209 protein-coding genes, 11 pseudogenes and 1 riboswitch (1 of these 221 running past the window's edge) are annotated in these 230,686 nt (G+C 40.6%); of the genes and pseudogenes, 47 read left to right on the forward strand and 173 right to left on the reverse strand.

The window, feature by feature from the left end:
• The 11 genes from hisA to hprK form a co-directional block, all read right to left on the reverse strand.
• Positions 1–461 carry the 5' portion of a 1-(5-phosphoribosyl)-5-[(5-phosphoribosylamino)methylideneamino]imidazole-4-carboxamide isomerase gene (gene hisA, locus ACOT8F_RS07595; protein ID WP_421651011.1) on the reverse strand. The gene continues 277 nt to the left of window position 1, outside the view, so the window shows 461 of its 738 coding nt (coding positions 1–461); the start codon lies at positions 459–461; the stop codon falls past the left edge of the window.
• 4 nt (positions 462–465) lie between these two features.
• Positions 466–1,080: an imidazole glycerol phosphate synthase subunit HisH gene (hisH, locus tag ACOT8F_RS07600; protein WP_421651012.1), complete on the reverse strand. Its 615-nt coding sequence runs from the start codon at positions 1,078–1,080 to the stop codon at positions 466–468.
• 1 nt (position 1,081) lies between these two features.
• Positions 1,082–1,669: an imidazoleglycerol-phosphate dehydratase HisB gene (gene hisB / locus ACOT8F_RS07605; RefSeq protein ID WP_421651013.1), complete on the reverse strand. Its 588-nt coding sequence runs from the start codon at positions 1,667–1,669 to the stop codon at positions 1,082–1,084.
• A gap of 12 nt (positions 1,670–1,681) precedes the next feature.
• Positions 1,682–2,950: a histidinol dehydrogenase gene (hisD, locus tag ACOT8F_RS07610; protein WP_421651014.1), complete on the reverse strand. Its 1,269-nt coding sequence runs from the start codon at positions 2,948–2,950 to the stop codon at positions 1,682–1,684.
• Positions 2,947–3,561 carry an ATP phosphoribosyltransferase gene (gene hisG, locus ACOT8F_RS07615; RefSeq protein WP_421651480.1) on the reverse strand — a complete coding sequence of 205 codons (615 nt, stop codon included), beginning with the start codon at positions 3,559–3,561 and terminating at the stop codon, positions 2,947–2,949. The genes hisD and hisG overlap by 4 nt, the downstream gene beginning before the upstream one ends.
• 20 nt (positions 3,562–3,581) lie before the next feature.
• Entirely contained in the window at positions 3,582–4,754 is a 1,173-nt protein-coding gene (locus tag ACOT8F_RS07620; protein ID WP_421651015.1) for an ATP phosphoribosyltransferase regulatory subunit, read from the reverse strand.
• A gap of 489 nt (positions 4,755–5,243) precedes the next feature.
• The gene (locus tag ACOT8F_RS07625) at positions 5,244–5,768 is read right to left on the reverse strand and encodes an acyltransferase (RefSeq protein WP_421651016.1); all 525 of its coding nucleotides are present in this window, start codon (positions 5,766–5,768) and stop codon (positions 5,244–5,246) included.
• 1 nt (position 5,769) lies between these two features.
• Positions 5,770–6,411 (reverse strand): pyrophosphatase PpaX, encoded by a 642-nt coding sequence (gene ppaX / locus ACOT8F_RS07630; protein WP_421651017.1) that lies wholly within the window; start codon positions 6,409–6,411, stop codon positions 5,770–5,772.
• A complete protein-coding gene (locus ACOT8F_RS07635) occupies positions 6,386–7,342 on the reverse strand; it encodes a nucleoside recognition domain-containing protein (protein ID WP_421651018.1) in 957 nt (318 codons plus the stop codon). Before ACOT8F_RS07635 ends, ppaX begins: the two co-directional genes overlap by 26 nt.
• A gap of 12 nt (positions 7,343–7,354) precedes the next feature.
• On the reverse strand, positions 7,355–8,170 hold the full coding sequence (gene lgt, locus ACOT8F_RS07640; protein WP_421651019.1) for a prolipoprotein diacylglyceryl transferase: 816 nt from the start codon (positions 8,168–8,170) through the stop codon (positions 7,355–7,357).
• A 208-nt stretch (positions 8,171–8,378) separates the two neighbouring features.
• Positions 8,379–9,299, reverse strand: a complete 921-nt coding sequence (gene hprK, locus ACOT8F_RS07645; protein WP_421651021.1) for an HPr(Ser) kinase/phosphatase — start codon at positions 9,297–9,299, stop codon at positions 8,379–8,381.
• Between the two features lie 260 nt (positions 9,300–9,559).
• On the opposite strand from hprK, the gene ACOT8F_RS07650 reads away from it, so the two are divergent.
• A complete protein-coding gene (locus ACOT8F_RS07650) occupies positions 9,560–10,123 on the forward strand; it encodes an N-acetylmuramoyl-L-alanine amidase family protein (protein ID WP_421651022.1) in 564 nt (187 codons plus the stop codon).
• A gap of 181 nt (positions 10,124–10,304) precedes the next feature.
• On the opposite strand, the gene ACOT8F_RS07655 is transcribed toward ACOT8F_RS07650, so the two are convergent.
• The 10 genes from ACOT8F_RS07655 to ACOT8F_RS07700 form a co-directional block, all read right to left on the reverse strand.
• A complete protein-coding gene (locus ACOT8F_RS07655) occupies positions 10,305–10,670 on the reverse strand; it encodes a phage holin family protein (RefSeq protein ID WP_421651023.1) in 366 nt (121 codons plus the stop codon).
• Positions 10,663–10,866 (reverse strand): PspC domain-containing protein, encoded by a 204-nt coding sequence (locus ACOT8F_RS07660; protein ID WP_421651024.1) that lies wholly within the window; start codon positions 10,864–10,866, stop codon positions 10,663–10,665. Before ACOT8F_RS07660 ends, ACOT8F_RS07655 begins: the two co-directional genes overlap by 8 nt.
• Before the next feature lie 5 nt (positions 10,867–10,871).
• On the reverse strand, positions 10,872–11,960 hold the full coding sequence (locus tag ACOT8F_RS07665; protein WP_421651025.1) for a DUF4097 family beta strand repeat-containing protein: 1,089 nt from the start codon (positions 11,958–11,960) through the stop codon (positions 10,872–10,874).
• A gap of 349 nt (positions 11,961–12,309) precedes the next feature.
• The gene (uvrA, locus tag ACOT8F_RS07670; protein ID WP_421651026.1) at positions 12,310–15,183 is read right to left on the reverse strand and encodes an excinuclease ABC subunit UvrA; all 2,874 of its coding nucleotides are present in this window, start codon (positions 15,181–15,183) and stop codon (positions 12,310–12,312) included.
• A 7-nt stretch (positions 15,184–15,190) separates the two neighbouring features.
• The gene (gene uvrB, locus ACOT8F_RS07675) at positions 15,191–17,173 is read right to left on the reverse strand and encodes an excinuclease ABC subunit UvrB (protein ID WP_421651028.1); all 1,983 of its coding nucleotides are present in this window, start codon (positions 17,171–17,173) and stop codon (positions 15,191–15,193) included.
• A gap of 232 nt (positions 17,174–17,405) precedes the next feature.
• A complete protein-coding gene (locus ACOT8F_RS07680; RefSeq protein ID WP_421651482.1) occupies positions 17,406–17,630 on the reverse strand; it encodes a DUF2198 family protein in 225 nt (74 codons plus the stop codon).
• A gap of 200 nt (positions 17,631–17,830) precedes the next feature.
• Positions 17,831–17,974 carry a hypothetical protein gene (locus ACOT8F_RS07685; RefSeq protein ID WP_421651030.1) on the reverse strand — a complete coding sequence of 48 codons (144 nt, stop codon included), beginning with the start codon at positions 17,972–17,974 and terminating at the stop codon, positions 17,831–17,833.
• A 106-nt stretch (positions 17,975–18,080) separates the two neighbouring features.
• Positions 18,081–18,728, reverse strand: coding sequence for a haloacid dehalogenase type II (locus tag ACOT8F_RS07690; RefSeq protein WP_421651031.1), 648 nt, complete (start codon positions 18,726–18,728; stop codon positions 18,081–18,083).
• Positions 18,729–19,020: 292 nt separating this feature from the next.
• Entirely contained in the window at positions 19,021–20,448 is a 1,428-nt protein-coding gene (locus tag ACOT8F_RS07695) for an esterase/lipase family protein (protein WP_421651033.1), read from the reverse strand.
• Between the two features lie 289 nt (positions 20,449–20,737).
• The gene (locus ACOT8F_RS07700) at positions 20,738–23,980 is read right to left on the reverse strand and encodes an efflux RND transporter permease subunit (RefSeq protein WP_421651034.1); all 3,243 of its coding nucleotides are present in this window, start codon (positions 23,978–23,980) and stop codon (positions 20,738–20,740) included.
• 246 nt (positions 23,981–24,226) lie between these two features.
• Between ACOT8F_RS07700 and ACOT8F_RS07705 the strand changes: the two genes are divergently transcribed.
• A complete protein-coding gene (locus tag ACOT8F_RS07705; protein WP_421651035.1) occupies positions 24,227–25,108 on the forward strand; it encodes a TetR/AcrR family transcriptional regulator in 882 nt (293 codons plus the stop codon).
• 41 nt (positions 25,109–25,149) lie between these two features.
• Here the strand turns inward: ACOT8F_RS07705 and ACOT8F_RS07710 are convergent, their stop codons facing one another.
• Complete coding sequence (locus tag ACOT8F_RS07710) at positions 25,150–26,736, reverse strand: peptide chain release factor 3 (protein ID WP_421651037.1); 1,587 nt, start codon at positions 26,734–26,736, stop codon at positions 25,150–25,152.
• A gap of 400 nt (positions 26,737–27,136) precedes the next feature.
• On the opposite strand from ACOT8F_RS07710, the gene ACOT8F_RS07715 reads away from it, so the two are divergent.
• Positions 27,137–27,580 carry a GNAT family N-acetyltransferase gene (locus tag ACOT8F_RS07715; protein ID WP_421651038.1) on the forward strand — a complete coding sequence of 148 codons (444 nt, stop codon included), beginning with the start codon at positions 27,137–27,139 and terminating at the stop codon, positions 27,578–27,580.
• Between the two features lie 89 nt (positions 27,581–27,669).
• Here the strand turns inward: ACOT8F_RS07715 and ACOT8F_RS07720 are convergent, their stop codons facing one another.
• A complete protein-coding gene (locus ACOT8F_RS07720) occupies positions 27,670–28,887 on the reverse strand; it encodes a threonine synthase (RefSeq protein ID WP_421651040.1) in 1,218 nt (405 codons plus the stop codon).
• 205 nt (positions 28,888–29,092) lie between these two features.
• On the opposite strand from ACOT8F_RS07720, the gene ACOT8F_RS07725 reads away from it, so the two are divergent.
• Complete coding sequence (locus ACOT8F_RS07725) at positions 29,093–29,860, forward strand: alpha/beta hydrolase (protein WP_421651042.1); 768 nt, start codon at positions 29,093–29,095, stop codon at positions 29,858–29,860.
• 242 nt (positions 29,861–30,102) lie between these two features.
• Here ACOT8F_RS07725 and ACOT8F_RS07730 read toward each other — a convergent pair whose 3' ends face one another.
• Positions 30,103–30,873, reverse strand: a complete 771-nt coding sequence (locus tag ACOT8F_RS07730) for a VOC family protein (RefSeq protein WP_421651044.1) — start codon at positions 30,871–30,873, stop codon at positions 30,103–30,105.
• Positions 30,874–30,994: 121 nt separating this feature from the next.
• On the opposite strand from ACOT8F_RS07730, the gene ACOT8F_RS07735 reads away from it, so the two are divergent.
• Together ACOT8F_RS07735 and purU are read left to right on the forward strand one after the other, a co-directional pair.
• Complete coding sequence (locus ACOT8F_RS07735) at positions 30,995–31,885, forward strand: GNAT family N-acetyltransferase (protein WP_421651045.1); 891 nt, start codon at positions 30,995–30,997, stop codon at positions 31,883–31,885.
• Positions 31,886–31,973: 88 nt separating this feature from the next.
• Positions 31,974–32,876 (forward strand): formyltetrahydrofolate deformylase, encoded by a 903-nt coding sequence (purU, locus tag ACOT8F_RS07740; protein WP_421651046.1) that lies wholly within the window; start codon positions 31,974–31,976, stop codon positions 32,874–32,876.
• A 53-nt stretch (positions 32,877–32,929) separates the two neighbouring features.
• Here the strand turns inward: purU and ACOT8F_RS07745 are convergent, their stop codons facing one another.
• The 4 genes from ACOT8F_RS07745 to ACOT8F_RS07760 all read right to left on the reverse strand — a co-directional run bounded on the left by ACOT8F_RS07745 (position 32,930) and on the right by ACOT8F_RS07760 (position 36,115).
• Positions 32,930–33,550 (reverse strand): flavin reductase family protein, encoded by a 621-nt coding sequence (locus ACOT8F_RS07745; RefSeq protein ID WP_421651047.1) that lies wholly within the window; start codon positions 33,548–33,550, stop codon positions 32,930–32,932.
• A gap of 6 nt (positions 33,551–33,556) precedes the next feature.
• Complete coding sequence (locus tag ACOT8F_RS07750; protein WP_421651048.1) at positions 33,557–34,171, reverse strand: alpha/beta hydrolase; 615 nt, start codon at positions 34,169–34,171, stop codon at positions 33,557–33,559.
• Entirely contained in the window at positions 34,171–35,115 is a 945-nt protein-coding gene (locus ACOT8F_RS07755; protein WP_421651049.1) for a ring-cleaving dioxygenase, read from the reverse strand. Before ACOT8F_RS07755 ends, ACOT8F_RS07750 begins: the two co-directional genes overlap by 1 nt.
• A 148-nt stretch (positions 35,116–35,263) precedes the next feature.
• Positions 35,264–36,115 (reverse strand): VOC family protein, encoded by an 852-nt coding sequence (locus ACOT8F_RS07760; protein WP_421651051.1) that lies wholly within the window; start codon positions 36,113–36,115, stop codon positions 35,264–35,266.
• A gap of 622 nt (positions 36,116–36,737) precedes the next feature.
• Between ACOT8F_RS07760 and ACOT8F_RS07765 the strand changes: the two genes are divergently transcribed.
• From ACOT8F_RS07765 to desA, 4 genes are read left to right on the forward strand one after another with little or no spacing between them, the layout of a single operon-like run.
• Positions 36,738–37,268, forward strand: coding sequence for an RNA polymerase sigma factor (locus ACOT8F_RS07765; protein WP_421651052.1), 531 nt, complete (start codon positions 36,738–36,740; stop codon positions 37,266–37,268).
• Positions 37,246–37,647 carry an anti-sigma factor gene (locus tag ACOT8F_RS07770; protein ID WP_421651053.1) on the forward strand — a complete coding sequence of 134 codons (402 nt, stop codon included), beginning with the start codon at positions 37,246–37,248 and terminating at the stop codon, positions 37,645–37,647. Before ACOT8F_RS07765 ends, ACOT8F_RS07770 begins: the two co-directional genes overlap by 23 nt.
• A gap of 30 nt (positions 37,648–37,677) precedes the next feature.
• Complete coding sequence (locus tag ACOT8F_RS07775) at positions 37,678–38,226, forward strand: hypothetical protein (RefSeq protein WP_421651054.1); 549 nt, start codon at positions 37,678–37,680, stop codon at positions 38,224–38,226.
• Positions 38,227–38,263: 37 nt separating this feature from the next.
• Positions 38,264–39,295: a Delta(5) desaturase DesA gene (gene desA, locus ACOT8F_RS07780; protein ID WP_421651056.1), complete on the forward strand. Its 1,032-nt coding sequence runs from the start codon at positions 38,264–38,266 to the stop codon at positions 39,293–39,295.
• Between the two features lie 94 nt (positions 39,296–39,389).
• Here desA and ACOT8F_RS07785 read toward each other — a convergent pair whose 3' ends face one another.
• The 8 genes from ACOT8F_RS07785 to ACOT8F_RS07820 all read right to left on the reverse strand — a co-directional run bounded on the left by ACOT8F_RS07785 (position 39,390) and on the right by ACOT8F_RS07820 (position 49,647).
• Positions 39,390–40,574, reverse strand: a complete 1,185-nt coding sequence (locus ACOT8F_RS07785; protein WP_421651058.1) for a styrene monooxygenase/indole monooxygenase family protein — start codon at positions 40,572–40,574, stop codon at positions 39,390–39,392.
• A gap of 466 nt (positions 40,575–41,040) precedes the next feature.
• Positions 41,041–43,365 carry an RNA polymerase recycling motor HelD gene (gene helD, locus ACOT8F_RS07790; protein WP_421651060.1) on the reverse strand — a complete coding sequence of 775 codons (2,325 nt, stop codon included), beginning with the start codon at positions 43,363–43,365 and terminating at the stop codon, positions 41,041–41,043.
• Positions 43,366–43,536: 171 nt separating this feature from the next.
• On the reverse strand, positions 43,537–43,686 hold the full coding sequence (locus ACOT8F_RS07795; protein WP_421651061.1) for a hypothetical protein: 150 nt from the start codon (positions 43,684–43,686) through the stop codon (positions 43,537–43,539).
• Positions 43,687–43,778: 92 nt separating this feature from the next.
• Positions 43,779–44,777: an inorganic phosphate transporter gene (locus ACOT8F_RS07800; RefSeq protein ID WP_421651062.1), complete on the reverse strand. Its 999-nt coding sequence runs from the start codon at positions 44,775–44,777 to the stop codon at positions 43,779–43,781.
• Positions 44,778–44,790: 13 nt separating this feature from the next.
• Entirely contained in the window at positions 44,791–45,414 is a 624-nt protein-coding gene (locus ACOT8F_RS07805; protein ID WP_421651064.1) for a DUF47 domain-containing protein, read from the reverse strand.
• A 631-nt stretch (positions 45,415–46,045) separates the two neighbouring features.
• Complete coding sequence (locus ACOT8F_RS07810) at positions 46,046–48,508, reverse strand: YhgE/Pip family protein (RefSeq protein WP_421651066.1); 2,463 nt, start codon at positions 48,506–48,508, stop codon at positions 46,046–46,048.
• A gap of 73 nt (positions 48,509–48,581) precedes the next feature.
• Positions 48,582–49,154: a TetR/AcrR family transcriptional regulator gene (locus tag ACOT8F_RS07815; protein WP_421651067.1), complete on the reverse strand. Its 573-nt coding sequence runs from the start codon at positions 49,152–49,154 to the stop codon at positions 48,582–48,584.
• A 253-nt stretch (positions 49,155–49,407) separates the two neighbouring features.
• The gene (locus ACOT8F_RS07820) at positions 49,408–49,647 is read right to left on the reverse strand and encodes a hypothetical protein (RefSeq protein WP_421651506.1); all 240 of its coding nucleotides are present in this window, start codon (positions 49,645–49,647) and stop codon (positions 49,408–49,410) included.
• Between ACOT8F_RS07820 and ACOT8F_RS07825 the strand changes: the two genes are divergently transcribed.
• Positions 49,567–49,743, forward strand: coding sequence for a type 2 periplasmic-binding domain-containing protein (locus ACOT8F_RS07825; RefSeq protein ID WP_421651068.1), 177 nt, complete (start codon positions 49,567–49,569; stop codon positions 49,741–49,743). The two genes, ACOT8F_RS07820 and ACOT8F_RS07825, sit on opposite strands and share 81 nt — an antisense overlap.
• Before the next feature lie 121 nt (positions 49,744–49,864).
• A complete protein-coding gene (locus ACOT8F_RS07830; protein ID WP_421651069.1) occupies positions 49,865–50,602 on the forward strand; it encodes a CAP domain-containing protein in 738 nt (245 codons plus the stop codon).
• A 269-nt stretch (positions 50,603–50,871) separates the two neighbouring features.
• On the opposite strand, the gene ACOT8F_RS07835 is transcribed toward ACOT8F_RS07830, so the two are convergent.
• From ACOT8F_RS07835 to ACOT8F_RS07870, 8 genes are all read right to left on the reverse strand, one after another.
• Positions 50,872–52,404 (reverse strand): alpha/beta hydrolase, encoded by a 1,533-nt coding sequence (locus tag ACOT8F_RS07835; protein WP_421651070.1) that lies wholly within the window; start codon positions 52,402–52,404, stop codon positions 50,872–50,874.
• Between the two features lie 432 nt (positions 52,405–52,836).
• On the reverse strand, positions 52,837–54,012 hold the full coding sequence (locus ACOT8F_RS07840) for an iron-containing alcohol dehydrogenase (RefSeq protein ID WP_421651072.1): 1,176 nt from the start codon (positions 54,010–54,012) through the stop codon (positions 52,837–52,839).
• A gap of 284 nt (positions 54,013–54,296) precedes the next feature.
• A complete protein-coding gene (locus ACOT8F_RS07845; protein ID WP_421651074.1) occupies positions 54,297–55,196 on the reverse strand; it encodes a cation diffusion facilitator family transporter in 900 nt (299 codons plus the stop codon).
• A gap of 794 nt (positions 55,197–55,990) precedes the next feature.
• On the reverse strand, positions 55,991–56,215 hold the full coding sequence (locus ACOT8F_RS07850; RefSeq protein ID WP_421651075.1) for a hypothetical protein: 225 nt from the start codon (positions 56,213–56,215) through the stop codon (positions 55,991–55,993).
• A 10-nt stretch (positions 56,216–56,225) separates the two neighbouring features.
• Entirely contained in the window at positions 56,226–56,609 is a 384-nt protein-coding gene (locus tag ACOT8F_RS07855; RefSeq protein WP_421651076.1) for a DUF4405 domain-containing protein, read from the reverse strand.
• An 11-nt stretch (positions 56,610–56,620) separates the two neighbouring features.
• Positions 56,621–56,788 carry a hypothetical protein gene (locus tag ACOT8F_RS07860; protein ID WP_421651078.1) on the reverse strand — a complete coding sequence of 56 codons (168 nt, stop codon included), beginning with the start codon at positions 56,786–56,788 and terminating at the stop codon, positions 56,621–56,623.
• 290 nt (positions 56,789–57,078) lie between these two features.
• On the reverse strand, positions 57,079–57,312 hold the full coding sequence (locus ACOT8F_RS07865) for a hypothetical protein (protein WP_421651079.1): 234 nt from the start codon (positions 57,310–57,312) through the stop codon (positions 57,079–57,081).
• 5 nt (positions 57,313–57,317) lie between these two features.
• The gene (locus ACOT8F_RS07870; RefSeq protein WP_421651080.1) at positions 57,318–57,638 is read right to left on the reverse strand and encodes a YbjQ family protein; all 321 of its coding nucleotides are present in this window, start codon (positions 57,636–57,638) and stop codon (positions 57,318–57,320) included.
• 227 nt (positions 57,639–57,865) lie between these two features.
• Between ACOT8F_RS07870 and ACOT8F_RS07875 the strand changes: the two genes are divergently transcribed.
• A complete protein-coding gene (locus ACOT8F_RS07875) occupies positions 57,866–58,192 on the forward strand; it encodes a cyclic-phosphate processing receiver domain-containing protein (protein ID WP_421651081.1) in 327 nt (108 codons plus the stop codon).
• Between the two features lie 125 nt (positions 58,193–58,317).
• Here ACOT8F_RS07875 and cotJC read toward each other — a convergent pair whose 3' ends face one another.
• The 8 genes and pseudogenes from cotJC to ACOT8F_RS07915 all read right to left on the reverse strand — a co-directional run.
• Positions 58,318–58,887, reverse strand: coding sequence for a spore coat protein CotJC (gene cotJC / locus ACOT8F_RS07880; protein ID WP_421651083.1), 570 nt, complete (start codon positions 58,885–58,887; stop codon positions 58,318–58,320).
• 28 nt (positions 58,888–58,915) lie between these two features.
• A complete protein-coding gene (locus ACOT8F_RS07885; protein WP_421651084.1) occupies positions 58,916–59,179 on the reverse strand; it encodes a spore coat protein CotJB in 264 nt (87 codons plus the stop codon).
• Between the two features lie 5 nt (positions 59,180–59,184).
• Entirely contained in the window at positions 59,185–59,421 is a 237-nt protein-coding gene (locus ACOT8F_RS07890) for a spore coat associated protein CotJA (RefSeq protein WP_421651085.1), read from the reverse strand.
• A 469-nt stretch (positions 59,422–59,890) separates the two neighbouring features.
• Positions 59,891–60,646 (reverse strand): M15 family metallopeptidase, encoded by a 756-nt coding sequence (locus ACOT8F_RS07895; protein ID WP_421651086.1) that lies wholly within the window; start codon positions 60,644–60,646, stop codon positions 59,891–59,893.
• Between the two features lie 50 nt (positions 60,647–60,696).
• Positions 60,697–61,686 (reverse strand): TIGR03943 family putative permease subunit, encoded by a 990-nt coding sequence (locus tag ACOT8F_RS07900; RefSeq protein WP_421651087.1) that lies wholly within the window; start codon positions 61,684–61,686, stop codon positions 60,697–60,699.
• A gap of 12 nt (positions 61,687–61,698) precedes the next feature.
• The gene (locus ACOT8F_RS07905) at positions 61,699–61,827 is read right to left on the reverse strand and encodes a hypothetical protein (protein ID WP_421651089.1); all 129 of its coding nucleotides are present in this window, start codon (positions 61,825–61,827) and stop codon (positions 61,699–61,701) included.
• Between the two features lie 20 nt (positions 61,828–61,847).
• Positions 61,848–62,567: a permease gene (locus tag ACOT8F_RS07910; protein WP_421651090.1), complete on the reverse strand. Its 720-nt coding sequence runs from the start codon at positions 62,565–62,567 to the stop codon at positions 61,848–61,850.
• Positions 62,568–62,836: 269 nt separating this feature from the next.
• A pseudogene (locus ACOT8F_RS07915) lies at positions 62,837–62,951 on the reverse strand (30S ribosomal protein S14); the annotation flags it as partial.
• A gap of 178 nt (positions 62,952–63,129) precedes the next feature.
• On the opposite strand from ACOT8F_RS07915, the gene ACOT8F_RS07920 reads away from it, so the two are divergent.
• From ACOT8F_RS07920 to ACOT8F_RS07940, 5 genes are all read left to right on the forward strand, one after another.
• Positions 63,130–64,074 carry a metal ABC transporter substrate-binding protein gene (locus ACOT8F_RS07920; RefSeq protein ID WP_421651092.1) on the forward strand — a complete coding sequence of 315 codons (945 nt, stop codon included), beginning with the start codon at positions 63,130–63,132 and terminating at the stop codon, positions 64,072–64,074.
• Between the two features lie 209 nt (positions 64,075–64,283).
• Complete coding sequence (locus ACOT8F_RS07925; RefSeq protein WP_421651094.1) at positions 64,284–64,991, forward strand: metal ABC transporter ATP-binding protein; 708 nt, start codon at positions 64,284–64,286, stop codon at positions 64,989–64,991.
• Positions 64,937–65,767 carry a metal ABC transporter permease gene (locus ACOT8F_RS07930; protein WP_421651096.1) on the forward strand — a complete coding sequence of 277 codons (831 nt, stop codon included), beginning with the start codon at positions 64,937–64,939 and terminating at the stop codon, positions 65,765–65,767. Before ACOT8F_RS07925 ends, ACOT8F_RS07930 begins: the two co-directional genes overlap by 55 nt.
• 815 nt (positions 65,768–66,582) lie before the next feature.
• Positions 66,583–67,569: a permease gene (locus tag ACOT8F_RS07935; RefSeq protein ID WP_421651098.1), complete on the forward strand. Its 987-nt coding sequence runs from the start codon at positions 66,583–66,585 to the stop codon at positions 67,567–67,569.
• 14 nt (positions 67,570–67,583) lie between these two features.
• Positions 67,584–68,426, forward strand: a complete 843-nt coding sequence (locus tag ACOT8F_RS07940) for a TIGR03943 family putative permease subunit (RefSeq protein WP_421651099.1) — start codon at positions 67,584–67,586, stop codon at positions 68,424–68,426.
• A 128-nt stretch (positions 68,427–68,554) separates the two neighbouring features.
• On the opposite strand, the gene ACOT8F_RS07945 is transcribed toward ACOT8F_RS07940, so the two are convergent.
• The 8 genes from ACOT8F_RS07945 to ACOT8F_RS07980 all read right to left on the reverse strand — a co-directional run bounded on the left by ACOT8F_RS07945 (position 68,555) and on the right by ACOT8F_RS07980 (position 76,932).
• Positions 68,555–69,736 carry a PDZ domain-containing protein gene (locus ACOT8F_RS07945; RefSeq protein WP_421651101.1) on the reverse strand — a complete coding sequence of 394 codons (1,182 nt, stop codon included), beginning with the start codon at positions 69,734–69,736 and terminating at the stop codon, positions 68,555–68,557.
• A 100-nt stretch (positions 69,737–69,836) separates the two neighbouring features.
• On the reverse strand, positions 69,837–70,187 hold the full coding sequence (locus ACOT8F_RS07950; protein WP_421651103.1) for a swarming motility protein SwrAA: 351 nt from the start codon (positions 70,185–70,187) through the stop codon (positions 69,837–69,839).
• 332 nt (positions 70,188–70,519) lie between these two features.
• The gene (locus ACOT8F_RS07955; RefSeq protein WP_421651483.1) at positions 70,520–71,959 is read right to left on the reverse strand and encodes a S41 family peptidase; all 1,440 of its coding nucleotides are present in this window, start codon (positions 71,957–71,959) and stop codon (positions 70,520–70,522) included.
• Positions 71,960–72,176: 217 nt separating this feature from the next.
• Entirely contained in the window at positions 72,177–73,535 is a 1,359-nt protein-coding gene (locus ACOT8F_RS07960) for a murein hydrolase activator EnvC family protein (RefSeq protein ID WP_421651105.1), read from the reverse strand.
• 84 nt (positions 73,536–73,619) lie between these two features.
• Positions 73,620–74,510, reverse strand: coding sequence for a permease-like cell division protein FtsX (gene ftsX / locus ACOT8F_RS07965; RefSeq protein WP_421651107.1), 891 nt, complete (start codon positions 74,508–74,510; stop codon positions 73,620–73,622).
• Positions 74,503–75,189 carry a cell division ATP-binding protein FtsE gene (gene ftsE, locus ACOT8F_RS07970; protein WP_421651108.1) on the reverse strand — a complete coding sequence of 229 codons (687 nt, stop codon included), beginning with the start codon at positions 75,187–75,189 and terminating at the stop codon, positions 74,503–74,505. The genes ftsX and ftsE overlap by 8 nt, the downstream gene beginning before the upstream one ends.
• Before the next feature lie 497 nt (positions 75,190–75,686).
• Positions 75,687–76,007 (reverse strand): cytochrome c551, encoded by a 321-nt coding sequence (gene cccB, locus ACOT8F_RS07975; RefSeq protein ID WP_421651110.1) that lies wholly within the window; start codon positions 76,005–76,007, stop codon positions 75,687–75,689.
• Between the two features lie 58 nt (positions 76,008–76,065).
• Positions 76,066–76,932, reverse strand: coding sequence for a YitT family protein (locus ACOT8F_RS07980; RefSeq protein ID WP_421651111.1), 867 nt, complete (start codon positions 76,930–76,932; stop codon positions 76,066–76,068).
• Between the two features lie 192 nt (positions 76,933–77,124).
• Between ACOT8F_RS07980 and ACOT8F_RS07985 the strand changes: the two genes are divergently transcribed.
• On the forward strand, positions 77,125–77,505 hold the full coding sequence (locus ACOT8F_RS07985) for a hypothetical protein (RefSeq protein WP_421651112.1): 381 nt from the start codon (positions 77,125–77,127) through the stop codon (positions 77,503–77,505).
• A gap of 41 nt (positions 77,506–77,546) precedes the next feature.
• Positions 77,547–77,954: a hypothetical protein gene (locus ACOT8F_RS07990; RefSeq protein WP_421651113.1), complete on the forward strand. Its 408-nt coding sequence runs from the start codon at positions 77,547–77,549 to the stop codon at positions 77,952–77,954.
• On the opposite strand, the gene ACOT8F_RS07995 is transcribed toward ACOT8F_RS07990, so the two are convergent.
• From ACOT8F_RS07995 to ACOT8F_RS08060, 14 genes and pseudogenes are all read right to left on the reverse strand, one after another.
• Complete coding sequence (locus ACOT8F_RS07995) at positions 77,949–78,341, reverse strand: hypothetical protein (RefSeq protein WP_421651114.1); 393 nt, start codon at positions 78,339–78,341, stop codon at positions 77,949–77,951. The genes ACOT8F_RS07990 and ACOT8F_RS07995 overlap by 6 nt on opposite strands.
• A gap of 109 nt (positions 78,342–78,450) precedes the next feature.
• A protein-coding gene (gene prfB / locus ACOT8F_RS08000; protein WP_421651115.1) for a peptide chain release factor 2 occupies positions 78,451–79,549 on the reverse strand; the annotation gives its coding sequence in 2 pieces (ribosomal slippage) (positions 78,451–79,485 and positions 79,487–79,549; 1,098 coding nt in all).
• A 379-nt stretch (positions 79,550–79,928) separates the two neighbouring features.
• Positions 79,929–82,439 (reverse strand): preprotein translocase subunit SecA, encoded by a 2,511-nt coding sequence (gene secA, locus ACOT8F_RS08005; protein ID WP_421651116.1) that lies wholly within the window; start codon positions 82,437–82,439, stop codon positions 79,929–79,931.
• Positions 82,440–83,018: 579 nt separating this feature from the next.
• Positions 83,019–84,251 carry an arginine deiminase gene (gene arcA / locus ACOT8F_RS08010; RefSeq protein WP_421651117.1) on the reverse strand — a complete coding sequence of 411 codons (1,233 nt, stop codon included), beginning with the start codon at positions 84,249–84,251 and terminating at the stop codon, positions 83,019–83,021.
• 231 nt (positions 84,252–84,482) lie between these two features.
• On the reverse strand, positions 84,483–85,076 hold the full coding sequence (gene hpf, locus ACOT8F_RS08015; RefSeq protein ID WP_421651118.1) for a ribosome hibernation-promoting factor, HPF/YfiA family: 594 nt from the start codon (positions 85,074–85,076) through the stop codon (positions 84,483–84,485).
• Between the two features lie 261 nt (positions 85,077–85,337).
• The gene (locus ACOT8F_RS08020) at positions 85,338–85,730 is read right to left on the reverse strand and encodes a DUF8042 domain-containing protein (protein WP_421651119.1); all 393 of its coding nucleotides are present in this window, start codon (positions 85,728–85,730) and stop codon (positions 85,338–85,340) included.
• 107 nt (positions 85,731–85,837) lie between these two features.
• Positions 85,838–85,930, reverse strand: a complete 93-nt coding sequence (locus ACOT8F_RS08025; protein WP_421651485.1) for a mannonate dehydratase — start codon at positions 85,928–85,930, stop codon at positions 85,838–85,840.
• A gap of 21 nt (positions 85,931–85,951) precedes the next feature.
• A pseudogene (locus tag ACOT8F_RS08030) lies at positions 85,952–86,197 on the reverse strand (mannonate dehydratase); the annotation flags it as partial.
• 46 nt (positions 86,198–86,243) lie between these two features.
• Positions 86,244–86,891, reverse strand: coding sequence for a bifunctional 2-keto-4-hydroxyglutarate aldolase/2-keto-3-deoxy-6-phosphogluconate aldolase (locus ACOT8F_RS08035; protein ID WP_421651487.1), 648 nt, complete (start codon positions 86,889–86,891; stop codon positions 86,244–86,246).
• A 130-nt stretch (positions 86,892–87,021) separates the two neighbouring features.
• Entirely contained in the window at positions 87,022–88,356 is a 1,335-nt protein-coding gene (locus tag ACOT8F_RS08040; RefSeq protein WP_421651120.1) for a glycoside hydrolase family 30 protein, read from the reverse strand.
• Between the two features lie 69 nt (positions 88,357–88,425).
• Entirely contained in the window at positions 88,426–92,181 is a 3,756-nt protein-coding gene (locus ACOT8F_RS08045; RefSeq protein WP_421651122.1) for a glycoside hydrolase family 3 N-terminal domain-containing protein, read from the reverse strand.
• Positions 92,182–92,357: 176 nt separating this feature from the next.
• Positions 92,358–93,677: an ABC transporter substrate-binding protein gene (locus ACOT8F_RS08050; protein WP_421651489.1), complete on the reverse strand. Its 1,320-nt coding sequence runs from the start codon at positions 93,675–93,677 to the stop codon at positions 92,358–92,360.
• Between the two features lie 55 nt (positions 93,678–93,732).
• Positions 93,733–94,617, reverse strand: a complete 885-nt coding sequence (locus tag ACOT8F_RS08055) for a carbohydrate ABC transporter permease (protein WP_421651123.1) — start codon at positions 94,615–94,617, stop codon at positions 93,733–93,735.
• A gap of 25 nt (positions 94,618–94,642) precedes the next feature.
• Positions 94,643–95,515, reverse strand: a complete 873-nt coding sequence (locus ACOT8F_RS08060) for a carbohydrate ABC transporter permease (RefSeq protein WP_421651124.1) — start codon at positions 95,513–95,515, stop codon at positions 94,643–94,645.
• A 168-nt stretch (positions 95,516–95,683) separates the two neighbouring features.
• Between ACOT8F_RS08060 and ACOT8F_RS08065 the strand changes: the two genes are divergently transcribed.
• The 5 genes from ACOT8F_RS08065 (at position 95,684) to ACOT8F_RS08085 (ending at position 101,909) form a co-directional block, all read left to right on the forward strand.
• The gene (locus ACOT8F_RS08065) at positions 95,684–97,516 is read left to right on the forward strand and encodes a cache domain-containing sensor histidine kinase (RefSeq protein WP_421651125.1); all 1,833 of its coding nucleotides are present in this window, start codon (positions 95,684–95,686) and stop codon (positions 97,514–97,516) included.
• A complete protein-coding gene (locus tag ACOT8F_RS08070) occupies positions 97,494–99,053 on the forward strand; it encodes a response regulator transcription factor (protein WP_421651127.1) in 1,560 nt (519 codons plus the stop codon). Before ACOT8F_RS08065 ends, ACOT8F_RS08070 begins: the two co-directional genes overlap by 23 nt.
• A 374-nt stretch (positions 99,054–99,427) precedes the next feature.
• Entirely contained in the window at positions 99,428–100,075 is a 648-nt protein-coding gene (locus tag ACOT8F_RS08075; protein ID WP_421651129.1) for a phytanoyl-CoA dioxygenase family protein, read from the forward strand.
• Positions 100,076–100,477: 402 nt separating this feature from the next.
• Positions 100,478–101,149 (forward strand): polysaccharide deacetylase family protein, encoded by a 672-nt coding sequence (locus tag ACOT8F_RS08080; RefSeq protein WP_421651130.1) that lies wholly within the window; start codon positions 100,478–100,480, stop codon positions 101,147–101,149.
• A gap of 31 nt (positions 101,150–101,180) precedes the next feature.
• A complete protein-coding gene (locus ACOT8F_RS08085) occupies positions 101,181–101,909 on the forward strand; it encodes a glycosyltransferase (protein ID WP_421651131.1) in 729 nt (242 codons plus the stop codon).
• Positions 101,910–102,016: 107 nt separating this feature from the next.
• Here the strand turns inward: ACOT8F_RS08085 and ACOT8F_RS08090 are convergent, their stop codons facing one another.
• From ACOT8F_RS08090 to ACOT8F_RS08120, 7 genes and pseudogenes are all read right to left on the reverse strand, one after another.
• Positions 102,017–102,544, reverse strand: coding sequence for an Imm6 family immunity protein (locus tag ACOT8F_RS08090; protein WP_421651133.1), 528 nt, complete (start codon positions 102,542–102,544; stop codon positions 102,017–102,019).
• Between the two features lie 556 nt (positions 102,545–103,100).
• Complete coding sequence (locus tag ACOT8F_RS08095) at positions 103,101–103,754, reverse strand: pre-toxin TG domain-containing protein (RefSeq protein WP_421651134.1); 654 nt, start codon at positions 103,752–103,754, stop codon at positions 103,101–103,103.
• The gene (locus ACOT8F_RS08100) at positions 103,724–104,092 is read right to left on the reverse strand and encodes a hypothetical protein (protein WP_421651136.1); all 369 of its coding nucleotides are present in this window, start codon (positions 104,090–104,092) and stop codon (positions 103,724–103,726) included. The genes ACOT8F_RS08095 and ACOT8F_RS08100 overlap by 31 nt, the downstream gene beginning before the upstream one ends.
• 169 nt (positions 104,093–104,261) lie before the next feature.
• Positions 104,262–104,810, reverse strand: coding sequence for a T6SS immunity protein Tdi1 domain-containing protein (locus ACOT8F_RS08105; RefSeq protein ID WP_421651137.1), 549 nt, complete (start codon positions 104,808–104,810; stop codon positions 104,262–104,264).
• Positions 104,811–104,961: 151 nt separating this feature from the next.
• A pseudogene (locus tag ACOT8F_RS08110) lies at positions 104,962–105,063 on the reverse strand (polymorphic toxin type 15 domain-containing protein); the annotation flags it as partial.
• 40 nt (positions 105,064–105,103) lie between these two features.
• A complete protein-coding gene (locus ACOT8F_RS08115; protein ID WP_421651138.1) occupies positions 105,104–105,229 on the reverse strand; it encodes a hypothetical protein in 126 nt (41 codons plus the stop codon).
• 303 nt (positions 105,230–105,532) lie between these two features.
• A complete protein-coding gene (locus ACOT8F_RS08120; RefSeq protein WP_421651140.1) occupies positions 105,533–106,105 on the reverse strand; it encodes an SUKH-4 family immunity protein in 573 nt (190 codons plus the stop codon).
• 57 nt (positions 106,106–106,162) lie between these two features.
• On the opposite strand from ACOT8F_RS08120, the pseudogene ACOT8F_RS08125 reads away from it, so the two are divergent.
• Positions 106,163–106,399 (forward strand): annotated as a pseudogene (locus ACOT8F_RS08125) (DNA/RNA non-specific endonuclease); the annotation flags it as partial.
• Between the two features lie 226 nt (positions 106,400–106,625).
• Here ACOT8F_RS08125 and ACOT8F_RS20955 read toward each other — a convergent pair.
• The 12 genes from ACOT8F_RS20955 to flaG form a co-directional block, all read right to left on the reverse strand.
• A complete protein-coding gene (locus tag ACOT8F_RS20955; RefSeq protein ID WP_489672224.1) occupies positions 106,626–106,739 on the reverse strand; it encodes an Imm6 family immunity protein in 114 nt (37 codons plus the stop codon).
• A 303-nt stretch (positions 106,740–107,042) separates the two neighbouring features.
• Positions 107,043–107,420: a DUF4274 domain-containing protein gene (locus ACOT8F_RS08130; RefSeq protein ID WP_421651141.1), complete on the reverse strand. Its 378-nt coding sequence runs from the start codon at positions 107,418–107,420 to the stop codon at positions 107,043–107,045.
• A gap of 126 nt (positions 107,421–107,546) precedes the next feature.
• Positions 107,547–107,678: a pre-toxin TG domain-containing protein gene (locus ACOT8F_RS08135; protein WP_421651491.1), complete on the reverse strand. Its 132-nt coding sequence runs from the start codon at positions 107,676–107,678 to the stop codon at positions 107,547–107,549.
• Entirely contained in the window at positions 107,674–107,862 is a 189-nt protein-coding gene (locus tag ACOT8F_RS08140; protein ID WP_421651142.1) for a hypothetical protein, read from the reverse strand. The genes ACOT8F_RS08135 and ACOT8F_RS08140 overlap by 5 nt, the downstream gene beginning before the upstream one ends.
• A gap of 16 nt (positions 107,863–107,878) precedes the next feature.
• Positions 107,879–108,106, reverse strand: a complete 228-nt coding sequence (locus tag ACOT8F_RS08145) for a hypothetical protein (RefSeq protein ID WP_421651143.1) — start codon at positions 108,104–108,106, stop codon at positions 107,879–107,881.
• A 310-nt stretch (positions 108,107–108,416) separates the two neighbouring features.
• Positions 108,417–109,115: an SMI1/KNR4 family protein gene (locus ACOT8F_RS08150; protein ID WP_421651144.1), complete on the reverse strand. Its 699-nt coding sequence runs from the start codon at positions 109,113–109,115 to the stop codon at positions 108,417–108,419.
• 6 nt (positions 109,116–109,121) lie between these two features.
• The gene (locus tag ACOT8F_RS08155) at positions 109,122–111,062 is read right to left on the reverse strand and encodes a ribonuclease YeeF family protein (protein WP_421651145.1); all 1,941 of its coding nucleotides are present in this window, start codon (positions 111,060–111,062) and stop codon (positions 109,122–109,124) included.
• A gap of 217 nt (positions 111,063–111,279) precedes the next feature.
• Positions 111,280–111,579, reverse strand: coding sequence for a hypothetical protein (locus ACOT8F_RS08160; protein WP_421651146.1), 300 nt, complete (start codon positions 111,577–111,579; stop codon positions 111,280–111,282).
• A gap of 53 nt (positions 111,580–111,632) precedes the next feature.
• A complete protein-coding gene (gene fliT, locus ACOT8F_RS08165; protein ID WP_421651147.1) occupies positions 111,633–111,983 on the reverse strand; it encodes a flagellar protein FliT in 351 nt (116 codons plus the stop codon).
• Entirely contained in the window at positions 111,983–112,384 is a 402-nt protein-coding gene (fliS, locus tag ACOT8F_RS08170) for a flagellar export chaperone FliS (protein WP_421651148.1), read from the reverse strand. The genes fliT and fliS overlap by 1 nt, the downstream gene beginning before the upstream one ends.
• Before the next feature lie 19 nt (positions 112,385–112,403).
• Positions 112,404–113,930 carry a flagellar hook-associated protein 2 gene (locus tag ACOT8F_RS08175; RefSeq protein WP_421651149.1) on the reverse strand — a complete coding sequence of 509 codons (1,527 nt, stop codon included), beginning with the start codon at positions 113,928–113,930 and terminating at the stop codon, positions 112,404–112,406.
• A 13-nt stretch (positions 113,931–113,943) separates the two neighbouring features.
• The gene (gene flaG, locus ACOT8F_RS08180) at positions 113,944–114,291 is read right to left on the reverse strand and encodes a flagellar protein FlaG (RefSeq protein WP_421651150.1); all 348 of its coding nucleotides are present in this window, start codon (positions 114,289–114,291) and stop codon (positions 113,944–113,946) included.
• Between the two features lie 161 nt (positions 114,292–114,452).
• Here flaG and ACOT8F_RS08185 point away from each other — a divergent pair.
• A pseudogene (locus ACOT8F_RS08185) lies at positions 114,453–115,294 on the forward strand (endonuclease).
• A gap of 441 nt (positions 115,295–115,735) precedes the next feature.
• On the opposite strand, the pseudogene ACOT8F_RS08190 reads toward ACOT8F_RS08185, so the two are convergent.
• From ACOT8F_RS08190 to degS, 17 genes and pseudogenes are all read right to left on the reverse strand, one after another.
• Positions 115,736–115,849 (reverse strand): annotated as a pseudogene (locus tag ACOT8F_RS08190) (flagellin); the annotation flags it as partial.
• Positions 115,850–116,195: 346 nt separating this feature from the next.
• Entirely contained in the window at positions 116,196–117,278 is a 1,083-nt protein-coding gene (locus ACOT8F_RS08195; RefSeq protein WP_421651152.1) for a flagellin N-terminal helical domain-containing protein, read from the reverse strand.
• Between the two features lie 177 nt (positions 117,279–117,455).
• Positions 117,456–117,674, reverse strand: coding sequence for a carbon storage regulator CsrA (gene csrA, locus ACOT8F_RS08200; RefSeq protein ID WP_421651154.1), 219 nt, complete (start codon positions 117,672–117,674; stop codon positions 117,456–117,458).
• An 11-nt stretch (positions 117,675–117,685) separates the two neighbouring features.
• Positions 117,686–118,102, reverse strand: a complete 417-nt coding sequence (fliW, locus tag ACOT8F_RS08205; RefSeq protein ID WP_421651156.1) for a flagellar assembly protein FliW — start codon at positions 118,100–118,102, stop codon at positions 117,686–117,688.
• 23 nt (positions 118,103–118,125) lie between these two features.
• Positions 118,126–118,695 carry a DUF6470 family protein gene (locus ACOT8F_RS08210; RefSeq protein WP_421651158.1) on the reverse strand — a complete coding sequence of 190 codons (570 nt, stop codon included), beginning with the start codon at positions 118,693–118,695 and terminating at the stop codon, positions 118,126–118,128.
• Positions 118,696–118,749: 54 nt separating this feature from the next.
• On the reverse strand, positions 118,750–119,634 hold the full coding sequence (gene flgL, locus ACOT8F_RS08215) for a flagellar hook-associated protein FlgL (protein ID WP_421651159.1): 885 nt from the start codon (positions 119,632–119,634) through the stop codon (positions 118,750–118,752).
• Between the two features lie 10 nt (positions 119,635–119,644).
• Complete coding sequence (gene flgK, locus ACOT8F_RS08220) at positions 119,645–121,165, reverse strand: flagellar hook-associated protein FlgK (RefSeq protein ID WP_421651160.1); 1,521 nt, start codon at positions 121,163–121,165, stop codon at positions 119,645–119,647.
• Positions 121,166–121,183: 18 nt separating this feature from the next.
• Positions 121,184–121,666, reverse strand: coding sequence for a flagellar protein FlgN (locus ACOT8F_RS08225; RefSeq protein WP_421651161.1), 483 nt, complete (start codon positions 121,664–121,666; stop codon positions 121,184–121,186).
• Positions 121,667–121,681: 15 nt separating this feature from the next.
• Positions 121,682–121,942 carry a flagellar biosynthesis anti-sigma factor FlgM gene (flgM, locus tag ACOT8F_RS08230; protein ID WP_421651162.1) on the reverse strand — a complete coding sequence of 87 codons (261 nt, stop codon included), beginning with the start codon at positions 121,940–121,942 and terminating at the stop codon, positions 121,682–121,684.
• Positions 121,943–122,023: 81 nt separating this feature from the next.
• The gene (locus ACOT8F_RS08235; protein WP_421651164.1) at positions 122,024–122,440 is read right to left on the reverse strand and encodes a TIGR03826 family flagellar region protein; all 417 of its coding nucleotides are present in this window, start codon (positions 122,438–122,440) and stop codon (positions 122,024–122,026) included.
• Positions 122,441–122,496: 56 nt separating this feature from the next.
• Positions 122,497–123,183: a ComFC family protein gene (locus tag ACOT8F_RS08240; protein ID WP_421651165.1), complete on the reverse strand. Its 687-nt coding sequence runs from the start codon at positions 123,181–123,183 to the stop codon at positions 122,497–122,499.
• A complete protein-coding gene (locus tag ACOT8F_RS08245; RefSeq protein ID WP_421651493.1) occupies positions 123,180–123,443 on the reverse strand; it encodes a late competence development ComFB family protein in 264 nt (87 codons plus the stop codon). The genes ACOT8F_RS08240 and ACOT8F_RS08245 overlap by 4 nt, the downstream gene beginning before the upstream one ends.
• Before the next feature lie 55 nt (positions 123,444–123,498).
• Positions 123,499–124,872 carry an ATP-dependent helicase ComFA gene (locus ACOT8F_RS08250; protein WP_489672226.1) on the reverse strand — a complete coding sequence of 458 codons (1,374 nt, stop codon included), beginning with the start codon at positions 124,870–124,872 and terminating at the stop codon, positions 123,499–123,501.
• Complete coding sequence (locus ACOT8F_RS08255; RefSeq protein WP_421651168.1) at positions 124,869–125,060, reverse strand: hypothetical protein; 192 nt, start codon at positions 125,058–125,060, stop codon at positions 124,869–124,871. Before ACOT8F_RS08255 ends, ACOT8F_RS08250 begins: the two co-directional genes overlap by 4 nt.
• 111 nt (positions 125,061–125,171) lie before the next feature.
• Complete coding sequence (locus ACOT8F_RS08260) at positions 125,172–126,020, reverse strand: DegV family protein (RefSeq protein WP_421651169.1); 849 nt, start codon at positions 126,018–126,020, stop codon at positions 125,172–125,174.
• Between the two features lie 350 nt (positions 126,021–126,370).
• On the reverse strand, positions 126,371–127,054 hold the full coding sequence (gene degU / locus ACOT8F_RS08265; protein ID WP_421651494.1) for a two-component system response regulator DegU: 684 nt from the start codon (positions 127,052–127,054) through the stop codon (positions 126,371–126,373).
• Positions 127,055–127,196: 142 nt separating this feature from the next.
• Complete coding sequence (gene degS / locus ACOT8F_RS08270) at positions 127,197–128,354, reverse strand: two-component sensor histidine kinase DegS (RefSeq protein WP_421651170.1); 1,158 nt, start codon at positions 128,352–128,354, stop codon at positions 127,197–127,199.
• A gap of 263 nt (positions 128,355–128,617) precedes the next feature.
• Between degS and ACOT8F_RS08275 the strand changes: the two genes are divergently transcribed.
• The 5 genes from ACOT8F_RS08275 (at position 128,618) to ACOT8F_RS08295 (ending at position 135,422) form a co-directional block, all read left to right on the forward strand.
• Complete coding sequence (locus tag ACOT8F_RS08275) at positions 128,618–129,253, forward strand: YigZ family protein (RefSeq protein ID WP_421651172.1); 636 nt, start codon at positions 128,618–128,620, stop codon at positions 129,251–129,253.
• Between the two features lie 12 nt (positions 129,254–129,265).
• The gene (locus ACOT8F_RS08280; protein ID WP_421651173.1) at positions 129,266–130,321 is read left to right on the forward strand and encodes an LCP family protein; all 1,056 of its coding nucleotides are present in this window, start codon (positions 129,266–129,268) and stop codon (positions 130,319–130,321) included.
• A 398-nt stretch (positions 130,322–130,719) separates the two neighbouring features.
• The gene (locus ACOT8F_RS08285; RefSeq protein WP_421651175.1) at positions 130,720–133,227 is read left to right on the forward strand and encodes an N-acetylmuramoyl-L-alanine amidase; all 2,508 of its coding nucleotides are present in this window, start codon (positions 130,720–130,722) and stop codon (positions 133,225–133,227) included.
• A 4-nt stretch (positions 133,228–133,231) separates the two neighbouring features.
• Positions 133,232–133,879, forward strand: a complete 648-nt coding sequence (locus ACOT8F_RS08290; RefSeq protein WP_421651176.1) for a GW dipeptide domain-containing protein — start codon at positions 133,232–133,234, stop codon at positions 133,877–133,879.
• Between the two features lie 4 nt (positions 133,880–133,883).
• The gene (locus tag ACOT8F_RS08295; protein WP_421651178.1) at positions 133,884–135,422 is read left to right on the forward strand and encodes a SpoIID/LytB domain-containing protein; all 1,539 of its coding nucleotides are present in this window, start codon (positions 133,884–133,886) and stop codon (positions 135,420–135,422) included.
• A gap of 413 nt (positions 135,423–135,835) precedes the next feature.
• On the opposite strand, the gene ACOT8F_RS08300 is transcribed toward ACOT8F_RS08295, so the two are convergent.
• The 10 genes from ACOT8F_RS08300 to ACOT8F_RS08345 all read right to left on the reverse strand — a co-directional run bounded on the left by ACOT8F_RS08300 (position 135,836) and on the right by ACOT8F_RS08345 (position 147,159).
• Entirely contained in the window at positions 135,836–136,291 is a 456-nt protein-coding gene (locus ACOT8F_RS08300; RefSeq protein ID WP_421651180.1) for a hypothetical protein, read from the reverse strand.
• Positions 136,292–136,506: 215 nt separating this feature from the next.
• Positions 136,507–137,889 carry an O-antigen polymerase gene (locus ACOT8F_RS08305; RefSeq protein ID WP_421651181.1) on the reverse strand — a complete coding sequence of 461 codons (1,383 nt, stop codon included), beginning with the start codon at positions 137,887–137,889 and terminating at the stop codon, positions 136,507–136,509.
• 58 nt (positions 137,890–137,947) lie between these two features.
• Positions 137,948–139,000 carry a non-hydrolyzing UDP-N-acetylglucosamine 2-epimerase gene (gene wecB / locus ACOT8F_RS08310; RefSeq protein WP_421651183.1) on the reverse strand — a complete coding sequence of 351 codons (1,053 nt, stop codon included), beginning with the start codon at positions 138,998–139,000 and terminating at the stop codon, positions 137,948–137,950.
• A 4-nt stretch (positions 139,001–139,004) separates the two neighbouring features.
• On the reverse strand, positions 139,005–140,597 hold the full coding sequence (locus tag ACOT8F_RS08315; RefSeq protein WP_421651184.1) for an asparagine synthase-related protein: 1,593 nt from the start codon (positions 140,595–140,597) through the stop codon (positions 139,005–139,007).
• A gap of 9 nt (positions 140,598–140,606) precedes the next feature.
• Complete coding sequence (locus ACOT8F_RS08320; RefSeq protein WP_421651185.1) at positions 140,607–142,049, reverse strand: oligosaccharide flippase family protein; 1,443 nt, start codon at positions 142,047–142,049, stop codon at positions 140,607–140,609.
• A 1-nt stretch (position 142,050) separates the two neighbouring features.
• Positions 142,051–142,782 (reverse strand): acyltransferase, encoded by a 732-nt coding sequence (locus tag ACOT8F_RS08325; RefSeq protein WP_421651186.1) that lies wholly within the window; start codon positions 142,780–142,782, stop codon positions 142,051–142,053.
• A gap of 15 nt (positions 142,783–142,797) precedes the next feature.
• A complete protein-coding gene (locus ACOT8F_RS08330) occupies positions 142,798–144,117 on the reverse strand; it encodes a nucleotide sugar dehydrogenase (RefSeq protein ID WP_421651187.1) in 1,320 nt (439 codons plus the stop codon).
• Positions 144,098–145,144: a Gfo/Idh/MocA family protein gene (locus tag ACOT8F_RS08335; RefSeq protein WP_421651189.1), complete on the reverse strand. Its 1,047-nt coding sequence runs from the start codon at positions 145,142–145,144 to the stop codon at positions 144,098–144,100. Before ACOT8F_RS08335 ends, ACOT8F_RS08330 begins: the two co-directional genes overlap by 20 nt.
• Positions 145,137–145,880 (reverse strand): GumC domain-containing protein, encoded by a 744-nt coding sequence (locus tag ACOT8F_RS08340; RefSeq protein WP_421651191.1) that lies wholly within the window; start codon positions 145,878–145,880, stop codon positions 145,137–145,139. Before ACOT8F_RS08340 ends, ACOT8F_RS08335 begins: the two co-directional genes overlap by 8 nt.
• Positions 145,881–146,049: 169 nt before the next feature.
• On the reverse strand, positions 146,050–147,159 hold the full coding sequence (locus tag ACOT8F_RS08345) for a DegT/DnrJ/EryC1/StrS family aminotransferase (protein WP_421651192.1): 1,110 nt from the start codon (positions 147,157–147,159) through the stop codon (positions 146,050–146,052).
• A 348-nt stretch (positions 147,160–147,507) separates the two neighbouring features.
• Here ACOT8F_RS08345 and secA2 point away from each other — a divergent pair, with 348 nt between their 5' ends.
• The 3 genes from secA2 (at position 147,508) to ACOT8F_RS08360 (ending at position 151,126) form a co-directional block, all read left to right on the forward strand.
• Positions 147,508–149,877, forward strand: coding sequence for an accessory Sec system translocase SecA2 (secA2, locus tag ACOT8F_RS08350; protein ID WP_421651193.1), 2,370 nt, complete (start codon positions 147,508–147,510; stop codon positions 149,875–149,877).
• Positions 149,874–150,680, forward strand: a complete 807-nt coding sequence (locus ACOT8F_RS08355; RefSeq protein ID WP_421651194.1) for an accessory Sec system S-layer assembly protein — start codon at positions 149,874–149,876, stop codon at positions 150,678–150,680. Before secA2 ends, ACOT8F_RS08355 begins: the two co-directional genes overlap by 4 nt.
• Positions 150,681–150,760: 80 nt before the next feature.
• Complete coding sequence (locus ACOT8F_RS08360; protein ID WP_421651196.1) at positions 150,761–151,126, forward strand: VOC family protein; 366 nt, start codon at positions 150,761–150,763, stop codon at positions 151,124–151,126.
• Positions 151,127–151,191: 65 nt separating this feature from the next.
• Here the strand turns inward: ACOT8F_RS08360 and pstA are convergent, their stop codons facing one another.
• The 5 genes from pstA to ACOT8F_RS08385 all read right to left on the reverse strand — a co-directional run bounded on the left by pstA (position 151,192) and on the right by ACOT8F_RS08385 (position 156,963).
• Entirely contained in the window at positions 151,192–152,091 is a 900-nt protein-coding gene (gene pstA / locus ACOT8F_RS08365; RefSeq protein WP_421651198.1) for a phosphate ABC transporter permease PstA, read from the reverse strand.
• The gene (gene pstC / locus ACOT8F_RS08370; protein WP_421651199.1) at positions 152,091–153,020 is read right to left on the reverse strand and encodes a phosphate ABC transporter permease subunit PstC; all 930 of its coding nucleotides are present in this window, start codon (positions 153,018–153,020) and stop codon (positions 152,091–152,093) included. The genes pstA and pstC overlap by 1 nt, the downstream gene beginning before the upstream one ends.
• A 75-nt stretch (positions 153,021–153,095) precedes the next feature.
• Positions 153,096–153,956, reverse strand: a complete 861-nt coding sequence (locus ACOT8F_RS08375) for a phosphate ABC transporter substrate-binding protein (protein WP_421651200.1) — start codon at positions 153,954–153,956, stop codon at positions 153,096–153,098.
• A gap of 29 nt (positions 153,957–153,985) precedes the next feature.
• On the reverse strand, positions 153,986–155,752 hold the full coding sequence (locus ACOT8F_RS08380) for a stalk domain-containing protein (protein ID WP_421651202.1): 1,767 nt from the start codon (positions 155,750–155,752) through the stop codon (positions 153,986–153,988).
• 290 nt (positions 155,753–156,042) lie between these two features.
• Positions 156,043–156,963: a CAP domain-containing protein gene (locus ACOT8F_RS08385; protein WP_421651204.1), complete on the reverse strand. Its 921-nt coding sequence runs from the start codon at positions 156,961–156,963 to the stop codon at positions 156,043–156,045.
• Between the two features lie 161 nt (positions 156,964–157,124).
• Between ACOT8F_RS08385 and ACOT8F_RS08390 the strand changes: the two genes are divergently transcribed.
• Positions 157,125–158,168 carry an acyltransferase gene (locus ACOT8F_RS08390; protein WP_421651205.1) on the forward strand — a complete coding sequence of 348 codons (1,044 nt, stop codon included), beginning with the start codon at positions 157,125–157,127 and terminating at the stop codon, positions 158,166–158,168.
• Positions 158,169–158,360: 192 nt separating this feature from the next.
• Here ACOT8F_RS08390 and ACOT8F_RS08395 read toward each other — a convergent pair whose 3' ends face one another.
• The 8 genes from ACOT8F_RS08395 to ACOT8F_RS08430 form a co-directional block, all read right to left on the reverse strand.
• The gene (locus ACOT8F_RS08395) at positions 158,361–159,833 is read right to left on the reverse strand and encodes a transglycosylase SLT domain-containing protein (protein WP_421651207.1); all 1,473 of its coding nucleotides are present in this window, start codon (positions 159,831–159,833) and stop codon (positions 158,361–158,363) included.
• A 98-nt stretch (positions 159,834–159,931) separates the two neighbouring features.
• Positions 159,932–161,029 (reverse strand): NlpC/P60 family protein, encoded by a 1,098-nt coding sequence (locus ACOT8F_RS08400; protein ID WP_421651208.1) that lies wholly within the window; start codon positions 161,027–161,029, stop codon positions 159,932–159,934.
• A 229-nt stretch (positions 161,030–161,258) separates the two neighbouring features.
• Positions 161,259–162,992 carry a M14 family zinc carboxypeptidase gene (locus ACOT8F_RS08405; RefSeq protein ID WP_421651210.1) on the reverse strand — a complete coding sequence of 578 codons (1,734 nt, stop codon included), beginning with the start codon at positions 162,990–162,992 and terminating at the stop codon, positions 161,259–161,261.
• A 141-nt stretch (positions 162,993–163,133) separates the two neighbouring features.
• Positions 163,134–163,760 carry an arylformamidase gene (gene kynB / locus ACOT8F_RS08410; protein ID WP_421651212.1) on the reverse strand — a complete coding sequence of 209 codons (627 nt, stop codon included), beginning with the start codon at positions 163,758–163,760 and terminating at the stop codon, positions 163,134–163,136.
• A gap of 16 nt (positions 163,761–163,776) precedes the next feature.
• On the reverse strand, positions 163,777–164,622 hold the full coding sequence (kynA, locus tag ACOT8F_RS08415; protein ID WP_421651214.1) for a tryptophan 2,3-dioxygenase: 846 nt from the start codon (positions 164,620–164,622) through the stop codon (positions 163,777–163,779).
• A 3-nt stretch (positions 164,623–164,625) separates the two neighbouring features.
• A complete protein-coding gene (locus tag ACOT8F_RS08420; protein WP_421651496.1) occupies positions 164,626–165,945 on the reverse strand; it encodes an amino acid permease in 1,320 nt (439 codons plus the stop codon).
• Between the two features lie 56 nt (positions 165,946–166,001).
• Positions 166,002–167,273, reverse strand: a complete 1,272-nt coding sequence (gene kynU, locus ACOT8F_RS08425; protein ID WP_421651215.1) for a kynureninase — start codon at positions 167,271–167,273, stop codon at positions 166,002–166,004.
• A 138-nt stretch (positions 167,274–167,411) separates the two neighbouring features.
• On the reverse strand, positions 167,412–169,979 hold the full coding sequence (locus tag ACOT8F_RS08430; protein ID WP_421651216.1) for a ligand-binding sensor domain-containing protein: 2,568 nt from the start codon (positions 169,977–169,979) through the stop codon (positions 167,412–167,414).
• A gap of 611 nt (positions 169,980–170,590) precedes the next feature.
• Here ACOT8F_RS08430 and ACOT8F_RS08435 point away from each other — a divergent pair.
• Both ACOT8F_RS08435 and ACOT8F_RS08440 read left to right on the forward strand, forming a co-directional pair.
• Positions 170,591–170,821, forward strand: a complete 231-nt coding sequence (locus tag ACOT8F_RS08435) for a hypothetical protein (protein ID WP_421651217.1) — start codon at positions 170,591–170,593, stop codon at positions 170,819–170,821.
• 12 nt (positions 170,822–170,833) lie between these two features.
• Positions 170,834–171,550 carry a nuclease-related domain-containing protein gene (locus ACOT8F_RS08440; RefSeq protein WP_421651497.1) on the forward strand — a complete coding sequence of 239 codons (717 nt, stop codon included), beginning with the start codon at positions 170,834–170,836 and terminating at the stop codon, positions 171,548–171,550.
• 39 nt (positions 171,551–171,589) lie between these two features.
• Here ACOT8F_RS08440 and ACOT8F_RS08445 read toward each other — a convergent pair whose 3' ends face one another.
• Complete coding sequence (locus ACOT8F_RS08445; protein ID WP_421651218.1) at positions 171,590–172,000, reverse strand: hypothetical protein; 411 nt, start codon at positions 171,998–172,000, stop codon at positions 171,590–171,592.
• 257 nt (positions 172,001–172,257) lie between these two features.
• Positions 172,258–172,340, reverse strand: a riboswitch (cyclic di-GMP riboswitch).
• Positions 172,341–172,508: 168 nt separating this feature from the next.
• On the opposite strand from ACOT8F_RS08445, the gene ACOT8F_RS08450 reads away from it, so the two are divergent.
• The 3 genes from ACOT8F_RS08450 (at position 172,509) to ACOT8F_RS08460 (ending at position 174,212) form a co-directional block, all read left to right on the forward strand.
• On the forward strand, positions 172,509–172,823 hold the full coding sequence (locus tag ACOT8F_RS08450) for a protease inhibitor I9 family protein (protein ID WP_421651219.1): 315 nt from the start codon (positions 172,509–172,511) through the stop codon (positions 172,821–172,823).
• Positions 172,807–173,853: a S8 family peptidase gene (locus ACOT8F_RS08455; RefSeq protein ID WP_421651221.1), complete on the forward strand. Its 1,047-nt coding sequence runs from the start codon at positions 172,807–172,809 to the stop codon at positions 173,851–173,853. The genes ACOT8F_RS08450 and ACOT8F_RS08455 overlap by 17 nt, the downstream gene beginning before the upstream one ends.
• A 146-nt stretch (positions 173,854–173,999) precedes the next feature.
• Positions 174,000–174,212, forward strand: a complete 213-nt coding sequence (locus ACOT8F_RS08460; RefSeq protein WP_421651222.1) for a TM2 domain-containing protein — start codon at positions 174,000–174,002, stop codon at positions 174,210–174,212.
• Between the two features lie 137 nt (positions 174,213–174,349).
• Here ACOT8F_RS08460 and ACOT8F_RS20960 read toward each other — a convergent pair.
• From ACOT8F_RS20960 to ACOT8F_RS08515, 12 genes and pseudogenes are all read right to left on the reverse strand, one after another.
• Positions 174,350–174,547: pseudogene (locus ACOT8F_RS20960) on the reverse strand (IS110 family transposase); the annotation flags it as partial.
• Positions 174,548–174,690: 143 nt separating this feature from the next.
• Positions 174,691–175,980, reverse strand: coding sequence for an MFS transporter (locus ACOT8F_RS08465; protein ID WP_421651224.1), 1,290 nt, complete (start codon positions 175,978–175,980; stop codon positions 174,691–174,693).
• 173 nt (positions 175,981–176,153) lie between these two features.
• A complete protein-coding gene (locus ACOT8F_RS08470; RefSeq protein WP_421651226.1) occupies positions 176,154–177,344 on the reverse strand; it encodes a thiolase family protein in 1,191 nt (396 codons plus the stop codon).
• Between the two features lie 46 nt (positions 177,345–177,390).
• The gene (locus ACOT8F_RS08475; protein WP_421651227.1) at positions 177,391–178,995 is read right to left on the reverse strand and encodes an acyl CoA:acetate/3-ketoacid CoA transferase; all 1,605 of its coding nucleotides are present in this window, start codon (positions 178,993–178,995) and stop codon (positions 177,391–177,393) included.
• Positions 178,996–179,064: 69 nt separating this feature from the next.
• Positions 179,065–180,219 (reverse strand): glycerate kinase, encoded by a 1,155-nt coding sequence (locus ACOT8F_RS08480; protein ID WP_421651229.1) that lies wholly within the window; start codon positions 180,217–180,219, stop codon positions 179,065–179,067.
• 92 nt (positions 180,220–180,311) lie between these two features.
• Entirely contained in the window at positions 180,312–181,700 is a 1,389-nt protein-coding gene (locus ACOT8F_RS08485; RefSeq protein WP_421651230.1) for an MFS transporter, read from the reverse strand.
• A gap of 31 nt (positions 181,701–181,731) precedes the next feature.
• The gene (locus tag ACOT8F_RS08490; RefSeq protein WP_421651231.1) at positions 181,732–182,496 is read right to left on the reverse strand and encodes an N-acyl homoserine lactonase family protein; all 765 of its coding nucleotides are present in this window, start codon (positions 182,494–182,496) and stop codon (positions 181,732–181,734) included.
• A 35-nt stretch (positions 182,497–182,531) separates the two neighbouring features.
• Entirely contained in the window at positions 182,532–184,100 is a 1,569-nt protein-coding gene (locus ACOT8F_RS08495) for an acyl CoA:acetate/3-ketoacid CoA transferase (RefSeq protein ID WP_421651232.1), read from the reverse strand.
• 132 nt (positions 184,101–184,232) lie between these two features.
• The gene (fabG, locus tag ACOT8F_RS08500) at positions 184,233–184,973 is read right to left on the reverse strand and encodes a 3-oxoacyl-ACP reductase FabG (protein ID WP_421651233.1); all 741 of its coding nucleotides are present in this window, start codon (positions 184,971–184,973) and stop codon (positions 184,233–184,235) included.
• Positions 184,974–185,066: 93 nt separating this feature from the next.
• Positions 185,067–186,080: a LacI family DNA-binding transcriptional regulator gene (locus ACOT8F_RS08505; RefSeq protein WP_421651234.1), complete on the reverse strand. Its 1,014-nt coding sequence runs from the start codon at positions 186,078–186,080 to the stop codon at positions 185,067–185,069.
• Between the two features lie 360 nt (positions 186,081–186,440).
• Positions 186,441–187,093, reverse strand: a pseudogene (istB, locus tag ACOT8F_RS08510) (IS21-like element helper ATPase IstB); the annotation flags it as partial.
• Between the two features lie 13 nt (positions 187,094–187,106).
• Positions 187,107–187,313 carry a hypothetical protein gene (locus tag ACOT8F_RS08515; RefSeq protein WP_421651236.1) on the reverse strand — a complete coding sequence of 69 codons (207 nt, stop codon included), beginning with the start codon at positions 187,311–187,313 and terminating at the stop codon, positions 187,107–187,109.
• Between the two features lie 2 nt (positions 187,314–187,315).
• Between ACOT8F_RS08515 and ACOT8F_RS08520 the strand changes: the two genes are divergently transcribed.
• A complete protein-coding gene (locus ACOT8F_RS08520) occupies positions 187,316–187,933 on the forward strand; it encodes a hypothetical protein (protein ID WP_421651508.1) in 618 nt (205 codons plus the stop codon).
• Here ACOT8F_RS08520 and ACOT8F_RS08525 read toward each other — a convergent pair.
• The 15 genes and pseudogenes from ACOT8F_RS08525 to ACOT8F_RS08595 all read right to left on the reverse strand — a co-directional run.
• Positions 187,823–188,444, reverse strand: a pseudogene (locus ACOT8F_RS08525) (transposase); the annotation flags it as partial. The gene ACOT8F_RS08520 and the pseudogene ACOT8F_RS08525 overlap by 111 nt on opposite strands.
• Before the next feature lie 830 nt (positions 188,445–189,274).
• Complete coding sequence (locus ACOT8F_RS08530) at positions 189,275–190,276, reverse strand: hypothetical protein (protein ID WP_421651238.1); 1,002 nt, start codon at positions 190,274–190,276, stop codon at positions 189,275–189,277.
• Positions 190,230–191,789, reverse strand: coding sequence for a hypothetical protein (locus ACOT8F_RS08535; protein ID WP_421651498.1), 1,560 nt, complete (start codon positions 191,787–191,789; stop codon positions 190,230–190,232). Before ACOT8F_RS08535 ends, ACOT8F_RS08530 begins: the two co-directional genes overlap by 47 nt.
• A 12-nt stretch (positions 191,790–191,801) precedes the next feature.
• Positions 191,802–191,948 (reverse strand): hypothetical protein, encoded by a 147-nt coding sequence (locus ACOT8F_RS08540; RefSeq protein WP_421651240.1) that lies wholly within the window; start codon positions 191,946–191,948, stop codon positions 191,802–191,804.
• A 341-nt stretch (positions 191,949–192,289) separates the two neighbouring features.
• On the reverse strand, positions 192,290–193,441 hold the full coding sequence (locus ACOT8F_RS08545; protein ID WP_421651241.1) for a S8 family peptidase: 1,152 nt from the start codon (positions 193,439–193,441) through the stop codon (positions 192,290–192,292).
• 73 nt (positions 193,442–193,514) lie between these two features.
• Positions 193,515–194,831 (reverse strand): UDP-glucose dehydrogenase family protein, encoded by a 1,317-nt coding sequence (locus ACOT8F_RS08550; protein ID WP_421651243.1) that lies wholly within the window; start codon positions 194,829–194,831, stop codon positions 193,515–193,517.
• 81 nt (positions 194,832–194,912) lie between these two features.
• Positions 194,913–195,788 (reverse strand): UTP--glucose-1-phosphate uridylyltransferase GalU, encoded by an 876-nt coding sequence (gene galU, locus ACOT8F_RS08555; protein WP_421651245.1) that lies wholly within the window; start codon positions 195,786–195,788, stop codon positions 194,913–194,915.
• 13 nt (positions 195,789–195,801) lie between these two features.
• Positions 195,802–196,563: a glycosyltransferase family 2 protein gene (locus ACOT8F_RS08560; protein WP_421651246.1), complete on the reverse strand. Its 762-nt coding sequence runs from the start codon at positions 196,561–196,563 to the stop codon at positions 195,802–195,804.
• Positions 196,563–197,666, reverse strand: coding sequence for a glycosyltransferase (locus ACOT8F_RS08565; RefSeq protein ID WP_421651247.1), 1,104 nt, complete (start codon positions 197,664–197,666; stop codon positions 196,563–196,565). The genes ACOT8F_RS08560 and ACOT8F_RS08565 overlap by 1 nt, the downstream gene beginning before the upstream one ends.
• Positions 197,663–198,799: a glycosyltransferase gene (locus tag ACOT8F_RS08570; RefSeq protein WP_421651249.1), complete on the reverse strand. Its 1,137-nt coding sequence runs from the start codon at positions 198,797–198,799 to the stop codon at positions 197,663–197,665. Before ACOT8F_RS08570 ends, ACOT8F_RS08565 begins: the two co-directional genes overlap by 4 nt.
• 162 nt (positions 198,800–198,961) lie before the next feature.
• Positions 198,962–199,885, reverse strand: coding sequence for an NAD-dependent epimerase/dehydratase family protein (locus ACOT8F_RS08575; protein WP_421651499.1), 924 nt, complete (start codon positions 199,883–199,885; stop codon positions 198,962–198,964).
• A gap of 24 nt (positions 199,886–199,909) precedes the next feature.
• Positions 199,910–200,578, reverse strand: a complete 669-nt coding sequence (locus tag ACOT8F_RS08580; protein WP_421651250.1) for a sugar transferase — start codon at positions 200,576–200,578, stop codon at positions 199,910–199,912.
• A 449-nt stretch (positions 200,579–201,027) separates the two neighbouring features.
• Complete coding sequence (locus tag ACOT8F_RS08585) at positions 201,028–201,822, reverse strand: SGNH/GDSL hydrolase family protein (RefSeq protein ID WP_421651251.1); 795 nt, start codon at positions 201,820–201,822, stop codon at positions 201,028–201,030.
• A 565-nt stretch (positions 201,823–202,387) separates the two neighbouring features.
• Positions 202,388–203,347, reverse strand: a complete 960-nt coding sequence (locus ACOT8F_RS08590; protein ID WP_421651253.1) for a hypothetical protein — start codon at positions 203,345–203,347, stop codon at positions 202,388–202,390.
• Positions 203,348–203,554: 207 nt separating this feature from the next.
• Positions 203,555–207,061, reverse strand: coding sequence for a S8 family serine peptidase (locus ACOT8F_RS08595; RefSeq protein ID WP_421651254.1), 3,507 nt, complete (start codon positions 207,059–207,061; stop codon positions 203,555–203,557).
• Positions 207,062–207,300: 239 nt separating this feature from the next.
• On the opposite strand from ACOT8F_RS08595, the gene tagU reads away from it, so the two are divergent.
• Complete coding sequence (gene tagU, locus ACOT8F_RS08600; protein WP_489672225.1) at positions 207,301–208,266, forward strand: polyisoprenyl-teichoic acid--peptidoglycan teichoic acid transferase TagU; 966 nt, start codon at positions 207,301–207,303, stop codon at positions 208,264–208,266.
• Here the strand turns inward: tagU and ACOT8F_RS08605 are convergent.
• Entirely contained in the window at positions 208,263–208,772 is a 510-nt protein-coding gene (locus tag ACOT8F_RS08605; RefSeq protein ID WP_421651500.1) for an SDR family NAD(P)-dependent oxidoreductase, read from the reverse strand. The two genes, tagU and ACOT8F_RS08605, sit on opposite strands and share 4 nt — an antisense overlap.
• Before the next feature lie 623 nt (positions 208,773–209,395).
• On the opposite strand from ACOT8F_RS08605, the pseudogene ACOT8F_RS08610 reads away from it, so the two are divergent.
• Positions 209,396–211,054 (forward strand): annotated as a pseudogene (locus ACOT8F_RS08610) (cache domain-containing protein); the annotation flags it as partial.
• Complete coding sequence (locus ACOT8F_RS08615; protein WP_421651501.1) at positions 211,028–211,882, forward strand: putative bifunctional diguanylate cyclase/phosphodiesterase; 855 nt, start codon at positions 211,028–211,030, stop codon at positions 211,880–211,882. The pseudogene ACOT8F_RS08610 and the gene ACOT8F_RS08615, both read left to right, overlap by 27 nt.
• Positions 211,883–211,897: 15 nt before the next feature.
• On the opposite strand, the gene ACOT8F_RS08620 is transcribed toward ACOT8F_RS08615, so the two are convergent.
• Positions 211,898–212,455: a competence protein ComK gene (locus tag ACOT8F_RS08620; protein ID WP_421651256.1), complete on the reverse strand. Its 558-nt coding sequence runs from the start codon at positions 212,453–212,455 to the stop codon at positions 211,898–211,900.
• A gap of 577 nt (positions 212,456–213,032) precedes the next feature.
• Positions 213,033–213,983 carry a mannose-6-phosphate isomerase, class I gene (gene manA, locus ACOT8F_RS08625; RefSeq protein ID WP_421651258.1) on the reverse strand — a complete coding sequence of 317 codons (951 nt, stop codon included), beginning with the start codon at positions 213,981–213,983 and terminating at the stop codon, positions 213,033–213,035.
• A gap of 684 nt (positions 213,984–214,667) precedes the next feature.
• On the opposite strand from manA, the gene ACOT8F_RS08630 reads away from it, so the two are divergent.
• Entirely contained in the window at positions 214,668–219,527 is a 4,860-nt protein-coding gene (locus ACOT8F_RS08630) for a phosphodiester glycosidase family protein (protein ID WP_421651259.1), read from the forward strand.
• Positions 219,528–219,937: 410 nt separating this feature from the next.
• Here ACOT8F_RS08630 and ACOT8F_RS08635 read toward each other — a convergent pair whose 3' ends face one another.
• The 9 genes and pseudogenes from ACOT8F_RS08635 to ACOT8F_RS08675 form a co-directional block, all read right to left on the reverse strand.
• A complete protein-coding gene (locus tag ACOT8F_RS08635) occupies positions 219,938–221,620 on the reverse strand; it encodes a ribulokinase (protein ID WP_421651261.1) in 1,683 nt (560 codons plus the stop codon).
• 76 nt (positions 221,621–221,696) lie between these two features.
• Positions 221,697–222,464, reverse strand: a complete 768-nt coding sequence (locus ACOT8F_RS08640; protein ID WP_421651262.1) for a Cof-type HAD-IIB family hydrolase — start codon at positions 222,462–222,464, stop codon at positions 221,697–221,699.
• A gap of 126 nt (positions 222,465–222,590) precedes the next feature.
• Positions 222,591–222,770, reverse strand: a pseudogene (locus ACOT8F_RS08645) (class II fructose-bisphosphate aldolase); the annotation flags it as partial.
• Positions 222,771–222,802: 32 nt separating this feature from the next.
• The gene (glpX, locus tag ACOT8F_RS08650) at positions 222,803–223,774 is read right to left on the reverse strand and encodes a class II fructose-bisphosphatase (RefSeq protein WP_421651263.1); all 972 of its coding nucleotides are present in this window, start codon (positions 223,772–223,774) and stop codon (positions 222,803–222,805) included.
• Positions 223,775–224,275: 501 nt separating this feature from the next.
• A complete protein-coding gene (gene dhaL, locus ACOT8F_RS08655) occupies positions 224,276–224,926 on the reverse strand; it encodes a dihydroxyacetone kinase subunit DhaL (RefSeq protein WP_421651265.1) in 651 nt (216 codons plus the stop codon).
• A 14-nt stretch (positions 224,927–224,940) separates the two neighbouring features.
• On the reverse strand, positions 224,941–225,945 hold the full coding sequence (locus tag ACOT8F_RS08660; protein ID WP_421651266.1) for a dihydroxyacetone kinase subunit DhaK: 1,005 nt from the start codon (positions 225,943–225,945) through the stop codon (positions 224,941–224,943).
• Positions 225,942–226,412 carry a ribose 5-phosphate isomerase B gene (gene rpiB, locus ACOT8F_RS08665; protein ID WP_421651268.1) on the reverse strand — a complete coding sequence of 157 codons (471 nt, stop codon included), beginning with the start codon at positions 226,410–226,412 and terminating at the stop codon, positions 225,942–225,944. Before rpiB ends, ACOT8F_RS08660 begins: the two co-directional genes overlap by 4 nt.
• Before the next feature lie 247 nt (positions 226,413–226,659).
• Positions 226,660–227,910 carry an MFS transporter gene (locus ACOT8F_RS08670; protein WP_421651502.1) on the reverse strand — a complete coding sequence of 417 codons (1,251 nt, stop codon included), beginning with the start codon at positions 227,908–227,910 and terminating at the stop codon, positions 226,660–226,662.
• Between the two features lie 126 nt (positions 227,911–228,036).
• Positions 228,037–229,152: an MDR/zinc-dependent alcohol dehydrogenase-like family protein gene (locus tag ACOT8F_RS08675; RefSeq protein ID WP_421651270.1), complete on the reverse strand. Its 1,116-nt coding sequence runs from the start codon at positions 229,150–229,152 to the stop codon at positions 228,037–228,039.
• A gap of 505 nt (positions 229,153–229,657) precedes the next feature.
• On the opposite strand from ACOT8F_RS08675, the gene ACOT8F_RS08680 reads away from it, so the two are divergent.
• Positions 229,658–230,515 carry a DeoR/GlpR family DNA-binding transcription regulator gene (locus ACOT8F_RS08680; RefSeq protein WP_421651271.1) on the forward strand — a complete coding sequence of 286 codons (858 nt, stop codon included), beginning with the start codon at positions 229,658–229,660 and terminating at the stop codon, positions 230,513–230,515.
• Positions 230,516–230,686 lie beyond the last annotated feature (171 nt).

Here is a 230,686-nt window from a genome sequence, read left to right on the forward strand (position 1 = left end):
AGGTCAGAAGCCTTAATTTCAGAGGTCTTCAGCCATCCTTCTGTAGAAACAAAGCCATCCTTAGCGTCCAGTCCAACTGCAATTTTACTCCCATATTCCCGGAGCATTTTTTTCACAAAATCAGGGTTTGAAATTGCCGAACTGCCAAGAATCACTCTTGCGATTCCCTTGTCCAGATAATACGCAACATCCTCTTCCGTCCTGACTCCCCCGCCGATCTGCACTTTGGCCTTAAGCCTTTCTGCTGCTTCTTCCACAAACCTGTGATTCACTCTTTTGCCCTCTTTTGCGCCGTCAAGGTCGACCATATGTATCCACTCAGCGCCCTCCTCTGAGAACAAGGCGGCCATCTCATAAGGAGAATCGCCATACACCGTTTCTTTTTCGTAATCGCCCTGCAACAGCCTCACACACTTGCCGTTTCTTATATCAATAGCCGGATATAAATGAAATGAGTTCATGCTTTCACCTTCCTTCTGCGATGGCAGCAAAATTCCGTAAAATCTGCAAGCCTGCGCTGCTGCTTTTTTCAGGATGAAATTGTGTTCCGTATACCAGTTCCTTGCCAACGATCGCAGGCACCTCTACTCCATAAGAGACACTTGCCAAAATAGCATCCTTTTTTGCCTCGTTTACATAATAGGAGTGAACGAAATAGGCATGATCCTCATCAGTAATGCCTTCTAAAAGGGGGCTTCTCTTCTGGATAGTGAGTCTGTTCCATCCCATATGAGGAACCTTCAGCTCATGATTCGGGATGTGCCTGACCGTTCCTTTTAGTAATGAAAGGCCTTCCGCAAACCCGTTTTCTTCACTCGCTTCAAACAAAAGCTGCATGCCGAGGCATATGCCAAGAAGAGGCTTTTCCTCTTTGACCATTTCATGAATAAATGAATCAAGACCTGTCAATTTCAAGTGATCCATTGCATCCTTGAAAGATCCGACTCCAGGGAGAATATAGCTGTCTGCTTTTTTCAGCTCATCCTGATCAGGGGAAACAAAATAAGGAACATCCATTCTTTCCATCGCTTTTGTGACGCTGAAAATATTGCCCATTCCATAATCAATGATTCCAATCATATCACAGCATCCCCTTCGTTGATGGTACACCTTTCACTCTGGGATCCAGCTGCACTGCTTCATCAAGCGCTCTTGCCATTGCTTTAAACACAGCTTCAATCATATGGTGGGTGTTATGGCCGTAATGCACAATAACATGCAGGTTAATCCGCGCTTCAAGAGCAAATTTCCATAAAAATTCGTATACGAGCTCCGTATCAAATTTCCCTACTTTGGCACTTGGAAAAGAGCCCTTCAATTCGAAGTGAGGACGGTTGCTGAGATCAACGACAACCTGCGCCAAGGCGTCATCCATCGGGACAAAGCAGGAACCGTAGCGTTTAATCCCCTTTTTGTCGCCAAGCGCTTCCCGGAATATATGCCCAAGACAGATGCCAATGTCTTCAGTCGTATGGTGATCATCAACCTCTACATCCCCTTTTGCATCAATTTTCAAGTCGAAATGGCCATGACGGGCAAAAAGGTCAAGCATATGTGTTAAAAAAGGGACACCTGTCTCTAGTTCAGCTTTTCCCTCTCCATCAATATTCAATTCAGCTGAAATTTTTGTTTCATTGGTATTCCTAGTAATTTGAGCAGTCCGTGTCACCTTGATCCCTCCTTATTTAAGTCGTTCTTCTATCGCTCTGGCGTGGGCCTCAAGCCCTTCGTATCTCGCAAAACCAGCAATCTTTTTGGCATTCTCCGAAAAGGATTCCCTGCTGTAGTAAATAACACTCGATTTTTTCATAAAATCGTCCACATTCAGAGGGCTTGAAAAACGGGCTGTCCCGTTTGTCGGGAGAACATGATTCGGTCCGGCAAAATAATCTCCTACCGGTTCTGAGCTGTATCTTCCAAGGAAAATAGCTCCTGCATGCCGAATCTGCCCTAAAAGTTCCAGCGGCTGTTCAGTCAAGATTTCCAAATGCTCCGGTGCGAGTTCATTTACAATTTTAATAGCCTGGCTCATGTCTTCTGCAACATAAATGTGCCCGTAATCTTCTATTGAAGCCTGAGCAATCTCTTTTCTGGGCAGAAATTCAAGCTGTTTTTCAGTTTCAAGGCTGACTTCCCGCGCAAGCTCCATCGAATCTGTTACCAGCACACTGGAAGCCATCCGGTCATGTTCTGCTTGTGATAATAAGTCTGCAGTGATTTCATTGGCTTTTGCGCTTGCATCCGCTAGTACGACAATCTCACTTGGCCCTGCGATCATATCAATATCAACCGTCCCAAAAACCTCCCGCTTTGCGAGTGCGACATAGATATTTCCCGGCCCCGTAATTTTGTCAACCGGCTCAAGAGATTCTGTACCATAAGCGAGTGCCGCAATTGCCTGGGCCCCGCCAGCCATGTAGATTTCTTTGACCCCCAGAACATAAGCTGCCGCAAGAACTCCTGCAGGAAGCGACCCGTTTTTAGCAGGAGGCGAGGCCAGTACAATCCGTTCTACCCCCGCAACTTGTGCTGGGATAACATTCATCAGAACGGAAGAAGGATAAGCTGCCGTTCCCCCTGGAACATAAACGCCGACAGAATCAAGAGGTGTCATTTTCTGGCCAAGCATCGTCCCCTTTTCATCTGTTGTAAACCATGACTTCTGCTTTTGCTGGCTATGGAAAAAACGGATGTTCTCTGCTGCTTCGGTTATTATATCCTTTAACTCTTCTCCAATTTGATCGTAGCCCCTTTTTATTTCATCCTCTGTTATTTTAAGAGATTCCAATTTCACCTTGTCGAACGCCTCAGTATAAGAAAGCACCGCCTCGTCTCCGGTATTTTTTACTTTCTCAATGATGTTTCTGACAGCGTTCCGCTGTTTATCTGTCCCATTGTCAAGAGATCTTTTAATAGAAGGCGAAAGACTCGAGATTCTCGTTATTTTCATAACTCTTCCCCTTCCACAACGCTTGACATCCTTCCGACCAGGTGATCAATTTGCTTATCCTTCATCCTGTAGCTTACTGGATTTACGATAAGTCTTGATGTGACCTCACAAATTTTTTCATATTGGACAAGGCCGTTCTCTTTCAGTGTTCTGCCAGTAGAAACAATATCCACGATCCGGTCAGCGAGACCGACAAGCGGTGCAAGCTCAATCGAACCATTCAGTTTAATAATCTCGACCTGCTCGCCTTTCCCCCTGTAAAATCCTGAAGCAATACCTGGATATTTGGTTGCGATTTTAGGAGCCACATCATTCAGCTTAGTATCAGGAATTCCTGCTACAGCAAGATGGCAGCGGCTGATTTTCAGATCCAGAACCTCATAAACATCCCGTTCTTCCTCAAGCAATACATCCTTTCCTGCAATTCCAATGTCTGCAACGCCATGCTCTACATAGGTTGAAACATCCATTGGCTTCGCTAAAAAGAAGCGCAAATTTTCTTCTGGAATATCCAAAATCAGCTTTCTTGAGTCATCAAATTCGGGTGGCAGCCGATAACCAGCCTTTCTGAGAAGATCAGCTGCCTCTTCAAAAATCCGTCCCTTTGGCATGGCGATTGTTAAAACGCTTGTCACAGCTGCTCATCCTTTCTGGAACCAATAAAATACATCACTTCTGTAAATTCCTTCGTAAATTCATCAAGGTTTTGAATGCCTTTAATGTGCTGCATGACTGCCTGGAGCCCGTCTCTTCTGATCGTCACTGCGTACTCAATGGCTTCCCGTGTTCTATCACTGCTGTAAATGATGCACGTTTTGTTTTGGACATGATCTTTTCCGCCAAGAGCTTCTAGCAGTCTGTCCAGGTGAATTCCGAACCCTGTAGCAGGTGCAGGTCGCTCAAACTTTTCAAGAAGCTGATCGTACCGGCCGCCATTTCCGAGAGGAAAACCGATATGATTTGCATACACCTCAAAAAGAATACCAGTGTAATAACTCATATGGCTGACAATGTTTAAATCAATTTTGACATAATCTGTTACTCCATAATCTCCGAGAATTGCCCATAATTCCTTCAGCTCTTCAATGGCATCCTTGCCTTCCGCCAGTTCACAAAGGCTTTTAGCCTCATCAGCTTTTTCAATTCCGCCTCGGAGCGTTAAGAAAGATAGCAATCTTTGCTTATCAATCGAGGAAAGAGGCAATTCCTTTACATGCTCCCTGTAGCCAACATAGTTTTTTTCATAAAGAAAACGGCGCAGACGGTCAGCCCGTTCCTGATTGCCAAGGATCTCCTTAAAAAGAGAATCAGCAAAACCGATATGGCCGATTGCGATTTTAAAATCCTCCAACCCCGAGTCCTTTAAAACAGCTACCAAGAGAGCAATCATTTCCGCGTCAGCGTATGTAGATCCGTCCCCGATCAGCTCGGTTCCAATTTGTTCGAATTCAGCAGGTCGGCCGCCTTCCCTCTGCTGAGCACGAAACACATTTGCCAAGTAAGCCAGACGCAGCGGATATCCTTGCTTATATAATTTAGAAGCGGCAATTCTGGCAATAGGAGCTGTCATATCCGGGCGAAGCACCAGCGTATGTCCCTGCTGATCCAAAAGCTTAAACAGCTGCTGATCCAAAATGGCCGATTGAACGCCAACTGTCTCGTAAAATTCCAGCGTAGGGGTTTCAATAAAATCAAAACCCCATCGTTCTATCTCATTTTGAAGGCTTTCTCTCACCTTTTTTTTTGATTTATATACTGAGGGCATGGTGTCCCTCATGCCAAGAGGTTTTTCAAACATATACATTTTTGCACACCTCCGAATAGTCTGAATGCTTTATCTCGCTAACATGTTACCATACTAACAAATTGAAGAAATCATTTCAAGTATGGAAAAGGCATCCTTTGTCATTAGAATGCCTTATGCTTAAAAGGACTAGTTCGGCATATTTTGCTAAGTTCCTTTTATTTAAGGGTGCTTCTAGTGTGAAACTCCGTTCTTATATACCCTTTTTGCGATGATCATGTAAAAAATAGCCGAAATAAACTCACGAAATTTTGAATTCTGCCAAATAAAAATAAAAGCTCCGTTAAAACTAAAGGTTGATTTTGGCACCATGTTGATTGGAGCGGAAGGCGCGAGACTCCCTCGGAAAAGCGGATCAAGGGAGACCCCGCAGGTGCATAGCACCGAGGAGGCTCTAAGGTAAGCCCGCGGAAAGGGCGTGCCTGCTTACTGCAATCAACAGCCAAAGTTAACAGAGCCAATATAAAAAAAGCCCGGACAAACAGCTGTTTACTGTTCATCCAGGCTCATCAATGCTCTTTTTTTCATTTCCTCGCTTGTGTAGATGATTTTCATCGGATTTCCGCCTACAAAAGCACCAGCTGGCACATCCTTATGAATGAGCGTGCCTGCTGAAACAATTGCCCCGTCTCCGATGACAACACCCGGCAAAATAGTGGAATTTGCGCCGATCATTACTTCATCACCAATCAAAACATCTCCAAGGCGGTACTCTTTAATCAAATATTCATGTGCCAGAATCGTTGTATTATAACCAATAACCGTGTTTTTCCCTACAGTGATCTTTTCAGGAAACATAATATCAAGCATGACCATAAGGGCAAAGGACGTTTCGCTGCCTACCTGCATGCCTAAAAATCTGCGGTACATCCAGTTTTTAAAGGCAAGGAATGGCGTATACCTCGCAGCCTGAATCACTGCAAAGTTCCTCACGACCTTCCAAAATGGAACTGTCTTATAAATATGCCAAAGAGAGTTGGCACCGCTCACAGGATAGCGTGTTGTTTTTCTCAACCTATTCCACTCCAACTATTTCAAGCAAGTCACTCATTTGGTGCAGCATATAGTCAGGCTTATATCCCATTAAATGCTCAGCGCCTTTTGCGCTCCATGCTACTCCGGCCGTTAACGTGCCTGCATTTTTACCCGCATCAATATCATGATGATTATCACCGATCATAATGGATTCCTCAGGCAAAGAACCCAGCTTTTCAAGAGCAAGCAGAACAGGCTCCGGATCAGGTTTTGCATGTTTAACATCATCCATTGTGACGACCACTTCAAAGAATTGGCCTAAATTGGTTAAATCAAGACCCATGCGGACTGTATCAAGAATTTTTGTTGTCACAATGCCCAGTTTAAATCCGTTCTCCTTCAAGGTACGGACTGTTTCGAAAACTGTATCAAATTCCTTCACGAGAAGATCATGCTGTTCATGATTAAATTTTCGATAAACAGCTGTCATTTCCTCTGCTTTTTCCGGATCCATGCTTGAAAATGTTTCAGTTAGTGTCGGCCCCATAAACGGAAGCACATCTTCTCTTTCATACTTTCCAGGATAATAGTGATTTAACGTATGAAGGAAAGATTCAATAATTAAGTCATTAGTGTTAATGAGAGTTCCATCTAAATCAAAAAGAATCGTAGTTAGTTTCATATTCTTTGTCCTTTCTTGCAGTAAGTTCCCGTTTAGACCATATTTTTGCAATGATGACCGTAAGCAATACAGCGACAGATAACCTGATGGCAAGTAATGGCCACACCGGGATTCCAAGCGGTATAAAAATAAGTGTATCCTCTACAACAGCATGGCACGAAACGAGAAAAATGAAGGCAAGAGTAATGTCCTTGCGGCTGACGCCATCCTCTTTGACTGCCTGAATCATCACCCCTGCACCGTATGCCAAGCCAATAGTAAGTCCCGCCACCATTGTCATCGAAGTGTTTTCCTTCATTCCAAGGAATCTTGTAAACGGAGCAAGTAAGCCTGACAGTCTATTCAGCCAGCCGTAATCCTTCATAAACTGGATAATAATCATTAAGGGAATAACGATTACAGCGAGCTGCAAGATACCAAGCGAAGCTTTTATAAGGGCCTGCAGCAATATATCACCCCAGCCGTTTGCAGCATGGTCCTGGCTGATCAATCCATAGTGAGCCGTTTCACTGCCGCCATTCCATAAAAATCGGATCGCTGCTGCGGAAAGAAGGGCAAGCCCGATTCTGACCAGTACAATGATCCACATTTTAATGCCAACTTTAGAGGCGACAGTGGATTCAATCAAAAGGTTATGTGAAAAGGAAAGCATCACTGCAAGGATAAAGACTTCTTTCACCGATAGATCCATGGTCAGAATTCCGGCAATCCCTGCATACAAATTAAGCAAATTGCCAAGGACAAGCGGTATAGCTGCTTCCCCTGGCAACCCAATCAGTGACATGATTGGTGAGATGAGCTTAACTGCCCAGTCGATCACTGGAGTGTGCCTCAAAATGCCAACCAAGAGCGTAATGGGAAAAATGACTTTACCAAGTGTCCATGTCGTCGATAAGCCTGCAAATACCCCTTTATTAAAACTGGCTTTCAAATAAATCTCCCCTTAGTTGGCTGAATCCAAATAATGCCTATTCGCATAGCCTTTTGTTCTCCGGACGATAATGAGAACTACGGCTGTAAGAATCAGGACAATCGAAATAACCTGTGCAATTCTTAAGGACGAGGTTAGCATAAGGCTGTCTGTTCTCATTCCCTCGATGAAAAACCTGCCGATGGAATACCAGATAATATAGCTCAAGAAAAGCTCTCCGCGCAGAAGATTCGCTCTTCTCAAAGAAATGAGTATAATGATTCCGACTAGGCTCCATAAGGATTCATAAAGGAAAGTCGGATGGTAGTACTGGCCGTCTATGTACATTTGATTAATTATGAAGGCTGGAAGGTGAAGGCTCTCGAGAAATGCTCTTGAAACAGGACCTCCATGAGCTTCCTGGTTCATGAAATTCCCCCAGCGGCCGATAGCCTGGCCGATTAAAATACTTGGAGCCGCAATATCTGCAAGCTTCCAAAAAGAAACCTTCCGGATCCGGGAGAAAATAATTCCTGTTATAACTGCGCCAATCAATCCCCCATGAATGGCTAATCCACCGTTCCAAATTTTCGGAATATCAGCCGGATGCTGTGAGTAATAACCCCATTCAAAAAGCACATAATAAATTCTTGCACACACAATGGCAATCGGTATGGCAAAAAGGATAAGATCAACAAAGAGATCTTTCTTCAAACCCCTTCTTTCACTTTCTCTCATGGCAACCCAAAGCCCAAGCAATGCTCCAAACCCAATAATAACCCCATACCAGTGAATTCGGAGCGATCCGAGTTCAAGGGCTATGGGATTTAAAGGCTGTATTCCTTCCATTCGTTCTTCCCCCAAACATTTTTATTTTGGCTGTTTTTGCAAAGAGTGTGGCTATTACACACTTAAAAATATTCGTACATGCTTTTATCACGCATTTAGACTAGCATCGGGGCATCTTTTAAAGTTTTTGCCATACCAATGGTTTCGAAGACTAAATATAGGGCCATAAGCAACAAAGTTAAAGAAAAGAACCTTAAGAAAAGAACCTTTATTTTTCATTAATAACTCCAGCCAGCTTATCTGTAAACTGTTCGGCAGCATTGACTCCCATTCTCTTCAGTCTGAAATTCATGGCAGCCACTTCAATAATGACAGCCAGATTTCGTCCAGGCCTAACAGGAATGGTCAGCTTTTGAATTTCGGTATCAATGACCTTCATTTTCTCTTCATCAAGTCCTACGCGGTCATATTGTTTTTTCGGATCCCAAATTTCAAGATTGATCACTAGCGTAATTCGTTTGTTGCTTCGGACGGCACCTGCACCGAATAAAGTCATCACGTTGATGATGCCAAGACCTCTGATTTCAAGCAAGTGTTCAATCAAATCAGGAGCATTCCCAATAAGTGTATCCTGGTCTTCCTGGCGAATTTCGACGCAATCATCAGCAACAAGGCGGTGCCCTCTTTTAACCAGTTCCAAAGCGGTTTCACTTTTACCAACTCCGCTTTTCCCGGTAATCAGAACACCCACTCCGTAAACATCCACCAGCACGCCGTGAATAGCAGTTGTAGGAGCAAGCTTTCCTTCCAGAAAGTTCGTTAAGTGACTTGCTAGCCTCGTTGTTTTTAGCGGAGATCTAAGAACCGGCACTTCTCCTTCTTCAGAAGCTGTTATCAGTTCAGGAGGAATCTCAAGGCCCCTTGAAACAATAATAGCAGGAGTTGCCGACGTACATAAAGATTTCATTCGATGGATTCTTTCTTCCGGAGTGAGCCTTTCAAAAAAGGATAACTCCGTTTTCCCGAGGATCTGAACCCGTTCTTCTGGGTAATAGTTAAAATAACCGGCTATTTCAATACCAGGCCTTGACAGGTCACTCGTTGTAATAGGCCTGTTGATGCCTTCTTCCCCGCAAATCAGCTCCAAATTAAATTTTTCTTTTAGGTCTTTCGTACAGACTTTTGGCAAATTTCACTGCCTCCTTTTATTAAATGCTTTTTAGGCATTAATTGCTGTTGAACAATTCAAGCCTCTCAGCTGGTCTTCCGGCTGTTTAGCAAGAATGAAAAAATTTTTTGATGCATTTATCATTTCTTAGATAAGCACCTTATTATTTTAGCACCTTTGGCCTTTAATATAGAAGAGGCAGAGAAAAAAAGGAAGTTACTGATCCATTTTGAACCCTTTTCCTTTATGTGACTAGTGAAGGTAAAAAAGGAGGAATTTCAATGTTAATTGTATTAGATGCCGGACACGGGTACGCTACACCTGGAAAACGTTCGGTTGATGGGATGAAGGAATTTGAATTTAACAGGGATGTTGCCATTAAACTGAAAACGAAACTTGAGGAACACTGGGAAATACATATCTTATTTTCCCATTCAGATAAAAGAGATGTCCCATTAAAAGAACGAATTGATTTTGCGAATGAAAAGCAAGCAGATCTGTTTGTCTCCATACATGCCAATGCTTCTGGCAACGGAACAGAGTGGAATGAAGCATGCGGAATCGAAACCTATGTTCATACTTCTTTTCCTTTAAAGGCTTTTCAGCTTGCCCAGGTTATTCAGCGTACTCTAGTTAAAGCGACCGGGAGAAAAAACAGAGGAGTAAAAGGGGCTGAGTTTTATGTATTAAAACATACGAAAATGCCCTCTGTGTTAATAGAATGCGGATTTATGACCAATAAAGAAGAAGCTGCGTTCCTGAAGAGTGAATCTTATCGCGAAAAGTGTTCAAAGGCTATTGCGGATAGTATTACGGAATATTTCCATTTGCTTAGGAAGGTTTAATAACGCCGATGATATAGTCAGCAACATTTTAACGGCCTAGTTCACTGGGATTTCAGTCGGCTACCTGCTTTTATCAGTCTGGATCCCGATTATTTTAGGCGGCACCTGTTTATCCATCAAGTTATCAAGGAAATTCATCAGCAATAAAAAGCTTGAGGGCCGTGTCCCTCAAGCTTCTTGCTTATTTTTTCTTTTGCATCGGTTCCAGAATGCCTTTTTGTATAAGCAGGTGAAGCAGCGATATGACGACTGAAGCGAGTATAGCTGTACTGAAGCTGCTAATATTAAAGGAATCCCCCATAACAGCTTGGGTAATCCATAATGAAATCCCATTGATGACAAAAAGGAACAATCCTAAAGTTAAAATCGTTACCGGCAGTGTTAAAAGGATAAGAATAGGCTTTACGAGCAAGTTTACGATGGAAAGAATAAAACTTGCCAGTATGGCGGCAGGGATCCCGCTTAAATAGAAAGAATCCTTAAAAAATCCTGCTACCACAATCAGTATAAGGGCATTCACCAAAATACTGATGATCCACCTAACCACGGCGCAAATCCTCTTCATTTGGCACGACAAAAAGCCAAATAATATAGATTAGCCCCAACGGAAAAAAGCCGGTAAAGACGAACAGGATAATAAATAAAATCCTCAGTATGGTCGCATCGATGCTTATGAGATCTGATAAGCCTCCCAGTACACCTCCAAGTTTCCTGTCTTTTCTTGATCGATATAATCTCTTCATATTTTTCACCTCAACATATGTTTCACAGTCACTGAACCTGTTTTTGTTTCACCAAATACGGTCAGCTGCCCCTCTTCGGCCGCATTAGCCCTAAAACGCAGCTCCTTTTGGATGGTTTCATTCTTTTCACTGACAATTTCCATCTGATTTAAATGAGGATGAAGGGCCCCCAAATTTGTTTTAATTTCCCCGCTTACAGCAACTTGAGGCGGGAGCTGGAGCTCAATACTGCCAGTTGCCGTTTTTGCAAAAATGGCTGTACTGGCAGGGCTTAGCTCATGAACAAGAATGTTCCCGCTAAAGCTCTGCAAATCAAGTCTTTCACTCTCACCGCTCACATCAATCATTCCATTGATGGTTTCAGCCTCAACACGTTTCATATGATGGTGAGCCAGCTTGATTTGTCCATTGGCTGTCTCGAAATCTGCTTTTTCTCCGAACAGTCCCGTAAAGGAAATGACCCCATTTGCTGTTTTCGCTTTGAGATCCTTTAAAGATAAATTTTCCCCTCGAATTGTTCCGCTAAACAGTTTAAATTTTGCCTTTTCATAGACTTTCTGCGGCACATGAAAGGTTAAATTAATCTTCATTCCTTTCTTTTCGGTTCGCATAACAAGCCTATTTCCTTCCGGATAGCATTCCGCATTTGATAAGAAAACTTTCCGGGCTTCCTCCATGCTGTTTACCCGATACACCTTTGCATCGCATTCTACCCGTACATCCGATTCATTCCACGGTTTAACGTTCACACTACCATAAGGAATGTCAATATCCAGCTCATTCAGCTGAAGAGCTGAAAACTGGTAAACATGATGAACATCCAGATAGCTGCCAAATGCTACATCAATATCTAGTTCTTTCACTTTTTTGACAGCTGTGTCTATCCACTCTGTCAGCTTTGCTCCTACAGATGACTGCTTTGGTTTTGCCTCTTCATAAAAATGCTCCTGGAAATGATCTTCTTTCGAGAGATTGACTTTCTTCATTTTCTCTCCTTTTTCATCTTCTAGCGTTTCAATCAGTGAGAGGGCTTCCTCTACCGTCAGCTTGCCCTCTTTAACCAGCTTTAATATCCGTTTTCTTTCTTCCTTCATTGTCCAAACCTCCCGGCGATGCCTCTTACCTACTTATACTGGAAAGAGACCCACATTACCTGCATGTTGAAGTGAAATTTATTCTCAACATTAACGATAATCGATCCATTAACTTAACTGCAAAGGGATTAACCAATAATACGTATGAGAAAAACAAGAGTTTCATTCTGAATAAATTTCCATTCATTTAAGAGAATGTAAAGCGGAAATAAAACGGCGAATTTTAAGAAAAGATGCCACGAAGCTTATCTTCATGTTTGTTCTAGACCAATAGGATAGCAACATTCTCTGAACAGCCATATAAAAAGACCCTGAAATGACTCACCATTTCAGGGCTTCAAGGAGCATACTACTTCGCTACTGCTTCTTTATTTTGTATCAACTTTTCCATTCGATCGCGGTCACGCTCAAGAATCGGTTTAAGATAGCGGCCAGTGTAGGATTCTTTTACTTTAGCGATGTCTTCCGGTGTGCCTGTTGCCAGAATTTCTCCACCGCCATTTCCTCCTTCAGGTCCTAAATCAATTAGATAATCGGCAGCTTTTATGACATCCAGATTATGCTCGATGACAAGAACGGTGTCGCCATTTTCCACGAGTCTTTGAAGGACTTTCAACAGTCTTGAAATGTCGTCCACATGAAGACCTGTTGTCGGCTCGTCCAGAATGTACATTGATCTGCCTGTAGATCTGCGATGAAGTTCAGAGGCAAGCTTAACCCGCTGTGCTTCTCCTCCAGAAAGAGTAGTTGCAGGCTGCCCAAGTGTGATATAGCCAAGACCTACATCAAAAATAGTTTGAAGCTTGCGTTTAATTTTAGGAATATTTTCGAAAAATGAGAGCGAATCTTCTACCGTCATTTCAAGAATTTCTGCAATGTTTTTCCCTTTGTATTTCACTTCAAGTGTTTCGCGATTATATCGTTTTCCGTGACAAACTTCACATGGCACATATACATCTGGGAGGAAATGCATTTCAATTTTAATGATTCCGTCACCCCGGCAGGCCTCGCAGCGTCCGCCTTTTACATTAAAGCTGAAACGTCCTTTTTTATAGCCTCTTACCTTTGCCTCGTTTGAGGATGCAAAAACATCTCTGATATCATCAAAGACACTTGTATAGGTAGCCGGATTGGAACGAGGTGTTCTTCCGATCGGAGACTGATCGATATCAATTACCTTATCCAAATGATCAATCCCTTTAATTTCTCTATGTTCTACCGGCTTGCTTTTCGCATTGTGAAGTCTTTGGGCAAGCGATTTATGGAGAATTTCATTTACCAGTGTACTTTTCCCTGATCCGGATACGCCTGTAACGGCCGTAAACGTGCCAAGCGGAAACTTGACTGAAACATTTTTAAGGTTGTTGGCCTTTGCACCTTTTACTTCAATGTAGCGGCCATCCGGTTTCCTTCTTTCGTAAGGAAGCGGAATAAACTTCTTGCCTGACAAATACTGGCCTGTGAGAGAGGACTTATCCTTCATTACTTGTTCAGGCGTTCCTGCTGAAATGACATTTCCGCCATGAATCCCGGCCCCTGGGCCGATATCAATTAAATAGTCAGCAGCCATCATCGTATCTTCATCATGCTCAACAACGATGAGGGTATTCCCTATGCTTCTCATGCTTTTCAGTGTATCAATGAGACGGTCATTGTCACGCTGATGAAGTCCGATGGAAGGCTCATCCAGAATGTAGAGAACCCCTGTCAGTCTTGAACCAATCTGGGTGGCAAGACGAATACGCTGTGCTTCGCCTCCGGATAACGTACCTGCTGCCCTGCTCAAAGTAAGATAATCCAAACCCACATTATTTAAAAAACCGAGCCGCTCTCTAATTTCTCTTAAAATAAGGCGTGCAATCTGGACTTCTTTTTCGGTCAAGTCCAGCTGATCAAAAAAGTCGAGTGCTTCATGAACAGCAAGAACGGTTGTTTCACCAATATGGCGCCCATTAATCAGAACTGCCATGGACTCTCGTTTCAGGCGGTGGCCTTTACAGGTAGGACATGGCTGCTGAGCCATGTATTTTTCCATTTGCTCGCGGATGTAATCGGAGCTCGTCTCCTTAAAGCGCCTTTCAACATTAGCGACTACACCTTCAAATTCAACATAGCCCTCTCTAACCTGTCCAAAGTCATTTTTATAGCGGAAATAGATATCTTCACCCTTGCTGCCATAAAGAATTTTATCGAGCTGGCCTTTAGGCAGATCTTTCACGGGAACATCCATGTCAATACCGAAATGATTGCAGGCTGCCTCGAGAAGAGATGGATAATACTGCGAGCTTGTTGGCTCCCATGGAGCTATAGCATGTTTCCTTAACGTTAACTCCTTATTCGGTACAATCAGGTCGAGATCTACTTCAAGCTTCGAACCAAGTCCATCGCATTCAGGGCAAGCCCCAAAAGGACTGTTAAAGGAAAACATTCTCGGTTCCAGTTCTCCGATTGAAAATCCGCAAATCGGACAGGCATGATCCTCACTGAAAAGAAGCTCCTCTTCCCCGATCACATCAATCACTACTTTACCGGATCCAAGCTTTAGCGCTGTTTCCAAGGAATCGCTCAGGCGTGCTTCCACTCCCTCTTTAATAACGATCCGGTCAATAACAACCTCAATAGAATGCTTCTTGTTTTTTTCCAATTCAATCTCATCAGCAAGCTCCATTAGTTCATTGTCTACACGTACACGTACATAGCCTTGCTTTTTGATGTCTTCCAAAACCTTTGCATGTGTCCCTTTTCGGCCAGATACAATTGGCGCAAGAACCTGGAGCTTTGTTCTTTCAGGATACTCTACAATGCGGTCAACCATTTGCTCGATTGTCTGGGATGTGATTTCAATCCCGTGATTCGGACAGGTCGGTCGCCCGACACGTGCAAAAAGCAGACGGAGATAATCATATACTTCTGTAACCGTTCCAACAGTTGAGCGAGGGTTTTTGCTTGTTGTTTTCTGATCGATTGATATAGCAGGGGAAAGCCCTTCAATAGAATCGACATCCGGCTTATCCATCTGGCCAAGAAACTGTCTTGCATAGGCTGAAAGAGATTCTACGTATCTTCTTTGGCCTTCCGCATAGATGGTGTCAAACGCCAAGGAAGATTTTCCCGAGCCGGACAAACCAGTCATAACAACCAGCTTGTCTCTTGGGATGGTTACATCAATATTCTTCAGATTATTCGCCCTTGCTCCCTTCACGATAATGTTTTCAATAGACATAGTTTGTTCATCCTTCCGCTTTCAGCTCTAATAGTAAATCTCTTAATTCTGCAGCACGTTCGAAATTCAGCGCTTTTGCTGCTTCCTTCATTTCCTGCTCCATTCCTTCGATCACTTTTTCGCGTTCCTTCTTCGTCATCTTTTGAAGCTTTTTCGGCGTAGTTTCGTATTCCTCTGTCTCCTCAGCAGCAATCGTTGCCCGGATCACATCGCGGATTTCTTTTTGTATTGTAGTCGGCGTGATTCCGTGTTCTTTATTGTAAGCCTCCTGGATTTCCCGGCGGCGCTTTGTTTCATTTATAGCAATCTCCATGGACTTGGTCATCTTATCGGCATACATGATAACCTGCCCGTTCGCATTCCGGGCTGCCCTTCCGATCGTTTGAATAAGCGATCTTTCAGAGCGGAGAAAACCTTCCTTGTCTGCATCGAGTATTGCAACAAGCGAAACCTCAGGCAGATCTAGCCCTTCCCTTAAAAGGTTGATTCCTACAAGAACATCATGTTTTCCAAGTCTCAAATCACGGATAATTTCAATCCGTTCCAGTGTTTTGATTTCGGAATGGAGGTAATTCACTTTAATACCGATTTCCTTCAAATAAACAGTAAGATCTTCAGACATTTTTTTCGTAAGGGTTGTAATAAGCACCCTCTCATTCCGTTCCACTCTTGCCTGTATTTCATTGATCAAATCGTCAATCTGGCCTTCAATCGGACGGACATCAATAGGCGGATCAAGCAGTCCAGTCGGACGGATGATCTGCTCAATCATTTCAGGAGTATGCTCCATTTCATAAGGTCCTGGGGTTGCAGATACATAGATCATGTTTTTCATATGCTGTTCAAATTCCTCAAAACGCAGCGGACGGTTATCCATTGCAGAAGGAAGCCTGAAGCCATGGTCTACAAGCACCCTTTTCCTCGCCTGGTCACCGTTGAACATTCCTCTTACCTGTGGAAGTGAAACATGAGACTCATCCACAACAATCATGAAATCATCCGGAAAATAATCAATCAGCGTATATGGCGTAGAGCCTGGAGGGCGGAGAGTCAAATGTCTGGAATAGTTTTCAATGCCTGAACAAAATCCCATCTCGCGCATCATTTCCAAATCATATCTTGTTCTTTGCTCAAGCCGCTGAGCTTCAAGGAGCTTGCCTTCCTCGCGCATTTTAATAAGCTGTTCTTCCAGCTCTTTTTCAATGTTATCTATGGCAATTTTCATTTTTTCTTCCCGGGTTACGAAGTGGGAGGCAGGGAAAATGGCAACATGATCCCGTTCTCCCAGAATTTCGCCTGTTAATGCATCCACTTCACGTATCCGGTCTATTTCATCGCCGAAAAATTCAATTCGAAGACAATGCTCATCTCTTGATGCTGGGAAAATTTCCACTACATCTCCTCTAACCCGGAAGGTCCCTCGCTTAAAGTCCATATCATTTCTCGCATACTGGACATCAACAAGACGGTGGAGCAGCTTATTGCGCTCCATTTCCATTCCTGTTCTTAGGGAAACCACTAGATCCCTGTATTCTTCAGGTGAACCTAAACCGTAGATGCAGGAAACGCTGGCAATGACAATAACATCCTTCCGCTCGAACAGCGAAGAAGTCGCTGAATGGCGCAGCTTGTCAATTTCATCATTGATGCTTGCATCCTTTTCAATAAATGTATCTGTAGAAGGCACATACGCCTCCGGCTGGTAATAATCATAATAGCTGACAAAGTACTCTACAGCATTGTTTGGAAAAAAATCTTTAAACTCACTGTAAAGCTGTCCTGCAAGTGTTTTATTATGGGCAATAACGAGCGTAGGCTTGTTCACTTCCTGAATAACATTGGAAACTGTAAATGTCTTCCCCGTTCCTGTTGCACCAAGAAGTGTTTGATGCTTCTTGCCCTGCTTTATTCCTTCTACAAGGGCCTTTACCGCTTTCGGCTGGTCCCCTTCAGGTTTGTATTTTGAGACTAGTTCAAATCGTTCTTCCACGCCCAAGCCTCCATTTCGGGTCAAATATCTTGTTTCCATTTTATCACACTATTAAGCTGAAATACCAAAAATACGAACTATAGTTCGTATTAAATTTTCCCAATTTATTTAATCAATAATCGTTGGTTTTTTCAATTAAAAACCTCATAATCTTATTTTGCCCGTTCTTGCCATTGCGGAAACTAAAGACTTAGAGAATAAAAAACAGCCAAGCCTTTATGCCGGCTTGACTCTATGCTTTTAGCCTTGTTTTCATTCTTCTCGCGTACAAAAACCCTGCGATCAGGGATGCAAGATCAAAAAAGGCAACTCCCCATGTATGTGTATACCCTTTATAGTAGGATGCAAGCAGCAGGGCAACTGTCAGCAATGTTCCAATGTAATGGCTGTACGTAACGCGGGTAAAAAGAACAACCAGAATAAAGGGCATTGTCAGTGACACAATCATTTTCCAAATCAATCATTTTCACCTCTTTTGGTGATTGTTTATGTTCCTTCTTCTATTATAATCTCTTTCTGGTCTGTGTCCTACTATCTTTGCGTTTTCTTAATTTTGCTGTTATTTCATTCATTTAGAACGTAAGGCAAAATTTAACCGGGAATTTTTAGAAAAGATGCAGCGAATCTAATCGTCATGCATGTTCTAAACCCACACCCCTACTTCTTCGCTGCTTTTCTCTTCATGAAGCCGGAAACAAATTTGGTGATATAAGTTCTGGTAGTGAACCTTGGGAGCATAGCTGCCAGATGATTTTGTTTTCCATCAATGACATAGCTTTTCCCTTCGCTTAATGCGTCCATTGCTGTATCCACAACCTGTTCAGGTGTTCAGATTTTCCCGAAAGATACATCCCCTGCCCAAGCAAAAAACTTCCGCCGTATTTTTCATGGCAGGAGTTTTCTGTTATTAGAGCAATCCATTAAGATCGCTGCATATTTTGTCAGGTTCGAAACCAAGCTGTGAAACCGGTTCTTCTTTGCGGTTAATCCATGCCGTTTGAAAACCAAAGCTTGAAGCACCCGCAATATCCCATTGGTTGGAGGAAACGAACAGCACTTCTTTCTTGTTCAGCCCAAGCTTTTCGAGAGCGTATTGATAAGCTGCAGGAGCCGGCTTGTACTGTTTCGCCTCATCTGCACTGATTATTCCGATCAGACTTTCCATGCCATTATTTTTTAACAGCGGTTCAAGCATTCCAGACGTTCCGTTAGAATAAATGAAAACCTGATCCACATCGAGGTCTGAAAGCACTTGTTTTGTTTCTTCATATGGCGTGAGTTCCTCATAAGCAGCAGTCAATTTTTTCACATCTTCTTCTTGATAGTCCGGTTGATGAAGATCAAGGGCTGCCCGCAATGCTCTTTCGGTAATTTGATCAAATGGTTCGTATTTCTGAAGAATTTGCCTTAAGAAAGCATACTCAAGCTGCTTTTCTCTCCAGTCCAAACTGATCTGCTCCCCTTTTTCCGGGTACATGTCTTCACATTTTTGTTTAACGGAATAAACATCGAACAGCGTTCCGTATGCATCAAATAAACAAGCTTTTATCGTCACTATGCATTACCTCCCGAAAAATTTCTCTATTACTTTATTTCACCTAAATCCCATTCAAAAAACATTAAGGAGGGATTTTTGTTCATTTAGAAAATTTAACAAGAAAAGCAGCTAAGGCTTTGAGCCTTTATTTAAAATGTCACCACGAGAGCGAGGGTGTCCCAAAAAACGGTTGCATTTGGGACACCCTCCTTTTTTATCTCTTATAGTCTCTTACTCGGCAATTTTACAGTTTGTGGAATCTCCATCCTCTCCTCACCTAAAATTGGTTTATTGCTGGGTTTACATTTTATTACCTCTTTTTTATTGCCTTCTGATCCACATAGGCCGTATGCAGAATGGAGCGCTGAAAAGCTTCTCCCTGTTCGGTTGTACCAAATAGATCTATAGAAATGATGTAATACCCTTTCTTTTTAAGGGGGTACTCTTGACTGACATCCAATTTCCCATATTCTAGCTGAATCGTTTTTTTCAGCTTTCCTTTATGGTAATGGCTAATGTGTGCCTTCATTTTTATATTTTCCCCCGCTCTTTCTGAAGCAAGCACAAAAAGACGCTCGCTATAAAAGCGCTCCGGGTTAATTTTCCGATTCAGATCACTGTCAAAATGAACATTCAGCAAAAAAGCAGATTCTTTTTCACTTTTCGCTTCAACTCTCCACTCTCCCTGTTCAGGGAGGTCTATGACAAAAAAATGATGGAAGGCATCTTTAAAAAATTGGTGATCACGTGCAACAGATGAAGGATCATAGGATATTCCAGACGGGCTGATTAGTTTGATTTCAATTTGTTTGCTGCTGCTCAGCCAGTCAGTATGCAATTTTCTAACGCCGTTCTCGACATGAAGGATGTGTTCTGTTACTCCTTCAAACTTTCCTCCTTTAAAATAATGAGCTGCTTCTGACTGATTTTCATACGTTTCAATTGAGGTTTTTCTGCCGATTTTTTTATTCTCTGATAAATATGGCTCAAACAAATGAAAGGTTGAACTGCCTTGCTTAATGGTGAAATGGTCCCAGGGACCAGTTTTAATTTCATTACTATATGGCAAGCGGGTGCTTTTCACCGTTACGGCTCCGTCATTATCACCGAATTGTGATAAGAAAATGCCTCCCCAGAATGTTGATGTTCCAAAAGTGCCCCACTCATTGCCTGCGAGAGTTAAGATTTGATTCTTCAAGGTGTTGGTTGATTGATCTGTCTGTTTTCTGAAATTTGCCATATTCCCTGTTTGGAGTGAATAAATGGCTCCATTTCTTGTATCAATAAATTCGGACAGCCAGTCTGTCCAGCCGCTGTATGCCAAATCCGCCAACTGCGATCCGTAAAATGGGGGGGACAAGGTTATCAAATTTGCAATATATTTATACGCTCCGTAATAAACGGCTGCGGTTTGTGTATCTACTCCGCCTTTGCTGTGAGCAACAACCATCACCTTTTGGCCAAAATATTTTGATATGGCTCTGAGCTGCTTTGAAAGCAGTTTTCCATTTACCCAATTGCTTTCAGCAGGAAATAATTCTGCAAAAGCAGTTTGATAGCCATTTTCAAATGCCAGGTCATACATGTCGTTTTCTTTCCACCATTCAAATGAAGAATTATGAAATCCATGAACAAAAACGATCGGAGGTTTTTCAGGATCCAAATCCGTCGGCTTTTCGCCTAAATACCAGCCTCCTGGCCTATAAGATAGCGTTTTTCCCTGTTCGATGGAACGCATTTTACGTCACTCCTCTTTTCCTTCTCTTCAGACTCTTTACTTTATCTTAGTTGCTTTTTATCTAAATTAGGAGAACTTTCAAAAAGTTTTATACAAATGACATATGCCATTTATAAGGATTTAAAAACAAACATAATAATCATTAGGTTCGGGGCATTTTTTCTTAAAATAAGCAGTTGTACTATGTTCTAAAATGACTTATTTAGAATAAAAAACAATGTTTAAGAAATGAGCCATATAAAAAACAAAAAGACCGGTCTCCTCCAAAGGGAGCCGGTCTTCTATAACATTATTTTTCTTCTGCTATTTTTCTCTTTTTGTCTTTTCGTCCAAGCTTTGAAAGAAACTCATATACAACCGGGACAATGACTAGCGTAAGCAAAGTGGAGCTTGTTAATCCGCCGATAACGGTAATTCCGAGTCCTCTTGAAATGAGGCCTCCTCCTTCTTTTCCGATTGCAAGCGGGATAAGGGCTCCTACTGTTGCAATGGCTGTCATCAGAATTGGACGGAGTCTTGTTGTGCCTGCCTCAAGCAGTGCATGACGAACATCAAGACCTTCTCTTTGCTTATGAATAACTCTGTCTATCAGCACGATCGCGTTGGTAACAACAATACCGATCAGCATCAATGCTCCGATTAAAGCGGAAATACTGATGGTTTCCTTGGCAATCAGCAGTCCTATTAATCCGCCGATAATACTGAACGGCAGCGAGAATAGGATGGCAAACGGTGCAAGACCCCCGCCAAACGTAATGACAAGAATCAAATAAACGATCGCAATGGCAGCGAGCATAGCCAGGCCAAGCTGTGAAAAGGAATCGTTAATTTGCTGTGTTACTCCGCCAGTATCAACCGTTACGCCGCTTGGAAGCTTTAATTCCTTCACTTTTTTCTGAAGGTCTGAAGATACTTTTCCGACATCATCGGTTTTAATATCGGCTGATACTTCAGCATGGATTTTTCCATCCTTTGTATTGATGGTATCCGGTGATTTTCCTGTTTTAATATCCATGACATCTTTTAATGCCACTTCACGGCCAAGGGGTGTTTCGATTTTACGGTTTTTCAAATCATCGAGCGTTGAGAATTCATTCTTTTTCATTTCGACGGATACCTCAACATCCTGGCCGTCCTTTTTAATTGTTGTCAGCGCAGACTGCTGGCCTGTATTGGACAATTCCATGCCTATTTGCCCTGCTGTCAGACCCAGTTTGCTTAATTTTGCCTGATTCGGTACAAGTGTGTACTGATCATAGGCTTCAGAAATGTTGCTGGCGACATTGGTCAGATTCTTTTGATCCTTCATAATGCCTTCAATTTTATCAACTACCGGCTTAATGTCAGTCAGGCTTTCTCCATAAACATTTAATGTTGTCTGATTGCTGGAACCGCTGGAGCTGACATCCTGATAGCTCCACTCCCCGCCGCTTGACTGATTGTTTAATTCTTTTAATACCTTATCTTTTTCTGCTTCGAAGTTCTTCGTATTATCTTGATAATTCACAAAGAACAAAGCTTCATTGCTGGCACCCGGTTTCATCGGGTTTTCACCGCCAACAGAAAACTGGACTGTTTTAACCGCTTTTTTATCCATAAAGTACTTTTCAGTTTTGCCTGCCAGCTTTTCTACATCATCTTCTTTTTCACCAGGGGCCGGGCTGTATGTGGCAATAATCATTTTTTGCTTTTCTGATGGGATAAAGCTGACGCCGATCTGAGGAACCAGGAACAAGCTTCCTGCAAGAAGAGCCACTGCAATCAAAAAAGTAATCAGCTTATGGTTCAGTGACCAGTTAAGGATATTTTTGTATCCTTGTGCTAATTTTCCAGGCTTGTCTTCATCATGGCTTACTTTTAATCCTTTTTTAAAGAGAGAACCTGCCATTGCGGGTACGACTGTAATTGCCACAAGAAGAGATGCGAGCAATGCAAATACGATTGTTAACGCAAATGGAAGGAACAATTCCCCAACAGGACCTTTTACAAGCCCAAGCGGTAAAAATACCGCAATCGTAACGATTGTTGAGGACATAATCGGCATAAACATTTCCCTTGTTGCTGCTTGGATGAGCTCTCTGCCTTTCAATCTCTCATTTGTTAAAGACATCCTTCTATAGATGTTTTCAATTACAACAATAGAATCATCTACTACACGTCCAATTGCAACTGTCATTGCCCCAAGTGTCATTATGTTCAGCGAGATATCCATCTGATTCAGCAATAGAACAGCAATCAGAAGTGACAGCGGAATGGATACAACGGAAATGATCGTTGACTTAAAGCTTCTAAGGAACAGAAGGATAATCAGCACGGCGAAAATAGCTCCCACAATCGCTTTGTTCAGCATTGTGTGAACCGCATCTTCAATCGGCTGCCCTTGATCAAAAATCGTATTAAACGTTAGACCGTCATATTGCTTTTCGTAATTTTTCATTTCTTTCTTTACAGCATTTACTACATCAACTGTATTGGCATCCGTTGATTTTGTTACTTGAATGCCGATGGATTCCTTGCCATTTGTTCTGGAAATGGAATCCGCTTTTCCTTCCACTTTAATAGTGGCAATGTCAGAAAGCTTAACAGTAGGAATTTCAGCTGGCTGAGCGGCCTGTGCCTGCTGAACCTGTCCGCTTTGGGCTGGTGCTGTTTGTCCAGGTGCTTTCTGACCGTTCGCTGCACCCCGGGTTCCGCTTGCCATTCCGGCACTGCCCTGCTGTCCCTGTCCTTGACCTTGAGAAGAAGACTGCCCACCCTGCATGCCTTGGCCAGAACTTTGGCCTGCAGAAGGTGTAACAGGAATTCTTAGATTTTCAAAATCTTTTACGTTTGCTGTTTTCCCGTCAATCACAAGGGCTTTTTGCTTATCGGAAAAGTTATATAAACCGAGCGGTACATTTACATTTGAGCCTTTTATAATATTTTCGACTGTTTCCTGCTGCAGGCCAAGCTTCTTCATTTTTTTATCATTGAAAGTTAAGGTCGCTTTTTCGACCTGCTGGCCGGATAATCCTACTGTTGAAACACCTTCAATTCCCTCTAATTTAGGCAGTATTTCATCGTTTGTCAGCTTGGTAAGCTGCTCAAGATTTTTCCCGTTATAAGAAAGGCTCATGGACATAACCGGAAAAGCATCAAAGCTTAAGCGTGAAACCTTGCTATCCTGCACGCCATCAGGAAAAGTTAAAGTGCCTAGTGCATCTTTAACTTCCTGTTCGGCTTTGTCCATATTCTTGTCAAAACTGTATTCAATCTGAATACTTGAGGCATTGGCAAAAGAGGTGGAGCTGACTGTGTCAACACCAGGAAGATTGCTTACCTTTTGTTCTATTGGCTTTGATACTTTATCAAGTACATCCTGAGGGGCAGCACCCGGATAAACAGTTGTAATTGATACCACAGGTGAATTGATGCTCGGCAAAGTTTCCATCTTCATATGTAATCCTGAATAAAGCCCTGCTGCCGTAATGATGATTGTGATTAACCATACAGCGAGCTTATTTGTTAGGGAAAAACCAATAATTTTATTCATACTGACCTCCTGTTCAAATATAAAATGACCATTTGGTCATTATTCAAACTATAATGAAAAATTTCCATTTATTCAACTAGAAGGATGTTAACATTTTGTGAAATCGTAAAAAGCACTAGGGCTGCATCTTAATTCTTTTCACTTGTTCTTTTTTTGGATATACTTATGAATATTGACTGATTAGTCATCCAATTATGACCAGAAAATTATTTTGAAGTGAATGACATATTGCCAGAGGTGTCCAGCATGAATCAAAAAAAGAAACTGATTATTGATGAAGCAGTAAAACTGTTTGCTCAAAAAGGCTATCATGCTGCCTCGATTCAGGAAATAGCCGAGCAATGCGGAATTTCTAAAGGATCCTTTTACACCTATTTCAAATCAAAAGAGGATCTTATTGTTTCTGCCTTTAGGAGCTATTATTCTTTACTGTTTGATAAAATCAGCAGGCTTGAACATATAGAGAGTCTTTCTCCCCGCGAAAAGTTTATCGAACAGCTTTCTTTGCAATTGCATGATTTAATCAGCCACAAGGAGTTCATTCATATTCTGTTAAGTGAATACAAAATGAATATAAGTGAGCAGCTTGATGAATTTCTTTTAAAAACCCGCTCGGAATCACTTCTGTGGTATGCGAAAAAAATAAAAAAGGTTTATCCTGAATTGCCTAAAAAGTATGTGTATGATTGTGTATCAATGCTGACAGGAATAATGAAAGAATATATGTTTCTCCTGCTGATTGAGGAAAGGGAAATTGATGTAGAAGCCATTATCCCATACATTATGAAAAGAATGGACGCAATTGTTGCAAGCTTTGATCCGGAAGATGCACCTTTATTGAAAAAAGAGCTTGTTAAGGAATTGCTTGAGTATCGCAGCAAGAAGGAAATTCAAGTGAAAGAAGAAATTTTGAAAGAACTGGACAGCCTTGGCAAAGAAGTATCAGCCTTAGACCATGTTCGTTTTATCCAAACTCTTGAAAGCATAGAGCAGGAAATATTAAAAAAAGAACCTCAAAAGGTCCTTTTAGAGGCCCTCCTCTTGCTTCTCCGGAAGCAGGAAGAAGAGATTCCAGAGTTTACAGAACGAATCAGAGCATTAAGAGAGCAAATCAGCGTTATGATTTAATATAGCAAGAAGCCCTTTGCATCACTGCAAAGAGCTTCCTTTTATTGAACGGAATAATCATTCGTTTCGAGCAAATCAATAAGATCCACTTCTTTATGATTTTCCTTGAAATAGCGGTAAGTAAAGTCATTTTCAAAGAGGACTGCATACTGGCCATAACGATCTTTTACAAGCATGCTTCTTGAGTCAAAGAATCGTTTTTCCACTTTGTCTCCATTAATCCATCGGGCAATTCTGTCGCCGAGAGTAATGAATTCAACATCTACATTGTACTCTGCATTCATTCTGTGCTCAAACACTTCAAACTGAAGCTGTCCTACTGCACCAAGAATAATGTCATCGGTCGAATCCTGGCGGAACAGCTGGATCGCGCCTTCCTGCACAAGCTGGTCGATCCCTTTTCTGAACTGTTTCGACTTCATGACGTTTTTCGCGCGTACCTTTTTAAACATTTCCGGCGGGAACTGCGGCAGCTCATCATATTGAAAGCGATCCTTTCCGGATACAAGCGTATCTCCAATTTGGTAAATATTCGGATCGTAAATTCCGATGATGTCACCCGGGTAAGCCTTCTCCACCGTTTCCCGCTCTCCGGCCATAAAGGACTGGGATTGGGTCAGTTTAATGACTTTGTTGGAACGTGTCAGTGTAACGCTCATCCCGCGCTCAAATTCTCCAGAACAAACACGAAGAAAAGCAATTCTGTCCCGGTGGGCAGGATTCATATTAGCCTGTATTTTAAAGATATATCCGGAAAACTCCGGCGTTTCCGGTGCAATAACGCCTTCATTTGTTCTTCTCGGCTGAGGAGAAGCAGCAAATTGAAGAAACGTATCAAAAAAGGTTTTTACACCAAAATTGGATAAGGCACTTCCAAAGAATACAGGTGTCAATTCTCCGGATCTTACCCTTTCTGCATCAAATTCGTTTCCAGCTTCTTCAACAAGGGCAAGCTCATCAAGCGTATCAATGTAAGTCGGATGCTCTCTGATGTCCTTGTACTCATCCTTTGAGGCGAGGTCAATAAGCGGAATAAATTCCTCCTGTTCATCCCCTCTGAAACGGACAAACTTCTTGCCATGACGGTCCTGAATTCCGAGGAACCGTTTCCCCATGCCTACAGGCCAATTCATCGGATAAGATTCAATACCAAGAACCTCTTCAATTTCTGACAGCAGTTCTAAAGGATCGCGTCCTTCGCGGTCCATCTTATTCATGAAAGTGAAAATCGGAATACCTCTCATACGGCAAACCTTAAACAGTTTAATCGTTTGAGGCTCTACACCTTTTGTAGAATCGATGATCATGACAACACTATCTACAGCGGTTAGCGTTCTGTAGGTGTCTTCACTGAAATCTTCATGTCCCGGTGTGTCCAAAATATTAACCTGAAAATCAAGGTAAGGAAAACTCATTACACTGGAAGTGACGGAGATTCCCCTCTTTTTCTCGATTTCCATCCAGTCAGAAGCAGCAAATTTTCCTGATTTTTTTCCTTTAACAGTACCTGCAGAGCGAATCACATTACCAAAAAGAAGCAGCTTTTCTGTCAATGTGGTTTTCCCTGCATCCGGATGCGAGATAATCGCAAACGTTTTTCGCTTATCTATTTCATGTTTTATATTCATAAATTAAACCTCTTCGTACTTTGTTAGAATCCTAAGAACTATACCACAATTTACTGTGAAATGCTATTCTCTGAAAGTTCGATGCGTACTCTTTAAATAAGACAATATACTCAGGTATAAAGGATTCTTATTGAGAAATTATGCAGGAATAACCATTATCATGTTTACAAACGTCTCGAAAAGGCTATCGAATGGTAACAAAGAAATTTTTACTGTTCGATCATTACGAAGACAGATTCTCGGGGGGAAAAGAGAGAGCGCCCGCAAAGCCCCTTATAAATAATCCATCCATTACTAAGACAACTTAACAAAGGATGAATATTCTATATGGCAATCTGCCTTCAGCATAAGTAAAAAGAACTACCCATCTAGACAGGACGATTTGGAGAGGAGAATTCAAATGCTGGAAATCAAGCAGATTGATCCCGAAAAAACCTTTGAGATACGGCAAAGAATTTTAAGGCCGAATCAAACGATCGAAGAATGCAAATACGAGTTCAATGACCATCCAGACAGCTTTCATGCAGGAGCCTATGTGGAACAAAAGCTGATCAGCATTGCTTCCTTTTCGAAGGAACAGCATCCTGATGTTCCGGGAGAAAACCATTACCGCTTAAGAGGAATGGCTACAATGCCTGGTTACAGAAACAGAAAAGCAGGAAGTTCTGTATTATTCTATGCAGAAAGCATATTAAAAAGCAGAAATGTAAGTACATGGTGGTGCAATGCCAGAGAATCAGTATCTGGATACTATGAGAAACTGGGCTGCTTTGCGATTGGGGAATTATTTGAGATTAAACCTATTGGTATGCATCGGCTGATGTATAAAATTCTTGAAGATTAATCAATCATTAATGAGGGGCTGAAACCAAAAGGATGTCCTTTTGGATCAGCCCCTTTTATGTGGATTAATATATTTATACCTTTCAGCAGTTAAATCGTAAGTTTGGATCCCGGCTCAAGCACCGGAACATCCACCTCAATGCTGTCCGCATATTTAATGCCTTGGCCTGTGTTCAGGCAAACCACTTTTTCTCCATCCTTAATCCAGCCTTTTTCCTTTAGATCCTTAGCAGCTGACACTACAGCTGCACCTTCTGGGCAAATAAACAGACCTTCATGCTCTGCAGTCAGCTTCTGGGCTTTTTGGATTTCTTCCTCCGATACAGTTACACCGCAGCCATCTGTCTTATACATCGCCTCCAAAACAAGGAAATCTCCAATTGCTTTTGGAACATTAATACCAAACGCTATCGTAGTGGAATTCTCCCAAAACTCTGATTCACTCTTGCCCTCTTCCCACGCTTTTACAATCGGAGCACAGTTCTCAGCTTGAACGGCTACCAGTCTCGGAAGCTTTTCCTCTTTTATCCAGCCAAGCTCCTGCAGCTCTTTCAAAGCTTTGTAGATTCCGATAATGCCAACTCCACCGCCAGTCGGGTAAAGAATGACATCAGGAACCTCCCAGTTGAATTGTTCTGCAATTTCATATCCCATCGTTTTCTTGCCTTCAATACGGTAAGGCTCCTTCAAGGTAGATGCATCGTAAAAGCCATGCTCCTGTACAAGTGAAGCAACAATTTTGCCTGCATCACTGATTAAACCATTAACAAGGTACAGATGTGCACCTGAAATTGCTGTTTCTTTTCTTGTTACGACCGGTGCATCAACAGGCATAAGAATATACGATTCCATTCCTGCACGGGCAGCATATAAAGACCAGGCTGCACCTGCATTGCCGTTCGTCGGCATGGCAAGCTGCTTAATGCCGAGTTCTTTAGCCTTTGAAACTCCGACAGCTGCTCCCCTTGCTTTAAAGGAACCTGTCGGCACAAGACCCTCATCCTTTATATATAGCTCGTCCACGCCAATTTTCCGGCCTAAGGATGGTGTTTTCAGCAAAGGACTATATCCTTCTCCCATTGAGACAACATTTGACTTCTCTTTAACAGGCAAAAGCTCATGATAACGCCAAAGATTTTCCGGGCGATTTTTCAGCTCATCCCGTTCCAGCTCTGACTTCAACAGTTCCAAATCATATTTTGCAAGAAGCGGTGATCCGCATTTGCATAAATGCTGTTCGGTTTCTGCTGAATAGGTTTTCTGGCATTTTGGACATTGCAAATGTAAAAGATAACTGTATTTTCCCATTTTAATCCCTCCGTTGATCTTTTTCAGCCTTCTATGAAGGATTCCATAAAAAAACAAATGTTATTGACGATTATTTTCCGTGAATGTTATGATATTAAAACCAAGTAAACACATTGGATTTATTAAATAATTGTAACATACATCCCTCAAACTTTCGATAAACGAATAGAATCATAGATTGAGTCAGACATAAGGAGGCGGAACGATGAATCAAAAACCTGCTGTTATACCAGGTGCAGAGGCTATTTTTATCCGCGGCGGAGAAAAAGGAATCTTGCTATGCCACGGATTTAACGGCACCCCGCAAAGTGTAGAAGATCTGTGCCGCAAATTCGCACATGTAGGCTACACCGTTTATGCCCCGAGATTGAACGGCCACGGGACATCTCCTTTTGATATGGAGGAATGCACTTATACCGATTGGATTCAGAACCTGGAAGAAGGCTGCCGCAGGCTGAAAAAGGTGTGCAGCAAGGTTTATGCTGCCGGACAGTCAATGGGCGGCGCCCTTACTCTTCAGCTTGCAAGCAAAAATCATGTTGACGGAATCATTCTCATCAATACAGCTCTTTGTGTCCCTTGTTATGAGCCCTATCAAAATGAGGTCAGCCCGCGCTTCCTTTATGAAGGAAAACCGGATATTAAGCGTGAAAACGTCGAGGAAATCGCTTATAAAGAAGTCCCATTGAAGGGAATCCACCAGCTTCAGCAACTAATGAAAAAAACGAAATCTATTTTAAAATCGGTCACCTGTCCCGTTTTGCTGTTTCATTCTGTCGAGGATCATGTCGTTCCGCCGGTCTGCTCTGAAGAAATATTCCATTCCGTCTCATCCAGCATGAAGAAATATATATGCCTTCACCATTCCTATCACGTCGCAACAATGGATTTAGATCAGGATCTCATTTTTCAGGAAACAATTCATTTTATTGATGATGAACTTTCAAACGGCATCTCTCTTCAGCAGCTGTGAAGAGATTGCCTTTTTTGTACCGTTTATGAAAAGTGAATAGCTATTCTATCTCAATCCGGCAGGAATCTATCCTTTTTTTAGATAAAATCTATCGTAATTCAGCGAAAATCTTTCCACACAATGGAAATCTATCCAAATGAAGCAATAATCTATCCAAAACCAGCAGAAATCTATCCAACCAAACCATTAATCTATCTGAATCCACCGGAAATCTATCCAAAGCGATGACGCTGCACAGCCCGCTAAAAGAAATACACCCCCTCCAAAAACTCTTTCGGAAGCTTCCTGTCTTTTTCTGAAAAGGACACATAAAATGGTCCTGCTCCATTTTCCTGAAATGCTTTTTCCGCTTCTTCCATTTCAGATGGTTTGATAAATGCAATCATTTGATCACCTGCATACAGTTTATTCTCATGTTTAACTTTTTCAAGCCCATACCATCGCTGCCACTTTTTAAGCAATCCAGCAGGATCTTCCGTCACATAGCCTGCCTCTATCATTCTTGACACACCATTGCTATGCTCAAGTATAGCCCCTGTCTCGATTAAATCGATTCTTCTTTCCTCATCCGTCTGCTCCCATTGAATGAAAAAAGGAAGCTGTCCCTCTGCCTCGGGATTTTCCGCAAAAAGCATTTTCCATTCTACTCGTTTCCCATCCGCTCTCTTCCGGCTCCCTGGAAACAGTCCTTGTATATGAAATCCCTGTTCTTGCAAGTATTCTGCCAGCTTTTCTATGTTCTCTGTCCGAAAAGCCATTTGGCAGATTCCTCCCTTTTTAGAAGCTCTGTTCAAACAGAGCCTAACAAGGGGATTTTCAGATTGTGCTGCTTTTTCAGCATCTTCAATAGCAAGAAATTCTAAATAAGTTAAATCGAAATAAGAGAGGCTGTTGGCCGTTCCCCACTGTTCATGCTGGCCGCCCTTAACAGAATGAAATCCGAGGAGCTGAAATAAGTTAGCTGCCCTGGAAGGATTTTCATGAATAAAATGAACAATGTGATCAAGTTTCATTTTCGCTCCATCCTTTCAAATTGACTGAATGTTCTTGTTTCATAGGAATAGTTTTATTATAAGCTGTATTCTAGTTTAGAAAAAGTACAAAGGGAAATTACAAGGATGGGGGCAAATAAGTATGAGTAAGGTTAAAATACAGAAGAATGGTCCTGCCATTGTGGAAGGTGCATTGCTGAAAAATGATCAAGGCGCTGTTTTGTCCTCTAAATCACCTATTGCCTTATGCCGATGCGGAAACTCGAACAAAAAACCTTATTGTGACGGTTCACATGTTAAAACCCATTTTCAAGACATGCGGGAAGAAGAACAAAAGCATGGAACGAAGGATTATAAAGGAAAACAAATAACCGTTCATGATAACCGGTATATTTGTTCAAGCTTCGGAGCGTGTCATTTGAAAAATGTATTCGAGCCGGGAACTCTTCCATGGATTAAGCCTGATGGGACGAATAAACCCGAGGAAGTGATCAGCATAATAAAAAAATGCCCTTCAGGAGCACTGACTTATACAAGGCATGAAGAATGGACTCATGAGTGGTTCACAGAACCTGAAGTGATTGTGGAGCATTTAGGCCCTCTTCAGTTCAGAGGCAATATAGTCCTTGAGGATGACCAGAATACGTCGGATCAGCTCGTTACCGATAACCACTATACCCTCTGCCGCTGCGGTAAGTCAAAGCACAAGCCCCTTTGTGATGGTACCCACAAAAAAATATGGAAGGAAGATCGAATAATGAATTATGAAATAAAAGAAGACACAGATCGCTTTTATATAGAAGATCAGGGAGAAGCTGCAGCAGAAATTGTTTTTTCTAAGAGCGGCCAAAACCAGCTTATTATTGAGCATACGTATGTTTCCGAAAAATTAAGAGGAAAAGGCATTGGAGAAAAGCTTGTAAAACGTGTTGTTGAGTATGCCCGAAAAGAAAAGAAAAAGATTATTCCAGAATGCTCCTATGCGAGGGCTCTCTTTGAAAGGCATCAGGAATGGCAGGATGTACTCGCATAATGAGAAAAATCCGTGTCATTTGACCATTGCATAATACATGGGACTAAGCCATAATGATAAACAAAATTCTCTGGGAGAGATACCATTTATGCCACCATTACATTCAGCAATGCTTCAGAAATTTCAGGAAACCTACATAAACAGAGGGAGATTGCTGATAAAATGTCCCGACCAGCCGGGAATTGTAGCAGCTGTTTCCCGCTTTTTATTTGAACATGGAGCCAACATTATGGAGTCTGGCCAGTATTCAACGGACCCAGCAGGCGGTACCTTTACGCTGCGCATTGAATTTGATTGCCCGCGGCTCAAGGAAAAACTTCCGAATCTTCACAAAGATTTTACAGCCATCGCTGAAAGGCTTTCGATGGAATGGCAATTAAACAGCGTGACCGAACTGAAGAAGACAGCTATCTTTGTGTCTAAAGAACCCCACTGCCTGCATGAAATTTTGTGGGCTTGGCAAAGCGGCGAGATCATGACGGATATCGCCCTTGTGATCAGCAATCATAATGATTGCAGAGAAATAGCAGAATCACTTGGAATTCCTTTTCACCATATTCCAGCCTCAAAAGAAGTAAGAAAAGAAGCGGAGGAAAGACAGCTTTCCCTTTTGAAGCAGCATGGAATCGATCTCATTATTTTAGCCCGTTATATGCAAATTTTAACGCCGAATTTCGTTTCCTCCCATCCAGATCAAATCATTAACATCCACCACTCGTTCCTGCCTGCATTCGTTGGGGCGAGACCATACGAAAGAGCGTTCGAACGGGGTGTGAAGCTGATCGGCGCTACCTCGCACTATGTTACGAATGATCTGGACGAAGGTCCGATTATTGAACAGGGCATTGAACGCGTTACCCATCACGCCAATGTGGATGAGCTGAAGCGAATTGGCCGCTCGATTGAACGCAGCGTGCTTGCCCGGGCTGTGAAATGGCATTTGGAAGACCGTGTCATTGTGCATGAGAATAAAACTGTTGTTTTCAGTTAACTGGATCGAAAAAACCGATTTGGCATTTCATCCAAATCGGTTTTTATATCCTATTATTTAGGTCTTTCCAAAGAAAACAGCTCACCAAGCTTCGCATAATCATTACCTGCCAAACGGCTGACAGGCTTTAATTTTCGGTAATCGGAATGACCATTATCCCGATAAACCTTTTCATCCAGATGATAATGAACAATCCTTCCAATCAATAGATCACAGCTTGGGTTTTCTTCTGTTCCGCCGAGTGGAACAATCTTTTCGACCTTGCATTCAAACCGCACCTTTGCATTTTGCAGAGCAGGAATAGAAACCTTTGTGCTGCTCACTGTTTTAAGTCCAGTCATTTCAACTTCACTGACATCAGCTGCAACACTGGCAGATGTTTCATTCGCCTTTTCAACGTTATCTTCATCTGTAATATGAACAACGAATTCTCCCTTTGCGGCTGCATTTCGTGAAGTATCCTTCATTTTGCCAGTCGAAGGATTGCGCTGAACGGCAATGGAGATCATTGGCGGGTCAGCAGAAACAATATTGAAATAACTGAACGGAGCCCCATTTAACGTTGCGTCCTCAGCCACTGATGTGACGAATGCAATCGGCCTCGGCACAATGGTTCCTGTCAGGATTTTATAATTCTCTTTCATAGCCAGATCAGCTGGATCGATTGATTTCATTAGGTCTCACCCTCCAATTATCTTTTTATACCAATTGGCAGCTCCCTCTACTTCCTGAACGGTCAGCTGATGGCCGAATGATTCCCATTGAACTGTAACTTCTGCCCCTTGGCTCTCAAGCATCCGATGCAGCTCTTCTGTTTCTTCAGGCGCACAAAGCGGATCGTTAGTACCAGCTCCAATAAAAACCTGCAGTCCCTTCATTAAAGGAAGCTCGAGATCTCTTCTCGGAACCATCGGATGGAATAAAATGGCACCTTTTAGCTCTCTTTCGAATTGGAAGAGAAGGCTTGCAGCTATGTTGGCTCCATTGGAATACCCTGCTGCCACGATATTATTGCGGTCAAAGCTGTAGGTTTCTGCAGCTTCTTCAAGAAATTGCTTCAATTCAGCAGTTCTTTCATATAAGTCTTCCAGGTCAAATACACCCTCCGCAATCCTTTTAAAGAAACGGGGCATTCCATTCTCCAGTACATTACCCCTTACGCTTAAAACCGAAGCCTCCGGGTCAATCATTTCTGCAATGGATAGCATGGAATGTTCATTCCCGCCTGTTCCATGCAATAGCAAGATAACTGGTTTTGTTAAATCTGTCCCTTTTTGAAAATGATGTTTCATCATTATTGCCCCCTGTCATTAGGATGAATTGTAATTGGTTTCAGCACGTTTTCAATCTCAGTTCGTTTTTCCTCGAGCCATTCAGGAAGCATCAGTTTTTCACCAAGTGCATCGATTGGCTCATCTGCTGTAAATCCTGGAGGATCTGTTGCAATTTCAAATAAAATTCCGCCTTCCTCACGGAAGTAAATGGATTTAAAATAATTCCGGTCAAGCACTGCTGTTGATTGAAAGCCAGTTGAATCAATGTGTCCCTTCCAGCTATCCATATCAGCATCATCAAGAGCTCTCCATGCAATATGATGAACCGTGCCGGTACCCATCATGCTTCTTCCGACAGGTGTGAGCTTAATATCAATTATGTTTCCAATATCAGACGCTGCTTTGAAGCGAAGATAATCTCCATCCTGGCCCAGGTTTTCAAGACCCATGACGTTTTCCAGCAAGTGAGCTGTACGGTGAGGGACAGCCGACAATAACACAGCACCTGCAAATCCTTTAATGGCTGTTTTTGTTGTAATTCCATCCATTTCTAATGCTGAATTTTCTCCGTGAGCTCTTTCGATTTTTTCCAAATGAAGGCCATGCGGATCGTCAAAAAGGATCGATTCTTCACCAAATCGAACTTCTATTGTAAAAGGAATTTCTTTGGCTGTCAGTCGCTCCTTCCAAAATGAAAAAGCCCCTTCTGGCACAGCAAAGGGAATAGAACCAACCTGCCCAGCGCCTATTCTCCCCTGATAAGCATGCTCCCAAGGGAAAAATGTCATGATCGTTCCAGGACCCCCTGATTCATTTCCGAAGTACAAATGATACGTTCCCGGATCATCAAAATTAACCGTTTGTTTGACAAGACGAAGACCGAGTACTCCCGCATAGAAATTAATATTCTCCTGCGGATCCCCAACAATTGCTGTGATATGGTGAATCCCTAAACTTTTTTTCATCCCGATTGCCTCCTCAATTAATATAAGCCCGAAAATATCTTTAAATAAAATATTCTTAATTCGAGATAATTATATCCTGTTTCCTTATAAGGGTCAACCCTTAAAAATGCATATAAAAAAACAGGCCATTTTTCAGCCTGTTGTGTTATTAAACATCTAACTCTATTGTAATGCCTGAAGGATCCTTTACCATAGGCACTCCGTCTTGTTCAAAAACCTTCGCTCCCGCTTCTGCTAGCTTTCTTAGGACCTTCTCCCTCGCTTCATGATCCGGGAACTGCAAAGTATACGATTTAAGACCAGCACTATTTTCCTCAGGTGCTTCAGCCCCTGCGCTATTCCAAGTATTCAAGCCGATGTGATGGTGATAGCGTTCTGTTGAAATAAACAGCGCTTGTGCACCATACTTCGTAACAACATCAAATCCAAGACCTTTTGTATAAAACGTTTCTGTATTATGAAGGTTTGATACTTGAAGATGGATGTGGCCCATAACTGTTTCAGAAGGTAAGCCCTGCCATCCTTCCGGAGTCCGTTCAGCTAAAAGATTTTCAGCCTGAAGCGGCTCGGTTGTCATATGAACCTGCTCCCCATTCCATTCCCATTCATCAGAAGGACGGTCACGGTAAATTTCAATACCGTTTCCATCGGGATCAGCAAGATAGAGCGCTTCTGACACCAAGTGATCAGAGGCACCCTGCAGCGGATACCCGGTTTCAAGAAAATGCATCAGAACATTGGCTAAATCTGCTCTTTTCGGAAGCAAAAGGGCAAAATGATAAAGTCCGGTCGTCCTTAATCTTCCAGTCTTCAAATTGTCAGGCTGCTCAATTGAAAGAAGAGGCGTCTTGCCATCTGCTGTTAATACAGCCTTTGTTGCTGTTTGTTCCAGCACCTGAAATCCTATTTTTTCTTTATAAAAAGATAATGATCTTTCCAAATCTTCTACTAGCAAGGAAACCTTGCTGACAAATGTAGCTGGTGCTTTATGAAAACTCATACTGTTTCACCTTTTTTCATTAGTTTGCCTTACTTTCTCAAAACATTCTCAATTACTTTATGTAAGTAACTTTATATTAATAACAAATTTCCGTCAAGTAAGTATTTTTACTTAGGCTCTTTTCTTAAACATTGTTGTTTTTTCATCCATTTAAGTCATTATAGAGCAAGGATACACTTGCGAATTTTAGGAAAAGATCCCACGAAGCCAATCTTTATGTGTGTTCTAAGACTATTCGAATAGCAGCAATCTTTGCGAAAACAGCCTTAAGAAAAGATGCCACGAAGTTAGTCTTTATACGTGTTCTAAGATATTACGAATAGCAACAAACTATACGAAAAAAGTCTTTTCTTATTTTTGGAAAGTTTGCTGAATCAAACCTAAGCAGGACGGAGAAGATACAATAAGTGAGAGAAAACACTCTTTCTAAGCAGTTTCCTGTCTTCAAAAATCTTTTTTCGTTTTTTTTGCAGTGCAGGTTTCTTTCTCAGCGTCTAACCTTTATGAGAGCAATTATTCAAATAAACGCAGAAATGAAAATAAAATAGGCAGTTGAAATTGGTCCTATATCACCCTAGAAGGGAGGGGGAGTTCCCTGAACGACTTAGAATGCATCAATGCCGTGATTAGCGGCCAAATTAATGCTTTTTCCCTTTTAGTAGACCGTTACCAGGATATGGTCTATCGGGTTTGCCTGAAAATGGTCAAGGATCAGAAATATGCTGAGGATGTCACACAGGAAGTTTTTATTAAGGCGTATGAAACTCTCCCTTCCTTCCGAGGTGATGCTGAATTCTCAACATGGCTTTATAAAATGACTGTTCATAAATGCCTCGATTGGCAAAGAGCCCATAAAAGAGGGAAAGAGGATTCTACTCAGCATGAAATCAGCAGCGAAAACATTGAACATCGAACTCCTGAACAGTGGGTTATTTCTAACGAAGAAAAGGATGCACTTCTAGAGATTGTAAACCATTTAAAGGAGCCTTATAAAACCATTGTAAAACTTTACTATTTGGATGAACTTTCCTACCACGAAATTATGGAACAAACCGGTGTCCCTGTAAAAACGATCGAATCCCAGTTATACCGGGCAAGAAAAATAATGAAGAGAAAGGGGGATGAGCACAATGGATTGCGAGGAAATCGCTGAAAAGCTGCTGAATGGAGAAAGGCTAGAAGAGACAGAAAAAAGGCATCTCCACTCCTGCCCAGATTGTAAGGAGCTTTATGAAACTCTTATCGAAACCAAATCAATCTGGGAGGAAAAAGAAGATGTCCCGTCTTCCTATATTGCTGTGGATCCTGTGATGAGAATAATCGTCGAAAAAGAACGGAGCCTGGAATCATTCCTTTCGTTTCGTCCAAAGTCCGGCGTTTCTGCAATGTATATGGCTGTTTCTTTCATCCTATCCTTTCTCCTTTTCGAGTCAAACTTCTTTCGGGAACTGGGCGAGTTTCTGACACCCTTTAATCTCGGCCTATCAGCTAAAATGGAGCACTTCTTTTCGTATCTTGGAAGTTTGTTTTAAGGCTTAGCCTTTTAAAAGGAGATGTACAATATGAAAATGAAAAATTTTGCAGCAACCGTCATTATGTCAGTCCTCCCAGGTCTTGGTCACTTATACCTTGGTTTATCAAGACGGGGAATTCAGTTAATGATCGGAGCGTTTGTCTGTATCGCATTTATACCGGTATTGCCTATGGTCTTTCCTTTTGCCTTAACGGTTCTCTGGTTTTTTTCCTTCTTTGATGCTTTAAAAAGGCTGACGATCATCAATAACTATGTCCGTTATTTCGAGGAACGAGCCATTGAAGACAGTATTCCATCTTTAAGCACCGTTTCTCCTTTCTCGTCATTAGATGAAGAAGTCATTTATTTTCGTGCACTGAACAGCAAAAGAGTTCAAGGAGAAATTGGAATTGGCATTGTGCTTGTCATTGCTGGAGGCATCTTATTTACCAAATTCATTTCCCCGCCTTTATGGAGCTGGATGTCCAGCAGAGAAGGGGCTACTCTCCTTCTTGCTTCCGTGCTGGTTCTTTATGGATTGGTGATCATCATAAAACGGATCATCCCTTCGAAGAAAAACAAAATGGAGCATGTATAAGAAAACCTTACTCAAAAAACGATTATTGGAGGCAGATATGTCTAAACAAAAACTAGCAGAACTAAGAAAAAGTGTCGCACCTTATGAAAAAGCAGATGTCAAATCAAGTGTTTTCCAAATACTGAACACCTTTCCGCCATTTTTCCTGCTCTGGTTTCTGGCCTATCAAAGTTTATCCATATCCATTTGGCTGACACTGGCACTATGTGTTGCCGCATCAGGATTTGTTGTCCGCATCTTTATTATTTTCCATGATTGTACACACGGTTCTTTTTTGAAAAGCAAAAGAACCAATAACATCATAGGAAATATCTCTGGAATCATCACCATGTTCCCCTATGAAAAGTGGAAAAATGAACATGCTATTCATCACGCAACTAGCAGTAATTTAGACAAACGCGGCATAGGGGATATTTGGGTCATGACCTCAGATGAATATGTGGCAGCTTCATTCTGGCGCAGGCTTTCGTACCGTATCTATCGTACACCGCTTGTAATGTTTGGCATCGGTCCCATTTACCTTTTCTTAGTAGTCAATCGTAAAAATCGTAAGAGCGCAAGGAAAAAAGAAAAATGGAATCTCTACTTTACAAACATCTCACTAATCGTCCTGTATGCTTTATTAATCTGGGCTATCGGCTGGCAGGCGTTTCTGATTGTTCAAGGACCAATCCTGTTTATCTCAGGCGCAATCGGTATTTGGCTGTTTTATGTTCAGCATCAGTTTGAAGATTCCTATTTTGTTGATGGCGACAAATGGGACTATGTCCGTGCAGCAGTTGATGGCAGCTCGTATTACAAGCTTCCGAAGGTGCTTCAATGGATAACTGGCAATATTGGTTTCCACCATGTTCATCATTTAAGCCCTAGAGTGCCGAATTATAAACTGGAGGAAGTGCATGAATCAACGCTGCCCCTGCAGCAAGCATCAACGATAACACTCGGCACCAGCCTTCAATCCATTCACTTTCGTCTATATGATGAAAAGAAGAAAACATTTGTCGGCTTTAAAAAAGTAAAACCGCTTCTGCTTAAGAAAAAGAATATGAAGCTTTCACGCAGTTTATAAACTTCCAGAACAGAAAAGGTGCTTTTTCCGAAAATGATCGGATAAAGCGCCTTTTGTTTTGTATAGTCAACAATAAGAAAAGAGTCTAATTTTTTTACTTTCCTTTAGGTGCAGCAGCAAAGAAATCCTGATGGGCTTTTCTAGGATCAGCAAACCATTCAGCAATTTTGTCCGCTCTTGATTGGTCCTCAGCACCACTAAGCAGAAGTTTAATGACATGTTCAGGAAGTGGTAAAAGCATCGCATTTGTCCATTCCGTTACTTCTTTTACAAATTGTTTGGTTCTCTTCCAATAGGACTCACCGACTTGTTCATTCCACAGGGAATCCTTGTTTTCAATTAGCGTTTCATACAATTGCTCAGCACAATAGGAAGAGAGATTGGACCCTTGTCCTGTAATGGGATCATTTAAAGAAAAGCTATCCCCGCATCCAATTACAAGCTTATGATTATATGTGAGATATGGAGTTCGAACAACAGGTGTTATCGCCATTTGCAGAAAGCCATTTTCGTCACATAGACGAAACGTTCTTTCATCTATCCGGTTATAAATTTCCGGGAAAAATGTTAGGACGGTGTCTCTCATTCTAAGAGTAAACTCTTCTGATGTCTTGATCCCTTTAAATACATCTAACTCATTATTTAAATTAGCCATAACAAATAAGATGGTAACTGGTCCATTTTCTGTTAAGGCTGGTATTTCAAACATTTCGCCTAATTCAGGAAGAACAATAACATTAATCCCTATTGGGGTAACTGGCTTTATACCTGTAAAGTAACCTACGATACATTTTCTTTGGGGTGTTTGAAAAGGAGATAATTCTTCTTCAGCAGGAAACGGAAAAAGAGGCCCTGATTTTCCAGTACAATCAATGACTAGATCGAACTCATCAGTCAAAGCTTCTCTTTCCCCCTTTTCTACCTTTACTTCACGGAAGGAAACGCCCTTCCCAGCCAGATCCTCCATAGCACATGGGAAATAAAGCCGCTGATCTACAGATAATGCCCGTTCTTTTAACTCCCCTGCAAATAGCTTTTGGTCCCCAATACTGACATGGATAGTTTCAATAGCTGTTTGATCGTCCCACTCAAGCATATTAAATCGATTTTCACGCCTTCTCGTTGATCCAAAGTGAACCTGAGTAGACATGACTCTTCCCGTTCTGATTTGTTCTGCAGTGCGATGGTGAAAAACGGTTACATCAAATTCCTCATGCAGTTCATAAGCAAGGTGGAGCCCAGCTGTACCGCTGCCCACAATTCCAATGCGCCTTTTCAAGCAAATCACTCCTTTAATATTAAATCAATAAGTCTCAATATTCTAAATATACCATTTCAACCTGGAGAATAAGGAGAGACATAAGAATCAAAAAGGAAGTGCTTCGTCCTTCTTAAGCTGATAGTTTAAAAATAGTAATGAGTTCCCTGCATGATCTATCAAAACTATAAGACAAAGAATGAATAGATAAATAAATTCAGAATAAAATAAAGCACCCCTGTAAAATTAGCAGAAAGGAAACAATCTTTACATACCGTCAAACTTCCAGCTGCAGATACTGGTTTTTCCAGGAGTTAGAACATATAGCCATTTGTCCGGAAATATCGGCGGACGTGCCCTGTTCAGCGGTTTGCCCGGAAATATCAGCGGATGAACCCAGTTTATTAGCGGTTAAAACCAGAATTATCGGCAATGAGCCCAAGATATCACTTAAAAAAGGAATCTGCAGCTGCAGATTCCTTTTTGGTCAATTCTTTATGAGGTGATATTTTTCCTTTGAGATTGATGCAATAAAGGGAGAGAGTTCATCCGTATAAAAAACATGCAGCTCATGCATGGCTCTTGTACACACTGTGTAAAGCAGCTTTCGGTCCTCATCCTTTCCATAGCGCTGCTTACTTGCCTCATAAACAATCACAGCATCAAATTCCACTCCCTTTGATAAATAAGATGGAATGACAGCGACCCCTTCTTCAAACGGAGCTGTTTCTTTCACAACCCTGTGCTTCACATCTTCTCCTAAAGCCTCATGAACAGTAAGGCATTCCTTCGCTGTTTTGCAGATAACGGCAATGGTCTGATGCCCTCCTGCCTTCAGTTTGGCCAGGTATTTTTTCATGGCCTTCAAAAGCTGAGCGCTGTCTTTGCAGGAATGAACAGATGGCAGCTTCCCATCTCTATTGAAAGGAATAATTCTTTCCCCCTGGTCTGACATTTCTTTTGTGAAATTCAAAATCGTCTTCGTCGACCTGTAGCTTCTGAAAAGCTCGATCACTTCTGTTTCGTCGGGCTTAAAAAGTGTTTTTGCAATCATAAGCCCTTGCTTCGGGGAATGAGCGAAAATGCACTGGCTTATATCACCCAAAACCGTCAATTTGCTGTTAGGAAAAGTATTTTTTATAAAAGAAAGCTGAAAGAGAGAATAGTCCTGCGCTTCATCAATAAATACGTGTCTGACAGATGTCTTGATGCGAAAACCTTTTAGCCTTTGTTCCAGATATGCAAATGGCGTTGCATCTTCATAAGGCATTTTGCCTCCCTGCAATTTTTCTATTGTAAATTTAACAATCTCCTTCCAATATGCAGGAGGATTTACTTTTTTTCTATCAAAAAGTTTTTGATAGACGGATTGAATATTTAAGAAGGCAAGGTTTTTCACCCTTTTTCGGAGCGGCTTAAATTTCTTTTGCACAACAAAGCCTGAGAGCACTTCTTTTTCCTTTTCAAAATCATCAAATGAATCATCTGTATATTGGTTGTTTTTTCGAATCTCCTGATAATGGCGAATGTAGGTCTCCTTATCAAGAAGCTGTATTTCTTCTTCCACCCACGCTTTCTCTCTTTGCCTGATTTCGTGCATCTTTAGCTGGCTCAAAAGCCATTCAGCCGTGAGTTTCATACGATTGGAAACAGGCAATGTATGGCTGTAGTTGTAAAAGTGGCTGCTTATTTCCTCAGCAGAAATAAGCCTTTCTCCTCTGAAAGAAATGTTTTTAAAAACAAGGCCTTTCATCATAAGGCTGTTTGCATAGCTTTCCACATCATCCATAAACCTTTTGCTCGCCTTATACTGTATCCCTTGTATTCGAGCTTTGTAGCCTGGTTCATTTTCTGAAGAAAGAAGAGCTTCTGCTTGGGAAAGGGGGTCTTCTAATTCATATTGGCTTCCAAGGATGGAATCCAAATATTCTTGAAAGGTTGTCTGCTGCATGTTTTCTTCACCAAGCTCAGGAAGCACCGTTGAGACATAGCTGTTAAACATTTGATTGGGTGAAAAAAGAACGATGTCATTGGCATTCAGAGTTTCCCTGTAACGGTATAAAAGGTACGCGACTCTTTGCAAAGCTGCTGATGTTTTCCCGCTTCCTGCCGCTCCTTGAACAATAAGCAGACGGCTTTTTTCATTCCGGATAATCTGATTTTGCTCTTTTTGAATAGTGGCCACAATACTCTTCATTTTAGAATCTGCATTTTTACCGAGAACCTCCTGAAGAAGTTCATCGCCGATCGTGATCCCTGTATCAAACATGCTGTTCATTTTACCGTTTCGAATGATATATTGCCTTTTCAGCGTTACTTCCCCTTCAATTGTCTCATCATGAGCCTCATAGCTTGCAGGACCAACGCCAAAATCGTAGTACACACTTGAGATCGGTGCTCTCCAATCGTAAATAAGGAAGGTATCCGTTTCTGCGTCTTGAAAGGAATTGATGCCAAGATAAATCTGTTCGCTTTCCCTTTCGTCATTTTCCTTAAAATCAATCCTCGCAAAATAGGGAGACTTTTGAAGCCGCTGAAGAGTCCGAATTTGTTTTTCTGAAAGACGATAATTCTGCTCACGTTCCGAAAGAAGCTCTGCCTGCTGACGGATTGCTGCAGCGGTTTCGGCAGCTTCATGATCTGAATCTACATTTACTTTCACATCTTCCCAGAAAGTTTTGCGGATATCGATAATATCTGTTTTCACCTCGCCCGTTTCCTGCTGAAGGTGCTCAAGCCTCTGGCTGATTTTAGCTGCTATTTGATTAACACGACGCTCCTCTTTTTCAAGTTCCATTTCCCAGCTGCTCATCCGCTTTCCCCCTTCAAATATAGAATTTGACTTAGTGACTTTTTTCGTGTTATAGTATATTTGGATATATTTTATAAAAAAGAAAAATATTTACAAACACTCATAAGCATAACACAGTATGCTCCTTAATCTCAATATGTATTCTTTACTCGGCAAAAGCCCGATAAGCAATCAGGCTTTTTTTCGTGTTTTTTCTTCTTTTTCTTCAGAGATCAATAGCTCCCATGAATTCTTTCCTGGCTTTCCCCATACTTTTCTAAGATGATCCGTAACAATAAAGACAATAATAAGTGCTGCAAAAATGAAAATCAGCTGAAACAATAAAATCTCTCCATTCCGTTTTGCACCTATTTATATGACAGCTATCTATCAAACATGCAAAAAACCCCGGAAACCGGGGTTTAAAATATTCCTTAAAAAAAGAAATTCAGAATGTAATATACGATTCCAGCCAGAAGCGCTGAGATTGGCATCGTGATGATCCATGTGATAACCATGTTTTTCGCAGTACCCCATTTTACTCCTTTGACTCTGTGAGATGTACCTACCCCAAGTATCGAAGAAGAAATAACATGGGTTGTACTGACTGGCAGATGGATTGAAGTAGCGCCAAAAATGATAAAGGCTGACGTTAAATCTGCCGCCACCCCATTTACCGGACGGATCTTCATAATCTTTCCGCCTACTGTTTTTATAATTTTCCAGCCGCCAATGGACGTACCCAGGCCCATTGCAATGGCACAGGCAACCTGAACCCAAGTCGGGATATCAGCAGACGTTTGCATGTTATTTGCTATGAGCGCCATGGTGATAATCCCCATTGCCTTCTGCGCATCATTCGTTCCATGCGTATATGCCTGAAGTGCCGCTGTAACAATTTGGATCCTTCTAAATCCGTTATTGGACTGGGCAAGGGGCAAATTTTTAAACATAATTTTAAAAATGGTATATACAAGAAAACCGATAATAAAAGCAATAACTGGTGAAATGAGCAAGCCTTCAAGTATTTTAGTAAAACCCTTATAATTCAAAGCCCCAAAACCTGCCGCAGCTATTACAGCTCCCGCAATAGAACCAATAATAGCATGAGAAGAACTGCTCGGAATTCCGAAATACCACGTCAGAAGGTTCCAAAAAATGGCTGCGATTAAAGCGGCAAGAATGATGATAGAACCATTCTCAAGCTTGAAAGGGTCGACAATATCCTTTGTAATTGTCTGGGCAACTCCCGTAAACGTCATCGCTCCAAGAAAATTCATAACCGCAGCCAAAATAATCGCATGACGCGGCTTCAAAGCTTTAGTAGAAACAGATGTAGCGATCGCATTTGCTGTATCATGAAATCCATTTATAAAGTCAAAAATTAGTGCGCCTGCAACAATCAATAAAGTAACCGTTAATGTAGCATCCATTCAAATAACCCTCTTAAGCATTCTTCATGATGATGGATTCAAGAGTATTCGCTACACCCTGACAGCTGTCAGCGATTTCTTCCAGCGTTTCATATATTTCTTTATATTGAATAATTTTAATAGGGTTCTCTTTTTCTGTTGCAAAAAGATTTTTGACAGCAGTACGCAGCAAATTGTCGCAATTAGATTCATATTCTTTAATCTTGATAGCATGCTGACGCATATCTGTTAGCTTTTTATTTGAAAGCAGATCAATTGCGCTTGCAATTTCTATTGTGCACTCATGCAGCATTCCTACAAATTTTTTCATATGGTCAGTCGGATTTGTTACGGAATACATTTCAAATAATGCAGCAGACTGTTCAAAGCCATCCAGCACATCATCAAGGATCATGGTCAGCTGCAGAATATCTTCACGTTCAATCGGAGTGATAAAAGCCTGGTTCAGCTCCGTAATAACGGTATGTACAATTGTATCGCCCTTCGATTCATATTCTTTTACCGTCTCGAAGAACGTTTTAAGATCATGAGCATTTTTAATCTCAAAATCCTTGAAATATTTTGAAGCCTTATGTGTATTCGCTGCAATATCTGTAAGCAGCTCAAAGAACCGATCTTTCTTTCTAGCGAAAACCATCCTTCTTACCTCCAAGAAATTATCTTTTTTCTATCTCTCTTACAATAAGGAATTATAGTAAACTTTTTTAAAAGCAGGAATGGAAATAGTTTAATCTTTACAAAAATTTAACATTAATAGCCTTGTTGGTTAAATATCAAAGTTATATAATACAAGATTTTCTTAAAATAGCTTTAAAGAGGCGAACTAGTTTGATTTTTGAATGAATAGCTGAATCTCAGCTGTTTTTAAGGCGATTTTTACAACTTGTGCTTCATTGAAACTTCGAATATAGACAAAAATGATTTTTAATCTTTTAAAATGGCTCTTTTCTTAAACTTTGTTGCTCCTCACTCCAAATTTGTATTAAACGACCCTTGATTTGGCAAAAACTTTAAGAAAAGATGCCCCGAAGCAAGTCAAAATGCGTGTTTAGAACTTTTACGAATAGCAACAATCTCTGCGAAAACAGCCTTTAAAATAGACTTTTCAGTTCTCGGTCCCTTGAAGCAAACTCACTCACTTTCGCCTCCTGACAAGCCAAACAGGCCATCTTACTGGCCCACAGGCCAGTTTAATGAGCCAAACAATTTTTTCTACTAGCTAACTAAGAAAAAAATACCCTGAGCCTTCATGGCCCGGGTATTCTGTATTAAGCAGATGCTTCCTGTTCTTCATTGCCGAACTCCCGCTTATGAGCGAAAGTCAGGTACCCGATCGTTCCAAGGATCGGCACAATCAGGAAGATCAAGGTGATGGAAACATTATGCCACATTAAACTGAAATCTCCAGTTGAAATGATGGCTCTGAATGCCGAAATGGTATACGTCATCGGCAGGAAGTTTGTGAAGTGCTGAAGAACCTTTGGCACCAATTCAATTGGATAAGTACCAGCACTGCTTGTTAATTGCAAAATTAAGATGATAATGCCCAAGAAACGGCCTGGATTATCCAGCGCTGTTACAAGGAATTGGACGATAGATAGGAACGTCCAGCTTGCCAGAATGCTCATCATGAAGAAGAATGGCAGGCTTTGAACTTTCAGTCCGAGGAAGTTCAGCAAAATCAAATCGGCTAATACTGCCTGGAATACCCCTACTGCAATAAGGACCCCAAATTTCCCAAAGAACCAGCTGAAACCGTTTTTCGGTCTGATTGCAGGATCTCTCAATGGGAAGATAATTGAGAAGACCAGCGCTCCTACAAATAAGCTTAAGGAAAGGAAATATGGCGTGAAACCAGTACCGTAGTTTGGTACGTGATGCAGCCTATCATCCTTCAGCTGAACCGGTTTCGCAAACATATCATAAATATCATTGTTTGCATTGACATCACTTGCATCTTTAGCGCCATCTCCGAGCTCGTTTTTCAGATCTTTAGAACCGTCTGATAGCTTGTTCATGCCGCTTGTCAAATCGCTTGAACCGTTTGCCAGCTTCCCAAGTCCGCCTGTAAAATCGTTTGATCCGGATGATAATTTTCCAAGACCGTTTACGAGACCATTTGAGCCTTCTGCTAATTTGTTTGTTCCGTCAGCAAGCTTGCTTGAACCGTCAGCGAGCTTATTCATTCCGTACTGGATTTGACCTGATCCTTGTGCAAGCTGGCCTAATCCATTCGATAAGGAACTGCTTCCTGAAGAAAGCTGGTTAAATCCATTTTGCGCTTCCCCGATTTTATCTCCAAACACGGTCAGACCTTGAACAAGCTGATCTTGTCCGCCGGATAATTGTTTCGCTCCATCTGCCAGTCTAGCTTGGCCGGCAGTCAGTTTATCAAATCCTGCACTAAGCTGTGTCTGCCCGTCGTTTACAGCCTGCGCTCCAGCAGAAAGATTCCCAGCACCATCTTTTAGAAGTGCAGCATTGTCAGAAAGCTGGCCGACCCCGCCGTCTACCTGCTTAGAGCCTGCAGCTAATTGATCAACAGAAGCTTTCAGTGCTGCAATTTGCGGATCATTTGACTGTTTAGCCATCGCATCAACTTTTGCCTGAAGCTGTTCAAGCCCCTGTGTAACTTGAGCTGAACCTGTTTTCGTCTGGTCTGCTCCGTTTTTAAATTTATCAAGGTTATCAGATAAAGCCTGTGCTCCATTAGCTACTCCCTTTGTGCCCGCTGTTAATGAAGGGAGCTTTTCATTGATTTGATTCATTCCTGCTAAAGACTGATCAAGGCCTGCTGAAAGCTGCTGTGATCCGCTTCGAGACTTTTCCGCTCCATCAAGCAGTTTGGCATTTCCATCCTTCATCTGACCAAGACCTGTGCCGAACTGTTGGATGCCCTGATCCAGCTTCTTGGCACCGGCATCAACCGATTGAAGTCCTTTTGAAAAGGACACAGCTTTTTCTGCGAGCATTTGAAGGTTTTTCTTAAGCTCCTCAGTCCCTGAATTAACAGTGCCAATTCCGTTGTTCAGCTTGCCTGCTCCGTCCTTTGCAGAAGCAGCACCATTGATCAGCTTATCGGCTCCATCCTTTGCGGAATCGATCCCATTTTGCAAATCTGTTGCACCTTTCTTCGCATCATTTATGCCGTTGCTCAGCTTTCCTGCACCGTCTGTTGCTTTATTTAAGCCTTTCGCAACATCCTTAAGGTTGTCAAACATCGATTCAGCATAGGTTTTTGTTACTTCTGCCGAAACCTCTTCCTTCACCTTTTCCATACCGGAATCTCCGATTTTCGTAGAAAGATAGTTGGATCCTTCGTTCGGAGTATAGATTAACTCAAGCTTTTTCGGATGAACATCCTGAAGAGTTGTAGCATTTTGAGAGAAATTCTCCGGCACTTCAATTTTCATGTAGTATTTTTGGTCCTCAAGACCTTGATTGGCCTTTTTTTCATCAACAAACTGCCAGTTGAACTTTTTATTATCCTTTAATTTGTCGACAAAGTCAGCGCCAATTGTGAGCTCTTTGCCTTCAAAATCGGCCCCTTTGTCTTTATTCACTACAGCGACAGGCAACTGGTCCACCTGTCCGTATGGATCCCAGAATGCCCATAGAAAGGTTCCGCTGTATAGTACCGGAATCAAGAGAACGGCAAGTACAGCAATCAGGAGTTTTTTCGTTTTAAAAATTCCAAGAAACTCCCCTTTTAAAGATGATAAAGCTTTCATGGCTGCCTCCTTCTTTGAATATATGACCAATTTTACCATCTGGTCATTCTAATGTTTAAAAATAAGGACTATCCTATTTTGACAATCCCTTCAAGAGGTAAAACTTCATTAAGTCAGCTATTTTTTCGGAGGATAATGGCTTATGCCTGCGCTCCCAGTCTGACACAAGAGCAATATAGGTTTTCAGTAAAAGAAATGCGGTAATTTCAGAGTCGCATTCCCTAATGAGCCCTTTTTCCTCAGCTGCTTCAATCTTCGATTTTAAGTATACGATGATTTCATTCTCTATATGATTGAGCATATCCAAAACAGCAAGAGTGCCCATCTCTTTTTCTTCCTGCAGCAGCTTCAGCATCAGCTGATGTTCGCTTCTAAATTCAAGGATCCGGTACAATGCAGAATGGACATTTTCCCCAAAACTTTTACCTGGCACGATGGCATCTTCAGCCTCATGAATCATTTCCTTAACCATCGCAGATACAATGTCATGAAATAACTCATCTTTATTTCTGAAAAAAGTATATATGGTTCCTTTCCCTACATTGGCCAGTTTCGCAACCTGATCCATTGTGGTTGCTTTGTATCCGAACATGGAGAAAGATTTCGCGGCAGCATCAATGATCAGCTTTCGTCGGTCAACAGACATGAAATTTCAACACATCCTGACTAATTGAGTTTTTTGGTCAATAAGTACTTTCATAATATATCACATTGGTTTTTCGGATGCAATTAAAAAACCTCTCTTTCCGAGGGAAAGATCTTTGGAGAAGTAACCGTCTGGTAGAACGGAGTTAAGTGGGGGAGTTCACCGCATTGTTTCTGCTGTAAATATGAAAGGAGAGGAAGAGACAGCCTCACCTTTTTTAGGCTTCCAGGTTCTTAAGTTTCTCATACAGCCTTCATGCTGCATCCAATGCATTCAGATCTTTCTTGATGTCTCCAGGTTTATTGCATTGGCCAATGATATAGCCTTCAAAAGGCATGCCAGCGAAATCGTCAGCATTTAAGCAAATAACCAGTGCGTTATTGCCGGGCACGGCATCGCCGCTCTTCCGACAATGGTCATCGAGGAAGACATCAGACAGGGAAAAATGGCCGAATTGAAATGGATTCACACCATCCCGCCGATTTTCACCCATCTTGCCTGGCACAAGGATAAATGGATGACCACGCCCTTGCAGGGGTTTATTGACTTAACGCTGAACATGTCCCGCCAGCACAGTTCACAAATATAAAAACCGCTTAGAGAATGATCACTAAGCGGTTTCTCTTTTGCTTATTTTTTCCAAACATTCTTTTTCTCTCTCCTGACAGACTAAGTAGTGTCAATTATTGCATATTATGGAGGAAGAGATAATGAAAAAACGCCGCATTACCACACTTTCTCTGCTATTGCTTTCAGCAGGCCTTCTCACAGGCTGCAACATGGCTAATGAGGCACGAGATCGTCAAACTGGAAATCAGCAGCTCAAAAAAGTCAACAACGGAATTGTAACAGCGGAAAAAACCGGCTATCACACAGATATGCCAAGCAGCAAAACAGGACAGATCAATTATAAAAAAGTCAATCAGGCTCAAAATATGGATGGACAGGCACCAAACGCAGTACTGCCTGGCGGACAGGATCCCCTCGCTTCAGGGTACAGCGAGGTTCCCAATCAAAATCAGCAGCCGGACACAGGGCAGCAAGCCCCACAAGCACAGCAGGGTGAGCAAATGTCCTCGATTGAAGATCAGGTGATTGAATTAACAAATGCAGAGAGAAAGAAGAATGGACTGCAGCCATTAAAAGCAGATTCTTCTCTAGGCAATGTCGCACAAGCGAAATCTGACGATATGGAGAAAAACAATTATTTTTCTCATACAAGCCCCACTTATGGATCCCCTTTTGAAATGATGAAAAAATTCGGGCAAAACTACCAAACAGCAGGCGAAAACATAGCCCAAGGGCAGCAGACTGCGGAAGAAGTCGTTGATGCTTGGATGAAAAGCAAAGGCCACCGGGAAAATATTATGAAAAGTGAATTTACCAACATCGGCATAGGGTTTAACAAGGATGGAAACTATTGGTCACAAATGTTTATTGGAAAATAGCAGTCTTCCCATGCTGCAAGGCTTTGTACAGCAGAAGGAACAGGGATTTGCTGCGTGCATAAGAAAAACCGGGCAAAAACCGCCCGGTCCTTTTTTGATCAGGGTACATCCGAAATTTTGTACTCCTTGCCATATGAATGAACTAAGATCGGGCTAGTCTGCTTGCGCTGGACAAATCTACTTATACAAGCTGAGATTTTTCAATAATTTATATTTTCTTACCATTTAAAAAAACAGCTGGCCTTTTTCAGGTCAGCTGAAGTGATTTTTCAATGCGGATCGGTTTCTTTTCCTGTTTTCAAATCAATGACCTTTACCGGATTTTTTGGTGATGTAATTTCCCGGCTTGCAGGCGGATGCTTTTCCTTTTCAGCCCAATCAATCAGCAGGTCAAAGGATTGATGAGCATACGGAAGCAATGGCTGAAGCGTCTGATCCGGATCTGTCTGTTTGTTCCATACAAGGCTGTCTACATGATTTCCCCCATCGATCGTATAAAGCCTGTGGTATTTTTCTTTACCTGCTTTTTTAACTAGCTTGTCGTATCCTTTTGCATGTATGTCAGGAAAAATGAGTGAGTCGAGCGAGCCTGTCAAACTGATCAATGGGACATCTATATCTCCGGTGTTAGCGATTTTTTTAATATTCTCTTTTACAGCTTTCGGACGGCTATGATAATCATAGTCTTGAAAAATATAATCATAGCTCCGGTCTCTCGTGCCTGCAGCTGTAAAGTTCAAATAGTTTCTCCAGTCAATTCTGCCAGGGGCATTCGGATCAAAATGGTCTCTGTAAATATTTAACGAAACGAACCAATACACCTGATCATGATAGGCCCACAGCTTTTCAGAGCCTTTTGGCAGTCCAGCACGGTACATTTCTTTCATCGCTTTTTGCTGTTCCTTGCCTTGTCCATAAATTGCGTCTTCCGCATTGTTCACAACAGTGGTTAATGAGCTGATCAGGTTAGGCTCTTTGTCCGTCCATAACACCCCTTCCCAGTCGACTCCGCCGTCAAAAAGTCTGGGCTCCCCTGTTTTTTTCATTCCATCATGCTCCAGGGCATAGCGGACGACATATCCGCCATTTGAGATTCCCATAGCATATGTAGGAACAGGGTGATGCTTATTGATTAAGCTGCTTGCAGGATTTTTCTTATCTGCTGCTTTAATCAACTGATGAGAGTAATTCTTAGAAAGATACGTTTGTGCAGCTTTCGTAATTTGCCTGAAACGGACATTCCATTCGGCAACAGTGTCATCTTTATCAACGAGGGCGTTTTTCACTTTGGCAAAGGGATCATTTGGATCGCTTGTCCCTTGTGTTCCTTTGTCTATTGCTGCAAAGGCATATCCTTTTCCAAGTACATAGTCACTGAATAACAAGTCGGTAGATGTTTCATTTCTAGTTGCAGGGATCCCTGATACAACAAGCTTGCCGTTCCAATGATCCGGAACACGAATAACAAACTGGGCATCTCCGAAAATTCCGGTAACCTGTTTTCCTGTTATTTCTGCAGGCTTGTACATTTGATGCCATCCTGTACCGTCGGCTGCACTGCCCCAATTATATGGAGTAAGACCAAGGTTACCATATAAGGCTGCTTGCTCGTATTGCTTTGGATTCTTTGTTGTCAGCCAATTGCCATTCTTCCCGTCAAAATAGGTTTCGATGACTTGGTTTGCGCATGGAATCAGATGGTGTGCTTCTTGTGTTTGAGCAACAGAATGTTTATTCATAAGCGGGTTGAATGAGAAAACAAGCGTCGACGCTAAAGAAAGCGCTATCATTTTTCTCTTCAAACTTTCTCCTCCTTATTTTATAGCATTTCTTTTTATTTTATATCCATATATTTACTTTCGCACGGGTAAAAGGAACTAAAAAAATCAGCCGGAGTCATCCATCTGACCTGAAATGTTATCTATTTAAATTTCTTTCATGCCTGTTTTTCCTCCCAATCCGATGCAATAAGTCATAGGCAACCGGAACAATCACAAGTGTCAAAAGCGTTGAGGCATTAAGTCCTGAAATAACCTCGATCTTGGCTCTTTTCTTGCGAAAGCTGCCAAAATAAAGAGACAGCAGGAATTTTAACTTTGTTGCTCTTTTTGACTTAAATAAAAGATTAAAGAACAAGTTACCATCTGCTAATTTTAAGAAAAGATGCCACGAAGCCAATCTTTATGCGTGTTCTAAAACACATACAAATAGCAACAATTTTTGTGAAAACAGCCTTAAAAAGAAAGTGTCCCGTTATAAGCAGATTGATAGATTTTTTGAATCTCTTTTTCTCCTAATTTCATTGGGCTTCTTTCCAATAGCCGCTTTTGCTTGATTGCATCCTTCGTCAGAACTTCCAGCGCCTCTTCTTGTATGTGAAATCCTTTTAAAGTGACAGGTATTCCAGTATTTTCTGCCAGCTGCTTCAGTTTCTCAGCGCATAGAATAGAAGCTTCCTCTTCCGATGCAAGCGCCGGACGGGAACCCATTGTATGCAGGATATTGGCCAGCTTTTTACTGCAGCTTTCTCTTATATAAGCCATCACATAAGGCAGCAGAACAGCATTCGATTCCCCGTGCGGAATATGAAACTGTCCCCCAAGCGGATAAGCAAGGGCATGGACACCAGCTACTCCAGCGTTAAAAAAAGCAAGACCTGCTAAAAAACTGCCATAGCTCATATCAATTCTTGCTTCTTTATTATCGCCGTTCCCCACAGCGTCTTGGATGGAGCGGCTGATCAGCCTGATCGCATGAAGAGACAGTCCCTCTGTTACCGGGTTCGCATGAATGGATACATAAGATTCAATCGCATGAGTCAAAGCATCAATTCCCGTTGCAGCTGTTACCCTTGGGGGCAGTGAAACGGTGAGCTCCGGATCAACAATTGCCGCATCAGCCAATAAATAATCATGGGCCACAACATCCTTTGTCGTTTTCAAAGACAAGACGGAAATATTTGTTACTTCAGAGCCTGTGCCGGAAGTCGTCGGGATCAAAATCTTCGGCAGGCCTTTAAATTGAATCTGGTTCGTCTCAGATAAATTCAAATAGCTTTCAACAGACCCTTCATGAACACAAAGAACAGCGGCCAATTTCGCAAGATCCAGCGCACTTCCCCCGCCAAGCCCAATCACAAGATCAAAATCTCCTTCTCTTGTAAAAGCAACAAGCTTTTCCCCGGTTTCAAGAGGCGGCTCAGGTACAATATCAGAGTAAATTTCAATCGAAAAACCCTTTTTCTCAAGTGGATCTGTTACTTTACTTACCAGACCGATCTCCTGTAAGGCAGGATCCGTAATAACCAATACATTTTTAGCCCCATGCTTTTCTAATTCCGGGATTAAATTCGAAAGGGATCCCCACCCTGTATAACTTAGTGGTGTAAAAACAAGCCTTGATCCGTTCATTATTCTATTCCTCCTCAACCCGAAAGTAATCGCTTTCAAAAGTGGTTCTCCTATTACCTTAACGCTTTCTTGTTTCCCTGTCATGGAGTTTGTCCCCTGATTAAAGCAAAGGCTGTTTTCGCAAAGATTGTTGTTTTTCGTACATGCTTTTATCACGCATTTAGACTAGCATCAGGGCAACTTTTCTAAAAGTTTTTACCATCCCAATGGTTTCAAGGACTAAATATAGGGTCATGAGCAACAAAGTTTAAGAAATGAGCCATAGCAAAAAAAGAACGCATGACTTATGCGTTCGAAGGCTCCTTGTCTGAACTATACGTATTAGGCTCAACATGGACATGCACATCATAAATTTGATGTTCTTTTTTAAGCATGTTTTCTACTTTTGTGGCAATTTCGTGCGCATCTTTTATATCCAGGTTCGATTTTACGAGAATCACCACATCAACAATTGAGTTATTGCCGTATTTTCTTCCCTTAATGTTCTTAACGCCTTTCACACTATCCATTTTAACAATGGTTTTCCGGTAGCTTTCTATTTTCTTCTCATCATAAGCATCCGTCAAGCTAAGAAACGTTTCTCTGAAAATATCCCAGCCTGTTTTGCAAATTAAGGCACCTACTATTACGGCTGTTACCGGATCAAGCCATGCCAAGTGAAATTGGGAACCAATAATGCCAATGGCTGTTCCAATACTGACCCATGCATCTGAAAGATTGTCCTTCGCTGCTGCCATAACAGACTGGCTGTCAATTTTATCGGCAAGCTTTTTATTGTAGCGGTATACCCCATACATGACAGCTGCACAAAATAGGCCCGTCCAAGCCGCAATCAAGTCAGGAGATTGACGTTCAAAGTTAAAAACAGAGGTAATAGCTTCGTATAAAACCTGAAGTCCTACACCGATCATGATGAGTGAAGCTACCATGGAAGCAACCGTCTCAGCTTTCCAGTGGCCATAACGATGCTCCTGATCGGCTGGCTTTTGAGAGATTCTTAATCCGATTAAGACAGCGATAGAGGCAATAATATCTGTTGTATTATTCAGTCCATCCGCTTTCATGGCTTCTGAATTTGTTGTGTATCCTATGAATAGTTTAAGTGCTGAAAGAAAAATATAGGCAATAATGCTAATAATTGCTCCTCGTTCGCCTAATTTTAGGTTGCTGTACTTCTGCTCCATAGTCTTCCCTCCAATCCAGCTTAATGGTAACAAGCATAAGCCGTGTGGGTCTATAACAACCTTTTTTAGCAAAGGCAGGTAAATAACAAGACGGAAAAAGTTTTGGATGAGGCAAAAAAGTCTTTCCCTTTTTAATGTTCTATTGTCAGAATAACCAATTTTTATGAACTGCTGAGAAAATTGTCTTTAGAGCAGTTTATCTTAGCTCAATTTCCCGGGGAATTGACAGCATTGTATAAGGCAGTAACTAATTCTTTAACAATTGACAGCAACCTTTATTTTGCTGCAAATTTCCCGGGGAATTTCCAGCATAGATCTTGCTTTCAGCTCTATTTTCCCACCAATTACCAAGAACCAATTTCCAGCAAAGCTGCTAACCACCCACAGCAGCCTATGCTGTCAAAAGAAAGCTCCCCTTTTTTTTGTTAATTTCGCAAAAAGTGCAGCATATTGTTCCTTTTAAATCTCAATTATTCAGACCGTGAAAATCTGTGTAATGCATTTTATAATTTTTGCAGGCACAACCATTTTTCTTCCTGGCTGATTAAAAGTATAATTTCTCTATGTAAATATGAGTAAACGAAGGAACTAAAAAAGCCAGCCTTACAGTGATTTCAATGAAAAAGCTCGGCCTATTAACTGACAGCATCATCAGTGTTCATTTCTGGTTTCGGTTTTGATGACGATGTAGGTATTTATTTTAAAAATGAGTGTCCTTGAAGAAGAAGGCAGCATCTATTTTTATACGAGCTAGCTTTAAGCCTCTTTTGGTTTTCTTCTGGACAGCCATTTCCCTAGATAATAGGTGATAATGACAAAAACACCATCAAACCTAAGTATTTGGAGATCACCCCAATTGGAGAAGAGCCATTACCTAATCCGCCTTCTTCATGCGGACCTCTTTCTATATCCCCATCTCCGTCATCAAATTCTGGCCCAGCCGGACGCCCTTCTGCTGCATCTGCCTTGTTGAAAGAACCATCCCCAAATGCAGGCCGGTCCATATTTCCTGATGACATTTGGAAGACGCTAAATGTGCCGGATACTCTTGATACATAATTTGTTGAAATCCATTTGATAGATCCCAAATATTAAGATAAGTGCTGTCAGGCCTTTCATGATCTGGCCAGACCACCTTACAGGCAGCTTAACCGGCCATAGTCTGCTTGCAGTATTGACAACCCATTTCCAGTGGATGCCGACATGAATTCCAACTAGCAATAAAGACAAAAGAGCGGCGGAAATATGGGTTACCTTAAACCACATTTCATTTCCAACTTCAACATTCGGAAAAACGACCCGCGAAATAAAAATTCCTCTTACCATGATAAAGATCATCACGATTAATAACAGCACATTCAATATGTAGCTGAAGCGGATTGCAGCAGGAAGCCTTTTATCAAAGATTTTCATTGTTACCCGCTTTATCCATTTCCAGTTAAACGCTGCAAGAATGATGAAAATCCCCCGATCACAAGTCCAGCTATATCATGAAACGTTAACCCTGCAATGACCTGCTTATTGAACAGCAAGACAAACGTGAGCGCCATGATCAAATTTACACCAAACTTAACTGTATTGATTTTTATCATTTTTCTCATTCTCCTCTCATTTAAATCTCATAATAATAGGAATTTTTTAAAATTCTTTTAAAAAGGCTTTTTTCACAGTGATTGTTGTTTTTCGTACATGCTCTTATCACGCATTTAGACTAGCATCGGGGCATCTTTTCTTAAAGTTTTTGCCATCCCAATGGTTTCTAGGAATAAATATAGGGTCATGAGCAACAAAGTTTAAGAAAAGAGCCTTTAAAAATAACTGGTTTTTTTAGAAAATAAAAAAGCTCAGATTCTATTTCTGAGCTTTTCCCTCGTAACCCTATTTACCTTTTGATCTCTTTATAAAAACGCTCACCCGTTTGTTCATTGTAATAGACTTGTGTTTTTACCTTTGTTACCGGATCAATATTAATCTCTGCTGTTTCAAAAAATCCCGGCGGCACTTCTTTTCCTTGATTGGCCTTTTTACGCTTGTCATAAATAAAGACGCCAAGAAGAATGAGGACAATTAATACGATCAATTGCAATCCGTAAAAAGCAAGCACAGCCATTCCCATTATGGCTATTCCTTCCTTGCAACAACGGCAGTTCCATAAGCAACAATTTCACTCATATTGGAGCCTACTTCACCGGAATCAAAACGGCTCATAATAATCGCATTGGCTCCCATTTGATTAGCGTTTTGAATCATTCTTTCCAATGCTTCCTTCCTCGTATCCTCAAGCATTGCCGTATATTGTTTAATTTCGCCGCCAACCAGCCCTTTAAAGCTTGCCATAATGTCTGCCCCAATGCCTCTGCTTCTGACAATCAGGCCAAAAACAGGCCCTTTTACTTCTTCTACTATGTATCCCGGTATTTTTTCAGTAGTGACTACGATCATTTTCCCACCTCCACTATTATTATATGATAAATTCATCCATTTTTTTACAAAATATCAATATTATTTTTTTCTTGAATGGAAAATTTCAAGACCCTTTTCCTAGGGCCCTATTTGTTCTCTGTCGAAAAATTAAGCCCAATTCCATGCCATATTTATGGGCAAAATGGATATTAAAACTTGTAATATCTGTTACAATATACTTAAGTCTCAAATTTAGGGTGATAAACATGAGTATCAGCGTATTCCTTGACGATTATCGCACTTGTCCTCATGGTCACGTCCTTGCCGAGAATATTGATGATTGCTTTGATCTTTTAAAAAAATTCCACATTGAACACTTGTCACTTGACCACGACCTGGTCTCAAAAACAAGGAATGGCTTAATGCTTGTCCATTTAATGGTTAAGCACCAGCTCTTCGCTGAACGCATCACAATCCATTCAGCGAACTCTGTAGGAAGTAAAGCAATGTATAAATATTTAAAGCAAGCACAACAAGATCTGAAAATGCCTTCTTGCATTAAAGTGATCTTGCGCCCGCTGCCCCTTGCTTAATTCAAAGTCCATTCCTTTCTTTGCTTATAGATGGTTAACAGTTTTAATTATCACCTCACTTGAAAGAGCAGTATTTTCAAGTGAGGTTTTTTAAATGAAATAGCATTCTATTAATTCAGAAACAATTAAAAAATCTTTTTTCGGTCACGTTCTTCTTTTAAAATTTCGACTGCTTCTCTGAATCGCTGGGAATGCACAATCTCCCGTTCACGCAAAAATCGCAGGGAATCGTTCAAATCCTGGTCATCTGATACATCAATGATCCACTGATAGGTGGCTCTTGCTTTTTCTTCTGCTGCAATATCCTCGTAAAGATCTGCAATAGGGTCGCCTTTGGCTTGAATATATGAAGCAGTAAATGGGACTCCTGAAGCGTTTTGATAATATAATGCGCGATCATGATTTACATAGTGATCACCCAATCCTGCATCTCTCAGCTGCTGGGGTGTGGCGTCCTTGGTGAGCTTATAGATCATCGTTGCAATCATTTCCAGGTGGGCGAATTCCTCTGTCCCGATGTCGGTTAAGAGACCAACCACTTTATCGGGAATCGTGTATCGCTGATTGAGATATCTGAGAGCTGCAGCAAGTTCTCCGTCCGCTCCCCCATATTGTTCAATAAGAAATTTCGCAAGCGTAGGATTGCAGGTACTGACCTTAACAGGATACTGAAGCTTTTTTTCATAAGTCCACAAATGCATTTACCTCCTCAGCTTTTCTTGCTTATACTTGCCATGGCCAAGGACAGCTTTGCCATGCCCAGTCATTTTCATTATAATTCGGGCTTCCTTGCTGCAAGGGACCGAACTTTGCTTCAAATTGCTGCTTCAAGCTTCTGCTGTACTGGGCAAATTGATTGTATTGCCTGATAGCATTTGAATCGTTTGGATGAGTATCAAGATAAAGGATCAGCTCGGCAATGACAAAATCAACTGCCTGAATTTTTTCGAGTTCCTCATAATATTCTTTTGGCAAGGCTTGTGCCATATCCCTCACCCTTCCCTTTTTTTATAGGGACTTTCATAGTAATCATAAAACACCGGCCAAAGCGTTCCTTTTTGCAGAGCTTCCATCGGAGAAAACTGTGGCAGATCGGGAGGCTGAAATCCTAAATAAAGATTAGGCGGAGTACTGTAATACTTCACTCCAATAGGCGGACAGGGATCGAATGGGCTATGGTATGGCTGATATGATTTTGTCTGAGTATAGGTTTCAGGCTTGTTTTGCATATTCAGTCTCCTTCCAAAATACTCCTAAGCTATTTCTTCGTTCCACCCTATTTTATTCGTTCCAATCTGAAACATGACCAAAAAAAAGGACAAAAAAAATTCAATTTTCTCAATCTTTTTGATGTTTTCATAGATTAATTGGGTTTAATATCCTAGAGTTCAAAAAAATTAACCACTATTCTTCTCACTACAAGGAGATTTACATGAAATAATACCGGAAGAATTGCAACGATCCTTTTGACCTGGGAATTCAAACTGTTTTTGCTTGCTACTTTTATTACCGTTACCATATGTTTGATACGGTTTCCTGGCTTGGCTCATTATCCTGTTTCCGATAGCCTGGTGGACTGGCCTTCACTATGACAGAGCCTCTTTCTATTCAGAAAAAGATGTTTAAGAAAAGAGGCAAATAAAAGAGCTTGTTATGAATAGTCTTTTTTTCAAAACAAGCTCTTTTTGGTTGTCCCGCTTATTTCCTTTTAAAATACTGCTCAAGGGTTAAACCGTTTTTGACTATAAATTTAGCTGCCTCTTCACCGACAAACCGGATATGCCATGGTTCATACTGGTATCCTGTAATTGACTCTTTCCCCTTTTGATAACGGATAATGAAACCGAAATCCGCTGCATGTTCTTTGAGCCAAATGCCTTCTTTCGTCTGGCCGAATTCTTCTGTAAGCTCATAGTTCACCTCTGGAGATGTAACATCAAGGGCAAGTCCTGTTTGATGTTCGCTTTCGCCAGGGATAGCACTCACTTGATTGGCTTCTTCTTTATTGGATTGCTTGGTATTAAAAGCAAAGATGCTTTTTTGCCTGCTGTAGGAGCGATACCCAGATTGCCCAATGAGACTTATTCCTTCTTCTTTTGCTTTTTGAAATAACTTTTCTGCAGCTGATGCTGCCGGTTTTCTTAAGTGTTTTTTTTCCAAATTCTCTTTAAAAGCCCACGGTATATTAGGTATAACAAGATCTCTCGGAATATAGTCCGATGGAAGCAGTCTTTTTTTATTTACGAGGACAAGGATATCCTCTGGATTAGTAACAATGGTTTGCCCGTTTGCTCCCTTTTTTGTTGTGTGGCTGAGTAAAGGTCTCTCACTAGATTGTTTATTTACTGCCGTCTTTTCTTTAGAAGCCGGAGAAACCTCATTTGAATGTTGGGGTGAACATGCAGTCATAACAGTAAATGAGAATAGCAGTAAAAGAAACATGATGTGTTTCAATATGATAGACTCCTTTAATCTTTTATGTTTCATAGAAAATGACCAAAATATTAGTTTTGCTTCTGCATATTTTGAATCGTCCCATTGTCATATATATAAACATTTGATGGCACCGATATCTTCTTATAGGAGGCCATTTTAACTATTGGAAAGGTTTGGCCATCTTTTTCTGTCTTCCCGATCTTGCCGCTGGCTATAATCCAGCTGTCTTTATCTACATGGCTCAGGTCTCCTTTTACATAATACCCGTAAACCGTTGCATCAGCTGCACAGCAGGTAATGATAAAACGGGAAAGTGCTATTTCGTCAGAAGCATAGTTCTGATCCCGGTACACGAAACCATTGATAACGATCTCTTTCCCTATAAAGTCTGGGAGGTTTTCCTGAAGGATCAGCATCACCTTCAAATAGTTTTGGTCATTAACTGTGATCTTCCTAGCTGCTAAAAGCTTTTTCTTTTCCTGATTGAGTTCTGAATTGGATAAAGGCTCTGTTTGATTGGCACTCGCTGCTTGTGATTTTTGCTGTACCCTTTGCTCCATTTTTTTCATATAGCCCTTTGGGTCTTTTAAATATTCTTCAGCATCTTTTGTAGAAACAGCATTCGTTTTAGTCTGATTTACTGTTTTTGCCGCAGCTGACTGAGAAGAACTTGCCCCAAACTGAATTTGCCTTTTTGACACAACAGAACTATCAAGTACGTTGGCTGAAAATAGCAAACCGGTAACAATAGGAATGAAAAACAAGGAATACAGAAACAGGCTTTTCCTGTATGTATCCGGATAAGAATGATCTCCATCGCAATGGCAATGCACATGAGCTGGTTTATTGGATGTTCCTCTGAAAATATTAACTATGCAAAGGCCCATTAATACAATGATCGTAAAATAGATAAATGGATTCATCCTAGGTGCAATAAAATTTGAAATTTCTCCTGACAAAGCCAATTTTATTAATAGAAGTGAAAAACCTGTTAATAGAATTCCTCTTAAAAGAGGGTGATTTTGTATTCTTTCTGGCGGTTTATTATTAGTATCCATCCATAAACCCCCTTACAAAATAAAAAACTGATAGATCAGAATGAGGAGATAAATGACTGCTGCAGTTATCGCCATAAGAAGGATGACGAATCTTTTTCTAAAGTAGGCGAAAAGCATAATCGTGTTTTTCACATCAAGCATTGGGCCAAATACGAGAAAAGCTAAAAGCGATCCATGACTGAAATTAAACTGAAGGACGAGGCAACAAATGCATCAGCCTGAGAACAAACAGAAAGAATGTATCCGAGTCCAATCATGACAGCTGGACCGAGAAAATCGTTTGCACCAATATCGGTAAGGATATTTCTGTTTAAGACGGTTTGGAATAAAGCGGCAAGAATCGAGCCAATAATCAGGTACTTCCCCGTATCAAAAAATTCATCACTCACATGATAAACTAATTCCTTCCACTTATTTGTTTCAGAATGGTGATGTTCATGATGAATGGCTGCCTGACCTTCTTTTTTAATGGGGTCTTGTTTATAAAAAAAGCGGAATAACACACCACTGATAACTATCGACGCGATAAAAGCAAGGAGCATTCTCTCATTTGCCAATTGGGGTTTATTTTGAAAAGCAAAATAGGTTGAAGCGTAAACGACTGGATTGATAATAGGGCCGCTAAGCATAAATACAATCCCCGCTGCAGGTGGCATGCCCTTTTTAATTAGTCTGGAAACAACAGGTATGATAGCACATTCGCAAATCGGAAAAATAATCCCCAAGCATGCAGCGGGAATCATAGCCATATAAGCACGTCTTGGCATAAACCGCTGAATCATTCTTTCAGATACATAGATTTGAATAATAGAAGAAAAGATCACCCCTATTAAAATGAACGGTATTGCTTCAAGAACAATGCTTATAAAAATAGTATTCATATTTAACAGTTCTTTCGGAATCTCCTGAATAAAAGAGAGATTCCTCAGCTGATCTGAAAATAAAAACAAACAGATAATTAAACAAAATAGGAATAACCCTATCACATTGCTTTTTATGTATTGCACTTTGCTGATTCCTCTTTCGATCATTTTTGATTAGCAGTCCAGCTCGAACTTCCAAATAGTAACAATTACGATTTGATTTTGGTCGTAGTTACCTTACCACATTGATTTTAATTGAACAAGCTCTTTTTTTAACAGCCTGGGCCTCTTGGAAGCTTTCTTAACGCTTCATAATCTCCTTTTTCTTTCAGTTCTCTTCTCATTTTTTCGTATTTTGTTACAGTTTTGTTTTTCTATAGTGATTTTTGATTTTTTTGCCAAGATCTTCCTCCTATTTAGTTTATCTCCCACTATATCGTTTTCCTCATTAAAATTGGAAAAGAAATGATAAATAAAGAGAAAATGCAAAAATTTCTATTGATCTTTTAATAAAAAGTATGGTATATTTCCAAGGCATAAATCGTAATCATTACTATTGATATTCCTAAGGAGAGATGATATGAAAAAATGGTCCGGAGCATATGCAGGACTCTTTCTAGTATTGGCATTTTTGCTTAGCGGCTGCGTTTCAAATGAGACAGCACAGACTTCTGCTAACAAACAAAATGGCCTTCACATTGTAACCACCTTTTACCCAATGTATGACTTTTCTAAAAATGTCACCGGCAAGCACGGACAGGTTGATGTTCTAGTTCCTGCAGGCACTGAGCCGCACGAATTTGAGCCAACACCAAAAGATGTTGCTAAAATTCAAAATGCTGATGTATTCGTTTATAACAGTGATGCCATGGAAACCTGGGTCCCTAAGCTGCTCAAAAGCATTGATACATCCAAGGTGAAAGTCGTAAACGCAAGTGAAGGCATCAAACTAATGGAAGGTATTAGCGAGGAAGAGCATGCCAGCCACGAAGAACAAACTCTTGACCCTCATGTATGGCTTGATCCCGTTTTGGCGCAAAAAGAAGTCAACACAATTGGGAAAGCAATCAGAGAATCTGATCCAGCACATAAACAAGATTATATAAAGAATGAAGATCAATACATTTCCGAATTAAAACAATTGGATCAGCAATTCAGATCGGTCACAGAGAAGGCACCTAGGAAAGAATTTGTCACGCAGCACGCCGCTTTTGGCTACCTGGCGAAACAATATGGACTGACACAGATCCCGATAGCCGGTCTTTCACCTGATCAAGAACCAAGTCCTGCTAAAATGGGTGAACTGCAGAAATATATTAAAAGTAAAGGCTTCAAAATAATCTATTTTGAAGAAGTAGCATCTCCAAAAGTAGCAGAAACATTGGCATCTGAAACTGGTGCAAAAACCGTTGTATTAAGTCCTATTGAAGGAATTACAAAAGAAGAACAGGACAAAGGCGAAGATTATATCGGTTACATGCAGAAAAACCTAGAAGCACTTAAACAGACAATCTTGGAAAAATAGAGAAGCGAATTTGTAAGGCAGTGTAAATGGTCTTTGGCCCCTGCCTTATTACTTTTTTAAAAAGGCTCTTTCCACAAAGATAGTTACGATTTATAGGTTTTTTACATGCTTGAAGAGTAGCTTCGCGATATCTATTCATAATATGTTTGCTTAGTATTGGGGTTTATGAGCAGCAAGAAAAGAGCGTTTAAGAAAGGAAAGATAGTGATATGGAGCTTTTAGCAGCAAATAACGTTCAGTTTAAATATGAAAAAGAAGTCATATTAGACGATATTTCTTTTTCTATTCATAAGGGAGAGTTTGTTACTCTGACAGGCCCTAACGGAGCGGCAAAGTCGACACTGCTCAGGATCATGCTTGGATTATTAAAGCCTTCAAAAGGATCTGTGAAGATACACCGAAGAATAGACAACGGAAGAAAATTGGTTATTGGCTATGTCCCCCAGCAGATCGCCTCATTTAATTCAGGGTTTCCAAGCACGGTTCTGGAGCTTGTTCAATCCGGCAGATTCCAAAGAGGACACTGGTTTAAAGCTTTATCAAAGCTCGATCATATGATCGTTGAACAATCTCTTCGTGCAGTAGATATGTGGAAGTACCGATATGCTAAAATAGGCGAGCTCTCCGGCGGGCAAAAGCAGAGGATTTGTATCAGCCGTGTTCTGGCCTCAGAACCTGATCTGCTTGTTCTCGATGAACCAACAACTGGAATGGATGCGGAAAGCAGAGAGTCGTTTTACCAATTGATGAGACACCATGCGGATGAGCATGGACGAACCATTCTAATGGTCACCCACGATTCAGAAGGAGCGGGTTCAGCTGCTGACCGAAACATTTTATTAGAAAGAAAGGAGAACACAGAATGGAAATGTTTCACCTTGGCTTCATGCAGCACGCACTTTGGGCTGGCGGATTAATCGCTTTAATCGCACCTGTACTCGGATTATTTCTCATTTTAAGAAGACAGTCTTTAATGGCAGATACGCTTTCTCATATTTCACTTGCCGGTGTTGCCCTTGGAATGACCCTGCATTCGAATATTAATGCTGTCACAATTGCAGTCATTGTTCTCGGAACAGCAGGAATTGAATATATGAGAAGCACCTACAAAACCTATTCAGAGGTATCCGTTGCTATTTTAATGGCAACAGGACTTTCACTTGCCCTTGTCCTCATGAGCTTGAACCAGGGTGGAATCTCAACAAGTGTCGAACAGTATTTATTTGGCTCTCTTGTCACAATTAGCTTGGAACAGCTTCAGCTGCTTGCACTTGTTACATTAATTACAGGTGTCTTTTTTCTTTTTTTCCGCCGCCCGATGTTTGTTTTGACTTTTGATGAGGATACTGCCTATACAAGCGGACTGCCTGCGAAGTGGCTCTCCTTATGCTTTAGTATTTTAACAGGACTTTCGATTGCTGTAATCATGCCCATCATAGGGGCACTTCTGGTATCTGCCCTAATGGTACTTCCCGCTGCCATTGCCATGAGAATCATGAAAGGATTCAAACGCACGATTCTAGCAAGTATTGTTATTGCTATGGTCTGTATGTTTTTCGGTTTAACCTCTTCCTACTCTCTCGGTACCCCTCCGGGAGCAACCATTACCCTTACTCTAGTTGTTTTCCTCCTTGTTAGTTTGCTCATTAAAAAGGCCTTGAGCAAACTAAATTGGTCAGGGTTCTTTTCATAGAAATGAGGTTTGGTTATTCCAAAGCCGGCTTTAGCAGAGTATATGGTTCGGCGCAAAACCAAAAATAATGGACTTATCGGCTTCCTGTTTTTAAACATGGCTGTTTTCGCAAGGATTGTTGTTATTCGTATGAGTTTAGAACACTCGTGAAAATTGGCTTCGCGGGATCTTTTCTTAATATTCCCAGCTTTATTACCCTAAGGGAAAAGCAAAAAGGTTTAAGAGCAGAGCCTAAGACATTATGATTGAAATAGAGTAAATGGTTAAAAAGACTCGTCAAATAACGAGTCTTTTTTCTTGTGTAAAAAACCCGGCCGAATATTTCATTAAGGAAAATCTTAATTAGCTGCAGAACAAAATAAAAAGACAGTAAGGGAATATGCGCTTCTATTACTGCCCGCTCAATCGTTTATTTTCTCCAATTTTCTTTGTATATGAGTCTAATCTATCGATAAGATCCTTTTGTAATTTTTCTTGCCCTTCTTCCAGTCTGTAATAAATTAAAATTTCCATACCTCTTCTAACAAGCGGATTCTACTAATATCCAACATCTTTTACACGTATAATTCTTTTATTAATACTACCTGTTCAATTAAACTGTCATTTTGTTGAAGAAAAATGGTAACCCGGCTGTTCAACGTCGAGTGTTAATTTACAAGACATTTCTTATGTCATTTAATTGATACCCACTTCAAAACAGAACGCTTTATCTAGCAAAGACCAGTCTTACTCATTCATTGAGTACTAACCGTAATAAATACGATTTGCCCATCATATATTGATATTAATAATGATTTTGTAAGGAGCGGAAAACAATGAGTATTTTTTTGCCCTTCTTAAGAGGACTTGCAGGATTCTTTTTTCTTATTCTTGTGCTGTATCTTTTTTTGTTTGGACAAACCTTCAATAAGATTCAGATCCCGGAAATCTATCTCAATCAGTTGACTATCCTTCTAAGTATCGTAATGGAAGCGATCCCTTTCATTTTGCTTGGGGTCTTTGTTTCAGCAGTGCTGCAAAATTTCGTATCTGAAGAAGCTGTGCAAAGGTTTTTCTCAAAAAAAGGGTTCCTCCTGCTCCTTCCTGCTGCATTACTTGGCATCATTTTTCCCATTTGTGAATGCGGGATTATTCCTGTAGTAAGAAGACTTATTAAGAAGGGCATGCCTGCCTATTTAGGCATAACAGTGCTTGCTGCAGTACCTATTATTAATCCCGTCGTGTTTTTTTCCACTATTTATGCTTTTCAAACCAAGCCGGAATTTGCCTTTTACCGTACAGGCCTCGCTCTTGCCGCTTCTCTTATTCTAGGATTGATCAGTTACTTATTGTTTAGTAATCAAAACGTTCTGAGAACCCATACAGGTGATTTAGAAAAAGGGGGGCAGCACGGTGCTAATAAGTGGAAAAATGTTTTCTATCATGCTGTGGATGAATTTTTTGATACAGGAAAGTATTTGATTATAGGCGCATTGCTTGCAAGTTTCTTTCAAACCTTTATGAACAGAGAATGGTTAGCTTCGCTCGGAACGAATGACCATATATCTCCACTCCTCATGATGGGACTTTCCTTCCTTTTATCCGTTTGTTCTGAATCGGATGCTTTTATCGGCAGAACCTTCCTTCAAACGTTTTCTGATGGTTCTATTCTTGCTTTTCTTGTTTTCGGCCCAATGCTGGACTTCAAAAATACCATCATGCTTTTTAAATACTTCAAAACCAGATATGTGCTATTTCTCATGATCCTAATGGTTATTGTAGTTTATTCCATTATCATTATCTTTCAAAAATTCTATTTGTAAGAGGTGAGATTATTTTGGAAACTTTTTTTAATACAAAGCTGAATATTTATTTGAAAGGGATCTTCTTGCTTGGCTTTGCCCTGCTATGGATTAAACTGCTCATCACTGGCAATATTTTAAATTTTATTGCCCCGCGAATGATTCCTTTTATTTCATTTTCAGCGTTGGCTTTCTTCCTATTAGGAACCATTCAGCTTTTTCTAAGGGATTCTTCTGATCATGCAGAACATGATTGCAATTGCGGAAGCAGTCATCATCAAAGGACAAGCTTTACTAAAAGCATTCTTATCTATGCTATTTTTTTAGCTCCGCTGCTTATCGGTTTTCTATTCCCAGATCAGACTCTTGGCAGTTCAGGTGCAGCCAATAAAGGGATACAATATGGTAGAGCAAAGGAGACTCCAAAGGATATTCACCAGAAAGTTAAACCGCCAAAGCAAACTTCTTCCCCCAAAAACGCAACAGAAGACCTTTTAAGCAAATCTTCCGTTGTTCTGACAGATGATACATTTATCCCAATCTTGGATGAGATGGAAAGTCACATTGACCGGTACGTTGGCAAAGAGGTTCAGCTTACTGGGTTTGTTTATAGAGATCCTAAGTTTAACCATAATCAATTGGTTGTTGCCAGGTATGCCATTTCGTGCTGCATAGCAGATGCTTCTGTCTACGGCTTAATGGCCGAAAGTTCAAAAGCCAGCCATTTTAAAGACGATTCCTGGGTAAAAGTAAAAGGAATATTGAAAAAAACAGTCTTTGATCATTCTAAAATCCCGATGCTCCAGATACAGTCCGTTACTGCGCTCCCTAAACCGAAGAATCCTTATTTATATGAACAATTGACACGAATTGATTAATCACTTTGAAAATCAATGTGATTAATCAATTCGAGAAATGAACCTCTTCCATTGAAGCTGGATGACACATAAAGATAAAAAATTCCTCCCTGAAAGCAGCAGGGGGGAATTTTTTATCTTTATTAATGTTATACAGCCTTATGCTTTCCCTTCTTCGCATCCTCAACAAAAAGGATTCCCAATTCATGATGCTCGCCTTCATACAAGGCTCGTTGGGCAAAGCGGATTTCTCCATTCAGGCTGACAAGCTCAAGCTTACAGAACACTCTGTTTTTTTGAAGCGCTCGATAAAATTCATCGACTGTTTTAACAGAGCTTCCATTTGTTTTCATGATTATTTCGCCTACTTCAAGGCCGATTTTATCAGCTGGTGATCCTGGAAGAACCCCTAGTATCATTAACCCATGGTCTATTTTTGAAAAATAGAAAGAGGCGGAATCGTCATTCATCCTCTGGCGAATGGATAGTAATTCCCGGCAAACCATAGCGGCAATAACAGCAAAATAGGACAAAGGCTCCCACCAGATGCTTATTAAAGCCATAGCGAAAATAAAGGTCCCAAGCCAGGTGATTCTCTTGGCCGTTATCTGTATGCTTTCTTTTGGCAGAGATCCTTGTACCCTTTGATGAAAACCTGTAAAAAACGGGATCATGATTAACGTAAATGACTGACCTCCAAAGTCAAAAACCGGCCACCAAGGGACTACAGCTTGCAATGGACCTCCTGGAAGCAGCAAAAATAACGGAAGCATCCATGTCCTATTGGCAATGTGATTCCCTATAGGAAGCCCTCTGCTGCTTGATATTACGTTTGGAGACGTTTGCAGATATCCTGACTTAAAGATGAGATATCCTTCAGCGGCAAGTGTCAGTCCAAGCAAAATAGCAAGCAAGGATAGGTTGGTGCTTTGAAGTCCCTGAAAAGCGTTTTGGACCAGTGTCCCGCCGAAATGGTTTAATAAAACGGCGACAATAAACGTAAGGCCGATTGTGTAAGCGGCGGACATAAAGCGGAGCTGAAATGTTAAACCGATTATAGCCATTACGATTGTCAAAAGAACAATGCTTCCATATGGGAGTGCAATGCCGAGAACTATTGCCGCAGCAGATAGAACAAGACCTGTCAAAAGCCCCCTGCTGAAAGTGAATTTAAGTTCGTCATACAAATCCTGTACGCGGGTATGAAAGGAACGCCGCTCTCTTTTTATCCGAAAAAAACCGTGCATCAATACAATAAGAATATACAAATAGAGTAGCGGATTCATAAAAAGGCGGAGGATTCCCCAAATAAAAGCTATAATCCAATTCATCTAACCAATTCACCACCTTTTAAGCAATTTTATCAAATAATAGATAGCTTGGATATGCACGATGATAGGTTTTATGAATTTTCGCCTTACTGTTTAGGACTTATTTCAAGTTCTTCCATAATGCTGAATTTGAAAGGGAAAAATCTATAAGCGGCGCATAAATTTTAATATTCAATGACTCTTCCAAAAGCTGCATTGAGTGTTTAATGTCTGCAAGGCTTAAAGAGAGCCGTTTATGGTTAGCCGTTAAGTAATCAAAGTATGCTTGTACGTCCTGCTCTTGCACCTCATCTAGCTGCTTGATATCTGTGTAATTGGCCAGATACATGCAAAAAAGCTGAAGCCATTTATTGGTTTTATTATTCGTATAAATGGTTGGTCTTGTTTTTTCACGGAACTCTTCCATTAGGTGCTGATAAATTTGTTCTCTCATCACACTAGCCCTTTTCAATATAAATCCCCCATTTTCTGTGAAGTGTGTGCAGAACAGGAATATATCTATGTTAACATTTGTAATGGTTGTAACAAGTCGCTAAAGTTGGATATTTCGCAATCCGAAAGGGTAGCCATACGATTCTTGTACTATAAATTACGATACTATTACGATGTTTACGGCATGAAGAAGGAAAAACAGGTCTTTTGAAATTATTTTACATATCTTTTTCTTTTTTTTCTTGTCCTTTTATCGCATTTTTTTATGAAGGTTCACTCCATTGTCCTAACGATTGCTAGATGATGGAAGTTGATGAAATAAGAAAAACCCCCTATTGCAGGGGGCCTGATTTAAAACAAATCTTTTATAGCTGCTTTCAGCTGAAGATCATTTTCTTCATTCAGCTTTTTCACTTGAATTTGCTTATTAAGTACCAGGGCAGCTGCAGTATTGATTACACCAGTAGCTTGCAGACTGTTCTTCTTTTGAAAAGCCTTTACAGCTGCAGTTGTTTTAGCGCTAAAGTAGCCATCTGTCCGGTCAGGGCTGTATCCAAGGCCTTTTAAAAGAACCTGGGAGACTCTGACTTCTTCGTTATTCATATCTTGTTTTAAATCCCCTTCAAGCTGCAGAGGTCCAGCTGAGTAATATTCAGGCTGGCTTACAGGAATGGTTGGTTTGATTCCTTTTTTGTGAATCCAATTTCCTTCTGGAGTCAGCCATTTGTAAAGGGTAAGCTTAATATTGCTGCCATCCCCCATAGGGACTGCCTGCTGAACAGTTCCTTTTCCAAATGAGGTTTCCCCAACCAGGTCATAATGCCCCGCTTCATTTAAAGCACCCGCAAGGATCTCAGAGGCTGATGCGCTTCCCTTGTTAATTAATACGTTCACTGGGTAAGCTTTTTTCGTTTTCAGCTTTGAATAGTAAGGGGTTTTCTTCCCGTTTCGCTCCTCAATTTGGATATACGGCTGATCCTTCGTAACAAATTGCTTCAAAATTTCTTCCACGCTCTGCAAATAACCGCCTGGATTTCCCCTTACATCAATGACAAGCCCTTTGATACCCTCTTTTTCCAGTTTCTGCAGCTTTTCTGTAAAATCCTGAGCTGTGTTTTCTGAAAAAGAAGTGATTTGGATAACCCCTGCTTTTTTTCCATTGTAGGTTTCCGTGCGACTGAAAACCGTCTCAAGCGGTATGTTATCACGCTTAAGAGCAATAGTCATCGTTCCGCTTGAACCGGGTCTATGCACTTCAAGGATAACGCTTGTGCCTTTTTTGCCTCTGATTCGGAGGACTGTTTGGTTCAGGTCTTCTCCTTCAATGGATTGCCCATCTATCCGGATAATTTCATCATTTGGATGAAGGCCTGCTTTTTCTGCAGGAGATCCTTTAAAAGGTGAGACGATGATGATTTTTCCTTCTCTCAGCCCTACTTCAGCGCCAATGCCTTCAAAGGAGGAATCAAGTGAATCCGAAAATTGCTTCGCTGTTTCCTTATTCATATAGATGGAATAAGGATCTTTTAGTGTGGAAAGCATCCCTTTAATGGCCCCTTCATAGAGCTTATCCTTGTCCACTTTTTCCACATACTTATTTGAAATTAAATCATATGCCCGCTGGATTTTATCCAATCCTGGAATTTCTTCTTTTACAGCTTCCTGCGATAGATTCGACGAAACCGGTTCAGCTGGAGCCTTATGATCCCAAAGCTGTGTTCCGGCATACATTCCGCCCGCTCCTGCGGCCATCGAGCAGCCCATCAAGAGCGCAATCACTTTTTGCTTCATCATAACCCTCCTTGATTTAAAGGCTCGTCCTTAAACAAACGTTTAATTGGACACGCCTATCCGCTAAGGCTAGTATATGTTTCCATTGTTAAAATCATGTAATCTTTGCAGAAATATGGATATTTTTTTAATGGAATAGCAAAAATTTTCTCCTTAGAACAAATAAAGGCTGCCGGTAAAACCGGCAGCCTTTGCAGCTCACAAGATGAGTCATCATCTATTTATTAATATAATCTAACGGGTTAACCGCGTTTCCGGCACCTTCCCATGGTCCATCATGGATTTCAAAGTGCAAATGCTTGCCTGTTGAATGTCCTGTATTACCCATGATACCGATTTGCTGTCCTTGTTTCACCGTTTGTCCGCTGTGAACAAGCAATCTTTCCTGGTGAGCATAAACCGTCGTGTAAATTTTCCCATGAATGCTATGTGAAATGTAAACAACATTACCATAACTGCTGGAGTATGCTGCATGAACTACCGTACCGTCTGCCGCTGCATAAACTGGTACGTTTGGTGCAGGATTACCGAAGTCTATTCCCGCATGAAGCTTGCGCTGATGCGTAATCGGGTGAATACGGTAACCGAAGCCTGAAGTAAAGTAGCCAACTGTCGGTTTGATAAAGTCTCCGCTGCCAGTTGCAGGAGATTTTGAAGCAGAGCCTGATGAGCTAGAACCACTGTCTGAACTATTGTCAGCAGACGGTGCAGGTGTTCCGTTCGTTCGATTCTCCTGTGCTTTCCGGGCATTTTCTTGAGCTAGGCGGGCAGCTTCTGCTGCAGCGCGTTTCCGCTGTTCATCAGCTGCTTTTGCACGTGCTATTTCCTTTTGAATCGCTTGATCCTGCTGAGAAAGCAAGTCGGATTGATCTTGAAGAGACAAGACATCATCTTCCGTATCGCCTTGTTCTTTCTGTACAGATTGCATAAATACATTTTTGTCATTCATTTGCTTATTAAGCGTTTCTTTCAGACTTTCTAGCTCTGAAAGGGCTGACTGCAATTTTTGCAGGTCACTATTTAGTTCTGCTTCTTTTTGCTCAAGTAGGTTCATATCTTTTTCAGCCGCTTTGATGATTTCTTTATCCGCATCTACAATTGTAGAAACAGCACTCATTCGGGAGATAAAGTCACTAAAATTCTGAGCACCCAGCAGCACATCCAAATAGCTGATCATTCCTCCGCTTTCCTGGAGGGAACGGGCACGGTTTTTCAAGAGTTCATTGCGTTTTTGAATGCGATCCTTCACGATAGCAATTTGCTTTTTAGCTTCTTCAATATTTTGTTTCGTTTGATCCACTTCGGCCTGCTTGTCCTGAATTTTTCCACTTGTAGCAGAAACCTTCATATCAAGGCTTTTGATTTCTTCATTCAGTTTTGCTTCTTTTTGCTTCAGCTCATTGATGTGTTCCTGTTTCGCTTTAATATTGGAATTAACACCTGACTGCTGATTGCGGATATCTTGCTGTTTTTCTTCCAGAGTCTGAGCAATAACAGGATTACTGTTTAAAGGGATAAGAACTCCGCTTGTACCAACAACGGCAGCCAGTCCCCAAGACATGATCTTTCTGTTCACTTTCTGGTTCCTCCCCAAATTATGTATATCGGGAAACTTTCAGACTGGCAAAATCAAAATCTGCCAGCCTGCTGTTTCACTCTTCTATACTTTTAAGAATTTTCTCACAGACATTAAGCTTCCCCAAACGCCGATCAACGCACCAATGAAAAGCAGTATTCCGGATACTTGGAATACAAACGGGCTGAACGGCAGCAATTCAACGAATGATCCTTGGACCTTAGGAAGCGCCCATGCGTAAAGTGCATTATAAATTGAGATAATGAGTGCGATCGGAATAAGTGAACCAAATACGCCGAGCAAAAGACCTTCAAGGAAAAATGGCCAGCGGATAAACGAATTGGTTGCACCTACAAGCTTCATAATCTCAATTTCTCTTCGTCTAGCAAAAATCGTGATTTTAATTGTATTTGAAATAAGGAACATCGCTGTGAATATCAAGCCGATAACCAGGCCAATCCCTATGTTTCTGGCAATGGTTAAACTTTTGAAGAGATTTTTAACATCCTCTTTTTTGTAGGTAACCTTGTAAGCATTGTTGAATTTCTCAATCTTTTGGGCAATCTGAGGAGTGTTATGAGGATCTTTGGCTTTGACGACAAAGGCATCACTCAACGGGTTGTTTTGCTTAAACAGCCTCCACGTTTTCCCTTCTTCCCCTAGACTCGAAATTAAGTTGTTCAGTTCCTGTTTCTTCGAAGAAAATTGAACGCTTTTCACATCATTTACATTTTGAATTTCTTCTTTAAGCTTGGATTGGTCCTGAGGTGATGCGGTAACATCAACTAATACCTTGATCTGAACATCGTCTTCAATGCTGTTTGCGAAATTATTTAAGTTCATCATGATCACTAGGAAGGTCCCGACTAAAATCAGGGTTACCGTTACTGCACTGACGGACGCAACAGTCATCCATGCGTTTCTTCCAAGTGATTTAATACTTTCGCGGAAATGACGGCCAAGAGTCTTAATCATATAAACCATACTCCCCTCTTGCCTCGTCACGAACAATCTTTCCATCTTCAATAGCAATGACGCGCTTCGTTATCGCATTCACGATTTCCCTGTTGTGGGTCGCCATAACAATGGTTGTTCCGCGGTTATTAATTTCTTCAAAAATGTTCATGATTTCCCATGATGTATCAGGATCAAGGTTTCCCGTTGGCTCGTCCGCAATCACGACACCCGGATTGTTTACGATTGATCTGGCTAGAGAAACACGCTGCTGTTCTCCTCCAGACAATTCATCAGGAAAGCTTCTAGCTTTGTGCTTCAGCTGCACAAGATCCAGCACATCAAGGACTCGTTTTTTAATGTTCTTCTGGTTTTCTCCGATTACTTCAAGTGCAAAAGCCACGTTTTCAAAAACGGTCAGCTTCGACAGTAGCTTGAAATCCTGGAAAACCACTCCGATTCCTCTTCTCAAATAAGGAACCTTGCTTTCTTTTAACTTCGCAAGGTTAACTCCATCAATCAATATTTTGCCTTTTGTAGGTCTTTCCTCGCGGTACATCATTTTAATAAATGTGCTCTTGCCTGCCCCGCTTGGCCCGACGACATAAACGAATTCACCCTGGTTAATTTTAATGTTGATTCCGTTTATAGCCAGCACGCCATTTGGGTAGGTCTTATAAACCTCTTCCATTTCAATCATGCAAATCACCCAAAGCTGTTATATTTTTAATTCCTGTCGTTATATGAAGTTGTATGTGGTTTAAAATGTCTTTTCTTTGCACCACAGTTTTTTAGCTAAAAAATATAGAACGCGTTCACTTGTCATATACTTCGGTGCTTTTTAAAATTTTCGTCTTAAATTGTCGACAGAGTGTCGAATTATTGGAAAGTTTTTCTCACAGACCCCATTATAACATCAATATAAAACATGAATAGGTAATTAATATTACATTTGTGTTTCAAATGGGTTAATAAGGTGTATATTATGAGGCAAAAGGGGAAAATAGGGAAGTGAATTTTGTACGAAGCTATTTGGTCTATTTTTTTAAAAAGCTCTGTTAAACCCACCTAGCTGTTGATTTCCACTGAAGGCGTCCGCTTTCCGCGGGCAGTCCCAATCAACATGGTCGCAAAGTTAACATTTAGCTTTAACTTAGCCAAAATAAAAAGGAGGTCTCTCTGGACCGCCTTCCGCGTTTACTTTTTCTCAGATAGCCATTTTGCAACAGACTCTTCTTCTGCTTTATTCCCGTTTAGGATTCCTGCAGGCATTTTGCCTTTTCCGTTTTCAATAATCTTCTGAATTTGAGCCTGACTGAACTCCTTGCCAACCTTCTCAAGGTTCGGACCATATCCGCCCTTTAAATCTCCACCATGGCAGCTGGAGCAGTTTTGTTTAAAAACCTCTGGCCCGCTGGCTGATTCCGTTGCGGTTTTGGAATCGTTTCCTCCTCCGCCCCCACAGGCAGTCAGAACAAGCGTAGTTCCAAGAATAAGTGCAGATATTTTACGCTTCATGTTTTTGTTGATCTCCTCTCAAGGTTAAGAGATAAAATATACCGCTATTATAACCGATCTAAGCCCGTTTGAAACCCTCTCCAAGAACTTCAGAGGCATCCATGACAATGACAAAAGCAGCCGGGTCAATACCTCTGACCAATTGTTTCAGTTTTGTGAATTCTGTCTGATCCACCACACACATTAATATCGGTTTTTCCAGATCTGTATAACCACCAAAAGCAGACAGCTTTGTAACACCGCGGTCAATTTGGCTTAAGATAGCCTGGCGGACTTCTTCCTCGCGCTGCGTTATAACCATTGCCATTTTGGAGCGCCCTAGGCCGATCTGCACCACATCAATGGTTTTGCTCGTTACATACAGGCCGATTAAAGCGTACAAGCCTCTCTCAATATCAAATACAAATGCAGCCGTAATAACAATCAGCCCATCAATGATGGCAACGCATGTCCCTAAAGTAAGACCTGTGTATTTATGGATTATTTGAGCTGCAAGATCCGTTCCTCCTGTTGAAGCTTTCCCCCTGAAAACTAGCCCAAGGCCAAGGCCAACTCCTATGCCTCCGAACAAAGCTCCCAAGAGAGGATTCGTTGTTGCCGGTTCCATGTTTTTTGTGAAAAAAACAACGAGCGGAAGAAAAATCGTTCCGATGGCAGTCTTTACACCAAATTGTTTTCCAAGCGTGATGACTCCCGCCACAAAAAGCGGAATATTAAAAGCCCACTGAACATATGCCGGCTCCCACCCGAAAGCGGAATGCAAAATCGTACTTATCCCGCTGACTCCTCCTGAAGCCACTTTATTCGGCAGCAAAAACAAGTTAAAAGCAAGAGCTACTATCGCTGATCCGATCAAGATATTCACATACTCAATAATTTTCTGAAATAAAGGATGAGAAGTATAAGTTCCTCTTCGCTGCTTCATAAATATACCTCCGAATATTAGTTAGCCAGAGAGAGTATAGCACCGTAGGCAGGCGGTGTAAATACCTTCCATATAACGTGTTAGAGCAGTAAAGCACTGCTTTATTCTATCGCTTCAGCTTATCTTTTAACTCAAAGAAGGAAAAAATTCAATTTTCTGGAATAGTTATAAAGGAACGGGGGGCAAATAGCGATGAATATCCAAAAGCATTATAAAAAAAACGCACAATTTACAGCAGTACTGGGAGTGATAAGCTTTATCCTCGGAATCACTGCATCCCTTGGCGCCTGGGTCTTTCATTGGCCGTTAAATCCTGCAGATATTCCGCTTACCCTATTCTTAACAGCCTTGTTTATGGGAGCAGTATCGGGTATTTTTCAAGTGTATTCCAAAACGAATATCCCTCTGGCTGCGGGTGCGGCTGCCAAAATTCAGGATCATAATGAATTCATCTTAATGAAAGTACCCTCCCCTTTCTTCCGGGCATTAGCCTTTTCTCCAAACGGCGTTATGGCTTTTGAAGCTGTGCCCAAAACCATTCCATATTTTGAAAAGAAAGCCGTTCTTTTTTAGGAAAAACATGGTTTCTAAAAGAGAAAGATGGGAATTTACTCGTGATCATCCGCCAGCAGGCAGGCATTGTCAAACCGGTCAAAGTATACCATGCTGACAATCAGTTTATTGGTTCATTCTCGGAAAAACTGGCTGTCGGTCTTAAAAGAGAAGTCGAAGGAGAGAATCAGCGAATGATTGCTGCTATTCAATCAGATATCTATCTTTATGATGTTCAAGTTACAGGGGAAAATGGAGAGTACTGGAGAAGGTTCCGAGAAGGCTGGCTTCCGGTGGGAATGGTCAAACCGATTCAAAGAAGCCAATCAGTATACGCTCATTCTTTCGGAAAGCATCAATATGCAAGCAAGGTTATTGATGCTTGCCATCAGTTTTTATATTCTGTATCACAAAAAATAACCCGGCCAATGAGCCGGGTTACGCGGTGTTACTTATTGAAGATCCTATAAGTTTGGTCTGTTTACACGGCTTTGGATGCTTGTGATGTTTCTTGGCTGTTTCCCCGAAACACATGCTGCAAAAGTAAAAATCGTTACGATTAAAAGTCCAAGTGTCAGCATACCAAATCCTATGGCCATTAAAATAGCTGAATCCATATAAGAGTGAAATCCGGTCAATCCAAGCAGCAATGTACCGCCTAGAGCTGAAAACATTACACCCCAAAGATATACCTTCTTTTTCCCCCAAATGAACAGGAGCACTCCAGCTGATAAAATAATGATGGCTGAAGCATTATAGATTCCTTCCATACCCGGCCACTTCAAAAGTCCCAGTAATCCAAACATGAGTGAAACAGCAAAAGGACACGTAGCAAGCACCCTAAGCAGGATCTTCAATTTTTACACCTCCCGAACCATCTCATTTAATCATTTAAGAATTATTTACCCGTTTTTTAAAAGGACAAACGCTGCAGTAATATAATGCGACAAAATTCGAGGCTTATAATTAAAGTTTTGAGCGAAGATAAGCATTGATAAACGGATCCAGTTCCCCGTCCATTACAGACTGGGTATTCCCGATTTCCGTATTTGTTCTATGATCTTTCACAAGGGAATAAGGATGGAAAACATAGGACCGGATCTGGCTTCCCCAACCGATATCTTTTTGTTCGCCACGGATTTCGGCCAGTTGAGCTTCCTGCTCTTCAATTCTCTTTTGGTAGAGCTTTGCTTTCAGCATTTTCATTGCATGCTCGCGGTTTTTAATCTGAGAACGTTCTTGTTGGCAGGAAACGACAACACCTGTTGGAATATGTGTAATCCTGACAGCGGAGTCCGTTGTATTAATATGCTGGCCTCCGGCGCCGCTCGCACGGTACGTATCGATTTTCAAATCTTCTGTTCTGATTTCAATTTCAATTTCATCGTTGAATTCAGGCATCAGCTCACAGGAAACGAAAGAAGTGTGGCGGCGTCCTGAAGAGTCGAATGGTGAAATACGGACAAGGCGGTGAACCCCTTTTTCCGCTCTCAAATAGCCGTAGGCATTGTGCCCTTTAATCAAAAGCGTAACAGATTTGATTCCCGCTTCGTCTCCCGGAAGGTAGTCAAGGGTTTCCACTTTAAACCCTTTGCGCTCAGCCCAGCGAGTATACATACGAAGCAGCATGCTTCCCCAGTCCTGAGATTCAGTTCCGCCTGCACCTGGATGGAGCTCCAAAATCGCATTATTTTTATCATATGGCCCGCTTAAAAGAAGCTGCAGCTCGAATTCATTTAATTCATGAACATATTCCTTTAATTCTTTCACAAGCTCTTCATGAAGCTCTTCATCTGCTTCTTCCCGAAGAAGCTCAAGTGTCATCTGCAGATTCTCATCCGTCTCACTTAAATGATGGAAGCTGTTTACAGCATCCTTCAAAGCATTTGCCTCGTTAATAACAGTCTGTGCGGCATTCTGATCGTCCCAGAAGCTTGGCATAGACATTTGCTCATCTAACTCCCGAATCCGTGTTTCCTTTGCTTCGAGGTCAAAGAGACCCCCTAAAGTCCGCTAATTTCTTAGCTGTTTTATCTAGCTCTTGTCTAATTTCGACTAAATCCATAACAGTCACCTCATGTATTTTTTCATATTTATCTTAATCATTCTCTTTATCATAATCAAAAATGATGAAAAAGGAAAATGAAGCTCGATTCTTTTTTGCATTACATCAATAAAAATTATAGACTCATCTACTTTATATGGAAAGGTTTTAACCGATTTTAGCTAAAATCCCTTCCTGTAATTTGTGTTGCGCACGAATATCAAGACACCTTCTCTTTACAGAGGGATCTGCAGAATATTTTGCAAAGCCTAAAACCTTTTTTCAGGTCGTTGAAGAACATTATATGGCGGATAAAAGACATTAATCATCAAATCCTCTTTTGCTAAGAGGATTTTTTATGCCGAAAAAAAGAAGAGGCGAAAAGCGCCTCTCACATTTTTTACTTGCCGTGGCAGTTTTTGTATTTCTTTCCGCTTCCGCAATGGCAAAGCTCATTACGTCCAATTTCAACCACTTTGCGGGAAGGTTTTTTCTTCGGAGCTTCATCGCCTTCTTTTGGATGAATGGCAGCATCTGCTTTAATAACCTCTTCACGCTCAAGATTATTTTCAATTTCTGCTTTCATGACATAGCGGGCAACTTCTTCTTCGATGGATGCAACCATCGCTTCGAACATTGCAAATCCTTCCATTTGATATTCTCTGAGAGGATCTGTTTGTCCGTAAGCGCGAAGATGGATTCCCTGACGAAGGTGATCCATGCTGTCAATATGATCCATCCATTTAGAGTCAACAGAACGAAGCATAATGACTTTTTCAAACTCGCGCATTTGCTCAGTGCCGAAGTCCTCTTCCTTGCGGCTGTATTTTTCTTTTGTTTTCTCTAGGATGACTTCAATCATTTCTTCCGGTTCTTTTCCGTTGATCTCCTCAACTGAGAACGTACCTTCATCAAGAATATTGGCATTGATGTATTCAACAAGGCCTGTCAAATTCCATTCTTCCGGAAGATCTTCTCTAGGAGTAAACGCATTAACCGCTCTTTCTACGGTAGAAGTGATCATCGCTTCTACAATCTCACGAAGGTTTTCTGATTCAATCACTTCAGCACGCTGCTTGTATATAACCTCACGCTGCTGACGTAAAACATCATCATATTGAAGAAGCTGTTTACGGGCATCAAAGTTATTGCCCTCAACCCGTTTTTGCGCTGATTCAACCGCACGGGAAACAATTTTACTTTGAATTGGCTGTGTATCATCCATACCAAGACGGTCCATCATATTCATCATGTTCTCAGAACCGAAGCGGCGCATCAGCTCATCCTCCATGGAAAGATAGAATTGCGTAATACCAGGGTCACCCTGACGGCCTGAACGTCCGCGAAGCTGGTTATCAATACGGCGTGATTCATGGCGTTCTGTACCAATAACAGCTAGTCCGCCAAGCTCTATCACACCTTCGCCAAGCTTAATATCGGTTCCGCGTCCGGCCATGTTGGTCGCAATCGTTACGGCGCCTTTTTGACCCGCAAGTTCAATAATTTCAGCCTCGCTGAAGTGGTTTTTCGCATTCAATACATGATGCGGAACCCCTTTGCGCTTCAAGAGCTGAGAAATAAGCTCAGACGTTTCAACCGCAACTGTACCAACAAGCACTGGCTGGCCGAGCATATGACGCTGCGCCACATCTTCTACTACCGCACGGAATTTACCTTCCATGGAACGGTAAACAAGATCCGCTCTGTCATCACGGACAACCGGTCTATTCGTTGGAATCGCAACAACCTGCATGTTGTAAATATTGCGGAATTCCTCTTCTTCCGTTTTCGCTGTACCTGTCATACCGGAAAGCTTTTTGTACATACGGAAGTAGTTTTGGAATGTAATCGTTGCAAGTGTCATGCTTTCGTTTTGGATTTCAAGACCTTCTCTTGCTTCAATTGCCTGGTGAAGCCCTTCACTGTAGCGGCGGCCTTTCATAAGACGCCCTGTGAATGGGTCAACAATTACAACTTCGCCATCATCCACTACATAATCAATATCAGGCTGCATCACGACATTTGCTTTTAGAGCCTGATTGATATGATGGTTGAGAGTTACATGAGAAATATCAAACAGGTTTTCAATGCCGAATCCGCGCTCAGCCTTTGAAATTCCTTCCTCTGTTAGCTGAACGCTTTTTGTTTTCACATCAAACGTGTAGTCTTTATCCAGTGTCAGCGTGCGGACAAAGGCATTTGCCTGTACATAAAGTCTTGTCGATTTAGCAGCTTGTCCTGAAATAATAAGCGGAGTACGCGCTTCATCGACCAAGATGGAGTCAACCTCATCAATGATCGCGTAGTTTAATGGGCGCTGAACCATTTCTTCTTTGTAAAGCACCATGTTATCGCGCAGATAATCGAAACCAAGCTCATTATTTGTAGAATAGGTTACATCTGCTGCATAAGCTTCCCGCTTCTCATCCTTGTCAAGAGAATTCAGGTTCAGGCCGACTGTCAATCCGAGAAACTGAAAAATTTCTCCCATTTCTGCAGCGTCACGGCTAGCCAGGTATTCATTGACAGTAACAACATGAACACCTTCTCCAGAAAGGGCATTTAAATAAACAGGCATAGTGGAAGTAAGTGTTTTACCTTCCCCTGTTCTCATCTCTGAAATATTCCCTTCATGAAGGGCAATACCACCCATTAGCTGTACTTTATAAGGATACATGCCAGTCACACGTCGTGCAGCTTCCCTCACTACGGCAAAAGCCTCAGGAAGAAGGTCATCCAAGGACTCGCCTTTTGCCACGCGTCCTTTAAATTCTTCCGTTTTGCCTTTGAATGCTTCATCTGGTAAAGCTTCCATTTCAGAGCTGTATTTATCTATTTCAAGCGCCATTTTTTCATAACGATTTAACGTCCGTTTATTAAAATCAAATACTTTATTTAGAATTCCAAGCATCTAAAACGCTCCTCTTTGATCATTTATGATCTTATTCGAAAATAAATTATCCCACCAACCATATTATCACTAAGCAACCGATGCCACAACCGTTATAGATGGGAGAAATCAGCCAATTGCTGGGTTTGTTTGGTGTATGGGGGGTTTTGTTTCTTTTTGCAGGGTTTGAAGTGAGGTGGCTTTGTGGTGATTTTGGGCCTGTCCCCATTTTAATGCAGCCGCCTGGCCCCCAACCAAGTAAAGCGATAAAGCTATGTCCCCTATACTGTTAAAGGTTGAAATGGCATGTGGTTTAAAGCAAACCGCTCTGTCCTTTAGTACTTTAAAGAAAAAGGGGACAGGTACTAGAAATTGGGTGACAGTCCCTTGTTCCGTTAAAGCGCTAATACTATGTCCCCACGTTGCTTAAGTATTTGAAATACATGGATTTGCAAACTTCTCCCTGTGTCCTGTCATACGGTAAAGCAGCTGGGGCCAGGAGCCACCTTTTAAAAGGGACAGACCCCCGCTGCTTTAAACCCCTAAAACCCAAACCAATCAAAAAAGCACTCCCTATTTTAAAAGGAGCACTTCCAGCCCTCAAATATCTTCCCTCACCCATGGCATGCTCATGCATCTTGGGCCGCCGCGGCCTCTTGAAAGTTCTGAGCTCGGGATTTCCAATACTTCAACACCGCTTTCTTTCATGAGCCTGTTCGAAACATAGTTTCGGTCATAGGTAACGACTACTCCTGGCCTGATGGCAAGTGTATTGGAACCGTCATTCCATTGCTCTCTTGCAGATACGATCGGATCGCCCCCGCCGCATGGGATTAAGGCGATTTCATCCAGCTGCAAAACTTCTTTTAACGTTTTCGTTAAATTGTTCCTTCTGGAAATGGTTACTCTTCCTTCATCCTCATGGCGATCCAGAATAAAAATATTCATGCTGTCATCCTGCTTGATGCAGCCTGGGTGCATCGTAAATTTATCATGGTCAATCATTGTAAAGACAGTGTCCAGATGCATGAAAGAGCGGGATTTCGGAATTTCTACGGCTACAACACGCTGAATTTCTTTTTGCTTTTTAAAGAGATTCACTGCCAGTTTTTCAATAGCCTTAGCTGACGTTCTGGCGCTTACCCCAATGGCAATTGTATCCTTGCTTAGGACAAGCTCATCTCCGCCTTCAATCGGAAAATTGTAATCACGGTTCAGCCAGACTGGCGTTTCTTTTCCTTTAAAGCGGTCATGATAGCGGATAATAAAATCCATAAATAGGGACTCTCTTCTTCTGGCACTTTCATTCATCTGGTTTACGCTGATTCCATTGCCGATAGCAGCTGCAGGGTCTCTTGTAAAATAGAGGTTTGGCATCGGGTCCAAATAAAAGGGATATTGATCGGACATAAATTCATATAAATGAATTTTTTTCCCATTATCCACTTCAGATGTCCGCACTCCTTCCATCACTCTTCTGACAAGTTCATTTGGAGGCAGAGACTTCAGGTATTCTTTCAAGTATGGGCCTGCTCCGTTCACATTGGACCAGCTCTCCAAAAGAATCTGATCTATGAATTCTTTCCTTGCTTCATCTGTTAGAAGGGATTCTACTACAAGCTGCTCAAGGTATAGAACATTTACCCCTTGGTTCCGGAGCAAATCAGCAAACACATCGTGTTCCTTTTGGACAGCAGGCAAATAAGGGATATCATCAAATAAAAGGCGCTTCAAATATTCCGGTGTCAGATTCTCAACCTCTCTGCCCGGCCGGTGAAGCATCACCGTATTCAGCTTTCCGATTTCAGAATTGATATGTATGGGGGTATCCATTTTTTCCTGCCTCCTTTATCTGATAATCTCTACCCTAAATTTCATTTTTTATAACTGATTAAAAAAAGCAGGAAGATTTTGCTTTTTCTTATAGTATTTCAATTTTTAACAGAAATAATTTATGAATTCCACTCTCTTCCTTAAGAATAAAAAAGGCTAAAAAACCTTGAAGAGCATTATGAATCAACTATTACCGAAAAAAAAGACGCCGGGAAGGCGCCTTCTTTACACTTATTCATTCGGCTCTATAATGCCGTATTTGCCATCTTTTCGTTTATAAACTACGTTAGTTCGATTGGTTTCAGCATTTGTAAAAACGAAGAACGTATGGCCCAGCATGTTCATCTGCAGGATAGCTTCTTCGCTGTCCATTGGTTTTAAGTTAAAGCGTTTTGTACGAACAACTTCTGTGCTGTCATCGAGCATCTCCTCTACATCATCTTCAAGAACAGTCGTTGAGACTGGTTCTGATGCTAAGGCTTCTCCATTTGTAAAAGCAAATTTTGCGGAGTTTTCCTGCTGCTCGCGGAATTTTCGGTTCACTTTTGTTTTATGCTTGCGAATTTGGCGTTCGAGCTTGTTGGTTACCAAATCAATCGCAGCATACATATCCCCATTGTGCTCTTCACCGCGAAGGACGAGATGATTCATTGGAATGGTCACTTCAATTTTAGAATCCATATCATTGTAGTATTTGAGATTCACATGGCACTCTGCATTGATAGAATCCTGAAAGTACCTTTCCAGTTTATCAATTTTCTTCTCCACATAATCTCGTAAAGCTGGAGTTACCTCAATGTTTTCACCTCTGATGTTATATCTCATCAGAACCCCTCCTCACTTTGTAAAGGATATGTAAACTTACTTCTATATTCCCCTCTAGGTTTCCTGCCGAAACGTAAATTTCTTGTGAAAATTTTGTTAATTTATAAAGAAATTTGTCGACCTCGACATTTCCCGGGAAACTTCTTCTCTATTCTCTTATTCTATCGACAGAATAAGAGAAACCATATTTTGCGTCCAGTATATGCAGGAATCGTGTTATATATGAAAAAAAAAGAGATCTCCAGAATATTCTTTAGATCACTACTGTAAAATATAGCGCTGCATTCTGCTTTGTACTGCTTCTTTCCATGCTTTAAAGGCTGGAACCAGTTCGTTTTTGATATATGTTTCTGAAGCAAACGGGTATTCTTGTGCGGAATCCATTTTTTCTAATTCAAAAATGACACTGTCAAATTTCAATATTTCTGATATCAGTTCATCATCTTTTTCACTGGCTGTCAGGATAGCCGAATTGGATGAATCGATATCATAAAAGGCTTCCATAATCCGAGAAAATATTTTTTCGGATTCCTCATATTCCTGGTTTTTATAACCATCAATCACAAACTGAAAGCTTTCATCCAATGTTTCAAGCATATAAAAATAATAAAAATATAGCTGATAGTTATCTGTAGTTTGCATGGTCTTCACCATTTTCCCCTTATAGGATATTCTACCGATTTTATCGGTTCTATTTGAAAAATTTACATCTAAATTGGAAAAAAAAAAGAAAACCGGATGTGCTCCGGTTTACTTAGAAGTTATTTTCTTCCCTTTACTGCTGCTTCCCAAAGTCCGTTTAAGTAAACAGCTCCAAGCGCCCTGTCCTGAAGACCGTATCCGGGTCTTCCCAGATGGTTGTTTGATAGTTTTCAATAAGCGTCTCTTGAAGGAAGACCAAGTTTACTATCTTCGTGCACTGAAACACTCTCAATGACTTCAAGAGATAAGTGGTGCTTTTCAATTTTTTCCTTTAACTCTCTTATTTTTTCTTCACTCCACACTTCTCCGAAAGGCACGTCATAAATGGCCGAACCAATTCCCTTCATTCCTGGAATCTGCCTGATTTTCTCAAGCGTAACCGGGTCATCCTCTCCATACCATCGGAATGTCATTTTCATTGTGCAACATCCCCGGCTTGATATCGCTTACAATTATGCTCTCCTTTTATACCCTTAAGCCCGCTTGCTTCACTTTCTCAGTATATTGGCGTGCCCGCTCTTCAACCAGGTGATAATCGCCCCTCTGAATGCCTTTTGTAAGCTCGCTGCCCACTCCGACAGCAAAGCTTCCTGCTTCAAACCAGTCAAGAATGTTCTCAAGATTGACTCCCCCAGATGGCATTAAGTTCGCATGAGGAAGCGGCCCTTTGACGCTTTTAATGAAGGAAGGACCAAGGTTCCCTCCAGGAAATGCTTTCACAACATCCACTCCGCTAGCCATCGCCTCTACAATCTCCGTTACAGCTGAACAGCCAGGCAAATATGGAATCGAGTAACGATTGCAGACACGGCTGATTTCTCTGTCAAAATGAGGACTCACCACATATGCTGCTCCGCTTAAAATGGCCAAGCGGGCTGTTTCTGCATCAAGCACTGTACCCGCCCCAATGAGAACTTCATCCTCCTCAAACTGCTTGATCAAATGCTTGATTGCATCAAGCGCATTCGGTGTTGTAAACGTCACTTCAATGCTCTTAATGCCTCCCCTTATGCAAGCCTCTGAAATCTCGATCGCATCCTGATCACTTTTCCCGCGAATGACAGCGATTACTTTTTCCTGTTGCAGACGGTTTAATATCACGTATTTTTGTATCAATACTCCCACCCCTTGCTGCAGAATTAAATTACTTTTAAAATATAAATCTATTATAACTAAATCGGTTTAGTTTGTGAAACTGAAATTTAAAAAGGAGATGCTGCTTCCTGGCATCTCCTTATGCTGCTTATAATATTCCCGTTGTTATGGAGCCCGCCGGCAGCGAAAAAGAAGCCGTTTTTCCTTCTATTCTTAAATTAATAAGCATCTCCTCAGCTGAACGGTTCAATAAAACAAGCACAATTGTTTCATCAGGATTTTTCATCGAAACAGCCTCAAGTTTATCACTGTATTTCGTAGAGGCAATCCGAACTGCCCCAGGCTGAATGTATCGGCTGAAATGGCCAATATATGTATAGGAGAGCTTTTCCTGCACAGCATCATTATCCGTATCGCACATCACTGGTGCATCACAATAATTGCCGACGTGGTTCGGACCGCCCTCTTGATTCAGAATGAGATTCCAATCAATAAAAGCGTTCATTCCTGCATTTATATTTCCGATGATATCATGAGCATACATTTGGGCATTGGCTAACTGTCCTGCTTCGCTAAAACGGCTATATTCCACGCACCCTTCGGTGAAAATCAATTTTTTATCAGGAAATTGTTCGCGAACAAGTCTAATAGCATCAAAATGATCCCCGCTGTACCAATGGAATGCCACACCCTGCACCATCTTATTTGTTTCTTCGTCGATGATGGCTGATGCTCTTTCAAACATTCTTTCTTTATTGTGATCCCATATGCTGACCTCTATATCATCAAGTTCATTTTTCACAAGTGCAGGATACAGATAATCTCTTAAAAACTCTTTTTCCTCCTGATCAGTGTAAAGACATGAATCCCATGTCTGTTTGGCATTCGGCTCATTTTGAATCGTCATCATTGTGATATGAAATCCTTTTTTCCGGTATTCCTTTATATAGCGGCAAATGTATGCTGCCCAGAATTCCCGGTATTCAGGCTTTAGGGAACCGCCTTCTGTCCTGCTGCCATTTGATTTCATAAAAGAAGGGGGAGACCATGGAGAGAGCATAACGGACAGCTTTTTTCCTGCTGTCTGCTCTGCCTTCTTCAGCATTGGAATAATATACTCCTCGTCCCTTTTTAAACTGAATGACTTTAGCTCATGATCTTCAGGGTCGTTCATTGCAGCATATTGGCCAACAGAAAAATCACAGCTGTCAATGTGAGTCCGAACCAGATTATAATTGTTTCCCTCAGGACCGAAATAGGCGCTGATAATCCTTTTTTGGTTCTCCTCCCCCATAAGTGAAAAAGTATATCCTGCAGCCTCTGTAATAGCCGCTCCAAACCCTTCAAATTTTTGATAAACAATCTTAGGGTACACATTAACAGCCTGCAATTCTACTCCAGTATCTTCAAAAAATTCACTCGTATGCCCGATCGTTTTTTTCTGTTCGTTATTATAAGTTGTTGTGATGAGCTTGATTTTCATAGGAAAGTCCCCCTTTTTTGCAATGGAATAGCCAGACCAGTTCGGTCCGGCTATCTTTTCGGCAGTTTCTTAGTTTGCTATATTCCATTGGTACGTTCCAACAGATTTAGCAGGCAATTGAGCTTTGAATTGAGTACCTTTATGAATCAGTTTGAAGGTTTGCGGTTCAACCGTCTGGTTAATCACAACCACTACAATGGTTTTCTTATCAGGGCTGATGAAAGCAACATTGGTTACTCCATCTGAAGAGCCATAATTGCTGTCAATCCGGGTATATCCCGGTTTAACAAACTTAGAAAATTGCCCCATTATATAATATTCAGGTGTCAGCCAATAATTGTTCCGGTCAGCAGAGTCCTGTACAAGCAATGTCGGATCCGGGGTGCCTACCCATTGATGCGTGTTAATATCACTGTCAAGCATCGTAACCCAGGAATTGTAGCTCTTAGCATAGTTCCTGAAGTATTGAGCGATTCTGTCAGCGCCGGATGTTCCCCATACGGCTCGCTCCGTTAAATAAACATTCTTCTCAGGGTACAGGTTATGCAGCTTGGTCATTTCGCCTAAATCTCCGCCATAATCATGGAAAGCTGTCCCATCCACTGCTTCATAAGCTTCTTTGTCAGCAAGAATCTTTGCGGGATAAGCCATTGTGTCTCCTGGGTTATGATCAAAGATCCAAAGCTTCACATCCTTAAATCCATTTGCATCAAGTTCTTTTCGAAGCAGCTTCGCAAGCTCTGCTTCCTGCTGCCATGGAATATACGTGCTTGGGTAGTCAATTTCCAATAACGGCTCATTCTGCAAGGTTAATGCATCAATATTAATGCCCTGTGCTTTATATGCTTGAAGATATTTCAGATAATATTTAGCAAGCACCGGCAAATATTCATCCTTCACTTTTCCTCTAATGATGCTGTCAGAGGTTTTCATCCAGCCTGGAGGACTCCAAGGAGAAGCAAAGAATTTTACATCCGGATTGATTTTTTGGATTTGTTTGACTGTGTCGATGATTTTGTAATCAATATCTTTTTTAATTGAGAAATTTTCAAGATTTACATCTGTTTTACCTTTAGGCATATCATCGTAAGTATAGAATTTTCTCGCTGTAAAATCGGCTGTTCCGATTGTCAGCCTCATTTGGCTTATTCCGATCCCATTTTCTTTATCCGCGAGTTTTTTCAGCAATTCCTCTCTTTTTGAAAGAGACATTTTGGACAAGTTGAAGATGGTTGATTCCTCCATTGAGGATCCGATGCCTTGCACCTCCTGATACGTCTTATCAGAGTCAAGGTTAATGACCGGCACTTTGCTCTCGCCGATCTTTGTCAAATCAAGGTTTGTTTCTTTTTGAAGGAGCTTGTCTCCCTGCTGGTACCTTGGAGCGAAATACCAGGCAATATCCTTTGAATCTCTTTCCGTTGTCACCCAATTTTCTACTGCCTCTTTTTTGATTACATCCGGCTTCTCGCCACCGCCATTATCAGGAGGAGTAACAGGTATATCACCAGTCCGTTTAAATTCAAGCCAGTTCAAATTCAGCGCGCCGTTAATGTACTCGAGCTTTAGTTTGTGCTTTCCTTTTTTCAATGGAACGTCTGTCACGGATTGCGTTTTCCAATTTTGGTATCCTCCAGTTGAAGTCACTCTTAATTTCCCTGCTATTTTCGCATCATCAATAATCATGTTGACGCCGGTTTCACCGCTCAAATTCGCAGCGTAGCGGAAATCGGCTTGATACAGGCCATCCTCCGCAACATCAATGTTATACTCCAGCCAGTCACCGCCATCTGCCCACCCAACATCTTTTGTTCCTTCAGAGGAATCTTCTGTCTGAAGTCCATTTTGATTCGTATAATTCTCTGCCTCGATCTTCCCCGGAACCGGTAACCCAGCTGGTTCTGGACGGACAGGAGCCGGTTTTATTTTCGGTGTTGCCTGGTTTTTCTTTAAACCGTAGCCATAATCGAACATGATATAATCCTTCATCATATTGCCCATTTGGTATGCCTCTAAGTAGAATGGCCATTTCACAGAAAGCTTGCCGGTGAAGTCCTTTTTTCCAAAGAGAACATCTGCTACTCCTTCTCCTTCTGTACCAGGCAGCCAAGCCTCCACAAGCCCTGCCCAATCCTTCATTTGATCTGTTACAATCATTGGACGCCCGGAAACAAGCACAACGATGATCGGGATTTTCGGATCTGCTTTGCGGATGTTTTCAATTGTCAGAAGATCAAGCTTATTCAGATTTAGATTGTTTGTATCACCATTGCTTTCTGCATATGGTTCTTCTCCCACAACAACAATCGCAGCATCCTTCCCTTTTGCTCCGCGGCCATGCTTGTTGTACGTAATCTTTTGATTTCTTCCCGCTGCCTGTTTAATTCCTTCAAGGATTGTCGTACCTTTTGTTATATTTCCCGATTTTCCTTGCCATGAAATTGTCCAGCCGCCGGATTGCTTTCCGATATCATCTGCACTTCTTCCAGCAACTAAAATATTTTTCATCTTGCCAAGCTGGGACATGATTGGCTTGTTGTTCACTTTATCATTTTTCAATAGCACTAAAGATTCCGATACAGCCTGTCTTGCGATTTTTCGATGTTCTGCTGATCCAAAATCCTTCGCAAGCGTTTTATCTGTTTTCGGATGCTCAAAAACGCCTGCTTCAAATTTCACGCGTAAAATTCTTGATACCGCATCATCCAGCCGGCTCATTGAAATTTCTTTTTCCTTCACTAATTCCAATGTCAGAGAATACGTTTCTTTCCAATTTTCCGGCTGCATCATCATGTCTACTCCGGCATTGACTGCCGTTTTAATTTGCTGCTTTAAGCCGGAAACAGGATGCCCGTCCTGATCCTTTGTTATTTGCTGAATGCCGTACCAGTCAGAAACGACAAATCCAGTAAAGTGAAGTTCGTTTTTTAATACATCTGTCATCAGTCGCTTGTTGGCATGCATTTTTAAGCCTTGAATGCTGTTAAATGATGCCATAACCGTTCTTACACCTGAGTCAACTGCAGTTTTATAAATGATTTTATCTTTTGCCAGTATTTCATCTTCTGTATACTGCGTCACATCACCCTGGTTCACACCGTCTTTTGTATAGCCTTCACCAATAAAATGCTTGGCAGTTGCTACAACCTTTGACGTTTTCTTTAAGTCTTTTTCTTTATCGCCTTGCAGTCCTTTAATGTATGCTTTACCCATTTCAGCAACGAGCTTTGGATCTTCCCCGAAGCTCTCATAAGTCCTTCCCCAGCGAATATTCTGGGCATCAACAACAGTCGGTGCAAATGTCCAATTCGGACCGGAGGATTTCACTTCTTCAGCAGCAGCTTTCCCGATTTTTTCAACAAGCTTAGGATCGCGTGCTGCCCCCAGCCCAATGCTGTGAGGGAAAATGGTTGCGCCAAGCAGGTTATTATGACCGTGAACAGCATCTACTCCATAAAGAAGCGGGATGCCAAGTCTTGATGCAAGGGCCCCATCCTGATAAGCATCAACCATCCTGGACCATTTATCACGGGTTGAGTTTTCTGCTTTTCCTTCAGGATAAGAGCCTCCTCCGCTAAGAATGGAGCCGAGCGAGTAATTCTTCACATCTTCAGGTGTCACAGATCCCCGTTCTGCCTGAATCATTTGGCCGACTTTTTCTTCAATCGTCATTCTTGCGAGCAAATCGGAAACTCTTTTTTCAACAGAACTTTTTGCATTTTGATAAATCGGTGCAGTCTCTTGTTTGGCATCGACTTTTGGAACGGTGCCAAGCAGTGAAAAACACATAACCACAGCAGTTGAAACGGACAATGCTTTTTTCATTTCTTACCTCCTTATCATTTTTTGAATCTTCACTCTTTTATAGTAGAGATATAAAAAACAATAAGGAATGCTCCATATTTTAGAAAGCGTTTCCATTTTTACGAATATAAAAGGCTTTTTTTAAAATTTACTCCGTTAAAAAAACAGAGGAAACGCGCCCCTCTGTTTTCTGCTTATTATTTGGCAGCGCTTTGGTTTTTATCAGCGGCTTCATCCAATTTTTTCGCAAATTCCTCCGGAGTGAGCGTTTTAGATAACAGCTGCTGATGGAGCTGCATAATGCTTTCCTTGAATTCTGGAGATCCTTGGTCAAGAACAGGTGTGCCGCTAGATGTTTTCATAGAATTGAACAGGTCTACCAGCTGCTTTTGAAGCGCTGTTTCTTTACCGGTTAAATAACTGCTGAAGGTTTGTGCAGGGATGGCTGCTCCAGTCTGCCACGCGGATTTTACCCAGTTTTCCGGTTTAAAGAAATACGTCAGGAATTTCAGCGCTTCTTCTTTATGAGGACTGTTATTGGAGATCGAATAACCGCCTCCGAACCAAGCTGCTACGTCCTCAGCCTTTCCTTTATCAGATGCAGGATAAGAGAATACACCCACATTTTGTCTGAAGCTTTCAGGGAAGTTTTGATCTGTTGCAAGTCCCATTTCCCACGAACCCATTAAATACATGGCTGCCTGCTCCTGGCCGAATTGGTTTCTGGATGTGCCATAATCAGCTGTTAGAAACCCATCCTGGAAGCCGCCTGCATCGGCGAATTCCTTCATAAACTTGGCTGCATTTACAACCTCGCTTGAATCAAATTTTGCTTTGCGCGCCAACGCATTATCCATTGCGGCAAAGTCTCCTGTTTCACGCTGAAGGACGTATTCAAACCAGATCGGAAGCGTCCAGCCATCCATACCGTTGATGGAAACAGGATTAATGTTTTTGCTTCTTAATTTCTTAACTGTATCAAGGAATTCAGCTTGTGTTTTAGGAATTTCAATGCTGTTGTCTTTGAATATCTTTTTATTGTAATAAACCACCATCATATCGGCATTTTTAGGAAGTCCATAAAGCTTGCCGCCTTTAGAATAGCCTTCTGTTGAGCCTGGAACAAAGTTATCCTTTTCAAACTCTTTCGGATTCAATTCAAGGAGAAGCTTATTGTTAATTAAAGGATCGATAAAGGACGGCTGCCCCCATGTGTGCATAATATCCGGCAATTTATTCGTTGAAGAATATATTTTCACTTTATTTTTGTATTGTTCATCCTGAAGGGCTTCTACTTCAATCTTTACATTTGGATTTTCCTTCATATAGCGGTCGATCAGATCCTGTTCGACTTTTCCGACGCCAACTGTCCGATCCGGATTGGCACTGAAAAACTTTAATGTGACAGCTTCATTTTTAGAGCTTCCTTCTGCTTTGCCTCCTGTAGAGCTTGAGCTGCAGGCAGAAAGAGCGAAGGCAAGGACAAGCATAACGGCGAGTAAAATCGTCTTTTTCATTCTTTTCAACTTTGTATCCCCCTAAAATTTCGTTTTAAAAACGCTTACAAAAATGCTATCCTTTTACAGCACCAGCTGTAATCCCTTTTGTCATTTGCTTGCTGAAAATAATAAAAATCAAGATGGACGGCAGTGCAATTAACGTCATAACAGCAAACTGAGCTCCATAATTGGAAGAATATTGTCCCGTGAATTTCAGAATGGAAAACGGCAATGTTTTTAAGTCCTCCGAGACAAGAAAGGTATTGGCAATGATAAATTCATTCCACCATGTAATAAAGTTCAGCACGCATATTGTGGCGATTGCAGGCTTTGTCATTGGCAAAATAATCTTAAATAAAAGGCCGAAGATACTGCACCCATCCATTATAGCCGACTCCTCTATTTCTTTTGGAATCGTTTCTAAAAATCCTGTCATGATAAACATGCTCACAGGCAGAGAAAATGCAATATACGGCAGAAGCAAAGCAAATTGATTATCCAGCATGTTGAGCTTATTGAACATAATAAAGTTTGGAAGCAATGTTGCATGAATCGGAATGATCAGACCAAGCATGATCAGGTTCATCGTAAGCGTCCTGAACCTCCACCTCATTCTTGTAAACGCAAAGGCAAGCATCAAGGCTAAAATCGCTGAAACCGCAACCGTTATACTTGTAATCATCAGGCTATTTAAGAAATAGCGGGGAACCCCTCCGTAAGCAAAGGCATTAAAATAGTTCGCCCATTCAAATGTTTCAGGCCATTTTAGAAAGGAAGGTCCAAAGAAATCTCCACTTTTCAGCAGTGAGAAATTGATCAGCCAAATGAGCGGAAACAGCTGCACGATAGCTAAAAGCCACATAAAGAAAAAAAGCAGAATTTTTTTCAACGACGTCTTTTTTTTCACCTGTGTGTGAACATGAAGCTCAGGCTGAGATAAATGAAGGTTAGTTTCCACACTCAAACTCCTTTTTTCCAGAGTGTTAATATTCCCCCACATCCTTTTTCAAGGTTTTATTTAAAATGACTGTTAAGATTAAACAGAATACAACGAATAAGACAGAAATTGCATTTCCGTAGCCATACAGCGATGACGAAAAGGCCGTTTTATAGAGATAGTTTCCAAGAAATTCAGTACTGTCTCCTGGTCCCCCTCCTGTCATCAAGAAAATCGTTTCCATTTGTTTTAAGCAAGTAACAACCGCTAGAACAATAGCGACCCTCATAACAGGAAACAATAAAGGAATAATGACCTTAGTATAAAGCTGGAATTGATTGGCACCATCAAGCATCGCTGCTTCTTTCATCGATTCTGGGATGCCCTGCAGTCCTGAATGGTACAGGAGCAATGCGTATCCAAACCCTTGCCACATCACGACAAGAATAATGCACCATATCGCTGTACTCGGATCACCCAGCCAGTTATGCTTAAGGAAAGAAAGATGAAACACATCAAGCGCTTTATTCACTAATCCGTAGGTTGGGTGGAATATACTGACCCAAAGCTTTGACGTGACAACAACGGAAATGACAGCAGGGATAAAAAAGATCGCTGCAAAAAATTTCTCTAGCTTTCCGCAATAGGTTAATAGAATCGAAATCAGAATGGCGATTGGATGCTGCAGGATAACCGTCAGAGCAGCTAAGAGAGCAGCATGCCATAACCCTTTCCAGAACACTGGATCCTTCGTCAGAATATCGATGAAATTCTGCAAGCCGACAAACTCATACTGTCCGATTCCACTCCAATTCGTCGCCCCGTAATAGACGCTCATGATGACCGGAATACCTATCATAAATAAAAAGATGGCAAGCCCCGGCCCTACCAAAAATAAAATAGACAAACGATTACTCATTACTTTATGCAGCTTCTTTCACCTCCTAAGCCTTTATCATCATTCTAAGATGATCCGGATATGAAAAGAATGTCCTAAATTTTAGATAACGTTTTCATTTTTCATATAATTTAGTATGATTTGACATATAAGAGGCGAAAGAAAGATTTTTAAGGGAGAGGCAATAGAATGAAAGTCATCCTGAAGTGGTATATGAACCTGCCGATACGGCAGAAGCTATTAATCTGGTTTGTGCCTTTATTTATGCTGACAATTGCAATAACAGGCTTCACCTCCTATCAAATCGCAACTGATCAGGTTTTCAGCAAGGTGAATCAGAATCAAGAGAACCTGCTGAAAAAGAGCATCGATCAATTAAATTTAATTGATCAGGAGGTCAATGACTTTGCCAATTATTTATTTCTCTCTTCTTCCGTGCAGGAGCTGCTAGATTCAGATGAGCCTTCACCCCTCAAACAGCAAACCTACAGTTCCCTTTCTAAGATGATGGTAACCCGCCCCATTATCCAATCACTGATTATCTACAGTTTATCTCCAAAAGAAGCCGATCAGCAGCCGCTTGCCATCAATCAGACTGGAATCACGAGCGCCAAACGCTTCACTTATTATGAGCATTCTCCCCTGTTTGACAGCTCACTGCTAAAAACCGGAGAATCTGATTGGCATCTGCTCAGGCCGGAGAACAGCCTCTTCATCGGAGACAGTCAAAGCAAAGTCTTAAAGTCCAGAATATTAAAAAACAGTAATAGCCTGAAGAATGAAGGGATTGTTGTGATTGGCATTAATGCCAACTTTTTAAGGGGAAATTATTTAACGAAGGAAGATCCCGAAACCCAGATGTTCATCCTTGATGACAATGGCATGATTCTGACTTCCTCTACTATGAAATGGGTAGGAAAAAATTATCGCAGCATACCTGCTCTGAAACCCATTCAGCATACGGCCATAAAAGACATCCCCTCTAGCATCAGCAGTGATGAGTGGATTATCGGACATTCTCATTCTGACTCAGCTGACTGGAATGTCATCATTGTCCAGTCAAAAAAGAAGGTTTTAAAGGAACTGAATCAAATTCAATGGATCACATTTTTTGTCATGGTTCTTTGTTTTATCGGAAGCATTTTCGTCTCCCTTCTCGCTGCCTCACACCTAACAAAGCCATTGCAGAAACTCATTTTATCGATGAAAGAGGTTGAAAAAGGAGATTTCTCTCAAAGCGTGGCTTTCTCCGGGGAAGATGAAATCGGTCAATTGGGAAAAGGCTATGACCAGATGATCGAACGGGTTCAAACGCTGATTCATGACGTATATCACTCTAAACTCAAGCAGCGCGATGCAGAATTGAAGGCTTTGCAGTCTCAAATCCATCCTCACTTTTTGTATAACACGCTGAACACCATTTGCTGGACGGCAAAACGGAAGGGCGAGCATGAAATTGCTGACATGACGTATGCGTTATCAAAGGTTTTCAGGCTCATTCTGAACGACGGAAGAGATTTTATAGATCTGAAATCAGAAATTGAACTGGTGGAAAACTATTTGTACCTTCAAGGTATGCGCTTTAAACCAAATGTCAATTTTGAAATATCCATTGAACCAGGATTAGAAAATATGAAAATACCAAACCTTTTGATACAGCCTTTTGTAGAAAATGCGATTATTCATGGCATTGAACCTTCAAATGAAAGTGGATTCATATCAGTGAGAGCTTTTACAGAATCAGGCCATACAGTGATCGAAATCGCCGATAATGGCATCGGAATTTCAGCAAGTACACTAACTGAAATAAACAGGCCTCTTAAAGCGTATGAGCTGGAAGAATTCGACCGCAAAAACGGGACGGGCTATGCGATCCATAATGTGAAGGAACGGCTAATGCTTGTGTACGGGAATGGAGCTGCATTGCATTTTTATTCCCATGAAGGAACAGGGTCACGTGCGGAAATACGACTGACAAACTTGGAAGGGGGAATTTCTGATGTGCAAATTGCTAATTGTTGAGGATGAAGCGGCCTTTCGGGAAGGGATTACGGAAATGGTGGCGTGGAACGAATATGGGATTGATCTTTGCGGGATATGCGAGGATGGAACAGAGGGGCTTCAGTCCTTTCAAGCCTTTCAGCCAGATATTTTGCTGACAGACATTCAAATGCCTGGAATGAGTGGAATTGAGCTGTTAAGGAAAGCAAAGGAGTCCGGGCATGATTTTGAAGCCCTGCTCCTTTCAGGGTATAGCGACTTTTCCTACGCAAAAGAAGGCATTAAGCTCGGAGCAATGGATTATCTCGTTAAACCCTGCATGCCTGAGGAAATTCTGGAATCCGTCTTAAAAGCAAAGGAAAGGTTAGAGGAACGCAAAGAGAATACAAAGGTAATAGATCATTTAAAAGAATCATGGACAAAGCATCTCTCAGAAGTAAAGCAGCAGAGGCTGAGTCACTGGCTTGAAGAAGGCTGCGGAAAAGATCAAATGGTGAAAGATATCCAGGAGCTGAAGCTTTCTTTTAAAAATAAGCCGGTTCAAGCTGGAATCATTCATATGCAAGGTTCCTTTATTGGAGAAGAAGGAAGAGAAAGGACTGCGGCTTTGATGAGTGCGGTTTATGAACCTGAAGGGGTCGAACTTTTTCAATTCAGCGATTATTTTGTATGGATTGCCAATGCCGGAAAGCTTCAAGAGAAAAAGCATATGGCAGATCTCGGAAAATTGCAGCGTTATCTTGAGAAAACATTTGGGATTAAAGCGGTACTTGGTGTTGGGAACCTGCAGCCACTTGAGCTACTCTACCAGTCTTATAGTGAAGCATTGAAATGCTTAGATATAGCTTTTTTTTCCGAGGCAAAGAAAGGTGTGTATTCTTTTTCCTCACTTGTTTTAAAGAATACGGCAGATACTTCCGCCAGCAAGGCCATTCAAAATGAGGAGGAGATGATGGATGCATTTGGTCAAAGAGATGCTGTTCTGATGATGTCTGAGCTGGATTCATGGCTAGCTATCATGAAAGACAGTGAGCATATTTCAAAGAGTGAAGCCATCCAAAGAGCGACCTCTCTTTTAAACGAAGCCTTTAAGCTGTTGATGAAAAACTATTCTGCCGATGTTCATCAGGAATTGCTGAACTGGAATGATCAGCTTTCAAAGGCAGAAACCTTTTCCGCCATGTCACACATGCTGAAAGAGGCTTTTAAGCAGCTCATCCAAACAGCAGAAGGACAAAACAGCGTTCATAAAACAGTCCGGGCGGCGCTTGATATTATTCACAGCAGCTATAAATCGAACCTGACCCTCGATTCCCTTGCAAAAGACGTCTTTGTTTCCACCTCCTATTTGAGCTCCTTATTCAAACAGGAAATGGGCATTAACTTTCTGGATTACCTGCACACTTACCGGATTGGCAAAGCGAAACAGCTTTTGAAAAAGGGGTTAAAAATCTATTCTGCTGCAAGGCTATCAGGCTATCAGGATGAACGGCATTTCAGCAGCACGTTTAAGAAATGGACCGGTATGACCCCTTCTGAGTTTCAGAAAAGAGGATGAATAATTTATTTTCATTTCATGCTTGCTATGAAACGCGTTTCATGGATTATCCTGAAACCACACCTTAGAAAGCGATTACAAATAAATTTTCGGGAGGAATGAAACGTGAATCAGAAAAACAATATTTTAGGGAATCAAGACATCACTCAATGAGCGTCCAAATCAGGAACCGCTTAGAGTACTAAGTGAAGCAGACTGGCAGTTCTGGAAAGAAAACGGGTATGTGATTGTGAAAAACGCCGTTCCTAAGGAAAATCTAGAAAGACTGAAAAACCTGATTTTGGGAGTTTGAAGAAAAGGACCCTGAGGATTCCTCAACCTGGTATACCAGCCCAAGCCGTGAAATGAAAATGCAGGAGCTTACGAATACCGGAATGGTCGAGCTTTATAATCATCAATACTTATGGGATAACCGCATGAATGAGCGTGTTTACAATGCCTTCGTTGATATTTGGGGAACCGAACAACTGTGGGCAAGCATTGACCGCTGCAACTTAAATCTGCCAATGAGACCAGGTCATGAATATAAGGGCTTTATTCACTGGGATGTGAACACCGCATCTGATCCGATTCCTGTAAACGTTCAGGGCGTCCTCTCTCTTGTTGATACTGACGCTGAAATGGGAGGTTTCCAGTACATTCCAGAACTGTATCGGAATTTTGACGAGTGGGTAAAAACTCAAGCCGAAGACAGAGACCCTTATATGCCTGATACAACTGGTTTCACCCCAAGAAAAATCGTCACAGAAGCAGGCGACCTGCTAATCTTTAACAGCATGCTCGCACACGGCATTCGCCCGAATCATTCAGACAAACCGCGGATTGCCCAGTACATCTCCATGTTTCCTGCTCAGGAAAATAATGAAGTGCTTAGGCAGACTCGGATTGAGTCTTGGAGCGAGCGTATTTCTCCGGCTGGGGATGCTTTCCCTGGTGACCCTCGGAACTGGGAACAGACGAAATATGGACGGGCGGAATTGACGGATCTTGGGGAGAGGCTGCTGGGGCTGAGAAAATGGTAATAGGAAAACCGCAGACTATTTTTTAGTCTGCGGTTTTATTGTTTTTTTTAACATATATCCCTTTTCAGAATTCATTAAGAGGGACGTTAAAAAAAAGTTTTAAAAAGGCTGTTTTCGGAAAGTTTGCTGCTATTCGTATGGGTTTTAAAAACGTAAGAAGATTAGCTTCGTGGTATCTTTTCTTAAAATTTCCGTCTAACTGGGAGATTTATTTATGTAAAAGAGTTAGGAAAACAACAAAGCCTAAGAAAAGAGCCTTAAGAAAAGAGCTTTTGGGAATCCTTCCAAGACTCAAGGCATCCGTACAAGCGTTTATGTAATATCCTCATATGAATATAACAAGAGTAAGGTTTAGCAAATAAAAATGTAAAAACCAAAAATCTTTAGAAAAGGTTGAATGGTATGAACGAACTTTCCCCCCGTTATATTTGCCTCACTTTTGACGATGGACCTTCGGCATACACTACTGACATCCTGGATATTCTTAAAAAATATGAAATAAGAGCAACATTCTTCATAGTTGGGTCAGCAGCAGAAAAATTCCCGGATATAGTCAGGAGAATCCACGCTGAGGGGCATGTGATCGGCAATCATACATGGAGCCATCCGAATATTACCCATCTGTCAAACGAAGAGCTTCAGCAAGAAATTCATTCTACATCTGACCAGATTAAGGAAATAATTAATATTTCCCCTGATTTATTTCGGCCTCCCTTTGGAGAAATCAATCATCATGCTTCAGCTGAAATTAAAGAAATGGGAATGACGACTGTTTTATATAATGTATCTAGCCGGGATTGGGTGCAGGATATGGATTCTAACTCTTTATATTGGCATGTCATTTTAATGCTGAAAAGACATAATATTATTCTGCTTCACGATGGTGATCAATTTGGAAGCGGTCCCCGGGATAATACGGTGTCTGCATTGCCATCTATTATCGAATATCTTTTAGAAAATGATTATTCCTTTGTAACGGTACCAGAGTTCCATGAAGAAGTTTTTAAAATAGAAAAGTGGGACATACGGTTCCTTCTGCATCAATTGTCTGTTTCTTTTCCATTTTATTATTAAGCTTGATCTCAAAATAAAAGGGTGAAAATTTATGAAGGAAGAAAATATTAAGTTTTCTATTATCATACCTGCCCATAATGAAGAAAAGTACATTGGCAGGTGTCTTGGTTCCATTGTATCTGCAGCAGAATTTTATAAGGACCAAGTTGAAATTATCGTGGTTTTAAACCGTTGTACTGACCGGACAGAAGAAATAGCAAAATCCTATCATTGCATTACCTTGAAAAATGAAGACAAAAATCTGTCAAAAATCAGAAACGCCGGAGCAAAGCTGGCACAAGGGGAAATCCTGGTTACCATCGATGCTGATACACGAATGTCCAAACACCTCCTAACGAGTATTGACAATTATTTGTCCTCTGGATTATATATCGGCGGGGGAGTAACGGGCAGTTTGGAGCGCATGTCGCTCGGTATTATGGCCTCTGTAACTGCATTGACCATTCCTTTGTTTTTAAAATACGGCTTGATATCCGTAGGGATCTTATGGTGCTACCGAAAGGATTTTGAAGCAATCAACGGATTTGATGAGGAAATCCTAATGGCGGAAGATTGTGATTTTGCCAAACGGCTGTCCATATGGGGATTAAAAAACTATAAAGCCTTCGGAACTATTCCATTTTCCATGACCACCTCAACCAGAAAATTTGATAAACACGGGGATTGGCTGCTCATTAAGAGGCCTGAGCTTATTTGGGCTTACCTGAAAGAAAATGATAAGAAGCATGCGGATGAAATATATTATGATTTTGAGAATTAGTATTTAGGCTTGCTTATTCGGCAAGCCTCTTTTTTTACTGCAGATAGTTGGAGCGTTTAATTTATCCGGAATAATTTACATTTAAAGCAAATACATAGTATTCTTAATTAGTTAGCTTCACAAACTTTAAACTTTATTAAAAAGTCTTCTTTCGTAATTGTAACTCCATTAAAATACTGTTGATTTTTCATTAATTGTCGTTTCATATTTTGAATTTGTTCATTAGTTATAAAAGATGTTTCCAGTGCACTTTGATAATATACATCAAGGCTATCTTCTTTTATTCCTTCCAATGCTTGAGGTAAATATTTTGTTTTTTCCTTTTTATAAGCTTGCCAAGCTGTATAGGCAACTGTATCAACTAGTAACGACCACATTCTAGCAATATTTAAGTCTTCTTCATCCTCAGCAAATTCAGAAATCCCTTCAAACTCTGCATTATCTATCAATTCGTATATTTCGTCACCAGATACACTGTAACTCTCAACCCAAGCCCAACAAGTATCTAAAGCTTTTCTTCCATCCAGATACCTTTCATCATCTTTTTCAATAACATCAAATGCTTTTTCAGCAATAGCTAATGCAAAAGCAACTTTAATATTATCCTCTAAGTCATAGATTAAATCGATATTCATTTCACACCTCTAGTTTAAAGATTATTTAAGTATTATCTTTCCATTTTGTAAAATGAATGATGTCATACCATTCAATTTAATAGTTTCATCCAGTTCTGATGTAACTATTATTTTTAAATTAGGGAACTTTTTGCTAGCCTGATAAAATATTCCGCACTTTCTGGAAAGTTTTTAATTAATCCTTTAGTACATTTGTTACAAACGCCTCTAGGATTTGACTGATGGATATACAAATTACCAATAACCTCATGGGGATCTATACCGCTTTTGATTATAGCATCATTAAACTCGTTAAGAACACCTTCTTCAGCATGCCTAGTAAACTGTGCTAACTTAGGGTTTTTAATATGATCATATGGAGCTTTGAACTCTCTGTTAGGATAAGTATCATCTAATGATGGTAATTCTGCTTGATTTCTTACTTCAGGGGAAGCTCCTTTAAATAGTTGGCCATCTAATCCAATAATATCTGTCTTGCCTACCGCAACCGTATTAGTTTCTGGTACTTTAAGTTCCGCTCGATAATCTTCAAGATCTTTTTTTCCAATAATAGATTTTATATTATATTTAACATTATCTCCCGTCTTAATAAAAATGCCCCTGGATACTTATTTTTAAGTGGCGTCATTTCAATTGAAAACACCGGAACTTTTTGACCAGTTGAGGTTACTAACACTTCGCTGTGAATTCGTGTCGGAACCTTAAAATCCCCAACCTTATTCTTCACTTTATTCAATGCAGCATTCGCCTGATCCTGCAACAACTTTATATGTTCCTTACTAAAAGGAAACTTTGCCTTAGGTATCTTATAGCCATACTTATCAATAGCTGCAGCAGCCCCGCCCAGCCCAAGAATCGAAAAACCAGTAAGCAGGCTATTCTTCCTTTGTTCTTCCGTAAGCTGATTCCCGAACATATCCTTACCGGTAATACCCTCAGCTAAACCGTTTCCGCTTATTAGTCCATATATTCCTTTTTCAGCTTTACCAAGGATCTGCATTCCTTTAGCCGTTTTATAAGCATCCAATGCTTTCGAAGCAGTAGTAACCCCTTTTACCGTTGCATAGATCGCCTTCCCGCCTTTTGCTAGACGTCCGGCCCAGCCAACAACTGGTATAAATCCTGCAGCTGCCATGGCTCCTGCTGCGATTCGCTCGGCTGCACTCAGTTTTCTGCCTGTTACCGGATCAACACCTGTGATTGCACGCACAGAGTCAAATAACCGGAGGCTTCACCGACAAAGTCGGAGGCCATATCCCAGCCCTTTTGATACCATGGGCGGTTTTCTTTTTCGATCATGGCTGTTTCAACTTTTCTGGCTTCTGATTGCTCGTCTTTGGCTTTGATGTAATCTGCTGCCTGCTTGGATGCTTCCTCGTTGACCTTGTACATTTCACTGTTTTTGTAAGCTTTACTGTCAAAGAAGAGCGGTGATACTTCCTGGCCCTTGTTTGACGCATTCAATAGAGCCGAATACATTCCTTGTAGTGTTTCGTCCACTTTAGCGATGTATCTTTTTCCGTTTGTTATTTTTGTGAGTTTTTTCATTATTAATACTACCCAGATATGAAAATTTTTTATATCTTCACTTACCTTTAATACATCCATAGAAAAACCTCGAATAACTTTAGCTCTTCGAGGTGTAATAACTATCATTTAATTTTTGTTTAAAAAATGTCTTTTCCTATTCTATTGATAACTGTATTGACAAAACTTATTATTCCAATGGTCCCATAAATTGTGTTATTAAGTATATATGCTCTACTAATTTAACCCTTTTCAAATTTTCTACTTTTTCTGGCCCTCCCAATCCGAAAATCGGTGCATAGCCAAAACATTCATCATAATCAGGTTCACCATACTTTTCAACTGCTTCGGGATAAGGCTGCCAATCTAATTCTTCATCAATAAAACTTTTATCGTTTAAATCTTCAAAGAAAAAATCAAAACCAGCAGAGATTACTTTCACAGTATTTTTCCTAAAATTCAAGAGGTTTAAGTACCTTTCTTTCTCCCAAACTATAATATCTCCCATTGAAGTAATAAATAACGGAACGGCATCTTCGCTTCGCGTATAAACCTCATTTAAAAGTTCTCCGAAGATTTCAGGATTAATTACTTTTAAATATCCTTCTAATATAGATCCCTCACCTAAACTTCTCCACATTCCCAATACTTGGTCTGGTATTTTTCCCTCATATTTATTTATAACTTCTTTCGAGATGCTCTTATTCTTTTTAAATTTTCCAAGAACATTGTTTATCATATTTTTCTCCCCTAAGCATGAATTAATATGTGAGACTTTTAAATATGTTGTGTTGATTTTTTTTCAGTTTCACTCATGCTATGTGCAATGTCCCTTATATGTTGGTCTACTATATCAATTCTGTACTTCCATTGTTAACCTATAGAGGAATTTATTCTTTTGTCACCCTTACCCCCGATGTTAAGTGGATTACTCCAGCAATCTGATCAGGGTTATGTAAGGCAGCTTGAGTAGTTAACCATTTCTCAGCTTTTTCATTAGCTTCCTGCCTTGATAGCCCTTGTTTATGGAGTTCAAGTACTTTTTCTTTTCAGGCCTCTTGTCCAAGATTTTGTCATAATAACCGGAAGCTTCACCGCAAAGTCGGAAGCCATATCCCATCCTTTTTGGTACCAAGGGCGATTTTCCTTTTCGATCATCGCTTTTTCAACTTATCTTGTTTCAGCTTGTTCATCCTTAGTCTTGATGTAGTCAGCTGCCTACTTGGAAGCTTCCTTATTGACCTTGTACATTTCACTGTTTTTGCAGGCTTTACTGTCGAAGAAGAGCGGTGATACTTCCTGGCCCTTAACAAATTGAGAAAGTTGCCTCAATTTTTGATGGCTTTTATAAAGGTTGGGATATCCTATCGCCCATACCGAACTTACACAATCAAGTTAATGAACATGCCTTCTTCAAAAACTTAAATGACTTTGACTTTAGTCATTCGAGGCATACTTCTATTAATCTCTATTGTAGGATTCTACCTCTTCTTTCCAAAAGCTATTTTCCAAAATAGAATTTTCATCGACTCTTTTTAATTCTATTTGAAGGTTACTAATAGATTCTCGTGGTGCATTTTTTTCTAAATATGCCTGCCTTCCGTTAATCTCTTTTATAGTATTTATAAATTTTGTATAGATTATAAGTGATTCTGCGAATTGATTAACAGAGGAATTGATGAATATACTATTAAAATTATTATCATAATCTAAGCAAACTACTTCTCCATTAATTTCTGAAACACAGATAGGGTCATTCGAACCTGTGTAACCAAGGTATATCAAATGATCAAATTTGCTGTCCTCTATTTCGTACTTATTTATTACAATTTCGCCCCCGCCTAGGCTGCTTGGTTCAAAGGTTAAGAAAGGGGGTGCAGACTCGGGCATTCCAGCTATAGATAGAAATTCTTTTGTCTCGGTAGGAAGATTCGTATTTATGATACTCTCTTCTTGGTATCTAACTAATCCATATACTTCTCTGAAGGTGGAATGAGCCTTTTTTGCATCCCTTAAAATCGAAGTGCCTGTCACTACCCGAATTTTGATGAGTCACAATTGTTCATAGAAATACACTGGAGCATAACCTGGAGAGAAGATAGGTTGTTTGATGATGATGGTGGACACTTGCTAGGAAATCAGTTTCTTGGTTCAGGAGATATTGATAATTTGCTTGCTCAGAATAGGCAAATCAATCGCTCTGGTGGGGAGTGGTAAAAGATGGAGACTGAGTGGGCAAGCGTACTGAAAGAGATTCCACCGAAAAAAGTATCTGTAAAAATTAACCCATTTTTCGTTAGGACTTCATTAAGACCAGATTCATTAGAAAACCATTGAAAATAGAGTAAGTTTATCCAGTGTGTTTGTATTGTAAGGTTTTTCTTATGAGGGTAGTTAATTGAGTTACCAAAGAATTAGTCATACCATTAATTTTATTTCTCATACAGCCATTAATAAAGTCTTTATTGAATTAATATTCTGCTAAACTCTTACTCTCATATACTTTCTTTATTAAAATTTGTTATAAAGCTATCGACAGTCTCATATCAACATTTTAAAGAGGCTGTGGGAGATATTTCTCTTTTTCATATTGATAAGCCTCCCATATTAGAGAATTCCATAAACATATCCTTACTTTTTCCCGATCACTATCCTTCTCGAATTGCATTTAAGTCATAAATGTTTTTCCAAATATTAATAAAGGCTGTATGCCTCAATATTATTAAATTTTACCCATTCCCAACCTTTTTTGAATGACTCAACAGTCACTTCATAGCCCTAGATTGTGAAATCTTTTCGATAATTAAGTCAGTGACAATAGATACACTAATTTGGCATCCACACTCAAATTATCAAATTGATTCATTTTAAACCACTCCTAATCAATCACATATTATATTTTAGGAATATCAACCACTTCTCCTGGCGATTTACTAATGAGAATATCAGGAATGTTTGGATTACTCTTTTTCTATTTATATTTTTGAATTTTTGTTAATTCAGGGTCGAAGTAAATATTTTGAGATTTAAATTCGAAGTTTATTAGTTTATTATAAATCTTACCTAAAAAATCTTTCCAGTCCTCTAATGAAGAATTTGAAACTTCATCCGGATTTTCTAACATATGATATCCGTCTGCATAATGAAACATTAGTAAACCCGTGCCGAAATCACAAGCCTCATTTTCAAGAATAACTGTTGGTACATCAAATCCACTATTCCAATTATGATTTGCAGCAAAGTAATGCAGTAATAAAGAGTTATTTGTATTTGTTAACTTACTCATTATATAGTTTTTATCTGTATTATAATGTAACTGTTCAAGGAAATTAATATCTTCCTCATTCATAAGAACTTACCTCCCACCTACAATTATTTTTCTGTTAAGCTTTCTTTCCCAAAGTTCTATCGTTGCACCTTGACTAGGATATAATGGTAACCATTCTCTTGCAATCTCCTTAGATTACTTTACAATTCATAAACTTCCTGTTAGAGGATCTACCCCAGTAGTGGCGCGAATTCCATCATAATAACCGGAGGCTTCACCGACAAAGTCGGAGGCCATATCCCAGCCTTTTTGGTACCAAGGGCGGTTTTTTTTTTCAATTTATGGCTTTTTGGACTTTTTTCGCTTCGGCTTGTTCATTCTTGTCCTTGATGTAGTCAGCGGCCCGTTTGGAAGCATCCTCATTCACCTTGTACATTTTACTATTTTTGTAGGCTTTACTGTCGAAGAAGAGCGGCGATACTTCCTGGCCTTTATTTGTCGCATTCAATAGAGCCGAATACATTCCTTGTATCCGCGTTTCAGTTGAATTTTACAGTAGACAGCTGCAGATCGACCGCATTCAGCTTTTGCAGGGCGTCTTTCCGTTCTTTATCTACTGTATCCATGTGATCCAAAAAGTCTTCATCCGAGAAAACTTGGAATGACATGAGGTATTTTATTTTGTCGAAGTTACTTTGCAGGTCATCTTGCTGTTTATCGCAACAGGCTTTGTCATTCTCGTTATTTTGTAACCCAATCCATATCATTAGCAGCCCCTACCATATAAAATGTTATCTCGCCTAATTATCGTTCTTTTCACCCCCTTCACGAGCTATTAATTTCAGTAAAACATCATTCATGTCGTACAAAGCTTAAATATCTCTTAAAAAACAAAAACACCTGTTACCTAAAAGGCAATCAAGTGCTTTATGGTTAGCTAATAAAGTAATTAATTACTAATTCTATCTATAAACACACAAGCCTGTTTAATTTCGTAAGTTTCTGTCTTGTTCCATGTAACAATATTTCAGAAGGTGGTAAAATCTTCAACAATCCAAATATATTCACATTTATTTTTTAATTGTCTTGAAGCCCTATTACAATCCATTCATCTACAATATCCCAGAAATTCACATTATATTCAGGCTTATCATTGGTAAACCATAATGTCGCTACATCATCTATACAGTTGTTTAAATCTATAGCAACATATCCCCCCATGCCATTTTCAAAAAAACCATATGTTGTAGCCATATTAATTCCTAACGGTTCATCTAATTCTTCAAGTATTCCCCATTCATGTTCCTCAAAATGAGTAGTGCGTTCTACTGGTACAAGTCCCATAGCTCTACTTGGCAGATAATAAAACCCATTGTGTAACTTTTCATAGAACTCCTTAATAGATTCCGGAACATTTGACCAATCTTGTTGTATTTCTGAAATATAAATAGAATTGGTCGGTATACCACCTTCGTAATAAAGAATTTCGTCATTTTCACTTTTTACGCTGTATAGTACTGCATATTGTCCATTATCTACAATTAGTTCAAATTCTAATAAATTCTCTTTCAAGTATGATATAGTATTACTCAATTCTTTTTCACACACACTATTCCATAAAGCTATTAATTTATCTTTCTTTCTAGTTTTATCTGTTTCTTTAAATATCTCTATCCATTTTTCAGGCATATTTTCCTTTTCAATATTGAGGAAGTCTCTGTTAGATACAAACTCTATACTTTTTCTGTATTGTTTTAAAAAAGATAATTTATCCACCCGAAATCACTCCTTTTTATTTATCCTATTAAATTCATCTATCATCTTTTGGATCTCAATTTCTAGTTCTTTTTCTTTTAATATCATTTTTTCCCTAAATACAGGATTTACCGGAATATTTTCTTTTTTGTAGATGTACCAATCCGCAAATGATTTTGAACCTTTTGATGTATTAGCTGCTTCACTGAGACCGATAAAATTTTCTACAAAATTGGCAATTTCCTTCTGTTGTTTGTAAGTTAATGTCTCAAAACCTTCCAAACGAGCTATTTTCTCTAGAGAAACAATATGGTCTGCATGCAGTTTTTTATCAATTATTTTTCCAGGTAAAGCAAAATCCTCAGTTCCAATTATATCATCAATATTTTTGTTAACTTCTCTTTGTATTTTAGAAGATGGCGATGCTCTTCTTAATTTAGTATATGTTTCATCGGAAATTTTCCTTTCGCCATATCTTGCACCCTGCGTAATGTTTTTACCCGTACCCGTAGTCCCAGTATTAACCGAAAACATCCGTGGCGCCACTTCATTAAGCTTCCGGCTCTCAACTGTCCAATGATTGACTGAACCCATTGGTGTGGCCAGCTCATGTTTTACAAATATCGGTGTATTCAAATTTCCGATATGGGTCTTTATTTTATTCAATATATCATTGCCCATGTCCTTCATTTTTGCCGCGTGCTCGGAGCTAAATGGAAACTTCATATGAGGTATCTTATGCCCATACTTATCAAACGCAGCGGCAGCTCCGCCAAGCCCCAAAATCGAAAAACCAGTAAGCAGGCTATTCTTCCTTTGTTCTTCAGTCAGCTGATTACCAAACATGTCCTTACCGGTAATACCCTCGGCTAAACCGTTTCCGCTTATTAGTCCATATATTCCTTTTTCAGCTTTACCAAGGATCTGCATTCCTTTAGCCGTTTTATAGGCATCCAACGCTTTCGAAGCAGTAGTAACTCCTTTTACCGTTGCATAGATCGCCTTCCCGCCTTTTGCAAGACGTCCCGCCCAGCCGACAACTGGTATAAATCCAGCAGCTGCCATAGCTCCTGCTGCGATTCGCTCGGCTGCACTTAGCTTTCTGCCTGTTACAGGGTCGACACCTGTGGTGGCACGCACTGTGTCATAATAACCGGAGGCTTCACCGACAAAGTCGGAGGCCATATCCCAGCCCTTTTGATACCATGGGCGGTTTTCTTTTTCGATCATGGCTTTTTCGACTTTTCTGGCTTCTGCTTGCTCATCTTTGGCTTTGATGTAATCTGCTGCCTGCTTGGATGCTTCCTCGTTGACCTTGTACATTTCACTGTTTTTGTAGGCTTTACTGTCAAAGAAGAGCGGTGATACTTCCTGGCCCTTGTTTGACGCATTCAGTAGAGCCGAATACATTCCTTGTATCCGCGTTTCAATTGAATTCAATCCCGTATATTCATTTGACAGCTGCTGATCGAGCTCATTCAGCTTTTGCAGGGCGTCTTTCCGTTCTTTATCTGCTTTTTCAATCTGATCCAGAAAGGTTTCTTCTGAGAAAACGTGAAGGGAAATGAGGTCTCTTATTTCATCGAAGATGCTTTGCAGGTCTTCCTGCTGCTGGGATACCATGGTTTTGTTATTCCGAATGGATTGTTCCAGATTATGCTCAAGTATATTCGAGTGGACGATCGTGTCTCCAGTGAGGTCTGCACCTTCGAGATCCCCCGGGAGACCTTTAAAAAACTTGATGTTTGCTTCTGTCAGCTGCACCCAAATGTTCAGCACATCAATTTGTGCCTGGTAAAATCCTTTAATGGCTACGGCACCGGCTCCTTGAAAGTCATTGTTATCAACAATAGCCTGAAACTGCTGCTTCAATTTATTCAGCTGGGCTTTTAAATTTTCATACTGTTTGGCCCGCTCCTCCGTCGCCGACGATAATGTCTTCGCTTCGTAGATCTTCATAGCCGCCATTTTTAAAAAGCACAACTCCTTTATATAGGTTCTTTTATGTATATCTGGAGGTGATTTGGTTGAAAAAATGCCCGTTATTACAAAATTTTATCATTTTTTACCATATACCCCAATCTGCGGAAAGTCCTTGCTTTTCTTGTTCAATAACTTAAAGATAAGCAAAAAAGACTAACCACTTGAAAGTAGTTAGCCTTTTTAACCTATCTTCTTATTTTATTTATCCAATCATTTGCTGTCTGCTTAGTGCAATCTCTTTCAATTCATTTTGGTAAGTAATAATTTGATAAAACTGACTATTCACTTCAGAGTTAATCAACTCATCATCTAACAGGCCTTGGTAGGTAGGATAGCTATATTTGGGTCTATTAAAAGAATCAGATAAATCCCGATCCTCAGCTATTAAAATATTCATCTTTACTAAGCTGGCTAAATGAAATTCAAATAGGAAAGCTTCTTGCAAAAAGGTATTATCCTCCAAAATATCTTTAATGAGTATGTTCAGACGGTTTTTCATCAATCATCTAAAAAAACCTTGATAGGCAGCTAGCTTATCAAGGCTTTAATTCACTATTAATTCCGTTTATCATAAAACATCCCATCAACGGAGACAGACTGATATGGATTCACATATTTCACGGTATGAGTCTTCGCTTTTTTCACATCGATTAAGTCTTTTTGTATTTCTTCCTTTACAACGGTCATCTTTTCAACCAATTCGATGTTCCATTCGGCAACCTGCTCCAGCTGTTTTTCTTCAAGCTCAGTAAAAGGTGCAGAAAGCTGAAGAATAAAGGTTTCGCGCTGAACTAAGAGATCATCAAGCTTCTGAATAAGATCTTCACGCTCACTTTTTCCGGCAGGCTGGTGAACAAGCTCCACAAGCTCCTTCGTTTTGTCAAAAAGCTGCTGTACGGCACTCACTATATTTGCCCGCCATTCCCGAACTGCTGCTTGCGGTTCAATTGAACAACCTCTTTCCAAGTATCGCGGAATTCCACTACATAGCCTTCAACCTCAGCAAGGATGTCAAGGTCATTCTTCATGTTAACCTCAATCAAACGGCGATTCATATAATCATAAAGTGCCAATAGATTTTCGGAAACATCCATGTCCATGTTAAGCGTGACCATTAGTTCCTGAATAATCTTTTGGGCTTTAATTAAGTTTGTATTCTTCTCCTGAATATTCTTTTGTTCAATTGCAGCACGGGCTTGCTTTAAAAACTTCAAGCAGCCGTTATATAGCATTAATGTTAACTCTCCAGGAGATGCTGTCGTAACAGAGTTTTGCTGATAGGCTTGATATGGGTTAGTTAGAGCCATTTTTTAATCTCCTAATTTCTTATTGTCCGCCGCCAAAATTGTTTGTGATGTAGGCTGACTGCTGGTTGGCTTTTGAAATGGCCGTTTCCATCGCAGTGAATTGGCGGTAGTAGCGGTCTTCGACTTGAGTCATTCGCGCATTAAAATCATTAATCTGAGTATCGAGGTCAGTCAGATTTTTACCAATCGTGAACGATTGACTTGTCATAAGAGTGTTGCCGGCTTTGTTTTCTACTTTGGTAATGGTATCTTTTATTGAATCACGCAGACGTTTTCCGATTCCTTTGGTATCATCCGTTCCTCCATCAGCGTTAAAGAGCTGATAAATAGCATTCGGATTTTCCTGAATTTTTTGCCGAAGCTTAGTTTCATCTATAATCAATTTCCCTTTGTCCTGATAATTAGGAGAAGTGGTAATCCCGATTTCAGAAAGTTGATTGTAGCCTGAGATATTGGTAGAACTATTTACCGGTGCATACATATTAGTACGCAGACTATTTAACCCGCCAGTTAAAAGTGTGTCGTTTCGAAGCATCCCGCTTTTTGCTTTTTCTTCCCATTGCTGCTGCTGTGTATCTGTCAGTGATGTTCTCTGGTCATCCGTTAGCGGTGGATAATCCCTGTTCCGATCCTCTGATACTTTGCTGTTTATTTTATCAATGGTATCGTTGTACTTTGCTACGAACTGAGTAATTGTATCAAGGATGCTGTCTACATCAGTGGTACTAGATACTGAAACAGGACCCGTAGTTGGCTGTTTAAGCGTGTATTCTACTCCGTTAACTGTAAAAGTATTTGAGGATTTTTCCATTTGGAAGCCATTGAGTTTTACTACTGCGTTTTGCCCATCAGTGACCTTAAGAGCATCACTGCTAGTATCAAAGCCAAGGTTCGATAAAAAAGTTTTTGTAGCAGGATCAGTTGTGGAAATGGAAGCCCCTTTTCCCGTTTGATTATTCGTGAAAACGATTCTTTGATCATATACGGGTATTGTTTTCGTGTTATCCTTTGGATCCGGGGCAGTTCCCACCTGAATACTTTCATTCATTGCAGAAACTCCAAGTGAGGATGAATTAATTTTTGAGATGACATTATCAATTGTGTCTGTAGCACTAATAGAAATACTCACTGTCCTGGCAGCAGTGGTCCCAGGATCCATCACATTAAAAGTTAATTCTGTTGCTGTACCTGCTGTAAAACTTGGAGCCTTATCAGATACCCATGAAGCAGAACTGGCAAGCTGAGTTACTTCAACAGAAGAGGTAAAGTTGCTCGCTGCATTGATAGCCTTAGCGGAAACTTTTGAATCATCCGAACTTGTTACTGACTTTTTCAGGAATGAGCTTTGCATTCCTATTCCGTTGAAAATCTGCTGATCAAGATCATTCAGAAGCTTATTCATATCACGGTAATCATCCCGCTGCCATTCAAGCGTTTGTTTGTTATGCTTCATTTTATCAAGGGGAACACGTTCCACCTTCATCAAATCGCTGACCATTTGGTCAATATCCATGCCGCTAGCAAGTCCGCTAATTCGAGTTGTCAAAATGCCTCACCTCCTAAATTTTTTTATCTACCATGAGTCCAATAAAGTCTGTCATTGCTGCGTATATATCAAGCAGCTTTTTAGAAGGGATTTCTTTTACTACTTCATTTGTTTTATCATCTACTACAGTAACGTAGTATTCATTTAATTTTTCATGAAGCTTGAATTGGAGATGGGTGTTTCCAGATTTGACAAAATCATTCATTCCGCCAATAGCTTTTTCCAGCTGTTCTTTTGTTGATGGTCTCACTGTTTCTTGACCATTTGTCATTGTTTCATTCGTTAGATCTAACTTGGGTTTGATTCTTTCCGTATCTTGGATGTGAGGAACATGTGATGCTGCAATCCGATCTACTGACATGTGGAACACTCCTCTGATAATCTCTACTCGTTATATCGGTTAAATGAAGGAAAACTTATAGTAAAAGTAAGGAGTTTTTATTAACGTTCTTTAAGGGGGGGATCATTTTGAAAGATTTGATTGAATTAGAAAAAATACTTCCAGCTAGAGGAATTGAGTTAATGACCGGAAAATTATTGGGGGATGCCAATATTGCAATACAAAATAATAGAAGGCCAAGGTTCCGCTTTTCACATTGTGCTAACGATCATAATTGGTGCATTCATTGTTTTGAGGAGCTTCATTCTTACCTCCCCATAAATCAGCCAATTTATCGCAAAACAAGTGATTCTCGTGTGAAAGAGGGATATACAGATCAATATTATGTCCAATCAAAAGTTGCTAAAGCTGCAGACTTATTAAAAGAAATTTGGTACCCAAATAATAAAAAATTCTTCCTCTAGAGATGATTAATAAATATCTTACTCCATTATGTTTAGGTTGGTGGTATCAAGATGATGGTCATCTTAAAAAAGATAAAGGCATCCCAAGAAAGATCATTCTATCTACTGACTCTTTTAGCAAACATGAAAACAGATATTTGGCAAAAATCCTTTACGATAAATATCAGTTTTGCTTTAAAGTTGATGCACAAAATCGTTTAATCCTTTATGACCAGCCTCAAATCTATTACTTTCTCTTACTCATCCGTCCCTTTATTCATCCAAGTATGGAAAGAAAGGATCTTTCTTTTACTGAATTTATTCCATTTAAAACGAATAAAAGAACGACCATTTATTTACCTGCCTACGTAAATATCAATTATCCTACTAAAGATATTCATAACCTATTGTTAAAATTGCGAATTATCATCAAGTTGCTCAGATTGGAAGAAAACAATAAATTGTTTTTCCAAACCTCTATACTTTCAATGTTGAATAATGAGCAGGCTGTGAAAAGCTATCAATTTACTTCCAAAGCACCAGGATCAATTAAAGATAGCCCAATCCATGACAGGACTTAGAATTAGCCAACTGGTTTACCTATGCTGGGTAATAGAAAAAGAGGCCCCAAAAATTGAGAGCCTCTTTGTATAAATTAACGAAGCAATTGAAGAACACCTTGTGGTTGTTGGTTGGCTTGCTTTGCCGCTATGCTTTTCAGCGATAGAATAGACTATATCTTCATCCTCGTATACAAGGAGCTGGGCACTTCGAATGGCACTTGCCACCCTACAGATTTCATCACCATAGGATTGCGTTAGGTGGTATATCTTAGTCGTTGAACCTTCTCCACTCTTTCGAGACAGGAGCTTGGCTGCTGATTATCCATTTATCTTCTTTCTTTTCAAACCATCACGTCTGCCGTTTCCAGCTGCGTTGTGGTGAGAGAAGCTTTAGGAAGTTCCAGCAATTCACCCAGTGATTCTCCAGTTCATTACCAAACTGGACGCCCTGCAATCAAATTATCGAAGAAGCTGTAACACTCCCTGAGGCATTTGATTGGATTGAGCCAGCATTGCTTGTGCTGCTTGAGAAAGAATAGAATTCTTTGTTTGGTTCATCATTTCTTTCGCCATCGTGCGAACATTTACTTTCATAAATGACCAGACTATATCTTCACCCTCTGGCATCCAGTAGGGGTCGGGCACTTCGGATTCACAATGCTGATGACCATTGCTTCACCTATGGATTTCATCATCATAGCTTTCGCCTTAGATGGTATACCCTAGTCGTTGAACCTTCTCCACTCTTTCGAGACAGGAGCTTGGCTGCTGATTGCCCAATCCTTCTTCTTCTCAGCCCTTCACGTTTGCCGTTTCCAGCTCCGTTGTGGGGAAGAAAGCTCTAAGGGGTTTCCAGCAATTCACCCGATTATGATCTCTAGCCGTTACCAGCTAGGACGACTGTGCTTGTTGCTGCTAGTTAAGCAGCTAAAGCATAATCTACGTCGCGAATACGAGATTCTGCGGCAGTTAGGTTTTCTGAAGATGTTCCTAAGTTGTTAATTGTGTGTTCTAATCGGTTTTGTGCAGCACCCAGCGAAGAACGTTGAGTAGAAACAGCTTTAATCGCATCATCCAAAACAGTAGTTAATGCATCAGCTTTTGTTTTACTATCTACGGCAGCATTGGTTGTAATCTTGTCAGAAATCATATTTCCTGCACCAGACCCCAATGTAGTTCCATCCATTTTTGTAAAACTTACATTTAAAGTTTCTTGTGCAGTTCCATTACTTCCGATCATGAAGGAAGCTGAAGCGCTACCTGCTGCAGTTTCAACAGTAGAAGCAGTAACTAAACCATCACGAACATTTCCTGCTGTATCTGTACCAGCTGTTTCAATGCTAATACCAAGAGAATCAAAATTAATACTACGCTTACCGCTTGTATCGGCCCCAACTGTTACAGTTTGAGATACAGTTTTTCCTGCTATAGTAGCTGTCATCGTTAAGTCAGCTGCTCCAGTACCTGCAGTTAATGTATAGGTTGTGCCACCAACTGCTTTCGAAACATCGATTTTGGAAATTACGTCTGCTCCTGCAGCCACACCTGCTTTTGCTCCAGAAGTTGGATCTTGAGTAGTAGACAGATCACCATTCAACAGACCCTTACCATTGAATTTAGTTGTATTAGAAATACGGTTAATTTCGTCTTTTAGTTGAACTAATTCATCACCAATAGCTTGACGATCGTCTGTATTGTTAGTATCGTTGGATGCCTGAACTGATAATTCACGCATACGTTGAAGAATGTCATGAGTCTCGTTTAAAGCACCTTCTGCTGTTTGAATCATTGATATCCCATCTTGAGCATTACGAGAAGCTTGATCTAGCCCACGAATCTGTCCACGCATCTTTTCAGAAATCGCAAGACCCGCTGCATCGTCACCAGCACGGTTGATACGAAGACCTGAAGACAATTTCTCCATAGATTTAGATTGTGCATTAGTTGCACTGTCCAATTGACGGTAAGTATTAAGAGCCGCGATATTGTGATTAATTCTCATTATTAAATTTCCTCCTTGAGTTTCGGTTTCACATCCGTGTGAATTTGCAAGCAGCTTCCAAAGTCGGCCGCCTTTTCAGCTACTTGCTACACTTCTTATATCGACAGGAACTTATTTCCGTTTAATAGTTTTTGATAGAAAAAAATAAAAACCTTAAACATTTTGTCTAAGGTTTTGTTATACATTCTTTAATTGGTCCAAGATACTAGCCGAGATGGAAGCAGCTTGGTTGTTTTCTTCTTGAATGGAAAGGTAGATTTCCTTCCTGTGAATCTCCACATGTTTTGGCGCCTCGATTCCCAGCTTGATTTGATCGCCTTGAATGGCGACGATTTTAATTTCAATGTTATCCCCAATTTGAATGGACTCATTTAGTTTTCTTGTGAGTACTAGCATGCTCCCACCTCCTAGTTTAGCTTGTGCTTTGTTTTGTATGCAGGGTCATTCAAAATGACTTGTTTGGCAAGGTTTGTTTTTTCATTAACAACGATTGGAGCCTGAAGGTTGGCTGTGGAATCCTCGAATTTGTCCTGCAGTGTTAATATGACCATAACCTGAACGTCTTCTGGCTTTTCCAATTTTAATTTATCTGCTGTGCTGTCGTCTAAATTGAATTCGTAGTCTTTAAAGAAAATAAATGGACTTGTTACAACGAAAGCCAGTTCACTTGTTGCAACAGATTGAAGAATAAGAAAAGGAGAATCTTCTTTTAAAGGCAGAATCACAAATTGCTTTTCCTCCAAAAATCCTGGAATTCCACTTTCAAAATGGAGAATTTGCTCTTCATTTATTTCAATCTCACCATGATATTTCGTTTTTAACATGCTGTCACGACCTTTCACTCACATTATACCTTGATATCAACTGTAACAAAATCAATCTTTAGGTCTGGTCTTTGATCAAGACTTACTTGAACTTTACCTGGTTCATAATTCAAGATGGGCTTGTTTTGCTTTACATTAATGATTGGCTTCCTAGGAACGACATCGATCTTTACCTGTGCTGGCTGGAAATCAATTTTTACGCTCCCTGCAGAGGGAACAAAACCGATATTGAAATCATACATAGGCGATGCACTGTTCGTCTCAGCCTGTTGTGCAATAGGATTGCCGCCTTCTTCAATCCGCATAAGCTGCTCGCCTTCATTCGATCTCCGTGAAATACCGCTTAGCCAGTCTTGATATCCTTGCTGTGCTGCTTCAGCAATCCTTCTCGAAACACTTTTCAAATCCACGTCGGCTCTGGCTTTTGTAGTATCAATCGTCATTTTCGCAGGAATCGTTTCAATCGAAAGCTCTGCCTGCGGCTGCTCGATCGATAAATCCGCTTTCGGCTGCTCCTGCTCCATTTTGGGCTGGATGGTTGTCAGTCCAATTCTTCCTTGTGTGCTTTCGAGTCTTATTTGAGGGATCTGCATGTTTATCCTCCTAAAAGAAAAGCTATCTTTTATAAAAGATAGCTAGAGTTGTTCTTATCGTAAAAAGTCCATCAAGGATGGCTGGATGATCCGCGCGCTAACACTTAGAGCAGCACGATTCACGCTTTCCTGCATTTTTAAATCCGTTATAACCTGTTCAATATCCGCGTCTTCGTTGTCAGAAAGAATTCGGTTTGCTACAACTTCCTGCTGGTTTACCCTGTCATCAATCAGCTCGAGGCGATTGTAGCGTGCACCTAGTTCTGAACGTTCTGCACTCATATTATCGAAGTGTTTATCTAAATCGGCTAGCTGCTGATCACTGCTTCCCATTGAGTTGCTATTAACGGAATTAATAATATCCCCTATTGTTTTGAAAAGGTCTTGTCCGTTTACTAACCCGCCGAAAGCATTGACACCATCTACGTTTGATTTCAGCTGAACACCTTTTGAAACCTCGATATTAAAACTATCTGTGTTGAATTTCACTGTTCCATCAGCTGCAATAGGTGGTGTATCTGTCTTTGTTCCATTAAAGATATATTTCCCAGCAACCTGCGTATTAGCCACTCCTTGTAAATCCTCACGCAGCTGCTCCATCTCAGTACCGATAGCCTTCAAATCATCAGCACTATTCGAACCATTCTTCGCCTGTACCATCAGCTCACGAAAACGCTGGATAACCTGCGTCCCCTGCTCAATCCCGCTCTCAGAGTTATCCATCCAAGTATAAGACTCAGATAAATTCCGCTTAAACTGCTCAACTTCTGTCAGGTTTGTCCGGTAGAACATCCCTTTCATCGCAACGACGGGGTCATCAGAAGGGCGGCTGATTTTTTTGCCTGTTGAGAGCTGGTTTTGGAGCTTGTCCATACTGCCGTAGCTTTTACTTAAGTTGCTAAGCGAATTTTGGGCTAGCATTCCTTGTGTGATGCGCATTATTTTTTACCTACCTTCCGACGAGGCCCATGCCGTTAATAATTTTATCGAGCATTTCATCCTGAATGGTAATCATCCGGGCAGACGCATTGTATGCGTGTTGAAACTGAACCATATTGGTCATTTCTTCATCCAATGATACGGCGCTGACCGATTGTCTGCGCTGATCGACTGCATCTGTTAACGTTGTACTGTTTTGTGTCATTTTGTCTGCTTCCTGTGCATCAACGGCCATTCCGCCGACAAGACTTTCGTAGAAGTTCTGAAAGGAGGTTGATTTTCCGCCAATCGTAAAGGTGCCGCTTTTCACGTTACCGAGCAGTGTAGCGTTTGTTCCATCTCCAATACTTGTGGTACTTGCAGCAGCAATATTATCTGTGGTATTCAGTATTTCATCAGACAATTTGATGGCCGCCGCAGCTCCCTTTTCAGAAGCCATCGGTGCAAAGAAATCAACTGGAGTGTGTGAATTGTTTTTTATATCCGTAAGATTGTAGCCTGCTTTATGAACCTTGTTAAATTCTTGAGCAAAGTTATAAGCCATCGTATCCAGGTTATCCTGCATTTCAACATACAGCCCATGACTTTTATTAGAAGATTCCACGTAACCAAAAGAATCTACTAAACTTTTCAATTTCCCGCTTTTATCCAATTGATCAAAGTTCACTGTTCCGCTTCCGACCGTTAATCCAGATGCCAAGCCATCACTATTATAAGAAACAGAAACACTAGCAGAAGTTTTCCCAGGCCCATCCACAAGCGTCCCAACAGCCGTATTGTTGCTTCCAACAATCTTAACCGTTGCTACACCCTGAGCTGTCGCCAATGAATTCCCGCCGCTTCCTGTATAGGTTACATCTACCTTTACTAAGGATGAAAGCTGATCAATTAAACGATCTCTTTCATCATACAAATCATTCGGCAAATAGCCATTTGGCTCAACGGAAGAAATCTGATCGTTCAAGTTATTAATTTGGCGCCCGATCGATTCAATCTGCTTGGCTGAAACATCCACTTCGCTTTTCAAATCGCCTCTAACAGAGGTCAAAGAGTTGGACAAATAATTAAACGTCTCTGAAACAGCCTCACCGCGCTGACGGACAACTGCCCTTGCACCTGCATTTGTCGGATTTACTGCAAGATCCTGAAGAGATTGCCAAAATTGATCCATTGTATTCGCTAAGCCTGTATCAGACGGCTCGTTCATGATCTCTTCCATCTTCTGAAGGGCTTCAGAGCGTGAATCCCAGTAGCCGAGCTTTGTATTTTCTCCGCGGTACTGCAAATCCAGAATCCCCTCTCTTACCCGCTCCACAGACCCTGCTTCAACACCTGTTCCTATTTGGCCTGGAATTTTTGATGCATTCAGCCCGGGCGCCGGGTAAGGCTCTGTTTGCTGGAAATTGACGCGCTGGCGGGTATAGCCTGGTGTATTGGCATTCGATATGTTATGGCCTGTTGTATACAAGGCTCCCTGCTGGGTTGTCATTCCCCTGCGGGCTGTTTCCAAGCCAAAAAAAGTTGATGTCATCTTCTTTTCCTCCGTTGGTTATGCTTTGAAATCGAAGAGGGATCTCCGCTTCGGCTCCGATTCGATTGGCTGATCTGGGCGAGAGTAATTCGGTGATTGTTCACTTGGCAGAAGCATATCCAGTGTCATACTGACAAATTGAAGCGCCTGCTGGGACAGCTGCTGATTCAGCTGATTGGCTGTTTTCAGCTTATCCATGACTTCGATAAACTCTTCCAGAAGCTCAGACAGCTTTTCTTTTTCCGTACCTTTTGCTTGATTGATGCATTCGGACAGAGTGAGGTTATGCTCTCTTCCTAAAAATTCAGCTGCCATCCTGATTCTTTCCGCCTCTGCTTTCTGAATGGAACGGACAACGGTCTGTTCCTTCTGTAATAGGCTTCTCAAGGCTTCGGCATTGTCTTTTTTAAGAAGATCTGTTTTTTCTAGCGCCATATGATAGAGCTCCTTATTGAACTGAAGAAGCTCCTTAAGTCTTGCAATTAATTTTTCAGCTGGCATAACCACTCACTCCTGTTACTGCTTTTTGTAAAAATCTACAATGCTGTTCGCTACTGCCTGCGGATCTATTTTGTACGTTCCGTTTTCTACTTGCTTTTTCAAGGCTTCTACCTTTTCCTGGCGAGCCTGAACAATGCTGTTTGTCTGCATTTCCTTCGCAGCGCTTGAGATTTCGATTTTATCTTTTTTCTGAACCGTATTTTCCGGCTTGACAACTTTATCAAGGTTTCGCTGATATGGATTAATTCCGGAAATATTGTTATTGTTAATTTTCATGAAAACCCCTCCATTGTTTTAATTACGGACTTCTTGATTACTCTTAGTATCGTCAAGAATTTTTTTATTTTTAGCCCGTTTTTATTTTTCGGGAGTATTGGCATAGAAGGTTTTTTTAGTTTTCTGGGCCATTTGGCTCCGGTGGTTTTCTTCGCGTTTCATTTGGCTTATTTGTGCTTCCAAATCCTTCTTGCAGCTAAGGCATATTTTCCCTTCCCGAATCATTGTCCTGCATTTTTCACAAGGATATCCGAGATTTTTAAAATTGGAAATTTGAATGCGCCCAAGGCGAATAAATTTGAGGACAAGCTCTTCTTCTACACTTGTTCTTTCAACAACCTCATCGATATTAGCACTTCTGTTTTCCCTTTTTCTCAAAAAAGCATAAACAGCTTCAAACTTTCGCTCTTCTTCTTTATAGCAGTCCATGCATACCGTTCTAAACTGTGTCTGGACAAACAGCTGGTTGCAGTTTGGACAATTCGCTAATTCATTCATACCGATTCTCCTAATATCATACTCTACTCTCTTTATCGGTACATGAACGGAATATTTTAACCTCTTACCAAGGTGAGGGAGGAGACAGTTAAGGCACCGTTTTCCAAAAGAAGTTTGGCAGCCTGCCTAAGGGTCTTGCCTGTTGTGTAAATGTCATCTACTAATAAAATATTTTTTTGGTGAATTTCTACAGTTGGTGTTAATTGAAATGGCTGTTGTGATCGAAGGCGTTCCTTCCGGGTTTTTTTCGATTGTTTTTCTGTGGAAGTTCTTGTAAGAGGATGAATGATGGTGAGAGAAAGCTGTTTAGCCAACAGCTCAGCCTGATTGAAGCCGCGCTCGGATAATCTCTCAAGTGATAGCGGTATGGGGACAATTAAGTCGGTCTCTGTAAAATGTTTTTTAAATGCCTTCTTCAAATCACTTGAAAAAAGCTTAACAAGTTCAGCATCACCGCGATATTTAAATCTGGCAATCGTGTCTTTCATAAACTCATTATAGGAATAGATGGATCTGTTCTTTTTTAGTAGCCCTTTCCATCCTTGTGTTTTCTCCCACTGGCGGCAATCTCCGCATAGTCTTTCTTCAGGCATGCTTCTGCCGCAGCAAATGCAAATCTTGCCAATAATTCTTTCAAAGCCACCTCTGCAATCCTCACAGGCAAATGGCTGTTCCTCAAGGAAAAACAGCCCTTTCCAAGTCCCTGCTTCTTTTATAAGGCTGTCACATAAAAGGCATGTCATTGCTTGATCCTATTTTCGCACCTGGGATTTTCAGAAACCATTTTGGCACACTCTGCAAGAATGATCACCAGTGATGTTATTTCAAGCTGATCAAAATAGGCTGCTTTTACATAAGAAACCCCAGATTCCTTCGTCACATACTTGGGCTTTACCCGATTTAAAGATAAGGCCAATACATCATCCTGGCATTTTCTGCAAATGCACTCCATCTGAAAACGGTCCAGATATCTTTTAAGCAAATCTTCCATGATTTGTTCCATCACATTAATAACCTCCAATTTTTGTATGGCATGTTTTACCATTATAATAGAGAAGTTATCTTTTCCCTGCAAGTCTATTCATTATTTGAATGTGTTCTTTTGCCTTAAGCATCGCTTCTGTTTTTCCATGATGAAAAAAGACAACATCTCCTGAAGGGAAATCGGCGTGACGTCCAACCCTGCCGCTTATTTGCACGAGTGCACTTTCAGTAAAAACAGAGTCTTCTGCACCAAGCACTGCTGCATCCGAATTCTTGATCGTAACACCGCGCTCTAGAATAGTGGTTGTTACAATTAAAGGAGTCTCTCCTGTGCGGAATTTCCGTACCTTTTCTTTCCTTTCGGGATCCTCCGCATAAATTCCTTCAATCGCTTGATTTCTTTTTTTCAAAAGAGTTGTGATTTCTTTCAGAACATTGATATTCGATACAAACAGAAAGGCTTGCTTTTTTTCAGCCAAATGGCTGCTGATCCATTTGTCTACGGAAGCAGGCAGCATTCCTTTTTCAAGCTTCTTTTTCCAGTTCCATGCCCAGTCAAATCTCGGTTCAGGAAGAGGCTGGCCGTGATATCTTCCTGGTATTTTAATAGCTTCCATTTTTTTTCGGGCTACCTTCTGCTGCATTTTATAAGAAGGCGTTGCGGTTAAATAGATGAGGGTGCTTAAGGGTTTTATTGCCATATTTACCGCATTCTGAAGCGTGGCATCCATCGAGTAGGGAAAAGCATCCACTTCATCAATAATCATGACATCAAAAGCGTGATAATACCTCAAGAGCTGATGTGTTGTTGCGAGAGTCAGCATGGCTGGCTTGTACCGGTCCTCGCTGCCTCCGTAAAGTGCTGAAATCGTTACGCTTGGGAAAACTTTGCGGAACCTAGGTTCAAGCTCCAGTACAACGTCTGTTCTCGGGGTTGCAAGACAAACGTTCTTTCCTGCCTGGAGTGCTGCCTGAATTCCCTCAAAAAGAATTTCTGTTTTGCCTGCCCCGCAAACTGCCCAGATTAAAAGCTCTTTCGGATTGTGCACGGCTTCTGCCATTTTTTGTGAAGCAGCAGTCTGCATCGGAGAAAGAGAGCCGTCCCAATGTAAGAGATGAGTCTCTTCCTTTCTTTCTGCTAGCGGGCCAGTCCAGCGGATCAGCGAGGTGCATTCGCTTAAGCGGCCCATCATAATGCAGCTTCTGCAGTAATAGCATTCCTTTCCGCAGCTGGAGCAGTGAAAGGAAGCAAAGAACCGCTGTGGCTCTGGGCCGCACCTGCTGCAGCACCATTTGCCTGAAATTTTCATGACACCTGGTATTGTTTCTATTAAATTCTCATCTATCAGGCTTTGGATTTCATCGCTTGTAAAAGGAGTTTCCTGCTTCAGCAGCTGGCGGCCTTGGAGGAGCTGTTGGGGGGTAAGAGGAAAAGCAGAGGTTTTCAGTAAGCATCATTCCTTTGGTTTTTTAGTTTTCGGTAGCGTTTTTCTACACTGAGTTTTGTTCTTTCTAGCTTACTCGCTATCTCGCGGTATTTAAAGCCTTCTTCGCGAAGACTAATAAGCTTGCAATCCTCAAGTGTTGACCAGTGTTTGTATGTTCTCTGGTTTGATTCTATGTACATATTATCCATTGTTTCTATCACCTTCCTGCCATTCTGTATTTTGATGGATTGTAGGAAAAATGTCCACTAAAAAAGAAATAAACAGTCTAAAAGCCCCACAAATTATGTGAGGCTTTTTCATTATTTTTCTTTTTTGCACCAGCCAAGACCAATTGCACTCTCACCGAGATGAGTGCCGATAACGGGGCCGAAATAGCTTAAATAAAAATCTACATGAGGATATTCGGCTTCAAGTGCTGCTTTCATTTCCTTTGCCTCATCCGGACGGTTTGCATGGATGACGGCTGCCCGAAGCGGAATACCTTTGCTTGCATCCTCTGCAAACAGCTCATGGATCCGTCCGAGAGCTCTTTTGCGCGTCCGGATCTTTTCAAATGGCACGATCTGCTTGTCTACAAAGTGGAGGAGCGGCTTAACCTGCAGGAGACTGCCGATGAAGGCTTGAGCTCCGTTCAAACGGCCTCCGCGCTGCAGATGGGAGAGATCATCAACCATGAAATAAGCTCTTACTGATTTTTTCGTTTCATCGAGCCTTTCGATAATCTCTTTAGCGGTCTTCCCTTCCATTGCAAGCTCTGCTGCCTGAATGGCATAAAACCCCTGCACCATGCAGCTGATTTCGGAATCATAAGCGTACACATCGATTTGAGATGTCATGCCGCCCGCTGTGATCGCGCCATTATAGGTTCCGCTGATCCCGCTTGAAAGGTGAATGCTGATAACCTCGTCATAATCCTTCGCAAGCTTCTCAAACAGTTCCAGAAACAGCCCAACAGGAGGCTGTGAGGTTGTCGGCAGCTCTTTCCGGTTCCGTACCTCTGTGTAAAAATCTTCTGCTGAAAGATTCACTTCCTCCTGATAGGTTTCTCCGCTAATAACAACGCTCAGAGGAATCATATGTATATGGTATTTTTCCCGAAGCTCTTCAGGGATATAGGCTGTACTGTCGGTTAAAATAGCCGTTTTCATAATTGGTTGAAACCTTCCTTAAACAAATTTTAAACAATACTTATAGTTTATTAAACTTTGGATGGAAATTCATTAGTTTCTTTGTTAATTAAACGTTTGTTTAAGAAGATGGAGCGGTAAAACGGGATATGCAGGGGGATTTTTGATGGGGCAGCAACCTAATTACTGGGTAATCTATCAGAATCGGGATAATCTATCGGGAATTTTGATTAATCTATCCAAACTGCGGGAAAATCTATCCAAATACAGGAATAATCTATCTAAAACCCACAATAATTTATCGAAACCACCATACAATAAAAAAGCCCATCTCCAAACAGATGGAGACAGGCTTTCCTTCTTGCATTCGCTTATCGTATTTCAACCCAGCCATTTTTGATGGCTACAACTACGGCTTGGGTACGGTCGTTCACGTTCATTTTTTGCAGGATGTTACTCACGTGGTTTTTAACGGTTTTTTCACTGATGAACAGTGCTTCACCGATACCGCGGTTGCTTTTGCCGTCAGCAAGCATTTGAAGAACTTCGCACTCGCGTCGGGTTAAGATATGTAATGGACGGCGAACCTCCGGCTGGATGTGCTGAACGCTGCCGCTTCCTCCGGTTGTTGCAAGACGGCGGAATTCGTTTACAAGGTTATGTGTAACCTTCGGATGCAGGTAGGAACCGCCATCGGCTACTACTTTTACAGCTTCGATTAGTGTGTCAGCATCCATTTCTTTTAGCAAATAACCGCGTGCGCCTGTTTTCAAAGCGTGGGTTACATAGTTTTCATCGTCGTGGATGGAAAGAATAATAACCTTCGTTTCAGGGTTGGCTTCAACAAGCTGTTTTGTTGCTTCCACTCCGTTTACGTTCGGCATATTGATATCCATAATTACGACGTCAGGCTTGTGCTCGTCAACGATGCGTGTTGCTTCGTCACCGTCGTCACCTTCTGCAACTACTTCAAAGCTTGGTTCAAAATCCAAAATACGTTTAACGCCTTCTCTGAATAATTGATGATCGTCAATAATGGCTATTCTTGTCTTCATGCTCATTCATATACGCCTCCCCACTCTCATTCTAGTCCAATTCTCCTCTACCGCGTCAATATGCCTTTTGTCGTTAGTTTGCCGCAATAAAGCAAAAAAGTATACATAGTAAATATAAGACTTTTCGCTTACATTTTTTTCATTAGACGACAGATGGCACTTGAATCATGATAAAAGTGCCAAGTCCGATTTTGGAATCAATCGTCATTTTGCCATCCAAAAGCTCGACTCTTTCTCTCATTCCAAGGAGACCGAATGATTTATTTTTCTTCGTTTTCAGCTCTTTCATTTCAAAACCTTTGCCGTTGTCTCTGATGACTAGATTCACATTTTCGCTTGTCGCTTCTACTTTTACCGAAATTTCTGTGGCTTCAGCGTGCTTCAAGGCATTCGTGACAGCTTCCTGTGCAAGCCGGAAAAGGGCCACTTCAAACCTCGGAGGCAAACGTCTTTCTTCCCCTTCACCGATGCTTTGAAAATGGATTTTCGTTTTGCCGTTGTATTCTTCTATTGTAGCAAGGTATTTTCGAAGAGTCGGAATCAATCCAAGATCATCCAGAGCCATAGGCCTAAGGTCGTAAATAATTCGCCTCACTTCGTATAAAGCATTGCGAACATTTTGGCGAAGACTGCGAATTTCTTTAAATCCTTCCTCCTGTCCTCTGTCCCTGAACGTTCGTTCAATGAGATCGGACCTCATCATGACATTCGCCAGCATTTGGGCTGGACCATCATGAATTTCCCTTGATACCCGCTTTCGTTCTTCTTCCTGTGCTTCAATAATCCGTAAACCGAAATCCTGTTTCTGCTGAGCATCCTCTAAAAGCATGCCCACTTGTCTTAGATCCTGGTTTAAATAATTCAGCACAACACTGATTTGGGAAACTAGCGATTCGGAGCGTTCAATGATTTCCTGAAGGCCAAGAAGGCGGCGTTCAAGCTCATCTCTCCTGTCGCGCAGCTGCTTTTCCCGATGCTGCATCGTTGTCAGCTCTACCTGAAGGGTATGAGCCTTCTCGTACGCTTCCCTAATTTCGTCTTCGCTAAACCGGTTGAAATTGCGGCTGACTTCTGAAAGTCTTTTTCTCGCAAGGCGTGCATGAACCTCCAGTGAATCACCCTCGGATATAACCTGGTTTACCTGAATCTTTATTTGCTTCAATTCCTCGACTAGCGATTCATACTGGCCGCGGGACTGTTCACCGATTGAAAAGATTTCACCCTTGCTTCCATCAACTGTTTGAATCATCTTTTCTAAGATCTGATCCAATACTTGGCAGTCCATTTTTCTGGAAGTCACAGAAATTACCTCCAATGCCTGATTGTCATTTTGCAGCATATTTTTACCATATTAATGGGTTGGAATATGTAAATTACATATAAACATTGAAGTGCTTATTTGCTCGATTTATAATAGAGTAATGCAGTTAACTTAGTTATAAGCATGTTTTGCCTGACAATCAAATGAGATTGTCGCTTTTCTTTATAAAGGGCGGTTTTTGCCATTTATAAGAAGAAAAGAAAAATGAATGAACCTTGACCATTGTCAGGAGGTGTACAAGCATGCTACCTCACTATTATACAGTAAAAGGCAGCGGAGAGCATGAGATAATCATACAGAAATCCCGATTTATTTGTCATGTCAGCCGTGCTGTTAGCGAGGAAGAGGCACAAGCTTTTATTCAGAATATTAAAAAACAGCATATGAATGCAAATCATAACTGTTCGGCCTACATGATCGGCGAGCATGATTTAATTCAGAAAGCGAATGATGACGGGGAACCAAGCGGCACAGCAGGTGTTCCAATGCTTGAAGTATTGAAAAAACGCCAGCTGAAAGATACTGTCGTAGTCGTCACACGCTATTTCGGGGGCATTAAACTCGGTGCCGGAGGACTAATCCGCGCTTACGGGAAATCCGTTTCAGAAGGATTAAATGCCATCGGCGTTGTTGAAAGAAGATTAATGCGAGTGATGCAAACAGTGATTGATTATACGTGGCTTGGAAAAGCAGAAAACGAACTTCGGTCATCCGTCTATCAGCTGAAAGATTTGCATTATCTCGAGGATGTGCAAATAGAAACCTATGTTGAGGAAGAAAATAAGCAGGAATTCATTGACTGGATGACAGAATTAACAAATGGACAGAGTACGATCAGCGAAGGAAGTGTTACATATTTGGAAAAAGATGTACGTTAGGAGAAGATGGACATGACAGAATATCGACGAGTAGTGCGAAAGAAAAAAAAGAAAAAGAAAAAATCTATCATCAAAAGAGTGCTTCTTCTGTTGCTCATTATTATACTCTGCATAGGAGGCTACCTCGCCTATGTTGCCTATAACGCCTATACTCAGGCTGATAAATCCTATTCTGAGCTGAAACGGGGAAATAAATCACCTCTGCGCGAAAAAGCCGTTCAGCTTACAAAGGATCCCGTCTCCATTTTATTAATGGGGGTTGAAGATTACTCAACCGGCGGCCATGGCGGACGAAGCGATACACTGATTGTCATCACCTTAAATCCAGCAGACAAATCGATGAAAATGCTGAGTATTCCGCGTGATACACTTGTTTCCATTCCCGGAAGAACAAGTAAGACAAAAATTAATGCTGCCTATTCTACTGGAGGAAAAGAACTGACAGTGGATACAGTAGAAAACTTCCTGAAAATCCCGATTGATTACTATGCGGAGGTTAATTTTAACAGCTTTAAAGATATTGTTGATGAGCTTGACGGAGTCGATGTTAACGTTCCGTTTGATTTCTGGGAAAACAGCGATATTAACAGAAAGCGCATTTATTTCAAAAAGGGTAAAGCCCACTTAAACGGTGAAGAAGCTCTTGCCTATGCCCGAATGAGAAAACGCGATCCTAGAGGTGACTTCGGCCGGAATGATCGCCAGAAGCAAATTATCACAGCGATTATTAAAAAAGCAACAGCTCCTCAAAACTTCCTGAAGATCGATGATATTGCAGCAAAAATCGGAAGCAATGTAGAGACCAATATGAGGGTTTCCGATATTCTCGGATTCCAGCAAAGCTATTCAGGCTTCAACACGTCAGATATTCAAAAACTGAAGCTGAAAGGAACAGATTTGAACACCCCGACCTATTATTATAAGCCTGATGAAACAAGCCTTGAAGAAATTCGCAAGGAACTGAGCGATCACCTTGGCCACAAAACAACCAGTATCCGTGATGATCAAAATGGCGGTACGATGAATTCAGACTCGCAGGAATCGATTGGGACAGATTCCACTAATTAATATAGAAAAGGAAGGAAGGCAGCCTCCTCTCGACAAGGAGACTGCCTTTTTTATTGTAATTTCGACAAATTACGCAGGGTGTATTTCATAGGACTTATACAATTCCACCCTATTCAGTGTCATTTTCCCTATTTTTGAAAAAATACCTAATATTATAATTCTATATTTTTTACAAATAAAGGTATATTTTTAAACTTTATGTAAATATTTCTTAAATTATGCAGACAGGTTGTAACACGTTTGTTAAAATATAGACAAAAATACCTCTGATTTCATTTCAGAGGGTATTTTTTTGTAAAGCTTTCTCTTAATAATGGTTGCTTTCTTTCGAGATAAGGGATTTTACATACTAGCAGTTTCAGAAAATGGAAATCCTTAGATGATTCTCTTATTTTCGAATGGCCTCCTTTTTTAAGAAGACAGCAGTTAAAGAAATTGGGGAGGGAATACAAATCAAGCTTCAAAAATGGGTCATCGCAGTATGTCTAGTCGTCTTTAGTTTATTGCCCATTCAACCTCAGGCAGCAAGTGCTGCTGAAAACATGCCGTTTATCGGGGAGACCCAAAAACAGGCTGCCATTCATCGGGGTGCGACAGCGGAGTATCGAGTAGTTAAAACCATTTCCGCATCAGACACAGTCCTCGTTATAGATCAATTTACGAATCAGCAAAATGAAAAATGGTATCGAGTCGTACATCAAGGAGTTACAGGCTGGGTAAACAGTGTGAATGTAAAAATGCAAACAAAGGCTGAGCCTTTCATGTTTGCAGCAGGAACAACAGCTGAAATACTCAAAGGTGCTGAAAAAAACACCTACCCTGTGAAGGAAAAGCTTGAACAGAATGCACTTGTTCAAGTACTTGGAACCTTCATTAACAAAAAATACAACCAGATCTGGTATAACGTACAGACACCAAATTCAAAAGGTTGGATTCCATTAGAAGAGCTTCAGAAAAAGCCAAATACATACTCTGGCTACGTTTCAAAATTGGGCCTTGAAGTTAGAAAAGGCGCAGAAGCATCTTACAAATCCGTTCATAAACTAACCGCAAATGAAAAAGTTACAATCATTGATTACATCACCAATTCAAATTCAGAACCATGGTACCGCCTAGAGCTTGCAAGCGGCACAAAAGGCTGGGTCGAAGCAGACAAGCTTTCTCTTCTGAAATCTGCCAAGCCTAGTGAACCTGCTAAGCCTGAGGAACCAGCTAAACCGCAGGATCTGGAGAAAAAAGTTTATGCAAAATTGTCTCCAACCATCATTCATAGCGGTGCAGAAACACGCTATAGAGTCGTTTATCAAGCTCCCGTTAATTTTGAACTTCCTTCAATCAGTGAGTTCATTAACAAATACAATGAAAAATGGCTAAGAGTCGAATATGTTCCAGGAAAATTCGGCTGGGTAAAGGAACAGGATACAAGTACTGAACGAGCACTATCCAGTATTTATTATGTTCAATCTTCAGGTGCCAATGTACGCAAAGGCGCTGAAACAAGCTACCCGAAAATTGCTGCGCTGAATTATGGCAGTGCCGTCAAAGTTGTTGATCAATTTACAAACAAAGCAGGCGAGCTATGGTACCGAATCAAGCTGAATGCCACCACATTCGGCTGGATATCCGCTTCTCTTTTAAGCGAAAAAGCCATTCCTCTTAATGAAGGCAGATATGTCGGAACCTATCAGGCCGAATTGCGGACTGGAGCAGGATACAATAACACGTTCCTTGAAAAGCTCCGCTTCGGCAGCAAAGTAACAGCAATGGGCGAAACAATCAACGATGCAGGCGAAAAATGGGTGAACATCACTTCTGAAAACGGAAAAATAGGCTGGGTTCCTGAATGGGAAGTCTATCAATCTCTTTCAGACAGACAATATGTTTACGCCAAAAGCAGCTCTACTGTTTATAAATCCGCTTCTGCGAGTTCAAAGGCAGCGGCATCTGTAAAATCAGGTGAAACACTGACAGTTCTCCGTCCGATGAACAACTGGCTGAACGTTGAAACAAGCAAAGGGACTAGAGGATGGATTGAAACGGCCAAAACAGGCACCTTCATTCCGACTGCTCTTACAAATCCTGTTATTGCTGCAACATCCAGAACTGATACAGAATTGCGCTTTACAAAAACAAAATCTTTTAATCTATCGTACAAGCTTCTAAGCGATCGATCGCTTCAGCTGAATACGAGCGGCATTCAAGTCGATCTCCCTTCATCATCTATTAAGGGAATCAAAAGCATTTCGAATTCTGGCAGCAGCCTGATTGTTACACCTGAACCTGGCTACCTGTTTACTGTCAGAGACAAGTCAAATCAGCTGATGATCACTGTTCTTCCAACGGGACTTAAAGGCAAGAAAATTATACTGGATGCAGGTCACGGCGGGAAAGACAGCGGGGCAATCGGTCCTACAAAGCTTTATGAAAAAACGGTGAACCTCGCTGTAATCAAGTATCTCGGTGATTTGCTTGAGAAAAATGGAGCCAGCGTCATTTATACTCGTGATGACGATACCTTCCTTGAATTGTACGAACGCACAGACATTTCTAACGCTTCAGATGCCGACATGTTTATCAGCGTTCATCAAAATTCAAGCACAAGCAAATCCGTAAGAGGCAGTGAAGTGTACTTTAATACAGCCTATAACTTTAATGGGGCAAAAAGCCAAGAGCTTTCAAAAATTATTTCAGCCTCTTTGACGAATCAGATCGGCACTTACAACCGCGGTACAAACACAGCAAACTTTTATGTTCTGAAGCACAATGAATTGCCAAGCGTTCTTGTTGAGCTGGCGTTTATCTCAAACCCGACAGAAGAATCATGGCTTCGCAGTGATTCCGTCAGAAGAAGTGCAGCACAGGGTATTTATAACGGAGTGGAAAAATATTTCACAGGGGGATATTAAACGAATGAAAAAGTCAACGATTGCTCTTGTATTTGGTGCGGGACTTCTTATCGGAGGCGTCGCTTCTCCTTTGACTCAAACATCTGCTGCTTCAAATGTTGTATTAGCGAGTGTGGAATGGGTGAACTCCCAGCTGAATCCTGCCAAGGACCGGATTACTAAGCTTGAATCTGATGTAGCAAGCCTTCGCCAGGCTCTTGAAGATACCAATACAAGTATCCCATCCCTGCCTAGCCAGGTTTATGTGAAATCATTATTAGCTGAAATTCATTCTGGAGCTTTATATCAATATAAAGTGGTGTATACAGGCTCTATCTCTCAATCTCTTAAAGTATTACAGGAAGTAACTGCATCAAATGGAAAGTTCTACAGAGTGGAATATGCCCCAAATCAATTCGGCTGGATTTCAGCAAATGATATCAGCTACAGCTCTGTAACGAAACCAACCTCTGTTACCATTACGAAAACGGCTTCCGTTTACAGCGGAGCAAATACGACAGGCTACAAAACGATTGGTACTGTTGCAACAGGCCAAAAAGTAAAATATCTTGGAGTATTCCAAAATCGCCAAACAAAAGCTATTTGGATCAATGTCCAATTAACGAACGGCAAAGCCGGCTGGCTTCAGCAGCAAAACGGCGAGGTGAACTAACACCATGGTTTCAAAAAAGTGGATCGGCGGTGCCTGCTTAGCGGCAGGCCTGCTTTTTAGCTTTCAATCCAATGCATTTGCTTATGAAAAACCGACTTATACGAATCAAGTAAAAGTAAGCTTAGGATCCGGATCAAATGTCCCTTTCAAGCTAAACTCTCTTTTTGAACTGGAAAACCTGACTTCTGGTGAAAAAACACTTCTTGTTCCAGAGCTGTATGTAAGCATTTCTTCATCAAATTCTGTTACAACGCTAACTGCAGGAAATGACACCTATTCTGCCCGGAATGGATTCAGGCTTTCAGAAATCCAAAATCCTGCAGCAAAGTATGCGAAGTTTACTGCTCCTACAAATGTTTACAAAGGTGCCTCTGCAACTGACTATCCTTCAATCAGAACGATGAAAAAGTCTGATGCAGCAGAATATCTTTCTTCCTTTAAAAACAGTTCAGGTGAAGTCTGGTACAACATTCAGCTTTCAGACGGCAGCAAAGGCTGGGTCTCTTCTTCTACAACTCTATTAGCGGATTCACCGACTTCCCTCTCCCTTTTCTCTTATTTGAAAAGCGGAAAAAAGGCAATCAGCCAATTTAGAGGATCCGCTGAATTAAAAGGCAGCGGCAGTACAGCGACTCTCTATAATATTTTAGGCATGGAGGATTATGTTAAAGGCGTCGTGCCAAATGAGATGGCGACAGGCTGGCCAATGGAAGCATTAAAAGCACAGGCAATTGTGGCAAGAAGCTATGCCGATGCAAGCAAAACTGTTTCCAGTACTCCTGCAAGCCAGGTATACAGCGGCTATAGCAGTGAAGCTAAAGATACAAATGCAGCAGTTGACGCTACGAAAGGGCAGCTTGTAAAATATAACGGCAAAACCGTTCAAGCATATTTCTTCTCTACAAGCGGGGGTAAAACAGCCAATATAGGCGATGTGTGGAATTCTGCACAGGTTCCTTATCTCGTCAGTGTTTCCGATCCATATGAGAATTCACCGCTTTCTAACTGGACAGAAACGTTCCGTTCAAGCACTCTTTTAAAAAGCTTCGGATTTCCTGATGGTACAGTATTATTTGGCATTACTGCCAACCCTACAGGGGCCAATGGTGAAGTAGGAAGTGTCACAATGGTGACTTCTGCCGGAACGGTTACAAAAACCGGCAATGAAAACACTATCCGTCACCTCTTCCCTACTACATCAAACAGCTATGGCTACCTAAAATCAAACTGGTTTACAATGAACAGCGCGCAAAGCTTTACTGTTCAAGGAGCCGCCAGCACCCAAAAGCAATACTCTGTAAAAGGTGCTGCTGTCATGACAGCAAGCGGCGAAACAACTGTGGGTGATTCAACTGTTCAGGTTCAGACTGCTTCAGGAACAGTGAGCCAGGATGCTGATCCAGCTTCCATCACGCTAAATGGCAAAGGCTGGGGTCACCGCATTGGAATGAGCCAATACGGTGCAAAAGGCTTTGCTGAAAAGGGGTATGATGCTGAGGCTATTATTAAGCATTATTATCCAGGAACAGAAATTTCGCAGTAATGATATGAATGAAAGGCCAGCCGCTATTTTGAGGGCTGGCCTTTTTTATGGGGATGGGCTCGCAGACTGTGGTCGGGTTAGTGGGCTGTGGTTGGGCTCGCGGGCTGTGGTTTTGGGCTCGTGGACTGTGGTTGGGCTCGCGGGCTGGGGTTGGGCTCGTGGTGCATTGGGTCGTGCTCGTGGTACTGTGGTCGGTTTGGATAGATTTTTGGCTTATTTGGATAGATTATCTCTGTTTTTGGATAGATTTTCGGCAGTTTTAGATAAATTACTGCTCATTTTGGGTAGATTTTCGGGTTATTTGGATAGATTATCCATATTACTGGAAAAATCATCGCTTTATTAAGCTGGATTTTAGACAGTTCACTGTTCCCTCAAAAAGAAAAGCCGCTGATTCATCATCAGCAGCCCTTCTATTCCTTCACTATATCCTTCTTAGCAGACTCATCACCGTTTACCACATAATATTTGCCGTCTAATTTTTGAATGATCCAAAAATAAGGTGTACTAACCTTCGATTCCTCGTAAACAACCTGCCAGTTGTCTTTATATTGGTCAGTCAGCATTTTTGCTGCATCGTCCTTTAATTTATCTTTTGGGATTTCCGTGAATTTCAGGTTTTTGATTCCGCCTGCTGCATCTGCTTTATCACCGAACATGATCATGCTGAGATTCAGCTCTTCATCTGCAATGTTCGAGTGGCTGAATAGATCCTTAAATGTTTTTTTGTCATGCTTTTCAGCAGCGGCATATACGTTCTTCATTGTTTCTGCAGCTTTTCCTTTTTCATCTGCCTGAGCGCATCCTGAAACAAGCACCATCAAAAGGCTTAATACAAAAAAAAGAGCCGTTAAAGACTTTCTAGTCATCTTCCTTTTCCATCCTTCAAATGAATATAGTTGGGACTCTTTCATTATAATTCATAAGAACTAGATAGAATGTAAATTTTTTGTAGATTTTACATAAGAAAAGCGCAAGCGCCTTGTATAGACTAAGGCAAGCGCTGGAGCTAGACAATAATAGAATTCAGTAGAAATTTATACCTACTTTATTATTATCTGCACAAAAAAACCACGCTGATTCATCAGCGCGGTCTTGGTTCACTTTTTAACTGGTAACGTCGTTTTTGTATAATATTATACAGTTTAATCAGTGTATATGGTGCAAGGAAGATGAACAATATCGCCATCCACAGCGGATTCCATAGGAAGTCTGCGAAGCCTCCAATAACCGTTCTTGGAATGTTTACCGTGAAGTAAACAAACAAGCATAGGAACAAAGGTGTTTTCGGCATGCGGATGAAAATCATGTAAATAGTTTGGATGTACAAACCAATGTACATGGTTCCAATTAAAACACCTGTGTAACCGAAGTTGGCATACGCTTCTCCGGCAAACAGTGTGTTCAGCACTCCCGCTGTTCCTTCTTTCACACGGGATGAGAAGAATACCTCCATTGCCAGTCTGCCTGAGCGAATAGGCTCGATGCCATACATTCCAATGATTGAGGATGGAAGACTTTTACCGTTCAGCAGATCAAGTCTGTTTGTAAACAGATCCAGATGCAGATAAAAAGGTGCAATCTGTGATAGCATCAAACGGCCCAATGGTCCTCTGTTGTAAGAAAGGAACTGGGATGGATCCTTTACTCCCATGATGACAACATACATGGCAACCAGCAAAACAACTCCGAAGCCAGCAAGCACTAGAAGCTTAAAGAGGTTCAGCTTGATAATCCTTAAGTAGATTAACAGCAGGACCACCATGATCAAGTAAAACAGGATCGGTCCTTTTGCAAGGTCATATACCTGCATAAACACGGCTGCCCCTGTAGTAATGACAAAAAGAATGAACCAGCGCAGTTCTTTTCTTTGATAAAAATAAACGAATGTAATCATCGAAAGAATTGGAGCAAGTGCTACTCCGAAAATATTCCGGATAATCGTACTGCTTCCAAAATCACGGCTAGCTGCGATCCTCATTGCTCCAAGCTCGCTTCTGTTGCCTTTAACCAGCTCAAGAAGAGGTACGTGGCCATGCAGCTTCAGGACCGTATACCCTACTGCACCGACTGCCAGCAGCGTTAAGCCGACATAAAGCAAAAACAGCAATTTCGGATTTTCTTCCCGGTAGATCGGTGCTTCAATATAATTCCTGAATTCCTTGTCTGCCTGAAAGCCGAAGAACCTGCTGAAGATGAACATAGTCAGCGGCATAAACACCATAATGAAGCAAATGATGAAAAAGCCCATATAGCGATAAATATCATCAGACAAGAGATGAATCATATAGTGGTCATCAATATTCAATACGATGAGCAGTGCTCCACAGAAAGACGAAAGGAACAGAGAATAATAAAACGTCAGGGATATTAAGTTAGGGGTTAATAAGGACATGGATCCGCCGACTTTTTTAAATAAGTAAAAAGACAGGACAAGGACCATTATCCATATCAGGATATATATCATGTACCTAATAATCTCCTTTATTGATCAAGGTAAAAGGACAGAGTTAAATCTGTCCTTTTTATTTTTCTAAGTATTCAACAATATGGGCAGCACTGTTGCCGTCGCCGAAAACTTTATCATAATCAGAAACAAACTCGCTGTTTGCAGCTGCAACGATTTTTTCGGTGTCAGAGCCAACAAGGACATTTCCTTTGTTTGCTACTGTTTCTACCCATTCTGTCTCTTCACGAAGGGTCACACACGGAATTTTAAGGAAGTAAGCTTCTTTTTGAACACCGCCTGAATCTGTAAGGATTTTCTCTGCTTCACTTTCTAGGCTTAGCATGTCCAAATAACCGACTGGTTCAATGACTTTTAGATTTGGCACATTTTTAAGATTGATTCCGTAATCTTCAAGCTTGTGCTTTGTGCGCGGATGAATCGGCCAGACAAGAGTTTTATCAATCTGTTTGAACGCTTCAATGATGCTGTTCATTTTTTCAGGGAAATCGGTATTTTCCGCTCTGTGAAGAGTGACAAGATGATAACCCTTAGATTCAAGACCATGTTTTTCAAGCACTTTAGAATCTTTAGCAAGCTTTGTGTTGTACATAACCGCATCATACATCACATCGCCAACATTGATGACATTTTTCGTGATGTTTTCGTTTTTCAGGTTCTGCACAGCTGTATCAGTCGGGCAGAAAAGGAATTCAGAAACATTGTCCGTTAAAATGCGGTTCACTTCTTCCGGCATTTTTTTATTGAAGCTTCGAAGTCCTGCTTCAATGTGCACAACCGGGATGTGAAGCTTCGCTGCTGCAAGTGCTCCGGCAAGAGTAGAGTTTGTATCACCGTATACAAGAACGTAATCCGGGTTTTCTTTTTGGATAACTTCTTCGATTTTGATCAGCATGTTCCCTGTTTGAAGGCCATGTGAGCCTGATCCAACAGCTAAAAGATAATCCGGCTTTGGAATGTTCAGTTCTTCGAAAAAGATATCAGACATGTTCTGGTCGTAATGCTGTCCTGTATGAACAATGACTTCAGTATGCTGCTTGCGGATTTCCCTTGAAACCGGGGCTGCTTTAATAAACTGCGGTCGTGCTCCTAAAATTGTAAGGATTTTCATCTTATCACCCTTTAAATTGAGAAATATAATTTTTCACCAATATCGAATTGATGTTGTAAGGATTTTTAAATTTTGCCCTGTCGTATGTAAACGAAAGCGAATTTAAATAGCTCATGTAGCTTCCCGTGATCCCGTACCATTCCATCGGATCTTTATGGTATCTCATCAGCTGTTCTTTTTGCTGATAGGCTCTTTTCAGCAATGGGTAGAGCCTGCCGTATTTATTTTGCACAGATCGGACGGTTCCTTCTGGATCCTTAGGCTCCGGGAAATAATGCGGATACATTTGGTGCAGCGTATAATCGTACAAATACTTTTTAAAGCGGTAGCGGACAGGCACGTTTAAAAAGAAGGCAGTCAGTCGGTCATCCCAAAGCGGAATGTCCCAATCCTGATTATAATAATCATACACTCTTAAAGAGTTGATGATAAATTTCCCCTGCCGTTCCTTCCAGTCCCAAAATTCAAAAGCGGAGCTTGCTTCTTCTCTAGTTGTATATGGCAAATGAGCGATAGAGCCTTTTATTTCCTTCTTTACAAGGTCCCAAAGCTGATTGTTTTGCACGTCCCACAAACGATGATGCTTTTTTGTAATTTCTCTGACAATTTCATCAAGCTTGTATTCTTTCTCAAGCGTAAGTTCATATGGAATGTGGCTTCCTGCGGTAAAATCACCGGAATGCCCAGGAATGAAAACATGCTTCTCATCCGGATATTTCCTAATGATATCCCTAACAGCAGGCCAGTCCTGAATATGGGCCATAGAGGAAATGTTGGTGGCATACTCCTCATATTCCTTCCATTCAGATGAAGCATACCATTTTTGCCAGTCTAATTTTTGATAAGGGACAATCGTCCATTCAATGCCGAGCCTTTTTGCGATATCCTCGCTTTTTTTCGCTTCTGCACTATTAGGTTTTCCATAAGTAAAAGCTTTTATTTTCTTAAAGCCTGCATCTTTTAAAAGCAAGGCAATAATACGGGAATCATAGCCTCCGCTGAGAGGAATGATGATGGAACGGTCTTTCAAACGAATACTCAAATCATGGAAGATTTCCTTAAACACGCTGGCAAGCTCATCAGCTGCTTGCTTCAGATCAATGGATTTCGGAGTGTGATAGTAAGAAAAATAGCGCACTTTTTCTAATTCACTGCCTCCCGCTTTCACCAGCTGGCCTGCTTCAATTTGAAAGTGATCTTTAGAAAGGGTCCGCTCATTAGCGGAATAGCCTGTTGTAATAAACTCGATCACAGAAGCTTCGTGCAGCTGCTCTTTTTTAAGATAGGAATTTGGAAGGTGGTCAGTAATCTGCCATGCCCCGTACTGACTTTTATTGTAGAAAAGCGGAATGGTCCGTTTCCGGTCCACAGCAGCAATCACTTCATCCTCTTTTTGAAGGATGATCGCAAATTCTCCGATGGTTTCTTCTAAAAACTCTTTTGTTAAAGAAGCAGATGCAAATAAACCTTCGATATTTTCAGAAGTATAAATCTTGCCTTTGTGCTTCACGTATCCTCTAAAGGAAAGCGTACCGGCATCAAGTTCTTTTGTATACCATTTTCCATCTTCCCGAAGAATCACATTACTTTTATTCAATGAAATCACCTAATTTGATTGGACTGTATTTTTCCTTAACAAATCTTTATCAACTCTTGTTATACCAAGCAATACTAGAAATACTAGCCAAACGATGGCAATGTGCCACCAAGGCAGCTGATTGAGCTGTGAGTAGACCATATAGATCGAGCCTGCTACTGAACCTAGAAACAGAATGCTCAATTTCATAAACGATACGGGCACATAGTAAATTTTTTGGCTTTTATAAAAAATGTACACAATCGCAGCCATGTAAGAAAGCAAGTATGCTGCAACAGATCCCCAAATAGAGTAGAACGGCACTAGAACCAGGTTCAGCACAACATCAATAATGGCTCCTGCCACAAAGGCATATGTGATGTACTTTGTTTTCTTTAAAATAAAGATTCCGACAGAGATGATGAGATAGTAGAAATTCAGAAATGTAGCAGCTGATAAGAGCGGTACATATTGATAGGCTGTGTGAAATTCTGCATTAAGCATCTTTATAACAAAAGGCATGACTGTTGCAACACCAAGAATACCAAAAGCGCCAAGCACCAGAATAATGATATAAACCTTTGAGAACATTTCTTTTGCATTCGGCTTATCCTTCATTGACATCGAATAAGGCCGCCACGCCATTTGAATTCCGCTTGTGACAAGAGAGATTAGTGCCGCAAACCTTATGGCAGCTTGATAAAGGCCAACTTCGACCGGAGATTGAATGAATTGCAGAATGACACTATTTGAGCTGATTATCACCCAAAAAGAGAGTGAAGCAGGCACAAGCGGTGCGCCGTACCTGAGCATATCCCTCATTACTTCTCTATCAAACTGAAATCTGAAATAGGATGCGGCCTGCCGGAGCAGGAACAAAATAATAAGAGCGCCGCTTATGATCCTTGCAAATAGGGCTCCCTCAATATCCTTCATAAAGAATCGTAAAATCACATAGGACAAAGCCGCAATTAAGGCCATCTTAAGAACAGTAAAAACCACGACTTTAATGGTTTTGTATTCATATCTTAAAACAGTCAATATTAACGTCCCTACTGTATCTAACAGCAGGATGATCAAGTTAATATAAATAAAAAACATGAGCTGAGAACTATTATAAAGATCGGTTTTAAAAAGCAGATTTGGCAGTACAGGACTTAACACAAATACTGCTGCAAAAGACAAAACAATGATGGCAAGCCGAAGGTTCATTACATTCCGGACATATAAAAGCCGCCTATTGGCATCCTTAGTATTGAAATAATAATAGGCAAGGGCGGCGTCTGTCCCAAAAATAACCATAAAGGTTAATAAGGACGTATAGTTGTCCATTACTCCAAGCAGTCCATACCTTTCTGTACCAAGATAAGAGGTATAGATCGGAAGCATAAAAAATGCAATGATCTTCGTTCCCACATTCATAAACGCATAAAGGAGGGAATCCCCTCCTAAACGTTTTAGCTGGTTCAGCAAACTATAACAACTCCCGCTTGTCAACAGGGCGTAAGAACTTGGCTGGAATTCCTTTGACAACAGTTTCTGCCTCAGTATCCCTCGTTACAAGGGCACCAGCGGCAACAAATGTTTCTTCTGCAACTGTAATTCCAGGAAGAATAATAGACGCGCCGCCTACACGGGCTCCTTTTTTAACTGTCGCACCTTTGATTTTGTCAAAGCGCTCTTCCGTCCGTCCCATGAAGTTATCATTTGTTGTTGTCACACAAGGAGCGATAAAGACGAAATCTTCAAGCTCTGTATAAGCCGTTATATAAGAGTTTGATTGAATTTTTACACGTCTGCCGATTTTGACATGATTTTCAACTGTCACGCCGCGGCCCACGATGCATTCAGACCCAATTTCAACATTTTCACGGACGCTGGCAAGGTCAGCTACCAATGTAGAATGACCGATTTTTGCACCAGCGTATAGAACAGCATTGCTGCCGATTGTAACCTGATCGCCAAGCTCTAAAGCAGGCATTGCAGATGTCAGCTTAACCGTACTGGTTTTCCCAGGAGTCGGCTGTTTTCCTATTACTGCGCCGTCCGCAATACGGACGCCATCGCCAATGATTGTGCCGGCATAGATTGTAACATGGCTGCCAATCGTAACATTGCTTCCGATTTGCACACCTTCTTCAATCACATTGAAATGGCCAAGCTTAACGGTTTCAGAAAGTTTTACAGAAGAATCTATAACGTTCATAGGTAAACGCTCCTATTATAGTTTTGTATATCTTGCAGGCTTGTTTTCTACATCCTTCATTGCATTGCGTGTATCGAATAATGATTTGCTGTGCTTCGCAATCATTTCATAGTCATACGTTGAGTGGTCTGTTGTAAGAAGCACGAGATCTGCTTCGTCAAGCAAGCCTTCTGTTAAAGGAAGGGTTTCAATTTTGTCTCCAAGGCATTTGAATGAAGATACGAAAGGATCGACTACTTTCACGTCAGCGCCTTCTGAATAAAGACCTTCCAAAATGTTCAGAACCGGAGATTCACGAACATCGTCGATGTCTTTTTTATAAGCAACGCCAAGAACAACAACGTTTGCGCCGCGAAGTGCTTTTCCATCCTTATTAAGGATGCGCATGCTGCGTTCTACAACGTGTTCAGGCATAGCATTATTGATTTCGCCAGCAAGCTCAATCAATCGAGTGTGGTAGTTATATTCTCTGGCTTTCCAAGTCAGGTAGAATGGATCGATTGGGATACAATGTCCGCCAAGACCAGGACCTGGATAGAACGCCATGAATCCGTATGGCTTTGTTTTCGCTGCGTCGATTACTTCCCAAACGTCGATGCCCATACGTTCACATAGAATAGCCATTTCGTTCGCTAGAGCAATATTGATATGACGGAACGTATTTTCAAAGATTTTTTCCATTTCAGCAACAGCAGGGCTTGAAACTTCGAATACTTCGCCTTCAAGCACGTGACGGTATAAAGAAGAAGCAACCTTTGTGCAGTTTTCAGTTACGCCGCCGACAACCTTTGGCGTATTTTTTGTTTTAAATTGCTTGTTGCCTGGATCGACACGTTCTGGAGAGTATGCTACGAAGATATCTTCTCCGATCACATAGCCTTTTTCCTGGAATGCAGGAACAACGATTTCTTCTGTTGTACCAGGGTATGTTGTAGACTCAAGCACAACAAGCATGCCAGCGTGAGCAAATTTCGCAATTTGCTTGGAAGAGCTTTCTACATAAGAAGTATCAGGCTGCTGATGGTGATCAAGCGGTGTTGGCACACAGATCGCTACAGCATCTACTTCCTGAATTTTAGAATAATCGGTTGTTGCTTCAAGAAGGCCGTTATCAATGATTTCCTTCAGGTCCTCATTTACAACGTCACCGATATAGTTATTTCCTTCGTTTACCATGTCCACGCGTGATTGCTGAACATCAAATCCGATTACTTTATAACCAGCTTTCGCTTTTTCAACCGCAAGCGGCAGACCTACATAACCTAACCCAACGACACCAATCGTTGCGTTTTTTGACTCTATCTTAGAAAGCAACTCATTTAACTGAGTTCCCATGGACGTTCATCTCCTTGTCTAATTGCACCTTTTTGCCTGTTTCTGCAGACTCTAGTAAAGCATTGATTAATCTAACCGGTGCTAGTCCGTCTTCACCTGTTACGATAGGCTCGCGGTTTTCCTTTACCGCTTGGGCCATATCTTCAATGATCCATTGATGGCCCGGTTTACCGAATGGATCAGCTTTAATCATCTGAACGAGGCTTTCTCTTTCCTCATCAGATACTCCTTCAAAATCCCAAGTCTCGATAAAATTAGCGTTTCTGCCGCTGATCTTTACGCTTCCTGTTTCTCCAAAAATAGAGATGGATTCTTCAAGGTTTTTCGGGTAAATCGTTGTTGCAGCTTCGATAATTCCAAGTGCGCCTGATTCGAACTCGACAACACCTGCTGCAAGATCTTCTGTTTCAATGTTGCGAAATCTTGTTGCCGCCATCGCTTGGACACTTTTCACAGGACCCATAAACCAAAGAAGCAAGTCCAGGTTATGAATGGCCTGGTTCATCAAAACGCCGCCGTCAAATTTCTTTGTGCCGCGCCAAGGAGCCTGATCATAATACTCCTGATTACGGTTCCATCTTACTGTTACATTCGCATGGCTGAGCTTGCCGAATTTTCCGGAGTCCATTTCCTTGCGAAGCAGCTGAATAACAGGACGGAAACGGTTTGGATGGACAACAGCCAATTTAATGCCGTTTTCGCGTGCTGCCTGGTTGATTCTCTCACTGTCCTCTGTTGTCAAACTCATTGGCTTTTCCATCACAATATGCTTTTTATAACGGGCAACAAGATCAGCAAGCGGAGCATGAAGCCCAGAAGGAGTACAAATGTTCACAACATCAAGGTCCTCCTGGTTTTTCAGCATATCCTCAAGATCTGTGTACGTATTTACTTTGCCTTCGTACTCAGTCAGCCTGTCTGGGTTTGTATCACAAACCGCAATCAGCTTTGCATCAGGAGCATCCTCAATAGCTTGTATATGTTTTTTGGCGATAAAGCCCATTCCAACTACTGCAAAATTAGTCATGCCTTCTACCCTCTCTTGCATCACGCATGTATTTTGCCAGCATTAGTCCTAAAATGGTCAAAAACAAGGCAAATACGAATCCGATGATAGTGTTTGCTTTTGCATGATTCGATTGCTTGCTGACGTCTTTTTTCATTACGTCTGGCTTTTCAAATTCTTCTAAGTCATACGTGCTGCCTATTATGGAAGAATTTTTATCTGAGATAAGTTTTTCTGTTTTGGTTACAGCTTCTGCCAGCAAAGCATACTGTTCAGGAGGCATATTCGGCCCGTCTGTGAGCAGCTTAGGTTGAATTTCATTGTAAGTTTTGGTAGCTTTTGCAAGCATTTTCTTATTTCCAGCTAACCCTTCTTCAGTTAATTTCTTTCTAAAAGAATAATTGTCCTGAAGGGCTTTAATATACTTAGCAGATGCTTTATTAAGAATGCTGTCTGCTGTTGCTTTATCTTTCGCATCTACAGTGAATTTCACTTTCGATTTTTCCATTGGCTCAACCGTAAGCTTGTTTCCGAATTCCTTGCTGTAATTTGCTTGAAGGAGTTCAGGATCCGCGAGCGATGCAAGAGTGATTTTACCAGTCGAGAAGGTAGCTTCCCCATGATAGCCTTTGCTTGTTACCTGAGAAAGACCAAATGCCAAGAGTGCTACAACAACCGGAATCCCGATCAATAGCCACTTCTTTCTCCAAAAATACAGAACGTACTCGTATAAGTGATCTCGTTTTTCAGTACTCATTCATTAGCTCCTTGGTTGTAAAAATAATAAACAAGCCCCTTTTACTGATAAAAGGCGACTTATTTGTATATCCTTTTTTGGCAGCCCTTAAACCTCTTAAGGGCAGCTAAAACAAGATATATATAAGATGATCAGCAGAGGGGGTGCCCCTGCCGACTAGAAATGCGTCTTACTTATAGAATTTTTCGATCGCGTCTACGACAATATCCTGCATCTCTTCTGTTAATTCAGGGAACATCGGAAGAGAAATAGCTTCCATTGCAGCCTGCTCAGAAATCGGGAAATCTCCCTCTTTAAAGCCAAGGTCAGCAAATACCGGCTGAATATGAAGCGGCTTTGGATAATAGATCATAGTTGCTACGCCGTTTTCCTTCAGGAATTCCTGAAGCTCATTGCGTCTTTCCACACGGATTGTGTATTGGTGGAAAACATGGTAGCGGTCGCTTTCTTCGATAGGTGTGACAACCTTTGTGCCAAGGCGTTCCTTCAGCAATCTAGTATAGCGGTCAGCATGCGCTCTGCGCTTTTCTGTCCACTCGCTTAAGTGAGGGAATTTCACATTTAAGATTGCGGCCTGAAGCTCATCAAGACGGCTGTTATAGCCCAGGATGTCATGGTAATATTTTCTTTTTGCGCCATGTACGCGGATTACTCTCATTTCATCAGCTATTTCTTGGTGTTTTGTAACGATCATTCCTGCATCGCCGTATGCACCAAGGTTTTTTGTAGGGAAGAAGCTGTAAGTTGCTGTATGGCCATACTCACCAGTTTTCTTTCCTTTATAAGTTGCACCAATTGCCTGAGCGGCATCCTCGACAACATAAAGATTATGCTTTTCAGCAATCTCCATGATTTTATCCATTTCAGCCATTTGGCCATATAGATGAACCGGAATGATTGCTTTTGTATTTGGTGTGATTTTTTCTTCAATAAGAGTTGGATCAATATTAAATGTTACAGGATCGATGTCCACGAATACAGGCTTTGCTCCACAGCGTGCAATGGCACCAGCTGTTGCAAAGAATGTAAATGGAGTTGTAATAACTTCATCGCCTGCTTTTACACCGCAAGCCTGCAGTGAAATATGTAATGCGTCGCTTCCGTTGGCTACTCCAACTGCGTAAGGCACATTGCTCGTTTCGGCTACGTCAGATTCTAATTTTTTCACATTATCACCCAGGATGAATCGGGAGGATTTCATTACTTCATCCATCACCTGCAGCATTTCATCCCGCAAGTTCATATATTGTTCGGAAAGATCTAACATAGGCACTTTCATACACTATCTTCTCCTTAATAGTATTAATGGTCAAACACTCATTCATTTTAGCACACTATAGCAGTTTTTTGTCAGCGCATGTCGAACGATTACGTTACAATTTAAAGGCAAAATCCGCATTTCTTCCTTTATATATAAAATCTTCCTAAGTACAGCATGCCCTTTTTTGCGTTGCTATATTAAAAACTACCTAGTACACAATATCACAATTGCTTTAAAAATTAAATACTACTCTTGCTTTGAGGCTGATATTTCCTAAGCAAATAATTGAAATTCTGCCAATGATTTTTGCGAACTATGTTATAATGACGGAGATTATTGATACTTAAAAATGGGAGCGCGTCTAAGATGTCACTACTATATAACAAATACATGGAACTTAAATCCCGTTCCGAAACAAAAAAACTATATCGATCCGTAGAGAAAATCAACGCACTGGAAGCGACTTACTCAACGTTTTCAGACGAAGAACTTCAGTTAAAAACCTCTGAACTTAAGGAATCCCTCCAAGGCGGCGCATCAATGGAAGAGATCCGTCCGCACGCTTTTGCAATTGTCCGTGAAGCAGCCAAACGAACGATTGGCCTGCGCCATTATGATGTTCAGCTAATTGGCGGCCTTGTCCTTTCAGACGGCAGCATTGCCCAAATGCAGACCGGGGAAGGGAAAACCCTCGTATCCACTCTGCCAAGCTTTCTTTTCGCTTTATTTGGAAAGGGAGTACATGTTATTACATCCAATGAATACCTTGCCAAACGCGACTTTGAATTAATGGGCCAAATCCATCGCTTTCTTGGATTAACAGTCGGCTTAAATCAATCCGGTACTGATGTTCCTGTAAAACAGGAAGCTTATCGCTGCGACATTACATACGGAACAGGCAATGAGTTCGGGTTTGATTATCTGCGCGACAATATGGTTTCTCATCTTTCTCAAAAAGTACAGCGCGGACAAGCTTATACAATCATTGATGAGATTGACAGCATCCTGATTGATGAAGCGAGAACCCCGCTTATTATCGCGAACAAATCCGGAGCATCAACTGAGCTTTTCCATATCACAGCGATGCTTGCAAAGTCCTTCAAGATTGGAGAAGAGGTAGAAGTAGATCTTCCTTCCCGCCAGGTTCACATGAAAGAAGAAGGCATGTTAAAGGTAGAAAACATGTTTGGCATTGATAATCTCTATTCAGCTGAGCATCAAATTCTTTACCATTATTTAAATCAATCCCTCCAGGCAGAATTTATTCTAAGACGAGATGTGGACTACATCGTCAAAGAAGGCAAGGTAGAACTGGTTGATGCCTTTACGGGACGTGTGATGGAAGGTAGAAACTTAAGCAACGGCCTTCATCAGGCGATTGAAGCAAAAGAAGGACTGGAAATCAATGAGGAAAATCTGACGCAAGCGACAGTTACCGTTCAGAATTACTTTAGGATGTACCAGGTCCTTTCAGGCATGACAGGAAGTGCCCTTCCTGCACAGAAGGAATTTATGGATATTTATCATCTTGATGTGATTGAAATTCCGACAAACAGACCGAATATCCGCCGCGATGGGCCGGATCTTGTCTATGCTACTCTGAAGGATAAATATCAAAGGGTTGTCGAAGAAGTCAAAACGATTCACGCAACAGGAAGACCAATCCTGATCGGGACCACTTCCATCAAACAATCTGAAAAAGTTTCTGAGATCCTGACGAAAGCAAGCATACCGCACTCCCTGCTGAACGCTAAAACAGAGGAACAGGAAGCAAGAATGATCTCCATTGCAGGACAAAAAGGCCAAATTACCATTTCTACTAATATGGCTGGGCGAGGAACGGACATTTTACTTGGTGAAGGTGTTTCTGAGATTGGCGGGCTTCACATTTTGGGTACCGAGCGACATGAAAGCAAGCGGATTGACATGCAGCTTCGAGGACGCGCAGGACGCCAAGGTGATCCCGGCTCCTCTCAATTTATCGTCTCACTTGAGGATGACCTTTTAAATCAGTATGACGATGAAGAGCTGGAGAAATGGGTCAAAAAACTGCAAACAGACGAAACCGGATTTATTACATCACCGGATCCAAGGAAGTTTATGAATAAAGTGCAGGAAAGCGTAGAAAATAATCATTTTTCCGGACGTGTGCATCTTTTAAAGCTTGAAGATCATCTTGATCAGCAGCGAAAAGCGGTTTATGGAATCCGAAATGATATTTTAAAAGATACCGAGTTTCTACCATATATTATGGAACAATTTGAACAAGCTTATAAAGACATTATGGATGGCTTCTTCTTCGAGGCAGGCATGAAGGAAAATGTGGATTACGAATATTTGCACGGGCGGATTCACTCAATGATGAACACAAGCTATAATGTGGATGATCTGAATGAAAAAGACCGCAGAGAACTGGAACTGTTCATGGATGAAGATTTGGTGAATTACAGAACAAGTCTTTCATTAATTGCTGAAAATGAAGAGATGGTTCATACAGCCAAAGGATTTGCCCTCTCATTGCTAGACGAAGCTTGGATCAGGCACCTTGATGTGATGGATGAACTGAAGGATGGAATCGGGTTAAGAGGATATGGCCAGGAAGATCCTTATCGTTTATTCCAGCTTGAAGCATTCCAGGCATTTGAAGGCATGCTCAGAGATTACCGCTATCAATTGCTGGTGAATCTTCGGACATTAATAATGAAAGCACAGGAAGAGGAGGGTCAAGAGGCATGACAGCAGACACAAAGTTAAAAACAGCACTTTCCATCCACTCCGACTGGGATATTAGCAAACAAGAACAATATGTTTATCAATTTCACCTCTACCAGCTTCCTGAGCTGAAGGAAAACCAAATTTCCATTACAGGCTTTAAGCTTGAAGAATATGATGATTTTTTCACCATTACGGGCTTTATTCGAAGCACTGTTCCCCAGCCGATTAAATTTGAAATGCTGCAGCTCCTATTGCTTGATGAGGAACAGCAGGTAGTTGCAAGAGAAACATTTGACATGGAGCGGTTCGGCGAGCTTCCTTCAATGAGTGCGAGACCTTGGCGATTCATTTTTGACCATGATTCTTTAATAGATGGTAAAACAGTACCTTCTTCCGGATGGACAATAGCGTTTGAATTGAAATCACGCAATGAACATAAGCTGGATTTGGACGAGTCATGGAAAAATAGTATTTCACAGGAGCAAACAGCGAAGCTTCAGCAGCTTGTTCAAAACATTGAACCGGTTAAACCGAACGAAGTCAACATTATGGGACTCGAAGCACTTCTCACGGAACAAAAGGATTTGCATGTGACGCTTCTGATCCGAAACGGAAGCATGAAAAACATACAGCTTGAGCAGCTGCCGTTAGTGGTAGAAGATGCGACAGGCGAAATCATTGCAAGAGGAGCCTTCCAAACTGCCGGATTAGAAGTAAACGCCAATACGAGCAAGCCGTGGACTTTTATCTTCCCTAAGGAATTACTCAATAAAGAGGAAATAGATTTATCTGCCTGGAAGGTTTACCCGCCAAGTAACAATTGATCGAAAGGACATTCGCTGTAATTTGGCGAATGTCTTTTTATTGAAGGGAACTTTTGATTAACAAATGAGGAGGCTTTAAAATGAACAGAGTACTGAGATTTGATTTTCAAGTACCCAATCCCGAGAAAGCAATTGAGTTTTATTCAAACAGCTTTGGCTGGAAATTCGAAAAAATTCCTGGACCGCAAGATTATTGGTTTATTACGTCAGGCGAAAAAGATAGCCCTGGTATTGATGGAGGACTAATGAAATCTCCTGATGGTGCTTCAAGAACGACTAATTCAATAGAGGTCCCATCTGTAGAAGAGTACATGAAAAAGGTTGAGGAAAATGGCGGAAAAATTGTCGTACCAAAAACAGCTATAGCAGGGATGGGCTACATTGCCTATTGCTTAGATACCCAAGGCTTGCTGTTTGGCCTTTCTGAAGTAAATCCGAACGTTTAAAGGGATACATAAATCAAAAGCTTAAGGAGGTCATTTTTCCTTAAGCTTTTGATTTGGATATTCGATTATTTCGATGGTCTGCGTTTCATGCTGTTATCCCGAATCCAGATTGGAACTCTCGTTAATAAACTGATACCAAGAACGATAACTACAAGAATGGCTGCCGATTTATCCGCTATTTGGGAGGCATCTGCTACAAGACCTGTTGATTGAATGTACCATAGGTAAACAGGAAGCGTTCCGCCTGGTGAAGTCAGGTTAAAGTCTCCCATTGCACCAGAAAAGTTCGTTCCGCCTGCAAGAAGGATGATAGCCGATTCACCAAATGCGCGGCATGCCGCAAGACTGATTCCTGTTAGAATACCAGAGAGTGCAGCAGGGATGACAACGCGGTTAATCGTTATTGATTTTGTTGCACCCATTGCATAAGAGGCCTCTCTCAATTCTCTCGGAACAGATTGGATTGCCTCTTCTGTTACACGGGCGATGACCGGGAGATTTAATAGGGCAAGGGTTACTCCAGCACCAAGGATCGTTTGACCGACTTGGAACGTATCAACAAACAGCATATACCCAAATACACCAAAAACAATGGATGGAACAGAAGCCAGGCTCTCAACACACGTTCTGATAAATTCAGTGAAACGGTTTTGAGGAGCATATTCAGCAAGGTAAATTCCAGATCCAACCCCAATAGGAATGGAGATAATCAGAGAAATGATTAACACGTAGAAAGAGTTGAAAAGGTAAGGCCCGATTCCCCCGCCTACTTCAATATCATCCGGCAGCTTCCAGAAGAAATCTGGTGTTAGAAGCATTAACCCTTTTGCCATAATCTTAAAGAGCATAGCAAAAATCACTGCAAAGATGGCAATCATAACAACCCACAATAATCCTGTAAACAATTTATCCAGCGTATATCTTGCTTTTCGTTTTTTTATGTTTTTTCCAGCTGCTGCTTCCATTATGAAACCCCTTTTGTTCGAAGTCTTCGAATGATGACAATCATGATCATCGAGATGATAAGAAGCAAGAATGCCATCATATAAAGAGCATTATAGTAAGTTGATCCTGCTTGAACATCTACGATAAAGCTTACGATATAACTTGTCAGGACGTGTGTTGATGTGAACAAATCAGGAGGAAGCTGAACCGCTCCTCCAATAACCATAACAACAGCCATTGTTTCACCTAAAGAACGGGCCATACCCAAGATGACAGCTGATATGATCCCCTGCTTTGCAGAAGGAAGGATAACGCGGAAGATCGCTTGAAAACGGGTGCTTCCCATCGCATAGCTCGCTTCACGCAGTTCTCTTGGAACAGCTGTGATCGCATCATCACTGATTCGTGTAATAGTAGGCAATACCATAATCGTTAAAACAAGAGACGCAGCCAAAAGACCATTACCTACAGCACTTCCGGAAACCTGCCTGATAAACGGGATTAAGATCGTAAGGCCTAAATATCCATATACAATAGATGGAATACCAACAAGCAAATCAAGCGTTGGTCTCATTATTTTCTTTAGCCAGGCTGGAGCAATTTCAACAGTAAAAACAGCCAATCCAATAGATAGAGGAGTTACGATCAGGAGAGTAAGTCCAGTTAATGCGAATGTACCAATGATAAACACGCCTGCACCGAACTCATTAGCATTATCGGGGTCCCAGTTTAGAGAAAAGAAGAACTCCATAGGGGATACATCTTTAAAAACCAGAAGGCCTGTTTTTCCAATGAAAATAATAATAGCAAGCAAAACTAATCCTAAAATTAACGCACTTGAAAGAGTGAAAATGTTGAATATACGGTTTTTTACATACTTACTGCTGTTTTTTCCCTTTTGGCTGGTGCTTTGGGGTCTTATCTGCAGCTCTTGTTCGATCTTCGCCATAATTTCCTCCGAAACTAATGTAAAGCCAGCCCCCGCGGGAGCTGGCCCTCATGATTTAAAAGGGTACTTACTTATTTATCTTGCGCCTTTTACAGGGATGAATTTCAATTTTTTCAATGAACCGTTTTGGAATTTAGAGCTTGTTACATAAGAGATGAATGCTGCATTAGCACCTTTTGCTTTTCCTTTAGTTAGAAGGTAACCGTAACCCCAAACTGGGTATTTGCCAGCTCGGATTGTAGAAGCTGATGGTGCAACACCGTTATAAGAAACAGCTTTGATTCCGCCTTTTACATATGGAAGGTCAACATAACCGATTGCATTTGCATTAGACGTTACAGCAGAAACCATTTCACCGCTTTTTCCAGCTTCTGTGTAGTTAGCGCCTTTTGTCATCATTCGAGCGCCTTTAAGAGCTTTAAGGTTGTAGTTTACACGAGTACCTGAACCAAATTTACGGTTTACAACTACGATTGGAGCGTTCTTGCCGCCAACTTTGCTCCAGTTAGTAATTTTTCCAGAGAAAATCCCTTGCAATTGAGCTGTAGAAAGGTTTTTAACAGGGTTTTTAGAGTTTACGATTGTTGCGAAAGGAATAACAGCGATTCTGTAAGCAGAAAGACCTTTGAACGCGCTGAATCCAGGTACAGCTGTAGTAGCATTCCAGTCACATGCTCCGATTGTAGAAGAACCTTTAGATACAGATTGAGGTCCTGCAATTGAAGATGAACCAGAAACTGAGATCGATACACGCGGGTTAGAGCGTTTGAATTCTTTTGCAGCTGTTTGAGTCAATGGAAGAAGCGCAGTAGAACCAGCGATTACAACTTTACCAGAAACGCTGGCAGCGTCAGCTTGATTTGTTCCCCCAAAAGTAAATCCGACAGTAGCAGCAAGGGCCATAGTAGCGATGGATAAACGTTTTACTAATTTCATGTTTGTTCGTCTCCTTTAATAGGGTTTATTTATTTTGTTAAAGCAGTGAATCCATTGTTTTTGTAAACCAGTACTTTGTCTCCGTCCATACCAGGAGCTGTCACAGCAAGTCCAGCCATCGTCCAGTTGAATGAAGTAAGTTCTAGATCCGTTTTAACCAATTGAGTTACTTTTTTAGTATCTGGATTGATTTCATATATGGCAGAACCGTTTGCTTCAGCAGTCAGCACAAGAATGGATCCTTGCTCGAAAATTTGAGTAGAAATAATATCTTTTCCAGAAAGAAGTGCTGTTTCAGAATTATCTTTTCCAATCATGTTTAAAACAGGAAGAGCTTTGTCATCGTCAGCTTTTGCACTTACATAAACAATTGTTCCGTCATTTAGGAATCCTGGGAATACTTTGTTATCAGCCGATTTTGTAACTGCAGCAGCCGTTTTTGTTTCAGCAGTCAAATCAATCACATTAACTTGAGGTTCAGTGCCTTCTGTATGGATACCTGTAACATCAGTTCCGCCATTTCCATCATCTACTGTGTCTGTTTTAGCTTCTTTACCAACTACGTAAAGAAGTTTTTGGCCATCAGCAGTGATATGAAGATCTGATTTGTAAGGAACACCATCGCCGAATACTTTAGTCGCTGCACCAGTTGTAAGATCTATTTGTACAATTGTGTCAGCTTTATCATTTTGCAACGCGTAAACTTTTTGTCCATCTTTTGACCAAATGTATTCTGTTTTAATTGAATCTTCATCAGCACTTAGCTGTTTATCTGTTCCCATTACAAGGTCTACTAGATGAGCAAATCCTTTTTCATCTGAGTAAATAGCTTGTTTCTTATCAGGGGAAATAGAGAATTCAGTACCTTCGAATTTCTTGATAACTTTTTTAGTCACTGAGTCTAAAAGATAAGTAGCTTCTGTGTCGCCTTCATCGTTAGAAACAAGTACAGTTCTGTCGTTAAGAACTTCAGGGTCGAAAGTATCTCCGCCCATTAGCTTCATTTTCATCACTACATAACCGCTGTCGCCTTTAACCATATCTCCGCCAAGAGCGTTAACAATTGTATTGAGGTCAGCGTATACAACACCTTTAGCTATTACAGGGTACTCTTTAAGCGTCATTGCTTTGCCGTTCACCATCACAACATTAGAACCAGCTGCCATAGTTACAGTTGCTGTATCTTTTTTCAAAATAACATTCATACCTTTGACTGATGCAGTACCGCCGATTGCTTTAGCAGCATCTTGTACAGAGTAAAGGTATTTACCGTTTACACGAAGAGATTTCATTGTTTGAAGTGTGCCGTCAACATTCACTTGGAAGTTTTTTGCTGTGATGGCACCTTTTTGAGAGATAAGAACGTTTTTGTCAGCCATTAAACCGCCGCCAAATACAGTAACAAACATGCTTGCATCCATGAAGAAGGACTTGCCGGCTAAAGCAGCCATAGTTTTGGATTTTTTGTTGTTAACGAAGATCATTCCGTTGTTTTTGATAGTAATCCATTTTTTGCTTTTGCCGCTGCCTTTAGCAATGATCCAGCTTTTAGACTTTTTGTCATACATTTTCGTTGCAGACATTACTTTTGCCAAATCGTCTACAGAGTGAAGCTTATGGCCTTTCCACATAACCGAATGCACATTCATTGCTTTGCCATTAACAAAAACCATTTCTTGTACTACCGTTTGCTTCTGTTGAACACTAGCAGCACTAGCTTTTATAGCAACAGGGCTAAATGCACTTCCTGCAACAACTGCAGAAGCAATCACTAAGCTGGTAATCTCACGTTTCATCCTTTATGCCTCCTTGAATTCTGTTACTTTTGACAGTTTAATAGTTCCTAAACTTTTAAAAACTACCAATTCTCTAAGTCAAAGTAATTATATTCTCAGAATATTAAGCAGGTTTGGAAGTAAGTTTAATTTTGGATTATATGTAAATTAATGTTAATAAATTGGATTTTTGTGTAATAAATCTGAATAGTTTGTCTCTGTGTTTATCTAGTTAAATATTCCTAAATAAGATTTTCACCATAAAAAAACTGCCCAATATGAATTTATTGGGCAGTTTCTTATATTTATTATTATCCTGTGAACATTTGCGTCCAGTAGTATTGATCATATCCAGTACCAATCTTTGTGAACGTTTTTCGCAATATATTTTCTCTATGATCTTCACTATGCATCCATCCGCTGACTGCATCTTGCGGGGTACAGTATCCCATAGCAATGTTTTCTCCTGCATATTGATAGGAAATGTGGTATCTTTGCATCATTTGAAAAGGACTTCCATAAGTAGGTGATTGATGGTCAAAATACCCATTTCTATACATATCGCGTGATTTCTCTTTTGCAATTGATGCTAGATTTACTTTAAGGGTCAGCTGAGGAAGACTCTGTTTTTGTCTTTCCATATTTGTCAGAAGAAAAACATCATATTCAAAAGAATTCACTTTTCCTCGACCAGGTGTTTTTTCAATAAAGGTACCTTTTTTGAGCATACCAGCCATACCATTTAAATATCGGTTTACTATAGAAGGAAGCGGAGTGTAATGTCCGGCCTCTTTAATTTGCGCTGCTCTTTTACTTAACCTGTCAAGCTTTGCTGTTTTCGCTTTGACCCTGCTCCCTTTATCACTCAGAATATCTCTTCCCGCATCATACATCAGACGGTATTCAGATACTTCATAGATAACTCTCTCTTTTAAAATCTTAGCAGGCTTGATGTATGTTTGATTCATCTTTTCACGAGATGCCTTACCGCTGACTTTGCCGATTGCAGCTTCTGTCCGAAGTATTTGGCTGCTGAGAGAATCATATTCACTATTAATAGAATAAACATTTCCTGCTTTTACTTGTTTGCTGAATTCATATGACAGACTTTGCAGTGTCTGGCCTTCCCTGCTCGCTGATTTCGCCAGGCTCGACGCTTCAGCAGAAGAATGGTGAGTCATTACCAGAATGAATGCTGCCATTGCCATAGAAAGATGTGCGATCTTTTTCAATCGATTCACTCCATTTCAATTGATTACCTGTTATTATACCACGTACTAAGAGAGGGACTTCTTGTGAAATTATGTTAAAATATAGAACCTCCTTGAGGTTTCATTTTATTCATGTTAGGTTATATAATAGTTTGGTATGCAAATTACAAGCAGGTGATTAAATGAGCAGAAGCAGAATCATGTATTTTGATTGGCTGCGAGTGATCGCAACAATCGGTGTTGTCCTTCTTCACGCAGCAGCTCCCATATTATACCAGTATAAATCGTTGCCTGAAGATCATTGGTGGGTTGGACACATGTTTGATACCTTAACCCGCTGGTGCGTACCCATTTTCTTTATGATGAGCGGCGCATTGCTCCTCAATCCTAAGAAACAGGAATCTTTGGTCTCTTTCTTTAAAAAAAGAGCTTTTAAAGTTCTTGTTCCTTTTATTGCCTGGTCCATTTTCTATTTATTGATTCAGATGAAAACAGGCAAGCTCGAACCGCAGCCAGGCGCTGCAGCCAAAGCAGTTTTAGAGGATAAAGTCTACTACCATCTTTGGTTCCTCTATGTGATTATTGGACTTTATTTTATCACACCTATTTTAAAGGTTTATATTAAAAACACATCAAGAAAAAACATCGAGCTTTTTTTAGTGCTATGGTTTGTTTCAACAGCTGTTTTCAGCCTAATTGCCAAGTTTCTTCATATTAAGATCGGCATGGATGCATTTCCTGCAAGCGGCTATATCGGTTACTTCATCATGGGCTACTATTTTTACAATTATTCTTTCAGTAAGCTTACGCAAAAAATTTACTACTTGATCGGCCTTGTTGGTTTTGTGCTTACACTTAGCGGAACAGTTTTCCTAACTGACAAAAATCAGGGCGTATTTGATGGATTTTTCTATCATTATCTGAATGTATCAACCGTGTTTACCTCTGTTGCTGTTTTTATGTTGTTTAAGCATTTGAGCAGCCGATTTAAGGAAGAAGGCACGATGATTCGTGTATTAAATCCAATCAACCGGGCAAGCATGGGAATCTATTTGATTCATCCTTTTATCTTCCTATTGCTCGCTAAATTCTTAAATCTCAATGCCTTTACATTTCACCCAATCATTGGTATTCCATTAATGACCGGCTTGACGATTATCATTAGCCTGATCGCTGTTAGAATTATGCAGGCTATTCCAGTTGTTAAGACATTTGTTCCTAATTAGATAAGAAAAGCGAAAGGCCTTGAACAGCCCCGACAAGCATAAGACGGTCAGCCGGAGAAAGGCGAACTTCCTTTCTTTGGATGAACGGCTTATGACCTTGAGGGGCTAGGCGCTGGAGCTGGACAATTATATTCTTACAACCTTAGATCTTGAAAAACAAAAGCTCGCCTTCCACGGCGAGCTTTTTTCATTTTAGTAGGTTAGGTAGTTTACATCGGATTTTTTGACGTAGTAGCCGTTGCCTAAATCATAGATATTTTTCTCATCATCCACTCTGAAAATTTTAAGTAATTCTTTTTTCTGTGTGAGCTTGAACACTTTAGAAGAATTAGGATAGTACATAGGAACACCATTCTTTTTTGGCTGAGCCCTTCCTATGCTGTAGCTATTTTTCCCCATTTTCGGAACAACAAGAAAACGACCATTTTTTGTCCCCCAGTAATAATAGTTCTGATCAATTCCATTCACATTAAAATTCTTATTTTTCTTTAGAACATGATTTGCATCACTATTTTCTGTGGTTTCCAGCACACGTGTTGGTGTATCAGCATTAATATATAGTCTGCCTGTTACAAATTGTAGTTTCTTAGGATCATGTAAGACATATTCATTACTGCCAATTTTATAGTACCCATTTTCTATTCCAATAACATCTTTATGGGTGCCTTTTAATAAGCTTTTAGAACTAGGATTGAAGCTGCCATTTGCTTTCTGATAAATTGGGACATTCTCATTGATAGCTACACCGCCGTAAGGATATGATTGTTTTTTATCTTGAAAAGGAACTGGAAGTGTTAATGCTTTCAAATTAGATGTAGCCATATATCCTGATTTCCCTAAAATTTTGACAGGATAATAAGAAAACAAATTCTTCAATTCAGGAGATTCTATTGCTTCACCTGTTATTTGAACCAAAGTATTAACCGGTATTTTTGTAATCTTTGCATTAGCCGAAACATTATCTCTTAAATTGCTTTCAACTCTAGTTACAACTTGATATCCCGGTTTTAGCATCATCATAGAAGGAGTGTTGGCATATTCCCAGTTTTCATTGAATTTATACTTTAATGATCCCTTTTCATCTACCTTTAGTGCAGGTTTGGGAAAATCATTAAGATATTGCTTAGCATTGTTTTTAATATAATTATAAATATCGTTTTGATAGGTTGATGAATGTGTGTTTGGATTATTTTTTTCTGAAAAGCCATTGTAAGCCATCACTGCAAAATACCAATGTTCCAGATTACGTGGATCGTGATTATTAACACTAGGGAGGCTTTTTCCAGACAGATCCCACTTCATTTTTAAAATTGCAGCACCCTTACGGATATTGTATTCTGTATCTTCCACAAGCTTTATTGGATTAAGATCAAGTTTCTTTTTTTCATAATCATTAAGACTATCAGGTGTCACCTGCATGATCCCGATACCGCCATCCTTTGTAACATTCGGTTCCCCATTCTTAAATTGCATCATCTTTGACTCATTTAAAGCTATAGCTTTTAAAATCTCAGGGGGAATGTTCTCTTCCAATGCAACTTTAGTCAGAAGTGACTTTTTCTCAAAATAGCTTAGTTCTTTATAAACTCCCCCCGCTTTCGCAGTAAAGGAAGCAGGCACGAATACAATAGAAGCAGCCAGAACAGCAGTTAGTAGTTTCTTCACATCTCATCCTCCATCTTGCAATCTTCTACCATCTTACATGAATTTTTTTCCAACTACAACACAAAAAAAATAGATACCCCGAAAGGCATCTACTATTCTTAAAGTTTATTAATTTTCACTTTCAGTGAAGCTTTACGCACTTTCAAGTCTTTGTTTACTTGTGTCATCGCATTGTAGCTGCCTGCGTAAAGAGCGTTTCCGCTTGCTTTAATCGCTTTGGCTCTGTTTTCCAGGCGGGATAGCTTATCAAACTGTTCAATCGCCATTTGTTTTTTTCCTTGTTTAACAAGAGAGTCAATCTGATTCATCAAACGATGCATGGATACTTCGTATTTAACAGATTCCCGGGCAATCTTAGCGGGCTGGACAAAATGGTCATTGAACACTTTGCGGTTACTGGAACCATAGATTTTACCTATTGTTGCTTCTGTTTTTTTAAGCTGCGAGGAAAGATCGTCGTAAGCAGCAGAGGTTTCATCATTAAGCTTTTGAACTGAGATCATAGAAGACTGAAGGTCTTTTGTCACTGAAGCAAGCTTTCTGCCTGTGTTCATGCCATCAATGGAATGAGCAGAACGCAGCATGTATTCTTTAAAACTAGAATCCTTGCTTTTTTGCTTCAACCTATTGTATTCCCCTAATAAAGAAGAATCTAAACTCGTTTTTTTCTGAATTTTGTCCCATAATACTTTGGCTGACTGAACATAATTTTCAGTTGATGCTCCTAGAACAACACCTTGTCCATTGATGCGCTTTGTTCCAACGTATCTTGGACTCCAATAGCTGTTTCCTAAAGAGCTGATTGTTACTCCTTGAGAAGTGGATGCATGGATAAATTTGTTGTCACCTATGTACATCCCAACGTGAGAAACAGAACTTGATGTTGTCGCGAAAAAGACTAGATCACCAGGCTGTTTTGAATTTACTTTTGACAACATGCTTGAAGAATACATTCCTGCTGCAGTACGAGGCAGGTCTATACCAACTTTATTGTACACATAATCCAGAAAACCAGAACAATCAAATCCGCTTGGGGTAGTTCCGCCCCATTTATAATCTACACCTATGTATTGTTTGCTAATATCTACTACTGAATTAGATGATGCTTCCGCAGCTGCAGCACTTGGCAGATATGAACTAAAAAGTATCGATGAAGCTATTCCTAAAATCATTAACGGTTTCTTCATTTTCCTCATGTTCTTCACTCCTTTTGCACTTCCTCAGTATAACTGAGAGAAGGAAGGAATAGTTTAACAGTTACATTACATCTCACCCTAATATTACATTAATATTACGTTTGTCTTAAATATCGGTTAATTATTGCAATATTCGGCAAATTTATTAGGTAGTTATTCTTGTTGGGTAACTAGCATTCTAGTTTTATGTATACAGATAAAAAAGAGGACCTAAGTCCTCCCTTGAATTTTAAAATGATTTCACCAAAATTTCATCATACATATTTTGCAGGGTTTTCTCAAAGCCCGGAAGCTCTGGATACTTCCCAGGATGAAGTTTGTTGCCCTCAGCTTTAATTTCTGCTGATCGAATTTTGAGGCGATCATACATATCGATTTTCTCTTGAATCAAGGTTTCTGAAGCATTATTTTCCTTCATTTTTTTGATCTCTAACAGCAGCAGGTATCTTGAACTCTCAAAAATTGTACTTTCTCTAGTAATCTTTGCAGGTAAAATATCTTTTTCTCTAAAAAGAGCTCTTATTTTTTCTCCAGATACTTTTGAAACGACCTCTTCTGAAGGTGATAAAAACTGGGACAGAGCCTTATATTGAGAGACAGTCTGGTCATTCAAAAGCCCTGCTTTGATCGATTCATTCAAACGGCCTGCAGCTCCCCGGAGAACATCTCCAGTTCTGACAGCATCAATAAAACGGGCCGCCTTCAGACGATTATCCTTAGCTTGCTGAATTTGATCATTGGCTGTTTTTTGGTAGGCATCCGGAATAGTCCCAGCTAATTTTTCGGCCTTTTTCAAATCTTCTCCTGACTGGCTATATAAATTACCAAACGTTTTTGAGATATATAGATTAGCTGCTGTCTTCACGTTATCTGAATAATAGGGCCGGAGTGCAAGGCTTGATTTTAAAAGATTTTGAATGGCTTCAGAAGTCTTTTCTGCGCTGTTTCCTTCACGGCCTTTATAAAGGCGATATCCTTCTTTTGCAATATAAAGACCTACATCCTTATTATCCTCCCATGCTTGCTTAAAGTAAGACAAGGGTGCACTTGTTTCTCCAGTATAAGGGGTAATTTCAATGGTAAAGGCAGGCTTTTTATAATGCAAAAGAAACCAGTCTGTGAAACCCCCGCCCGAAGGATTAGGACCTGGATTAAACAGCTCGTAGCCAGTCATTCGGCTAAGCTGATTGGCATAGGTTTGATCTCTCGTATAGATGGCGCCGGTCTGGTGGAAATTCCAGAAAATAATTTGGCCTGCTGTGTGATAGCTGACTGCCATCTCAGGGACTAGATTGTTCACAAAATCAACGATTGCTTTTGTTTCTGAGGCTGAAACGGGAGAGTAGCCTTTAAAATTTTCGTAAGAAGGCTTGCCTGGATTTTCCTTGATCGTACTCCAGTAGGCATCATACTGCCTGTTAAGGTCTACTCCCTTTGCATTCGCTTTCCAGCGGTGAAAGTCAGAGCTGCCTTTATTCATGGCAAGCAGTGCCGAACGGTCGCCCGCCGGGAATTTTTTAGGGCCATATTGCTGAAGAGTCACACCATCAGGATTGACCATAGGAACAAACCATATAGTAGATTCATTGAGGATGGTTTTTGCAGGGAGTCCATTAATGGATCCGCCAGATTTGTAGAGCTTCGCATATTGATCAAGCATAAACATGTTTAAGTTCGTGGTAATCCACTCTCTGGCATGATGTGAGCCATTCATAAAGACGGATGCAGGACCTTTACCAAGGGATACGGCATACAGATCACGCCCGTATTCTGATTTGCCGATGACTTTATAGTGAATCATATCAGGATATTGTGCTGCAAGACCTTTAATATCTTTTACCATTTGTTCATACGTATAAATCTGATTTGGATTCACGGAATAAGCAGCTTCCGCTTTCTTAAAACCCGTAAAACAGCCGAAAAAGACAATGGCCAAGAGTATCATATGAATCTGTTTTTTCAAATTCATTCCCCTTTTCTCTGTTATCTGCCTTTTCCAAAGCCTGGTTCGTATGTCATCGTCTTTTTACTCTCTCAACCTGCCAAACTCTAAAAAATGACCTATACAAATACGAATCTGGCTATCACGTTTCCGTCGGTCCATTTAATCTATTTTCCGAAGAACAGCTCTAACAGGACTGCCATCCGCTTCCTCTAGAGCAAGCGGCAATGCGGCAAGCTCATACTCCCCTTCATCTGCATCATCTAAAACAAGACCCTCCAATATGTGAACACCATTCGCAGCAAGTGCGTGATGGGCAGGCAATTCCTTGCTGTCAATCGGATCAACCGACGGCAAATCAAGTCCCAAGAGACGCACACCCTTCCCGGCAAGCCATGCAGCTGCTATTGGCTCAATATGAGGGATTTTTTCTGGAAAATCAGTGCGGTCCTTCCAGTAGCCTGTTTTAATCAGCAGTCTTTCTGTTCCTGCTAGTTCGAGAGCTTGAAGATCCTCAAGAGAAATACACTCCCTAACAGGCAAATGAACCACTTGAGCTTTACCTATATACAACTCAAGATCCAGATCTCTGACCCGCTTCCCTTCATTATCAAAATGAAACGGGGCATCAATATGAGTTCCTGTATGAATGCTCATTGTAAGCTTACCTACATTTACCGACCCGCTCTCTTCTTTGCTCCAGCTGACCTCATAGGTAAAAGGCGTATCACCAGGCCAAGTAGCAGCAGATTCGTTTAAAGGCTGGGAAACATCGATCCATTTATTCATTTGTTAGGCCCCTTTCCTACAATCTTGTTCTTAAGCTCCACAGCTCAGGAAAAAATTGATGATCAAGGGCCTTTTTCAAATACGTTACACCGGAAGAACCGCCTGTACCCTTTTTATGACCGATGATCCGTTCGACTGTGGTCACATGGTTAAAACGCCAAATTTGCTGCTGGCTTCCGATATCAACGAGTTTTTCTGCAAGCTCATAAAGGTCCCAATATTGGTCCACATCCCGGTATACGGTAAGCCACGCTTCCTCGACACTTTGATTGTGCTGATAATTTTCCGACCAGTCTCTTTGAAGAGCTTCCTCATCTATTGGAAGTCCGCGGGCTGCCAAAGCCTGAATGGCCGCATCGTATATGCTCGGTTCCTTTAATGCCGTCTGCATCACCTGGTACAATTCTTCCTCATGCTGATAGACAGACAGCATTCTGGCATTTTTATTTCCTAAAGCAAATTCAATCAGCCGATTCTGATAGGACTGAAATCCAGACGAATGGCCGAGCTTATCTCTGAATTCCATATACTCTGCTGGAGTGAGAGTGGACAAAATGTTCCATGATTGAATCAGCTGCTGCTGAATCCTTGAAACGCGGGACAGCATTTTAAAAGAAGGCTCCAGGTCGTTTTTCTGAATGCACGCTTTAGCCTGGGACAATTCATGAATCGCAAGCTTCATCCACAATTCACTTGCCTGATGGATGACAATGAAGAGCATTTCATCGTGGTGGTCGGATAACCGCGTCTGGCTGGAAAGAATTTTATCAAGCTGCAAATAATCTGCATAGGACATATCCCTTTGAAAATCGGTTTGAATCTCCTTTTCCATTCTTCCATCTCCGGTATCTTTTCCTGTCATCGCCTATACCCCTTTCGTCATCCATTTCCTAATCAAATACGCTGCTGTTAAAAAGATCAGCCACGGAATGCCAAACTGAAGAACAATTTTAAAATCAGTAAACCATGTAGAAAGTGTTAAGCAAAGTAACAGGACAGCTCCTAAGATGGTCAAAAACGGGTATCCCATCATCCTGACCGGAAGTTTCCTTCCCCCGGATCGTTCCCAGCTTTTACGGAAGTAAAGATGCGAAACAAACACCATGAACCAGGTGAAAATTGCGCCAAACATTGAGATGCCCATCATAAAGGCATATGATGAATCAGGCATTAGCGCACTCACGGTTCCAGCCAGAAAAATTCCGATTGTGGAAACCCACAGGGCATTAGCCGGCACACCATTTATGTTTACCTTTCCAAAAACCTTTGGCGCAAAGCCTCCCTGCCCCAGTGAAAAGATCATTCTTGTTGAGGCATAAAGCTGGCTGTTCATTGCCGATAAGGCAGCCGTTAAAATAATGAAATTCATAATAGCCGACGCACCTGGAATATGGAGGATTTCCATAACTTTTACAAATGGGCTCTGATCAGTTCCGGCAGCCTTCCACGGCACAATCATCAGCATAATTCCGATCGTGACCACATAAAAAGTGGACAGCCTGAATACGGTTGCTTTTAATGCTTTCGGGACAGCGACATCCGGATCCTTCGCCTCACCCGCTGTCACAGCAATAAGTTCTGTCCCAAGAAAGCTGAACAAAGAAATAAAGATCGCAACCCACATTCCGTTAAATCCAAAGGGGAAAAAGCCATCATCATTTGTTAGGTGCTCGGGTCCGATTCCTGAAGGGCGAGCACCGATCAGCACATATGCACCAAGCAGGATAAAAAGAACAATGGCACTTATTTTGATCATGGAAAACCAATACTCAAACGCAGCAAATGTATGTACGCTTTTCATATTGACATAAATGAGCAAGGCACCAAAAAGCAAAATCCAAACGATTCCCGGTACGGTCGGAAACCAATATTTCATGTAAACAGCGATTGCGCTGACCTCAACACCTACAGCGAGAACATTGGCAATCCAGTAGGAATACCTGACAAGAAATCCTGCCATCGGACTGATGTATTTTTCAGCAATGGTCCCGAATGAGCCTGACGTCGGATGAGCGACTGACATCTCAGCAAGGCAGCCCATTAACAAAAGGACCACAAAAGCTCCGATTGTATAGCTAATCAAGACACTGGGGCCCGCCGTTTGAATGGCGAGACCGCTTCCGAGGAACAGCCCTGTTCCGATTGCGCAGCCCATGGCAATCATTGTCAGCTGCCTTGTGTTCATTACTCTCTTTAACCCTGTTTCTTTATTAGGTTCCAAAACCTTTCCTCCTTCCTCCATTAAGCAACCACTTCCCGCTCATTTTTAAACTTCTTATACTGCTCTTCCTCCATAATTCTCTTCAGAATCTGGACGGTTTCCCAAACCTCTGTATAGGTTGTATAAAGGGCAATTGGCGCGAGGCGGATGATATTCGGCGCCCTGAAATCCGGAACAACGCCATTCTCTTTTAAGGCCTTGCAAATTCTTGCAGCTTCTTTATGCTCGAGACAAATATGCCCTCCGCGGCACTCGTCTTCCCTTGGATTGCCAATGAAAAAGCCGTTGCCGACAAGTTCAATTTCAATTAAATCCATTAAGTATTGCGTGATATAAAGGGATTTCCTGCGTATCTCTGTAATCCCCGCCTCATTGAACATTTCAAGCGAGCCGATTAATGGAGCCATACTGAGGACATGAGGCGTACCAATCTGATAAGCGCCCGTTCCTTCTCCTTGTGATAAGGTGTGTTCCATATCAAATTGTTTGTCTTTTTTAGAGCTAAACCACCCCGCAAGGCCCGTTTTTTTGCCAAAATGCCTGGAATTGACGAAGAGTCCGCCGACACTGCCTGGCCCTCCGTTCAGATGCTTATAATTGCACCAGTAGGCAAAGTCAGCATCCCATTCATCAAAATAATGCGGAATCGCACCAACAGAATGGCAGCAATCAAACCCGATCAAAATACCCCTCGCATGGGCTTCAGCTGTTAATCGCTTCATATCTAATATCTGACCGCTTCTATATAAAACAGAAGGCAGAACAACAAGTGCTACTTCATCTGTCATGAGATCAATAATGTCGTCTTCATCTAAAGTCCTTCCATTTCGGCTTTTTGCCTGAAGCAGGTGAGTCTTTGGATCATAACCCCTTAACTCCAGCTGGCTCTGCAGTGCATAAATGTCAGATGGAAAATTCAGTTCGTCCGCCAAAATCTTCGCACGTTTCCCTTTAGGCTGATAAAAAGTAGCAGCCAGCTGATGCAGATTAACAGTAGCAGATCCTGTTACAATCACTTCTTCTGATTTAGCTCCTACTAGCGGGGCGAGCATTTCACCAAGCTTTTCTGATAAATAAAACCACGGGTGATCTCCCTGCATCCAGCCGTCAATTCCGTACCGCTTCCAATCCTCTAAAGAATGGAGCAAACTCTTTTCAGCCCGTTTAGAAAGCAGTCCAAGCGAGTTGCCATCCATATAAATGCTTCCTGGCTTGGTGTAAAACTCGTCTCTGTAGCTGGAAAGCTGATCTTTTTCATCCAGATATGCCGCATATTCCTTCGCCTTTTCCATCCATAAGCCCTCCTTAGTCGTCTATTTATGGAAATCGTATCAGGAAAGGGGTATGGCGTCTATTGTAATTTGACAGTTTCTGAATAAATCAGCCTAAACTAAAAAAAGAACTGGAGAAGCTTCTCCAGTTCTGATGTTTTAGTTTTTCACATAATCCACTTTATCTTTATCGTATTCAATATAATAACCGTTCACAATATCCATCTTGCTTCCGGCAGTCTTATAAATAATATGTTCCTCACCGGCATTCAGGCTCAATGGTGGAAGAGCTGAACCATATTCATACAGCATGCTCGCCTTTTTCAAAGTAAGGCTGCCGACATAATAGGTTACATCTGAAGACTTCATAATCTTATAGCCGTTTCCTACGTCATAGCTTTGAGAATCGTAATTATATACCTTGATTTCCTCACCAGGCTTCATTATTCTGTCCACACTGCCATCAGGCTTTAAAATTGGGGCCTGGCTGAGTGTAAATACCCTTCCAATGTAGGTGGAAATCTTATGGCTTTCATTATAAATATATTCATCGTTTCCAAGATCATAGTAATTGTTGTAAGTACCATAAACAAGGAAAGATTTTTTCGCAGCAATCTGTCTAACCGGAATCATGGATTTGCTGTTTTTCTTATAAACAATGAGCGGCTGCTTAGCAATTCCCCTTGCTACCGGCACGGGAGAAGTTCCGGCTGCAATGTTCGGTATCGTAAATTGGCCAGGCTCTAAAACGTATTGGTCTGAAAGCTTAGTTGGATCCACCTTCCAGAGGTTTGATCCGCTGTTGTAATAGAGATTCCCATTTTCATCATCTGCAAGATGGAAAACATCGCTTGTGTTATAGCGTGTAATATCGAAAGTATCCGGATTTACTTTAAACAGTACTCCTTGAAGCGTCCCGTAGAGATTGCCGTCTTTCCCAGCAAGCAGGCTTTCATTTTTAAACATACCTTTGACCTGATCAGGAAGGATCGGGAATACGAGTGTTTTATCTGTTTTAGGGTCATACATCAGGAGTTTATTATCAATAATCCCCCAGAGTCTTCCATCCTTCATTACTTGAAGGGCAGAAACCATCATGAAATAACCGCCGGGCAAATCAATATTTTTCACTCTGTAATCTGGATCATTTGTATCAACCATATAAAGCTGTGAAGTTTTGTCTGATTTCGTGCCGTTTCCATTATAGACACCTGTCCCGATATAGAGCTTGCCAGTGTTGTCCATTGTCATGGATGCAACACTCTGGTTAAAAGGAAGGTATTGTTCCTTAATCAATTGTTTTGTTTTTAGATCATAAACTGCGAGCATTCCCTCAGAGCCGCCGCGTTTCGGCATCGTTCCTATATAAAGAACCTGCTTGGATTCATCAGGAACGATAGCCACCGGCCGGTCCTGGTTTTTCTCACTCAGATTGAGAACTTGTTTTGGGTTCTTTCCTGTCTGCCAATCCTTAGTTGTGTCAAATTCATAAAGAAGACCATTTGGGTAAACTCCAAAATACATGGAGTTATTGAATTTAGCAAAGCCTTCAACCTGTCCAAGTCCGCTGAACATAGCCGAAGAATCGGTCTTCGGATCATAAACGCCAAGCTTTCCTGCGATAAAACCGGAGGAATAAATGCTGCCGTTTACTCCATTGCCGACACGGTAAATCTCAACAGACTGTGACGGCAATTTTAAATCTCTGCCCGTGAAACGGTTCTGCAAAATATTATAATTGTAGAACCTTCCTCCATTGCCCGCCAGCCCTACAACGGAAGGCTGACCGTTAATGCTCACAATATCCATAGACACGGCGCTTGCTCCGTAAAAATTAGACTCAACTTGATTAGAAGTGCCAGTTCGATAGTCAAATTGATAAAGCCTGCTGTTATACCCATAAAAAACGGAGTCCTGGTTCCAGACATTCGAGATGCCCCTTGAATCAGCATTCAGCGTATAATCCAATTTGCCTGATTCTGTATCAATATCAAGAAGAATTGGTTTTCCTTCTATTTTTGCGAAAAGCTTGCCTCCCGTAAGATCGAGATCATATACGGAAGCATATTTTTTATACTCGTCAGGTAAAATATCGGTTTTAACACCTGTATTCAAATCCCATTTAATGAGAGAAGCAGGAGAACCGACTCCTACATAAAGAACATTTTTCTCCTCATCATAGACCACACTTCTTGCATATTGTTTACCAGGCACAACCTGTCCGAGGGATTTAAAGTCATTGGTTTTTTCATCATATGTAAATACGCGTCCTCCATAAGATGTAACACCAAATAAACGATTGTTCTTTGTGTCGTACGTCATATCCCAAATCGTTGAATCGTTGTTTTCTGTAGCTTTACCGATATCCTTTATTTCTTTGCTTTCAGGATTATAGTGGTAGACATGTTCATTAGGTGTGGAGCCGATCCAAACAGTATGATCAGGTGCGATCTCAATAGACCAGGCAGCTTTTGCCCCTTCTAATTCCTTCATATCGAGTATTTGCTGTGATTGAAGATCCATGACGACAAGTTTAGCTGGTTCTCCCTGAAGCAAGGCATAATAAATCGGCTGTCCATAAGCATTAACGCCGGCTTTTCCCTTAATAACATTTACATATTGAACCTGGGGTCCAAGATTCTCAAAGGGTCCCTCTTGAGCAAGGGCAGGATAGGATAGAACAAAGCCGAGGACAATAGCTGCAAGAAGTACACGAAGAAATTTCAAAATAAATAGCCTCCAAAACCTTTATATATTGTATATTCTACCAAAGTATATAATTTATGTCATAAGTATCAGGAAAAAAGTTGAAATAAATTGCCGAAACCTGACATTTTAGATCTACTGTAATATTTACCAAAGAACGTAAAAATGGAACGGCTTTGCCTTTAAAAAGAAAAACCTTCCATAATTGATGGAAGGTTCTCTCTATTTGATTTGAAAGGGGAAAACATTTTTTGAAATATTTTGTGTTAGCTGCTAACTTCATAATAGACCATCTATCACAAAATATCTCGGGTCTTTCGAACTAATATTAACATAAATTATTCCTTTTTTGTTAAAAAACTTTTAACTTTTTAAAAAATATTTGTCAATAGGCGTCAAAATTCGACACAACTTCTTATGGACCCAATTTGTGGTAAAATTGATTCGGATGGCACACTTAGGAGGTGGGATTTTTTGAATTGGCGTTTGGATAGATTATTGCGGTTTTCGGATAGATTTTTGTAATATTTGGATAGATTTTCACAGTTTTTAGATAGATTCTCCCCTTATATGGATAGATTTTCCTCATTTTTAAATAGATTCCTTCAAAATTCTCAATTAGGAGTGATTCTTTGATCATTAAACCTCGAAATATACCCCTGCACATTCAACAACTGGAGGCATTATTAAGACGATTGCCTGAATCCCATCCGAAACGCTCTTTCATTCAAGAAGATTACCTGAAAAATATGGCCGGTTACCGAGGAGAACAGTCTGTTGATTATTATTTCACATATCTGGACAAGGATAAATACTATATTTTGCATGATCTCCGCTTGTCAGATGATACGCATTTCTTTTAAATCGATACACTGATTCTTTCTCCATCCAACTTCTTTATCATTGAAGTAAAAAACATATCGGGGAAATTATATTTTGACGGTGATTTTCATCAGCTGATTCGAAAAACCGGAGAAAAAGAAGAAGCATTTCCGGACCCCCTCCTTCAAATTAAACGGCAGCAATCCCATCTGGTCAATTGGTTCATAAACCGCAAATTCCCTCTCCCTCCAATTCAAACTCTTGTTGTTATCAGCAATCCCTCAACGATTATAGAAAACCATCAAAAAAACTCCTATCTTAAGAAAAAAGTTTGCCAAGCAGCAAACGTGCTAAACAAAATAGATGATCTAGAAAAACAAAACAAATCGGAGTTATTCACTAAAAAAGAATTGCTAAAGATTTCAAAAAGATTGGTAAAAGAATACACACCTCTTTCGAGAAACCTTCTTGAACTATATAAAATAGATCCAACTGAGATAAGGAAGGGTGTCCACTGTCCCTCTTGCTATCAGCTTCCTATGGTGAGGCAACGAGGGCACTGGTTTTGTTCTAACTGTATCTCCCAATCAAAAGATGCCTATATCAACTCAGTTAAGGATTATTTCCTCCTCATCAAACCTTTCATTACAAACGGAGAATTCCGAACATTCCTTACCCTTCCATCAATCTCGCTTGCCACCAAATTATTATCCTCAATGAACCTGCCTGCCTCAGGATCAACGAGAGATCGTGTTTACCACATGCAATAAATAAGAAAGCCATTCCGATTAATTGGAATGGCCTTCTTTCTATTTATTAAGATTTTTTATTTGTTTTACGACAACTTCCTGAAGATACTCTGCTTTTTTAGAAAGCACTTTGAAGTCCAACTGTTTAGCAGCTTTTTTCTCCAATGCTTGTATTTCTTTTTTCACAGCTTGAATTTGCTTGTTTATTTCTTTTAGTTTTGCAATAGTCACCTGAGTATCTGTTGCATTGACTGTTTCTGACTTAGTTGATACTGACAAGGACTCTTGAGGATTAGCTGGAAGAGATGATTGGTCATCAGCACTAGGTGTTTCCTGCTCAGCAGGAGTAACCGGTGTCACTTGGTCATCTGTTCCCTTTGCATCACCAGTATTTGCTTGATCTGCTGGTGGCTGGGCAGGCTGTTCCGGTTTATATTCCTTATGACGAGAGTCCTTCATAATCGTTTTCAATTCTTTCTCTATGCCGCTTAACTTTTTATTGAGATCAGCGGCCTTCTTTTTCAGTTCTTGAATTTCTGATTTAGTGAGCTTTTTTGGGTGTCCTTTTTTCGCAGAGTTTTACATTTTGACCACTTTTACTGTTTTGACGTGTTTAGCCTCTTTAGCTTGAACATTACTCATCGGAGAGAGTACAACGATTGCTGAAAGTGAAGCAGCTAAAACCTTTTTGAACATTACCAATTCCTCCTAGAAAATATTTTATAGGTAATGGCAGCTGGCTGGCATAGTCATTACATTAGCCCCTATAGCTTTGTGTCAGCTGGTTTCCCAGCCTTTACCCTGGTTCAAATTATACATTGATTTCCAAAAGAGTATATATTTTTTTGGTTCTTTTTACACATTTATATATTTTTTTACATTTAATTAATAGTCACAATCTATAATTTTCAACAAAACGTGCCGATATTACTAGTGAATTCAAAAACTATTTTACTATTTATATAAGGAGAGAGGATGCATGAGAAAGAAAAATATGCTCTTGGTAAGCTCGATTCTTTCAATTGGTCTCGTTTTGGGAGGCATCCCCCATCAAAATCAGGCAAGTGCAAAAAGCATTCAGAAAAAGGAAGTACTTGTAGTCTATAAAAATGCGAAGGGAAAGCAGGATGCTATCAAAAGCAGCGAGAAGATCAAGCATCAGTTTAAAGCTCTTCCTGCAGTATCCGTAACAGCTGATACTGCCAATATTCAAAAGCTTGAAAATAATCCAGATATCGCTTCTGTAGAAACGAAATATTGTGTTTCACACAGCGGCTTTGAAAAAGTCATATAATACGAAAGCTGTGTCAAAGGAAGAATCATGGTGGGATACGAAAGCAGTCAATGCTCCCCTCATTTGGAATAAAGGATATACCGGCAAAGGAACGAAGGTAGCAGTAATCGATTCGGGAATCGGACCGCATTCCGATCTTAATGTAGCTGGCGGGATTTCAACTGTCGATTACACGACATCCTATAAAGATGATAACGGGCACGGAACACATGTTGCAGGAATTATTGCTGCCAGGCATAATGGCATCGGAACCGTGGGAGTCGCACCTGACGCCGAGCTTTATGCCGTAAAAGCCATGGATCAGGATGGCAATGGAACACTTGAAAGCATTTTAAAGGGCATTGACTGGGCAATTCAAAATCATATGAACATCATTAATATGAGCTTTGGAACAAAAGACGACTCGAAGCTTCTTCATGAAGCAGTTGACAGTGCCTTCAAAAAAGGAATTTTGGTTGTTGCGGCTGCCGGTAATGAAGGAAATGCCGCTGGAACAGGTAATACAATGGACTACCCTGCATTATATGACAGTGTTATTGCTGTTTCAGCTGTTGACCAGAAATATACGAGAGGTAGCTTTTCCTCGACAGGAAGCAAGGTAGAATTTGCCGCTCCAGGAGTTGATATTCCAAGTACTTACTTAAACAATCAATATGCTTATTTAAGCGGTACTTCTATGGCAACACCGCATATTACCGGTATGCTTGCCGTGTTGAAACAGCATTATCCATTAAAAACGAATGCAGAACTGCGCCAGCTGCTGCAAAGCTACACAACAGATTTAGGCACTGCAGGAAGAGATTCCATATATGGATATGGATTTGCCCGGTTTAGCCAGGAATTATCGGCCCCACCTGTAAGTCAAAAGCCATTAAGTAAACTAGATCTCGCTAAGAAATTAACATCAATAGCGGAAAATACTCTTTCTAAAACAGACATAAACGCAGCCCAGCAGGCAGTGAATCAGTTACCTCGGGGATATGACAAAAATGCTATGCAATATAAATTGAATGTTCTTAAGTACTTTTAGGATTAACGAGAGAATAAGCAGGTACCGTTAAATGAAACCCTCCATGACCCGTACATGGAGGGTTTTGCTTTGTAAATAAACCGATATGTTTAACAGCTATTCATAAAGGAAATCTATCTATATAAAAATCAGATTGAGGTGGAGATATGAAAAGCAAATTAATAGCAGGAGCGCTTGGAATTATAGCCGGAGGGTTAGGACTCCATAAATTCTATCTGGGCAAACCCGGCAAAGGTATTCTTTATCTTTTATTTTGCTGGACCGGAATTCCAGAGATTATCGGATTTATTGAAGGGATTTTTTATCTTATTAGCAGTAAGGAAAAATTCGACAGCAAATATAACCATGCAATAGCTTAAGCTAAAAAGAGCCATGACAATACCTTAATTGTCATGGCTCTTTCTAGTTAACTACTATTTTAAGTTTATTTCGTTTGATGCATTTATACTAATTTATTCTTTCTTTACTAATATCTACTTTTAAGTTAATTTATGGTTTATAAAATGAAAGCCTCTTTACGTTTTAGAATGTAATAAATCCAATGGAGTAGTTTATTCATACAAGCTACCATTACAACCTTATGTGGCTTACCCTCATCCTTTTTCTTTTGATAGTACTCTATTAATTTTATGTTTCGTGATTTCCTTAAACCACATAACACTGCACTATATAGTGCCTGGCGTAGCTTACTGGATGAATTTAAAAATATCTTATCTCCTTATAAATACTGAAGTTTTTGACTAGGTGGGCATATGTCGTATTTTTAAAGATTTAAAGGAGACTTTTTTATTACTCTATCTCACAAGATTTTTCACATACAATTATAATGGGCATCTGTTATTTTGCAACTTGATCTACTACAACCTCATTATTCTTACTCTTATCATTGTTTTTTAAGAAGAATGCATATCCAATTGTTCCGATAGCAGCGATGATTCCTGCGATAACCAATGCTAGTGCAAAGTTGTGGAGGCGGTCAGCCAAATAACCTGTTAAGATTGGTGCAATCCACCCTGAGATATTCCCGACAAAATTTTGCAAACCTGATAACGTACCAATTGAACTTTTAGGTGCAATGTCTGCAAGCACCGCCCATACATTACTATTTGCGAGCATCATTCCACCCATAGCAATTGAGATTAACGTTAAAGCAAGAGGAATACTGTTTGTAAATGCTGCCGGAATAATAACCGTGCAAAGCATAGTCCCTATTGTCAAGACAAACCTTCTTGAATTAATAGAACTCCAGCCTCTCTTTATTAAATAATCAGATAATCTTCCACCTACTATTGCACCTATTGCAGCCACTACCCAAGGTAGAACTGAATTAAATCCAGCCTTAAGTAGCGTCATATGCTTTGCCACGACTAAGTAAGTCGGTAACCAAGTAAGTATTAAAAACAGTAAATAGTCCTGTGCAAACAGTCCAAATAATAATACCCAAACATTACTCTGCTTTAAAAATTGGTACCACTTAACATCAGACTGACCTTGAACCTCTTCCTGATGTTGTCCTGATCTGATATATTCTATTTCTTCTTTTGAAGCTTTGCTTTCTTCCGGTTTATCTTTGAAATAATATAACCAAGCAATAGTCCATAGTAGCCCTAGCGCACCAGTAACAATGAAAGAAATCTTCCAGCCGAAAGTTTCGATTACCCAAGCAACTACAGGGGTCATAAGACCTGCACCTACCGCCATACCCATTGAGGAAAGTCCGTTTGCAAATCCTCTTTCACTAGACGGTAACCAATCAGCCATGATTCTTGTATTAGTTGGGAAGGCAGGTGATTCTCCTATTCCCATAAGAACACGCATTCCAATCAAAGCACCAAAAGAACGGGTAACAGCAATAGCTGCCTGGAAAAGTGACCACCAGATAACCGCAATTGTATAGGTTAAACGGGCACCGAGTTTATCAACAATGGCTCCTGACGGAATTTGCATCAACGTATATGACCAGAAGAAAGCTGAACTCAATACCCCAAATTGGACATTTGATAAGTGTAAATCACCCATCATAGTCGGACCAGCTACCCCCATGTTAGAACGGTCCAAATAGTTAATTGCAGTTGCTAAAAAGACTAAAGTAAATACACCCCATCTTACATTACTTCTTTTCTTCAACCCCTTCACCCCTTTAAAAAATGAACAACTTCCCTTACGTGCCTACCTTAGCCGTTGTAAATTTCACCATAACATGTGAAGCTAAACGTTTCGCTAGATCCTGAAAAATTACCCTTTATTACTTCATACTAAATTTTCTACACCCCATCTGTTATTACACAGGTTAATAACTATTAGTTGCATCTTTCAAATAGTGTAGAAATTCCCTGTCCGCCCCCAATACACATGGTAACAATGCCTTTATCTAAATGGGCTCGTTCCATTTCATACATCATCTTAACCGTTAGAATTGTTCCTGTTGCTCCTACTGGATGACCTAGGCTTATAGCACCTCCATTAACATTAACTTTGTTGGAATCAATTTTTAAATCTCTGACTACTGCATAAGCCTGTGAAGCAAATGCTTCATTAATTTCAAAAATGTCAATTTCATCTAGATCAAAATTTAGTTTTTTTGCTAATTTTTCAGTAGATAACTTGGGAGCATACCCCATAACCTCTGGGCTGTTTCCGGCTACAGCATATCCTATTATTTTTAGGATAGGTTTGATTCCTAACTCTTCAGCTTTTTCTTTTGACATCATAACTACTGCTGCTGCTCCATCATTAATTCCTGAAGAATTTGCAGCTGTGACAGATCCTCCTTCTTTAAAAGCAGGTTTCATTTTTCCTAATTTTTCTATTGTTATTCCTTCTCTTGGATGTTCATCTGTATCAAAAATTGTTATATTCCCTTTTCTATCTTTTAATTCAATTGGAACAATTTCTTCTTTGAACTTCCCATTCCTAATTGCCTTTAGTGCTTTCTCTTGGCTTTCAACAGAGAATTGATCCTGTTCTACCCTTGAAACATCGTATCGTTCTGCAACATTTTCAGCTGTGAGACCATTATGGAATGGTCCGCCTGGCCAAGTCAAAATCGTTAATAGCCCATCTTCTAATACTCCATTCCCCATTTTATAACCAAAACGGGAACCTTTATCATAATAAGGTAATTGGGACATATTTTCTGTTCCGCATGCTACCACAATATCTGCGTTTCCAGTTTGTATCTCGAGCATTCCGTCAACTATTGATTGCATTCCAGATCCGCATTGTCTGTTAACTGAATAAGCTGTTGTTTCCTCTGGTAATTCGGATTTTAATGATATCATTCTACCAATAAAACCATTTTCTGCAATTTGACCCACATTTCCCACAATAAGTTCATCAACATTCTCGGGTTTAATTCCTGCTCTATTTACAGCTTCTTTTACTGCATATGCAGCAAGGTCAATTGCATGCACATCCTTTAAGCTTCCACCGAACTTTCCTATCGCCGTTCTCGCCCCTGAAACAATGACTACTTCCTTTAGTTTGCTCATTTTCAAATCCTCCTGACTTTAATGCAAATATAGTTTTCTATTATCTTTAAAGAGTAATCATTTTATATCGTGAGTTTTTACGCCCGATGGCTTCTTTAAGACCGGAAGCGCCATTTAAGAACAGTGCGGTATCCATTATTTTTAAATCTTCGTTAATGATTGGCTTGAAATCCATCATATCTAAAACATCTCTTTGTAAATTAATTCCCGGAGCAATTTCGATTAACATAACGCCTTCTTTTACTAATTTAAAGACGGCTCTTTCGGTGACAAAAAAAACATCCTGTCCTTTTTCTCTTGCTAATTTTCCATTAAAGGAGATCTGGGAAACTTTCGAAACCATTTTCTTAATCGAGCCTTCTTTATGGATATTCACTCTATTATTCTCAAGTGTTACTTTTGCACCGCCCGTACTGAATGTTGCACAAAATACTACTTTTTTTGCATTTTGGGTAATATCAATAAATCCTCCTGCACCAGTACATAATGGTCCCATTTTGGTAGCATTGACATTACCTTCTCCATCCAGTTCGCCAGCTCCCATAAATGTAACATCGACTCCGGCGCCATTATAATAATCCATCTGTTCATCATGCGATAGCATAGCGTATATATTTTGGCCAATTCCAAAATCAACTCCGCCGGCTTGGATTCCACCATAAATGCCGGATTCAACCGTAATCATAAAGTCATTAGAGACGCCTTCCTCATTAGCAATATTACCTATTACATCATTCGGTATCCCAGTTCCTAAATTAATAACGTCACCTTTATTTATTTCAAACATTGCTCTTCTGCCAATGAATTTTCGGATTGTTAGGTCCAATGGTTTTATCGATGTTTGCGGAACTCTTAAGCTCCCAGAATAGGATGGATCAAAGTACCAGGAAGATGTTTGCCTATGATCTTCTATAGGGTTTTCACAAACAACAATCGCATCAACGAACACACCTGGAACAACAACATTTTTAGGGTTAATTGACCCGGTTTCAGCTAATCGTTTTACTTGCACCACGACCCTACCGCCAAATCTCTTTGTAGCAAGTACGGCTGGTAAAACCTCCAGTTTCATAGCTTCTTCTTCCATTGAAATATTACCCATCTCATCAGCAGTCGTGCCTCGTATTATACAAACATCTAAAGGAATTTTTTTGTAAAACAAATATTCTTCATTGTCATATACCATAACTTCTGAGAGATCTTCTAATTCTTTCGTTCTCTCATTCATTTTTCCACCCTCAACTCGGGGATCAACAAATGTACCTAAACCCACTTTGCTCATCTTTCCTGGAAGGCCACAAGCCATTGAACGATAAAGATGGGCTATTTGACCTTGAGGCAAACAATACGCTTCCACTTTATTACCTGAAATCATATCCATCCAACGTGGCTGGAGACCCCAATGTGACCCAATAATTCTTGTAACCAGACCTTCATGGGCAAAATGCTGTATTCCATTTTTACGATCACTTTGTCCAGCAGAATGCACTAATGTTAAATTTCGCGGATGCCCAGTCGTTAAAAAGCTATTTTCAATCGCTTTTAGAACAGATTCTGATGCTCCAACTAACGTCATTCCAACTGTTAAAATCGTATCTGCATCTTTTATATAATCCATGACTTTTTCAGCCTTTACGAAATTAGCTTTCAAAATTATCTTCTCTCCTTTCCATCTTCCTTCACTAAACAACTTTAGTCTTTTATTTTGAATAGTAATCTTTTACGTCGAAAAATTGTATGCCATATGCCGATTTAAAGTAAAAGCTCTTATTGCCTTTTTCGCAGCGTTCACTGTAAGTTCTTCTACATTTCCTATTGCTTCCTCAATGCTCATAGGTTTATTGATAATATCAATAATCAAATCAATCCCATGATGGTACACTTCATTAACATTAGTTCCTTCGCTTCCTACAATAGCAATGACAGGCACGTTAAATTCTTTAGCAGCTTTAGCAACGCCTAAAGGAGCTTTGCCTTGGATTGATTGAAAATCAATCATTCCTTCTCCCGTAATCACTAAATCTGCATCTTTTACATATTCTTTTAAGTCAATCATATCTAATATTCTATCTGTACCTGAATAAAGTTCTGCGTTGCAAAAAGCCATTAGTCCTGCACCAAGTCCTCCAGCGGCTCCAGCCCCTTTTTTATTAAGAATATTAATTTTAAATTTATTTTCTAATAATTCTCCAAATCGCTTTACTATTTTATCCAATCTTTCTACGTCATTAGGAGATGCGCCTTTTTGAGGCCCATACACATACGAGGCTCCATTTACTCCGCATAATGGATTCGTTACATCAGAAAGGATTGTAATTTTTGTATTTATGATACGTGAATCTATTTTTGATACATCAATTACTTCAATATTTCCTAGAGACTCAGCCCCGAAGCCAATTTCCTTATGTTCATGATCCTGAAAGGATACACCCAAGGCTTGAGCCATTCCTACTCCTGCGTCATTGGTTGCACTGCCACCTATACCAATTAGTATTTCATTCACTCCATAATCTAAGGCCGCCTTAATTAGTTCTCCCGTACCATAGGTTGTTGATTTAAAGGGATTTCTATCTTTACCTGGTATAAGTGTAATCCCAGAAGCTTCTGCCATTTCGATAACGGCTACATCTTTATTAACAATGCCAAATTTAGCTTTTACTTTTTTGCCTAGAGGTCCTGTGACCGTTGTTTCAACAAATTGCCCCTTTAAAGCAGTGATAAGAGCATCAACGGTTCCTTCGCCTCCGTCTGCTAAGGGGAGCTTTGTAACCATTGCGTTCGGTTCTATCTTTTTTATCCCTTTTTCTATAAATTTTGATAGCTCCGTGCTTGATGCACTACCTTTAAAGGAGTCAGTTGCTATAACAATCTTCAATTGATCTCACCCTTTTCTATATCAAGAATTGCTTATTCTTTTCTTTAATATTAGCGATCATCATTTATAGAACATCTAATCCTTTTCTACTGTTACTCTATTCCACAAGATTTTTTGCTTACTAAGCCCCAATCTTTTCCGCGTTTTTTTCCTACCGTTTCTCTTGTAAACAAAATCGTTAAAATGAACGCTACAATCATACAGCTTGAAAGGAAATATAAACCCGTAATATATCCTCCTTGAGCGTTCCACCCTCCTCCCGCATTAATGAAAAATCCTAAAACAAGGGGCGAGGCACCACCGATATACATGCCTGTCTCAGCAATCCCCATAGCTGTTCCGGTATATCCTTCTTTTGCAGAATCCGTTACCAAAGAGAATATGACAGGAAATATTGCATTCGTACAGCAACCTGCAAATAACTGAATCGCAATTAAAACCAAAATACTACTAGCACTAAATTGGAATAGTACTAATGCTATTGTTAACCATGCAAATGCAATCAACATGGTCTTTTTACGTCCGATAACGTCCGATATACTCCCCCAAAAGATTTGCCCAATACCACCAGTTATGGAAAATATAACGGACCAACCAGCTGCTGCTGCATAATCAAATTTACCGACGAAAGCCAGATAAGGTGCCAGCCAAAAACTAAGTCCTGTAAATGCCGCTTCTGCTAATAGTACACATAGGGTTCCTACTAAGATATTTGGATTTTTGAGAGACTCTATAATAGCTCCTTTTTTATGACCATCGACTTCTACGGAATCAATGGAGGGAGTTAGATTCATTTCTTTTGCCGCTTTTTCGTATTTCTTGAAATTCTTAGGAGTAGAAAATTTCCAATAACCGATATATATTGGAATGATCAAAAGAGGTATAAGGAGAAATGGCATACGCCAGTTACCGTGAGTACTGACAAGAATAACGGATATTAGTAAACCGCTAAGCAAAGTACCCCAAGGATAAGCAGAATGGTGAGCACCTAATGCAAATCCCCTACGTTCTTTTGGCCACCATTCTGAAACTGTCGTTACCTCAATGGATTCTCCAATTCCTCCAAAAGCATTCTTGATCACTTGGAATATCACGAAACCTGTTACAACAGAAGTTAAGGCCGATACACCTGTAAGAATTGAAAATACGGTATACCCTAACGCCATCCATACACCACTATATTTTCTTGCCCATCCTTGGCCTTTTTTGTCCGACCAAGCTGCACCCCAAATTGATAATGCTCCAGTGGCTACCATAATTAGTGAAACGATTCCTCCCACCACATCTGCTGAGAGGTTATACTCATTAACAATTGCAGGCATCACCCGATTCATAATTTCTCTACTGGTTGCATTCATCGCAAAAATTAACCATAAAAAAAGCAGGGAAATCCAAGATAAGGATGGTACATGTGGTAATAAGCCCCTTTTAGGCTTGACCGAAGCAACCGGTTCAGATATTTGATTAACTGCAGTTTTCATTTATCCTTCCTCCCCTTTGAAACTTTTTTGTTTAAACATTGGCACTTTTCTTGATTGACGGAAAATTACTGCTTTGATACTTTTTAATCAAATATTCATGACCAGGCAAAATAAATTCGGCCCTTTTTCTTACCTCTTCCATACTTCCATAAATTTCTTTAGTACAGGTTAAAATCCCGGCAGGAACATTTTCGTAAATGTTCTCAAGCAGATTTGAAACATCACCTGCTACACACAAAATTCCTTCCTCGGTATTTACTAGAACAGATTGATGCCCCTCTGAGTGTCCAGGAGTTAAAAACACTTTAATACCAGGAACAATTTCTTCTTCTCCATCTACAAAACTCAAATTGAAATAATTGACCGCTTTAGCATCAAACAATTCTTTGAAATAGATTGAGTCCTGGCAAGGAATCGGATTTTGGGCAGCTTCCCACTCTTTTTTCTGAACAACAAAACGTGCGTTTTTAAAAACCTTATTGTTTCCGCTATGGTCATAATGAAGATGCGTATTAATCACAATATCCACATCTTCCGGAGACCATCCTACTCCTCTTTTCAAAGCTTCCACGATCGTTTCATCGAATTGTTGACGGCATGGGCCTATATTATCTTCAACCCATTTTAGATCATGAATTCCGGTATCAATTAATACATTGTAGCCCCCTTCGGAAAGGGCTGTTGCCCACATTGGAATCCATAAATGTTCCCCAATATCCTTTTGATAGGTTAAAGAGGATTTTTCTACATATAACTCTCCCATTTTTAACGCTGTTGCTTTCCATTTTGTTTTCATTTATTTCACTCCTTCCTTCTGGCATTTTTGTAATATCAATTCCTGATCATTTGTCGACTCATTGTTTGTTCTAAAAAAATTCTTGTATCCATTTCTTTTAAATCAGAAGAAATGATCGGACGAAATTCCATTTGGTTTAATATATCTCTTTCAATGTCAATACCGAGTGCCGTTTCTGTTAACACTAGACCTTCCTGTGTTAAAATAAATACTGCACGTTCTGTAACATAGATTACATCTTTGTAATGATCAGCCGCGTAATTTCCGCTAAATGTAATTTGCTGAACTTGGTTTGTAAATTTTTTTATATTCCCTTCTCGATGTATATTAATTTTGCCGTTTTCAATGGAAACTTCTAAACCAGCACTTGTGAAGGTCGTACAAAAAACCACTTTTTTTGCAGATTGGGTAATATCGATAAACCCGCCACAGCCTACGGTTCTTTTCCCAAATTTAGAGACATTTACATTTCCGAATTTATCGACTTCGGCTGCTCCCATAAAAGTGATATCAATTCCAACACCATGATAGTAATCGAACAAATATTCATGATCTAAGATGGCATCCGCATTCCGTGCAATTCCAAATTCGTTAGCTCCAATTGGGATTCCTCCGATAATGCCGGATTCAAGTGTTAGCGTCATATCTTGATTAAAACCTTCTTCATTTGTAATAGGGCCAATCACGTCACCAGGAATTCCGATTCCCAAATTCACAACTGCAGAGGGTATTAATTCCTGTACGGCTCTTCTGCCAATGACTTTTCGAATATCCATAGGTAGGGTGGCTAGACTCTTAGAGGGAGTTCGTATATCTCCAGAAAAGACAGGAGAGTAAACAGTACTGGGAACTTGGCGATGTTCTGTCTCTGGGTCATCCACAAGTACAAAGGCATCTACAAGATATCCTGGGACGACCACATCCTTTGGATGAAATGATTGTTTGTTGGCCAAATATTTCACTTGTGCAATGACTTTTCCGCCATATGCTTTAGCTGCATGAGCTGCCGAAAGAATTTCCAGCTTTAATGGCTCCTCTTCTGTCGTCATATTTCCATTTTCGTCGATGCTTGTTCCGCGAATAAAAACATAATCAAATGGAATCGAAGGATACAATAGAAAATCCTCATGATTAATGGAGAGGACTTGTATAATGTCCTTTTTTTCTTTCGTTCGTTTATTAATTTTTCCGCCCTCAATCCTTGGGTCCACGAACGTACCAAGACCGATTGGCGAAATTTGCCCTGGTAATTTATTAGCCATCGCGCGTAATAAATGAGTTAATTGTCCTTGAGGCCAGCAGTGGCACTCAATTTTATTTTCTTCAATTAATCTACTTATCTTTGGAGCAAGTCCCCAATGTCCACCAATAATGCGAGTTATAAGACCTTCTTCGGCGATATGCTCAATCCCGTTTGATTTGTCTGATTGTCCAGCTGTATGAAAAACGGTAAGATTATTAGGTTTTCCGGTTTCTTTATAGCACTGTCCAATCGCTTTTAGGATCTTGTCACATTGACCCATCCCGCCAAATCCAACAAGAGCAATAGTGCTACCATTAGGTATCTCTAAAGCTAAGTCGCTAGCATCCAATGAGATAACCATATTGACTCCTCCTGAAAAAGTTATAATTTCTTTTATTTTTTACATTTTGATAACGCTTACATAAATTATGAAACTATAGAACTCTTAACAAATGCGATGTTACTAACTTTCAATGCCTGTATAAGTAAATATTTAGAGAACCATTCCTCCGCCTACATTAATCACCTCCCCGTTAATATAAGAAGCTTGATCTGATGATAAAAATGCAATGCAGTTTGCTACATCTTCTGGATTTCCAGCTCTCCCCATTGGAATTTTTGAAATCATTAAATCCCATACCTTTTCAGGAACACCACGTGTCATGTCAGTATCTATGAATCCAGGACAAATGGCATTAACGGTAATATTTTTCCTCCCTAGCTCTCTTGCTGCAGTTTTGGTTATTCCAACAACACCTGCTTTAGCAGCAGCATAGTTTGCCTGACCTACATTTCCTAGCCAACTAGCAGAAGAAATATTAACAATTCTGCCATTCTCTTGCTGACGCATAACGGCGCTAGCTGGCTGCATTGTGTTAAACACACCTGTTAAATTAACCCCAATAACGGCATCCCATTGGTCGTGGTTCATTTTATGTAGCAGAGAATCACGGTTTATGCCGGCGTTATTAACGAGAATGTCCAGTTTCCCATGTTTTTCAACTGTCTTTTCAATTAGATGATTTGCTTGTTCTCTATCAGCTACATTACAAAGAAAGACCTCTGCACTTCCTCCATGTTCTTCGATTTGAGAAACCGTTGCCTCAGCTCCTTCCTGGTTCATATCACTAATTACAACATGGGCTCCTAAGTTAGCAAGCTTCTCAGCAATTCCCTTTCCAAGACCTCTGGCTGCCCCTGTTACAATCGCTACTTTTCCTGCTAAATTAATCATCTCTTATCCTCCTAATTTATCTTTTTTAAAACTTCATTGTCTTGCCATTTAAACTTTCAACAGGAATCCTAATGTTCGCGTAGATGACATCTTTCACCGATCTTTATTTTCTAATAATCGGCAACTTTGACGAATCACTAATTTCGGTTCGAGAAAGCGCTTCTGTGTACTATCTAGATCTTTATTATTCAGTAAACTAATTAACATTTCACACCCTATTTTTCCAATCTCATAAGCTTGTGCATCTACTGTTGTTAAAGGAACTCTAAAGTCTTCCGAGAAAGTGATATTATCTGAACCAATAACTGATATATCTTCCGGGATCCTGTAACCCTTATCCAATAAAGCTTTTATAGCTCCAAAAGCCATAATGTCACTTGCAGCGAAAATCGCAGTCGGTAGGTCTTTATTTTCAATAAGTGTTTGAACATCCCGGTATGCTCCGTTAATATCATAGGCGCTCGCAATAATACGATTATTTTTTAGTTTAATTCCGTGTTTCTTGACAGTATCTTTATATCCTCTTTCTCGTTCCCTGCTATTTAATCGATTACCACCAATAAAGGCAATATCATGATGTCCGTTTTGTATGAGAAATTCTGTTGCAAATTCCCCAACCCTGTAACTGTTAATGCGCACTAAATTTCCTTCATAATCACGGGGAGCACGATTAATAAGCACATGTGGAACGCTTTCATTTTTAAGAAATTGAATACTTCTTGAATTATCTTTGTCAACGGTAGCTAATACGACTCCATCTACTCCCTGGTCTACCATGGATTGAACCAACTCAAATTCTTTATGCTGATTATCACCAGTGGTACACAGCATAAGATTGTACTTATTGGATAAGGCAATATCTTCGACGCCTTTTAACAGAAGAGGATAAAAAGGATTGGTGATTTCTGTAACAACTACTCCGATAAGATACGACTCTTTCTTTTTTAAACTTCTAGCTAATTTGTTTGGGCGATATCCCAGGTCTTTTATTGCAAGCTCTACTCTGTTCTTTAACTCTTCACTTACAAATTTGTTACTGTTTATAACTGCTGATACTGTAGCAATTGATACTTTAGCTGTCTTTGCAACATCTTTAATTGTTACCATAATTTCAACCTCCAGCGAAACGTTTAGCTATAATTTTATAGTATGTCATTGTTCATGAACATTCAACAAAATTAAAGGTATTTCCAGTAAAACGTTTAGCTAAACGTTTCGCTATCAAAATATTATTACAACTTTTTTGAGTTGTCAATATAATTTAAAATTTTTAAAAAATATTCCGGAAATTGGTTTGATGTAAGCCCAAACTGACTTGATTGTTATAAAATAATCTTCATATCCGCCAGCACTATCTGACACCAGTGTCAGTTTCTTCAATTCGAGATCTTATAATTTAGCTGCCCTGGATTCATACTACTGTTCCTCCGATAAACATTCTGTGCATGTCCAAGATTCCCTTGAAGCTTGATCCACAAGGGCGGAAGTTAATCGATTATCTCCAAATACCCGATTCCATTGTCCAAATTCTAAGTTTGACGTGACAATGACACTTTTCTGTTCATAACAGTCGGCAATGATGTGATGTGAAACAATAATTCTGAACCCTGTTTTTGAAAAGGCACATAGCCCAGTTCATCCAAAATCAACAAATCGCACTTCACAATTTGCCTTTTTAGTCGATGTAAAGTCCCTTCCTTTACCGAATCTTCCAATTCCCCGACCAGATCTGCTACACGATAGAATCGAACATCATATCCTTTTTCACATGCTCTTGCACCGAGGGCGGTCGCTAAGTGAGTCTTTCCGGTTCCGGGCGAACCGAGTAGAAGAAGGTTTTGTTTTCCGTTTAAAAAGTGTAGGTCACTTATCTCCTCTTTTGTTGTGGTGGAGGGCAGATGGAGCTGCTCGATCCACTGGTAGTCTCTCAGCCACTTAAGCTCTCTAAACTTTGCTTTTTTTATCAGTCTGGCAATCTTGGAGTTTTTGCCGAGATGCCACTTCTTTACTCAATTCATTTCTTAAGAATTGCTCTTTATTCTCGTAAATTACTTCCTCGAATGCTTCGGAGACATAGGCAAGGTGAAGGATCTTGAAATTTCTTTTAAGTCCCTCATCATGAAGCGCTCCCGTTTAAGCTGGGACAGAGTTGTTTGTCATAGATGCCCATGTCTGTCTCGTAGCCAACCAGTATAGGTGGTCACCACTTCTTCCATCCTGTCCGGGTAGGCCGCTTCTTTCTTCCTCAAGTAAATAACCAAGTTCATGCGGCGCCCTTTCCATTTGTTGTTCCCCATCCAACACGAGACGAATGGCTTCAAGCGAATGTTTCTCTATCAATTTTGATAATCACCGATTCATTCCTTCGCTTTCAATCGCGTTATGGCTTTGAAACTCAAGCCTGTAACCCCGCCAGTGGTCATGAAAAAGGAAATGTAGAGAAGAAAGTGGGCTATGTTCGAGATAATCTTTTCACTACATTTCCAGAGATGAAAGATTTCTCTCAACTTGCGACCTGGCTGCACGAAAAAATGGTTCAGGATCAAAACCGACCTCACTACGAGAAAGGAATCCTGATTAAATATCTTTGGCTTGCGGATCGAAAGCAATTGCCCATAAAGGATCTTCCGATCTATACCGTCACAGAGGCGATCATTAATAAATATGGAGAAATCAGCTTGGACGGGGAAAAACATTTGATACGAAAAGGAAAAGTGAAACACGCACTAGTATTCAAAAAAGAGTGGGACTCTTTCACGTGCTTTACGAGTGAAGGAGAGAAGTGGTTTATCAAGAAGCCCGCGCCTACATGCATAAAACCCGTGACATCCCGTGGAAAGATGCTTTTCTCCCTTCCCGATTGTCACAACGGCTGCCGACAAATTGTCAATCCGCAAATGGGTTGGCACGCCTCCGGCCTGTTTGAACAATTGTTTCAATCCCTCCAAAAAGCACTCTGAGTTTTCAGCTGGGGGGGGGTGGGCAAAGCCTGCATTACTTTGTAGGAAACTCATAATGAGAACCTTTAGATCGATATATGCTCCGTCTTTCACCACCGTCATATGGCCAAAATCTACTTGAGCTTCACCCGGAGGGTGTTCGAGTCGTTCAAATCAAGTCTTTTTTTCGATCTTTAGGACTGGCTTCACGATGCTGAACATAATCACATACGGTTCGATAAGATCCTGGAAATTGGTGTTCCTCTTTCAACTGTTCATACATTTTTTTATTTCTACGTCGTTCTTCTTTAGCTTCATATCTTCTTCTAACCAGCAGTCAACAATCTCCCCGTATTCTTCTTCATACATCATTCCCCTCTTGAAGAAGGGAGTTCTTCCAGAGGAACTTCTCCATCTGCATACTTCTTTACGGTTCTCCAATTATTCCCCGTTTTTTCACAATCTCATTGATTGTTAAGTCTTCGTTATCTCGTAAATGTTTGATATACTTTACTTCAGGCATTGCTAGCATCCTCAATTCCTCCACCTGTTAAGATCTGTCAATCAAAACAGTAGAGGTTATTTTGGAGGCTGGCAAGCCTATTTTTTATGCAGTAAAGTTCTGCATGAATCCTCTGCAAAACTCTGTACTTTTATTTTGCAATTAACATCCTAATACACCCGTTCTCCAACAACTCCATTTGTTTCTGCTTCTTCAGTTCATATATATTCACTTTCCTGCCTCCCTAAATTGAAAAAGCCCTAACTCGCTTAGGAATTAGGGCTTATTGATCCTTTTCACTTATATAATATTTATTTATCTTTCTCTTTAATCCGGTTTATAGACAAAAAGAAAAGCCCCTCAGAGATTTCTCTCCACGGAGCCTTTAGACATACATCGGGTGATGACAGGCACCAGTTTATCATTAAAATTCATAACAGCCTTCCTTCCTAAGTTTATATTAGATTTCCCTTTGAGCCATTATTTTTATGGGAATGCAAAAAAACGCTCATTACAAAAACACCTCAGTCTTGAGATCCTTTTGTAATCAGCGTTATTATCCGAACCCAATAGGATTCTTTGCAAATAACTTCGTACTGCCTTTCGGTTATCCTCACTAAATAAGAGGTTTTCCGCTGGCTCAGTTGCTGATAGTGGATTTTGTGTCATTATAATATACTATATCGAAACAAGATTCAAGTAGTAGATTTTAATAAATAGAGAAAAACAGAGAGCTATATACTCTCTGTTTTCTTTTACACCCCACAATTATGCATTTGCATGAAGGGAGCAATTCACTAGGTAGCAATTATGGGTATAGTTTTGATTATCTATAACTACATTGTAAAATAGTTATCAAATTACTTACTTACAGTTACTCCAGCTTTTTGTGCATTATCAGCAACATCTTTAATATCAGTGCTTTGTGCATCTTTAGCAGCTACAGTAGTTAATTTACTTACAGTTGAAGCATCAACAGTATCAGCGAAAGTTAGAACCAATTTACCATCTACAACTGCTGCGTTAGCAACATCAATTGCTACACCTTGGTTATTTACAAGTTTTAGTTCATCTGAAACATCATCAAGAGCTGCTAAAACAAGTGCTTCTGAATAAGTTACAGTAAGCTCATGTAGGTCATTAGTAACAAAAGATTTAACTTCAGGTGCAGTATTATCAGTTACAGGTACCTCAGCAATAAATGAGTTATTCACTTTGTTATCTAGAGTTTGAACTCCACTCACACGCAATACCGCGTTTGTATCAGATGTCTGAACAAATCCTGCTGGGAGAGTAATTACTACCTTATTTTGGTCAAGTTTATTATTACTGTCTTTTCCAAAAGTGATAACCGTGTTAGATGGCAGTGATACACCATTTACTTTGTAAGCAGATGGATTAAGAGCCGAACCAGTGCCAGTTGCTTTTACTTTAGCACCAAAGTCAACAGTTACTTCGTTTTTAGCTGTAGCAGTTGCTCCAGCAATTTTAAATGTTGTTTCTACTGGTGCTCCAGTTGTGGTAGCATCAACTGTGAATGCATATTTTGCAGCTTTGTTTGCAGCTAGAGCTTTGTCTGTAACAACTCCTTCTGCGAAATCAAATCCGTACTTGTCTTCTGCAAGACCATTAGCAAGAGTAAATACAACTTTCTTGGCGTCTGTGTCAATTTTTGCAGAAACAACTGCTGCAGAATCTAAAATTTCACCTTTTGAGTTTACAACAGAAACTTTTGTTGGGTCTAAAGAAGTAACTTCTTCACTATAAGTAACAGTGAAACCAGTAACTTTTCCATTTGTTGAAGTTGTTTCAACTTTAGCTACACTTGGAGCAGTTGCATCTTTGGAAACGGATACTAACAATATCAGCCGCATTTGTGTTACCAAGTGCATCAGCAATAGTGTCTTTTGCAACCGTTAATGCAACTGTATCCGAATTACCATTTTTGAACAGGTAACTCTTATCCAAAGTAACCACATATTCTTTTGCATTGTCAGGATTTACTGTAATATCTGATACAACATTAGCAGTATAAGTTCCGACTTTACCTGAAATAGCTGGCTTTGCAGATAATTCTTTATTAAATGTTACTTTTACTTGGTTTTCACCAACAGATGAAACCGAAGTGATAGTAGGTGCAACATTATCAACAGAAACACTTAGAGGAGCAACTTGTTCCTCTTTAACATTTCCAGCAGCATCTTGTGCATTAATAACTGTTACATTGTATGTTTTAGTTGCATCAAGGTCTGGAACTGCGATAGTTACTTGGTTACCCACAACGTCTGGTGTAGTATAGTTAACACCATCAATTTTCACATTATCAATAGAAGTAACATCTTCATCAAAAGTCAAAGTTACAGTTTTGATTTTTTCAGTAGAAGCTTTTACAGTTGCTTTAGCTGAAGAAACTAATGGAGCAGTAGTATCGTTTACAGTTACCTTTTGGTTAACTGGAGCAGCAAACTGTCCATTTACACCTTTTACAATTTCAAAAGGAACTTTTACAGTGTAGTCACCCTTGAAGAAGCCAGTACCAGCTTTAATTGTAAGTGTTTTACCATCAGCACTAAGTTCTTGAGTTACTGTACCTGGGTTTTCAGCTTTGTCACCCGCTACTAATTTAATAACATCTGAAGTATCAGCAGCTTTTAATGTTTTAGCATCAACAGCAGCAGAGAATTTAACAACGATTTGTTTAGCGTTAATCGCACTTACACCAGTAACCATTGGAGTTAACTTAGCTTGGTAAGCGTCCCAAAGTTTTTGTTTGTTAGCTTTCAATTGAGCTTCAATTTTATCAAGTGTTGGGTATTTACCTGGGTATAATTTGTTACCTGCTGCTTTGATATCAGCTGCACGAACTTCTAAACGATCAAGTTTAGCAAAGTTAGCTTCAACGTCAGTCAATTTGTTAGCAGTAAGGTCAGCATCAATTTGTTTTTGAAGGTTGTAGCGAGAAACTTCAAAAATGATTGTTTCTTTCGCAATTTTAGCTGGTGTTACATATTTAGTGTTTACTGCTTCACGTGCAGGAGAACCAGCAACTTTACCAGTAGAACGCTCAACTGTGCCGATTGCTGTAGATACTGCGTTGAAAGCAGTTACAGTGTCGTCGTTAAGAGTTTGAGCAGAAATGTCTTCTTGAAGAGCTGCAACTTTAGTGTTAAGATCAGTTCCCACTTTAACTACGTCGATGATACGAGCAGCTTTAACACGAGTTACATCAGCAGCATCTAAACGGTTAGTTAGAGCTGTTTTTTGGCTACCAGAAAGGTGAGCAACAGCAGCGCGTGCATTTTTGATTGCAGCACTAGCTTCGCTGTATTTGGATGCGAATGCAGCACTTACCATTACTTGCTCTGGAGTAGAGATTACGAAGTAAGGCTAAAGTTGGCCAGTTAGGCTCTCCGCGTTTTTAACCATAGTTTCTGCAGAAGTAGCAGTTGCAGCGTGTGCTGGGTTAGCAGCAACAAGAGCGCTTGCAGCTACAGCAGCAGTAATTCCAAGCTTAGCAGCTTTGTTCTTAGACATGTGTGTTGTTCCCCTTTCAAATTGTGTTTAAAAATTTTGTATTGATAAACTAGCTGTAACTCTATGTAACAACCAGTTACCAAGAACAGGTTATATGTAGCTAATCCTACCAACCTAGTAGATTATTTCATATTTTGGATTAAATTTCAACAAAAATAATCCAATAGAAATAATCTATTTGGTCTACATTTAAGAATATTTTTCAAGTAGGACCACCTATTGACAAGTTTATAACATAGTTATCCAAATTTCTAGTAGTTTTTTGTAAAATATTCTTTTATATTGTAACATTTTCATAACATTGTATTAATCTGACATTATTTTTAGACATTTTCTCATATTTATTTCAAGGAATAATAGCTCTTGTAAATATTCAAAGAAGGTACTGTGAATTTATTTTTACCGCTGCCAATCGTAACTGGGTCACCATAATCTCTTAATCTTTGTTTCATCCATTCTACTTCTTGACCATTTTGCGGTCCGTTATATTTCGGCAGGAGAAATCCTAAAGCGCCTGTAACATGCGGTGCAGCCATGGAGGTACCGCTCATATAATAGTAATCCTTCTTAAAGACAGTCGAAAGAATAGAATCTCCAGGGGCAAAGATGGTCAGTCTCTTGTCTGCATTAGACCAAGGGGTTGCATGATTGCTTTGGTCGACAGCACCAACCGAAATAACATATGGTGAAGAAGCCGGATAAGAAACATTGCCGCCATCATTACCAGAAGCAACAACCATTAAGATCCCTTTGTCGTATGCTTTTTTGAAAATGTTCTCGAGAATTGCGGAGTTCCCTTCAATTCCAAGGCTCATGTTGATGACTTTTGCTTTTTTCTCAATCGCCCATGCAATGCCTTTGCTCACATCTGAAAGATAGCCCTTGTCATCGTCACCCATTGCTTTAATAATTAAGAGGTTCGCTTGCGGGTCCATGCCAGCTACACCTATACCGTTATTATTGGCAGCAATAATCCCTGCTACATGTGTTCCATGCTGCACTTTTGAATTATCCAGCGCTTCCCCTTTGATCTCCTTGCCATACAGATAAGTGACCTTCGCTTTGACTCTTCCTTTTAAATCCACATGATCAGAAATACCAGTATCAATAATAGCGATGCTGCAGGCGCAGCCTTTTCCTCTTAGCTTCACAGCTCCGGTATTTTTAATGCCCCAGGGTATCATTTGGGAATATCCCATTGCTTTGACAGGCTGATCAGCTTCTGCCTTTTTCACATAAGGAACTTTTTTGAGTTCTTTTATTCCTTTGTTATCGCTTGAAACAAGGGCAAACTGCATTTGATCAAGGGAATAGTGATCTACAATTGTAAAACCTTCCCTTATTAGACTATTTTGAATATTGTTATTAAAATTTGTCAACTCAACTAAATACTTATTCTTTGGTGCTGCTGTATGCCCAATCGAACCCGATGTAACGAAAGAACCACACAAAATCAAGCATATGATCACACCTTTAAAAAAATGCTTCAACATTTTCACTCTCCACTTGTCATTTATCTTCTCTATCGTAAGCGCAGAGCATAAAAAAAACTAGATGGTTTCCCATCTAGTTCAAAATATTTTTTACAGATTTTCTTCCAACGGAGTAATACTCCACTGGATGCTTTTCCATTTCTTCCACACTGAAGCAGTTGCGTCCGTCGAAAATAACCGGCTGCTTCATTTTGCTGATGAAAGAATCGATTGATAGATTTCTTACCTGCTCCCATTCTGTTACGATAAAAGCAAAGTCAGCATTGTCAATCGCTTCTTCAGGACTTTCAACATATACGGTTTGTTCCGGAAGAAGACGCTTCGCATTTTCAACTGCAGTCGGATCATAGGCAACAACCTCTGCGCCTTCATTTACCAGCTCTTCAGCCAACACGATGGAAGCTGCTTCCCTCATATCATCTGTGTTCGGTTTAAAGGCAAGTCCAAGTAATGCCACCTTCATGCCCTTCAAATCGCCGAATCTAGCTTTTGCTTTATCAACAAGCATGCGCTGCTGCTCACCATTCACCTGGATAACTGACTTTAAAAGGTTAAAGTCATGCTGCACATAGCTTGCGATTTGAACAAGGGCATTTGTATCCTTTGGGAAACAAGAACCGCCGTAGCCGATACCTGCTTTAAGGAATTTGTCGCCAATACGGTCATCCATTCCCATACCAGCTGATACATCTTCCACGTTTGCTTCCAGCTTTTCGCATAGGTTTGCAATCTCATTGATAAAGCTGATTTTCGTTGCCAAAAAGGCATTTGAAGCGTATTTGATCATTTCCGCACTGCGGATATCGGTTTTGAAAATTGGAATGCCAAACGGTTTGTTTACTTCTTCAAGAACAGCAGCTGCTGCTTCATTTTCAGCGCCGATTACAATCCGGTCGCCTTCAAATGTATCCTTTACTGCTGAGCCTTCTCTTAAGAATTCAGGGTTTGACACAACGTCAACCTTTACATCCTTTTTAAGGTTTTCAAGCACGATGGATTTCACATGCTCATTTGTTCCAACTGGAACAGTACTTTTTGTTACAACGATAACATCATTTTCGATGTTATTGGCAATGTCTTTTGCTACCTGCTCCACGAAACGCAGATCAGCCTGTCCATCTGGACGCTGAGGTGTTCCTACTGCAATATACGCAACCTTTGCATCAGCAAATGCTTCTTTATGATTGGTAGTGAATTGAAGTCTCCCTCTGTCAATGTTTGCTTTCATCAGCTCATCAAGACCAGGCTCAAATATAGGGGAGATCCCCTGCTTCATTCTTTCCACTTTTTTCTCATCGATGTCTACGCACGTTACATGATGGCCAATTTCAGACAAGCAAACGCCTGTCACAAGACCGACATATCCGGTGCCTACTACTGCTATTTGCATGTGATTTCCTCCAGTTTGCTCTTCTCAGTAAACGCAAAGATGCTGCTTTTCGTAAGTGATATGTATTGACTGGGTAATCTTTTAGTCTTTTATAACTTCCTTCAAGTAATCCATCACTTGATTTCTCAAGTCTTCTCTTTCAAGCGCAAAATCAATGGATGCTTTAATAAATCCGAATTTATCTCCAACATCATATCGCTGGCCGTCAAAGTTGTACGCATGAATCGGCTGTGTTTCATTCAGCACCTTAAGGGCATCTGTCAGCTGGATTTCTCCGCCTGCACCTGGAGGCAGGTCATCAAGTATAGAGAAGATCTCAGGTGTTAAAATATAACGTCCCATGATGGCATAACGGGATGGAGCTTCTTCAGCCTTTGGTTTCTCAACAAGTGAGCTCACAGAAATCAGCTTGTCGCCTTCTTTTGTTTCACTGGTTGGAGCAATGATACCGTACTTTGACGTGTCTTCTTGAGGAACCTGCTGCACGCCGACAACACTGCGCTCGCTTTGTTCAAAAGCGTCCATAAGCTGTCTAGTGCAAGGGACTTCAGAACGAACGATATCATCGCCAAGCAGGACAGCAAACGGCTCATTGCCGATAAAACGGCTGGCGCAATTGATCGCATGTCCAAGTCCTTTTGGTTCTTTTTGTCTTATGTAATGAATATTCGCAAGGCTTGAGATCTCCTGCACCATATCCAGCATTTTTTGTTTTCCTTTTTTAGCAAGTGTTTCTTCAAGTTCATAGGATTTGTCAAAGTGGTCTTCGATCGCACGCTTGCCGCGGCCGCTGACAATAATGATGTCTTCGATTCCTGAAGCCACAGCCTCTTCTATGATATATTGAATGGTTGGCTTGTCTACGATTGGAAGCATTTCCTTAGGCTGAGCTTTTGTAGCAGGCAAAAACCGTGTCCCTAAGCCTGCAGCTGGAATAATCGCTTTTCTTACTTTCATCAGTAATGTCCCCCTATTGTTTTAAATACGTTTTCTTGACTGCATTCCATGCATAGCCACAGAAGCAATAAGCAGAATAAAATAAGTTTAGCTTTTCTACTTCACGATAAACTTTCCAATTCTGTTTTGCCATCTTCACCTTGTTGCTGGAAATCGATCCTGGAACAAGACGGTAGCATGCCAATACCTCATTCATGCCATATGCAGTAAAGCCCCTCTTCAAAATGGATAGCCATAAAGCGTAGTCCTGACGTGTGCGAATGTTAGGCATTTCAATGTGACCCGTTTTTTCTATATTTACAATCGCTGTCAGACAGCCAATAATATTGCCTTTTAATAGATCCTTGTATGTCACTTCGTCAGGAACATTAATAAAACGGTCCAATTTCTCTCCGTTTTCCTGCATTAGCTGATACGCTGAATAAGTTAAAGCATACCCTTTTTCTTCCATAAAGGCAATTTGCTTTTCCAATTTTTCTGGGAACCATAAATCATCACTATCAAGAAATGCTGCATACTTCCCCTTGGCATTATTGATGGCTGTATTTCTTGCGACAGCTGCACCGCTGTTCACTTCAAGTTCAATAAGGCGGATTCTCGGATCTGCTTCAGCAAACCCTTTAATATATTCTCTGGAATTGTCTTTGGAACAATCATCAACGATGATCATTTCCCAATGATCATATGTCTGTGCCTGGACAGATGCAATTGTGTCTCCAATATATTTCGTACTATTATAAGAAGGCGTGATGATGGAAACGAGCGGTTTTGCCATCAGACGCTCACCTTCCTCCCTAATGTCTTTTCATAAATTTCGGCCATCAGCTTGGCATTGTCTTCCCAGTCATAAAGAGACAATACATGCTTTCTGCCTTTTTTGCCCATTTCCTTCCCAATTTCAGGATTTTCAATGAACTGCTTCATTTTTTCAGCAAGGACGCGGCTGTTCTTCGTCGGTACGATAAAGCCTGTTTCGCCGTCCTTTACAACCTCCGGAAGGCCGCCGACATTGGCAACGACAACAGGAACCTCGCAGGCCTGCGCTTCAACAGCTGCAACGCCGAAGCTTTCACTGTCTAATGTGGACGGTACAAAAAAGACATCAAAGGAATTGATCAGTGAAGGCACCTGTTCATGCGGAACACGGCCGTGAAAGGTTGTCTGATGATCAATGCCAAGCTCTTTGGCTAGCTTTTTATACTCATCAAGCAGCGGACCAGGTCCGACGATATCAAGGTGTGTCGCTTCAAATTGCTCAGGGCGCACCATGTCGCGAAGCTCAGCATAACCCTTAAGCAGGAAGCGAATTCCGTATTTTTCAGCCATTGTTTTCACTATACCAAAACGCAATTTATCATCAGTTTTATTCGGAGCCGGCTTGAATTTTTCCATATCTACGCCAAATGGAGTCACTTCAATTGGCTTATTTGTATATTTAGCTGTTTCATCCTTCATTACATAGCTTGTTGAACAGATGACATCAGCTTTTTTTAAGGCGTATTTCACCATTGCGGTATTGATTTTCCCCTCTTTCGGAAAATCATAAATGTCCATTCCCCATACAGAAATAATATAAGGATGGAAATTCGCCATAGCACCTACGACACCATAGCTTGAAACGTAATGACTGTGCAAGAGATCAGGCTTGTATTCCTGAAGCACTTTTTTCAAATCGCCCACTGTTAAGAAATAAGCGAGCTTATTTGAGAACTTTAATGGAAGATAATGTGTTTTAACGTTTGGCCACTTTGAACGGTCATCCTGATCGCGATGGCTTTCAAAGCTGATGTTTAATGTTTCATATCCAAGACGGTTGTAATAATCAAGCCACTTCTTTGTATGAACATTGTTTGCTGGAGCTAAAATGGCAATTTTCATCCGTTTTTCACCTCTTGTTCGCGCATAATTGTTAAATCCTTTGCTACCTTTTCGACTCGTGCATCCCAGCTATTCTCGGCAAATGCATGCTCGCGAATAGATGATACCATTGAAGCATGAACTTCAGGCTTAAGTGCTTTTTGCACTGACTCTTTGAAGTCTTGCTTGTCCACTTTCGATACAATACCGAAATTGTTGTCTTCTAAAAGCCTTGCTTGAGCATCACAGTTGGTCGCAACGATTGGCAAATGATACGATAGGTATTCAAACAGCTTAACAGGCATCGCGAAATCATGATACGTATTTTTTTCACGGGGAATAAGCGCAATATCAGCCTTTTTATAGACTTCTTTCAGCCCATCACCGGATAAATGCATAATATTGATCCAGGCTTTTTCCTGGTATTTTTGAATTTCCTGATCTTTCTTAAACTCGCCTTCTCGGCAGATAAAGTCAAGCTGTACATTTGTGCCTGCACCATTGATTTCATCAAAAGCTTCAAGCATAGTCAGAATACCGATTTGATCCGTAATACCGCCAACATAAACGGCAGTTGGAATGCTGTTTGATGACTTCTCTGGCTCATCCGTTTTTTCCATGCCAGGAGGGAGCTCATCGAACTTCTTCGTCCAATTAACGAAACGGTTCATCTCAAGAGATGGCAGGTACATGATATCAACCGCTTTATGGTAGGCTTTTAATTCCTGACGGTAGATCCCCTGCATCACAGGGGTCAGGAATTTCTTTCCAAATGGCGGAACGTACATGTCATTAAACTGCCAATACACATCGCGGTAAAAGCAGCCAATCGGGATGTGGTTATCCTTTAGTTTCTTCCAGAAACCAAAGTCCATACCGATCGCACGGGGAACATGGTCTTTATCAGTCAGCCAATAAGGCATTGTGCTGTTTTCCATGTAACAAAATAGGGCATCGCTTAGATTATACTGATGAAGATATTCGTTTATTTTTTGTTTTCTTTCTTTGGATTGGCCGGAAATGACCACTGTCTCTACCTGCTGCTTTTCTCCATAGCGCTTAAAAGCTTCAACAAGCCTTTTCGGGCGGACACCCGATCCGCTCTTTGGATTTTTTTGAAGTTCATATGGAAAATAAACGAGTATATGCTTCATCTGTGGGGTTCTCCTATTCAAATTGGTTCAAAATTTAATTGTTTTTTCATAATCTATACTCTTTGTAACCGTTATAAAGCCTTAAACAAAAAAATAACTCCCGGATTCGCATGCAGCTTTTAACTGAAATATGCGAAGAACATCGGGAGAAAATGCGGTCAATCATTGTGTTGTCTTTTTATAAAACGCAAGCGTGCTTTCTAAACCGTTAGGCAATGATACAACCGGCTCCCATTTAAGTGCACTGATCGTTTCTTTATTGGAAAGAACACTTTCGCGGATATCTCCGCTGCGCTCTTCTTTATAAGCAGGTGTAAGAGTGTTCCCGGAAATTTCATTCATTAGGAAAAACAGCTCATTAATACTGATTTTATCATTGGAAGCAACGTTCAGCGTCCGGTTGTCGCCACTAGTTAATGCTTTCACATTCGCTTCCGCGACATCTTTTACGTACACAAAGTCACGGGTCTGTTCTCCATCACCAAAAATGGACGGAGCTTCCCCTCTTGATAGAGCATTAGCAAAGATGGCGATAACGCCGCCTTCTCCAAGTGCATCCTGTCTTGGACCATATACATTTGCATATCTTAATATCGTATAGTTCAATCCATACAACTTGTTCGCCATTTCAAGGTACTTCTCTACCGAATACTTTGAAACTCCATAAGGAGATAATGGATGTGCAGGATGACTGATATCAACAGGCAAAAACTCTGGGTTGCCGTAAACAGCTGCGGATGATGCAAAAACAACTTTATTTACGCCATATTTTCTAGCTGCTTCAATCACATATAGCGAACCTTTGATATTGATTTCCTCGTCCCGGAAAGGATTTTCAATTGACCGGGGTACGCTCACCTGTGCTGCTTGATGAATAATGGCCTCTGGACGAAACTGAGATACAGCTTGTTCAAAGCGGTCATCATTGATGCTGCAGTCGATCAGTGTTGCGTTGCTATTTAAATTTTGTCTGCTTCCTGTCGAAAGATCATCAACCACCATAACTTCATGCTGGTCTTCGATCAATTTATCCACGATATGCGAACCGATAAATCCGCAACCGCCAGTTACCAAAACTTTCATAATGCAGGAAATCCTCCTAGATATATCTTATCTAGCGCCTTCACCAGTAAAGATAACACGAATAGTTTTAAAAATAATTTTTATATCTAATAAAAAGTCCATTTTTGAGATATAGTACAAGTCGTATTGCAATTTTTCTTTTGGAGATATGTCATAGCCGCCATTAACCTGTGCCCAGCCTGTTAAGCCCGGTTTTACGGCAAGGCGCTGTGAAAAGCCTGGAATTTCACGTTCGAAGGATTCTGTGAACATTGGACGCTCCGGACGAGGACCGATTAAGCTCATTTCGCCCTTTAGCACGTTGTAAAGCTGCGGAAGTTCGTCAATTCGGGTTTTACGAATAAAAGCACCGATTTTTGTAACCCTCGGATCATCCTTTGAAGCCCATTGAGCCCCGTTCTTTTCAGCATCCGTCCGCATGGACCGGAGTTTAACAACACTGAACTTCTGGCCTTTCAGTCCGACCCGCTCTTGAAAAAACAAGGCTGCGCCGGGTGACTCCATTTTTATCGCAATCATCGTAATAAGAATAATTGGAGCTGCTAGTATGAGTCCTATAAAAGCTAATACGATATCTAAAATACGTTTACCATGTAAATTATATGCTGTTTTTTTCGGATTGATGTATTCAGTCTTTGCAAAGGCCACCGATTGATACTTACGATACAAATTGGACTCTGCCCGATTAATAGCCACCAAAAATCACCTCTATATTTCTTTCCGGCTAACAGTTGTTTTTAATTTCCATACTTAACTTGTTCCTAAAATTTTCACTCATAAGAACAATATCACTACTCTAAAAAAAGGTCAATAAGATTATGAAGGGTAGGAAATACCGAAAAATGGACGTTCAAATTTTTTTCACATTTGTTATATTGTTTGAGTAAAACCTGACTTCATGCGGAACATTTAAAGATAATTTTACATAAATATGGACAAATTTTAGCCAGTTATTAAATAAGACGGGATATATACTCTTTAAGTTGCATCCAATAATTAACAAATTTGCCACAATAAAAACTTTTGATTCTGATTTCCTTAAATGGTTCGATTATTTTCTTATTTTATGTCTAACAAGCGACTTAAAAATGCCGCTAAGACCTTTTACCCCATTTTCCTTTTTTCTTAAACCATCCCAATAGATTTTAATTTTCTCCTGCAAAATAATGGTTAAGATACTGCAGCCAGACTTGATTTCCTTTTTCTGATGGAGCGCTTTTATTGCTATTTAAGAAGCTGAGCATTTCTTTTGATTGATCATTCGGCCATTTTTCCCAATGATTCAGAAAAGGGATCCCCTGATCTTTTGAAAATTGTGCAACCTTGGTCACTTCTTTTGGATAATACTTTGCTTTGTACATAGGATAAGAAGGCTGAATAAATATGGAGATATCTTTGTTCTCTTGCTTAAATGAATTCAGGATTCTTTCTGTGTTGCTTAATGTGTTTGAAATGCCTACCACCCCGTTGTCTTTTAAAATAAAGGGCTCAATCAAAAGAATATCTGGTTTTTTCATTGAAAGCTTCTGATCAATTTTTTCTGTTAGGATATCTTTCGTCGTTTTATCTTTATATAGCTCGAGATCCACTTTAACCACTTGATCGGAATACACTTTCAAGAGTTCCTCTTTGAAAAGTGCCGGCCATGTTTTTTGGGTGCCTTCTGTTGTATCAGATCCAACCATGAATGTAAGGGGTTTTTTCTCCTTTATTGCTTTAGCAAACTTAGCTGCTGTTTCTTTGGGAAGATTATTTGCTGATTTTAATCGGTTTTTTTCATCAAAAACGTTTTTCTCACTTTCTTGAACAGGTGGTGCAGCTGTTGAAGTTTTCGTCGCACTGGACGCTTGGGCACTTATTTTTTTCTCCCAATAAATTTTCCCGGCAGCTACACTCCCCACAGCTAAAATAATAATAAATACTAACAGGACTCGCTTCACTAAACTTCCTCCATTTAAGCTGTAAATTTTACCATGTATTTTTGTATGAATAAGGATTCAAAGAAATTTACTTTTATGCTTCTTAGACAGACCCCGACTTAACACCTAGATATCTTTGACATTATACAACAATTTGTCAGTTTGTAGGGGCTTTTGTCCAGACAAAACACAATTTAACATAAATTTACAAAGTAATTTTCATTCTTTACATACGTTTCTTTCACAATGATTACAGATATTCTAAGGATCTAGAACACGCATGAAAATAAGCTTCACGGGATCTTTTCTTAAAATTCGCAGTTATATCATTGTTCGAAATTCAGCTATTTTATGATAATGAAACAAAGTTTAAGAAAAGGCTTTTTTCGCAGAGATTGTTGTTTTTCGTACAGGCTTTTATCACGTATTTAGACTAGCATCGGGGCATCTTTTCTTAAAGTTTTTGCCCTGCCGATGGTTTCGAGGACTAAATATAGGGTCATGAGCAACAAAGTTTAAGAAAAGAGCCAAAAAAGAACCTCACATAATAAAAAGCCGGCTCAAACGACCGGCTTTTTCCGTAATATCAATTTAATAACTCCAGTGCCAATTTCTCATCTTCCTGAAGGTATTCATAAACCTGAGGGTTCAAATCCTTATAACCTCCTGCCTTTTTAATAGCTGCAGCACGGTCTTTTAACCGTTGAAGCTTCTCAGCTTCTTTTTTGGCTTCATCAATTTTCTTTTGATCAGCAAGATCGGAAATCTTGTAGATCAGACGAAGACGGGAAATTTCATATTTTGTCCGCTCGTAGGCAATTTTTGCCGGATTAATGTATTTTTTGATCAGAGCTGATCTATTGCTTGCGCCTGAAACTTGTCCAATTTTCAAATCGGCTTGTTCTTTATGGAAGTTAAAATAATCATAAATATAATCCATTGTATAGATATCGCCTTCTTCGTCAGCTAAATAGGTATAGCTGTCGACAATTGTTTTCAGAAAACTTCCTTCTGTATCAGCTTCTCTGTAGTGGAGAGAACGGTTTACGGAGTCAGGAAGAGCTTGATATCCCCCTGCTTGTTTAATTTGAACGGCTCTTTTCTTTAAGCGCTGCAATTTGTTCATATCATCATCAATTTGATAATTGTCATCTGAAATATTTGTTTTCATGCTTGATAGAAGCCTGTATTCTGACACCTCATATATCGTGCGCTCTACTTGTATTTTGGCGGGCTTCACATACTTGTTAAGAAGTGCCGCTCTGTTGGAGGAACCCGCAACTTTTCCTGCTGCTTTCTCCGTGTTTTTGACTTGCAAGGTCAATCCGGTGTAAGAGGAAGAAATCTTGCTGATGTCTCCTCCTTTAATGGTATTTATGTACGCTGCTGTTTTGCCTGACAATAGACTTCCCTGTTTTACTGCTTCCTTGTAGGATTGGCTTGAAGATGCACTGTGGGACACTGCAGCTTGCGCAGTGGCAGAAGAAATAATTCCTGAAGATAAAATGACAGCTGTACTGATGCCTGCAAGCAACCTTTTTTTCATATTAAGTTTTCCCCCTAAAAAAAATAGTAAGACCAAAAACAGTATACGCCAGGCTATACCAAAAAGCTTGTACCAAAACAGCAAAGGAATTCAATCTATACTTATTACCTATTTTCAATACCCTTACATTGGAAAGCTGACACCTATTTTTAAAATATAAAAAAAGGACTCAGAGGACAATCACGCCGCTGAGTCCTTTTGTCATAATTATTTAATTGTTAATTCATAAGGAGTCAAGCTCGCGCGTCCATCTGCTTCCTCCACTTTTATATAGTAGGTTCCTTTCTTTAATGATGCATTCAGCATTTCTTTATCATTTAATCCGTACTGATCCGCTCTTACAAGCTGCTTTCCTTTGGCATCATAAATCGTTACAGCACCATCTGTATCGACACCTGTTCCAAGAGAAATGGTGAGCTTGCTGTTTTTGTCTAAAACGAGTTTGTAATAGTCCTGATCATCTTGGTTTTTATAGTCTGGATTAAATAAGCCATTCGCAGACCAGCCAGCTTTTCCTTTTTTCAATAAAACTGGCTTTGTTGGAACATTGCCTTTTGTAACGGATCCAGCATCTTCGTCCTTTTGATTAGCTGGTGTAATACTCAGCTTGTAAGGCATAAGGGTAGGTGTCGGATAGTAGTTAGCCACACCTATGAAGAAGCCTTTGCCATGATTTACTTCGATCGATCCAGATTCCGCTTCATTTTGCAGCGTATTATCTGTAATAACTGCATTTCCTTGCTCCTCATCATCAAGCTTGCCATTTCCGTTCGTGTCTTCTACTGCAATCATCATACCGTCAAATGGCTGCAGGAAGTCTTTTGACAGTCTGCTGTATTTAGCATCCGGTTTTCCGCCAGGAGCAAGTTCTAATCCATAGATGCCCTGCTGCTTCGGTTTGAAATAGAAGAAATCCAGGTCCATGCTTGTAGAGAAGGTTCCGGTAACAGGCGAAGTCCCAATTGGCTTTGCCTGGTCAAAATTATCATTGCTTTCATGTTTATCCGAAATATCAGATGCGATTATTTTTGTTGAGAGGCTGTAAGGATCGGACTGTACTCTTCCGTATAGATCACCTATATTCAAGTAATAGGTTTTTCCAGCCTGAAGACCAGCAGTGAACTCGGAACTAGTGCTCACTGAATACCTGTCCTGCTGAATGTTTATCGCAACAAATCCAAAATCATTTGTTTTGTCATCGTAAACAAGCAGCTGGGCTACTGGTATAGTTACTCCTGACAAGCTGAATTTCAGCAATTCACTCTTTTGAGGAGTAAAAGCATACCAGTCTGAGTCACCCATATATTGAAGATAGCCATCCTTTTGCTCTCCTTCCTTATATGGAAGCGCAATGCTCTTAATTCTTTCCGGTGTCCACTCTTCTTCTGGCTGGGAATCAGAAATAATAACAGCTGATTTTTTTTCGATTGCAGTTTTTCTTGCCTGATAACCTGTAATATCCCCTTGCTTTAATGCATCCTCTGGTGTTGAGGAGGCTTGAGGAAAATTGTCTTCATCAGCAGGCAGCACCTTGCTGTCGACTGTTAATTCATACGGAAGCAATGAAGAGTAGCTGCGGTCTTTATCCACCCCTGTACTGCCTGTCAGCATAAACTGCCATGGGTCAAAGGCTGGTTTGCTGGTAACTTCCACAAAGTATTCTGTATTTGGAAGCGCATTAAACGTGAGCTGTTCACCGTCTCCAACGTTATTATAATCAGCAGAATCAAGCTCACCTTGAATGACGACTCCATCCTGATCCTTAATTGTTTGCCAAAGGACAAGTCTGGAGTTAACCCCTGGCACTCCATTAACGGAAACCTTCATCACTTCTCCGTCTTTCACATCACCCGTTTTTAATTTAAAGAAGTCACTGTCTCCTCTGTTAGACTGATCAGAACCATCACCCGTTGTATCTGTTCCATCCCCATTTGCCGGCACATCACCTGTTCCTTGCTCTGGCTCCGTAAAATAAAATGGTTTTTCCGTTTTATACGGAACTGCAGGAATCGCCTCCGCATCGTCTAACGAAGTATTTTCATCATCCATCTTTTTCTCTGAACGAATCAGATTAAGTGTGTAGTTTGAGGCGCGGTCCTCGCTTGCATTGCCGTACACATCTCTTACAACAGCGACAAGCACGCCGTCTTCCTTCGCTTCAAAAAGACCGCCCTCTTTGCCATCGTCTGTCCGGTCATTTATTGCTCGGGAAATAGACGACTTGCTTTTGCCTGCAGGATAAAACTTCAGCTCAAGCTCATAGTCATAGTTTTTAGAGCCAGTCAGTTTCGTTTGAATATTTTCACCTTTTTTCACATTTATTTTATAGGCGTCATGCTGGTTCATGTTTGTAAAGGATCCAGCTACTGTGAGGGACGGCTCGTCCACAAGCTTCACTGATTTTTGCAAAAGCTGATCCTCCGGAATCGCTATCGTTTGCGGAATTTTCCTCGGATCAAATTTTAATGCCGCAACAGGATCAACAAGACCATGTCCGTACTTTAAGTCGTATCCCTTGTCGCCAAGATCCTTAGCTGTTTTATTTAAAATGTAATTGACCTCATAAGGTGTGAGCTTCGGATTTTTTGAAATCAGCAAGGAAGCAACACCTGCTACCATCGGTGAGGCCATGGATGTCCCGCTTAATTTCGCAAAAGAAGAACCCTTTTGGTAATCATAAATGGAGGAGTACACATCTTCACCAGGCGCAACTAAATCTACAGATGGCCCATATGTGGAGTAATAGGATAATTCATTTTTGCTGTTTGTGGAGCCGACCCCAATCACCCCTTCATAAGAAGCCGGGTAGCCAGATTCCGCTGTGCCGCTGTTACCAGTTGCAGCGACAATCGTAATGTTTGCTTTTAATGCCTTTTTCACTGCATCTTCGATAATTGGAGAAGAAACAGAAGACCCTAAGCTCATATTGATGACTTGCGCTTTTTCGTCAATTGCTTTTAATATTCCTTGAGCAACCGTATAGTCGTTAGCAAAAAAGGAACGATTGAAAACATCTATTGAAAGAATGGAAGCATTCGGGTTAATGCCGTAACCGCCAATGCCATTATCTTTCTTAGCAGCGATGATACCGGCAACATGTGTTCCATGCACGTCTGCCGCTCCCTTTTGTATAGGATTCATCACATTGTAATTGGATACAACTTTGTTTTTCAGCTCAGGATGCTTAGCATCAATGCCTGTATCAACCACTGCCACGCGCACTTTTCCATTGCCCGCAAGCTTTTGTGCTTCATCAGCATGAAGCGTCTTTAATTGGTACTGATCTCTTGCCTTCATGTCAGGCATGCCCTGCTGATAAAACTTCGCACTTCTAGAAACGGATAATACACCAGGGGTCTTCATATAGATCCCTGCTGCATCCTCCAGTTTTTGTTTCCCATTAATTTGGACTACATCATAATTTAAGCCTGTGATTCTCTTTAAAAGCTTGGTGCCTGCCTTTTGATGAACCTGCAACGAGAGTGGTGTTTTATATTTTACAATGAGTGTTTTTTTGTCAAATTTTTCTTGATTATCTTTTTCTAACATATTAACTTTTGCTTTCTGTTTTTCATGAACTCCAAGTCTCTGGAGTAAACTTGCTTTCAAATCAGCCTTTTTTAAACCGGCTGTCTCTGCTTTTGCCATTGGAATAGAAAGCGTCATAGCCACCATTACCGCAACACTGAACGCTTTGTTCACTGCTTTTTTCAACTTGTATTTCCCCGCCTTCAACTTTTTATTAATTTACAAATTTAGGAATTCTATGTGTGGAGTATTTTTCCTTTGTTTTTTCATAAAAAGAATTAGCCAAATATCTACAATATGAATGACACAAAACTGCATTAATGCATGTATTTTCGCACCTTATTTTTACAAATTTGTATGGACTTTTCTCTATGAATATGGCAAAATTTCTTCAGTGCCTAGTAATTTTGTCATATGAAAGAATAATGGAAGAAGGGCGAACAGTGAGAACGACGAAAAATAAAAAAAAGAGTAAAAGGTGGCTTTGGATTACGCTCAGCGTAATTGGCATCCTTGTACTCGCAGTTGCAGGCTATGCTTTTTCTCTATTTAAATCAGCTACTGATACAGTTGCAACGATTCATGAACAAACGAAACCTGGTGTTACTACCCCTATTGCAGATCTTAAGAAAACCAAGCCCCCTATCTCGATCCTTTTAATGGGTGTGGACGAACGCAGCGGTGACGTAGGGCGTTCGGATTCTCTCATCTATATAACTGTGAACCCTAATAAAAAATCTATGGAAATGGTCAGCATTCCGAGGGATACCCGTACAGAAATTATTGGTAAAGGAACAGTTGATAAAATCAACCACGCCTATGCTTTCGGTGGAACCGATATGGCTATTAATACGGTGAAGCATTTCCTAAACGGTCTGCCGGTTAACTATTTTGTTAAAGTGAACATGGAAAGCTTTAAAGACATTGTTGACGCAGTCGGCGGTGTAGAGGTAAATAATGATCTCGATTTCAACTATGAAGGAGCACACTTTGCAAAAGGGAAATTGCAGTTAGATGGAACAAATGCGCTGGGATTCAGCCGTATGAGATATGACGACCCACGCGGAGACTGGGGCAGACAACTTCGCCAGCGTGAAATCATCGAAGCTGTTATCAAAAAAGGCGCAGACATCTCGACCATCACCAAATTCGGCGACCTTTTCAAGGTTATCCAAAAAGATGTGAAAACCAATCTAACATTTGATAACATGTGGGACATTCAGGAGAATTATAAAGATGCCCGCAATCATTTGGAACAGCATCAAATCAATGGGAAAGGCGAAAAAATCAAAGGCATCTATTATCTGTCAGTACCGGATAAAGAGCGCCTTGCGCTAATCGATAACTTGAGAGCGAACTTGGAGCTTCCAGCAAATACGGCAAGAAATTAAAAGGGGAAAGGGCGACTTGGGGTCGCCCTTTTTTTGTGGTTTATGCTGTTCGGATAGATTTTCACGAGTTTTGGGAAGATTTTGGCACTTTTTGGATAGATTATCCTTTCACTTGGATAGATTCCGCGTTCGTTTGGATAGATTATGCCGTGGATCGGATAGATTATCCAATTAAATGAAAAATAAACAGCTGATATCCTTTGTAAAAGAGCCTTACCTAGAGTAAAGTTCACTCCCGGGTCCCAATCAGCCGATACGCCGGCGTTGTTTACCATAACATCTATTCGTCCATAAACATGAACCGCCTTTTCAACTAATGATTCGACATTCTCCATGCTCGTTACATCCGTAAAGAAAAAGTTTGCCTCTCCGCCTTCTGATTTGATTAAATCTACGGTTTCACTTCCTAGTTCTTCATTAAAATCAGCAACTAAGACACGGTCACCTTTTTTGGCAAATTTCAAACATGCTTGTCTACCTATTCCGCGAGCTCCGCCTGTAACGATGACTGTTCTTTTATCTGCCCTCCTTGTTCCTAAGTATTCACTTTAACTCTAAGTAATTAGACCGTCCCCTCCAGCCAATCTTTCTACACTAAGTAAGCGCTTTTTCTTCCAAAAAACTCTCTATATCATCCTCAATTGTAAATTTTATGTGTTTTTCTTATATCCTATCTAGCTGTTAAGTCCCATGAAACCTTATAATAGGGGATGCGAACAAAATTCTACAAGTTTTGACAAATTCTAATTATGGTGATGAAATGACAGAGAAAAAAATGACACCTAGAGATTATAACCTGATCCTTGTGCTGATCTTACTCAGCGTCATTGGCAACGCTTTTCCCTTTCAGCTTTTTTTTGGAGTCGATTTTCTTTTCGGTTCCATTTTTGCCTTCTTAGCTGCAAGGGTATACGGCTTGAAAGCAGGTTTTGCTGCCGTGTTCCTTTCAAGCTGTTATACCATCTTTATCTGGCACCATCCATATGGCTTGATTGTATTTGCCGCTGAACTTTTTGCAGTAACTGTGTTTTATAAAAAAAGAGGCTATAATGTCATTTTAATTGATATCTTTTTTTGGCTTTTCGCCGGTATACCTTTTGTTTTTTTAGCCTACAGCTTTTCACTCGACATGAATTTCCTCAATGCACTGCTGATTGCCTTGAAGGATGCCATTAACGGACTTTTTAATATATTAATTTTTTCTCTCCTGCACCTTTTTTATCAGCATTATATTTTAAAAGAACAGCATCAGCGCCGGTTCCAGGAATTGCTGTTCATCACTTTTTCAGCTGTTTTCTTAATTCCCTCTTTATTTCTGCTAATCTATGAAGGTAATAAGGAATATCAGGAGGAGCTAGTAAATATCGAAAGTAAGCTAGACCGGAAAGTTCAAATTGCCAGCAACTACCTAACCAATTGGGAGTTGACTCATGAGGCAGCTCTTTCCAATATTCGCTTTTATTTAAATCAAGACGACGCAAATATGAAGGAAAACCTTTCAGAGCTTGGCGGCTCCATTCCTCTTTTAGAGGACTTGTATGTTTTTGACAGCAATAAAAAATTGAAATATTCCTATCTGAAGAAGAGCAATCTTCCGTTTTATCCTAAAGTATTGTTAAAATCTCCTTCGTCTAAGCCTTATCTCTCAGATGTTTACCGATATGCCGTCACTACCGATAACTTGACCAGCATTGTGATCCCTGTAGAGAAGGGGAAGTTTAAAGGATTCATTGTTGGCACTTATAAAATGACTGTTCTCCTTCACGAAATGAATCAGCAAAAACCGAGACAGGATCTAGTCATCACAGAATTTGAGCAAAATCTTTTTAAGGATCAGCAGCTTTATTTGGATGAAATGGAAATACATCCTTCTGAAATTAAGAATGGCAGTATTTATCTCATGCAGCCCGGAAGCAGCAATCACCTTTCCAAAATTTCCATTTGGAAAGAGTCTTATCTAGTTGAAAAAATCCATGTGCCGTCCATTCCATGGAGCCTTACAGCAAAGAGTTCAATTGAGCCTTATCAGACCAAGCTATACGAAAACTATACAGCTGTTTTGATCATGATGCTGTTTCTTATCATTTCAGCTCTTCTCATAGCCTATTGGCTCAGTAAATCACTTGTTTCTTCTATTAAAAAATTGTCACTTTTAACGGATCAGCTATCAGCGAAAAAATTAAATATCGCAGGCATTCAGTGGCCGGAGAGTTCTATCAGGGAAGTTTCCAGACTGATTGCCAGTTTTAAAAGACTTGTAACTGATTTTAACAGGGTGATGAGTGAGCTGAAAAACAAGCAAAAGAAACTTGAGTACTATGCCCACTTCGATGTATTGACGAATATGCATAACCGGTATTCCTTTTCCAGAGTTCTTGAAAAAACTCTGCAAAAAGCAAAACGGGATGAGACATTACTCGGCGTCATGTTTTGTGACTTAGATCGCTTCAAGCTGATTAATGACTCGCTTGGCCATGAGATCGGCGACGAGCTGCTGTAAAAAATTGGCGAGAAAATCCGATTTGTCTGCGGAGAGGAGGCTATTTTTTGCCGCCATGGCGGGGATGAATTTCTTATTGCCATTCCGAAGCCAAAGGACGCTCTCGAGCTGGAAAAACTGAGCAAGGAGATCCTCAAATCTATGGGAATGCCCATACAGGTTGAGGACAACGAGGTAACGGTCACCTGCAGTATCGGAATAAGCATTTATCCATACCATGCCGAGACAATTGAATCCCTTATTTCAACGGCAGATTTGGCCATGTATAGTGCCAAAGAAAAGGGAAAAAACACTTTTGAATTTTTCAATCCGGTTTTAAACGAAAACCTGACACGCAAGCTTGTTATTGAAAACGAGCTTGCAAGAGCCTATGAAAACAATGAATTCTCCCTATATTATCAGCCGCAGGTGCTGCTTGATACGAAAAAGATCGTTGGAGCTGAAGCGTTGCTGCGCTGGGACAGCTCGCGTTTGGGGCGTGTCTCGCCTGCTGAGTTTATCCCTGTCGCAGAGGAAACAGGTTTTATTCGGACTCTTGGAGAATGGGTCATCAATCAGGCAGCAATTGATTTAAAAAAGCTGCGGAACTCGGGCTTCGATGAACTTGCTGTTTCTGTAAACATTTCCATTAAGCAGTTTTACCATCAATCGTTACCGGATGTGCTGAATGAAAAGCTTATGGAATATGCGCTGCCCACGCATTTGTTTAAGGTGGAGATAACAGAGAGTGTCGTCATTGATCATCTCGAGCTTGTCCTCAGCCAGCTTCATAAGCTGAAGGAGCTTGGCATTGAAATCGCGTTAGATGATTTTGGAACAGGGTATTCTTCTTTGAATTATTTAAAAAAGCTGCCAATAGACATTTTAAAAATTGACCGCTCCTTTATTCAGGAAATTACTGAGGATAAACAGGATGCAGCGATTGTTCAGGCTGTGATAAATATTGCCAACAGCATGAACTTAACCGTCATTGCAGAAGGCCTTGAGGCGAGGGAGCAAGCAGAGCTTCTCGGAGAAATTGGCTGCCAGCAGGGTCAGGGCTATTTTTTCAGCAAGCCTGTTCCGCTAAGTCAGTTCGTAGACCTTTTGGAAAATGAACGGGCTATTTTAAAATAGTCCGTTCATCCCTTATCAGGTCGTTATATCAGGTCCTGGATTCTGATTCAAAAGATTCGTTCTTTCTTTATGGTCAATATGCCACTGAATCACGTCTTCCTGAATTCTTTTTTGCCGCTCAAGGAATGTGACTAAAAGGTGTGACGCCTTGCCGAATTTGCCTTGCAGGATATCCCTGTGCATAGGGACAAACAGTCTGCTTCCATCTGAAAATAATACGACAGATTTTTCGTTGTATGGAATAACGATCTTCACATTTTTGTAGCCAATCCATACGCATTCGTCACTATCTGGTGAAACAGTTGGAATAAAAAATAATCCCGTTAATTCACTTACACAGACAGGGAGCATCTTTTGCCCAGGCAGAATATCATTTGCGGCCTTGAGGCGCCCCTTATAGCTGCTTCCAAAATGCAAACAATTTTCATGAATGATTTTCGTCGGTGACTTCCTTACATGAACTGTCCGATAGAGCTCATATGCAATGGTGCATAATTCGCCGTATTCATTGTATACCGGTGCAAGATATTTCGTGTGACTGCTAATAAGATAAAAACGATCGTCATTATTCATTATGTAGTCTCCTCTTTTCTTTTTTAGACAAACCCGATATACTGACAGTAAGTTGGAAATTTCCAACACCCAGTCCTTAAGCACGATTCGATTCCGAGTCGTGGTGTTTAGGGATTTTTTTTATTTCTCCTTCCTTATCGTGACTTTTGACCTTGATACCTGATAGTTAAATAGAACTATCAGATATTTCTATTATAATAGCAATATTATATAGATAAAATTAATTTATTGTAAATTTTTGTTAAAATTCTGACTTTAATTGCATTTTGATAGAGTTTTTTTTACTTTAAAATAGAATAATTAGAAGTAATTCGCGAGGGGAAAGATAGAAAAGTATTTTTTGGTACGCTGTCCCCAGTTGCGTTAATAAGTAAAAACTGTGTCCCCACTCTTCTTTATCTCTGCTGCCCCAAGGGTTCTAAAAACAGGGTACCTGTCTTGACGCGTTAATTCACTAAGGGCCAGTCCAGCCAGTTTAAGGGGACAGCGACTCTACCAATCTCACAAAAATGCAACAGCCAAACTAGTCTCCACCCAATCCTCAAAAAAAGAGCCAGCCAAAAGCCAGCCCTTTCCCTCATACATGCGAAACAATCAATTCCATCTCACCATCAAGCCTATATGTTCCTGCATCAGCCGGAAGGATAAAATTCATACCTTTGGATAACGGGAAAACCAGGTCGCCCTGCATGTAGGTGCCTTCCCCTTTAATGACGCTGACAAGAAGGAACGGCTCGTCTTGAGTGAGGCTGACCTCGCCATTTACTTCCCATTTATAGACAGAGAAGTATTTTTCTTTTACAAAATTTGTGATGGCCATGTTCCCCATGTCGTTCCGGGCAGGCGTGCCTTCCCAGTCGGTGTGGGGAACGGTTGTGACGTCAATGGATTGCTTGAGGTGCAGCTCGCGGGTATTCCCGTCTGCGCCGACCCTGTTGTAGTCATAGACTCTGTAGGTTGTGTCAGAGCTTTGCTGGGTTTCAAGTACAAGGGTCCCTTCGCATAGGGCGTGGATGGTGCCGCTTGGGACATAGTAGAATTCGCCGGGCTTGATTTTGACTCTTCTTAAGAGGTCGTTCCATTGATTGGCTTCAATCTTGGCAGCAAGCTCTTCCCTTGTCTGTGCATTATGGCCGTAGACCATTTCGGCGCCTTCCTTACAGTCGATGATGTACCAGCACTCTGTTTTTCCGAATTCGCCGTTTTCGTTGGCGCCGGCATAAAGGTCGTCGGGGTGAACTTGAACGGACAGGTCCTGATTGGCATCCAGAATTTTAGTGAGGAGCGGAAATTTTTCTCCGCCGACATTCCCGAAAAGCTCGCGATGGTTTTCCCAAAGCTCGCTCAGTGTTTTTCCCTGCAGCTCTCCGAGGGCGACGACACTTTGGCCGTTTGGATGAGCGGAGATGGCCCAGCATTCGCCGGTTGTTTCGGTTGGGATGTCATATCCGAATTCATCTCTCAGGGCAGTTCCTCCCCAAATCCGATCCTGGAAGACCGGGCGTAAAAATATTGGTGACTGGCTCATGTGACGACTTCCTTCCTAATTAAAATATGTATTTTCCAAGTACTCCTTTTCTATCATACCATTTTCAAATTGCGTATTAATGATATTCCCTTTTCAAAAAATTAGTAACCTTAATCCATATGAAAATTAGCCTTGATTACTTCTATTAACAAGCCCGCAAGCCTGCACTCCAGGATTCTGGAGAGCATTCAAATCCTTTATAGGCATATTGCGGCAAAATCAAATTCCAATTTGTAATGGATAACTAAAGCTACCAGAGCAGCTCAGGAAAAATAGGACACCGTATAAAAGGTAAGGGCTGGCAATAAGATTCCTAAGGACGCGGCCAACGTTCTTTTGATAATGGACAGCTCTCAAGCTGTACAATCTAAAAATCACACCAATGGATTATCGGCATTTTTCGTACTCTTTCCTTGCACATTTCCTCCATATATAACTAAAGACCCCGAGATAAAAGTCACTATACCAATTTCCCTTTTTGCCTAACAAGCAATCTACCTATCAAGCTTCTTCCTATTAGACCTCTTTTCAGCAATTTTCTAGTTTTCGGCAACAACTCCAAAAAGTCCTATTTATATGTAAAATTTTCAAATGATTTCTTTTACATAAATAGCAAACTGTCTTTATACCAAATTTATAAACTAGAGGTGTTACCCAAAATAATCAACAAAGAGGAGGAGAAACATGCGTAAAAAGCTAGTCCCAGTCCTACTTATTTTCGGGATGCTGCTTCAGCCTGCTGCGAATAGTTTTGCCGTTGATACTCCAGCAGAGAAAAAAACGGTACTTTCCAGCAACAGCCTGGCAAGCGGCATCACTCATGAGGAGCAGCGAATTGAGAATTTTGGCGGCAAAAGCAACTATACACAGCGTCTGAATGTCTTAACAGCCGATTTATCCAATCCAAATGTGTCGATCACTTCCGGAAAAGCCCTTGATAAGGTAGCTGCAATGGAAACGATCGGCGACCATGCGAACCGTGAACGCTTTAAAGGCAAAAACGTGGTTGGCGCCATTAATGGAGATATGTATAACATGCAGACAGGCATGAACGTTGCTGCTCAAATCCAAGACGGCAACCTCCTTGTGAGCCACACTGGCCCTTCTGGAGTTAACGCCCAGCCTGAATTCGGCATTGATGCCGACCGCAAGCCGTTCATCGACAATCTTTCTATAGAAGGAAAGCTTACATATGACGGTGCAGATAAACCGATTGAACTGTTAAACCGCAATGAAGGTGCTGGAGAAAAGCTTGGGATTTACACACCAAACTTGAATCAAAAAGGCGAAATGTCCTTTTACGATTTGAATAATTCATTTGTTAAAAATGGTGCGATGGCAGTTATTACAGGAATCGAAGATCCCGAGCACATCAAGCCGGGTAAAAATTACACAGGGACCATTACTAAAATCTATCCTTCCATCAGCAATATCCAAATTCCAAAAGACGGCGTTGTGCTGGCTGGCTTCGGAAGCAAAGCGGACTGGATCAAAAACACGCTTAAAGAAAATACCCCTTTTACTTTCCAGTACAACGTATATAAAGGTGCCAGCCACACATTAAAAAACGATGTGGTTAACGCGGTCGGCGGCTACGACTGGCTTGTCAAGGACGGAAAAGCCAAAACCCAGTCTGAATTCCGCAATGCAAACGATTCCCATGTCACAGCGCCAAATGCAAGAACCTCCATCGGAATTACAGCTGACAATAAAGTTATTGCATTGAGCGTTGATAAGCCGAGCACCCTGTTCTCTGACAGCGCTGGATTAACGCTACCTGAAGTTGCGAAGGTTTATGAAAGCTATGGAGTTGTCTCAGCCCTCAGTCTTGATGGCGGCGGTTCAACGGAAATGGTGATTCAGCCGGAAGGAACGAGTGACCTTGTAACGGCCAATCACCCTTCTGACAATTCCTCCCGTATTGTGACAAACAGCATTTTGTTCAGTTCGAAAGCAGAAAAAACACCTGAAATCGGCAAAGTTCTGCTTCAGAATGACCTAACCATATTTAAAAATTCTTCCTTCAAGTTTTCAGCAAAAGCAACAGACGCCAACGGCAATTCAACGAACCTCGATAACCGGAAAATAGACTGGAGTTCAACACTCGGAACAGTTTCTGAAGACGGCGAGTTTCAAGCTCCTGGTGAAGCAGGCGAAGGAAATGTTACCGCCTCAATTGCCGGAGTGAAAGGAGAATCTTCCATCCACGTGGTTGACAGCGTAAGCGACTTTCAATTCGCAGACTCAAGCCCGATCATTCTTCAAAAAGGCGAAGAAAAAACGTTAAAAGTGAGTGCACAAAAAGACGGTAAGGATGTTGTTCTGAACGGCAGCTCTGTAAAATGGGACATTCCTGCCGAAGCCGGCACCATTGAAGACGGTAAACTGAAAATATCTGACAGTGCAAAAGACGGTACAAGCTATACCATTAAAGCTACCATCGGAGATATAACAAAAGAACTGACGCTTCTAGTCGGTTTAAAGGAACAAAAGATTGATGATTTTGAAACCTATCCTGCTGAAGGCTATGAGGTAAATGGATTCGTAGGCGGTAATTTTGAACTTTCAAACGAACAAAAAAGATCCGGAAGCCGCAGCATAAAAGTAAATTATGATACATCCAAATGGACACGCCAGTATAACGGCACGATCAATGTTGTACCGCATTTAACTAAGAGCACATCTACTCCTCCAAAATGGTCAGATGCAGTTGCGGACGCGATGTCTAAGACGTATACAACAGATATCAGGCCTAAAAAATTCGGTGTCTGGATTTATGGTGATGGAAAAGCACCTTGGGCCCGCTTAATTTTCAAATCAAATGGTGCCAATAAAACCCTCGATCTCGCAAGCAGCGTCAATTGGGTCGGGTGGAAGTACCTTGAGGTCAATATTCCTGAAGAATGGGCCATGCCGATTTCATTCAATTACCTGTACTTTGTCGAAACGAATAAAACAAAACCGAATTACAGCGGAAGCGTGTATATTGATGACATGCGCTTCATCTATACAAATGAAACAGAAGATTTCAGCGGTCCTGAATTCAGTAATGTATCACCAGAAAGCAATACGATTTACAGTGATAAACTCGACTTCTCTGCGATTGTAAAAGATGCCGATTCAGGAGTAGACCCTTCAACGATTAAGGTACAATTCAACAATAAAGACGTTGACTACACTTATGACGAAGCAACCGGCAAAATCAGCGGTTCTGTGCCTGGGCTAACAGAAGGCACTTACCCATTAACGATTACAGCAAGCGACAAAAAAGGAAACCAGGCGCTTCCTCCAATCAGCAAAAACATTAAAGTAGACTTAAGCGCTGATACAGACAAACCAGAAGTGACAAATGTGACCCCCACTTCCACTGCAGCAGAAAAAACAGCAACACCAAGAATTACATTCAGAGCAAGGGATCCAAAAAGCGGCATTGACCAAAAGGATATTGCTGTTTCAATCGATAACAAATCTGCCGAAACCTACTACGATGCAGAAACCGGCTGGGCTTATGCTATCCCAGCTAAGAAGCTCGCTGATGGGCAGCATACGTATACGATTGATATGAAAGACCGTGCCGGAAACAGCATTGATCAAATCAAAACCGATTTCCAAATCAAGTCGCTTCCAGCACCAAAGGATCCGAACAACTTTAAAATCTCGGTAATCCCTGATACACATGGCACAATCTACCAAAAACCGATTTTTGAAAGAACAGCAAAAGAAGATTCCGATCTTGTGTTCCATGTTGGAGATGTTGTTGATACTTCTTCACAGGCAGAATGGGATCAAACAAAAGAAGATCTGAAGATTTTCGGGGAAAAGCCATTTTTGATGGTTCCAGGAAACCATGAGTCATTTAAAGGAGATTTGAACTTCTTCACGAGTATCATCGGCAGTCCTACGTTTACAACAGAATACGGAAATGCCACTATAGTTGGCTTGAATACAGCCTTTGGCCAAAGCATTTCTGCTTCTGACTCAACACAGTTCCATTATCTGCAGGATATCCTGGACCATAATAAAAAGAAAAACGTCATCATCGTGAACCACGTCCTCACAAAAGATGATTTCGGAACAGCCCATGAAATGAACCCTGCTGATGCGAAGAAATTTGAAGACATGCTGAGTGCATATAAAAAGGCACACCCTGAAGTAAACGTGCAGGTTCTGTTCGGCCATCTTCATACCCTGCAGCAATGGGAAAAAGACGGCGTCGTTTACACGGTAACAGGAAATGCAGCAAGCAAAGGCTATGTAACGAAGGATGAAGGAAACATCCTTGGCAGCGGCATCTTGAACGTCGGTGACAAAATGTCCTACAAATTTAATCCGCTGCTCTCTTCTGTCTCCATTGTAGATCCTGCCTTGAATGCAGACAGAGAATTTAAAATGGCAAATGGCGCAACAAGAAACATGCAGCTTTACGGTGATTTCCATGAATATACTGGCCACTATATTGTGAACATCAGCCAGTTCCCGCCGGTGAATATCCAGTGGAGCTCAAGCAACCCAAAAGCCGCGACAGTTGATTCAACAGGGAAGCTTACAGCCGTTTCAGAGGGAACAGTCACCATTACAGCAACATCAGGCGGAAAATCCAACTCTGTAACAGTGCATATAGTTGATCCAAAATCGATTGTGCCGATTAAGCTGGATGGCTCATTATCGAAAAGCTCTGTTAAAATAGGTGAAAAAACCGCTCTATCTTTCACAGCAACTGATCAATTCGGCAATGTATTTGCCCTTGATCCAAAAGATGTAACGGTAAGCTTTAATCCTGCCAACTCTTTGGAACTGAAGAAAGATAGTATGCTGCAAGCAAAGAAAACAGGAAAAATCCAGATCAACTACCAATATGAAAAAATGACTGGTACCCTTTATCTTGATGTGACCTCCCCTGCTAACAAAGGAGGCGGTAATGACGGTAATAACGGCAATGGAGGAAATGGCAATGGAAACGTTAGCACCTCTTCTGAACCGAAACCTGCTCAGGACATTAAGGTTTCCTCTTCACCAGTTGGTAGGGTGATGATCAAACAGCCTGTCTCCATCTTTGAAATGAATAAAAACGGCGCTAAAGTCATCTGGCGTACAGCAAAAACTGGGGAAGCACTAAAGGTGTTTGGCCAGGATGGCAAAATGGCCAATGTCGGCGGAGATTATTATGTGATGCTGGAAAAAGGAAAAACAGCCCTTTACCAAGGAAGAATTCTCATAAAAGAGGCTGCCACGCTCCTTTCTCCGGACGGCAAACCATACCGGAAGCTCAACCCCGGCGAAGCCATTAAAGTTTACAGCTTCCTCGCTGACAGCTTTGATGTAGGCGGCGGCTACAAAGTTAAATTCTCGAAAGCTGCTGTTTATTACGAAGGCACGGTAAAAATCCTAGAAGATACGCCATTGTATTTGAATGGCAAAGCGACACAGTCCCTTATGCAAGGCAAAGAATACCGCGTCTACAGCACAGAAGACAACGAGCTGATGGTTGGCGGCGGGTATTATGTGATGAATGATAAGAGGAAAGTGATTTACAAGAAAAATTAATAGCAGTATGGAGCTGCCCTGCCTGGCAGCTCCTTTTTTTATTCCAGCTGACGTTTAGAAAATTGAATCGCAAGTGTTGTGTTTCACTAGGGAAGCTATTGAATAAACGAAGCTAATGGGTTTAAAGAATAACCCTGAGAATTCTTATCCTAAAATAGCTAATAATATTATAGACAGCAAAAAAGCCTGACCTTAATGGAATCCAGGCTATCTGCTTTTTTCAAAAAATAGACTTTTAAGAACGGTCTAAGTTTCAAAGTTTACCTTTACCCTTTTGGGATGTTTTCTTCATTAAGCAGGTCTGGTTAAATGGTTAATTTCCCCACTATCACCTTGTCTAATCCTTTTTCATTCCATATACCCCGTACTTGTTATCTTGTAGATACCAGATCAGCAAATGATGTTTCTCTTCACTTTTGTTGTACGAACTCTGCACCTAAGCTTTTCAACTTTTTCAATCCATGCATGATTCGGGTTTCTCGACCAAAATAATCATGAAGTTCTAAGTAATACTTATAAAGCTCATTATAAATTTTCACATTTTCTGGAATCGGAATGAAGGTTTCTTCCTTTACTTTTGCCATGTGCCAGGCTGCTTCCACTATGGTATCGTATCCTCCTTTCCTTTCACCTGCTGCAACAGATGCATACATAGCTGCACCTAAGGCAACTGTTTGATCAGAATCGGCGATTTTAATTTCTCGATTTGTCACATCTGCATAGATTTGCATCAGCAGGTTATTTTTCTGCGGCAAACCTCCACAAGCAAAAATTTCATTGACTGCTACTCCTGCTTCGGTAAAATTTTCAATTATTTTCCGTGTTCCAAAAGCCGTGGACTCCAATAAAGCCCGATAAATCTCTTCCGGCTTCGTCGCCAATGTGAGCCCGACTATGACTCCCGACAAATTGGCGTCAACCAGGACCGAACGGTTTCCATTCCACCAATCCAGGGCAACAAGTCCGGATTGTCCCGGCTTATAAACAGATGCTTTTTCTTCTAAAAGATGATGAACACTCATTCCCGCCTCTACTGCTTGTTGTTTTACATAGCTTGGTACCGCCTGTTCTACATACCATGCAAAAGAATCTCCGACCGCCACTTGACCTGTCTCATAGCTGAAATAGCCCGGAATAATACCGTCCTCCACTATCCCACATATACCTTCGATGGCTTCTTCCTTATCGGAAATCAGCATATGGCAAGTAGAAGTCCCCATCGTCATGACAAACTGGCCTGGATGAACAGCACCAACAGCTGGAACACCGGCATGGGCATCAATGATACCAACCGATACCGCAATTCCCGGTAAAAGATTTAAACGATGGGCCATTTCTTCTGTTAATTCTCCTGCTTTTTCCCCAATCGAAAGAACAGGACCACGCATCTTAGTTTCTAAAATATTCTCAAGCCGATTGTCCAATGCTTTAAAAAATGAGTCATCTGGATATCCTTCCCTTTTATTCCAAAGGGCTTTGTAGCCGCTTGTATTGCTGCTCCGTATAAGATTTTTTGTTAATCGGTAAGTAAGCCAATCACAGGCTTCCATAAAAATGTCAGTTGCATCGAAAACGTCTGGCGCTTCTCTCACAATTTGCAGGATTTTCGGGAACATCCACTCAGAAGAAATTTTCCCTCCATACCGGCTTAAAAATATCTCTTTTCTCTCTTTTGCAATACGTGTAATATCGTCTGCTTCTTCTTGTGCTGCATGATGCTTCCACAATTTAACCCAGCTATGGGGATTGTTCCTCCATTTTTGATCAAAGCATAATGGGTTCCCATCCTGGTCTAAAGGCAAGATCGTGCAAGATGTGAAATCAATGCCGATGCCTATGACATCCTCTGGATTGATTCGAGATTCATGGATGACCTCAGGAATAGCTTGATAAAGCACTTCTAAATAATCTCCTGGATGCTGCAAGACCCAGTCTGTTTCAAGCCGCTTTCCATTGGGCAAAACTTGATCCAGAACTCCGTTTTTATAAGGGATTACATGAGTTGCGATTTCTTCACCTGTCTCAACATCAACGAGTAATACCCTTCCAGATTCTGTTCCATAATCTACTCCGATTGTATATTTTTTTTTCAAATGAATTCATCCTTTCTGTGCAGGGTAACACGAGCATTTTTAGATGAAGGATTACAAGAACAAAAGAAGTTACTCTTTAACCTAATAAACCAACCATTTTGAGCCCATGTAAAATGCCGTCCTCATTAACAGGTTTAGTTATGTACTTTGCAGCTTTTTTAACCAATTCATGTCCATTTCCCATAGCAACACTATTACCTATAGCTGTAAGCATCTCGACGTCATTCAATCCATCACCGAAAGCAAAAACATTTTCTTTCTCAATCCCTAGCTTTTCGATCAATTTTTCAATTCCTTTTGCCTTGGAGCCGCCAGCTGGAAGCACATCTACAGAAACTGGATGCCACCGGACAAAATCAAATGGCTGGAACTTTTTTTCATAAAGTTCTTCTTCTTTCTCTTGGCAGAATAATAAAGCCTGGTAGATTTCTCTCTCTTTATAGTAGTGGGGATCGTGTGTTGGGAATATTTCAATTTTTAATGTGTCAATACTTTCAACTATATAGTCATGGTGAGGGACATTCGCCTTCATATCCTCCTGATCCATATAGACAATCGGATGATTATTTAGAATGGCTGCCTCAGTTAAAGATTGTAAGTCTTCTTTACCTAGTTGATTGGTGTATATTACTTCGCCTTCTAGAACGACATATTGACCGTTAAAACTGACAAAGGTTTGAATATTCAATTCTTCACGCAGGTTTGCAAACATAAAGGGGGCACGTCCCGTTGCAATAGCAACTTCATGCCCCTTTTCTTTTAACTCCCGAATAGCCAGCTTTGTAGAACGAGGCAATTGTTTATCATGATCAAGAAGTGTTCCGTCTATATCAAAAAAGATCATTTTCCGTGTCACTCTGCCACCTCATTTTGGTTATTCATGGAATAGTAACGGTTTTATTTCTATTGTTGTGTGGTGAATTAGTTTCTCCTCTATTATAGAGGAAATCATGTTTATCTAAGTTATGTCTGTACCAAGCAAAATGGATTTTTGAATATCTTGGGTTGGATTGCCAGTGCCAACGTGCAGAACAAGGGGAACACCCCTTAATTCCAAATTAAAACCTAGGTTGGGTCCACCTTTATACGGTTCATGTACAGAACCTAGAGCTAGCAGAAAGCAGTCTACTCCTATATTACGGACTAGTTGCTACATCATAAAAATCATCTATGCGTCCGCTATTAATGACGCGCCTCAATAAACTGGAAGTTTTGAATTCTTCCTCCAACGGCGACAAAAGAGTGTGTTAGAATGCTACCATCTTCTTTCTTCCGAACACCCTTCAGCAACATTCCATCTGTAATTCCTGTTGCGACAAAAAAGCAATCATCTGATTTTACAATCTCATCGATCGTTAACACTTTTTCAGGATTAGATAATCCCATCTGAATACAACGATCAAACTCTTCTTGATTTTGAGGAACAAGTTTGGCTTGAAAATCTCCCCCCAAACACTTTAAAGCAGTTGCAGCAATGACACCTTCTGGAGCACCGCCTGTTCCTACTAATATATCAACAGTCATTTCATCAATAGCAGTAGCGATTGCCCCTGTTACGTCACCATCAGAAAATAACTTGACTCGTGCTCCCGCATTAAATACTTGTTTGATTAAATCAACATGACGCGGCCGATCCTGAATCATAACTGTTAAGTCCTTTACATCTTTTCCTAAAGCTTTAGCTGCTGATTTCATATTTTCTGTGAGCGATGCATCTATATCGATGCACCCTTTTGCCTTTGGACCTACCGCAATCTTTTGCATATACATATCAGGAGCGTGCAGTAAGCTGCTTCTTGTAGATACGGCAATAACGGCTAGTGAATTATCCTGCCCTTTGGACATCGAACTAGTTCCTTCAACTGGATCAACCGCAATATCTACATTGGGCCCTTTTCCTGTTCCAAGTTCCTCACCGATATAAAGCATTGGAGCCTCATCCATTTCCCCTTCACCAATTACAATGACTCCCTTCATGTCAATGAGGTTCATTTGATTGCGCATCGCTTCTGTTCCAGCTCCATCGGCTTCATTTTTATTTCCTTTTCCTACCCATGGATAGGAAGCAATAGCTGCTTGTTGAGCTACCGTGAGAAAGTCTGTTGATAAAGGCTGAACTCGGTCTTGACTGCCAATCTTCGTTTTAGTCTTCATCGTGTTCCTCCTAGTTTGGATTTTACGTATTCAACCAAAAGTCATACAAAAATACGAATAAATATACAAAGGTAACTGCAGATAGCCAGCTAAAAAACTCTATACCGATAATAATCTATTCTTTTTTCTGAAATTCAACAATTTGAAAGATGCTAGTACTTTGAACGGTTAAAACATCGTCCTTTTTCCTATAGAAAAAAAGTTAATCTTCCAAAATTTTTCTCATATATGTCAAAAATCTCATTGAAAATCCACCTATCCCTTAAAATGTTATTGTTGTTCTTTTTTAATGAATAGGTGAATTCTCTTATTATTTATTGCTGTTTTCGCAAAGATTGTTGTTATTCGTACGAGCCTGATTCCCGTTTATAGACTGGCTTCGGGGCATCTTTTCTTAAAATTTTTGCTGAAATGAGGGTTTTAGTACTTAAATAAGAGTTATTAGCAACAAAGTTTAAGAAAAGAGCCTTATTTATTTACTTGTCTATGAATCTATATCACTTAGACCACTTGAGCTGAATGAACAGTAGCTAAAAAAGTGGAAAGAATTAAGAAAGCCGATGTTGCTCCTGGATCTTGATTGCCTAATGCACGCTCTCCTAAACGGCTGGATCTTCCTTTTTTAGAAAGCAAATCTTTCGTAGATTCCATCCCTTTTTCCCCGGCAGAAACCGCTTCCGAAAATGCTTGGGCAAAATCGCTCGTTTGGTTAAAGTGGCTCTTTAAACTTTCGAGCGCAGGTTGAAGTGTATCAACCATGGTTTTGTCGCCAACCTCGGCTTTTCCACGCTGTTTTATTCCTTCGATAAAAGCAGCCCAGAAATCTTTGAGGTCTTCACCTGTTAATTCCGATTTGTTTTGGAGCACCTTTGCTCCTCTTAAAAATCCTGTTGCATAAAGCGGTCCTACGGAGGAGCCCACGGCACTTAAGAATGTACGGCCTGCGGTGACACAAATTTTCCCGCAATCTTTTTCAGCCTCTAAATCATTGTTTAATTTTTCATTGATTGCTTGCCAGCCAATAGACATCGTTACACCATGGTCACCATCGCCTAACTTCCGGTCAAGTTCTGACAAATACTCTTTATTCTCCTCGATTACATCGACTACGTTCTTCAAAAAGGTTTTCAAGTCTTCTGCAGTAAAATTCATCTTAAGCATCCTCCTTATCTTTGAACATACATTGGACAATCAGCTGGGTGATCAACAAGCTCCATCAACTCATCATCTAATTTAATAAGCGTTACGGAACAACCACCCATTTCTAGCGAAGTGCTATAGTCGCCAACATAAGAACGGTGAATTTCGATACCTTTTTCACTTAGGATTTGTTCTACTCTTCTAAACACGATAAATAACTCCATTCGAGTCGTAGAACCTAAACCGTTTACAAGAACGGATACCTTTTCGTCTTTTTCAACAGGCATATCTGCCAAAATGTCCTGGACTAAACGATCTGCTACTTGATCTGCCGCCTGAAGTTCACCTTTTTCAATTCCTGGTTCACCATGGTGGCCAAGACCGATTTCCATTTCATTCTCTTCAAGTTCGAAGCTTGGTTTCCCAGTCTGAGGTAAAGAACAAGGAGTTAGTCCGACACCCATCGTGCGAGTATATTCATTCGCTTTTTTCGCTACCCTCACTACCTCTTCTAAATTGTAACCCTTTTCTGCTGCTGCACCTGCGACTTTCGTTACGAAGAACTCCCCTGCTATCCCTCTGCGCTTTTCACTCTCTTCTTTTGGAGCAGATGCTACATCATCTGTTACTAATACCATCCCTACTTGAGTTCCATATTCTAAGTCAGCTAACTCCGCTGCCATACCAAAATTCATTACATCTCCAGCATAGTTCCCATAAACGTAAACCACGCCATTTCCTTTATCGATAGTTCGTGTCGCTTCCACAATCGGATCCGGAGGAGGAGAAGCAAAAATATTTCCTACGGCAACACCGTCAGCCATCCCGTCTCCCACATACCCCATAAAAGCTGGCTCATGTCCTGAACCGCCGCCAATTAATACGCCAACTTTCCCTTCGCGAGTTTCCTTTGCTGTCACAAGAGAGCGTTTATTTTCAGGTAATTGCTTAATATATTCAGGATACGCTTTAACATATCCATCTATCATTTCATCTACAACGTTATTGGGATTATTGATTAGTTTTTTCATACTAGGCTACTTGCTCCTTTCAAGAATTCTTGTTCTTTATCAGTAATTTGCTGTACTTTTCTTGCCGAGTTGCCTCCAGGGAATTCTGATTCTAAGTAAACCTTTACAATTTGTTTCGCAGGTTCAATACCGATAACCTTTGCACCCATTGTTAAGATCTGCGCATTATTACTTTTTTGAGCACGTTCTGCTGAATAAGTATCATGGCATAATGCTGCTCGAATACCTGGCACTTTTCCGGCTGCAATGGCAACACCGATACCCGTACCGCAAACTAAGATACCCCGATCTAATTTCCTTTCCTTTATATCACCAGCAACTTGAAATGCTACCTCCGGGTAATCCACTTCACTGCAGGAATCCGCACATCCATAATCGTAAACCTCATGCCCTAGTACTTGTATATACTCCTTCAATCTTTCTTTCATTTCAAAGGCATTGTGATCGCAGCCCAATCCAATTTTCATTATACATCTTCCTCTCCTTGTTTTTTCATTTTTCTCTTAATTCCATTTATTTTTTCATTTATGGCATAATTTTTTCATTTATCAATATGATTGTCAATTATTTTTTTCTTTTATTTTTGTTTTTTATCGTTTATTATCATTGTTTTTAAAAAATGATTGGTTCTTCTATCTACAACCGCGTTAAAAGTAAATAATAAGAACGTCTAGTAAAAGACGTTCTTATTATGGTTCTTTTATTTTTAAAGAACTATTGAATGCCGGTGAGAACTTTCTGTGCACCCTTGATATCAGAAGATTGTTTTTCGTCAATTTTAGGAAGAGAGACAAATTTCATCAAGAATGCACTAACCAAATATAGACCTGTATAAATCCAAATAACACCGGCTGCACCTAAACCACCAATGAAAGCGCCAACAATTGCAGGACCAACAAACGTACTTAGACCTGCACCCAGATTCAGAATGGACATTGCCGCTCCCCTATTTTCTGGAGCCAGTGAAGGAATCAAGGCAGATAAAGGAACATATCCGGCTAAACAAGCTCCAAAACAGACGGCTACAACCGTTGCCGCTATATAATTTGGTCCCATGAAAGCTGGAATATAGTATAATGCTGCTGTAAAGAGTGCACAACCTACTCCGCCAAACCACATAACTGTATTACGCCAGCCTAACTTATCGCCTACAATTCCAAAAATCAAGTTGAAAATAATATTACTCATCCAAAGGGAACCATAAATCTGCAGCCATTCTGTTCTAGTAAATCCAACTTCCATCATATAAGCCGGCATAAACACAACAAAACCATAGGCACCTGCCGTATTGATCGTTCTTACAATACCACCTAAACCAATCTTAGGCCGTTCAAATGCGATCGTAATCCCTTTTGTCAAATATTTAAAAGCTTCTTGTTTCGTTTGAAATTTTTTCTCGCGGTTTGCATCCTCTTTATTTAGGAAAATTGCCACCGTAGCCCCTAAGGCAACAAAAATCAAGGCACTCCAAAGCGTTTTCATCTCTCCTAAAATCGGAAGAGCAAAACTGGAATAATAGGCACCTAAAACGTTTAGTCCTCCAGTAAATGCAAACCAGAACCAGCCTACCGCAGTACCAAGCTTATCACTTGGTGCATAATATGTAACCCAAACTAAGAAAGAGTAAGCAAATAAAGGATAACCTAACCCTCTAAGCGAATAGGTGGGAAGCATAACAGCAAGATTCATAGTCGGCAGTCCGATTGTCAAGAATATAAATGTTCCTATTATAAATAAGCCTAATCCCATGATCATTGCTTTTCGAGGACCTAAAACTTCGGCTAACACCCCCGATAGCCAGGCAGCAATAGCCACCGCAAAACCATAGACTGAAAACAATAATGCGGACTGCTGTACTGTTAGACCATTATCCATTAGGTAAGACGAAAGCCAACCTTGTTCTAGTCCGTCCCCCATCATAAAAAACAGAACACCGATATATCCTAAAGCCATTTTAGAGTCCATACCCAATCTATTCAATAATCCTTGCACACTTATTCCTCCTTTTACCAGAATATTCTTTATATTCAAGAGATAGATTCCCGGAAATTTCACGGGAACCTTTCTCCTCCTTACTCCTCTTTTCTTTTTTTATAGGTTTGGATTAAGAACAACCTTTAATGATTCGGCTCCGTTTTTAACGAGTTTAAAGCCTTTTTCAAACTCTTCCAAAGGCAGCTGATGTGTAACGACTCCCTCTGTTGGAAGGTCGCCATTGGCAATTCCTTTAATAACGTGTTCATAGCAATATGGACCTAAATGAGATCCCAATACATCAAGTTCTTTGCGGTCACTGATAATGCTCCAATCCACTGTAACTGGATCTTTAAATACGCTGAATTCTACGAATCTACCAAGTTTGCGAATCATAGTCAAACCTTGTTCAACGGATTTTTGAGCTCCTGTTGCTTCAATATAAACGTCACAACCATAGCCATCTGTTAATTCTTTTACAATAGCAATTGCATCTTCTTTTGCTGGATTAATGACCATATCAGCACCAAACTTCTTAGCCAGTTCTAAGCGATCATCAAACAAATCCAACACAATTAATTTTCCTGGTCCTGATTTTTTGATTGCTCCAATCATTCCAAGACCCAATGTTCCTGCTCCAGCAAGCACAACCACATCTCCAAGCTGAATTTGTGCACGCTGAACGGCGTGGAACGAACAAGCATATGGCTCGATTAAAATAGCTTTTTCAATTGGAAGATCCTCTGGAACTTTATAATTAATTGCTTCCTTTGTAAACTTCATATAATCAGCCATTGCACCGTTTACATTATTTTGGAATCCGTATAAATCGTGTTTTTCACACATCCAATATTGACCGCGATTACAAAAACGACATTTCCAGCAAGGAACAATTTGTTCGGAAATCACTCGGTCGCCTACTTCAAAACCTTCTACGCCCTCTCCCAGCGCAACTACATGGCCTATAAATTCGTGCCCTGGAATCATAGGAGCTTTAATATAAGCCGGCTGAGTCTCATCTCCCCAGAAACTTGGAGCGCCTTCAAACGCTTTTAAATCTCCTGCACATATACCACAAGCTTCAACCTTTACAAGGATTTCCCCTTCACCGATTTCAGGAACGGGTACTTCTTCTAAACGGTAATCACCTGGTTCATAAGCCACTATGGCTTTCATTGTTTTTGGGATGTTAACCTTGTTAGTATCTTGAGCAGTAAGAGTAGTAGCACACATAAAATATCTCTCCTTTGTCTGAAATAATGTTTCTTGGTTCCGTATGAGCTTCTAATGGTGAAAAATATCACTAACTCTTGCATATTTGCATTTTATCTAGTGACATGTTTATATCCATTAGATAACGCTTACATTTAAAATATTAAAAAAATTCAGCTGCTCATAAGTCCCTCCTTTACTTAACTACTATAAGGCATGCTGACTCAGTTTTAAAGAGTTAACATATATTTCCTTATCGTTTCTTTTTGTAATCAATTGATTGTTTTCATTATATTATCTTTTTTAATCATAAGTCAATTGTATTTTTTTGTTTATTTTTATTTTCTTTCGTATACATTTTTATTATTAAATAATTTACATTATGATTAATAAATGATGTAATATTATTATATAAAACGATAAAAAATACTTTCCTTTATTGTGGTTTTGTTATCGAGTATTTTCGAAATATTAATCAGAACAAAAAGTATTTATTATAAAAATAAAAGCACATGCAGGTGATAAGATGGGAAAAGTGTTTGCACCAGAAAGAAGAAGAATGATTATGGAAAAATTACACGAGCGCCAAAGGGTAACCGTAAAGGAGCTTTCAGAAGAAATTAAAGTATCTGAAGCTACTTTGAGAACAGATCTTACCAAAATGGAAGAAGATGGGCTCCTCAAGAGAACTCATGGCGGAGCCATTTTAATGGATACCATAGAGAATGAAACGAACTTCTATAATAGGGAACGAAAAAATAAGCATGAAAAATCTGCTATTGCTAAAAAAGCAGTAGAATTAATTTCTAATGGGCAATGCATTATGTTAGATGCTAGTTCAACTGCTCTTGAACTAGCTCGTACTCTAAAAGAAATGCAAATTCGGTTAACTGTTGTAACAAGTGGGATTAATACTGCTCTTGAGTTACATGATCATCCTAGTATCACTGTTATCTTATTAGGGGGGATTGTTAAAAAAGGATCGTATTCCTTAGAAGGCAGTTTAGGAGTAAATATCTTGAGTCAAATTAATATTGATTTGATGTTTACTTCCGCTAATGGATTTTCGTTTGAAGCTGGCTTATCTGATTTCAGTGTATATGAAGTGGAATTAAAAAAGGCCATGGTTAACGCTTCTAATAAAATAGTTGCTTTGCTTGATCATACTAAAATTAATAAAAATTCAATCGCATCATTTGCTTCAATAGATCAAATAGATACAATAATAACTGATTATGCTTTAACAGATAGTTATGCAGAAAAATTTGATGAGTACAACATTGAAGTAATAATCGTTTCAACTGACGAAAATGTTCAATTAGACCAAGGTAAAAGGGGAGTAAATGTCCCCCTTTTCCATAATAAGATTTCGCAGGAAAAATGATTGATTTTTATTTGAGGAAATCAAAAGATACGAAGGCAGCCAAGCGCTTTTTTTGAAAGTCTTGGCTCTTTGTCATGGTTCCATACTTCCTGTGACTGCGATAGATTGGGTACCAGCCTACAGCAATAACAAATTAAAGTAAAAAAGATGCCTAAAGGCATCCAAATGGGA

The sequence above is a fragment of the Chryseobacillus diguaensis genome, from assembly GCF_049220665.1.
In the GTDB taxonomy this organism is placed as follows: domain Bacteria; phylum Bacillota; class Bacilli; order Bacillales; family Bacillaceae; genus Metabacillus_B.

Excerpts from the sequence above, each read along its gene's own strand:
- hisH (WP_421651012.1), bottom strand. The coding sequence starts at position 1,080 with ATGATTGGAATCATTGATTATGGAATGGGCAATATTTTCAGCGTCACA.
- hisD (WP_421651014.1), bottom strand. The coding sequence starts at position 2,950 with ATGAAAATAACGAGAATCTCGAGTCTTTCGCCTTCTATTAAAAGATCT.
- hisG (WP_421651480.1), bottom strand. The coding sequence starts at position 3,561 with ATGCCAAAGGGACGGATTTTTGAAGAGGCAGCTGATCTTCTCAGAAAG.
- ACOT8F_RS07620 (WP_421651015.1), bottom strand. The coding sequence starts at position 4,754 with ATGTATATGTTTGAAAAACCTCTTGGCATGAGGGACACCATGCCCTCA.
- ppaX (WP_421651017.1), bottom strand. The coding sequence starts at position 6,411 with ATGAAACTAACTACGATTCTTTTTGATTTAGATGGAACTCTCATTAAC.
- lgt (WP_421651019.1), bottom strand. The coding sequence starts at position 8,170 with ATGGAAGGAATACAGCCTTTAAATCCCATAGCCCTTGAACTCGGATCG.
- ACOT8F_RS07650 (WP_421651022.1), top strand. The coding sequence starts at position 9,560 with ATGTTAATTGTATTAGATGCCGGACACGGGTACGCTACACCTGGAAAA.
- ACOT8F_RS07660 (WP_421651024.1), bottom strand. The coding sequence starts at position 10,866 with ATGAAGAGATTATATCGATCAAGAAAAGACAGGAAACTTGGAGGTGTA.
- ACOT8F_RS07665 (WP_421651025.1), bottom strand. The coding sequence starts at position 11,960 with ATGAAGGAAGAAAGAAAACGGATATTAAAGCTGGTTAAAGAGGGCAAG.
- uvrA (WP_421651026.1), bottom strand. The coding sequence starts at position 15,183 with ATGTCTATTGAAAACATTATCGTGAAGGGAGCAAGGGCGAATAATCTG.
- ACOT8F_RS07685 (WP_421651030.1), bottom strand. The coding sequence starts at position 17,974 with ATGGACGCATTAAGCGAAGGGAAAAGCTATGTCATTGATGGAAAACAA.
- ACOT8F_RS07695 (WP_421651033.1), bottom strand. The coding sequence starts at position 20,448 with ATGCGTTCCATCGAACAGGGAAAAACGCTATCTTATAGGCCAGGAGGC.
- ACOT8F_RS07700 (WP_421651034.1), bottom strand. The coding sequence starts at position 23,980 with ATGAATAAAATTATTGGTTTTTCCCTAACAAATAAGCTCGCTGTATGG.
- ACOT8F_RS07705 (WP_421651035.1), top strand. The coding sequence starts at position 24,227 with ATGAATCAAAAAAAGAAACTGATTATTGATGAAGCAGTAAAACTGTTT.
- ACOT8F_RS07710 (WP_421651037.1), bottom strand. The coding sequence starts at position 26,736 with ATGAATATAAAACATGAAATAGATAAGCGAAAAACGTTTGCGATTATC.
- ACOT8F_RS07715 (WP_421651038.1), top strand. The coding sequence starts at position 27,137 with ATGCTGGAAATCAAGCAGATTGATCCCGAAAAAACCTTTGAGATACGG.
- ACOT8F_RS07720 (WP_421651040.1), bottom strand. The coding sequence starts at position 28,887 with ATGGGAAAATACAGTTATCTTTTACATTTGCAATGTCCAAAATGCCAG.
- ACOT8F_RS07725 (WP_421651042.1), top strand. The coding sequence starts at position 29,093 with ATGAATCAAAAACCTGCTGTTATACCAGGTGCAGAGGCTATTTTTATC.
- ACOT8F_RS07730 (WP_421651044.1), bottom strand. The coding sequence starts at position 30,873 with ATGAAACTTGATCACATTGTTCATTTTATTCATGAAAATCCTTCCAGG.
- ACOT8F_RS07735 (WP_421651045.1), top strand. The coding sequence starts at position 30,995 with ATGAGTAAGGTTAAAATACAGAAGAATGGTCCTGCCATTGTGGAAGGT.
- purU (WP_421651046.1), top strand. The coding sequence starts at position 31,974 with ATGCCACCATTACATTCAGCAATGCTTCAGAAATTTCAGGAAACCTAC.
- ACOT8F_RS07745 (WP_421651047.1), bottom strand. The coding sequence starts at position 33,550 with ATGAAATCAATCGATCCAGCTGATCTGGCTATGAAAGAGAATTATAAA.
- ACOT8F_RS07750 (WP_421651048.1), bottom strand. The coding sequence starts at position 34,171 with ATGATGAAACATCATTTTCAAAAAGGGACAGATTTAACAAAACCAGTT.
- ACOT8F_RS07755 (WP_421651049.1), bottom strand. The coding sequence starts at position 35,115 with ATGAAAAAAAGTTTAGGGATTCACCATATCACAGCAATTGTTGGGGAT.
- ACOT8F_RS07760 (WP_421651051.1), bottom strand. The coding sequence starts at position 36,115 with ATGAGTTTTCATAAAGCACCAGCTACATTTGTCAGCAAGGTTTCCTTG.
- ACOT8F_RS07770 (WP_421651053.1), top strand. The coding sequence starts at position 37,246 with ATGGATTGCGAGGAAATCGCTGAAAAGCTGCTGAATGGAGAAAGGCTA.
- ACOT8F_RS07775 (WP_421651054.1), top strand. The coding sequence starts at position 37,678 with ATGAAAATGAAAAATTTTGCAGCAACCGTCATTATGTCAGTCCTCCCA.
- desA (WP_421651056.1), top strand. The coding sequence starts at position 38,264 with ATGTCTAAACAAAAACTAGCAGAACTAAGAAAAAGTGTCGCACCTTAT.
- helD (WP_421651060.1), bottom strand. The coding sequence starts at position 43,365 with ATGAGCAGCTGGGAAATGGAACTTGAAAAAGAGGAGCGTCGTGTTAAT.
- ACOT8F_RS07800 (WP_421651062.1), bottom strand. The coding sequence starts at position 44,777 with ATGGATGCTACATTAACGGTTACTTTATTGATTGTTGCAGGCGCACTA.
- ACOT8F_RS07805 (WP_421651064.1), bottom strand. The coding sequence starts at position 45,414 with ATGGTTTTCGCTAGAAAGAAAGATCGGTTCTTTGAGCTGCTTACAGAT.
- ACOT8F_RS07810 (WP_421651066.1), bottom strand. The coding sequence starts at position 48,508 with ATGAAAGCTTTATCATCTTTAAAAGGGGAGTTTCTTGGAATTTTTAAA.
- ACOT8F_RS07815 (WP_421651067.1), bottom strand. The coding sequence starts at position 49,154 with ATGTCTGTTGACCGACGAAAGCTGATCATTGATGCTGCCGCGAAATCT.
- ACOT8F_RS07825 (WP_421651068.1), top strand. The coding sequence starts at position 49,567 with ATGGTCATCGAGGAAGACATCAGACAGGGAAAAATGGCCGAATTGAAA.
- ACOT8F_RS07820 (WP_421651506.1), bottom strand. The coding sequence starts at position 49,647 with ATGGGTGAAAATCGGCGGGATGGTGTGAATCCATTTCAATTCGGCCAT.
- ACOT8F_RS07830 (WP_421651069.1), top strand. The coding sequence starts at position 49,865 with ATGAAAAAACGCCGCATTACCACACTTTCTCTGCTATTGCTTTCAGCA.
- ACOT8F_RS07840 (WP_421651072.1), bottom strand. The coding sequence starts at position 54,012 with ATGAACGGATCAAGGCTTGTTTTTACACCACTAAGTTATACAGGGTGG.
- ACOT8F_RS07845 (WP_421651074.1), bottom strand. The coding sequence starts at position 55,196 with ATGGAGCAGAAGTACAGCAACCTAAAATTAGGCGAACGAGGAGCAATT.
- ACOT8F_RS07850 (WP_421651075.1), bottom strand. The coding sequence starts at position 56,215 with ATGTCATCAGGAAATATGGACCGGCCTGCATTTGGGGATGGTTCTTTC.
- ACOT8F_RS07855 (WP_421651076.1), bottom strand. The coding sequence starts at position 56,609 with ATGAAAATCTTTGATAAAAGGCTTCCTGCTGCAATCCGCTTCAGCTAC.
- ACOT8F_RS07860 (WP_421651078.1), bottom strand. The coding sequence starts at position 56,788 with ATGATAAAAATCAATACAGTTAAGTTTGGTGTAAATTTGATCATGGCG.
- ACOT8F_RS07865 (WP_421651079.1), bottom strand. The coding sequence starts at position 57,312 with ATGGGAATGGCTGTGCTTGCTTTTTACGGATTGCAATTGATCGTATTA.
- ACOT8F_RS07870 (WP_421651080.1), bottom strand. The coding sequence starts at position 57,638 with ATGATCGTAGTCACTACTGAAAAAATACCGGGATACATAGTAGAAGAA.
- ACOT8F_RS07875 (WP_421651081.1), top strand. The coding sequence starts at position 57,866 with ATGAGTATCAGCGTATTCCTTGACGATTATCGCACTTGTCCTCATGGT.
- ACOT8F_RS07885 (WP_421651084.1), bottom strand. The coding sequence starts at position 59,179 with ATGGCACAAGCCTTGCCAAAAGAATATTATGAGGAACTCGAAAAAATT.
- ACOT8F_RS07890 (WP_421651085.1), bottom strand. The coding sequence starts at position 59,421 with ATGCAAAACAAGCCTGAAACCTATACTCAGACAAAATCATATCAGCCA.
- ACOT8F_RS07900 (WP_421651087.1), bottom strand. The coding sequence starts at position 61,686 with ATGGATACTAATAATAAACCGCCAGAAAGAATACAAAATCACCCTCTT.
- ACOT8F_RS07905 (WP_421651089.1), bottom strand. The coding sequence starts at position 61,827 with ATGCTTGATGTGAAAAACACGATTATGCTTTTCGCCTACTTTAGAAAA.
- ACOT8F_RS07910 (WP_421651090.1), bottom strand. The coding sequence starts at position 62,567 with ATGAATACTATTTTTATAAGCATTGTTCTTGAAGCAATACCGTTCATT.
- ACOT8F_RS07920 (WP_421651092.1), top strand. The coding sequence starts at position 63,130 with ATGAAAAAATGGTCCGGAGCATATGCAGGACTCTTTCTAGTATTGGCA.
- ACOT8F_RS07925 (WP_421651094.1), top strand. The coding sequence starts at position 64,284 with ATGGAGCTTTTAGCAGCAAATAACGTTCAGTTTAAATATGAAAAAGAA.
- ACOT8F_RS07930 (WP_421651096.1), top strand. The coding sequence starts at position 64,937 with ATGGAAATGTTTCACCTTGGCTTCATGCAGCACGCACTTTGGGCTGGC.
- ACOT8F_RS07935 (WP_421651098.1), top strand. The coding sequence starts at position 66,583 with ATGAGTATTTTTTTGCCCTTCTTAAGAGGACTTGCAGGATTCTTTTTT.
- ACOT8F_RS07945 (WP_421651101.1), bottom strand. The coding sequence starts at position 69,736 with ATGAATTGGATTATAGCTTTTATTTGGGGAATCCTCCGCCTTTTTATG.
- ACOT8F_RS07955 (WP_421651483.1), bottom strand. The coding sequence starts at position 71,959 with ATGAAGCAAAAAGTGATTGCGCTCTTGATGGGCTGCTCGATGGCCGCA.
- ftsX (WP_421651107.1), bottom strand. The coding sequence starts at position 74,510 with ATGATTAAGACTCTTGGCCGTCATTTCCGCGAAAGTATTAAATCACTT.
- ftsE (WP_421651108.1), bottom strand. The coding sequence starts at position 75,189 with ATGATTGAAATGGAAGAGGTTTATAAGACCTACCCAAATGGCGTGCTG.
- cccB (WP_421651110.1), bottom strand. The coding sequence starts at position 76,007 with ATGAAGCGTAAAATATCTGCACTTATTCTTGGAACTACGCTTGTTCTG.
- ACOT8F_RS07980 (WP_421651111.1), bottom strand. The coding sequence starts at position 76,932 with ATGAAGCAGCGAAGAGGAACTTATACTTCTCATCCTTTATTTCAGAAA.
- ACOT8F_RS07985 (WP_421651112.1), top strand. The coding sequence starts at position 77,125 with ATGAATATCCAAAAGCATTATAAAAAAAACGCACAATTTACAGCAGTA.
- secA (WP_421651116.1), bottom strand. The coding sequence starts at position 82,439 with ATGCTTGGAATTCTAAATAAAGTATTTGATTTTAATAAACGGACGTTA.
- arcA (WP_421651117.1), bottom strand. The coding sequence starts at position 84,251 with ATGGATACCCCCATACATATCAATTCTGAAATCGGAAAGCTGAATACG.
- hpf (WP_421651118.1), bottom strand. The coding sequence starts at position 85,076 with ATGAGATATAACATCAGAGGTGAAAACATTGAGGTAACTCCAGCTTTA.
- ACOT8F_RS08020 (WP_421651119.1), bottom strand. The coding sequence starts at position 85,730 with ATGGTGAAGACCATGCAAACTACAGATAACTATCAGCTATATTTTTAT.
- ACOT8F_RS08040 (WP_421651120.1), bottom strand. The coding sequence starts at position 88,356 with ATGAAAATCAAGCTCATCACAACAACTTATAATAACGAACAGAAAAAA.
- ACOT8F_RS08045 (WP_421651122.1), bottom strand. The coding sequence starts at position 92,181 with ATGAAAAAAGCATTGTCCGTTTCAACTGCTGTGGTTATGTGTTTTTCA.
- ACOT8F_RS08050 (WP_421651489.1), bottom strand. The coding sequence starts at position 93,677 with ATGAAAAAGACGATTTTACTCGCCGTTATGCTTGTCCTTGCCTTCGCT.
- ACOT8F_RS08060 (WP_421651124.1), bottom strand. The coding sequence starts at position 95,515 with ATGAGTAATCGTTTGTCTATTTTATTTTTGGTAGGGCCGGGGCTTGCC.
- ACOT8F_RS08065 (WP_421651125.1), top strand. The coding sequence starts at position 95,684 with ATGAAAGTCATCCTGAAGTGGTATATGAACCTGCCGATACGGCAGAAG.
- ACOT8F_RS08070 (WP_421651127.1), top strand. The coding sequence starts at position 97,494 with ATGTGCAAATTGCTAATTGTTGAGGATGAAGCGGCCTTTCGGGAAGGG.
- ACOT8F_RS08075 (WP_421651129.1), top strand. The coding sequence starts at position 99,428 with ATGGTCGAGCTTTATAATCATCAATACTTATGGGATAACCGCATGAAT.
- ACOT8F_RS08080 (WP_421651130.1), top strand. The coding sequence starts at position 100,478 with ATGAACGAACTTTCCCCCCGTTATATTTGCCTCACTTTTGACGATGGA.
- ACOT8F_RS08085 (WP_421651131.1), top strand. The coding sequence starts at position 101,181 with ATGAAGGAAGAAAATATTAAGTTTTCTATTATCATACCTGCCCATAAT.
- ACOT8F_RS08090 (WP_421651133.1), bottom strand. The coding sequence starts at position 102,544 with ATGAATATCGATTTAATCTATGACTTAGAGGATAATATTAAAGTTGCT.
- ACOT8F_RS08100 (WP_421651136.1), bottom strand. The coding sequence starts at position 104,092 with ATGAAAAAACTCACAAAAATAACAAACGGAAAAAGATACATCGCTAAA.
- ACOT8F_RS08105 (WP_421651137.1), bottom strand. The coding sequence starts at position 104,810 with ATGATAAACAATGTTCTTGGAAAATTTAAAAAGAATAAGAGCATCTCG.
- ACOT8F_RS08115 (WP_421651138.1), bottom strand. The coding sequence starts at position 105,229 with ATGATCGAAAAGGAAAATCGCCCTTGGTACCAAAAAGGATGGGATATG.
- ACOT8F_RS20955 (WP_489672224.1), bottom strand. The coding sequence starts at position 106,739 with ATGCAATTCGAGAAGGATAGTGATCGGGAAAAAGTAAGGATATGTTTA.
- ACOT8F_RS08130 (WP_421651141.1), bottom strand. The coding sequence starts at position 107,420 with ATGAATGAGGAAGATATTAATTTCCTTGAACAGTTACATTATAATACA.
- ACOT8F_RS08140 (WP_421651142.1), bottom strand. The coding sequence starts at position 107,862 with ATGTATTCGGCTCTATTGAATGCGACAAATAAAGGCCAGGAAGTATCG.
- ACOT8F_RS08145 (WP_421651143.1), bottom strand. The coding sequence starts at position 108,106 with ATGATATGGATTGGGTTACAAAATAACGAGAATGACAAAGCCTGTTGC.
- ACOT8F_RS08155 (WP_421651145.1), bottom strand. The coding sequence starts at position 111,062 with ATGGCGGCTATGAAGATCTACGAAGCGAAGACATTATCGTCGGCGACG.
- fliS (WP_421651148.1), bottom strand. The coding sequence starts at position 112,384 with ATGGCTCTAACTAACCCATATCAAGCCTATCAGCAAAACTCTGTTACG.
- flaG (WP_421651150.1), bottom strand. The coding sequence starts at position 114,291 with ATGTCAGTAGATCGGATTGCAGCATCACATGTTCCTCACATCCAAGAT.
- ACOT8F_RS08195 (WP_421651152.1), bottom strand. The coding sequence starts at position 117,278 with ATGAGAATTAATCACAATATCGCGGCTCTTAATACTTACCGTCAATTG.
- csrA (WP_421651154.1), bottom strand. The coding sequence starts at position 117,674 with ATGCTAGTACTCACAAGAAAACTAAATGAGTCCATTCAAATTGGGGAT.
- fliW (WP_421651156.1), bottom strand. The coding sequence starts at position 118,102 with ATGTTAAAAACGAAATATCATGGTGAGATTGAAATAAATGAAGAGCAA.
- ACOT8F_RS08210 (WP_421651158.1), bottom strand. The coding sequence starts at position 118,695 with ATGCAGATCCCTCAAATAAGACTCGAAAGCACACAAGGAAGAATTGGA.
- flgL (WP_421651159.1), bottom strand. The coding sequence starts at position 119,634 with ATGCGCATCACACAAGGAATGCTAGCCCAAAATTCGCTTAGCAACTTA.
- flgK (WP_421651160.1), bottom strand. The coding sequence starts at position 121,165 with ATGACATCAACTTTTTTTGGCTTGGAAACAGCCCGCAGGGGAATGACA.
- ACOT8F_RS08225 (WP_421651161.1), bottom strand. The coding sequence starts at position 121,666 with ATGCCAGCTGAAAAATTAATTGCAAGACTTAAGGAGCTTCTTCAGTTC.
- flgM (WP_421651162.1), bottom strand. The coding sequence starts at position 121,942 with ATGAAAATTAACAATAACAATATTTCCGGAATTAATCCATATCAGCGA.
- ACOT8F_RS08235 (WP_421651164.1), bottom strand. The coding sequence starts at position 122,440 with ATGAATGAATTAGCGAATTGTCCAAACTGCAACCAGCTGTTTGTCCAG.
- ACOT8F_RS08240 (WP_421651165.1), bottom strand. The coding sequence starts at position 123,183 with ATGACATGCCTTTTATGTGACAGCCTTATAAAAGAAGCAGGGACTTGG.
- ACOT8F_RS08245 (WP_421651493.1), bottom strand. The coding sequence starts at position 123,443 with ATGGAACAAATCATGGAAGATTTGCTTAAAAGATATCTGGACCGTTTT.
- ACOT8F_RS08255 (WP_421651168.1), bottom strand. The coding sequence starts at position 125,060 with ATGGATAATATGTACATAGAATCAAACCAGAGAACATACAAACACTGG.
- ACOT8F_RS08260 (WP_421651169.1), bottom strand. The coding sequence starts at position 126,020 with ATGAAAACGGCTATTTTAACCGACAGTACAGCCTATATCCCTGAAGAG.
- degU (WP_421651494.1), bottom strand. The coding sequence starts at position 127,054 with ATGAAGACAAGAATAGCCATTATTGACGATCATCAATTATTCAGAGAA.
- ACOT8F_RS08275 (WP_421651172.1), top strand. The coding sequence starts at position 128,618 with ATGCTACCTCACTATTATACAGTAAAAGGCAGCGGAGAGCATGAGATA.
- ACOT8F_RS08280 (WP_421651173.1), top strand. The coding sequence starts at position 129,266 with ATGACAGAATATCGACGAGTAGTGCGAAAGAAAAAAAAGAAAAAGAAA.
- ACOT8F_RS08285 (WP_421651175.1), top strand. The coding sequence starts at position 130,720 with ATGGCCTCCTTTTTTAAGAAGACAGCAGTTAAAGAAATTGGGGAGGGA.
- ACOT8F_RS08290 (WP_421651176.1), top strand. The coding sequence starts at position 133,232 with ATGAAAAAGTCAACGATTGCTCTTGTATTTGGTGCGGGACTTCTTATC.
- ACOT8F_RS08295 (WP_421651178.1), top strand. The coding sequence starts at position 133,884 with ATGGTTTCAAAAAAGTGGATCGGCGGTGCCTGCTTAGCGGCAGGCCTG.
- ACOT8F_RS08300 (WP_421651180.1), bottom strand. The coding sequence starts at position 136,291 with ATGACTAGAAAGTCTTTAACGGCTCTTTTTTTTGTATTAAGCCTTTTG.
- ACOT8F_RS08305 (WP_421651181.1), bottom strand. The coding sequence starts at position 137,889 with ATGATATATATCCTGATATGGATAATGGTCCTTGTCCTGTCTTTTTAC.
- wecB (WP_421651183.1), bottom strand. The coding sequence starts at position 139,000 with ATGAAAATCCTTACAATTTTAGGAGCACGACCGCAGTTTATTAAAGCA.
- ACOT8F_RS08325 (WP_421651186.1), bottom strand. The coding sequence starts at position 142,782 with ATGAACGTTATAGATTCTTCTGTAAAACTTTCTGAAACCGTTAAGCTT.
- ACOT8F_RS08330 (WP_421651187.1), bottom strand. The coding sequence starts at position 144,117 with ATGGGAACTCAGTTAAATGAGTTGCTTTCTAAGATAGAGTCAAAAAAC.
- ACOT8F_RS08335 (WP_421651189.1), bottom strand. The coding sequence starts at position 145,144 with ATGACTAATTTTGCAGTAGTTGGAATGGGCTTTATCGCCAAAAAACAT.
- ACOT8F_RS08340 (WP_421651191.1), bottom strand. The coding sequence starts at position 145,880 with ATGAGTACTGAAAAACGAGATCACTTATACGAGTACGTTCTGTATTTT.
- ACOT8F_RS08345 (WP_421651192.1), bottom strand. The coding sequence starts at position 147,159 with ATGAAAGTGCCTATGTTAGATCTTTCCGAACAATATATGAACTTGCGG.
- secA2 (WP_421651193.1), top strand. The coding sequence starts at position 147,508 with ATGTCACTACTATATAACAAATACATGGAACTTAAATCCCGTTCCGAA.
- ACOT8F_RS08355 (WP_421651194.1), top strand. The coding sequence starts at position 149,874 with ATGACAGCAGACACAAAGTTAAAAACAGCACTTTCCATCCACTCCGAC.
- ACOT8F_RS08360 (WP_421651196.1), top strand. The coding sequence starts at position 150,761 with ATGAACAGAGTACTGAGATTTGATTTTCAAGTACCCAATCCCGAGAAA.
- pstA (WP_421651198.1), bottom strand. The coding sequence starts at position 152,091 with ATGGAAGCAGCAGCTGGAAAAAACATAAAAAAACGAAAAGCAAGATAT.
- pstC (WP_421651199.1), bottom strand. The coding sequence starts at position 153,020 with ATGGCGAAGATCGAACAAGAGCTGCAGATAAGACCCCAAAGCACCAGC.
- ACOT8F_RS08375 (WP_421651200.1), bottom strand. The coding sequence starts at position 153,956 with ATGAAATTAGTAAAACGTTTATCCATCGCTACTATGGCCCTTGCTGCT.
- ACOT8F_RS08380 (WP_421651202.1), bottom strand. The coding sequence starts at position 155,752 with ATGAAACGTGAGATTACCAGCTTAGTGATTGCTTCTGCAGTTGTTGCA.
- ACOT8F_RS08390 (WP_421651205.1), top strand. The coding sequence starts at position 157,125 with ATGAGCAGAAGCAGAATCATGTATTTTGATTGGCTGCGAGTGATCGCA.
- ACOT8F_RS08400 (WP_421651208.1), bottom strand. The coding sequence starts at position 161,029 with ATGAGGAAAATGAAGAAACCGTTAATGATTTTAGGAATAGCTTCATCG.
- kynB (WP_421651212.1), bottom strand. The coding sequence starts at position 163,760 with ATGAATAAATGGATCGATGTTTCCCAGCCTTTAAACGAATCTGCTGCT.
- kynA (WP_421651214.1), bottom strand. The coding sequence starts at position 164,622 with ATGACAGGAAAAGATACCGGAGATGGAAGAATGGAAAAGGAGATTCAA.
- ACOT8F_RS08420 (WP_421651496.1), bottom strand. The coding sequence starts at position 165,945 with ATGAACACAAGGCAGCTGACAATGATTGCCATGGGCTGCGCAATCGGA.
- kynU (WP_421651215.1), bottom strand. The coding sequence starts at position 167,273 with ATGGAAAAGGCGAAGGAATATGCGGCATATCTGGATGAAAAAGATCAG.
- ACOT8F_RS08450 (WP_421651219.1), top strand. The coding sequence starts at position 172,509 with ATGAGAAAGAAAAATATGCTCTTGGTAAGCTCGATTCTTTCAATTGGT.
- ACOT8F_RS08460 (WP_421651222.1), top strand. The coding sequence starts at position 174,000 with ATGAAAAGCAAATTAATAGCAGGAGCGCTTGGAATTATAGCCGGAGGG.
- ACOT8F_RS08470 (WP_421651226.1), bottom strand. The coding sequence starts at position 177,344 with ATGAGCAAACTAAAGGAAGTAGTCATTGTTTCAGGGGCGAGAACGGCG.
- ACOT8F_RS08485 (WP_421651230.1), bottom strand. The coding sequence starts at position 181,700 with ATGAAAACTGCAGTTAATCAAATATCTGAACCGGTTGCTTCGGTCAAG.
- ACOT8F_RS08490 (WP_421651231.1), bottom strand. The coding sequence starts at position 182,496 with ATGAAAACAAAATGGAAAGCAACAGCGTTAAAAATGGGAGAGTTATAT.
- ACOT8F_RS08495 (WP_421651232.1), bottom strand. The coding sequence starts at position 184,100 with ATGGTTATCTCATTGGATGCTAGCGACTTAGCTTTAGAGATACCTAAT.
- fabG (WP_421651233.1), bottom strand. The coding sequence starts at position 184,973 with ATGATTAATTTAGCAGGAAAAGTAGCGATTGTAACAGGGGCAGCCAGA.
- ACOT8F_RS08505 (WP_421651234.1), bottom strand. The coding sequence starts at position 186,080 with ATGGTAACAATTAAAGATGTTGCAAAGACAGCTAAAGTATCAATTGCT.
- ACOT8F_RS08540 (WP_421651240.1), bottom strand. The coding sequence starts at position 191,948 with ATGTCTAAGAACAAAGCTGCTAAGCTTGGAATTACTGCTGCTGTAGCT.
- ACOT8F_RS08545 (WP_421651241.1), bottom strand. The coding sequence starts at position 193,441 with ATGTTGAAGCATTTTTTTAAAGGTGTGATCATATGCTTGATTTTGTGT.
- ACOT8F_RS08550 (WP_421651243.1), bottom strand. The coding sequence starts at position 194,831 with ATGCAAATAGCAGTAGTAGGCACCGGATATGTCGGTCTTGTGACAGGC.
- galU (WP_421651245.1), bottom strand. The coding sequence starts at position 195,788 with ATGAAAGTAAGAAAAGCGATTATTCCAGCTGCAGGCTTAGGGACACGG.
- ACOT8F_RS08560 (WP_421651246.1), bottom strand. The coding sequence starts at position 196,563 with ATGGCAAAACCGCTCGTTTCCATCATCACGCCTTCTTATAATAGTACG.
- ACOT8F_RS08565 (WP_421651247.1), bottom strand. The coding sequence starts at position 197,666 with ATGAAAATTGCCATTTTAGCTCCAGCAAACAATGTTCATACAAAGAAG.
- ACOT8F_RS08570 (WP_421651249.1), bottom strand. The coding sequence starts at position 198,799 with ATGAAGCATATACTCGTTTATTTTCCATATGAACTTCAAAAAAATCCA.
- ACOT8F_RS08590 (WP_421651253.1), bottom strand. The coding sequence starts at position 203,347 with ATGAAAAAAAGGTTGCTTGCAGGCATCAGTACAGCTGTCATTTTATCT.
- tagU (WP_489672225.1), top strand. The coding sequence starts at position 207,301 with ATGGAAGAAGGGCGAACAGTGAGAACGACGAAAAATAAAAAAAAGAGT.
- ACOT8F_RS08615 (WP_421651501.1), top strand. The coding sequence starts at position 211,028 with ATGTATAGTGCCAAAGAAAAGGGAAAAAACACTTTTGAATTTTTCAAT.
- ACOT8F_RS08620 (WP_421651256.1), bottom strand. The coding sequence starts at position 212,455 with ATGAATAATGACGATCGTTTTTATCTTATTAGCAGTCACACGAAATAT.
- manA (WP_421651258.1), bottom strand. The coding sequence starts at position 213,983 with ATGAGCCAGTCACCAATATTTTTACGCCCGGTCTTCCAGGATCGGATT.
- ACOT8F_RS08630 (WP_421651259.1), top strand. The coding sequence starts at position 214,668 with ATGCGTAAAAAGCTAGTCCCAGTCCTACTTATTTTCGGGATGCTGCTT.
- ACOT8F_RS08640 (WP_421651262.1), bottom strand. The coding sequence starts at position 222,464 with ATGATCTTTTTTGATATAGACGGAACACTTCTTGATCATGATAAACAA.
- glpX (WP_421651263.1), bottom strand. The coding sequence starts at position 223,774 with ATGAAGACTAAAACGAAGATTGGCAGTCAAGACCGAGTTCAGCCTTTA.
- dhaL (WP_421651265.1), bottom strand. The coding sequence starts at position 224,926 with ATGAATTTTACTGCAGAAGACTTGAAAACCTTTTTGAAGAACGTAGTC.
- ACOT8F_RS08660 (WP_421651266.1), bottom strand. The coding sequence starts at position 225,945 with ATGAAAAAACTAATCAATAATCCCAATAACGTTGTAGATGAAATGATA.
- rpiB (WP_421651268.1), bottom strand. The coding sequence starts at position 226,412 with ATGAAAATTGGATTGGGCTGCGATCACAATGCCTTTGAAATGAAAGAA.
- ACOT8F_RS08670 (WP_421651502.1), bottom strand. The coding sequence starts at position 227,910 with ATGGACTCTAAAATGGCTTTAGGATATATCGGTGTTCTGTTTTTTATG.
- ACOT8F_RS08675 (WP_421651270.1), bottom strand. The coding sequence starts at position 229,152 with ATGTGTGCTACTACTCTTACTGCTCAAGATACTAACAAGGTTAACATC.
- ACOT8F_RS08680 (WP_421651271.1), top strand. The coding sequence starts at position 229,658 with ATGGGAAAAGTGTTTGCACCAGAAAGAAGAAGAATGATTATGGAAAAA.